The sequence below is a fragment of the Bacillus sp. JK62 genome (assembly GCF_053663455.1).
In genome coordinates this window covers 228,328-457,804 of record NZ_JBSJQA010000002.1, presented here as the reverse complement: position 1 = coordinate 457,804, position 229,477 = coordinate 228,328, and the positions used below count along the sequence as shown (strand labels likewise).

236 protein-coding genes, 2 tRNA genes, 1 other RNA gene, 8 pseudogenes, 1 riboswitch and 5 other annotated features (2 of these 253 running past the window's edge) are annotated in these 229,477 nt (G+C 46.3%); of the genes and pseudogenes, 37 read left to right on the top strand and 210 right to left on the bottom strand.

Going from position 1 to position 229,477, the window contains the following annotated elements:
• The 4 genes from ACWJJ4_RS07505 to ACWJJ4_RS07490 form a co-directional block, all read right to left on the bottom strand.
• Positions 1 to 1,552 carry the 5' portion of a peptidoglycan D,D-transpeptidase FtsI family protein gene (locus tag ACWJJ4_RS07505; protein ID WP_094247728.1) on the bottom strand. It extends 596 nt beyond the left edge of the window, so only the first 1,552 of its 2,148 coding nucleotides appear in the window; its start codon is at positions 1,550 to 1,552; the stop codon falls past the left edge of the window.
• Between the two features lie 101 nt (positions 1,553 to 1,653).
• Positions 1,654 to 2,943 carry an MFS transporter gene (locus tag ACWJJ4_RS07500; RefSeq protein ID WP_012118002.1) on the bottom strand — a complete coding sequence of 430 codons (1,290 nt, stop codon included), beginning with the start codon at positions 2,941 to 2,943 and terminating at the stop codon, positions 1,654 to 1,656.
• A 117-nt stretch (positions 2,944 to 3,060) separates the two neighbouring features.
• Positions 3,061 to 3,666: a superoxide dismutase SodA gene (sodA, locus tag ACWJJ4_RS07495; protein ID WP_003153025.1), complete on the bottom strand. Its 606-nt coding sequence runs from the start codon at positions 3,664 to 3,666 to the stop codon at positions 3,061 to 3,063.
• Between the two features lie 166 nt (positions 3,667 to 3,832).
• Positions 3,833 to 4,315 carry a DUF456 domain-containing protein gene (locus ACWJJ4_RS07490; RefSeq protein ID WP_172614831.1) on the bottom strand — a complete coding sequence of 161 codons (483 nt, stop codon included), beginning with the start codon at positions 4,313 to 4,315 and terminating at the stop codon, positions 3,833 to 3,835.
• A 158-nt stretch (positions 4,316 to 4,473) separates the two neighbouring features.
• Here ACWJJ4_RS07490 and ACWJJ4_RS07485 point away from each other — a divergent pair, with 158 nt between their 5' ends.
• The 3 genes from ACWJJ4_RS07485 (at position 4,474) to ispG (ending at position 6,883) form a co-directional block, all read left to right on the top strand.
• Entirely contained in the window at positions 4,474 to 5,238 is a 765-nt protein-coding gene (locus ACWJJ4_RS07485) for a DUF1189 domain-containing protein (RefSeq protein WP_454021544.1), read from the top strand.
• Positions 5,239 to 5,329: 91 nt separating this feature from the next.
• A complete protein-coding gene (locus tag ACWJJ4_RS07480) occupies positions 5,330 to 5,632 on the top strand; it encodes a LysM peptidoglycan-binding domain-containing protein (RefSeq protein WP_003153022.1) in 303 nt (100 codons plus the stop codon).
• A 132-nt stretch (positions 5,633 to 5,764) separates the two neighbouring features.
• Positions 5,765 to 6,883, top strand: a complete 1,119-nt coding sequence (ispG, locus tag ACWJJ4_RS07475; protein ID WP_169510269.1) for a flavodoxin-dependent (E)-4-hydroxy-3-methylbut-2-enyl-diphosphate synthase — start codon at positions 5,765 to 5,767, stop codon at positions 6,881 to 6,883.
• Positions 6,884 to 6,916: 33 nt separating this feature from the next.
• On the opposite strand, the gene ACWJJ4_RS07470 is transcribed toward ispG, so the two are convergent.
• Positions 6,917 to 7,294: a DUF308 domain-containing protein gene (locus ACWJJ4_RS07470; protein WP_087920773.1), complete on the bottom strand. Its 378-nt coding sequence runs from the start codon at positions 7,292 to 7,294 to the stop codon at positions 6,917 to 6,919.
• A gap of 133 nt (positions 7,295 to 7,427) precedes the next feature.
• On the opposite strand from ACWJJ4_RS07470, the gene ACWJJ4_RS07465 reads away from it, so the two are divergent.
• A complete protein-coding gene (locus tag ACWJJ4_RS07465) occupies positions 7,428 to 8,009 on the top strand; it encodes a nucleotidase (protein ID WP_007408297.1) in 582 nt (193 codons plus the stop codon).
• 31 nt (positions 8,010 to 8,040) lie between these two features.
• Here the strand turns inward: ACWJJ4_RS07465 and ACWJJ4_RS07460 are convergent, their stop codons facing one another.
• Positions 8,041 to 8,451 (bottom strand): Fur family transcriptional regulator, encoded by a 411-nt coding sequence (locus ACWJJ4_RS07460; RefSeq protein WP_003153018.1) that lies wholly within the window; start codon positions 8,449 to 8,451, stop codon positions 8,041 to 8,043.
• A gap of 123 nt (positions 8,452 to 8,574) precedes the next feature.
• Positions 8,575 to 9,456: a YitT family protein gene (locus ACWJJ4_RS07455; protein WP_003153016.1), complete on the bottom strand. Its 882-nt coding sequence runs from the start codon at positions 9,454 to 9,456 to the stop codon at positions 8,575 to 8,577.
• A gap of 118 nt (positions 9,457 to 9,574) precedes the next feature.
• Here ACWJJ4_RS07455 and ACWJJ4_RS07450 point away from each other — a divergent pair, with 118 nt between their 5' ends.
• Positions 9,575 to 9,829: a DUF2624 domain-containing protein gene (locus tag ACWJJ4_RS07450; protein WP_003153013.1), complete on the top strand. Its 255-nt coding sequence runs from the start codon at positions 9,575 to 9,577 to the stop codon at positions 9,827 to 9,829.
• Positions 9,830 to 9,857: 28 nt separating this feature from the next.
• On the opposite strand, the gene ACWJJ4_RS07445 is transcribed toward ACWJJ4_RS07450, so the two are convergent.
• On the bottom strand, positions 9,858 to 10,751 hold the full coding sequence (locus tag ACWJJ4_RS07445; RefSeq protein ID WP_017418161.1) for a deoxyribonuclease IV: 894 nt from the start codon (positions 10,749 to 10,751) through the stop codon (positions 9,858 to 9,860).
• Between the two features lie 11 nt (positions 10,752 to 10,762).
• On the bottom strand, positions 10,763 to 12,079 hold the full coding sequence (locus tag ACWJJ4_RS07440; protein WP_017418162.1) for a DEAD/DEAH box helicase: 1,317 nt from the start codon (positions 12,077 to 12,079) through the stop codon (positions 10,763 to 10,765).
• A 165-nt stretch (positions 12,080 to 12,244) separates the two neighbouring features.
• Between ACWJJ4_RS07440 and vrrA the strand changes: the two genes are divergently transcribed.
• Both vrrA and ACWJJ4_RS07430 read left to right on the top strand, forming a co-directional pair.
• The gene (gene vrrA, locus ACWJJ4_RS07435) at positions 12,245 to 12,940 is read left to right on the top strand and encodes a VrrA/YqfQ family protein (RefSeq protein ID WP_326375327.1); all 696 of its coding nucleotides are present in this window, start codon (positions 12,245 to 12,247) and stop codon (positions 12,938 to 12,940) included.
• A 122-nt stretch (positions 12,941 to 13,062) separates the two neighbouring features.
• Positions 13,063 to 14,007, top strand: a complete 945-nt coding sequence (locus ACWJJ4_RS07430) for a 4-hydroxy-3-methylbut-2-enyl diphosphate reductase (RefSeq protein ID WP_003153006.1) — start codon at positions 13,063 to 13,065, stop codon at positions 14,005 to 14,007.
• Between the two features lie 21 nt (positions 14,008 to 14,028).
• On the opposite strand, the gene ACWJJ4_RS07425 is transcribed toward ACWJJ4_RS07430, so the two are convergent.
• The 25 genes and pseudogenes from ACWJJ4_RS07425 to rpsU form a co-directional block, all read right to left on the bottom strand.
• Positions 14,029 to 15,150: a Nif3-like dinuclear metal center hexameric protein gene (locus ACWJJ4_RS07425; RefSeq protein ID WP_077722603.1), complete on the bottom strand. Its 1,122-nt coding sequence runs from the start codon at positions 15,148 to 15,150 to the stop codon at positions 14,029 to 14,031.
• Positions 15,143 to 15,847, bottom strand: coding sequence for a tRNA (adenine(22)-N(1))-methyltransferase (locus ACWJJ4_RS07420; RefSeq protein WP_146277492.1), 705 nt, complete (start codon positions 15,845 to 15,847; stop codon positions 15,143 to 15,145). Before ACWJJ4_RS07420 ends, ACWJJ4_RS07425 begins: the two co-directional genes overlap by 8 nt.
• A gap of 125 nt (positions 15,848 to 15,972) precedes the next feature.
• Entirely contained in the window at positions 15,973 to 16,335 is a 363-nt protein-coding gene (cccA, locus tag ACWJJ4_RS07415; protein WP_263612068.1) for a cytochrome c550, read from the bottom strand.
• 350 nt (positions 16,336 to 16,685) lie between these two features.
• Positions 16,686 to 17,807, bottom strand: a complete 1,122-nt coding sequence (rpoD, locus tag ACWJJ4_RS07410) for an RNA polymerase sigma factor RpoD (RefSeq protein ID WP_003152998.1) — start codon at positions 17,805 to 17,807, stop codon at positions 16,686 to 16,688.
• Between the two features lie 192 nt (positions 17,808 to 17,999).
• A complete protein-coding gene (gene dnaG / locus ACWJJ4_RS07405) occupies positions 18,000 to 19,811 on the bottom strand; it encodes a DNA primase (RefSeq protein ID WP_003152996.1) in 1,812 nt (603 codons plus the stop codon).
• 21 nt (positions 19,812 to 19,832) lie between these two features.
• Positions 19,833 to 20,339 carry a YaiI/YqxD family protein gene (locus ACWJJ4_RS07400; RefSeq protein WP_014418404.1) on the bottom strand — a complete coding sequence of 169 codons (507 nt, stop codon included), beginning with the start codon at positions 20,337 to 20,339 and terminating at the stop codon, positions 19,833 to 19,835.
• Between the two features lie 255 nt (positions 20,340 to 20,594).
• Entirely contained in the window at positions 20,595 to 21,407 is an 813-nt protein-coding gene (locus ACWJJ4_RS07395; protein ID WP_003152991.1) for a pyruvate, water dikinase regulatory protein, read from the bottom strand.
• Between the two features lie 25 nt (positions 21,408 to 21,432).
• Entirely contained in the window at positions 21,433 to 22,071 is a 639-nt protein-coding gene (gene ccpN, locus ACWJJ4_RS07390; protein WP_003152989.1) for a transcriptional regulator CcpN, read from the bottom strand.
• Between the two features lie 100 nt (positions 22,072 to 22,171).
• On the bottom strand, positions 22,172 to 24,211 hold the full coding sequence (gene glyS / locus ACWJJ4_RS07385) for a glycine--tRNA ligase subunit beta (RefSeq protein ID WP_454021543.1): 2,040 nt from the start codon (positions 24,209 to 24,211) through the stop codon (positions 22,172 to 22,174).
• Entirely contained in the window at positions 24,204 to 25,091 is an 888-nt protein-coding gene (gene glyQ / locus ACWJJ4_RS07380) for a glycine--tRNA ligase subunit alpha (RefSeq protein ID WP_003152984.1), read from the bottom strand. Before glyQ ends, glyS begins: the two co-directional genes overlap by 8 nt.
• 301 nt (positions 25,092 to 25,392) lie before the next feature.
• Positions 25,393 to 26,160 (bottom strand): DNA repair protein RecO, encoded by a 768-nt coding sequence (gene recO, locus ACWJJ4_RS07375; protein WP_003152982.1) that lies wholly within the window; start codon positions 26,158 to 26,160, stop codon positions 25,393 to 25,395.
• A gap of 36 nt (positions 26,161 to 26,196) precedes the next feature.
• On the bottom strand, positions 26,197 to 26,340 hold the full coding sequence (locus ACWJJ4_RS07370) for a YqzL family protein (RefSeq protein WP_007408286.1): 144 nt from the start codon (positions 26,338 to 26,340) through the stop codon (positions 26,197 to 26,199).
• A 155-nt stretch (positions 26,341 to 26,495) separates the two neighbouring features.
• Positions 26,496 to 27,401 carry a GTPase Era gene (era, locus tag ACWJJ4_RS07365; RefSeq protein WP_007408285.1) on the bottom strand — a complete coding sequence of 302 codons (906 nt, stop codon included), beginning with the start codon at positions 27,399 to 27,401 and terminating at the stop codon, positions 26,496 to 26,498.
• Positions 27,382 to 27,792 (bottom strand): cytidine deaminase, encoded by a 411-nt coding sequence (locus ACWJJ4_RS07360; RefSeq protein WP_003152976.1) that lies wholly within the window; start codon positions 27,790 to 27,792, stop codon positions 27,382 to 27,384. The genes era and ACWJJ4_RS07360 overlap by 20 nt, the downstream gene beginning before the upstream one ends.
• A gap of 123 nt (positions 27,793 to 27,915) precedes the next feature.
• On the bottom strand, positions 27,916 to 28,290 hold the full coding sequence (locus ACWJJ4_RS07355; RefSeq protein WP_038461537.1) for a diacylglycerol kinase family protein: 375 nt from the start codon (positions 28,288 to 28,290) through the stop codon (positions 27,916 to 27,918).
• Positions 28,271 to 28,744 carry an rRNA maturation RNase YbeY gene (gene ybeY, locus ACWJJ4_RS07350; protein WP_003152973.1) on the bottom strand — a complete coding sequence of 158 codons (474 nt, stop codon included), beginning with the start codon at positions 28,742 to 28,744 and terminating at the stop codon, positions 28,271 to 28,273. Before ybeY ends, ACWJJ4_RS07355 begins: the two co-directional genes overlap by 20 nt.
• Positions 28,745 to 30,877 carry an HD family phosphohydrolase gene (locus ACWJJ4_RS07345; protein ID WP_015387990.1) on the bottom strand — a complete coding sequence of 711 codons (2,133 nt, stop codon included), beginning with the start codon at positions 30,875 to 30,877 and terminating at the stop codon, positions 28,745 to 28,747.
• Between the two features lie 80 nt (positions 30,878 to 30,957).
• Positions 30,958 to 31,917, bottom strand: coding sequence for a PhoH family protein (locus ACWJJ4_RS07340; RefSeq protein ID WP_003152970.1), 960 nt, complete (start codon positions 31,915 to 31,917; stop codon positions 30,958 to 30,960).
• Positions 31,881 to 33,105, bottom strand: a pseudogene (gene yqfD / locus ACWJJ4_RS07335) (sporulation protein YqfD). Before yqfD ends, ACWJJ4_RS07340 begins: the two are co-directional and overlap by 37 nt.
• A gap of 17 nt (positions 33,106 to 33,122) precedes the next feature.
• Positions 33,123 to 33,404, bottom strand: coding sequence for a sporulation protein YqfC (gene yqfC / locus ACWJJ4_RS07330; protein ID WP_003152966.1), 282 nt, complete (start codon positions 33,402 to 33,404; stop codon positions 33,123 to 33,125).
• 56 nt (positions 33,405 to 33,460) lie between these two features.
• Positions 33,461 to 33,895 (bottom strand): hypothetical protein, encoded by a 435-nt coding sequence (locus tag ACWJJ4_RS07325; protein ID WP_070082126.1) that lies wholly within the window; start codon positions 33,893 to 33,895, stop codon positions 33,461 to 33,463.
• 27 nt (positions 33,896 to 33,922) lie between these two features.
• A complete protein-coding gene (gene floA, locus ACWJJ4_RS07320) occupies positions 33,923 to 34,915 on the bottom strand; it encodes a flotillin-like protein FloA (RefSeq protein WP_003152961.1) in 993 nt (330 codons plus the stop codon).
• Positions 34,916 to 34,939: 24 nt separating this feature from the next.
• A complete protein-coding gene (locus ACWJJ4_RS07315; protein ID WP_071391599.1) occupies positions 34,940 to 36,256 on the bottom strand; it encodes an NfeD family protein in 1,317 nt (438 codons plus the stop codon).
• 122 nt (positions 36,257 to 36,378) lie between these two features.
• The gene (locus ACWJJ4_RS07310) at positions 36,379 to 36,825 is read right to left on the bottom strand and encodes a GatB/YqeY domain-containing protein (protein ID WP_003152958.1); all 447 of its coding nucleotides are present in this window, start codon (positions 36,823 to 36,825) and stop codon (positions 36,379 to 36,381) included.
• Between the two features lie 14 nt (positions 36,826 to 36,839).
• Positions 36,840 to 37,013: a 30S ribosomal protein S21 gene (rpsU, locus tag ACWJJ4_RS07305; RefSeq protein WP_003152957.1), complete on the bottom strand. Its 174-nt coding sequence runs from the start codon at positions 37,011 to 37,013 to the stop codon at positions 36,840 to 36,842.
• 171 nt (positions 37,014 to 37,184) lie between these two features.
• Here rpsU and ACWJJ4_RS07300 point away from each other — a divergent pair, with 171 nt between their 5' ends.
• The gene (locus ACWJJ4_RS07300; RefSeq protein ID WP_077722609.1) at positions 37,185 to 38,111 is read left to right on the top strand and encodes a Na/Pi symporter; all 927 of its coding nucleotides are present in this window, start codon (positions 37,185 to 37,187) and stop codon (positions 38,109 to 38,111) included.
• A 37-nt stretch (positions 38,112 to 38,148) separates the two neighbouring features.
• Here ACWJJ4_RS07300 and mtaB read toward each other — a convergent pair whose 3' ends face one another.
• The 12 genes from mtaB to gpr form a co-directional block, all read right to left on the bottom strand.
• Positions 38,149 to 39,504 (bottom strand): tRNA (N(6)-L-threonylcarbamoyladenosine(37)-C(2))-methylthiotransferase MtaB, encoded by a 1,356-nt coding sequence (gene mtaB / locus ACWJJ4_RS07295; RefSeq protein ID WP_025852978.1) that lies wholly within the window; start codon positions 39,502 to 39,504, stop codon positions 38,149 to 38,151.
• The gene (locus tag ACWJJ4_RS07290) at positions 39,504 to 40,274 is read right to left on the bottom strand and encodes a 16S rRNA (uracil(1498)-N(3))-methyltransferase (protein ID WP_003152900.1); all 771 of its coding nucleotides are present in this window, start codon (positions 40,272 to 40,274) and stop codon (positions 39,504 to 39,506) included. The genes mtaB and ACWJJ4_RS07290 overlap by 1 nt, the downstream gene beginning before the upstream one ends.
• Before the next feature lie 22 nt (positions 40,275 to 40,296).
• Positions 40,297 to 41,232, bottom strand: a complete 936-nt coding sequence (gene prmA, locus ACWJJ4_RS07285; protein ID WP_077722610.1) for a 50S ribosomal protein L11 methyltransferase — start codon at positions 41,230 to 41,232, stop codon at positions 40,297 to 40,299.
• A gap of 23 nt (positions 41,233 to 41,255) precedes the next feature.
• Positions 41,256 to 42,383: a molecular chaperone DnaJ gene (dnaJ, locus tag ACWJJ4_RS07280; RefSeq protein WP_003152895.1), complete on the bottom strand. Its 1,128-nt coding sequence runs from the start codon at positions 42,381 to 42,383 to the stop codon at positions 41,256 to 41,258.
• Positions 42,384 to 42,568: 185 nt separating this feature from the next.
• Positions 42,569 to 44,407, bottom strand: a complete 1,839-nt coding sequence (gene dnaK, locus ACWJJ4_RS07275; RefSeq protein WP_003152893.1) for a molecular chaperone DnaK — start codon at positions 44,405 to 44,407, stop codon at positions 42,569 to 42,571.
• Between the two features lie 24 nt (positions 44,408 to 44,431).
• Positions 44,432 to 45,007, bottom strand: a complete 576-nt coding sequence (gene grpE / locus ACWJJ4_RS07270; RefSeq protein WP_003152892.1) for a nucleotide exchange factor GrpE — start codon at positions 45,005 to 45,007, stop codon at positions 44,432 to 44,434.
• A 59-nt stretch (positions 45,008 to 45,066) separates the two neighbouring features.
• Positions 45,067 to 46,098 (bottom strand): heat-inducible transcriptional repressor HrcA, encoded by a 1,032-nt coding sequence (hrcA, locus tag ACWJJ4_RS07265; protein ID WP_017418176.1) that lies wholly within the window; start codon positions 46,096 to 46,098, stop codon positions 45,067 to 45,069.
• An 80-nt stretch (positions 46,099 to 46,178) separates the two neighbouring features.
• Entirely contained in the window at positions 46,179 to 47,318 is a 1,140-nt protein-coding gene (gene hemW / locus ACWJJ4_RS07260) for a radical SAM family heme chaperone HemW (RefSeq protein ID WP_070082131.1), read from the bottom strand.
• A gap of 59 nt (positions 47,319 to 47,377) precedes the next feature.
• Positions 47,378 to 49,213 (bottom strand): translation elongation factor 4, encoded by a 1,836-nt coding sequence (lepA, locus tag ACWJJ4_RS07255; protein ID WP_013352938.1) that lies wholly within the window; start codon positions 49,211 to 49,213, stop codon positions 47,378 to 47,380.
• 132 nt (positions 49,214 to 49,345) lie between these two features.
• Complete coding sequence (locus tag ACWJJ4_RS07250) at positions 49,346 to 49,684, bottom strand: YqxA family protein (RefSeq protein WP_007408270.1); 339 nt, start codon at positions 49,682 to 49,684, stop codon at positions 49,346 to 49,348.
• Between the two features lie 16 nt (positions 49,685 to 49,700).
• Positions 49,701 to 50,894 carry a stage II sporulation protein P gene (gene spoIIP / locus ACWJJ4_RS07245; protein ID WP_013352939.1) on the bottom strand — a complete coding sequence of 398 codons (1,194 nt, stop codon included), beginning with the start codon at positions 50,892 to 50,894 and terminating at the stop codon, positions 49,701 to 49,703.
• Positions 50,895 to 50,961: 67 nt separating this feature from the next.
• Positions 50,962 to 52,068 carry a GPR endopeptidase gene (gene gpr, locus ACWJJ4_RS07240; protein WP_003152878.1) on the bottom strand — a complete coding sequence of 369 codons (1,107 nt, stop codon included), beginning with the start codon at positions 52,066 to 52,068 and terminating at the stop codon, positions 50,962 to 50,964.
• Positions 52,069 to 52,270: 202 nt separating this feature from the next.
• Between gpr and rpsT the strand changes: the two genes are divergently transcribed.
• Entirely contained in the window at positions 52,271 to 52,537 is a 267-nt protein-coding gene (rpsT, locus tag ACWJJ4_RS07235; protein ID WP_003152876.1) for a 30S ribosomal protein S20, read from the top strand.
• 16 nt (positions 52,538 to 52,553) lie between these two features.
• On the opposite strand, the pseudogene holA reads toward rpsT, so the two are convergent.
• Positions 52,554 to 53,595: pseudogene (gene holA, locus ACWJJ4_RS07230) on the bottom strand (DNA polymerase III subunit delta).
• A 39-nt stretch (positions 53,596 to 53,634) separates the two neighbouring features.
• A pseudogene (locus ACWJJ4_RS07225) lies at positions 53,635 to 53,789 on the bottom strand (hypothetical protein).
• 40 nt (positions 53,790 to 53,829) lie between these two features.
• Here ACWJJ4_RS07225 and ACWJJ4_RS07220 point away from each other — a divergent pair.
• Positions 53,830 to 53,964, top strand: a complete 135-nt coding sequence (locus ACWJJ4_RS07220; RefSeq protein ID WP_003152870.1) for a YqzM family protein — start codon at positions 53,830 to 53,832, stop codon at positions 53,962 to 53,964.
• A gap of 18 nt (positions 53,965 to 53,982) precedes the next feature.
• Here ACWJJ4_RS07220 and ACWJJ4_RS07215 read toward each other — a convergent pair whose 3' ends face one another.
• The 3 genes from ACWJJ4_RS07215 to ACWJJ4_RS07205 all read right to left on the bottom strand — a co-directional run bounded on the left by ACWJJ4_RS07215 (position 53,983) and on the right by ACWJJ4_RS07205 (position 57,585).
• Positions 53,983 to 56,334, bottom strand: coding sequence for a DNA internalization-related competence protein ComEC/Rec2 (locus ACWJJ4_RS07215; RefSeq protein ID WP_454021542.1), 2,352 nt, complete (start codon positions 56,332 to 56,334; stop codon positions 53,983 to 53,985).
• On the bottom strand, positions 56,335 to 56,904 hold the full coding sequence (locus ACWJJ4_RS07210; protein WP_003152868.1) for a ComE operon protein 2: 570 nt from the start codon (positions 56,902 to 56,904) through the stop codon (positions 56,335 to 56,337). It abuts the gene before it with no gap.
• A 66-nt stretch (positions 56,905 to 56,970) separates the two neighbouring features.
• On the bottom strand, positions 56,971 to 57,585 hold the full coding sequence (locus ACWJJ4_RS07205) for a helix-hairpin-helix domain-containing protein (RefSeq protein ID WP_454021541.1): 615 nt from the start codon (positions 57,583 to 57,585) through the stop codon (positions 56,971 to 56,973).
• Between the two features lie 57 nt (positions 57,586 to 57,642).
• Here ACWJJ4_RS07205 and comER point away from each other — a divergent pair, with 57 nt between their 5' ends.
• Complete coding sequence (comER, locus tag ACWJJ4_RS07200) at positions 57,643 to 58,464, top strand: late competence protein ComER (protein WP_014305449.1); 822 nt, start codon at positions 57,643 to 57,645, stop codon at positions 58,462 to 58,464.
• A 68-nt stretch (positions 58,465 to 58,532) separates the two neighbouring features.
• Here the strand turns inward: comER and ACWJJ4_RS07195 are convergent, their stop codons facing one another.
• The 8 genes from ACWJJ4_RS07195 to ACWJJ4_RS07160 are packed head-to-tail and all read right to left on the bottom strand — an operon-like array spanning position 58,533 to position 63,538.
• Entirely contained in the window at positions 58,533 to 59,270 is a 738-nt protein-coding gene (locus tag ACWJJ4_RS07195; RefSeq protein ID WP_014305450.1) for a class I SAM-dependent DNA methyltransferase, read from the bottom strand.
• A complete protein-coding gene (gene rsfS, locus ACWJJ4_RS07190) occupies positions 59,267 to 59,623 on the bottom strand; it encodes a ribosome silencing factor (RefSeq protein WP_003152864.1) in 357 nt (118 codons plus the stop codon). The genes ACWJJ4_RS07195 and rsfS overlap by 4 nt, the downstream gene beginning before the upstream one ends.
• A 17-nt stretch (positions 59,624 to 59,640) precedes the next feature.
• Positions 59,641 to 60,201: a bis(5'-nucleosyl)-tetraphosphatase (symmetrical) YqeK gene (gene yqeK, locus ACWJJ4_RS07185; RefSeq protein ID WP_454021540.1), complete on the bottom strand. Its 561-nt coding sequence runs from the start codon at positions 60,199 to 60,201 to the stop codon at positions 59,641 to 59,643.
• Positions 60,191 to 60,760 carry a nicotinate-nucleotide adenylyltransferase gene (locus tag ACWJJ4_RS07180; RefSeq protein ID WP_003152860.1) on the bottom strand — a complete coding sequence of 190 codons (570 nt, stop codon included), beginning with the start codon at positions 60,758 to 60,760 and terminating at the stop codon, positions 60,191 to 60,193. The genes yqeK and ACWJJ4_RS07180 overlap by 11 nt, the downstream gene beginning before the upstream one ends.
• A 10-nt stretch (positions 60,761 to 60,770) precedes the next feature.
• On the bottom strand, positions 60,771 to 61,061 hold the full coding sequence (yhbY, locus tag ACWJJ4_RS07175) for a ribosome assembly RNA-binding protein YhbY (protein WP_454021539.1): 291 nt from the start codon (positions 61,059 to 61,061) through the stop codon (positions 60,771 to 60,773).
• Complete coding sequence (aroE, locus tag ACWJJ4_RS07170; protein ID WP_013352947.1) at positions 61,055 to 61,897, bottom strand: shikimate dehydrogenase; 843 nt, start codon at positions 61,895 to 61,897, stop codon at positions 61,055 to 61,057. Before aroE ends, yhbY begins: the two co-directional genes overlap by 7 nt.
• Before the next feature lie 19 nt (positions 61,898 to 61,916).
• The gene (gene yqeH, locus ACWJJ4_RS07165; RefSeq protein WP_013352948.1) at positions 61,917 to 63,017 is read right to left on the bottom strand and encodes a ribosome biogenesis GTPase YqeH; all 1,101 of its coding nucleotides are present in this window, start codon (positions 63,015 to 63,017) and stop codon (positions 61,917 to 61,919) included.
• Positions 63,018 to 63,019: 2 nt separating this feature from the next.
• The gene (locus ACWJJ4_RS07160) at positions 63,020 to 63,538 is read right to left on the bottom strand and encodes a YqeG family HAD IIIA-type phosphatase (protein ID WP_007408254.1); all 519 of its coding nucleotides are present in this window, start codon (positions 63,536 to 63,538) and stop codon (positions 63,020 to 63,022) included.
• A gap of 357 nt (positions 63,539 to 63,895) precedes the next feature.
• Between ACWJJ4_RS07160 and sda the strand changes: the two genes are divergently transcribed.
• Positions 63,896 to 64,036: a sporulation histidine kinase inhibitor Sda gene (gene sda / locus ACWJJ4_RS07155; RefSeq protein WP_003152850.1), complete on the top strand. Its 141-nt coding sequence runs from the start codon at positions 63,896 to 63,898 to the stop codon at positions 64,034 to 64,036.
• 132 nt (positions 64,037 to 64,168) lie between these two features.
• Here sda and ACWJJ4_RS07150 read toward each other — a convergent pair whose 3' ends face one another.
• The 3 genes from ACWJJ4_RS07150 to ACWJJ4_RS07140 all read right to left on the bottom strand — a co-directional run bounded on the left by ACWJJ4_RS07150 (position 64,169) and on the right by ACWJJ4_RS07140 (position 65,913).
• Complete coding sequence (locus tag ACWJJ4_RS07150) at positions 64,169 to 64,303, bottom strand: hypothetical protein (protein ID WP_003152848.1); 135 nt, start codon at positions 64,301 to 64,303, stop codon at positions 64,169 to 64,171.
• A gap of 74 nt (positions 64,304 to 64,377) precedes the next feature.
• The gene (locus ACWJJ4_RS07145) at positions 64,378 to 65,109 is read right to left on the bottom strand and encodes an SGNH/GDSL hydrolase family protein (RefSeq protein ID WP_003152845.1); all 732 of its coding nucleotides are present in this window, start codon (positions 65,107 to 65,109) and stop codon (positions 64,378 to 64,380) included.
• Between the two features lie 69 nt (positions 65,110 to 65,178).
• Positions 65,179 to 65,913, bottom strand: coding sequence for a polysaccharide deacetylase family protein (locus ACWJJ4_RS07140; protein ID WP_013352949.1), 735 nt, complete (start codon positions 65,911 to 65,913; stop codon positions 65,179 to 65,181).
• A gap of 233 nt (positions 65,914 to 66,146) precedes the next feature.
• On the opposite strand from ACWJJ4_RS07140, the gene ACWJJ4_RS07135 reads away from it, so the two are divergent.
• The gene (locus tag ACWJJ4_RS07135; RefSeq protein WP_017418184.1) at positions 66,147 to 66,773 is read left to right on the top strand and encodes a TVP38/TMEM64 family protein; all 627 of its coding nucleotides are present in this window, start codon (positions 66,147 to 66,149) and stop codon (positions 66,771 to 66,773) included.
• A gap of 15 nt (positions 66,774 to 66,788) precedes the next feature.
• Here ACWJJ4_RS07135 and ACWJJ4_RS07130 read toward each other — a convergent pair whose 3' ends face one another.
• The 3 genes from ACWJJ4_RS07130 to ACWJJ4_RS07120 form a co-directional block, all read right to left on the bottom strand.
• The gene (locus ACWJJ4_RS07130; protein ID WP_230014536.1) at positions 66,789 to 67,052 is read right to left on the bottom strand and encodes a GNAT family N-acetyltransferase; all 264 of its coding nucleotides are present in this window, start codon (positions 67,050 to 67,052) and stop codon (positions 66,789 to 66,791) included.
• A gap of 66 nt (positions 67,053 to 67,118) precedes the next feature.
• Entirely contained in the window at positions 67,119 to 67,259 is a 141-nt protein-coding gene (locus ACWJJ4_RS07125) for a hypothetical protein (RefSeq protein WP_238703883.1), read from the bottom strand.
• On the bottom strand, positions 67,225 to 68,481 hold the full coding sequence (locus tag ACWJJ4_RS07120; RefSeq protein ID WP_454021538.1) for an MFS transporter: 1,257 nt from the start codon (positions 68,479 to 68,481) through the stop codon (positions 67,225 to 67,227). The genes ACWJJ4_RS07125 and ACWJJ4_RS07120 overlap by 35 nt, the downstream gene beginning before the upstream one ends.
• Positions 68,482 to 68,936: 455 nt before the next feature.
• On the opposite strand from ACWJJ4_RS07120, the gene sigK reads away from it, so the two are divergent.
• Positions 68,937 to 69,662 carry an RNA polymerase sporulation sigma factor SigK gene (sigK, locus tag ACWJJ4_RS07115; protein ID WP_020956104.1) on the top strand — a complete coding sequence of 242 codons (726 nt, stop codon included), beginning with the start codon at positions 68,937 to 68,939 and terminating at the stop codon, positions 69,660 to 69,662.
• Between the two features lie 109 nt (positions 69,663 to 69,771).
• On the opposite strand, the pseudogene ACWJJ4_RS07110 reads toward sigK, so the two are convergent.
• The 6 genes and pseudogenes from ACWJJ4_RS07110 to ACWJJ4_RS07085 form a co-directional block, all read right to left on the bottom strand.
• Positions 69,772 to 69,909, bottom strand: a pseudogene (locus ACWJJ4_RS07110) (DUF2634 domain-containing protein); the annotation flags it as partial.
• A 100-nt stretch (positions 69,910 to 70,009) separates the two neighbouring features.
• Positions 70,010 to 70,708, bottom strand: coding sequence for an aspartate/glutamate racemase family protein (locus ACWJJ4_RS07105; RefSeq protein WP_454021537.1), 699 nt, complete (start codon positions 70,706 to 70,708; stop codon positions 70,010 to 70,012).
• Positions 70,709 to 70,801: 93 nt separating this feature from the next.
• Positions 70,802 to 71,071 (bottom strand): DUF2577 family protein, encoded by a 270-nt coding sequence (locus ACWJJ4_RS07100; protein ID WP_109955228.1) that lies wholly within the window; start codon positions 71,069 to 71,071, stop codon positions 70,802 to 70,804.
• 55 nt (positions 71,072 to 71,126) lie between these two features.
• Positions 71,127 to 71,244 (bottom strand): annotated as a pseudogene (locus tag ACWJJ4_RS07095) (hypothetical protein); the annotation flags it as partial.
• Positions 71,245 to 71,516: 272 nt separating this feature from the next.
• On the bottom strand, positions 71,517 to 71,624 hold the full coding sequence (locus ACWJJ4_RS07090; protein ID WP_369719086.1) for a winged helix-turn-helix transcriptional regulator: 108 nt from the start codon (positions 71,622 to 71,624) through the stop codon (positions 71,517 to 71,519).
• Between the two features lie 3 nt (positions 71,625 to 71,627).
• Entirely contained in the window at positions 71,628 to 72,479 is an 852-nt protein-coding gene (locus ACWJJ4_RS07085) for an aldo/keto reductase (protein ID WP_013352973.1), read from the bottom strand.
• 170 nt (positions 72,480 to 72,649) lie between these two features.
• Here ACWJJ4_RS07085 and ACWJJ4_RS07080 point away from each other — a divergent pair, with 170 nt between their 5' ends.
• Positions 72,650 to 73,093 carry a MerR family transcriptional regulator gene (locus ACWJJ4_RS07080; protein ID WP_013352974.1) on the top strand — a complete coding sequence of 148 codons (444 nt, stop codon included), beginning with the start codon at positions 72,650 to 72,652 and terminating at the stop codon, positions 73,091 to 73,093.
• Between the two features lie 186 nt (positions 73,094 to 73,279).
• On the opposite strand, the pseudogene ACWJJ4_RS07075 reads toward ACWJJ4_RS07080, so the two are convergent.
• A pseudogene (locus ACWJJ4_RS07075) lies at positions 73,280 to 73,459 on the bottom strand (phage major capsid protein); the annotation flags it as partial.
• Positions 73,454 to 74,185: pseudogene (locus ACWJJ4_RS07070) on the bottom strand (recombinase RecT); the annotation flags it as partial. The pseudogenes ACWJJ4_RS07075 and ACWJJ4_RS07070, both read right to left, overlap by 6 nt.
• A 97-nt stretch (positions 74,186 to 74,282) precedes the next feature.
• Between ACWJJ4_RS07070 and ACWJJ4_RS07065 the strand changes: the two are divergent.
• The 3 genes and pseudogenes from ACWJJ4_RS07065 to ACWJJ4_RS07055 all read left to right on the top strand — a co-directional run.
• Positions 74,283 to 75,125 carry a sialate O-acetylesterase gene (locus ACWJJ4_RS07065; protein WP_071391589.1) on the top strand — a complete coding sequence of 281 codons (843 nt, stop codon included), beginning with the start codon at positions 74,283 to 74,285 and terminating at the stop codon, positions 75,123 to 75,125.
• A complete protein-coding gene (locus ACWJJ4_RS07060; RefSeq protein WP_077722620.1) occupies positions 75,122 to 75,649 on the top strand; it encodes a PadR family transcriptional regulator in 528 nt (175 codons plus the stop codon). Before ACWJJ4_RS07065 ends, ACWJJ4_RS07060 begins: the two co-directional genes overlap by 4 nt.
• Positions 75,650 to 75,666: 17 nt before the next feature.
• Positions 75,667 to 76,143 (top strand): annotated as a pseudogene (locus tag ACWJJ4_RS07055) (GyrI-like domain-containing protein); the annotation flags it as partial.
• A gap of 442 nt (positions 76,144 to 76,585) precedes the next feature.
• Here ACWJJ4_RS07055 and ACWJJ4_RS07050 read toward each other — a convergent pair.
• The 9 genes from ACWJJ4_RS07050 to ACWJJ4_RS07010 form a co-directional block, all read right to left on the bottom strand.
• On the bottom strand, positions 76,586 to 77,122 hold the full coding sequence (locus ACWJJ4_RS07050; protein WP_014305463.1) for an ATP-binding protein: 537 nt from the start codon (positions 77,120 to 77,122) through the stop codon (positions 76,586 to 76,588).
• Between the two features lie 159 nt (positions 77,123 to 77,281).
• Positions 77,282 to 77,500 carry a hypothetical protein gene (locus ACWJJ4_RS07045; RefSeq protein ID WP_031378922.1) on the bottom strand — a complete coding sequence of 73 codons (219 nt, stop codon included), beginning with the start codon at positions 77,498 to 77,500 and terminating at the stop codon, positions 77,282 to 77,284.
• Positions 77,501 to 77,598: 98 nt separating this feature from the next.
• Positions 77,599 to 78,975: a Tet(L)/Tet(K)/Tet(45) family tetracycline efflux MFS transporter gene (gene tet / locus ACWJJ4_RS07040; protein ID WP_454021536.1), complete on the bottom strand. Its 1,377-nt coding sequence runs from the start codon at positions 78,973 to 78,975 to the stop codon at positions 77,599 to 77,601.
• A 33-nt stretch (positions 78,976 to 79,008) separates the two neighbouring features.
• Complete coding sequence (locus tag ACWJJ4_RS07035) at positions 79,009 to 79,071, bottom strand: tetracycline resistance efflux system leader peptide (protein ID WP_134816631.1); 63 nt, start codon at positions 79,069 to 79,071, stop codon at positions 79,009 to 79,011.
• 112 nt (positions 79,072 to 79,183) lie between these two features.
• Complete coding sequence (gene satA / locus ACWJJ4_RS07030; protein ID WP_454021535.1) at positions 79,184 to 79,705, bottom strand: streptothricin N-acetyltransferase SatA; 522 nt, start codon at positions 79,703 to 79,705, stop codon at positions 79,184 to 79,186.
• A gap of 161 nt (positions 79,706 to 79,866) precedes the next feature.
• On the bottom strand, positions 79,867 to 80,367 hold the full coding sequence (locus tag ACWJJ4_RS07025) for a DinB family protein (RefSeq protein WP_138092656.1): 501 nt from the start codon (positions 80,365 to 80,367) through the stop codon (positions 79,867 to 79,869).
• 200 nt (positions 80,368 to 80,567) lie between these two features.
• Complete coding sequence (locus ACWJJ4_RS07020) at positions 80,568 to 80,819, bottom strand: DUF2651 family protein (protein ID WP_017418201.1); 252 nt, start codon at positions 80,817 to 80,819, stop codon at positions 80,568 to 80,570.
• Between the two features lie 273 nt (positions 80,820 to 81,092).
• Positions 81,093 to 81,896 (bottom strand): HAD-IIB family hydrolase, encoded by an 804-nt coding sequence (locus ACWJJ4_RS07015; protein WP_206584321.1) that lies wholly within the window; start codon positions 81,894 to 81,896, stop codon positions 81,093 to 81,095.
• A gap of 32 nt (positions 81,897 to 81,928) precedes the next feature.
• Positions 81,929 to 82,741, bottom strand: a complete 813-nt coding sequence (locus tag ACWJJ4_RS07010) for a Cof-type HAD-IIB family hydrolase (protein ID WP_454021534.1) — start codon at positions 82,739 to 82,741, stop codon at positions 81,929 to 81,931.
• Positions 82,742 to 82,977: 236 nt separating this feature from the next.
• Here ACWJJ4_RS07010 and ACWJJ4_RS07005 point away from each other — a divergent pair, with 236 nt between their 5' ends.
• Positions 82,978 to 83,703 carry a MurR/RpiR family transcriptional regulator gene (locus ACWJJ4_RS07005; RefSeq protein ID WP_053573170.1) on the top strand — a complete coding sequence of 242 codons (726 nt, stop codon included), beginning with the start codon at positions 82,978 to 82,980 and terminating at the stop codon, positions 83,701 to 83,703.
• Positions 83,704 to 83,788: 85 nt separating this feature from the next.
• Here the strand turns inward: ACWJJ4_RS07005 and manA are convergent, their stop codons facing one another.
• The 6 genes from manA to ACWJJ4_RS06975 all read right to left on the bottom strand — a co-directional run bounded on the left by manA (position 83,789) and on the right by ACWJJ4_RS06975 (position 91,442).
• Positions 83,789 to 84,736, bottom strand: a complete 948-nt coding sequence (gene manA / locus ACWJJ4_RS07000; protein ID WP_454021533.1) for a mannose-6-phosphate isomerase, class I — start codon at positions 84,734 to 84,736, stop codon at positions 83,789 to 83,791.
• A 14-nt stretch (positions 84,737 to 84,750) separates the two neighbouring features.
• Positions 84,751 to 86,709 (bottom strand): fructose-specific PTS transporter subunit EIIC, encoded by a 1,959-nt coding sequence (locus ACWJJ4_RS06995; protein ID WP_454021532.1) that lies wholly within the window; start codon positions 86,707 to 86,709, stop codon positions 84,751 to 84,753.
• A 152-nt stretch (positions 86,710 to 86,861) separates the two neighbouring features.
• A complete protein-coding gene (locus tag ACWJJ4_RS06990) occupies positions 86,862 to 88,814 on the bottom strand; it encodes a BglG family transcription antiterminator (protein ID WP_454021531.1) in 1,953 nt (650 codons plus the stop codon).
• Positions 88,815 to 89,043: 229 nt separating this feature from the next.
• The gene (locus ACWJJ4_RS06985; RefSeq protein WP_454021530.1) at positions 89,044 to 89,961 is read right to left on the bottom strand and encodes an MBL fold metallo-hydrolase; all 918 of its coding nucleotides are present in this window, start codon (positions 89,959 to 89,961) and stop codon (positions 89,044 to 89,046) included.
• A gap of 46 nt (positions 89,962 to 90,007) precedes the next feature.
• On the bottom strand, positions 90,008 to 90,490 hold the full coding sequence (gene ybaK / locus ACWJJ4_RS06980; RefSeq protein ID WP_454021529.1) for a Cys-tRNA(Pro) deacylase: 483 nt from the start codon (positions 90,488 to 90,490) through the stop codon (positions 90,008 to 90,010).
• A 67-nt stretch (positions 90,491 to 90,557) separates the two neighbouring features.
• Positions 90,558 to 91,442: a LysR family transcriptional regulator gene (locus tag ACWJJ4_RS06975; RefSeq protein ID WP_454021528.1), complete on the bottom strand. Its 885-nt coding sequence runs from the start codon at positions 91,440 to 91,442 to the stop codon at positions 90,558 to 90,560.
• A 124-nt stretch (positions 91,443 to 91,566) separates the two neighbouring features.
• Between ACWJJ4_RS06975 and ACWJJ4_RS06970 the strand changes: the two genes are divergently transcribed.
• Positions 91,567 to 92,775 carry an MFS transporter gene (locus ACWJJ4_RS06970; RefSeq protein WP_071181863.1) on the top strand — a complete coding sequence of 403 codons (1,209 nt, stop codon included), beginning with the start codon at positions 91,567 to 91,569 and terminating at the stop codon, positions 92,773 to 92,775.
• A gap of 149 nt (positions 92,776 to 92,924) precedes the next feature.
• Here ACWJJ4_RS06970 and ACWJJ4_RS06965 read toward each other — a convergent pair whose 3' ends face one another.
• The 7 genes from ACWJJ4_RS06965 to ACWJJ4_RS06935 all read right to left on the bottom strand — a co-directional run bounded on the left by ACWJJ4_RS06965 (position 92,925) and on the right by ACWJJ4_RS06935 (position 99,895).
• Entirely contained in the window at positions 92,925 to 96,086 is a 3,162-nt protein-coding gene (locus ACWJJ4_RS06965) for a bifunctional cytochrome P450/NADPH--P450 reductase (protein WP_146277222.1), read from the bottom strand.
• A 27-nt stretch (positions 96,087 to 96,113) separates the two neighbouring features.
• Positions 96,114 to 96,680 (bottom strand): TetR/AcrR family transcriptional regulator, encoded by a 567-nt coding sequence (locus ACWJJ4_RS06960; protein ID WP_003152789.1) that lies wholly within the window; start codon positions 96,678 to 96,680, stop codon positions 96,114 to 96,116.
• A 209-nt stretch (positions 96,681 to 96,889) separates the two neighbouring features.
• Complete coding sequence (locus ACWJJ4_RS06955) at positions 96,890 to 97,429, bottom strand: class I SAM-dependent methyltransferase (protein WP_327969239.1); 540 nt, start codon at positions 97,427 to 97,429, stop codon at positions 96,890 to 96,892.
• Between the two features lie 173 nt (positions 97,430 to 97,602).
• Entirely contained in the window at positions 97,603 to 97,758 is a 156-nt protein-coding gene (locus tag ACWJJ4_RS06950) for a hypothetical protein (RefSeq protein ID WP_007408227.1), read from the bottom strand.
• Between the two features lie 173 nt (positions 97,759 to 97,931).
• Positions 97,932 to 98,072 (bottom strand): YrzI family small protein, encoded by a 141-nt coding sequence (locus ACWJJ4_RS06945; RefSeq protein WP_003152787.1) that lies wholly within the window; start codon positions 98,070 to 98,072, stop codon positions 97,932 to 97,934.
• A 389-nt stretch (positions 98,073 to 98,461) separates the two neighbouring features.
• A complete protein-coding gene (locus ACWJJ4_RS06940) occupies positions 98,462 to 99,262 on the bottom strand; it encodes a formate/nitrite transporter family protein (protein ID WP_007408225.1) in 801 nt (266 codons plus the stop codon).
• 264 nt (positions 99,263 to 99,526) lie between these two features.
• Positions 99,527 to 99,895 (bottom strand): DUF2294 domain-containing protein, encoded by a 369-nt coding sequence (locus tag ACWJJ4_RS06935; protein WP_003152783.1) that lies wholly within the window; start codon positions 99,893 to 99,895, stop codon positions 99,527 to 99,529.
• 306 nt (positions 99,896 to 100,201) lie between these two features.
• Between ACWJJ4_RS06935 and fdhF the strand changes: the two genes are divergently transcribed.
• Together fdhF and ACWJJ4_RS06925 are read left to right on the top strand one after the other, a co-directional pair.
• A complete protein-coding gene (gene fdhF, locus ACWJJ4_RS06930) occupies positions 100,202 to 103,144 on the top strand; it encodes a formate dehydrogenase subunit alpha (RefSeq protein ID WP_454021611.1) in 2,943 nt (980 codons plus the stop codon).
• 17 nt (positions 103,145 to 103,161) lie between these two features.
• Positions 103,162 to 103,653: a DUF1641 domain-containing protein gene (locus tag ACWJJ4_RS06925; protein WP_003152780.1), complete on the top strand. Its 492-nt coding sequence runs from the start codon at positions 103,162 to 103,164 to the stop codon at positions 103,651 to 103,653.
• Between the two features lie 38 nt (positions 103,654 to 103,691).
• On the opposite strand, the gene ACWJJ4_RS06920 is transcribed toward ACWJJ4_RS06925, so the two are convergent.
• The 5 genes from ACWJJ4_RS06920 to ACWJJ4_RS06900 all read right to left on the bottom strand — a co-directional run bounded on the left by ACWJJ4_RS06920 (position 103,692) and on the right by ACWJJ4_RS06900 (position 107,478).
• On the bottom strand, positions 103,692 to 103,922 hold the full coding sequence (locus ACWJJ4_RS06920) for a YrhC family protein (protein ID WP_454021527.1): 231 nt from the start codon (positions 103,920 to 103,922) through the stop codon (positions 103,692 to 103,694).
• An 83-nt stretch (positions 103,923 to 104,005) separates the two neighbouring features.
• Positions 104,006 to 105,148, bottom strand: a complete 1,143-nt coding sequence (locus ACWJJ4_RS06915; protein WP_369614558.1) for a bifunctional cystathionine gamma-lyase/homocysteine desulfhydrase — start codon at positions 105,146 to 105,148, stop codon at positions 104,006 to 104,008.
• Between the two features lies 1 nt (position 105,149).
• Positions 105,150 to 106,073 (bottom strand): O-acetylserine dependent cystathionine beta-synthase, encoded by a 924-nt coding sequence (locus ACWJJ4_RS06910; RefSeq protein ID WP_014305481.1) that lies wholly within the window; start codon positions 106,071 to 106,073, stop codon positions 105,150 to 105,152.
• Positions 106,074 to 106,120: 47 nt separating this feature from the next.
• On the bottom strand, positions 106,121 to 106,816 hold the full coding sequence (mtnN, locus tag ACWJJ4_RS06905) for a 5'-methylthioadenosine/S-adenosylhomocysteine nucleosidase (RefSeq protein ID WP_003152774.1): 696 nt from the start codon (positions 106,814 to 106,816) through the stop codon (positions 106,121 to 106,123).
• Between the two features lie 20 nt (positions 106,817 to 106,836).
• Complete coding sequence (locus ACWJJ4_RS06900; RefSeq protein ID WP_128574849.1) at positions 106,837 to 107,478, bottom strand: class I SAM-dependent methyltransferase; 642 nt, start codon at positions 107,476 to 107,478, stop codon at positions 106,837 to 106,839.
• A gap of 183 nt (positions 107,479 to 107,661) precedes the next feature.
• Here ACWJJ4_RS06900 and ACWJJ4_RS06895 point away from each other — a divergent pair, with 183 nt between their 5' ends.
• Positions 107,662 to 107,865 (top strand): YrzA family protein, encoded by a 204-nt coding sequence (locus ACWJJ4_RS06895; protein ID WP_003152771.1) that lies wholly within the window; start codon positions 107,662 to 107,664, stop codon positions 107,863 to 107,865.
• Positions 107,866 to 107,904: 39 nt separating this feature from the next.
• Here the strand turns inward: ACWJJ4_RS06895 and ACWJJ4_RS06890 are convergent, their stop codons facing one another.
• The 13 genes from ACWJJ4_RS06890 to ACWJJ4_RS06830 form a co-directional block, all read right to left on the bottom strand.
• The gene (locus tag ACWJJ4_RS06890; protein ID WP_003152769.1) at positions 107,905 to 108,621 is read right to left on the bottom strand and encodes a YrrS family protein; all 717 of its coding nucleotides are present in this window, start codon (positions 108,619 to 108,621) and stop codon (positions 107,905 to 107,907) included.
• Between the two features lie 63 nt (positions 108,622 to 108,684).
• Positions 108,685 to 110,439 (bottom strand): peptidoglycan D,D-transpeptidase FtsI family protein, encoded by a 1,755-nt coding sequence (locus tag ACWJJ4_RS06885; RefSeq protein WP_003152768.1) that lies wholly within the window; start codon positions 110,437 to 110,439, stop codon positions 108,685 to 108,687.
• Between the two features lie 52 nt (positions 110,440 to 110,491).
• Positions 110,492 to 110,965, bottom strand: a complete 474-nt coding sequence (gene greA / locus ACWJJ4_RS06880) for a transcription elongation factor GreA (protein ID WP_003152766.1) — start codon at positions 110,963 to 110,965, stop codon at positions 110,492 to 110,494.
• A gap of 253 nt (positions 110,966 to 111,218) precedes the next feature.
• Positions 111,219 to 111,854: a uridine kinase gene (gene udk, locus ACWJJ4_RS06875; protein ID WP_003152763.1), complete on the bottom strand. Its 636-nt coding sequence runs from the start codon at positions 111,852 to 111,854 to the stop codon at positions 111,219 to 111,221.
• Between the two features lie 6 nt (positions 111,855 to 111,860).
• Positions 111,861 to 113,129, bottom strand: coding sequence for a peptidase U32 family protein (locus tag ACWJJ4_RS06870; protein WP_014305485.1), 1,269 nt, complete (start codon positions 113,127 to 113,129; stop codon positions 111,861 to 111,863).
• A 17-nt stretch (positions 113,130 to 113,146) separates the two neighbouring features.
• On the bottom strand, positions 113,147 to 114,076 hold the full coding sequence (locus tag ACWJJ4_RS06865; protein WP_003152757.1) for a peptidase U32 family protein: 930 nt from the start codon (positions 114,074 to 114,076) through the stop codon (positions 113,147 to 113,149).
• A 6-nt stretch (positions 114,077 to 114,082) separates the two neighbouring features.
• Positions 114,083 to 114,736 carry an O-methyltransferase gene (locus tag ACWJJ4_RS06860; RefSeq protein WP_013353009.1) on the bottom strand — a complete coding sequence of 218 codons (654 nt, stop codon included), beginning with the start codon at positions 114,734 to 114,736 and terminating at the stop codon, positions 114,083 to 114,085.
• A 151-nt stretch (positions 114,737 to 114,887) separates the two neighbouring features.
• Positions 114,888 to 115,979, bottom strand: a complete 1,092-nt coding sequence (gene mltG / locus ACWJJ4_RS06855; protein WP_013353010.1) for an endolytic transglycosylase MltG — start codon at positions 115,977 to 115,979, stop codon at positions 114,888 to 114,890.
• Positions 115,980 to 116,089: 110 nt separating this feature from the next.
• On the bottom strand, positions 116,090 to 116,371 hold the full coding sequence (locus ACWJJ4_RS06850) for a DUF1292 domain-containing protein (protein ID WP_003152751.1): 282 nt from the start codon (positions 116,369 to 116,371) through the stop codon (positions 116,090 to 116,092).
• Positions 116,372 to 116,383: 12 nt separating this feature from the next.
• Positions 116,384 to 116,800 (bottom strand): Holliday junction resolvase RuvX, encoded by a 417-nt coding sequence (gene ruvX / locus ACWJJ4_RS06845; RefSeq protein ID WP_003152750.1) that lies wholly within the window; start codon positions 116,798 to 116,800, stop codon positions 116,384 to 116,386.
• An 8-nt stretch (positions 116,801 to 116,808) separates the two neighbouring features.
• A complete protein-coding gene (locus ACWJJ4_RS06840; protein WP_012118070.1) occupies positions 116,809 to 117,075 on the bottom strand; it encodes an IreB family regulatory phosphoprotein in 267 nt (88 codons plus the stop codon).
• Between the two features lie 84 nt (positions 117,076 to 117,159).
• The gene (gene alaS, locus ACWJJ4_RS06835) at positions 117,160 to 119,796 is read right to left on the bottom strand and encodes an alanine--tRNA ligase (RefSeq protein ID WP_454021526.1); all 2,637 of its coding nucleotides are present in this window, start codon (positions 119,794 to 119,796) and stop codon (positions 117,160 to 117,162) included.
• Positions 119,797 to 119,876: 80 nt separating this feature from the next.
• Positions 119,877 to 120,084 (bottom strand) — a binding site (T-box leader).
• A 43-nt stretch (positions 120,085 to 120,127) separates the two neighbouring features.
• A complete protein-coding gene (locus tag ACWJJ4_RS06830; RefSeq protein WP_014305488.1) occupies positions 120,128 to 121,189 on the bottom strand; it encodes an AI-2E family transporter in 1,062 nt (353 codons plus the stop codon).
• Positions 121,190 to 121,408: 219 nt separating this feature from the next.
• Between ACWJJ4_RS06830 and ACWJJ4_RS06825 the strand changes: the two genes are divergently transcribed.
• From ACWJJ4_RS06825 to ACWJJ4_RS06810, 4 genes are read left to right on the top strand one after another with little or no spacing between them, the layout of a single operon-like run.
• The gene (locus tag ACWJJ4_RS06825) at positions 121,409 to 122,137 is read left to right on the top strand and encodes an amino acid ABC transporter ATP-binding protein (RefSeq protein ID WP_003152746.1); all 729 of its coding nucleotides are present in this window, start codon (positions 121,409 to 121,411) and stop codon (positions 122,135 to 122,137) included.
• Between the two features lie 20 nt (positions 122,138 to 122,157).
• On the top strand, positions 122,158 to 122,985 hold the full coding sequence (locus ACWJJ4_RS06820) for a transporter substrate-binding domain-containing protein (protein ID WP_007408208.1): 828 nt from the start codon (positions 122,158 to 122,160) through the stop codon (positions 122,983 to 122,985).
• Between the two features lie 56 nt (positions 122,986 to 123,041).
• Positions 123,042 to 123,692, top strand: coding sequence for an amino acid ABC transporter permease (locus ACWJJ4_RS06815; protein WP_454021525.1), 651 nt, complete (start codon positions 123,042 to 123,044; stop codon positions 123,690 to 123,692).
• An 18-nt stretch (positions 123,693 to 123,710) separates the two neighbouring features.
• Complete coding sequence (locus ACWJJ4_RS06810; protein WP_058906207.1) at positions 123,711 to 124,367, top strand: amino acid ABC transporter permease; 657 nt, start codon at positions 123,711 to 123,713, stop codon at positions 124,365 to 124,367.
• 35 nt (positions 124,368 to 124,402) lie between these two features.
• Here ACWJJ4_RS06810 and ACWJJ4_RS06805 read toward each other — a convergent pair whose 3' ends face one another.
• The 8 genes from ACWJJ4_RS06805 to cymR all read right to left on the bottom strand — a co-directional run bounded on the left by ACWJJ4_RS06805 (position 124,403) and on the right by cymR (position 131,168).
• Positions 124,403 to 124,534, bottom strand: a complete 132-nt coding sequence (locus tag ACWJJ4_RS06805) for a YrzQ family protein (RefSeq protein WP_003152741.1) — start codon at positions 124,532 to 124,534, stop codon at positions 124,403 to 124,405.
• Positions 124,535 to 124,555: 21 nt separating this feature from the next.
• Complete coding sequence (locus ACWJJ4_RS06800) at positions 124,556 to 124,747, bottom strand: hypothetical protein (protein WP_003152738.1); 192 nt, start codon at positions 124,745 to 124,747, stop codon at positions 124,556 to 124,558.
• A gap of 12 nt (positions 124,748 to 124,759) precedes the next feature.
• A complete protein-coding gene (locus ACWJJ4_RS06795) occupies positions 124,760 to 125,218 on the bottom strand; it encodes a PRC-barrel domain-containing protein (protein WP_017418223.1) in 459 nt (152 codons plus the stop codon).
• 118 nt (positions 125,219 to 125,336) lie between these two features.
• Entirely contained in the window at positions 125,337 to 127,715 is a 2,379-nt protein-coding gene (recD2, locus tag ACWJJ4_RS06790) for an SF1B family DNA helicase RecD2 (RefSeq protein WP_454021524.1), read from the bottom strand.
• A gap of 18 nt (positions 127,716 to 127,733) precedes the next feature.
• Positions 127,734 to 128,354, bottom strand: a complete 621-nt coding sequence (locus tag ACWJJ4_RS06785) for a tetratricopeptide repeat protein (RefSeq protein ID WP_094247928.1) — start codon at positions 128,352 to 128,354, stop codon at positions 127,734 to 127,736.
• Positions 128,355 to 128,441: 87 nt separating this feature from the next.
• A complete protein-coding gene (mnmA, locus tag ACWJJ4_RS06780; RefSeq protein ID WP_058906210.1) occupies positions 128,442 to 129,557 on the bottom strand; it encodes a tRNA 2-thiouridine(34) synthase MnmA in 1,116 nt (371 codons plus the stop codon).
• A 36-nt stretch (positions 129,558 to 129,593) separates the two neighbouring features.
• Positions 129,594 to 130,733 (bottom strand): cysteine desulfurase family protein, encoded by a 1,140-nt coding sequence (locus tag ACWJJ4_RS06775; RefSeq protein WP_071391560.1) that lies wholly within the window; start codon positions 130,731 to 130,733, stop codon positions 129,594 to 129,596.
• 18 nt (positions 130,734 to 130,751) lie between these two features.
• Positions 130,752 to 131,168: a cysteine metabolism transcriptional regulator CymR gene (cymR, locus tag ACWJJ4_RS06770; RefSeq protein ID WP_003152730.1), complete on the bottom strand. Its 417-nt coding sequence runs from the start codon at positions 131,166 to 131,168 to the stop codon at positions 130,752 to 130,754.
• A gap of 194 nt (positions 131,169 to 131,362) precedes the next feature.
• On the opposite strand from cymR, the gene ACWJJ4_RS06765 reads away from it, so the two are divergent.
• Positions 131,363 to 132,631 carry a replication-associated recombination protein A gene (locus ACWJJ4_RS06765; protein ID WP_003152729.1) on the top strand — a complete coding sequence of 423 codons (1,269 nt, stop codon included), beginning with the start codon at positions 131,363 to 131,365 and terminating at the stop codon, positions 132,629 to 132,631.
• Positions 132,632 to 132,706: 75 nt separating this feature from the next.
• On the opposite strand, the gene ACWJJ4_RS06760 is transcribed toward ACWJJ4_RS06765, so the two are convergent.
• From ACWJJ4_RS06760 to ACWJJ4_RS06740, 5 genes are all read right to left on the bottom strand, one after another.
• Positions 132,707 to 133,471 carry a tRNA threonylcarbamoyladenosine dehydratase gene (locus ACWJJ4_RS06760; protein WP_094247701.1) on the bottom strand — a complete coding sequence of 255 codons (765 nt, stop codon included), beginning with the start codon at positions 133,469 to 133,471 and terminating at the stop codon, positions 132,707 to 132,709.
• A gap of 71 nt (positions 133,472 to 133,542) precedes the next feature.
• A non-coding RNA gene (gene ssrS, locus ACWJJ4_RS06755) (6S RNA) lies at positions 133,543 to 133,735 on the bottom strand.
• Positions 133,736 to 133,797: 62 nt separating this feature from the next.
• A complete protein-coding gene (gene aspS / locus ACWJJ4_RS06750) occupies positions 133,798 to 135,576 on the bottom strand; it encodes an aspartate--tRNA ligase (protein WP_454021523.1) in 1,779 nt (592 codons plus the stop codon).
• A gap of 14 nt (positions 135,577 to 135,590) precedes the next feature.
• Positions 135,591 to 136,865: a histidine--tRNA ligase gene (gene hisS / locus ACWJJ4_RS06745; RefSeq protein ID WP_182069318.1), complete on the bottom strand. Its 1,275-nt coding sequence runs from the start codon at positions 136,863 to 136,865 to the stop codon at positions 135,591 to 135,593.
• 63 nt (positions 136,866 to 136,928) lie between these two features.
• Positions 136,929 to 137,161: a binding site (T-box leader), on the bottom strand.
• Between the two features lie 60 nt (positions 137,162 to 137,221).
• Positions 137,222 to 137,392, bottom strand: a complete 171-nt coding sequence (locus ACWJJ4_RS06740) for a YrzK family protein (protein ID WP_003152722.1) — start codon at positions 137,390 to 137,392, stop codon at positions 137,222 to 137,224.
• Between the two features lie 130 nt (positions 137,393 to 137,522).
• On the opposite strand from ACWJJ4_RS06740, the gene ACWJJ4_RS06735 reads away from it, so the two are divergent.
• A complete protein-coding gene (locus ACWJJ4_RS06735) occupies positions 137,523 to 139,085 on the top strand; it encodes an SH3 domain-containing protein (RefSeq protein WP_367069099.1) in 1,563 nt (520 codons plus the stop codon).
• 26 nt (positions 139,086 to 139,111) lie between these two features.
• Here ACWJJ4_RS06735 and dtd read toward each other — a convergent pair whose 3' ends face one another.
• From dtd to ACWJJ4_RS06695, 8 genes are all read right to left on the bottom strand, one after another.
• A complete protein-coding gene (gene dtd, locus ACWJJ4_RS06730) occupies positions 139,112 to 139,555 on the bottom strand; it encodes a D-aminoacyl-tRNA deacylase (protein ID WP_007408194.1) in 444 nt (147 codons plus the stop codon).
• A gap of 12 nt (positions 139,556 to 139,567) precedes the next feature.
• Entirely contained in the window at positions 139,568 to 141,772 is a 2,205-nt protein-coding gene (relA, locus tag ACWJJ4_RS06725) for a GTP diphosphokinase (protein ID WP_454021522.1), read from the bottom strand.
• A 157-nt stretch (positions 141,773 to 141,929) separates the two neighbouring features.
• Complete coding sequence (locus tag ACWJJ4_RS06720; RefSeq protein WP_003152714.1) at positions 141,930 to 142,442, bottom strand: adenine phosphoribosyltransferase; 513 nt, start codon at positions 142,440 to 142,442, stop codon at positions 141,930 to 141,932.
• A 5-nt stretch (positions 142,443 to 142,447) separates the two neighbouring features.
• Positions 142,448 to 144,808, bottom strand: coding sequence for a single-stranded-DNA-specific exonuclease RecJ (recJ, locus tag ACWJJ4_RS06715; protein WP_454021521.1), 2,361 nt, complete (start codon positions 144,806 to 144,808; stop codon positions 142,448 to 142,450).
• 55 nt (positions 144,809 to 144,863) lie between these two features.
• On the bottom strand, positions 144,864 to 145,190 hold the full coding sequence (locus ACWJJ4_RS06710) for a LapA family protein (protein WP_003152709.1): 327 nt from the start codon (positions 145,188 to 145,190) through the stop codon (positions 144,864 to 144,866).
• A 63-nt stretch (positions 145,191 to 145,253) separates the two neighbouring features.
• On the bottom strand, positions 145,254 to 145,751 hold the full coding sequence (locus ACWJJ4_RS06705) for a cation:proton antiporter regulatory subunit (protein WP_012118088.1): 498 nt from the start codon (positions 145,749 to 145,751) through the stop codon (positions 145,254 to 145,256).
• 132 nt (positions 145,752 to 145,883) lie between these two features.
• Complete coding sequence (secDF, locus tag ACWJJ4_RS06700; RefSeq protein ID WP_454021520.1) at positions 145,884 to 148,103, bottom strand: protein translocase subunit SecDF; 2,220 nt, start codon at positions 148,101 to 148,103, stop codon at positions 145,884 to 145,886.
• A gap of 36 nt (positions 148,104 to 148,139) precedes the next feature.
• Positions 148,140 to 148,436 (bottom strand): post-transcriptional regulator, encoded by a 297-nt coding sequence (locus ACWJJ4_RS06695; RefSeq protein ID WP_007408189.1) that lies wholly within the window; start codon positions 148,434 to 148,436, stop codon positions 148,140 to 148,142.
• A gap of 115 nt (positions 148,437 to 148,551) precedes the next feature.
• Here ACWJJ4_RS06695 and spoVB point away from each other — a divergent pair, with 115 nt between their 5' ends.
• Positions 148,552 to 150,108, top strand: a complete 1,557-nt coding sequence (gene spoVB / locus ACWJJ4_RS06690; protein ID WP_454021519.1) for a stage V sporulation protein B — start codon at positions 148,552 to 148,554, stop codon at positions 150,106 to 150,108.
• A 7-nt stretch (positions 150,109 to 150,115) separates the two neighbouring features.
• Here the strand turns inward: spoVB and ACWJJ4_RS06685 are convergent, their stop codons facing one another.
• Positions 150,116 to 150,772: a DUF421 domain-containing protein gene (locus ACWJJ4_RS06685; protein WP_003152699.1), complete on the bottom strand. Its 657-nt coding sequence runs from the start codon at positions 150,770 to 150,772 to the stop codon at positions 150,116 to 150,118.
• A 166-nt stretch (positions 150,773 to 150,938) separates the two neighbouring features.
• Here ACWJJ4_RS06685 and ACWJJ4_RS06680 point away from each other — a divergent pair, with 166 nt between their 5' ends.
• The gene (locus ACWJJ4_RS06680; protein WP_003152697.1) at positions 150,939 to 151,325 is read left to right on the top strand and encodes a TIGR04086 family membrane protein; all 387 of its coding nucleotides are present in this window, start codon (positions 150,939 to 150,941) and stop codon (positions 151,323 to 151,325) included.
• A 52-nt stretch (positions 151,326 to 151,377) separates the two neighbouring features.
• Here ACWJJ4_RS06680 and yajC read toward each other — a convergent pair whose 3' ends face one another.
• The 13 genes from yajC to nadB form a co-directional block, all read right to left on the bottom strand.
• Positions 151,378 to 151,638, bottom strand: coding sequence for a preprotein translocase subunit YajC (yajC, locus tag ACWJJ4_RS06675; protein WP_003152695.1), 261 nt, complete (start codon positions 151,636 to 151,638; stop codon positions 151,378 to 151,380).
• A 30-nt stretch (positions 151,639 to 151,668) separates the two neighbouring features.
• Positions 151,669 to 152,814 (bottom strand): tRNA guanosine(34) transglycosylase Tgt, encoded by a 1,146-nt coding sequence (tgt, locus tag ACWJJ4_RS06670; protein WP_007408186.1) that lies wholly within the window; start codon positions 152,812 to 152,814, stop codon positions 151,669 to 151,671.
• A gap of 27 nt (positions 152,815 to 152,841) precedes the next feature.
• On the bottom strand, positions 152,842 to 153,870 hold the full coding sequence (gene queA, locus ACWJJ4_RS06665) for a tRNA preQ1(34) S-adenosylmethionine ribosyltransferase-isomerase QueA (protein WP_003152692.1): 1,029 nt from the start codon (positions 153,868 to 153,870) through the stop codon (positions 152,842 to 152,844).
• 25 nt (positions 153,871 to 153,895) lie between these two features.
• Positions 153,896 to 154,096, bottom strand: a complete 201-nt coding sequence (locus tag ACWJJ4_RS06660; protein ID WP_003152687.1) for a DUF2905 domain-containing protein — start codon at positions 154,094 to 154,096, stop codon at positions 153,896 to 153,898.
• Positions 154,089 to 155,093: a Holliday junction branch migration DNA helicase RuvB gene (gene ruvB / locus ACWJJ4_RS06655; RefSeq protein ID WP_003152685.1), complete on the bottom strand. Its 1,005-nt coding sequence runs from the start codon at positions 155,091 to 155,093 to the stop codon at positions 154,089 to 154,091. The genes ACWJJ4_RS06660 and ruvB overlap by 8 nt, the downstream gene beginning before the upstream one ends.
• A 10-nt stretch (positions 155,094 to 155,103) precedes the next feature.
• The gene (gene ruvA / locus ACWJJ4_RS06650; protein WP_003152683.1) at positions 155,104 to 155,709 is read right to left on the bottom strand and encodes a Holliday junction branch migration protein RuvA; all 606 of its coding nucleotides are present in this window, start codon (positions 155,707 to 155,709) and stop codon (positions 155,104 to 155,106) included.
• Between the two features lie 134 nt (positions 155,710 to 155,843).
• Positions 155,844 to 156,353: an intercompartmental signaling factor BofC gene (locus tag ACWJJ4_RS06645; protein ID WP_012118093.1), complete on the bottom strand. Its 510-nt coding sequence runs from the start codon at positions 156,351 to 156,353 to the stop codon at positions 155,844 to 155,846.
• 131 nt (positions 156,354 to 156,484) lie between these two features.
• A complete protein-coding gene (locus tag ACWJJ4_RS06640) occupies positions 156,485 to 156,604 on the bottom strand; it encodes a hypothetical protein (RefSeq protein WP_007612850.1) in 120 nt (39 codons plus the stop codon).
• A 133-nt stretch (positions 156,605 to 156,737) separates the two neighbouring features.
• Positions 156,738 to 157,331 carry a YhcN/YlaJ family sporulation lipoprotein gene (locus ACWJJ4_RS06635; protein WP_069013531.1) on the bottom strand — a complete coding sequence of 198 codons (594 nt, stop codon included), beginning with the start codon at positions 157,329 to 157,331 and terminating at the stop codon, positions 156,738 to 156,740.
• Between the two features lie 147 nt (positions 157,332 to 157,478).
• Positions 157,479 to 158,684 (bottom strand): SafA/ExsA family spore coat assembly protein, encoded by a 1,206-nt coding sequence (gene safA, locus ACWJJ4_RS06630; protein ID WP_060674717.1) that lies wholly within the window; start codon positions 158,682 to 158,684, stop codon positions 157,479 to 157,481.
• Positions 158,685 to 158,810: 126 nt separating this feature from the next.
• Positions 158,811 to 159,914 carry a quinolinate synthase NadA gene (gene nadA, locus ACWJJ4_RS06625; RefSeq protein WP_025649684.1) on the bottom strand — a complete coding sequence of 368 codons (1,104 nt, stop codon included), beginning with the start codon at positions 159,912 to 159,914 and terminating at the stop codon, positions 158,811 to 158,813.
• A gap of 1 nt (position 159,915) precedes the next feature.
• Positions 159,916 to 160,764 (bottom strand): carboxylating nicotinate-nucleotide diphosphorylase, encoded by an 849-nt coding sequence (gene nadC / locus ACWJJ4_RS06620; protein ID WP_094247694.1) that lies wholly within the window; start codon positions 160,762 to 160,764, stop codon positions 159,916 to 159,918.
• Entirely contained in the window at positions 160,746 to 162,311 is a 1,566-nt protein-coding gene (nadB, locus tag ACWJJ4_RS06615; RefSeq protein WP_146277251.1) for an L-aspartate oxidase, read from the bottom strand. The genes nadC and nadB overlap by 19 nt, the downstream gene beginning before the upstream one ends.
• Before the next feature lie 105 nt (positions 162,312 to 162,416).
• Here nadB and ACWJJ4_RS06610 point away from each other — a divergent pair, with 105 nt between their 5' ends.
• Both ACWJJ4_RS06610 and ACWJJ4_RS06605 read left to right on the top strand, forming a co-directional pair.
• Positions 162,417 to 163,568, top strand: coding sequence for an IscS subfamily cysteine desulfurase (locus ACWJJ4_RS06610; RefSeq protein WP_146277253.1), 1,152 nt, complete (start codon positions 162,417 to 162,419; stop codon positions 163,566 to 163,568).
• Positions 163,565 to 164,107 carry a 3H domain-containing protein gene (locus tag ACWJJ4_RS06605; protein WP_454021518.1) on the top strand — a complete coding sequence of 181 codons (543 nt, stop codon included), beginning with the start codon at positions 163,565 to 163,567 and terminating at the stop codon, positions 164,105 to 164,107. Before ACWJJ4_RS06610 ends, ACWJJ4_RS06605 begins: the two co-directional genes overlap by 4 nt.
• Before the next feature lie 26 nt (positions 164,108 to 164,133).
• Here ACWJJ4_RS06605 and pheA read toward each other — a convergent pair whose 3' ends face one another.
• The 20 genes from pheA to ACWJJ4_RS06505 all read right to left on the bottom strand — a co-directional run bounded on the left by pheA (position 164,134) and on the right by ACWJJ4_RS06505 (position 182,105).
• On the bottom strand, positions 164,134 to 164,991 hold the full coding sequence (pheA, locus tag ACWJJ4_RS06600) for a prephenate dehydratase (protein ID WP_003152668.1): 858 nt from the start codon (positions 164,989 to 164,991) through the stop codon (positions 164,134 to 164,136).
• A 13-nt stretch (positions 164,992 to 165,004) separates the two neighbouring features.
• On the bottom strand, positions 165,005 to 165,448 hold the full coding sequence (gene thrR / locus ACWJJ4_RS06595; protein ID WP_007408173.1) for a transcriptional regulator ThrR: 444 nt from the start codon (positions 165,446 to 165,448) through the stop codon (positions 165,005 to 165,007).
• A gap of 53 nt (positions 165,449 to 165,501) precedes the next feature.
• The gene (gene obgE / locus ACWJJ4_RS06590; RefSeq protein ID WP_003152665.1) at positions 165,502 to 166,788 is read right to left on the bottom strand and encodes a GTPase ObgE; all 1,287 of its coding nucleotides are present in this window, start codon (positions 166,786 to 166,788) and stop codon (positions 165,502 to 165,504) included.
• Positions 166,789 to 166,819: 31 nt separating this feature from the next.
• A complete protein-coding gene (locus tag ACWJJ4_RS06585; protein WP_003152664.1) occupies positions 166,820 to 167,398 on the bottom strand; it encodes a sporulation initiation phosphotransferase B in 579 nt (192 codons plus the stop codon).
• Between the two features lie 317 nt (positions 167,399 to 167,715).
• Complete coding sequence (rpmA, locus tag ACWJJ4_RS06580) at positions 167,716 to 168,000, bottom strand: 50S ribosomal protein L27 (protein WP_003152662.1); 285 nt, start codon at positions 167,998 to 168,000, stop codon at positions 167,716 to 167,718.
• A 12-nt stretch (positions 168,001 to 168,012) separates the two neighbouring features.
• Complete coding sequence (locus ACWJJ4_RS06575) at positions 168,013 to 168,354, bottom strand: ribosomal-processing cysteine protease Prp (RefSeq protein ID WP_060674727.1); 342 nt, start codon at positions 168,352 to 168,354, stop codon at positions 168,013 to 168,015.
• A 2-nt stretch (positions 168,355 to 168,356) separates the two neighbouring features.
• Entirely contained in the window at positions 168,357 to 168,665 is a 309-nt protein-coding gene (rplU, locus tag ACWJJ4_RS06570; protein WP_003152660.1) for a 50S ribosomal protein L21, read from the bottom strand.
• Between the two features lie 13 nt (positions 168,666 to 168,678).
• Positions 168,679 to 168,752 (bottom strand) — a sequence feature (ribosomal protein L21 leader region).
• A 58-nt stretch (positions 168,753 to 168,810) separates the two neighbouring features.
• On the bottom strand, positions 168,811 to 169,677 hold the full coding sequence (locus ACWJJ4_RS06565; protein ID WP_003152659.1) for a M50 family metallopeptidase: 867 nt from the start codon (positions 169,675 to 169,677) through the stop codon (positions 168,811 to 168,813).
• Positions 169,670 to 170,473 carry a M23 family metallopeptidase gene (locus tag ACWJJ4_RS06560; protein ID WP_007408168.1) on the bottom strand — a complete coding sequence of 268 codons (804 nt, stop codon included), beginning with the start codon at positions 170,471 to 170,473 and terminating at the stop codon, positions 169,670 to 169,672. The genes ACWJJ4_RS06565 and ACWJJ4_RS06560 overlap by 8 nt, the downstream gene beginning before the upstream one ends.
• A gap of 127 nt (positions 170,474 to 170,600) precedes the next feature.
• Positions 170,601 to 171,404 (bottom strand): septum site-determining protein MinD, encoded by an 804-nt coding sequence (gene minD / locus ACWJJ4_RS06555; RefSeq protein WP_060674730.1) that lies wholly within the window; start codon positions 171,402 to 171,404, stop codon positions 170,601 to 170,603.
• A gap of 2 nt (positions 171,405 to 171,406) precedes the next feature.
• Entirely contained in the window at positions 171,407 to 172,087 is a 681-nt protein-coding gene (gene minC, locus ACWJJ4_RS06550) for a septum site-determining protein MinC (protein WP_003152653.1), read from the bottom strand.
• Between the two features lie 53 nt (positions 172,088 to 172,140).
• Positions 172,141 to 172,659, bottom strand: coding sequence for a rod shape-determining protein MreD (gene mreD, locus ACWJJ4_RS06545; protein WP_003152650.1), 519 nt, complete (start codon positions 172,657 to 172,659; stop codon positions 172,141 to 172,143).
• Complete coding sequence (gene mreC / locus ACWJJ4_RS06540) at positions 172,656 to 173,519, bottom strand: rod shape-determining protein MreC (protein WP_003152649.1); 864 nt, start codon at positions 173,517 to 173,519, stop codon at positions 172,656 to 172,658. Before mreC ends, mreD begins: the two co-directional genes overlap by 4 nt.
• Before the next feature lie 30 nt (positions 173,520 to 173,549).
• Positions 173,550 to 174,563, bottom strand: coding sequence for a cell shape-determining protein MreB (mreB, locus tag ACWJJ4_RS06535; RefSeq protein WP_003152647.1), 1,014 nt, complete (start codon positions 174,561 to 174,563; stop codon positions 173,550 to 173,552).
• A 91-nt stretch (positions 174,564 to 174,654) separates the two neighbouring features.
• Positions 174,655 to 175,350 (bottom strand): RadC family protein, encoded by a 696-nt coding sequence (gene radC / locus ACWJJ4_RS06530; protein WP_007408165.1) that lies wholly within the window; start codon positions 175,348 to 175,350, stop codon positions 174,655 to 174,657.
• A gap of 31 nt (positions 175,351 to 175,381) precedes the next feature.
• Positions 175,382 to 175,951, bottom strand: a complete 570-nt coding sequence (locus ACWJJ4_RS06525) for a Maf family protein (RefSeq protein ID WP_070082167.1) — start codon at positions 175,949 to 175,951, stop codon at positions 175,382 to 175,384.
• Positions 175,952 to 176,091: 140 nt separating this feature from the next.
• The gene (locus tag ACWJJ4_RS06520) at positions 176,092 to 177,093 is read right to left on the bottom strand and encodes an SPOR domain-containing protein (protein ID WP_146284285.1); all 1,002 of its coding nucleotides are present in this window, start codon (positions 177,091 to 177,093) and stop codon (positions 176,092 to 176,094) included.
• Between the two features lie 126 nt (positions 177,094 to 177,219).
• On the bottom strand, positions 177,220 to 177,972 hold the full coding sequence (locus ACWJJ4_RS06515; RefSeq protein WP_060674737.1) for a prepilin peptidase: 753 nt from the start codon (positions 177,970 to 177,972) through the stop codon (positions 177,220 to 177,222).
• Positions 177,973 to 178,111: 139 nt separating this feature from the next.
• Positions 178,112 to 179,404: a bifunctional folylpolyglutamate synthase/dihydrofolate synthase gene (locus ACWJJ4_RS06510; RefSeq protein ID WP_206584081.1), complete on the bottom strand. Its 1,293-nt coding sequence runs from the start codon at positions 179,402 to 179,404 to the stop codon at positions 178,112 to 178,114.
• 58 nt (positions 179,405 to 179,462) lie between these two features.
• The gene (locus ACWJJ4_RS06505) at positions 179,463 to 182,105 is read right to left on the bottom strand and encodes a valine--tRNA ligase (protein WP_070082171.1); all 2,643 of its coding nucleotides are present in this window, start codon (positions 182,103 to 182,105) and stop codon (positions 179,463 to 179,465) included.
• A gap of 58 nt (positions 182,106 to 182,163) precedes the next feature.
• Positions 182,164 to 182,385: a binding site (T-box leader), on the bottom strand.
• Positions 182,386 to 182,557: 172 nt separating this feature from the next.
• On the opposite strand from ACWJJ4_RS06505, the gene ACWJJ4_RS06500 reads away from it, so the two are divergent.
• Positions 182,558 to 182,749 carry a hypothetical protein gene (locus tag ACWJJ4_RS06500; protein WP_060674742.1) on the top strand — a complete coding sequence of 64 codons (192 nt, stop codon included), beginning with the start codon at positions 182,558 to 182,560 and terminating at the stop codon, positions 182,747 to 182,749.
• Between the two features lie 14 nt (positions 182,750 to 182,763).
• Here ACWJJ4_RS06500 and ysxE read toward each other — a convergent pair whose 3' ends face one another.
• From ysxE to hemA, 8 genes are all read right to left on the bottom strand, one after another.
• Positions 182,764 to 183,786 carry a spore coat protein YsxE gene (gene ysxE, locus ACWJJ4_RS06495; protein WP_060674860.1) on the bottom strand — a complete coding sequence of 341 codons (1,023 nt, stop codon included), beginning with the start codon at positions 183,784 to 183,786 and terminating at the stop codon, positions 182,764 to 182,766.
• 33 nt (positions 183,787 to 183,819) lie between these two features.
• Positions 183,820 to 185,766, bottom strand: a complete 1,947-nt coding sequence (locus ACWJJ4_RS06490; RefSeq protein ID WP_454021517.1) for a LysM peptidoglycan-binding domain-containing protein — start codon at positions 185,764 to 185,766, stop codon at positions 183,820 to 183,822.
• Positions 185,767 to 185,898: 132 nt separating this feature from the next.
• Positions 185,899 to 187,188, bottom strand: coding sequence for a glutamate-1-semialdehyde 2,1-aminomutase (gene hemL, locus ACWJJ4_RS06485; protein ID WP_110085406.1), 1,290 nt, complete (start codon positions 187,186 to 187,188; stop codon positions 185,899 to 185,901).
• Between the two features lie 28 nt (positions 187,189 to 187,216).
• Positions 187,217 to 188,191, bottom strand: coding sequence for a porphobilinogen synthase (gene hemB / locus ACWJJ4_RS06480; protein WP_003152632.1), 975 nt, complete (start codon positions 188,189 to 188,191; stop codon positions 187,217 to 187,219).
• Positions 188,192 to 188,193: 2 nt separating this feature from the next.
• Positions 188,194 to 188,976 carry a uroporphyrinogen-III synthase gene (locus ACWJJ4_RS06475; protein WP_070082173.1) on the bottom strand — a complete coding sequence of 261 codons (783 nt, stop codon included), beginning with the start codon at positions 188,974 to 188,976 and terminating at the stop codon, positions 188,194 to 188,196.
• Positions 188,966 to 189,907: a hydroxymethylbilane synthase gene (gene hemC / locus ACWJJ4_RS06470; RefSeq protein ID WP_454021516.1), complete on the bottom strand. Its 942-nt coding sequence runs from the start codon at positions 189,905 to 189,907 to the stop codon at positions 188,966 to 188,968. The genes ACWJJ4_RS06475 and hemC overlap by 11 nt, the downstream gene beginning before the upstream one ends.
• Before the next feature lie 34 nt (positions 189,908 to 189,941).
• Positions 189,942 to 190,772: a cytochrome c biogenesis protein gene (locus ACWJJ4_RS06465; protein WP_003152629.1), complete on the bottom strand. Its 831-nt coding sequence runs from the start codon at positions 190,770 to 190,772 to the stop codon at positions 189,942 to 189,944.
• Positions 190,773 to 190,779: 7 nt separating this feature from the next.
• A complete protein-coding gene (gene hemA / locus ACWJJ4_RS06460; protein ID WP_003152628.1) occupies positions 190,780 to 192,147 on the bottom strand; it encodes a glutamyl-tRNA reductase in 1,368 nt (455 codons plus the stop codon).
• Positions 192,148 to 192,341: 194 nt separating this feature from the next.
• Here hemA and ACWJJ4_RS06455 point away from each other — a divergent pair, with 194 nt between their 5' ends.
• Entirely contained in the window at positions 192,342 to 192,833 is a 492-nt protein-coding gene (locus tag ACWJJ4_RS06455) for a hypothetical protein (protein WP_014305520.1), read from the top strand.
• A gap of 32 nt (positions 192,834 to 192,865) precedes the next feature.
• Here the strand turns inward: ACWJJ4_RS06455 and yihA are convergent, their stop codons facing one another.
• The 13 genes from yihA to ilvB form a co-directional block, all read right to left on the bottom strand.
• Positions 192,866 to 193,453, bottom strand: a complete 588-nt coding sequence (gene yihA / locus ACWJJ4_RS06450; protein WP_003152626.1) for a ribosome biogenesis GTP-binding protein YihA/YsxC — start codon at positions 193,451 to 193,453, stop codon at positions 192,866 to 192,868.
• On the bottom strand, positions 193,450 to 195,774 hold the full coding sequence (gene lon, locus ACWJJ4_RS06445; RefSeq protein ID WP_052827698.1) for an endopeptidase La: 2,325 nt from the start codon (positions 195,772 to 195,774) through the stop codon (positions 193,450 to 193,452). Before lon ends, yihA begins: the two co-directional genes overlap by 4 nt.
• Before the next feature lie 199 nt (positions 195,775 to 195,973).
• Entirely contained in the window at positions 195,974 to 197,632 is a 1,659-nt protein-coding gene (lonB, locus tag ACWJJ4_RS06440; RefSeq protein WP_003152622.1) for an ATP-dependent protease LonB, read from the bottom strand.
• Positions 197,633 to 197,782: 150 nt separating this feature from the next.
• Positions 197,783 to 199,045 (bottom strand): ATP-dependent protease ATP-binding subunit ClpX, encoded by a 1,263-nt coding sequence (clpX, locus tag ACWJJ4_RS06435; RefSeq protein ID WP_003152620.1) that lies wholly within the window; start codon positions 199,043 to 199,045, stop codon positions 197,783 to 197,785.
• 271 nt (positions 199,046 to 199,316) lie between these two features.
• Positions 199,317 to 200,591, bottom strand: coding sequence for a trigger factor (tig, locus tag ACWJJ4_RS06430; protein ID WP_003152618.1), 1,275 nt, complete (start codon positions 200,589 to 200,591; stop codon positions 199,317 to 199,319).
• Between the two features lie 216 nt (positions 200,592 to 200,807).
• Positions 200,808 to 201,812 (bottom strand): DNA damage checkpoint antagonist DdcA, encoded by a 1,005-nt coding sequence (ddcA, locus tag ACWJJ4_RS06425; protein ID WP_436335064.1) that lies wholly within the window; start codon positions 201,810 to 201,812, stop codon positions 200,808 to 200,810.
• A 117-nt stretch (positions 201,813 to 201,929) separates the two neighbouring features.
• Positions 201,930 to 202,529, bottom strand: coding sequence for a 3-isopropylmalate dehydratase small subunit (leuD, locus tag ACWJJ4_RS06420; RefSeq protein WP_007408146.1), 600 nt, complete (start codon positions 202,527 to 202,529; stop codon positions 201,930 to 201,932).
• Between the two features lie 15 nt (positions 202,530 to 202,544).
• A complete protein-coding gene (leuC, locus tag ACWJJ4_RS06415; RefSeq protein WP_003152606.1) occupies positions 202,545 to 203,963 on the bottom strand; it encodes a 3-isopropylmalate dehydratase large subunit in 1,419 nt (472 codons plus the stop codon).
• A gap of 49 nt (positions 203,964 to 204,012) precedes the next feature.
• A complete protein-coding gene (gene leuB, locus ACWJJ4_RS06410) occupies positions 204,013 to 205,110 on the bottom strand; it encodes a 3-isopropylmalate dehydrogenase (RefSeq protein ID WP_173613172.1) in 1,098 nt (365 codons plus the stop codon).
• Between the two features lie 20 nt (positions 205,111 to 205,130).
• The gene (locus tag ACWJJ4_RS06405; RefSeq protein WP_172614874.1) at positions 205,131 to 206,687 is read right to left on the bottom strand and encodes a 2-isopropylmalate synthase; all 1,557 of its coding nucleotides are present in this window, start codon (positions 206,685 to 206,687) and stop codon (positions 205,131 to 205,133) included.
• A complete protein-coding gene (gene ilvC, locus ACWJJ4_RS06400; RefSeq protein ID WP_007408142.1) occupies positions 206,674 to 207,702 on the bottom strand; it encodes a ketol-acid reductoisomerase in 1,029 nt (342 codons plus the stop codon). Before ilvC ends, ACWJJ4_RS06405 begins: the two co-directional genes overlap by 14 nt.
• Before the next feature lie 22 nt (positions 207,703 to 207,724).
• Entirely contained in the window at positions 207,725 to 208,243 is a 519-nt protein-coding gene (gene ilvN / locus ACWJJ4_RS06395) for an acetolactate synthase small subunit (RefSeq protein ID WP_003152598.1), read from the bottom strand.
• Complete coding sequence (ilvB, locus tag ACWJJ4_RS06390; protein ID WP_146284269.1) at positions 208,240 to 209,964, bottom strand: acetolactate synthase large subunit; 1,725 nt, start codon at positions 209,962 to 209,964, stop codon at positions 208,240 to 208,242. Before ilvB ends, ilvN begins: the two co-directional genes overlap by 4 nt.
• A gap of 119 nt (positions 209,965 to 210,083) precedes the next feature.
• Positions 210,084 to 210,335 (bottom strand) — a binding site (T-box leader).
• Between the two features lie 422 nt (positions 210,336 to 210,757).
• On the opposite strand from ilvB, the gene ACWJJ4_RS06385 reads away from it, so the two are divergent.
• Entirely contained in the window at positions 210,758 to 211,108 is a 351-nt protein-coding gene (locus ACWJJ4_RS06385) for a DNA helicase (RefSeq protein ID WP_317461152.1), read from the top strand.
• Between the two features lie 39 nt (positions 211,109 to 211,147).
• Here ACWJJ4_RS06385 and ACWJJ4_RS06380 read toward each other — a convergent pair whose 3' ends face one another.
• The 14 genes from ACWJJ4_RS06380 to sdhC all read right to left on the bottom strand — a co-directional run bounded on the left by ACWJJ4_RS06380 (position 211,148) and on the right by sdhC (position 220,596).
• Positions 211,148 to 211,333 (bottom strand): hypothetical protein, encoded by a 186-nt coding sequence (locus ACWJJ4_RS06380; protein ID WP_007408136.1) that lies wholly within the window; start codon positions 211,331 to 211,333, stop codon positions 211,148 to 211,150.
• 250 nt (positions 211,334 to 211,583) lie between these two features.
• Positions 211,584 to 211,657: transfer RNA gene (locus ACWJJ4_RS06375), tRNA-Arg, on the bottom strand.
• A gap of 122 nt (positions 211,658 to 211,779) precedes the next feature.
• A tRNA-Arg gene (locus ACWJJ4_RS06370) sits at positions 211,780 to 211,853 on the bottom strand.
• Positions 211,854 to 211,966: 113 nt separating this feature from the next.
• Entirely contained in the window at positions 211,967 to 212,476 is a 510-nt protein-coding gene (locus tag ACWJJ4_RS06365; RefSeq protein WP_176283449.1) for a YfcE family phosphodiesterase, read from the bottom strand.
• A gap of 15 nt (positions 212,477 to 212,491) precedes the next feature.
• The gene (locus ACWJJ4_RS06360; RefSeq protein WP_095315571.1) at positions 212,492 to 213,088 is read right to left on the bottom strand and encodes an XTP/dITP diphosphatase; all 597 of its coding nucleotides are present in this window, start codon (positions 213,086 to 213,088) and stop codon (positions 212,492 to 212,494) included.
• Between the two features lie 11 nt (positions 213,089 to 213,099).
• Positions 213,100 to 213,837 (bottom strand): ribonuclease PH, encoded by a 738-nt coding sequence (gene rph, locus ACWJJ4_RS06355; protein ID WP_454021515.1) that lies wholly within the window; start codon positions 213,835 to 213,837, stop codon positions 213,100 to 213,102.
• A 109-nt stretch (positions 213,838 to 213,946) separates the two neighbouring features.
• Positions 213,947 to 215,032: a GerMN domain-containing protein gene (locus tag ACWJJ4_RS06350; protein WP_003152582.1), complete on the bottom strand. Its 1,086-nt coding sequence runs from the start codon at positions 215,030 to 215,032 to the stop codon at positions 213,947 to 213,949.
• 105 nt (positions 215,033 to 215,137) lie between these two features.
• A complete protein-coding gene (gene racE / locus ACWJJ4_RS06345) occupies positions 215,138 to 215,956 on the bottom strand; it encodes a glutamate racemase (RefSeq protein ID WP_317461151.1) in 819 nt (272 codons plus the stop codon).
• 7 nt (positions 215,957 to 215,963) lie between these two features.
• Positions 215,964 to 216,404, bottom strand: coding sequence for a MarR family winged helix-turn-helix transcriptional regulator (locus tag ACWJJ4_RS06340; protein ID WP_003152580.1), 441 nt, complete (start codon positions 216,402 to 216,404; stop codon positions 215,964 to 215,966).
• A 186-nt stretch (positions 216,405 to 216,590) separates the two neighbouring features.
• Positions 216,591 to 216,815, bottom strand: a complete 225-nt coding sequence (gene gerE / locus ACWJJ4_RS06335; protein WP_003152579.1) for a spore germination transcription factor GerE — start codon at positions 216,813 to 216,815, stop codon at positions 216,591 to 216,593.
• 120 nt (positions 216,816 to 216,935) lie between these two features.
• Complete coding sequence (locus tag ACWJJ4_RS06330) at positions 216,936 to 217,373, bottom strand: acyl-CoA thioesterase (protein ID WP_003152577.1); 438 nt, start codon at positions 217,371 to 217,373, stop codon at positions 216,936 to 216,938.
• A 59-nt stretch (positions 217,374 to 217,432) separates the two neighbouring features.
• The gene (gene sdhB, locus ACWJJ4_RS06325; RefSeq protein WP_003152575.1) at positions 217,433 to 218,191 is read right to left on the bottom strand and encodes a succinate dehydrogenase iron-sulfur subunit; all 759 of its coding nucleotides are present in this window, start codon (positions 218,189 to 218,191) and stop codon (positions 217,433 to 217,435) included.
• A 2-nt stretch (positions 218,192 to 218,193) separates the two neighbouring features.
• Positions 218,194 to 219,954, bottom strand: a complete 1,761-nt coding sequence (gene sdhA / locus ACWJJ4_RS06320) for a succinate dehydrogenase flavoprotein subunit (protein WP_003152573.1) — start codon at positions 219,952 to 219,954, stop codon at positions 218,194 to 218,196.
• A gap of 33 nt (positions 219,955 to 219,987) precedes the next feature.
• A complete protein-coding gene (gene sdhC, locus ACWJJ4_RS06315) occupies positions 219,988 to 220,596 on the bottom strand; it encodes a succinate dehydrogenase cytochrome B558 (RefSeq protein WP_003152571.1) in 609 nt (202 codons plus the stop codon).
• Positions 220,597 to 220,892: 296 nt separating this feature from the next.
• Here sdhC and ACWJJ4_RS06310 point away from each other — a divergent pair, with 296 nt between their 5' ends.
• The gene (locus ACWJJ4_RS06310; protein WP_003152568.1) at positions 220,893 to 221,339 is read left to right on the top strand and encodes a YslB family protein; all 447 of its coding nucleotides are present in this window, start codon (positions 220,893 to 220,895) and stop codon (positions 221,337 to 221,339) included.
• 46 nt (positions 221,340 to 221,385) lie between these two features.
• On the opposite strand, the gene ACWJJ4_RS06305 is transcribed toward ACWJJ4_RS06310, so the two are convergent.
• The 7 genes from ACWJJ4_RS06305 to ACWJJ4_RS06275 all read right to left on the bottom strand — a co-directional run.
• Entirely contained in the window at positions 221,386 to 222,615 is a 1,230-nt protein-coding gene (locus ACWJJ4_RS06305) for an aspartate kinase (RefSeq protein ID WP_017418306.1), read from the bottom strand.
• A gap of 125 nt (positions 222,616 to 222,740) precedes the next feature.
• A riboswitch (Lysine riboswitch) is annotated at positions 222,741 to 222,920 on the bottom strand.
• Between the two features lie 61 nt (positions 222,921 to 222,981).
• Positions 222,982 to 224,754: an excinuclease ABC subunit UvrC gene (uvrC, locus tag ACWJJ4_RS06300; RefSeq protein ID WP_071391533.1), complete on the bottom strand. Its 1,773-nt coding sequence runs from the start codon at positions 224,752 to 224,754 to the stop codon at positions 222,982 to 222,984.
• Positions 224,755 to 224,897: 143 nt separating this feature from the next.
• A complete protein-coding gene (trxA, locus tag ACWJJ4_RS06295) occupies positions 224,898 to 225,212 on the bottom strand; it encodes a thioredoxin (protein ID WP_003152560.1) in 315 nt (104 codons plus the stop codon).
• A 152-nt stretch (positions 225,213 to 225,364) separates the two neighbouring features.
• Complete coding sequence (locus ACWJJ4_RS06290) at positions 225,365 to 226,855, bottom strand: alpha-N-arabinofuranosidase (protein WP_165409496.1); 1,491 nt, start codon at positions 226,853 to 226,855, stop codon at positions 225,365 to 225,367.
• A gap of 208 nt (positions 226,856 to 227,063) precedes the next feature.
• Complete coding sequence (locus tag ACWJJ4_RS06285) at positions 227,064 to 228,041, bottom strand: electron transfer flavoprotein subunit alpha/FixB family protein (protein ID WP_017418309.1); 978 nt, start codon at positions 228,039 to 228,041, stop codon at positions 227,064 to 227,066.
• A gap of 31 nt (positions 228,042 to 228,072) precedes the next feature.
• Positions 228,073 to 228,846, bottom strand: a complete 774-nt coding sequence (locus ACWJJ4_RS06280; RefSeq protein WP_007408121.1) for an electron transfer flavoprotein subunit beta/FixA family protein — start codon at positions 228,844 to 228,846, stop codon at positions 228,073 to 228,075.
• Between the two features lie 13 nt (positions 228,847 to 228,859).
• Positions 228,860 to 229,477, bottom strand: partial view of an enoyl-CoA hydratase gene (locus ACWJJ4_RS06275; RefSeq protein WP_102421648.1) — the 3' portion only. It continues 162 nt past the right edge of the window; 618 of the gene's 780 nt are visible here — the last part of the coding sequence; the start codon falls outside the window, past its right edge — the gene reads right to left on this strand; the stop codon is at positions 228,860 to 228,862.

The window sequence follows — 229,477 nt, the reverse complement described above, 5'->3', positions numbered from 1 at the left end:
GCAAGAAACCTGACTGTCTTTTTGTTCCCACATATCCTGTAGCTTCGTTAGGCAGATCAATTCCTGTTTTTACCCCTAAACCGAATTCACTGAAGTAATAACGAAATTTATCAAATGCGCTGTAATCAAGCGGAAGTGAATGTCCTGATATATATTTACCCTTACCAATTGCAATCGCAGTTTTGAACATATAAACGTTAGATGAACGCTCAAGTGCAGTTAAATCATTTATCGGCCCCATTACACTTACCGATTTTTTAGGAGGAGAGCCTTTAATATTTAAAACTTCATCCGTAAATATATTTCCGATTTTAATAGCTCCTGTTTGATAACCTGTTAACAATGTTGCCCCTTTTACAGCTGAGCCCATGTTATAAGAGGAAGTCATTGTTCCTAGTGCATAATCATCAATTTTATATTTGCCGCCTGCTTGTTTAATCTGTTTACCCGCCATTGTAAGCACTTCTCCATTACGGGGATCCATCATTACAACAAATGCTCTGTCAAGCAACTGTGTACTCGGTCTTGCCTTTGCAGCCCTTAAATTTTTCTCAATAATTTTTTCAACGTCTTTTTGCAATTCGGTATCTATAGTGAGTACTAAATCATCCCCGGCTTTACCTTTTGAAACCGTTTCTGTATCTGTTACGTTTCCAGAGGAATCTGTCACATTTCTCACTTTCTCTTTTTGGCCCTGCAGCAGATTTTCATATTGATACTCTAAATAACTTTTTCCTACTCTGTCATTCCTGCTGTAGCCGAGTGACAAATAATGCTCAAGAAGATTTGAAGGGAGTCCTTCATTGGAGCTCGAGACACTGCCGAGAACTGATTTTAACAACCCTTTATTTGGATAAGACCGTTCCCAGTCAGACGTCACGTCAACTCCCGGCAGTTCATCTAAATGTTCGCTGACGACGGCCATTTCTTTTGCCGACACCCCTTCATTTTTGATGTATTGAGGCGTCAGTGAATAGCCTGAATCCATCTGCCTTTTGATCGCAAGGATCTGCATATCTTTTGAAGTGAGCTCATTCAGCTGTTTGTCTGTGATACGTTTCAGCTGAAGCTGATATAAATCATCTTCAGACAGTTTTTTGTCTTCAGCTTTTTGCTTTTCTTCGGCCGTAATCAGTTTTTTCGCTTCATCAGGCCTCGTTAACATCCAATAGTCTTTTTTATCCCGCTCAGTCACCTTTTTGGTGCTTACCTTAATCATACCCGACAGTTTTTTTGCGATTTTTAAACGCTGCGCCTGGGTGGTTGAGGCTGAACGTGTATATGTAATCGCATTTAATGCTTTATTCGTTACGATGGGATTTAGGTTCCGGTCGTATATTTTCCCTCTCGGAACCGCCGTGCTGACATCAGACTCCTCCTGCTTATTAGCGGCGTTTTTATAATCATCACCCTGAACGATCTGCTTGATGCCAAGCTCGACGATAATCCAAGTGAAAATAAGAAACGCGGCCAAAAACAAAAAATTAAGCCGGATCGGCAGTGATTTTTTCTTTTCTTTGTTTACAGCTATTTTCTTTTTATTTCTCCTCATGACATCACCTTTTCTTATTTACAGAAAGAAATGACACCTTCTGTTCAGGTGCCATTTTTCATTCTAAAGGTTTTTTCGATATTTTTCTACAGATAACCCTTTTATCTTTCTCCTTTTATAAAATTCGGTTCCGCCGCCTGTTTTTGTCGGTCTTCTTCTACTGTTTCATCAGAAGTTTCCGTATCCAGTTTAATGTCTTTTATAAAGTAATAAATCAGCGGATGGCCGGCTCCGAGCAGCACGAGCGCCGCCGGTATTCCCACTTTTTCCTTGAATAATGTAACGATTACAAGGAAACAAAGGATGGAAACGATCCGGCCCGCATTTAAAAATAACTCCCTGAGCACAATGTATTCAATTCTGGCTTTTCTGGCAAGACGCGCCCGGCCTATCACATCATATGTAAGCGAGACATACGGCACGAGCAGAACTGGATAGCCGATCGCAATAAACACTCCGTACAAAAGGAGCGTCGTGAAGCTCATTTTAAAAATGATGAGAAACAGGGCGCCGTACAAGATCAATCCGCCGATAAGAATCGCCTTTTTCCGGGCTCTTTTTTTGATGAGCCTTGATGCAAAATAATAGGCAAAAAAAGAAACCGCGGAATTGACGAGACCGAATGTTCCGAGCGCCAGCTCACTGTTTGTCGCAATGAATACAAATACGCTGATTAAAAAAACAAAAATCCCTTCTCTCAAGCCTTGAAAAAAGTGCGCGTTGGTAATCCGGCGCCAATTCAGATTCGTGTGGCGCTCATCAAAAACTTTTTTCAGCATAAACCGGCCTTTCGACTCCCTCCGCTTCAGAAAAAAGCTCATAACCACGGCAAGGGCAAATAAGCCGAGCGACAGGCTGAAAATGATTGTATAACCCGTATTGTTTTCAAGTCTTGAAATGACATATCCGGCCACAATCGGACCGATCATGCCCGCCGATGAAGACAAAATGCCTAAAAACCCGTTAAAAAAATCTCTCGTTTCCGGTTCCGTAATTTCGAACGTCAGCACATTAAAAGCCAGCCAGTAAAAGCCGTATCCAACTCCGAGCACGGCCCCTATCAAAACGAGACGGGAAGCCGCAGTTTCTCCGGCAAGCAGCACACTTAAATAAAAAGCGGCCAAAAAGATAACGCCGAACCTGAGAATAAACACCCTGTCAATTTTTTTAGCCAGCCGGCCGGCCAGCAGAAAGGTAACCGGCTGCATCGTTACGACCGACAAATTGTATATGGCCAAATCAATAAATTTTCCCGACTGCTTCCACAAATACACGTTGACAAATGTATTTGACAGCGCGATGCCCAATGAGTAAAGGCCGCCAATCGTCAATAACAGCAGCAGCCCTTTATTTATTTCGATGTCGCCGATAATTTTTTTTATTTTGCTCATCATTGACTCCCCTTTACTACACATTAGTTTGTCTCACTCAAACTGAGATATGTAAAAGGATTCAAAGTCAATAAAAAAACAAGGCCTCCCGCGGGAGACCTTGTTTTATCGAACTATTTATTTTGCTTCGCTGTAAAGACGGGCAACTTCATCCCAGTTCACAACATTCCAGAAAGCTGAAATGTAATCAGGACGGCGGTTTTGGTAGTTCAGGTAGTACGCATGCTCCCAAACATCAAGACCGAGGACAGGCGTTTTACCCTCTGAAAGCGGTGAATCTTGATTTGGCGTGCTTGTAATTTCAAGTTTGCCGTTGTTTACAACAAGCCAAGCCCAGCCTGAACCGAAACGGCCGGCAGCTGCGGCGGCGAATTTTTCTTTAAATTGATCGAAGCTTCCGAACGTGCTTTTGATCTCTTCAGCAAGCTCACCAGTCGGTTCGCCTCCGCCGTTCGGAGATAAAAGAGTCCAGAATAAAGAGTGGTTGGCATGTCCGCCGCCATTGTTGCGGACAGCTGTGCGGATGTCCTCCGGCACTGCGTTCAAATCAGCAACAAGCTCATCTACAGATTTCTCTGCAAGCGCTGATCCTTCGATCGCTTTGTTGAGGTTTGTCACGTATGTGTTATGGTGCTTCGTATGATGAATCGTCATCGTTTCCTTATCGATATGAGGTTCTAAAGCATCATAAGCGTAAGGCAATTCTGGAAGTTTGTAAGCCATAATTTTTTTCCTCCTTTAAATATATGTACTGAAATGCCGCTTAACGCGAACTTTTCTAATCTCAATGTAACAAAAGAAAGCATGGTAATCAATGAAAAAGCTCACAATCCGGCGATTCCAGCAGACATATTACACTTTATCCGTTCACTGCCGAAATTAAACCTTTCTAAAGCACCGTCCATAAGAAATATCCGATCATAAAGAGCTGAATGACGCCTTTTGCCGCCACGCTTGTTAAAAAGCCGATTAACGAGCCGAGCCCCACTTTTGCCGCGGACTTGATATCCTTTTGATGAACAAACACCTCAGCGCAGACAGCACCGATAAACGGGCCTATTATAATGCCTGCCACAGGAATAACGAAGGGCCCGAGCAACAATCCGATCGTGCTTCCCCAGATTGCCGCCCTGCTTCCTCCGTACCTTTTAACGCCAAGTAAATTTGACACATAATCAGCTGCAAATAAAACGGCCGCAAATACCGCCTCAATGAGCCAAAATAGGTAAGAATAAGGACTGAAGGAAAACAAAAATCCGTAGAGAAGAAAACCGGCCACAATAAAAATAACGCTTGGAATCACCGGATATACAAGCCCGATAAAAGCAATGACGAAGACCGCAATGATAATCAGCCAATACAAAACACTCATGACAAAAACACCCTCCTTTGTTTTGCGGGCGATCACCGCTTCCCGCTTTATCTTATTATGTATGATTCCTTATCACCGCTTTAAATACTCTCACTTGTGTTCATCCCCTGTGAACGATACAATAAGCAACATATACCAGTTTAGGCTAGGAAGTGAAGATGTTGAACATATTTACGGCTTTATTGAAAAGTACATACTCTCCGGCAGATATTGCAAAAACACGGTTTCAGAGGATAGGAAAAGCGATCCTTTATGTATTTTTGCTGTCTGTCCTTTTTACGCTGCCAAGCGCTTATTACCTTTGCTCCGGCACCGTAAACTCAATGAACGGTTTCAAAACCGTGTTAAAGAAAGATTTCCCTGATTTCAGCATTTCAAACGGAGAATTGCAGACGAAAGCATCCGCCTCTAAGGAAACGGAAGCGAACGGGTTCGTCATCGTGTTTGATCCCACAGATGCTTACGGCGCTAAACAAATAGCGGCGAAACAAAATGCGATCGGCATTTTGAAAAATAAAATGGTGCTTGCTGTAGACGGACAGGCGACAGAAATGAATTATTCGCTGATGCCTGCCGATATCACAAAAAAAGAAATCATATCAGCATTAAACCAAAATAAAACAATGATCGTCACCGTCCTGTCCGTTTTGCTGTTCATCATGACAGCGGCCGGCAAATTCATTGAAGTATCATTTCTCGCCGTCATCGGCCTGATATTGAAAAATGCGCAAAGAAAGACATTGAATTACCAGCAGCTCTGGAAGCTTTCGGCTTATTCCATTACACTTTCGACCATATTCTTTACGATCATGCGCGCGCTTGTTATTACGGTGCCGAGTGAATTTTTAGTGAATTGGTTTGTAAACTTTATCATCCTTTTCCTCGTCTTAAAAGAGATACCGCGAAGTAAAACAGCTGTGTAACAAAGACTGCCCCCGGCGGTCTTCTTTTTTGTCATGAACAAAACGGGACAAGCATACAATGAAGTAAAAATGTATGCGGGAGGCGGTTGGAATGAAGCGGCTTACTTTTGTATTCGGCAGTTTATTTGTGATATTCATTATCTTTTACGATCTTAAAATCGGCACGATCCCTTCTCAAGACCTTCCAGCATACGCAGCGGCGGCACAGCCAGCCCAACAGGAAGCTTCATACAGAACGGTTACGGTCAAAAAAGGCGATACGGTGATGTCGATAGTCGGCGCACATAAAGCGCCAGATGATATTGCACAAGATTTTGAGGCGCTGAATCCGAATGTAAAAGCAAATGCCATTCAGGCAGGCACCGCTTATAAATTCCCCGTCTACCGCAATTAAACGTTAATTTCTTGTCAGTTCGGCAAATACACTGTTACAATATAACATGTAAATAGAAGTTGCCTGACATGTAAAAGGCTCAGCCTGCAAAAGCGGTAACTACAATTAAGGAGCGATTGACAAGTGAGTGAAATCACACATCGTACAAAAACGCGTCCCGTCAAAGTGGGACCTTTAACAATAGGCGGAAATAACGAAGTCGTCATTCAGAGTATGACGACGACCAAAACACACGACGTAGAAGCAACAGTTGCGGAAATCAACCGTTTAGCCGAAGCCGGCTGCCAAATTGTCCGGGTGGCATGTCCGGACGAACGCGCCGCTAACGCGATTGCCGACATCAAAAAACAAATTTCCATCCCTCTCGTTGTCGATATTCATTTTGACTACAAGCTTGCATTAAAAGCAATTGAGGGCGGGGCCGACAAAATCAGAATCAACCCGGGTAACATCGGCCGGCGCGAAAAAGTGGAAGCCGTCGTAAAAGCGGCGAAAGAAAAAGGAATTCCGATCCGGATCGGCGTAAACGCGGGATCTTTGGAAAAGCGTATTTTAGAAAAATACGGCTATCCGACTGCTGACGGAATGGTTGAGAGTGCGCTTCATCATATCAAAATCCTGGAAGACCTTGACTTTCATGACATCATCGTCAGCATGAAAGCCTCTGACGTTAATCTCGCCATAGAAGCATACGAAAAAGCGTCAAAAGCATTTGATTATCCGCTTCACCTCGGAATTACAGAATCGGGCACGCTGTTTGCCGGAACGGTAAAAAGCGCGGCCGGACTCGGAGCGATTTTAAGCAAAGGAATCGGAAACACGCTCCGGATCTCTCTGAGCGCCGACCCGGTTGAAGAAGTGAAAGTAGCCAGAGAACTGCTGAAATCATTCGGTCTCGCTTCAAACGCGGCTACGCTTATTTCATGCCCGACATGCGGACGGATCGAAATTGATCTCATCAGCATCGCAAATGAAGTGGAAGAATACATTTCTAAAGTCAAAGCGCCGATTAAAGTAGCGGTTCTCGGATGTGCCGTTAACGGACCGGGCGAAGCAAGAGAAGCCGATATCGGGATTGCCGGCGCGCGCGGCGAAGGACTTCTTTTCCGCAAAGGCCAAATCGTCCGCAAAGTGCCTGAAGAAACAATGGTCGAAGAGCTCAAAAAAGAAATCGACAAGCTGGCAGAAGAACACTATGCAAAGCTTGAAGCAGAAAAAGCAAAAGCAGAACAAGAAACACAAAAAGCTTGACGGATATTCCGCCAAGCTTTTTTTTGCGTTGTGTTAAAAAAACGGTGTAATGAAGATGCCAAGCACAAGGGAAACAATACCGATTCCCATCGCCCATCCGCCTAAAGCGCCTGCTCCTCTTCTTCTGGCGATATAGCCGACGATAATGCCGCATGCCCCTAATAAAACAGGGAGCACAAACAGGGAAATGATAGAAATAGCCAATGCTGCATACCCTATCCCCCGGCCTTCACTTACTCCGTCCCGATTATCATCACGGTCTGCTGCCCGGTCAGAAGCACGATATGGCTCTGAGATTTCGGCCGCTGTTTCTTCTGAATAAACATCACGCGTGATATCGGTTCCTTCCGATCCATGATCTACATAGTAATCGTTGCCTTTTCGATTTTCGTAATCGTATGCCACCTTCAATTCCCCCTTTTTCTTTTATGAAAGGAGCTTTTTTAGTTTCCGCGTTTTTTACGAATTCATGTTTGCTAAACTTTTCTGGTATTGTTAATTGTTTATGTTACACTTGAAGGGATGAATTTATAGGAGTGTGGACATGTTACGGTTAGGTATAGATATTGACGGCACAGTTACGGCACAGGATACATTTGTCCCTTATTTAAACCGCTCATTTCATCTTTCCATTACCTTGGATGATATGACTGATTATGATCTGACGAAGCTTTTGAACATTACAGACGAGGAATTTTGGGAATGGATGAACGTTCATGAAGCAGCCATATATAAAGAAGCGAAGCTCGCGGAATTTGCCAAGCAGGCACTGGACGGACTGAAAGAAGAGCACCGCCTTATCTACATTACGGCAAGACGCGGCCACTTAGAAGATGTTACGCTGGACTGGTTTGCAAACCGGGACATTCATTACGATCACATTGAGCTTGTCGGAGGCCATCACAAAGTGGAAGCCGTCAAAAAACACGGCATTGATTTATTTTTCGAAGATCACCACGGCAACGCGACAATGATCGCAAAAGAAGCAGGCATTCCGGTTATCCTTTTTAACTCCCCATATAATCAGCTCCCCATCGATTCCAATATTATCAGGGTGCAGAATTGGCTTGAAGCCGTCGCCTGGATTAATAAAAACAAACACAGCTTTCAGCATGTTAAAAGCTGAAAAAAAACCTCCTGTATAAGCAGGAGGTTTTTTATCGGCACGCCGGACAGGTGCCGTAAATTTCAAACTTATGGCCGCTGATTTCATACCCTTCCAAATCATCGTGCAGCTTATCCATCGGACAGGACTCAATTTCCTTCGTTTTCCCGCAAGTTAAACAGATAAAATGGTGATGATGATGGGTATAAGAGCATGTAAAACGGAACAGTTTTTCTCCGGAAAGCTCCGTTGTTTCCAAAATGCCGAGTTCTTCATATAACGAAAGATTTCTGTATATGGTATCAAAGCTCAGACCCGGATAGTCGTCATTTAATGCGGCAAGCACGTTTTTGGCGGTCAGATATTTATCAGAATCAGCAAAAAGCTGCAGCATGTCTTCTCGCTTACTCGTATATTTATACCCTTTTTCTTTCAGCAGGTTCAACGCTTCTTGTACGTTCATGAGGACCTCCCCTTTACAACACGGTATCGCTCCAAAAAGAAAATGGCAGCTGTCTGAACAGCAGGCCATTTTCTTATGATGTATCAAATTATACCTATAAAATGATGAAAAGTAAATGAAAGCCTAGTGAATCGCGGTTTTGAACTTACCGCCCCTCGTTTCATGGGTATTCATGATCGTAATAAAGGCGTTTTTATCAATTTCAAACACAATGGATTTCAATTTAGTCACTTCAAGCCTTGTCACGACCGCGTAAATGACTTCTTTGGATTCATCTGTATATCCGCCTTTTCCCTGAAGCTTGGTGGTTCCCCTTCCAAGCCGGTGCAAGATTGCGTCTGAAATTTCCGCATACTGATCTGCCACAATAATGACCGCTTTTGTTTCATCGAGACCCTGAATGACGGCGTCAATCGTTTTCATGGCAATATAATAAGTCATGAAAGAATACATCGCCTGCTCCGGACCGAACACAAAACCGGCCCAAATAAAAATAAACACATTGATGAGCATAACGAATTCTCCGACTGAGAAGGGCAGCTTTTTTGTGAGAAGGATACCGAGTATTTCAGTACCGTCCATCGAGCCTCCGTTTCGGATGACAAGGCCTACCCCGAAACCGAGCAAAAGCCCGCCGAATACCGTCGCCAAAATAGGCTGGGTCGTAATGGCCTCCACATGGTGCAAGGAGGATTCAATCAGCGCTAAACCGACGATTCCGATAACAGTAGAGATGAGAAATGTTTTTCCGATATATTTATATCCGAAAATCATAAATGGAATGTTGAGTAACACAACGAATAAGGCGAAATTGAGGAGGGGATTGGACATAAAGAGGTGGTCTAAAATTAATGAAACACCGATAATGCCTCCGTCGATAAAATTATTAGGGACCAGAAACAATTCAATACTTACGGCGGCTGAACCCGCCCCGATCAGAATCATGATGACCCTGAAGATAAAGTGTAAAAATGATTCTCTTTTGTGCTGTTTATTTGGGGTCATAAAATCTCCTTTCCTGTAATAACTATTTTAAACAGTAAGCAACTTCATTTTACCATTAAAAGCCGTAACATTTTAATGATTTGCTCAATACATTATGTCTAAAGAGGTGAAAGTATCGATGATTTTAATACAAAGAATTATTTTGCAGCGGCTCAATCAAGTCACTGCGGACGATCTTCTGAAATATTCCAAGCAATACGGAATCAGCATTACGAGAAGTCAAGCGGCTGAGGTAGCGGCTCTGATGCACGGAAAAAACATCAATATTTTTGATGAACAGGAGCGGCTGCGCCTGCTGAAAAAAGTGGAAACGATAACCTCAAAAGAAACGGCTCGGAAAGTTGACGAACTTTTCAATCAATTCTCAGGGTAAAAAAGGAGGGGCAATTCCCCCTCCTTTTTTATTGAGCTGATATTTTTTTAAGAAGCTCCTGATCAAACTGCTTTTCTTTCAGCATTTCGATTTCAAAACGGTACGGCGGCTTCTTATTTTTCTTGTCTTCGCCTACATACGGTGTTTCGAGGATTTTCGGAATATCGGCAAGCTGCTCGTGATGAACGATGTACTGCAGAGCGTCAAAACCGATCTCTCCGAACCCGATATTTTCATGGCGGTCTTTCCGGGCGCCTTTAATATTCTTACTGTCATTCACATGAAGGACTTTTATCCGATCGATACCGACGATTTTATCAAACTCGTTAAGAACGCCGTCAAAATCATTGGCGACATCATATCCTGCATCATGGGTGTGACAAGTGTCAAAGCAGACGGATAGATGTTCATTATGCGTAACCCCCGAAATGATCTCGGCCAGCTCTTCAAAGCTTCTTCCGCATTCTGATCCTTTGCCCGCCATTGTCTCCAGCGCAATCTGCACGTGTTGACCGGGAACAATCACTTCGTTTAAACCTTCAATGATTTTTTTGATGCCCGTCTCAGCCCCGGCTCCGACATGCGCCCCTGGATGAAGCACGATCTGTTTCGCGCCGATCGCTGCCGTTCTTTCAATTTCAGAACGCAGAAAATCAACGCCCAGCTCAAACGTTGCCGGATTTGTCGTATTTCCGATGTTAATGATGTACGGCGCATGCACGACAATCTCGTCGATGCCGTTTTCCTTCATATGGGCGCGGCCCGCTTCAATATTCAAGTCTTCAATTTTTTTGCGGCGCGTATTTTGGGGAGCGCCCGTATAGATCATAAATGTGTTCGCCCCGTATGAAACGGCTTCCTTGCTTGCGGCAAGGAGCATATGTTTTCCGCTCATTGAGACGTGTGAGCCTAATTTCAGCAACCCGATTCCCCCTACTTTCCTCTGTTAGATTGGTTTCTTCTCTGCTTCTTTCTGATTTTTTCCATTTCGTAGCTCATTTTCTTTTTATAGCCCGGCTTTACTTTTTTCGGCTTTTTCACAAGGCGTTTCGCCATTTGGTCAGCCTCATTTGCCGTCTTTTTGCGATTTTTGCGGCGGTGGCGGTCATCGCCTTTCTTCCATTCGCCGTTTACAAGCTCCGCATATTCAAACACAATACCCATCTTTTCGAGTCTTACGAGCGCATCTTCGTCAGAAAGCTCATAAATGGTCAGTGCTTGGCCTGATGAACCGGCGCGTGCGGTTCTCCCGACACGGTGAACATAAAAATCCAGATCGTCCGGAAGCTCATAGTTGATGACGTGGCTTACGCCTTTAATGTCAATTCCTCTTGCCGCAAGGTCTGTCGCAATGACATAAGTGAATTCCAGATCATTAATCTGCTTCATTACCTTCTTACGCTCACGCGGCGTTAATCCCCCGTGCAGAAGACCGATCCTCATGCCCTTTTCAGTCAGGTATTTCGCAATATGGTCAGCCGTGTTTTTCGTATTGGCAAACACAATGCCCAGATAAGGGTTCAGATGAGACATCATATCAAAAAGCAGTTTGTCTTTATCACGCTGTTTAGAAGGAACCAAAACATGTTCAATCTTTTCGGCTGTGATTCTTTTCGGCTCAACATGCGCGTACTTCGGATTTTCCATATACTTTTTCAAAAACGGCTTCAGCTTTTCCGGAATCGTAGCTGAGAACACAAGCATCTGAAGTTCTTCCGGCATCCGCGATCCGATATAATCAACGTCTTCTAAAAAGCCCATGTCAAGCATCAGATCAGCTTCGTCAATGACGAGAGACTGCGCTTTATAGACGTTCAATGCCTGCGCCTTAATCAGATCCGCGATCCGGCCCGGCGTTCCGACGACGAGATGAGGCTGTGTTTTCAGCTTATCAATTGATTTTTGCTTGTCCGTCCCGCCGATGAAACATTTTGTCCGGATCGGCTCATCTTCCGCACCCTGTGTGATTTTGAGCGCTTCCTGATGAATCTGATTGGCAAGCTCTCTCGTCGGCGCCGTGATAACAGCCTGCACCGTATCAGAACCCGGATCAATCCGATTCAAAATTGGCAATAAATAGGCGTGGGTTTTCCCCGTCCCCGTCTGGGACTGCCCGATCACGCTTTCGTTTTTCAGTACGGCAGGTATCAGCCGCTTTTGAATATCTGTCGGTTCATAAAAACCAAGGCGGTGAACTGCATCTATAATAAACGGTTTTAAGTTGTATCCATCAAATTTAGTTTCTTTCATTTTTCCCAGCTCCTTAAAGCGGCACATTCTGTGTCCATCATCACATTATAACCGATTTTATTTAAAAACACCATGTCTTGGGGGAATCCTGTTTTCGAGACAGAAAAGCAAATGCCCCCTCCGATGCATATTGTAATAGCAGAGAGACAGAAAGGAGGTACAAGTATGTTTCCACAGCAGCCGATGAGAAATATGGCGCAGCAGGGCCGGCCGTTGATGAATCCGCGTATGATGATGGGAGGAAGACCGTCATTGCCGGGCCGGCAGCTGATGCAGCAGGGCCGGCAGCTTTTCCCTCAGCAGCAGATTGCCGGAGCGGGCCTGAGAAACGCAGGCACGGGCGGCGGAGGGGGCTTAAAAGGGATGCTTTCCCGTTTTTTACCCGGTTCAGGAGGAGGAAGCGCTGCCGCGTCGGCACCGGCGGCGGCCAGCGGAGGAGCAGGTGCAGGACTGCAGGGAATACAGAACCTGGCAAGTCCGGCATCCCTGTCGAGCATGCTCGGCAACGTTCAGAAGGTGCTCGGCGTGGCGCAGCAGGTTACGCCGATGATCCAGCAGTACGGTCCTTTAGTACGGAGTCTGCCCGCCATGATGAAGCTTTACAGCCAATTAAGCAGCAGCGATGATGAGAATGAATCTGACGAGACAAAAGAAACAGACGAACAGGACAAAAAGGATGAAGCTGAAAAAACAGATGAAACAGAAGATGAAAACAAATCAGACGCCTCATCCAAAACACCAAAGAAAACGTCAAAAAAAGCATCCGCTTCAAAAGAAAAAGACGCCGCACAGGCAGAATCAGCGGAACAGCCGCGTCCAAAAAGAACATCGGGCAGATCAAAGCCGAAATTATATATTTAACATTCTTTGATATCTCACGAAAGATTAGCTATAATGAGATCAGAAGAATGCAAGATTTGAGCCGTTTAACTACGGCTTTTTATATTGCCTCTACACTCACTTTTGATAGGAGGACATCTACATTGGACGTTATCAAAATATCGCCGCGCGGCTACTGTTACGGCGTTGTTGATGCCATGGTCATAGCCAAAAACGCGTCACTCGATAAAACACTGCCAAGACCTATATATATACTCGGAATGATTGTTCATAATAAGCATGTCACAGATGCGTTTGAGGAAGACGGCATTTACACGCTTGACGGTACAAACCGTCTGGAGATTTTAAAGCAGGTGGAAAAAGGAACCGTTATTTTCACGGCTCACGGGGTATCTCCGGAAGTAAGAAAAGCCGCTGAGGAAAAAGGGCTTGTTACGATTGACGCCACATGCCCGGACGTCACGAAAACACATGACTTAATCCGAAAAGTAAAAGCTGAAGGCTATCATGTCATATACATCGGCAAAAAAGGCCACCCCGAGCCTGAAGGAGCCGTCGGCGTCGCTCCTGAAATCGTTCATCTCGTTGAAACAGAAGAAGACGTGAGAAATCTCGATATTCAGGCTGAGAAATTAATCGTTACAAACCAAACGACAATGTCCCAGTGGGACGTCCACGATATTATGGAATCAGTCAAAGAAAAGTACCCGCACGTGGAATACCATCAGGAAATCTGCCTGGCCACACAGGTTCGTCAAGAGGCTGTATCGGAGCAGGCAAAAAAAGCGGACTTAACCATTGTTGTCGGCGATCCGAAAAGCAATAACTCCAACAGGCTGGCTCAAGTGTCAGAAGAAATCGCCGGAACAAAAGCCTACCGAATCGGAGACATCAGTGAACTGAAGCTCGAATGGCTGAAAGACGTCAATACCGTCGCCGTTACCGCGGGCGCATCAACACCGACACCGATTACAAAGGAAGTCATCCGCTTTTTAGAGCAGTTTGACCACAACGATGAATCGACATGGCAGCTTGAACACAGTGTGCCGCTCAAAAAAATCCTTCCGAAAGTAAAAATAAAAAACTGAGGCCCGGGGCCTCAGTTTTTTTTATAGGAAGGTAAATGGGTTTGTATCTGTTTCGGAAGCGAAAATGCGCACGTCATAGTTTTTCTCTACGGCCATCGCCGTAAGCTTCTCAGCCGTGCCTTTTCTCATGATCTTTTCAGCATAATGCCCCGGGTCCACGACGTTTAATCCCATCATCATCGCATCATGCGCTACATGAAAATAAAGGTCGCCCGTCACGTAAACATCTGCACCTTTCCGCTTTGCCTGATAAATATATTTATTTCCGTCCCCGCCAAGAACCGCGACTTTTTTCACCTTGCTGTTTCGCTCTCCGACCATCCGGACTCCGTTAACGTCAAACTTTTCTTTCACAAACAGAGCAAACTCTTCAAGCGTCATGTCCTGCTGAAGTTTTCCGATCCGGCCGAGGCCTTTTTCAAGCGGAGACTGCTCCACCGGATAAATATCATACGCCACCTCTTCATACGGATGGCTTTTTTTCAGCGCTTTTACGACGGTTTTCTCCATACTTGCCGGAAAAACGGTCTCAAGTCTCACTTCATGGACGAGTTCCAGCTCTCCCGTCTGTCCGATAAACGGGTCTGCCCCCTCCAGCGGCTTAAAGCTCCCGATTCCCTCAGAAGAGAACGCGCAATGGCTGTAATTGCCGATATGTCCCGCTCCGGCGTTGCCGAGTGCGGTTCTTACAGCTTCTTCATAATCTTTCGGAACGTATACGGCAAGTTTTTTCATCGGGTCCGAATATGTCGGGACGAGCACTTCTGTGTCTGTCAGACCGAGAGCTTCGGCAAGCAGATCGTTAACACCGCCGTCCGCTACATCAAGATTCGTATGAGCCGCATATACGGCAATATCATGCTTTATACATTTCTCAATCAGTCTTCCGCCCGGCTGATCAGTGGTGATCTGTTTAAGCGGCCGAAAAATCGGCGGATGGTGGGCGATAATTAAGTCAACTTTTTTCTCAATGGCTTCATCTACCGTTTGTTCCAGAACATCCAGTGTCACCATGACATTTTTCACCGGCTTATTCAATGTACCGATCTGCAGTCCGATTTTATCTCCTTCCACCGCATAAGCCTTCGGTGAAAATTGTTCAAACAGCTGGATGATTTCCTGTCCGTTCACATGTTTAGGCATGTCCGATTACCTCCTTCAGCAGAGAAATCCGCTCTTTCAATTCAGCTAATTTTTCATGATTTTCATGCTTTGCGCTGCGGCTGATCTGTTCATAAATTTGTTCAGTATGCTTAAGTTCCTGGCTCCATTTCCGAAGAAACACTTCGTTCCTCTCTTTTAATAAAAACGGACCCGCAAGCATTCCGGCAGCCATCGGCACGTCCCGGTACGGCGCATCACGGTCGCCAGTTTCCGCAACGAGGATTTCATAACACTTTCCGTCTTCTTCGAGAATCACTTCATCAAGCAGTTCATAACCTTCCTGATACAGCCACTCTCTTATATGAACGGCATGAATATTCGGCTGCAGAATCAGCCGTTCACGCCCCGTCAATTTCGTTTTTCCCGACTCCAAAATATGAGCGATCAGCGCTCCGCCCATGCCAGCGATCGTAATGGCGCCGGCTTCTCCTTTTTCAAGGACGCTCAGCCCGTCACCTTTCCTTACGGAGATAAGAGTGCTTAAGTCCAGTTTTTCCACCTGCTGTTTGGCGGATAGAAACGGTCCGTCTGTAATTTCACCGGCGATTGCGCGGCTTGCCAAATGATTCAAAACGGCATAGCAAGGAAGATACGCGTGGTCTGACCCGATATCAGCAACCAGGGCACCCGGAGGGATAAATTCCGCCACAGACTGCAATCTTTTAGATAACTTCATTTCATTCACAATATCACAACTTTTCTCAGGTTCTTTTTCCTTTACTATCATATAAAAAAACCGCCCGGAATCCAAGCGGCGGATAGAGTTTTTCATATGTCTTTTATATAGGGACCGGTAAAGCTTTATTTAATGTCAGAAACCCATTTTGCCATGTCATCCAGCTTTTCGGCCGGCACAAGGCCCGCAGGCATCCCGTTGCCGCCTTTTTCAATTTTTGTTTTAATCTCAGCGACATCTTTTCTTTTGCCGACGCCTTTTAAGTTAGGCCCTGACACACCTTCATAGTTTTCCCCGTGACAGGTGATGCAGTTCGCTTTATAAATCTCTTCAGGTGAAGCGTTTGCAGTTTCCTTCTCGGCACTTTTGCTTTCACCGCCGCTTGCGATCTGATGCGCATCTCCATTGCCTTTTACAGCTAAAAAGAAAGTCAGCCCTATTCCCAGCACTGCAATGAGCAAAAAAGGAATCAGCGGATTCCACTTCATATCTCCATCCCCCTTTTTCATTCTCCCCCTATGTAAACACTTCTAATTCTAACTTATTTTTACAAAAAGTAAATGGTCTTGCTCAGCAATTTCATTGATTTCACAATTTATACAAAAAGCAAAAATAACTGTTTTGTTTATCACAAAATTATCTTTATTCTATTGTATAATGAATTGTATACGCTTACAATAAAGAATATAAATAAACTTATCTCATTTTCCCCCTCCCAGGACATGCCGCATTTTTTCCGAACTCATTTGCAAAACATATGCTTATCCAGTAAAATAAAGGTATATTATCCATATATCTTATACACAAAAAAGAACGGATCAAAAAGACCCGTTCCATTCTATTCGAGAAAATCCTTCAGACGTTTGCTTCTGCTCGGATGTCTCAATTTGCGAAGCGCTTTTGCTTCAATTTGGCGAATACGCTCTCTCGTTACTCCAAACACTTTGCCGACTTCTTCCAAAGTTCTTGTGCGTCCGTCATCCAGACCGAAACGGAGACGCAGCACGTTTTCTTCACGATCTGTCAACGTATCCAGCACATCTTCCAGCTGTTCTTTTAATAGCTCATATGCCGCATGATCCGACGGAGATGTCGCTTCCTGGTCTTCGATAAAATCACCGAGATGTGAGTCGTCTTCTTCACCGATCGGCGTTTCTAAAGAAACTGGCTCTTGAGCAATTTTTAATATTTCACGGACTTTTTCAGGCGTAAGATCCATGTCTTCAGCAATCTCTTCCGGTGTGGGCTCTCTGCCAAGATCCTGAAGAAGCTGACGCTGCACCCGGATTAATTTGTTGATGGTTTCCACCATATGAACCGGGATACGGATTGTTCTCGCCTGGTCAGCGATGGCGCGTGTAATCGCCTGTCTGATCCACCAAGTCGCATACGTACTGAATTTATATCCTTTACGGTAGTCAAACTTCTCGACGGCTTTCATGAGACCCATGTTTCCTTCTTGGATCAAGTCTAAGAAAAGCATGCCGCGGCCGACATACCGTTTAGCAATGCTGACAACTAAACGAAGGTTTGCTTCAGCCAGTCTGCGTTTAGATTCCTCGTCACCCTCTTCAATTTTTTGAGCGTAGGTGATTTCTTCTTTAGCAGAAAGAAGATTTACCCGTCCGATTTCCTTAAGGTACATGCGGACTGGATCATTGATCTTTACGCCAGGCGGTACGCTGAGGTCATTAAGGTCAAATTCTTCTTCGGCTTTGGCAAGCTGTTGAATATTAGGATCTTCCGTTTCTTCATTTTCACTAATTAATTCAACACCTTGTTCTCCTAAAAATTCATAATACTCATCCATTTGGTCTGATTCAATTTCAAAGCTGGACATGCGTTCAGCAATTTCTTCATATGTTAAAACGCCACGTTTTTTTCCAGTTTCAGTAAGCTGCTCTTTTACCTGGTCTAATGTAAGTTCTGTTTCTGTTTCGTGGGTTTGTTTATCAGCCATTATGGATCCCTCCTTCCAAAGCTTGCAACGAATTCTAAAAGCGGTATGTTTCTTATCCGACCCGGAAGCCTTCTCTCTTTTTCAGCATGCAGGGCTGCGGATAATAAATGACAATTCATGATGAGGTTAAGCGATCTATTTGCTCCTCCGCAAGGAATCATTGCCAATCAGAACGCAAGCCTCTTTTTGGTGTTACTTTAATGATCGGTTCAATGCAACAATTTCTTGAGCCAGAGACGCAGCTTTCACGAAGTCTTTCTGCCTCTCCGCATCCGCTCTTTCTGCTTCTTTTTCCTTTATCATTGACCATTTTCGGTGATCCAACACTTTTTTTACGTAATCGGATAACTCGGCCTCTGAGAGCTCCTCGTTTACTTGGAGCATCCCTATATCTGAAAGCAGCTGGCTGATTTCCTCATCCTGCATTCTCGCCATAAGATGCTGCGGCGTCATGTCAGCACCCTCTTCATAAACAGCGTACAGGTATGCTGCCAGCGCACGATGTCCGTCAATGTTAAATTCAAAGCCGACACGCTCAATCACTTTCTTTATGACGTTTCGGTCTCTCAGCATATGAGCGAGCAGAAGTCTTTCCGCGTTCTCATAGGCGGGACGGAGACGGCGCCGTTTCGCTTTTGTCGTCACCCGGGCCCGTCTTGTCTGCGGTTCGGCGTTTTTGTCGCCGGGGGCGTTTTGTCTGGCGTAGATGGAAAGCTGTTCCGTCAAAGATTCTACCGAAAGAGAAAATTCAGAGGCGAGCTGCTTCACATACATTTCCTGCTCAAGCGACCCGGAAAGAGCGCTGATTTCTTTCAGCACTTCTTTCATGTAAGCGAGCCGGTCTCCTTCGTCAGATAAGTTTTTCCCTTTGCGGAAATATTGCATTTTAAAAGCCATGACCGTAACGCTTGCATCAATGATATCGGTCCGGAATTTTTCTCCGCCCCGGGTTCTGATATAATCATCAGGATCAAGCCCGTCAGGCAGCATGCTTACTCTTACCTTACAATCAGCTTTCTGGAGCAGGCCGGCCGCTTTCAGCGTAGCTTCGTACCCGGCTTTATCCGAATCGTAGCAGAGAATGACCTCCTGAACATTTCTTCTGAGGATTTTCACATGCTCTTCGGTGAGCGACGTCCCCATTGTGGCGATACTTTCTTTTACGCCTGAGCTGACGGCGGATATGACGTCAGCGAAGCCTTCAAACAGAACGGCTCTCTCCTCTTTCCTGATCGGCAGGCGCGCCTTATGAAAGTTATACAGCAGCTTAGATTTATGAAACAGCGGCGTTTCCGGGCTGTTCATATACTTCGGCTGCTGGCTTCCGAGCGCCCTTCCTGAAAAAGCCGCCACGGCTCCGTGGTGATCATGAATGGGAAACATAATTCTGTTTCTGAAACGGTCAAAATACCCGCTGCCGTCTTCCCTTCTGATCAGCAGACCCGCTTTTTCCATCATTTCTTCCTCAAAACCGCGCTTTTTCAAGAATTTCGTCATGAAATCCCAGGAATCCAGCGCGTAGCCGATTTCAAACTCATCTATGAGCTCTTTCGTAAAACCCCTTGATAAAAGGTAATCTAACGCTTCCTGGCCTTCCTTTGTATTTATTAGCAAATGATGGTAAAATTTCTTCAGAAGCTCGTGGGCTTCCGCCATCTTCTGCTCTCCGGAAGATTCAGGCCTGGATGCAGAGTGAATCGTTATATCATCAGGGAAATCAATCTGATATTTATCCGCAAGGTGAGAAACAGCTTCCGTAAATGAATAGCCTTCCATCTGCCGTAAGAAAGAGAAAACGTTCCCGCCCGCTCCGCATCCGAAGCAATGAAAGATCTGCTTATCGCTGGAGACGGAAAACGAGGGCGTGTTTTCCCCGTGAAACGGACAGAGCCCAAAGTAGTTGCGGCCTTGCTTTTTCAATTGGACATAATCACCTATGACTTCAACAATGTCTGCTGACTGCTGCACCTGATTAACTACTTCATCTGGTATGCGGTTTCCCATCTTATAACACTCCGTCGTACATTATTCGATGTTTTGATTTGAAATCCCTTCATCATTCGACAGGATTTTTTTAAGCAGGGTAACAAATCGATTCCGATCTTCTTTATTTAATTTTTTAGGTCCTTTGGAATGAATGCCGCTTCTTCTCATTTTGCCTGACATATGACGGCTCATCAGAGCGAAGTCAATCGTGTCTTCAGTATAAGAACGGCCCCTTTCCGATAAGACGGCAATATTTCTGTTCAGCAAAAGAGATGCTAAACCAATATCCTGCGTGACTACGACGTCTCCCGATCTCACATGGTTTGCGATATATAAATCTGCCGCTTCTTTATGAGGATCAACGTATACCCAGTTCTCGTCTTTGCTTCTGGAAAGCTGGTAGTGTTCAAATGATGCGACGAAAATAACCCGAACGCTGAATTGCGATGCAATGAGCATTATTTCCTCTTTTACGGGGCATGCGTCTGCATCGACAAAAATCGTCTTTTCTTTTTCATTTAGAAGACTAATTCTCCATCCCTCCATCAATCTCCTGCATAAAAACAAGCGAAATCGCATATGCTCCATGACTGCGGATCTATTTTGAGCTTTGTCGAAAAATTTCCGGGAGTTATTCTTGACATCTTACCCATAATAGTTTATTCGTATCACACGAAGCTTAAACCTAAAAATAAACATTTTATCACAATTTTTTATTATAATACAAACTTCGCGAAGATGCCATCCTTTTTGTTTATTCCCTATTTGCATACCCAAAAACCCAGGATAAAGCGTCCTGAGTTATCGGCCCTTTGTTTTGAGATGATGAATGATGTTCGCTGTTTCTTCGACTGCTTTATTCGAAACGTCAACGACTTGGCAGCCGATCCGGTCCACGATTTTCTCAAAATACTCCAGCTCTTCTTTAATTCTGTTGATATTGGCGTAAATGGCTTTGTCATTTAAGCCGAGAGATTTTAACCGTTCTTTACGTATATGGTTCAGTTTATCAGGGCTGATTTTTAAGCCGATACATTTTTTCGGATCAACGCTGAACAGTTCTTCCGGCGGATCGACCTCAGGAACGATCGGCACATTGGCTACTTTCAGACGCTTATGGGCAAGATATTGTGATAATGGGGTTTTAGACGTTCTGGATACTCCGAGCAGGATGATATCGGCTTTTAAAATGCCTCTTGGATCCCTGCCATCGTCATATTTGACGGCAAACTCGATCGCCTCGACCTTTTTGAAATAATCTTCATCAAGCTGCCGGACGCGGCCGGGCTCATATTTGGCGGTCAGACCGTAAGCCGATTCCATTTTATCGATGAGCGGACCGATAATATCGTAATACAGCACATTCGCTTTTTCCGCTTGTTCAACCAGGTATTTGCGCATTTCAGGAACAACGAGCGTAAAACAAATAATGCCGCCGTCCGCTTTGGCGAGAGACACGACTTCATTAATGGTGCCGATATCTTCCACATAAGGTATTCTTCTGATATGCGTATCATCGGCTGAGCCGTTAAACTGGCTGAGCGAGGCTTTTACAACGAGTTCGGCGGTTTCTCCGACTGAGTCTGATACTACATAAATGATGCGATTGTCCATGTTATCCCCCCGTTAGTTTTCAAGCTTATATGATTTCATTTTCTGATAAACTGACAAGTATCTTAGTCATATTCGTTTTGGTAAACCGGCCGATGACCTCAAAGCCTTTATCCGTATCTTTAATAACGGGCAGGGCATCGATCTGTTTTTCAATTAAATACTTGGCGATGTCCATCACATAATCATCACGCCGGCAGACGGCGATATTCGGCATTCTTGTCATGATAATATGAACCGGTATTGAGGCAAGTTCCTGCTGGCCGATGCTCGCCCGCAGCAAATCTTTGCGTGACAGCACACCGACTAAGACAGCATCACGATCTACGACAAATAACGTGCCGACATCTTCTAAAAACATGGTGCAGATGGCATCGTATACCGAGACATTTTCATTGATGACAACAGGGATCGATTGAAAATCTTTCACTTGCAGCTTTTTCAGTTTATCCGCAAGCAGCTGATTTCCCGTTTTCCCCGTATAAAAATAACCGACCCGCGGACGGGCCTCTAAGAAGCCTGACATGGTGAGTATGGCCAAGTCCGGCCGCAGCGTGGCCCTCGTTAAATTGAGCTGTTCTGCGATATGCTCTCCGGTAATCGGGCCGTTTTCCTTTACAATCTGTAAAATTTGTTCTTGCCGTTTATTTAATTCGATCGTACTCACCACCTTTATGGAAGGGTTTCTTTATCTATGTTTTCATTCTGTGATGTTTATGTAAAAGGGGAAAAGACGATTGCCGATCACACAGCAACCGTCTTTTTCTTTATTTTACAATAAGATGATTCATATTAGCAAAAGACTTGATTACATCTGCAAGAGCGGCCATTTGCGCTAAACGGTTGGTTTTTAATGCTTCATCGTCCGCATTTACCATCGTGTGATTAAAGTAATCTTCGATCGGCTCTTTTAATCCGCTGAGCACGGCAAGCGCCTGTTCATAGTTTTTGGAGGCAAAGCTTTCCGCGACACTGTCTTTTGTTTTTTCATAAGCGTCAAACAGCTTTTTCTCCTGTTCATTTTCAAACAGATCCGGCTTGATATCGCGGCTCTCGCCTTTTTTACTGATGGAGATAACCCGGCCGAGTGATTCAGCCGTTTCTTTAAAGCCGGGTGTGCCGAGGTGCTTCTCAAGCACTCTTGCCTTATGAACGGCTGCATACGGCTCAAGTTCTGTGCTGTCCAGAACGGCTTCAATAACGTCATGACGGATGTCTTCAGCGTTTAAGACGTATTTCAGACGCTGTGTAAAGAAATCAAGGAGCTCATTTTCTTTTTCCGTTTCTGTCAACGACAGCAGTTCTTTAAAAGAAATGCCCCAGTTGCGGTCGATCAGAATGGAAACAATGCCGCTTGCCTGACGGCGCAATCCGTACGGATCCTGAGAACCTGTCGGAATTACGTCAATGCTGAAGAAGGAAGCAATCGTGTCCAGTTTATCAGCTAACGCCACGACCGCGCCGGTAAAGGTTGAAGGCACTTCTCCCCCGGCCGCTCTCGGCATATAGTGCTCATTGACAGCGGCAGCGACGGCTTCATCTTCACCGAGCATGCGCGCATATTTTTCTCCCATCACGCCTTGAAGCTCAGGGAACTCATAGATCATATGTGTAACCAGGTCAAATTTAGAAATCTCTGCGGCGCGCTTCACAAGTTTTTGCGTCTGTTCATCCGCTTTCAGGCGGACGGCAAGTTTGCCCGCAATGGTGACCACTCTTCTCACTTTATCCCCGAGGGAGCCGAGCTCTTCATGGAAAACGATATTTTCCAGTTTCTTCACGTTCTCATCAATGTTCAGCTTTTGGTCTTCTTTGTAGAAGAACGCAGCATCTGAAAGCCTTGCTCTCAGCACTTTCTCGTTTCCGCGGGCAACATTTTCAATTGCATGGCTGTTCCCGTTTCGCACCGTAATAAAATGAGGAAGCAGATTCCCGTTTTCATCTTTTACCGGGAAGTAGCGCTGATGCTCTTTCATTGTTGTCACGAGCACTTCTTCAGGGATAGAAAGAAACTCGGATTCAAAAGATCCGTAAAGCGCCGTCGGATATTCCACCAGATGGTTGACTTCGTTCAGCAGATCCTCATCGACCGGAATATTCCATTTTTTCTTGGCCGCAAGCGCATCCAGCTGGCTTTGGATCATTTGTTTGCGTTCTTTCGGGTCAGCAATGACGCTTTGTTCTTTCAGCAGCTTTTCGTATGATGACGGCGCATCAACAGATACTTCTTGGCCGAGAAAGCGGTGTCCCTGCGTGTTCCGGCCCGTCTCGACATTTGTGATTTCAAACGGAATGACATCTTTTCCAAAGAGGGCGGCAATCCATTTGATCGGACGGATATAACGCAGATCCTGCGTGCCCCAGCGCATGTTTTTCGGAAAATGCATTCCGGCAATCAAATTTTCCAGCTGCGGTAAAAGTGTCTTCGTCTCTTGTCCCGCCTGGAATTTTTGAACGAAGACATATTCCGTGCCGTTTACATCTTTTATATACAGGTCATCCACTCCGGCGCCTTGGCCTTTTGAAAATCCGATAGCGGCTTTTGTCCAGTTTCCGTCAGCATCCAGAGCGATTTTTTTCGCAGGGCCTTTTGCTTCTTCCTGAATATCAGCCTGTTTTTCTGCTACGTCTTTTATATATACTGCCAGACGTCTCGGCGTATTAAAAAGTTTCACTTCGCCGTGGGCGATATTTTTTTCAGCAAGCCAGCCGGTCAGCTTTTCACCGAGCTGCACCATGCTGTCATGTAAAAACCGCGCCGGCATTTCCTCGAGTCCGATCTCTAAAAGCAAGTCTTGTTTACTCATGGGAAGAGCCCTCCTCTTTAAGCATTGGGAACCCTAATTTTTCCCGTTCTTCATAATACGTTTTTGCCACTTTTCTCGCTAAGTTGCGGACACGGCCGATATAACCCGTCCGCTCTGTCACCGAGATCGCGCCTTTTGCATCAAGCAGATTAAATGTGTGAGAGCATTTCAGCACATAATCATAGGCCGGATGCACAAGCCCGTTATCCATTTGTCTGATCGCTTCTTTTTCATAGGTGCTGAACAAATGGAAAAGCATATCCACGTCAGATGTTTCAAAAGTATAAACGGAATGCTCGTATTCAGCCATCATAAATAAATCTTTCACAGTAAATCCTGACGTCCATTCAAGATCAAAGACGTTTTCTTTATCCTGAATATATGACGCGAGACGTTCAATACCATATGTGATCTCAACGGACACCGGTTTACATTCAATTCCGCCCACCTGCTGGAAGTATGTAAACTGAGTAATTTCCATCCCGTCAAGCCATACTTCCCAGCCGAGACCTGCACAGCCTAAAGACGGGTTTTCCCAGTTGTCTTCTACGAAACGGATATCATGTTCAAGCGGGTCAATGCCGAGCGCACGCAATGAATCAAGGTAAAGCTCTTGAATGTTATCAGGCGACGGCTTGATAATGACTTGAAATTGGTGATGCTGATAGAGCCTGTTCGGGTTTTCACCGTACCGTCCGTCCGCAGGCCGTCTGGACGGCTCAACGTAAGCCACTCTCCACGGCTCCGGCCCGATGCTTCGTAAAAATGTATACGGACTCATTGTGCCTGCGCCTTTCTCCACATCATACGACTGCATGAGCACACAGCCTTCATTCGACCAGTGCTTCTGCAAGGTTAAAATCATATCTTGAATGTTCATTTCAAGCACCTCCACTTTCTCCATTCTTTTACAAGTGCGGCGGCAACCAAAAAACTCCCGTCTCTATGCTTGCCGGCCGCAAACATAGGGACGAGAGTTCTCCCGCGGTTCCACCCTAGTTGCTGAGGATGTGAATCACTCAGCCTCTTTTTAAAGGGTTGCTCGAGAATGCCTTTCGTTGCGCGCTCATCCTTAGCTTACACTGTCCTAAGGTCGCTTGTATGAGTTGGACGCAAGTACTTCTTTCTGTCACTGCAACATATTTTATAATAAATGATCATATAAAAAGATGGGCAGAATGTCAACTTTTGTTTTCATCCAAAAGGTTCTTCATGCTTTCCATCTGGTCTAAAAACCGTTTTGACTTTAAATAAAGTCCTGAATATTCCTCGTAATACAGATCAATGACCTGTTTAATTTCGTTTTTGGTTTCCTGTTTTAACGAGACGCTGCCGAGCCTTCCGATATCAAAGTAATAAAAAAGCCTTAGCAGCCTTGCCGTTTGCGGCGAAATCGGAACTCTGTACGGATCCTTTTCAAAGCAGCGGTGGCAGATAAAACCGTTATCTCTTATCGAAAAATGAAACGTCCCTTCCCCGCTTTTGCAGTGGACACAATGATTCAGCTCCGGATACAGCCCCATGACGCCGAGCATTTTCATCTGCACGATGAAGGTGATCACGTCCGGGTCAGTCCCGTCATTCAGCCTCTTAAAGGATTCGAGAATCAATTCGAATAAATAGGGGTTCGGTTTCTTCTCTTCCGTTCCTTTGTCAGTGAGTTCAGCGATAAAAGCGGCATACGCCGTCAAAAATAAATCTTCTCTGATCGTTCTCATGCTGAGAATCATTTCACCCTGCTGGAGCGTGCCGAGTCCGGATGTTCTTTGCATTAAAAATGACCCGTACAAAAACGGCTGGCTGACTGCTGACAGCCGGCTGGCTGACTTCCTGGCGCCCCTTGCCATGACGCCGATTTTGCCGTGTTCCCTCGTCAGCAATGTCACGATTTTATTCGTCTCCCCGTAGTCATTCGTACGGAGCACGATTCCTTCACATTTAGTCAGCATTTCCGCACCTTCCAACAACGGGAGGGGCCAAGAGGTTTACAAAATTGGAAAATCAATTCGGGCTAGCTCATCTTCCGGTTCTTCGGGTCTTTCCAGGTTCTCTTTTTCCAGTTCTTTAAAAAGAAGGTACGTATCAACACTTCCTGTTTGAGAAAATACGTTCCAGGTAAAATTCAACACAAAAAACCCACCTTTCATCATTAAACTAGCTTGCCAATCCAAATTCTTACCCTTATCTTGACCTGATGTCCTCCTTTTCATGTTAAACAAATTTTGCTAACGAATCCCTGTTTATGTGAGGTAATCCCACACATCAGGCATGCGCCTTAGATGAATTAATATTCATCCTCTTTGAAGCCGAAATCACGCAGCTGAGACATTTTATTCCGCCAGTCCTTCTGCACTTTCACCCATAATTCGAGGTAAACGCGCGAACCCAGCAGCGCTTCAATATCAGCCCGCGCTCTTTTGCCGACTTCTTTCAGAAGCGCTCCTTTTTTCCCGATGACGATCCCTTTTTGAGAATCCCGCTCAACCACAATGGTGGCGGCGACATGGACGGAGCCGTTCTCCTGCCCTTTAATGGACTCGATAGCGACAGCGATGCTGTGCGGCACTTCTTCCCTTGTCAGATGGAGCACCTTTTCCCTGATCAGTTCAGAAATAATGAACCGCTCGGGATGGTCAGTCACCTGATCGCTCGGATAGAACTGAGGCCCTTCCGGTAAATACGCTTCAATCTGCGCGAGAAGGGTTTCGACGTTGTTCCCTTCCAAAGCTGAGATCGGCACGATTTCTTTAAACGGATAGCGCGTACGGTACTCATCAATTAAAAGAAGCAGCTGGTCGGGGTGGATCTTATCAATTTTGTTTACGATCAGAAAGACCGGCGTGGACGTCTGTCCGAGCTTTTCAATGATAAACTCGTCGCCCTTTCCGTACCCTTCTTCGGCGTTAATCATAAATAACACCAAGTCAACTTCTTTCAGCGTATTCTGCGCCACTTTCATCATAAAGTCGCCAAGCTTGTGCTTCGGTTTGTGAATGCCCGGTGTATCAATAAAAATAGTCTGCGACGTGCCGGTTGTCAGCACCCCTTGGACTTTATTTCTTGTCGTCTGGGGTTTGTCGCTCATGATGGCGATCTTTTGACCGATGACCCTGTTTAAAAAGGTAGACTTTCCTACGTTCGGTCTTCCGATGATAGATACAAATCCTGATTTAAAGCTTTCGTTCGTCATGTAAATCCTCCGATGAAAATGCGCCCGGCAATAATTCTTCCGCAGTCATTTCTTTTATTTGTCCTTGTAAGTTGGTCAGAATAACAAGCATATCCTTTGAGCACAGCTCGGAAATTACTTGTCTGCAGGCTCCGCACGGCGAAACCGGTCCCGGAGTATCCGCAGCCACGGCGAGCATCGCAAATTCCGTATCCCCCTCGGAAACAGCTTTGAATATCGCCGTGCGTTCAGCACAGTTGCACATGCTGTATGCCGCATTTTCAATGTTGCAGCCTCTGTACACTTTTCCGTCTTTGGTAAGAAGAGCGGCTCCCACTCTGAAATTTGAATACGGCACATACGCTGTGTCCCGTGCTTTTAATGCTTCTGCAATCAATTCTTGTCTGTTCATGTGTACTTAATTCCTCTCTTACCTTTATCCTGTATGATACCGCTGTCACTTTTATTTTACATAATTATGATCGATTTTTCACGCCCATTTTTGGCAATGTAAAATAATTGTAAGAATCTTCTGCTAACATATCTTCGGCAGGAAGATGAGTAAACCAATGATACACGATATCACGGCAAAGACGCAAACGGCTCCGGCGGCCGCGTCCTTTGCCGCTTTTGCGAGCGGGTGATACTGATCGGTAACTAAATCCACAACATGCTCTATCGCCGTATTTAAAAGCTCCAAAGCAAGCATCCCTCCGATCAGCACCAAAACAACGGCCCATTCGGCTGTGCTCAGCCCGGTGAGAAAACCGCAAACGATAACGGCGCAGGCCGCGGTAATATGAAATTGAAAATTCCGCTCTGCCCGCGCCGTTTTCCAGATTCCCCTCCATGCATGGACAAAGCTCTTCAGGAACCTGCTCCACTCGTTTTTATGATCTCGTGAGTCCATACTCATCCAGCAAATCCTTTTGCTTTGAAAACATTTCTTCCTCTTCTTCTTTTGTCATGTGATCATAGCCAAGCAAATGCAAAAAGCCGTGCACGGCCAGAAAACCGAGCTCTCTCATAAACGAATGGCCGTACTCTTCCGCCTGCTCTTTCGTTCTGTCTGCGCTGATGATAATATCTCCTAAAACAGGCGGCATGTCGGCGCCTACGATTTCAACCTCGTCTTCGCCTTCTTCTTCAAGCGCAAATGAAATGACGTCAGTCGGAGTGTCTTTTCCCCGGTAGTCTCTGTTGATTTCTCTGATTTCTTCATTTGTCACAATCGTGACCGATACTTCAGCCTGATCCTGAACGCCTTCTTTTTCCGCCGCGAATTGGAGCAGCTTCTCCACTTCTTGGAGCGCATCAGCTGAGACGCTGTTCGTTTCATCAACAATATCTATGAGTAAACCCATTTATTTCACCTTCTTCGTAGCCTCCGGATATTCAATCCGGGAGTGGAAAATTCCTTTTAAAGTCGCACATAGTGTTTTTGCGATCGTATCCAGTTCTCGGAACGTGAGATCACATTCTGAGAATTGTCCGTCCTGAAGCTTATCGGATATAATTCCCCGCACCAGTTTTTCGATCCGCTCAGGATTGGGATTATGCATGGAACGGACGGCGGCTTCAACGCTGTCGGCCACTGAGATAATAGCCGCTTCTTTCGATTGCGGCTTCGGCCCCGGGTAGCGGAACTCTTTCTCTGTAATCTGGTCGCCCTTTTCTTTCGCTTTATAATAAAAGAATTTTAAAAGGGACGTTCCGTGATGCTGCTCCGCGATATCCACAAGCTCTTTCGGAAACTTATAGCTTCTGAGCATATTCGCACCGTCTGTCGTATGTGCGATAATGATATTTTTGCTGAGCTGCGGAGACAGCTTGTCATGCGGATTATCCATATTCATCTGATTTTCAATAAAATATTGCGGACGTTTCGTTTTGCCGAGATCGTGATAATACGCTCCGACCCGTGCCAAAAGACCGTTTGCCCCTACGGCTTCACAAGCCGCTTCCGACAGATTTGCCACCATGACGCTGTGATGATATGTACCGGGTGTTTCCGTTAAAATCTTTCGAAGCAGGGGATGATTCGGATTAGACAGTTCAATCAGCCTCATCGTTGAAAGAATGCCGAATCCCGTCTCAAAAAACGGCATCAGACCGATAATTAAAACGGATGAAGCAAGTCCCGAGACGACCCCCATCAGCATCAGCGTTCCGATTTCAACAGGTGACAGCGCCGTATTTTGTATTAATAAAAGCGACAGCACGATAATCATATTAATAAATGAGACGAACAGTCCCGCCTGCAATATTTTTGATCTCGCATTGTGTTTCCCCAAAAACAGAATGCCTGAAATGCTGCTGATTAAATAGTAAATGCCGATGACGTAATTAAATGTTCCCGTCACACCCTGATTAAACATCATACTGCCGCAGATCGCCAGAATGATGCTTCCTAAAATGGCGAGCCTTTCATTGAGCAGCAGCCTGATTAAAATCGCGCCGGCGGCGATCGGCACAAGATAGCCGATATTGGTGTATTCAATCTTCTGAAAGAGACTGACGACTTCCATAATGACGAGAATAAGCGTTGTAATGATAGAAAACAGCAAAAGAGATTTATTTTTCAGCTTAAGCTCCTGCTGCTGTTTCTCAAAATAGTAGACAAGCGTGGCAATAAACAGCCCGATCATCAGAAGCAGACCGCTGATCGGTTTTAACAGGTTGGAATTATTCAAAAGCCCCGTCAGTTCAAGCTTCCTGTATACTTCCCGGTCGATCAGATCATTCTCTTCCACGAGAACCTGTCCCTGTTTGATCTGTACCGGCTGGACGCTGTCTGACGCTTCCTGGCGTTTTTCATCCGTCGCTTTCGGATCAAATACGTAATTCGGGATGACCGCGTATTTTCCGATTTCAGTCGCAGCCGCTAAATATTTTGACGGCACAGAAGCGCTTTTGAGCTCTTTTGCGACCTTATCCTTCGCTTCGGCAAGCTTTTCAGAAGGAATTTCACTGCTCATCACCGTATTCACCGCGGTAATGACGGAATCCCTCACAAATGAGAAATCTTCATTGTTTGCATGGAGAAGCGATTTAATGGCATCTTCCGAGACGGATTCATTGACATCCTGTGTCAGCTTGTTTTTCACCGATTTGACCAGTGATTTTTCCGAAGGTGACTTTTTGTCTTTTTCCGCATCTTTTTTCACTTCGCCGATGCTGTCAAAAATGGAAGTGATCAGGTCAAGCCGGTTGTCGGTATAGCCTTTTTTTAGAGTGTATTGATCTTCCACCGCATCTTCGGCCGCCTGTTTTTTCGATTCCGTCGCCTGCTGATCTTCCACTGTGGCGGGCGCGTAAATCGTCTTATCACTGACTGAAAACAAATCCAAATTAAGTGATTCAGGTTTTACATGAATAAAGAGCAAACCAAACATGATCGCTGAAAGCAGCAGGTACAGCAGCACATGGGCTGAGCGGGCATGTCTGAAACTGCGGAACCGTTCCCGGGCGCTTTTGCCCTTTCCCTTCTTTTTCAAAACAAGAACCTCCTCCCTGAAACATCAGGAACACATCATATAAAAATGACCCGATAACGGGAGATCGGGTCATTTTCGCATTACTTTTGCTTATCATAAGCTTCAATAATTTTTGCAACAAGCGGATGCCTGACCACATCTGTCTGGTCAAGTTCAATCACGGAGATGCCGTTTATGTCCTTCAGCATATCCTTCGCTACTGCAAGTCCCGATGTGACGCCTTTCGGCAGGTCAATTTGGCTTACGTCGCCCGTAATGATCATTTTAGAGCCAAAACCCAATCTCGTCAAAAACATTTTCATTTGAGCGGGAGTGGTATTCTGGGCTTCATCAAGAATCACATACGCGTCGTCAAGCGTCCGCCCTCTCATATAGGCAAGCGGGGCGATTTCAATAACCCCTCTTTCCATAAGACGCTCCGTATGGTCGCTTCCGAGCACATCATGGAGCGCGTCATACAGCGGGCGCAGATAAGGATCTACTTTTTCCTTTAAATCTCCGGGCAGAAAACCGAGGCTCTCGCCGGCTTCCACAGCGGGTCTTGTTAAAATGATTTTTTTAATGTGGCCGTTTTTTAAAGCATGCACCGCTTTTACGACCGCCAAATAAGTTTTGCCGGTTCCCGCCGGCCCGATGCCGAACACCATGTCGTTTTTCTTCATCGCCGCCACATATTCTCTTTGGCCGAGGGTTTTGACACGGATCGGTTTGCCTTTTGCCGTTTTCGTTATTTCCTCTTCATACATGCTTTCAAAATAGTCCAGTTCATCTTTTTTTGCCATTTTCACGGCATACAGCACATCACGTTCCGAAATCTCGATCCCCTTGCGAATTAAAGTAAGGAGCGAGCCTAATAATCTGTCAGCGATCTCAAATGTTTCATCATTCCCGGAAACGTAAATGGTTTCACCGCGTGTGATGAGGCTAATGCCCAGATCCTTCTCCATTAAATGTAAAAAGGCATCTTGGCTGCCGAACAAAGAAAGTGCTTCGTCCGGGCTTTTCAGTTTGTGATTAATCGCAAGTAAATGTTCTGCCATTCTTTAGTCTCCCTGAACAATAGGTGTGGTTTGAACGATATCTTCTATAACTTGGTAGAGAATAATCAACTTTACTTTACCATTCTCAACGGATTGGTGCAAAACTTTTTCACTTTCCACCTCTCCGCTGCCGTTTAATCGCTTTTCTACATCTTGTCTTCCCATTTTGATACCGGCCTGAACCGCTTCGCCTTTCGTATAAGTCCGCACGGTTGTTTCACTTTCTCTTGTCTGTTCTTGAACGTAAGACACCGGAAGCTTCATCCCCAGAAATTGAAACGGGTGCTTTTCTTCCTCTGTTTTCGGATGTTTCAGCGGCTCCTCATTAAATTCAAAGCCCCAAAAAGGCACGCCCCATGATCCGAAAGACAGCTTGTGCTTCGTCCTTACTTTACCCGTATATAGCGTAAATGATGTTTCAAGAGGCACGGTTACTTCTGACTTGTACCATGTTTCTCCGTAAATTTCCGCTTTTGAGGCGACTTTCCGGTCTTCATTTCCGATCAGTCCTGAGACGAGAAGCTGTCCTTTGTTAACATGATCGTTCACAAAAGCCATCGGCTGCCCCTTTTGCACGAACATCCTTTTGATGACCGCCTTCTTTTTGGCAACGATATGGCGGGGGCTCACGTACTTTTCTTTTGTCGGTTCGTTTTTTTCGACCACTTTCATATGAAGGGCTGTCCCGTTCAATTCCACACCGACCCACGTAATATTATCAATGCCGTTTGTTAATGATTTTTGGATTTTCTCCGGCGTCATCATTAAAAATTGCAAACGCCCTTTTTTCACACCGATTTCTTCAAGGTGCTTTACCATCTGATGCTCGGTTTCGGGCTTGGCCCCTTTAATATCAATGTCCCAAATCATGTTGGACAAAAGAAACAATATAATGAAAAACATCACAAATCCCGCAGTGAAGCCCAGGTTTAATTTTGATTTGAGAAGCAGAAAGGGAAGACCCTTTCTTTTTGTAAAGCTTGCTTTGCATTCATGTTTTCTGATGACTCTTCTGAAAGCATGTACATCTTGAAGCTGAATCATCAGCAGAACACAGTCTTGCTTTTTTTTCACCGCAAAGATGGCGATTCCGTTTCTCGTGCATTCATTCAGCAGCCGTTCAATCCCTTTTCCTTTGACTTCCATTTGGACTTTACCCGAAAAAAATGACAGCCATTTGTTTTTCACATTATTTCCCCCCGGCTTTATGAATCGACATATCGTACGTGATCTATCGTGCCTTCCAAAAGGATTTCCTCTGGAAGGATTGCCTTAATGACCAAGTTTTTTCCTGATATGATACATTGCCCCTGCTTGAGCATCAGCCTGACTTCTTCTTCGCTGAACAGCAGGAGGCCTCTGTGATTCTCTATGTAGATATGAAGTCTGCCGACCATCGTAATACGAGGCAGATCCATCATAACGTCCGGGGGAATTTCCAATGCTCTTGTCAGCCATGCCTTTACACGATTCTTTCTTTGCCCCATAAAAAAAGAACCCCCTTTCATCTCATATGTATGATTTGAAAAGGGGTTCTAACACTTTATTTTTTACCGATGTTCCGCATGGTCCGATGCGGTTTTTTTGCACGGGGCGGACCCAAAACCTCACTGAATATAATGCCTTGGACCGCAGTTTCTTTATTTATTTTGAGGGCTGATTTCTTCAGAGATGCGTTTCGTGCGCGTTGAGATGTCAGCTTATGTTCAAGCCCGTTAAACATCTGCTCCGTCTCCGCTAGGCGCTTTTCAGCTTCCCTTCTTTTTTGCTCAAAAGGGTTCTCTTCTGAAACGGCAGGCAATTCTTCCGCTTCCGGCTTATGCTCTTTCTGCGGCTGTTTTTGATCCTGCTTTTTTGCCTGATTTTCGGGACGTGTACCCGGCGGCCGTTTTTCATCTTTGTTTTTCTTGCCGAATATTGCCGATATAATGCCGATGACGGCGGCAATGACGAGCGGATTTGTCAGAATCTCGTGCATATAGCGGCTCCCTCCTTAATAGAGAGGTTATTGTTGGTCTTCATCTTGCTGGTCATTCGTCAGCTTGCCGATAGAATCCCTCATGTCCGTATCCGCGTCGATATTTTTTATGTTCATATAGTCCATGACGCCGATGTTTCCTTCACGCAGCGCTTCTGCCATCGCAAGCGGCACTTCGGCTTCTGCTTCCACGACTTTTGCACGCATTTCTTCTACGCGAGCGCGCATTTCCTGCTCTTGGGCGACCGCCATGGCACGGCGCTCTTCGGCTTTGGCCTGCGCAATGTTTTTGTCTGCTTCTGCCTGATCCGTTTGAAGAATCGCTCCGATGTTTTTGCCGATATCAACGTCGGCAATGTCAATCGAAAGAATTTCAAAGGCGGTGCCTGAATCCAGCCCTTTGCCAAGTACGGTCTGCGAAATCATATCAGGGTTTTCCAGCACTTTTTTATGATTACCCGAGGAACCGATTGTCGAGACAATCCCTTCTCCGACACGGGCGACAACCGTCTCTTCTCCCGCTCCTCCGACAAGGCGCTCGATATTGGCTCTTACGGTGATTCTGGCTTTTGCTTTTACTTCAATTCCGTCCATGGCGACACCCGCGATAAACGGTGTTTCAATGACCTTCGGATTGACGCTCATCTGTACGGCTTCCAATACGTCACGCCCGGCCAGGTCAATGGCTGCGCAGCGTTCAAATGTCAGCTCAATATTGGCGCGCTGTGCCGCAATCAGGGCATTGACCACCCTGTCGACATTACCACCGGCCAGATAATGGCTTTCGAGCTGATTTGTTGTTGCGGATAGGCCGGCTTTGTGTGCTTTAATTAACGGATTGACAACGCGGCTTGGTATGACGCGCCGCAGCCTCATTCCGACCAAAGTAAAAATGCTGATTCTGACTCCTGCCGCAAGCGCCGAAATCCATAGCATCACCGGTACAAAGGTGAAGAATATGGCTAACACGATTATGGCAGCTGCAACTATTGCTAAAATCGCCAAACTTGACAGTTCCATCTAATTCCTCCTCAAGGTTATCATCTATATTTCTCTCACGACAATGCGTGAGCCTTCCGCTTTCACTACTTTCACCTGTCTGTCTTTTTCAGTGAACGATCCTTCCGAGACGACATCCAGACGTTCATCATCAATAATGACGGTGCCTGACGGTCTGAGGGCTGTAGCGGTAATGCCGACTTTCCCCAACAGCTCCGTCCGGTTCTGATTTGAAACATAACCGCTCTCCGTGCTTGTTGAATCAGTTAATATTAATTTTTTAAAGAATTTCATTCGTTTCCCCAACACCCTTGTTAATATGATAAAGGCTGTAATAGACACAGCAATGGCGATCAAGAGAGAAACCGCCATTACGGTAAAGCTGCCCGCAGCGAGAAAGAGGCTCGCGATGACGCCTGCAATACCGATAAGACCGATTATGCCTCCGGGCAGAAATATCTCTAAAAGGATAAAAACCAATCCCGCGCAAAATAAGAATACGCTGTCATAGCCGGCGAATCCGGCAGCGATATGCCCGGTGAAAAACAGCAGCATGGCCGTCAGTCCGACGGCACCCGGTATCCCGAGGCCCGGCGAGAACAATTCAATGGTCAAACCAAGCAAAGCAAGCGTTAATAAGACGGGAACAACAAACGGATTTGTCAGCCATCTGCCCAGTTTGCCGACGAAACCTTCTTTTGCATGGTGAACATCCGCTTTGTCAAAACCTAGCTTTGTATATAAAGCATCAAGGTCTGAAACCGTGCCCTCCGAATATCCGACTTCCTTGGCTTTTTCAGCTGTCAGTGTCAGCAGTTTTCCCTTTGGGGCGCCCGCTTCCTTTGCATTGATGGCGGGATCTGCCATGGCCAGGGCGTATTTCGGATTTCGGTTGTTTTTAACCGCTGCGTCCTCCATTTCTGCATGCCACAGTGATTGAGCCTTTTTGTCCGCCGCGTTTCCTTTTCCGTCGATGATGGCTGCGGCACCCATTTTTCCGCCCGGCGCCATATAGATTTCATCTGCCTGAAGCGCTATATACGCTCCGGCAGAAAGCGCCCGTTTATTAACGTAAGCGGTAACAGACACATCCGCGCGGCCGATGATATCCGCAATATCCAAGGCTGATTGAACGGCGCCTCCCGGTGTATTGATGTCAAGAATAATGTGTGACGCGCCGGACTCCTTCGCTTCTTTGAAAGAACGCGATAAAAACGAGGCGAGCCCCTGTTCGACATTTTTCTCAACCGGGACGACATAAACCGATGGATGATCAGCTTTCGCGTTCAATTGAACCCCTAATAAAGATAATACAAATAAGCCCAATAGAGCAACAGCAATTCCGGTTTTTTTTCGGAACAAGGCAAATATACCCTCCTTCCCGTTTCGTTCTTCTTTATATACGTAACAAATGTACTTTAGTTTCATTTTTTTATGTATAAAAAAAGACATCTCTCTAGGAAAGATGTCTTTTTTCTTGTCAATTAAGATAATTGACTGCTGACAAGTCTGTTAATTACGCTGCCGTCAGCTTTACCTTTTACTTTAGGCATAATAGCACTCATCACTTTGCCCATGTCCGCTTTGGAGCTCGCACCGACTTCAGCGATGGTTTCATTTACAATTGTCTGCAGCTCTTCTTCAGAAAGCTGCTTCGGTAAATAAATTTCTAAAATGTCCAGCTCTTTTTGAACTTTATCTACTAAATCTAAACGATCAGCGTTTGAAAATTCATGGAGGGAGTCTTTACGTTGCTTAAGTTCACGAGATAGGACAGTAAGTTCCTCATCCTCGGTCAAACTGTCTTTCTTAAGCTTAATTGCTTCGTTTTGAAGTGAAGCTTTCACCATTCGAACGACAGTCAGTTTGTCTTTCTCACGGCTTTTCATATACAGCTTCATATCTTGGTTAAGTCGCTCAAGAAGACTCATAAATCCACCCTCTTTTAGAATTTGCGTTTTCTAGCAGCTTCTGACTTTTTCTTGCGCTTTACGCTAGGTTTTTCATAAAATTCGCGCTTTCTTGCTTCTTGCAAAGTACCTGTCTTTGATACACTGCGTTTGAAGCGACGAAGAGCATCTTCAAGCGATTCGTTTTTTCTAACGACCGTTTTTGACATTCTCTTTCCCTCCCTCCGAATACACCAATCGACTACCTTTAAAAAGATACATATATAAACATGTACTTTGACATTATAATATAAGCCATCAGTCAGGTCAACTAAGCGAGCTCACTTTTCCGTCATGAATAAGGCTGCTTGTCTATATAATGATGGAAAGGGGTGTTTCGTTTGATAATACTGATTCTCTTTACCGCACTTATCCTGTTTTTTTTACTCGGAATGAGCCTGCTCAGGCAGGGCCTGATCGCATTAACGTATTCAAAAATTGAGAAAAGCCTGCTCTTATTTACCGACCACCCTTTGAAAGCTTTTCTCATAAGCATCATATTCACCGGTTTTCTTCAGAGCAGCTCAGCCTTCATGGTCATTGTCATCGGCTTTGTCAGCGCAGGCGCTTTATCTTTTAAACGGACCATTCCGATGATTCTCGGCACGAATGTCGGCTCCACATTTACGACGGAGTTTTTAGCCATAAAGATGGATGTGCTCATTTGGGTGCTTTTTATCGGAGGCTTAGTGTTTATCCTCATCCGTAAATATCCGTTCAGGCAGATCGGTATAAGCTTCCTCGGTCTCGGCATCATCTTTTTTTGCATCACATGCTTCAGCCGGCTTGCCGTTCCGCTGACAGAAATGAAGGCGGGGGCGGAGGTTTTGCGCCATGTGAATGATTCGAGCTGGTCCGCTCTTTTTATCGGCATGATATTGACGGCAATCATTCATTCAAGCTCCGTCTGCATCGGCATTTTGATGAGTTTTATGAACGAAGGGGTGATCGGCATTGAACAAGCGGTCAGCGTCGTTCTGGGATCTAATATCGGGACATGCGTCACGGCCGTCATGGCTGCTGTTTCAGGCGGTTATGCCGCCAGACAGACCGCCGGTGCTCACGTAGTGTTTAATATTCTCGGCGTGCTGCTCGTCTTTCCCTTCCTGTCTGCATCAGCAGGTATTACGGAGCGCCTGTCTGATGATCCCGCGCAGATGATTGCGCATTTCAGCCTGTTATTTAACGTAGTCACCGCGTTATTGTTTCTGCCGTTCACACGTTTGTTTTACCGGCTGATTGACAGGCTGATTCCTCCGAAACCGTAAAAAAACCGATGCGGGAAGGCACCGGTTTTTTTATCTGTTATGAAGACATGCGCATGTTCCGGGTCATTTCACCCTCAACGACGCGGACGAATTGTCCTTCGTTATACGGATAGCCCGCTTTTTGAATTTTGACTTTGACAAGTTTGCCGATTACATCTTCCGTGCCTTTGAAGACGACTTTCATGTAATTGTCCGTATAGCCGACGAACATGCCGTCCTCATCAGACTCTTTAAACGCCTCTTCCGGAATGATTTCCAGAACCTCTCCTTCATAATCGGAGGCGTATTCTTTGGCAAGCTGGTCAGACAGCGCAATCAGCTTATGCACCCGTTCGTTTTTCACGTTCTCGTCAACCTGGTCTTCCATTCTGGCCGCAGGTGTTCCGGTACGTTTGCTGTAAGGGAATACGTGAAGCTCTGAAAACTTATGTTCTTTAATGAACCGGTATGTTTCCATAAATTCTTCTTCCGTTTCACCCGGGAAACCGACGATGACATCAGATGTGACGGCAAGACCCGGCAGCGCTTCTTTCAGCTTATTTAAACGGTCCGCGAAAAATTCCATCGTATATTTGCGTCTCATCCGTTTCAGAACGGTGTTTGATCCTGACTGAATCGGGATATGAAGGTGGCGGACGATTTTATCAGACGCGTCCAGCACTTCAATCACTTCATCAGTGATTTGGCTTGCTTCAATAGATGAAATTCTGATCCGCTTCAGTCCTTCTACACGTGTATCAAGCTCGCGGAGAAGCTTGGCGAAATTATAATCTTTCATATCTTCGCCGTAGCCGCCCGTATGAATCCCCGTCAGGACGATTTCTTTATAGCCGGCATCCACCAGCTGCTGCGCCTGTTTAATGACTTCTTCCGGATCGCGGGAACGAAGCAGGCCGCGCGCCCAAGGGATAATGCAGAACGTACAGAAGTTATTGCAGCCCTCTTGGATTTTTAACGACGCTCTTGTGCGGTCAGTAAAAGCGGGAACATCCAGCTCTTCAAACACGCGTGCTTTCATAATATTGCCGACGCCGTTGATCGGCTGACGCTCTTCCCTGTACTGCTCAATGTAACCGAGCATTTTTTCACGATCCTGCGTGCCGACGACGATGTCAACACCCGGGATGGCCATAATTTCTGCCGGAGAGGTTTGCGCATAGCACCCTGTTACGCAGATGACGCCGTCAGGATTTTGGCGGATCGCCCGTCTGATGACTTGACGGCTTTTTTTATCTCCCGTGTTTGTTACCGTACATGTATTAATGACATATACATCTGCTGTCTGTTCGAATTCTTTTCGTTCATAACCCGCATCTTTAAACAGCTGCCAGATTGCTTCTGTTTCATAATGATTGACCTTGCAGCCAAGGGTATGAAAAGCAACAGTTGCCATTACTGATCACCTCTTAATAACTCTGTATGATAGGAAACTGCGCTTAACGCGTAAAGAGGCGCAGTTTCAGTCCGTAAAATTCTCGGTCCGAGGCCGCATAAGACGGCGCCTTTTTCTGAAAGCTGATGAACTTCAGACTCAGTCAGACCGCCTTCAGGGCCGAATACGATTAAAAGAGACGAACCTTGCGGAAGGCTTTTAAGCTCCGCGGCGAAAGCGCCCGTTTCTCCCTGCTTTGATGACTCCTCGTATGCAACGACACATTTATCGACATTCTCCGCCATTTCAAGCAGCTGCCGGAACGTATGAACGGTTTTCACTTCGGGAATTTCATTGCGGTACGATTGCTCCGCCGCTTCCTTCGCGATTTTCGCCCATCTCTCCCGCTTTTTCTTTGCCTTTTTGTCGTCTAGCTTAACGACGGATCTGGCGCCTTGAAAGGGGATGAACATACTAGCCCCCAGCTCGGTCCCTTTTTGGATAATCCATTCAAGCTTATCGCCTTTCGGAAGGCCGCTGGCAATCCTGATCTTCAAAGGCAGTTCACGGTTTTCACCCGTCCATTCAGCAATGCTGCATGATATATGATCTTTAGAAACCGCTTTGAGCAGGCATAACGCTTCATGGCCGTCTTTCGAACAGCAGATAATCCGGTCTCCCGCACTCATTCTCATGACGTTCGCTATATGGTGGACGTCTTCCCCCGTAATTTGAAAATCGGGAGTTTCGTCCATCTCCTGCTTCGTGAGCTCGATAAAATATCGTTGCATACGCTGTGACACCTACTAACTGTTATTTTTTCGCGATGATGCTGACCCAATCTTCCATAGACAGAATCTCTGTGATGGTAAAGCCGGCTTTTTCCAACGCTTCTTTTACTTCCTGTTTTTTCTGGCCGATAATGCCTGAAGTAATAAAATGGCCTCCGTCTTTGAGCAGGTCGTACGCCTGTGATGTAAAGCGGAGAATCACTTCCGCCAAAATATTTGCGACAATGACATCATGTTCGCCCGTGATGCCGTCTAACAAATTGTTCTGCTTCACTTCGGCCGTATCACTCACTTTGTTCAATTTTAGATTCAGACGCGCGCTTTCAACAGCGACCGGATCAAGGTCATATGCATGAACCGATTCGGCCTCAAGCATGGCGGCCGCGATGCTTAAAATTCCTGAACCGGTGCCGACATCAATGACATGGTCGCCTTTTTGAACGATACGCTCAAGCGCCTGAATGCACAGAACGGTTGTCGGATGCGTTCCCGTACCGAATGCCATGCCCGGATCCATTTCGATAATCAGTTCATCGGTATTCACGGGTGTGTACGTTTCCCATGTGGGTACGATCGTGAATTTTTCAGAAATTTTCACCGGATGATAATACTTTTTCCAAGCTGTCGCCCATTCTTCTTCATTAACTTCAGAAATGGTGATTGTGTTTCTGCCTAAATCAATGTCGTACAAAAGCAGATTATTAATCGTCTCTTTAATGCCGTCCACCGTTTCGCCGAGGAAACTGTTAATCGGCAGATACGCTTTGACAATGACACCCTCATCGGGGTAATCATTGGGGTCGAGCTGGTAGATTTCCCCGTAAACATTCTCACGCTCTTTCATTAAATCAAGCGGATCTTCGATGACAACCCCGCTCGCACCAGCTTCATGCAAAATATTTGAGATGGGTTCGACCGCTTCATGTGTTGTGTGAATGCTGATTTCGGACCATTTCAAAACTACCAACTCCTATCCAATCATTACTCGCCTTTAAATGCGCGTTTTACTTTGTCAAAGAAACTCATTTCTTGTTCATCCGGCAGGTTTCCGCTGACTTCAGCGAACTCGCGGATGATGTCTTTTTGTTTGTCTGTCAGATTCGTCGGTGTGACGACGCGGACGACAATGTGTTGGTCGCCTTGTCCGTAGCCCCGGACGTTCTGAACGCCTTTGCCTCTTAATCTGAATTTCGTGCCGGTTTGTGTGCCGGCAGGTATTTTCAATTTCACTTTTCCGTGAAGCGTCGGCACTTCCACTTCGTCTCCGAGTGCCGCTTGGGCAAACGTTAACGGCATTTCGCAATAAATATCGTCTCCATCGCGTTCAAAGAACTCGTGGGCGCGCACATGGAATACGACAAACAGATCTCCCGCAGGCCCTCCGTTTACGCCAGGTTCACCTTGGCCCGGAACGCGCAGCTGCTGTCCGTCATCCACACCGGCAGGAATCGTGACATTGATTTTTTTCCGTTTTTTCACTTTGCCCGTGCCGCCGCAGTCAGAACACTTGTTTTTGATGATTTTTCCTGTTCCTTCACAGTGGTGGCAGACTCTTCGGTTAACCACTTTGCCAAACGGCGTGTTCTGTTCGACGTTCAGCTGGCCTGAACCTCCGCAGTGCGAGCACGTATCCGGCTTTGTTCCCGGCTTTGCGCCCGATCCTTTACATGTTTCGCAATTCTCTTCGCGCGGAATTTCAATGATCGTTTCTTTTCCGAAAGCCGCGTCTTCAAATGACAGGGTCATTGTATACTGCAGATCCGCGCCTTGCCGCGGCGCATTCGGGTCACGGCGTCTCGTGCCGCCTCCGAAGATGCTTGAGAATATGTCATCGAAACCGAAGCCGCCGAAGTCTCCGCCGCCTCCGAAACCGCCGCCGAATCCCTGGTTAGGGTCTGTATGGCCGAATTGGTCATATTGAGCGCGTTTTTGGTCGTCTGAGAGCGCTTCGTACGCTTCTTTTACCTCTTTGAATTTTTCATCTGCTCCGGATTCTTTATTGATATCAGGATGATATTTTTTTGAAAGCTTCCGATAGGCTTTTTTGATTTCATCCTTTGAAGCGCTCTTACTTACCCCAAGCACTTCATAGTAATCACGCTTACTCATCTCGCTTCACTCTCCCGAATTTCTCACATAAATTAGATTGTATCATTTTGAATTATGTTTTTTCAATTCCTTTTATCCCGGGCAAGAAAAAAAGTCAAAGCCAAGAGATGCCTGACTTTGACTTTCTGTCTGTTGAATCAGAATATGCTGTGTGTTCTTCCGCCTAAAGCCATGCGGGAAAGAACTTATTTTTTCGTTTCGTCGTCTTTTACTTCTTCGTATTCCGCATCGACAACGTTGTCATCCGCTTTTTTGCCTTCAGCGTTTGCTGCGCCTTCAGCCTGCTGCGCTTTTGCCGCTTCTTCATAAAGCTTCATAGAAAGCTCTTGAACGATTGTTTGAAGCTCATCTTTTTTCGCTTTGATGTCTTCAATTTCGTTTTTCTCGATAGCGGCTTTCAGCGCGTCTTTCGCGTCGTTTGCTTTTTTCACTTGCTCTTCGTCCACTTTGCCTTCCAGATCTTTTAATGTTTTTTCCGTTTGGAACACAAGCTGGTCAGCTTCGTTGCGGACTTCGATTTCTTCTTTTCTCTTCGCATCAGCGTCAGCGTTTTCTTCCGCTTCTTTTACCATGCGTTCGATCTCATCATCAGAAAGACCTGAAGAAGATTTGATTGTAATGTTTTGTTCTTTTCCTGTGCCTAAGTCTTTCGCTCTTACGTTTACGATACCGTTTTTGTCAATATCGAAAGAAACTTCGATTTGCGGTACGCCGCGCGGTGCAGGCGGGATATCAGTAAGCTGGAAGCGGCCGAGCGTTTTGTTGTCGGCAGACATCGGGCGCTCACCTTGAAGCACGTGAATGTCAACAGCCGTTTGGTTGTCAGCTGCAGTTGAGAATACTTGAGACTTGCTCGTCGGAATTGTCGTGTTGCGGTCGATCAGTTTCGTGAACACGCCGCCCATTGTTTCAATACCGAGAGAAAGCGGTGTAACGTCAAGAAGAACAACGTCTTTTACGTCTCCCGTGATGACGCCGCCTTGAATCGCTGCACCCAGCGCTACAACTTCATCAGGGTTTACGCCTTTATGCGCTTCTTTACCCGTTTCTTTTTTAATTGCTTCCTGTACGGCAGGAATACGTGTTGATCCGCCGACAAGGATAACTTTGTCGATTTCGCTCGCAGAAAGATCCGCATCTTGAAGAGCCTGACGGACAGGAGCCATTGTGCGCTCAACAAGGTGAGCGGAAAGCTCTTCGAATTTAGCGCGGGTCAGTGTCAGCTCAAGGTGAAGAGGACCTGCTTCTCCCGCTGTGATAAATGGTAAAGAAATTTGTGTAGATGATACGCCGGAAAGATCTTTTTTCGCTTTCTCAGCCGCATCTTTCAAACGCTGAAGCGCCATTTTGTCTTTTGAAAGATCAATGCCGTTTTCTTTTTTGAATTCTGCTACGAGATGATCGATGATGACTTGGTCAAAGTCGTCCCCGCCAAGACGGTTGTCACCGGCAGTTGAACGGACTTCAAACACGCCGTCGCCAAGTTCAAGAACAGATACGTCAAACGTACCGCCGCCAAGGTCGTAAACAAGAATCGTTTGGTCTTCGTCCGTTTTATCAAGTCCGTATGCAAGCGCTGCTGCAGTCGGTTCGTTGATAATACGCTCTACTTCAAGACCGGCGATCTTACCGGCATCTTTTGTCGCTTGGCGCTCTGCATCGTTGAAGTATGCAGGAACCGTGATAACGGCTTTTGAAACTGTTTCGCCGAGGTAGCTTTCAGCGTATGCTTTCAGATGCTGAAGGATAATAGCTGACACTTCTTGAGGCGTGTAGTCTTTTCCTTCGATTTCCACTTTATAGTCAGTACCCATATGGCGTTTAACAGACATGATTGTGTTAGGATTTGTGATTGATTGGCGTTTCGCCACTTCCCCTACTTGGCGCTCGCCGTTTTTAAATGCAACGACTGACGGAGTCGTACGGTTTCCTTCAGCGTTGGCGATTACTGTAGGCTCTCCGCCTTCAAGCACTGCCACACATGAGTTTGTCGTACCCAAGTCAATTCCGATTACTTTACTCACTTTGAATTACCTCCTGCTATGTAGTTATTGATTCACTTTTACCATTGAAGGACGGATGACGCGATCCTTCAGTTTGTAGCCTTTTTGCAGTTCTTCGATAACAATATTGCTGCCGAAGTTTTCATCTTCCACCTGCATGACGGCTTGGTGAAGGTTCGGATCAAATTCCTGACCGACAGCTTCGATGGCTTCAACGCCTTCTTTTTCAAGTGCGTCCATCAGCTGGCGGCGGACCATTTCCATACCTTGCAGCAAGCTTTTTGTCTGCTCGCTTTCAGCTTCTACCTGTAACGCCCGTTCAAAGTTGTCGAGAGCCGGAAGGATTTCCGTTACGACGTTTTGAGAACGGTATTTCTGAGCAGCTTCCATTTCAAGGCGGCTGCGTCGTTTATAGTTTTCAAAGTCTGCTTGAACACGCAAAAGCTTGTTTTCTTTTTCATCAAGCAAACCCTGCAATTCATCAATTTGGTGCTGAAGGGCTTCTTCCTGACCTGCCGTTTCTTCATGCTGCTCTTGTGAAGCCGCTTGTTCTGCCTGTTCTGTCACTTCTTCTTGTTCTGCTGCTTCAACCTGTTCTGCGGTTTGTTTTTCTTCTGACATTGTGTTCACCTCCCTCAAATGCTGTAAAAAGATGACTGAAAATGATTGCCAAAATTCCCTTATTCATCATACAAACTTGTGAATGCTTTTGACAAGTCCGAAGTCACATGCTGCAGCAGGCTGACGACTCTTGAATAATCCATGCGCGTCGGCCCGATAATCGCGATTGATCCGATCTGTTTCGTATCAACTGTATAAGTGGCCGTGATTAAGCTGCAGTTTTCCATTTCTTCGTAGTCGTTTTCTTTCCCGATTTTGATTGAAATCCCCGCTTTTGATGACTGAAACAGCTTCAGAACATCCTGCTCTTTTTCAATTAAAGATAAGAGCGAGCGGACCCTTTCAATATCATGGAACTCCGGCTGATTCAGCATGTTGATCTTTCCGCCGAAAAACAATTTCTCAACGTGGGCCGCCGGATGGAATGTGGAGCGGAGCGATTCAAGTATGCTGTCATAGTTGGCGATATGCTGCCTTAAATATGTGACAACCTCTTTGAAAATACGCTCATTCAGTTCGTCCATCGGCACGCCCGCTAATCGATCGTTTAATATATTGACCAGTTTTTCAATATCGGCCAAATCCACTTTAGCCGGAAAATTGATGGTGCGGTTTTCGACATGCCCCGTGTTCGTGACGAGGATGGCGACCGCCTTATCCGGCTGGATCGGAACGATTTGAATCTGTTTAAGATAGTTCTCGCTCAGCGTCGGCCCGAGGACAATCGATGTGTAGTTTGTCAGATCGGACAGGATTTGCGCTGATTTTTGGACTGTTTTTTCCAGCTCGAAGATTTTTTCTTTAAATATCGAGTGAATTAAATCCAGATCGGTTTTTGTCAGCTTGACGGGTGACAGCAAATGATCGACATAATACCTGTACCCTTTTTCCGACGGAATCCGTCCTGAGGATGAATGGGTTTTTTCAATAAAGCCCAATTCCTCCAAGTCAGCCATCTCGTTTCTGATCGTTGCAGAGCTGAATGTAATCTCGTCTTTTTTTGAAAGAGTTCTTGATCCTACAGGCTGCGCTGATTGTATAAAATCATTAATAATCACTTGCAGGATCAACAGCTGACGATTTGTTAACATCATCATCACCCCTGTTAGCACTCAAGGTCAGCGAGTGCTAATTCTATATCAAAAGTAACAAACCAAAAGAAAAATGTCAATTATAACTCACCCAAAAAAGCGCCAAAAACCTCATTTCCTAATAATTTGCCCTCATGCGTTAATGCAACCGATTCTTCCGTGTCACAGATCAGGCCTTTTTCGGTTAAATCTTTGAGAACATCGGGAAACAGTTCGTCAACCGAGCGTCCGAATTTATCGAGAAAAGCTTGCTTTTGTACGCCGGACATTTTTCTGAGACCGAGGAACATTTCTTCTTCAATCTGCTCCTCACGTGTCACCTCGTGCGTGTCACGATAAGGCAGCCCCTTTTCTTCGATGAGCTGAATGTAATGTTTCACAGGCCCGGCGTTGACGGTGCGCGTGCCGCTGATATATCCGTGAGCGCCTGCGCCAAAACCGAAATACGCTTCATTGCTCCAATACGTCAGATTATGCTGCGACTCGAATCCGGGCTTTGCAAAGTTACTGATCTCGTATTGACGGATGCCCGCTTCGCTCATCTGCCTCATGACCGTTTCATACATCTCGGCCTCTTGTTCTTGCGCCGGGAGATGCAGGCGGCCTTTTTGCATTAAATTATAAAACACCGTTTTCGGCTCTACGATCAGCGAGTAAACGGAATAATGCTCCGCATCAAGAGACAAAGCCGTTTTGACGGAATTGTCAAGATCGGCCAGCGTCTGACCCGGCAGGCCGAACATTAAATCGAGACTGATGTTGTCGAAGCCGAGAGCCCTCGCACGTTCAAAGGAAGTGAATACGTCCTTTTGTTTATGCACTCTGCCGATTTTTTGTAAAAGCTCATCTTCAAAGGTTTGAACACCGAAGCTCAGCCGGTTGACACCGGCATTTTTCATGATTTTTAATTTTTCCGGGGACAAATCATCCGGATTCGCTTCCGCGGCAAATTCTATGAGTCCGTCAGAAGGTTTCAGCACGCGGTGAATGGAATCCATCAATTTTTCCAGCTGGGCGGGTGAGAGCGATGTCGGCGTGCCTCCCCCGATAAAAATCGTGCGGAGATCAGGGCGTCCCGTCCGTTCTATTGTATTTATCATTTCCTTTTCGAGTGAGTTTAAGTACTCATCGACAGGCTGGCTCTGAATAAAATATTTATTGAAATCGCAATAGTGGCAGATATGCTCACAAAACGGAATATGAATATAAGCTGATTTCATTTTGAAACACCTTCTTCTTTACAGAAAGAAGCCGCAGCGCGGGACTGCGGCGGCTTCCGTTATTTTTTCGGGCTGTCATCCATTTTAAGAACGGCCATAAACGCTTCCTGCGGCACTTCTACCGAGCCGACCTGCTTCATCCGGCGTTTTCCTTCTTTTTGTTTTTCAAGAAGCTTCCGTTTCCGCGAGATGTCTCCTCCGTAACATTTTGCAAGGACGTTTTTCCGCATGGCCTTAATGGTTGAGCGGGCCACGATTTTCTGTCCGATCGCTGCCTGTACGGGCACTTCGAATTGCTGGCGGGGAATCAATTCTTTCAATTTTTCGACGATGACTTTCCCGCGCTCGTATGCGTAATCGCGGTGCACGATAAACGACAGCGCATCAATTTTTTCTGCATTCAGCATAATATCCATTTTGACGAGTTTGGACGGTTTGTAGCCGATCAGCTCGTAATCGAAAGAGGCGTACCCTTTCGTGCTGGATTTCAGCTGATCAAAAAATTCATATACGATTTCCGCAAGAGGCATCTCATATACAATGCTGACCCGGTTGGCGTCTAAGTACTGCATATCGATAAAGTTGCCCCGTTTCCCCTGACAAAGCTCCATAACCGCTCCGACGTAATCGTTCGGAACCATCATCGTCGCTTTGACATAAGGTTCTTCCACCCGCTCTATTTTTTGCGGGTCAGGCATGTTTGACGGGTTATCCACGATGATCTTTTCGCCGTCCGTCATATAAACGTCATAAATAACGCTCGGCGCGGTCGTAATAAGGTCAATTTTAAATTCCCGTTCAATCCGCTCTTGAATGATTTCCATGTGAAGCATTCCTAAAAAACCGCAGCGGAAACCGAAGCCGAGGGCTTGTGACGTCTCCGCCTCGTATTGAAGAGATGAATCGTTCAATTCAAGTTTTTCCAGAGCTTCGCGCAAATCATTATATTTGGCTGTGTCAATCGGATAAAGTCCGCAGTATACCATCGGATTGAGTTTGCGGTAACCCGGAAGCGCTTCTGCCGCAGGCTTAACCGCGCTCGTGATCGTATCACCGACACGGGTGTCGCCGACGTTTTTGATTGCGGCTGTCAAATAGCCTACGTCACCGACTGTCAATTCGTCAGCCGGCTGCGCTTTCGGCGTGAAGACGCCGACTTCGATGACTTCAAACTCTTTTCCGGTTGCCATCATTTTAATTTTCTGGCCCGGTTTGACCGTTCCTTCTACGACTCTGATATACGCGACGACTCCGCGGTACGCGTCATAAAGCGAGTCAAAGATGAGCGCTTTCAGCGGAGCTTCCGGATCTCCCGCGGGAGCCGGCACTTTTTCTACGATCTGTTCTAAAATGTCTTCGATGCCGATGCCCGCTTTCGCTGAAGCGAGGACGGCGTCTGAAGCGTCAAGGCCGATAACGTCCTCAACCTCTTGACGCACACGTTCTGGCTCTGCGCTCGGAAGATCGATTTTATTAATGACAGGAAGAATCTCAAGATCATTATCAAGCGCCAGATAGACGTTCGCCAATGTCTGCGCTTCTATTCCCTGAGCCGCATCAACAACGAGAATCGCGCCTTCACAGGCAGCCAGGCTTCGCGAAACTTCATATGTAAAGTCGACGTGTCCGGGCGTGTCGATGAGATGGAATATATATTCTTCTCCGTCTTTTGCTTTGTATTTCAGCTGAACGGAATTTAATTTGATGGTAATTCCCCGTTCGCGTTCAAGGTCCATTGAATCAAGCAATTGTTCTTTCATTTCCCGCTGGGTGATCGCCGATGTTTTTTCTAAAATCCGATCCGCCAAGGTCGATTTGCCGTGGTCTATGTGGGCGATGATGGAGAAATTCCGGATTCTTGACTGCCTCTCTAAACGCTTTTCTTTATCTGTCACAATCTATCACTCCTACTATTAAACGCAAAATACACTAGCTTAGATTATATCAATAGGATTGTAAACATTCAATTAAAACAAGAAAGAGAAAAGCTTCCTTTAAGGAATCATCCGCTTTTCTCTTCATCAATGCTATCGGTTCAGTTTCGAAACCCACTCGTACATCGCCTGCGCCGAGTCCGTCACGGTATTTGAAAGGGTTTCTCCCGCTTTTGAAAACAGGTTGAAGGTTTCCGCCTGTTCCAGCTGTTTTTGTTTTTCTTCCAGATCTTTCGCCGTAACGGTTTGCCCCAAAATTGAAGCTTCTTTTTCCTGTCCTTCTCCGCCGCCGAGCGTGAATGCTCCTTTTAAGGAGGGATCTTTGTATCCTTTCATATCAAGCATTCCGCTGTTTGCCTGCTGCATGCCGAACAAAACGCCGAAAAACATGACAATGGCGATCAGCAGGCATTTGCCGGTAAAACGGATCATTCGAATCACCTGATTTCTATTGTTTTTTCTTCTCTCCTGATTGCGAGCTGACCTTGTCTGCATCCCAGTACAGTTCGCTGAACACATCGGCCACGGCATCTGATGCGCGCCTCAGTTCTTCAAGATTGTTATCCACGCCCCCGAATTCCAGCAGAAGCGACCTGTCGTTTAAATCCTGGTTGTATACTCCATTATCTCCCGGAGAGCCTTTTGATAAAACACCGACGCTTAAGCCGGGGTATTTTTTCTCCATCAGCTTATGAAGTTCACTTGCGAGTTTATAGTTTTCTTCAAAATTAGCGCTTTTTTTGCCGACCACGATGGCGACTCTGGCATAGCTTTTTCCTTTGATGTCGGCTGTCGTATTTTTCTTGCGGCGGGAATCCCGGTGAATGTCTATGGTATATTGCAGATTTTTATTTTTGGCGAGCGCGCTTTTTACGACCGGCCTTGATTCGTCATAGCTTCGCGCATAATTTAAGCCGTCTTTGTTCAGGCGGGCCTGAATGTCGGTTTTATCTACGGTCGCTCCTACACCTTGCGCTTCAAGCGCTTTTCCGAACATATCTCCGACAAGCGTGACATTGGCCTTCGAATGGCGGGCGTTATCCGGATTTGTTTCCCCCTTTAACAGAGGAAGATAGGATTCGGTATTATGAGTGTGGTAAATAAAAACGACTTTTTTGCTGCCTGTTGAATGTTTCGGCGGCGCCGTTTCTTCTTTTTTCGTTTTGTTTTCGATTTCTGCCAGGTTCACTTCTTTTTCTTTTTCCATCACCTTCGACGGCGGCGGAGATTCAGCAGGCATATTCGTATAATCCGTCCCCTGCCCCGCCAGAAGGATCTCCGTATCGTATTGGGCAAATCCCGGCAGCTCACGTCCCAAGAAACTCCGCGGGTCTTCCATATTAATACTTGTCGCCAGTTTTAAGGAAAGCCGGGACAGCTGAAAAGAGTCTTTTTCAGGAAGCTCTGAGGCGAAATAATGATTTTCCATACCGAGGAGGTGTGCAAACGCGTCACCCGGAAGTTCTCCGGCAATTCCGTGAAGAGAATCCGAAGAAAGCCTCAGTTCAGGGCGAAGCGATGTGAGCACACCCGATAATACGAAAATAACGATAAGGCTTGTCATAAACAAAAACATGCCCTTGAGCGCATTTCCACCGTTTACTGCAACGACAATTTGACGGTTTCTGCGTTTTTTTCTCATGATTTGAATCCCTCCAGCGCTTGTCTAGTAATTACTCTATGAACAAGCTAGAGGAGGTAGAACCATTTTAATGATTATAAGAGCCTTTGTTATCTTGTGACACTTTTTCATGAAGGGCGGTGTTTAACCCGTTTGCAAGCACGTTCGCCATATCATCAATAAAGGTGTCAATCTCCTTCGGCGTGACCATCAGATTATGGCCGAGCGGAGAGAGCACTTCGTGAATCAGCTGTCGTTTTTCGTTTTCGTCCAGCGTGCCGACAATACCGAGAAAGGATTGGCGCTCTTTTTCTCCGGGAAGGTCTTCGTCTGTCAGCACCTTCTTTTTGCCGAAGTTCATTCCGGCGGGCACCAGGGATCTTGACGGGCTGTCATCTTTCATCTCTCTGCCGAAATGCTTTAATATATAATCCACCGTATCGCTTGCGATCGTAACCGCATCAACGACAGTCGGTACCCCGATTGCGATGACGGGGATGCCGAGCGTCTCCTTGCTTAATTCTTTTCTCTTATTGCCGACGCCTGATCCCGGGTGAATGCCCGTATCAGAAAATTGGATGGTCGTGTTCACCCTTTCAACGGCTCTTGCCGCAAGAGCGTCTACCGCAATCACAAAATCCGGCTTTGATTCTTTGATCACACCTTGAATAATATCGCTCGTTTCAATTCCCGTTAATCCCATCACACCGGGAGCAAGCGCGCTGACCGGCCTGTACCCTTCCTGTACGTTTTCCGGCTGAAGCCTGAACAGATGCCGTGTCACAAGAAGGTTTTCGGTCACGAGAGGGCCGAGCGCATCCGGCGTCACATTCCAGTTGCCGAGACCGACGATCAAACAGCTTGCATCCTTTGGAATCTTTAATGCCGACAGGTAGGCGGAAAATTCCTCGGCAAACACTTCCGTTACTTTTTCCTGCATGTCAGAGTCGTGTTCCCGAACCCCTTGAGCCTCGATCGTGACATAGCGTCCCTGCTTTTTCCCCGATAGCTCGGCGCCTTCTTTGGTAATATCGACGGTTCTGACTTTAATGCCGCCCTTGTCGCGTTCTTTTTCAATAAACCCGTTTATTTCTTTTGTCTGACCGGCTTGTCCGTCTTTTACCGCCTGTTTCGTTTCTACCGCTAAATCCGTCCGTATCAGAAATTGATTGACATCCAGTTCGTTGTTTTTCACAGGAAAGACCTCCTTCAATCATCGTGGTACATAGTGTGGCCATTTACAAAACGAATCATGCGAATTTACCCATCAACGAAAAATACTTTACATTTATATTGCAATCTAAAGTTCTGTTTGATAGAATACAATTTGTTCTATTGTGAAGAAGATTTAACCTTAAGACACTGTGCTACAGGTTGTATCTTAGGAGGTGAAACACATGCCAAACATTAAATCAGCGATTAAACGTACAAAAACAAACAACGAACGCCGCGCTCATAACGCGACAATCAAATCTGCTATGCGTACTGCAATCAAACAAGTTGAAGCTTCTGTTGCTAACAACGAAGCGGATAAAGCGAAAACTGCTCTTTCTGAAGCAGCGAAACGCATTGATAAAGCAGTGAAAACAGGTCTTGTACACAAAAATGCCGCAGCTCGATACAAATCTAGACTTGCGAAACAAGTGAACGGACTTTCTGCATAATACAAAAACGATCCCTTTAACGGGGATCGTTTTTTTCATTCAGTCCGGAGAAGCTCAAGGAGAAAGAGCTCCAGCAAGAGCTGCTTGTCCTTTTTCCCCGTTTTCATTTCATAATCCATCACTGCGAGCCTTTCTATAATACGCCGCAGCTCTTCTTCAGAAAATAGCCTCGCCTGATCCATCGCCAGCTTTACCCGGAAGGGGTGCACCTTTAAGTTGGAAGCGATTTGCTTTTGGCCGTATCCTTGTCCCGCAAAATACTTTGTCTGCATAATCAGACGGAATTGGTTGGCGATCAGCGCCATAATTTTGATCGGTTCTTCGTTTTGTTTTAAAAGATCATAAAATATTTGAAGACTTTCCGTCCGTTTTCGGTTCACGATTTTGTTGATCAGCTCAAAAATATTCTGCTCCAAACTTCTTGCGACAAGCTCCCGGACATCTTCAAGCGTGATCTCATGTCTGTCACCGGTGTAGGCGGAGAGTTTTTGTATTTCCTGATATATGGAAGACAGATGGCCGTTTGCAAGCAGAACCAAATGCTCGGCAGCTTCTGTATCCATCGTTTTATTTTCGGATTTCGCCAGATTAATCGTAAAATCAGTCGTCTCCTTTGCATTCAGCTCCTTAGCTTCAATCATAAGGGCTTTTTGCTTCAGCGCTTTCGTCAGCTTTTTCCGTTCGTCCAGCTTTTCATACGGAGCCACAATCACAAAGACCGTATAAGGCGCAGGCTCCTTCAGGTAAGTCTCCAAAGCGCTTGTATTATGCTCTATTTTTTCTTTCTTTTTTTCCCCTGTTAAAAAAGACGGATTTTTTACGATAACCAGCCGCTTCTCTCCCATAAACGGAAACGTTTCCGCATCGGTTATGGCCTGGTCAAGCGGATCCTCTTCAAGATCAAAAACAGACAGGTTAAAATCTTTAGTCTCCTCATCAACGACAGCTTGTCTGATCCGGCTGACAGTCTCTTGGAGCAGATACGTTTCTTTTCCGTATAAGCAATAAACGGAGCGGACATCCCCTTTTTTCAGGGCTTTCCAAACATCAAATACCATGATCGTATGACTTCCTCTCTTTCTTGATCCCCTTCTATCCTAAATTGAGTTCGGCAAATAGTAAAGAGGAAGCTTTAAAAAGGACAGCTTCCTCATTTATAATAAACGCCTGATTCACAAGCTCCCGGGTCTGCTTGTAAAAAGGCGATAATCACAAGAACAGAAAACGTTACCATCACTTCTAGATTTTTCAAAACAATTCCAGTATACTTAGGGAAGTCAGGAGGGATGAAATTGAATGATTTTGAAAAAAACGTTCAAAGCAAACGAAATGATGCTGTTGACTCAGCTGTCGGTTTTGTCGTGTCCTTCGGATTTTTCGCCTTTTTGTTCGTGATGGCAACAGCCATCCATCTTATCGGCTCTTAGCCGCATTCCGGGCTGCTGTCAATCGGCAGTCTTTTTTACTTCTTGCGCCCTGGTTTCTTCTATATCATATGGAGGGAAGACGGAAAACGTTCCGGCGCCTTTTTCAAATCTGTATTGAATCGTTCCGCTGATATCGGTGCGAAGCACATTGACAGAGTACGCCTTCAAACGATCCAGCACTTCTTCATGCGGATGATGGTATCGATTCTCTTTTCCTGCTGAAATCAGCGCTGCTTCCGGCTGAAGCTGTTTCAAAAAGGCTTCACTCGTTGAGCTTTTGCTGCCGTGATGACCCGCCTTCAATATATCAGCCTTCAGTTTCGGATACGTTTTCAGCACTTCTGTTTCGCCGTCCGATTCTAAATCTCCCGTCAAAAGCCAGCTCACTCCGCCTAAAACCGTCCAAAGCACCAGTGATGAATCATTTTTACTCTTTCCGTCAGATGACTCCGGAGACAGCACCTGAAACTGAAGATCACCCGCTGTAATGGTGTCGCCCCGCTTTGCTTCGGCAACGGGAATGTTGTTTTCTTTCGCCATTTTTAATATGTTCTGATCCTTCGGTTCTTTTACGAATCCCACGGGGACAATTAACCGTTTGACTCTATGATTTTTGATTAACACTCCGGCTTCTCCGATGTGATCCTGATCCGCATGGGTTAAAAACAGCGCATCCAGCTTTTTCACCCCTTTTCCGTTTAAAAACGGAATCAAAACCTTCTCGCCGATAGAATACGGGTGGCGTTTTTCTTTCCATGATTCTCCGGGATAAGCAATCACTCCCCCTGTATCAACCATTACGGTCCCTTTGCGGTATGGCGCGCTTATAAACAGCGAGTCTCCCTGCCCGATATCAAGCATATCCGCTTCTCCCCATGGACTGAAATACGGACGGCATATTAAATAAGCCAAAACCGCGCAGAAAAAAAGAGCCGATTTCCTGAGTTTTAAAAAACCTCCCTTTTCCAAAGCCGCAAAAAGCGTAAAAACGGAAACCGCAAGCAGAAGAAGGGAAAGAAAGTCAGGCTTTGACACAATCATAGTAAATAAATCAACGGATGCCGCATATGTAATGAAATCATGCACAGGCTTCATCACAAGGTCAAACATATCAAACAAACATTCTCCCACCTGCCTTGAAAGCAAAAGAAGAAGGAAACCGATGACAGAAACCGGAATGACAAATAACGTATAAAATGGCACCATCACCATGTTCATCGGAAAACTGACAAGTGAAATTTGCTGAAAATGATAGAGAAGAAACGGAAGTGAGCTGAGCTCTGCAATGAATGAGGCCATCGCAAGCCGGGCAAGTCTGCTTTTCCCTGCTTTCTTTAAAATGGAGGATGACAGAATTAAAGAGGCGCTTACCGCAAAGGAAAGCTGGAAGCCCGCCTGCCAAAGGAGGTAAGGATTAAACAGCAGGAGCAGCAGATAAGACAGAGACAATGCAGCAGAGGAATGAATGCCGCGTTTAACAAGAGTTCCGGCGATATAAAATCCCAGCATGAGGGATGCGCGCAATACGGATGGGGCGGCACCGCTCAGCAGCGTATATACCGGCAAAAACAGCAGCAGCAACATCCCCGCCTTTTCTCTTGTCAGCCCGATTCTGATCAGAGCATAAAATAGTCCCGCCGTAATAAGACCGACATGCATTCCGGAAATTGCCATTAAATGAACGACTCCTAAATTTTGATATGCACTCAGTATATCGTCCTCTATAGAAAATCTTTCACCTAAGGTCAGCGCTTCAACAATTCCGGCGGAAGATTCAGGCACGTGATTCCGAATGATTGAAATTAAATTTTTTCTGATGTTCAGCAGTTTAAACAGCGGCTGTTTGGATTTTTCACACCGCTGAATGGAAGTCACGGAAAATAACCAGTGAATCTGCTGAGAGTAAAGATATTCCTTATAATCAAAACCTCCGGGAATCGTCGCATGTGCAGGCTGTTCCAGAGAGCCTGTAAACGTGCAGCGCATCCCCGGTTCAAGCTGTTCAATGCGTCTCTTTTCCTCAAGAGACCGGATTTTATACGAAGCCGCCCATTTTTCCTTGTCATGTGTACGGATAACGGCTGACATTTTCGCTCCGTCAACCTTCGGAATATTAGTGATGACGGCCTGTTCAGTATAACTGCCGGCCTGATACCGCGTTACATTCGCAGCGTCACAAACCGTATAAAGAAAGAAATAAACACAAAAAGAAACGAGGCAGATGATAACCGGAGCAGGCTGCTTTGTTTTTATCATAATAAAGAGAAGATACAGAAGAAAAAGGAGCAGAACCCAGAAGACATGAGCGGCGGCAATCCCCGCAGTTGCAGAAACCGCCGCCAGAGGCAGAAGAAGGTATTTATATTTCATTTATACGTAACTGGTAAACAGCTCATTGGCCTGTTCATGAATTTTTTTCAGTTCATCTGCCTTAACTCCCGCATCAGATAATTGCTGAATCAGACCTGCTACAAAAGACAATTTTTCGCGGTTTTTCAGATCGATGATCATTTCATCAAGTTCGACCTGCTCCACCTTGACTCCGGCTTGGCTGAACAGCTCTTTTGCATAAGGCTGTGTTTTGTAATCTTCGGCATAATAGACCGTTTTGATGCCTGCCTGGATAATTGATTTGCAGCATTGAATACAAGGATAATGCGTCACATAAATTTCGGCGCCCTCCGTCGGAACACCGAACTTAGAACATTGCAGAATCGCATTCATCTCTGCATGTATGGTCCTCTGGCAATGATTATCTATTAAAAGGCATCCTTCATCAGCGCAATGGACGCCGCCGGCAATTGAGCCGTTGTATCCGCCGGCAATCATCCGCTTATCTCTGACTACGGTTGCCCCGACTGACAGTCTCGGACATGTGCTTCTCAGCGCCAGCAAATGGCTTTGCGCCATAAAATATTGATTCCATGAGATTCGTTCCACAAGTGTTCCCTCCAAAAAGTCTTGTTGCTTTTCTAAGTTTACATAGATTTAAGCAGAACCGTCAATTCACTTTACCGTAATGGAAGTTTTTATCCGCTCAAATGACTTTTCTCCAAAGCCTGATACATTCATCAAATCTTCAGCAGTCTGAAACCGTCCGTTTTCTTCTCGGTAGGCGATAATGGCTTCCGCTTTTTTCTGCCCCACCCCGGAAATCGCCTGAAGTTCGTCCAAAGATGCCGTATTGATATTGACAGCTGCATTCTCCTTTTCACCCGCTGCTGTTTTCGGGTGATTCTCTTCTTCGACTTCACTCGGAATATAAACAATCGTCCCGTCCTGCAGCTGCTCTGCTAAATTAACATTCAATTCATCCGCCTTTTTCTTCAGGCCTCCGGCTTTTTCAATGGCTTGCGTCACTCTGTCTCCCGCTTTCATTTCATACACGCCGGGATTTCGGACCGCACCTTTCACATCAATCATAATCTTATCGTCTGCGGTGTCTTTTTTGTCCGCGACGGATGCCGAGGCTGTTTGGCCGAGCACGGATTGCTGTTTGACCGGCTCTTCCTTTTCAGAACGAAACAGCCAAATACAGATAAAAACCGCCCCTGCCGCAAGACAAGCGCCCAGAATTTTCAGGTTCCGCCGCAGCCGCTCCGTCATCATCGCTTTCGTCATATTGCATTGCCTCCCCGCATAAGGTTTAGAGGATTAAGGGAAAAGGAGGGAAATTCATTGAAAATAGGCTTTATCGGCACCGGAAACATGGGAACGATCCTGATTGAATCGTTTATCGAATCAAACGCTGCCGATCCCTCACATATCACCATCACAAACAGAACAATCGAAAAAGCATTAAAACTAAAAGAACGTTTCAGCGGCATCCATGTCACTGAGGATCAGGAAAAGCTCGTACAGGATAATGAAATAATATTCATTTGTGTAAAACCGCTGGATATATATCCTTTGCTGAAAAAACTCACACCGCATTTACGGAAAGATCACATTTTAATCTCCATTACCAGCCCCGTTCAGACGGATCAGATTGAACATACGGTTCCGTGTCAGACGGCCCGCGTCATTCCGAGCATTACGAACCGCGCCTTGGCCGGCGTCTCGCTTGTTACGTTCGGCAAAAGCTGCAGCGAGTCTGCAAAAGCGGATATTCAAACGCTGTTCACTCATATTTCAAAACCTGTGGAAATCAGCAGCGGCATTACAAGAGCGGCGTCAGACATTGTCAGCTGCGGGCCCGCTTTTATGAGTTATCTCGTTCAGCGCTTTATTGACGCGGCAGTGGAAGAAACGGACATCACCAAAGAAGAAGCCGTGATTATGTCGACAGAAATGCTTGTCGGTCTCGGAAAGCTTCTTGAAACGGGGCATTACACGCTTCCCGCCTTGCAGGAAAAAGTATGCGTAAAAGGCGGCGTCACCGGAGAAGGACTGAAGGCTCTCGAAAGCGGTGTTCAGGATATGTTCAATCGTGTCTTTCAGCGTACACATGACAAATACGATGAAGATATATCGTTAGTGAAGAAGCAATTTCATGTGTAACTGAGTATGCCATAAAGAGCTTTATCGCGCCAATCGCAAAAAATGCATTTTAAAAACCATCGTTCCGTTTAAACGATGGTTTTTGGTTTGCCTGCCGTAAAGAAAAGACGTTCAGACTCTGTTGAAGGAGGACGGTCTGTAAAATCAGCCGTCACCTTCTTCAGTTCAAATCCGGTCTCTGCAAGCATTTGTTTATATTCTTCAATGTAAAATGTTTTTTGCTCATGCGTCTCGTCATAGCGGTCATAAGATTGTCCGTTCCATACGAAAAAGGACATATCATGGATGACAGAAAGCTCTTCATCGCCGGCAAAGCTTTGCCAGATATAGCTGATCTGCTCATCCTGATCCGCATGGGTGCTGTCCGGAAAAAGCTCCGTCATTTTATACGGGGAATGGACGTCAAACAGAAGCAGGCCGCCCTCCTTCAAAACTTGAAAAACACTTTTGAAGGTGCTTAAGACATCATTTTTCGTTTTTAAGTAATTTAGGGAATCACAGCAGATGACTACGGCATCAAACTGTTCTTCAAAACCGGAAAGCTCTCTCATATCCTGCTGGAGAAAAAGAATCGGCTTTCCCGTTTTTTTCTGCTGGGCACAGCTCAGCATATCTTCACTCAAATCAATCCCCGTGACTTCGCAGCCTTTTTCAGCAAGCCTGATGGATATTTCTCCGGTTCCGCAGGCAAGATCAAGCACCCTTCCCTTTTCCGGAAGAGACGCTTCAATCCAGCCCGCCCATTCATCATACGGCGCATGGGACATTAACTCGTCATATACACCGGCGAAGCCTTGGTAAATCATGAGTTCAAGCCGAGTTCAAGCTCTGCGAGCGGCGCGTCGCCCCATAGCTTTTCAAGATTATAGTAGCTTCTTTCATCTTTATGGAAAACGTGGACAATGACGTCGCCGAGATCAACTAAAACCCAGCGGGCCTCATCAAACCCTTCCATCTTTTTGACATCAATGCCGTTTTCTTCTGCCTGATCTTTAATTTCACGCGCAATGGCCTGAACCTGTTTATCAGAATTCCCGTGGCAGATTAAAAAGTAATCCGCTACAAGTGAGATTCCTTCCATGTCCAGCGCTAAAATATCTTCTGCACGTTTATCGTCGCATGCTTTTGCCGCGATTTTTAATACGGAAGCTTGATTCATTTTCCATATTCCTCCTGTCATTTTTGAGACACCAGCCAGTTATAGGTTGCAAACGTATCCGGAAAGACCGGCTGGTTTTTTTTCATCAGAAATATCATTGTATTTTTCATCGCTTGTATGAGCGCTTCGTTCAGATCTGTTTCCGCCAGACGGCGCACCTCTTCCACTCCGGGAAAGTGGCGGCCGGGTTCAATGTAATCCGCAACGTAGATGACTTTGTCTAAAAGGGTCATTCCGGGACGCCCTGACGTGTGATAGCGGATTGCATCCAAGATCTCAGGATCAGTGATCCCCGCTTCTTTCTCAGCCAAATACGCTCCCACAGGGGCATGCCACAGCTCGGCATTGTAATCCAAGAGCTCCGCCGGCATTTTTTCCCGCACGATGATCTGCTTCATTTCTTCTTTCGGCCGGAATTTCGCATAATCATGAAAAATGGCCGCCATTTCCGCTTTTTTCGGATCTGCTCCGAACCGGCCTGCGAGAATAACCGCCGTATCTGTCACGCCGATTGTGTGGATGTAGCGATGCTCGGTCAGCTGTTCTTTGACGCAGGCAAGTGCTTCCTCACGATTCATATAAATCATTCTCCTCTATATACTGCCTCACTTTATCCGGCATTAAGTATTGCGTCGGCTTTTTTGCTTTGAGACGTTCTCTCAGCATCGTTGACGAAACGTCAAATTCCGGAACATCGGCAAAAAGCAGCGGGTACGGGGTCTCAATATGATACCCCGGGCGCCGCACCCCGATAAATTGAATGAGCGTGAGCAGTTCGTCCAGTTTGTACCATTTCGGCAGATATTCAATCATATCCGCCCCGATAATAAAGAAAAGCTTGTCGTTCGGGTGCCGCTCCTTCAGTAAACGGACGGTATCATAGGTATAAGAAGGGCCTTTCCGGTCCATTTCCGCAAGCTCAAGCTTAAAGAAGGAATTAGAGCTGATGGCAAGCTTCAGCATCTCCACCCGGTGCCGGCTGTCTGTAAAGTCTTCATTCTGCTTATGCGGCGGGATTTTATTAGGCATAAACCAAATCTCATCGAGCTCCGCCTGATGAAGGACTTCATTAGCCATCAGAAGATGTCCGTTGTGCGGAGGGTCAAATGTGCCCCCGAATATTCCGATTTTCTTCATGTCAACCACCTTACGGAAGCCCGATTTGTTTATTTTCCTTTGATTCCTTATACAATACGATCGTATTTCCGATCGTCTGCACCAATTGTGAGCGGCTGCCTTTCACAAGCGCTTCTGCGACATCGTTTTTATCGTCTTCGCAGTTTTGAAGCACGCTGACTTTAATCAGCTCTCTTGCTTCTAAAGCCTCGGCAATCTGTTTCACCATGTTTTCGTTGACTCCGCCTTTTCCCACTTGAAAAATAGGCGTTAAATGATGCGCTTTTGAACGCAAAAACCGTTTTTGTTTTCCTGTTAACATTGTGTTCCTCCTAGTTTTCCTTCAACAATTGCTCTCATTAAGCTGCTGTCAGGCTCTTGTTCCGTCCACAGCTTGAAAGACAGTGCAGCCTGTTCCACAAACATGCCGACACCGTCAAGGGTTGTTAAACCTCTTTTTTCAGCTTCTTTTAAGAACGCCGTTTGAATCGGGTTGTATACGATATCACAAACGATGGCGCCCGTTTTGGCCCGTTCCAATGAGAGCGGCACGGCATCCGTTTTCGGATACATGCCGACAGATGTTGTATGAATAATGACGTCATATTGTTCAAGCTGATTTTCAGCTTCTTTTAAAGTAAGGGCGCGTTTCTGCTGAAAAGAGGGAGCAGCAGCAATCAGACTTTCTGCTTTTTCCGGCGTGCGGTTGCAAACGTCAAATTGTTTCGGCTCTCTGCGGACGATCGTCGTAAAAATCGCTCTTGCCGCTCCTCCCGCCCCAATCATGAGGATGGAGAGCTCTGATATCGGTTTGTCCAATACTTTGACTAAGGATTTATAAAACCCATCTCCGTCAGTATTATACCCGATGAGCCTGTCTCCCTCTCTTTTGACGGTATTTACGGCCCCGAGTACTTTCGCGCTTTCATGTATTTCATCCAGATGCTCCATGATCGCGACTTTATGCGGGACTGTGACGTTCACTCCGCAGATGCCAAGCGCCTTGATTCCGTTAACGGCGTCCTTGAGATGACGAGGTTCCACCTGAAACGCAAAATACTGCCCGTTGATGTTCTTATCTTGCAAAGCTGCGTTATGAATATCGGGTGACATTGAATGCCCGATCGGATTTCCGATTACTCCGTACAATTGTTTCATGCTCCCTCTCCCCTTCTCTCTATATTAATGAACGGCGGACAAATACGTGTACGCCTTTCGGAGCGTATGCCGTTATTTTTTTATCTGCTTGCTGCACCGTGACCCAGCCGAGTCCGGAAAAAACGATATCCGTCTTTCCTTCTTTAATCGTAAACGTGTGGGCCGTAAGCTCCGGAAATTCATCCAAATGATCTTTTCCGGGCGGGGTAAGCAGTTCTCCCGCATGCTTTTCGTATAAAGCATCAGCATTTTCAAGCTTTGTTCTGTGAATCATCAATTCATTCGGCATATAGCAGACAAACGCCGTTTTATCGCCTGATACATAGTCAAACCGGGCAAGCCCGCCGAAATAAAGCGTTTGTTTTTCATTCAGCTGAAAAGTGCGCGGCTTCAGTTCTTTTTTCGGTGTCAGCACCTTTAAGTCACGCTTGTCCACGTAATGCGCCATCTGGTGATGGTTAATGATTCCCGGCGTATCATAAAGCGCAGATCCGTCATCAAGCGGGATTTCAATCGCATCAAGCGTCGTGCCCGGAAATTGAGAGGTGGTAATAATATTCTCTTCCCCTGAGACCTCTTTAATAATCCGGTTGATAAATGTGGATTTGCCGACATTGGTACAGCCCACCACATACACATCGCGCCCTTCGCGGTAATGTTCAATGGCGTCAATGACTTCCTTCATCCCTTGTCCGCGGGAAGCGCTGATTAAAAAGACATCAAGGGGTTTTAAGCCGTATTCTTTCGCTTCGCGTTTCATCCATTGGACGAGCCGTTCCCGCTTTACGGATTTCGGCAGGATATCGGCCTTATTACCGACAAGAATGATCGGATTACCGCCGACAAAGCGGTTCAGCCCGTTTATCCAGCTTCCGTTAAAATCAAAAATATCAACGACTTTGACAATTAGAGAGTCAGTATCGCCGATTGTGTGCAAGATATTTAAAAAGTCATCATCCGTTAATGAAACATCTTGAATTTCATTGTAATTTTTCAGTCTGAAGCAGCGCTGACAAATGACATTCTCCTTCGTGAGCGATGCCTTTGGCGCGTATCCGAGACCTTTTTTATCCTCGGTCTGGATCGTTACTCCGCAGCCGATGCAAACAACCTTTTCCATTCCTAATCCTCCCACTGAATATGGCCTTTACGTTTCAAAGAACTCAATATTCTCCGTTCAATCCGGCGGTTAAAGCGCGTCATGACTCCGTCAGAGGAAGCGACAGGCACGACGAGGATCGTATGATACCCGTTTCTGTTTCCGCCGAGAACATCAGTAAGCAGCTGATCGCCGATGACCACACAGTCTTCTTTTTTCAGATCCATGCTGCTGACGGCTCTTTTAAAGGCGCGCCCCATCGGTTTTCTTGCCTTATAAATAAACGGTATGCCAAGCGGCTCCGAGAATAATTTCACTCTTCGTTCATTATTATTGGAGACGATCGTGACTTTAATGCCGTGCTCCTTCATTTCTTCAAACCACTCGATTAATCGAGGTGTCGCACTCGGTCTGTCCCACTCCACAAGCGTGTTGTCAAGGTCTGTAATAATCCCTTTCACATTGCGTTCCTTGAGCTTTTCCGGTGTGATATGAAATATATTTTTCACAAATTCGTCAGGTAAAAAAAACTTTTTTAACAAAACCCGCACCCTTCCTTTTCTTTCTATCATCTATATGTCGAAACCTGTCAGATTTAAAAACAAAGTCGGACTCAGTAAAAAAATTTCGACAAAAATTGGGTTTCTTCACCAGTTGTGGATAAAATTACACACATTATCCACTCTTATTACATCCGGATTTATCCAGATTATAAACAAGATACTAACAAGTTATCCACTTACGAGTGTGGATAACAGAACGATTGTTCTTATTTGTATTTCATGGTAGATTAAAGATAACCTCACCATGATTGAAACGCAACCTTCCATCATATGCTTGCGTCTGATGATTGATTACAATTGTAAGGAGGTGCCACTCCCATTAATTGGGTCCCCGGCATGAGAAAGCTTTCTGATGAATTACTAATAGAATCTTATTTCAAAGCCAATGAAATGAATTTGAGCCGTGAATTTATCGAGTTAATTGAAAACGAAATCAAAAGAAGATCGCTCGGACACATTATTTCCGTTTCTTCTTAAACAGAAAAAAATTCCCGGGCGAATTTCCTTTTTTTACTCAGATGACTGATATTATATCACTTCGGTTATGCGCATTACTACCACTTTCAACAAAAAACACCCCTAAAATAGAGGTGTTTAAGAGGACGGCTGCTATATATTGAACCAATACAGACCGCCCAGGACGAGAATGACGACGAGCAGCACAACAAAAAATGCGTACCAGTACCCCGCATTCACCCGAGGAGGCGGGCATACAGGATATTGCGGAGGGAAACCGCGGTTCATAGCAATCGCCTCCAAAAGATGTTTTTTCTACAGCCTATGAAGCAGAAGCAAAACGGTTTAGGCAGCTGACGGCGTCAGCGTTCCAAAACCCGCCCATTTTTTATGCCTTCAATTAAGATTCTGGCGCCTTTTGGCGTCATATGATTTCCGGAGGGATCTATCAGTCCGGATTGGATCAGCGCCCGGTCTGTATCTTTGCCGCCGTCCGCGCGTATAAAGTGTTTCCAGTTATCCACCAGCGGCACTTTCAACTCAGCTGCAACCTGCCTCGTAACGCCGTTATAGGAATTATGCCATGTTCTCGCGCCGCCTTTTTCTTTAAAGGCTGAGGCTTTATATCTCGAATAGTAATAGAGATGATGCGTTCCGTTTCCTTCTATAACCGGGATGCACGTCATTAAAATCGGCTTTATGCCGTGATTTCTGCTTTCGTTTATGAAATAAGTCAGGTTTTCTTTAAACCGTTTCTTTGATACTCGCGGCTGATCTCCCGTCAAAATGCCCGCATCATTTGTTCCGAACATGATAAATAAATATTGGGGCTTACGCTCCAGCACATCGCTTTGAAAGCGCAGGCGCGCATCCTCAGTCGTCTGGCCGCCTATTCCCGCATTTATAACCGTAAGACGGCCGCGTTCCGCTGTTTTTAAAATGTTTACCCACTGCTGCGCCTTCGGATAATCACGATAATCCCAGTTGGAACCGCGCGTATTGCTGTCGCCGAACGCGACAACACTTTTCTCTTTGCCCGCAGCGCATCCTGATAACAGACAGGTTATCGTAATAAAAAGAACAGCAAACTTCATTTTCTCTCCCTCCAAACCTTACCTCCTATGGTACACATCTCTTTGGCGGCTTTCAACGCGGCGCTCTCTTTACTGGATATGAAAAGGACCGGAATCCTGTCCGATCAAATCCGAAACCTTAACAAACGTGTAGCCCTGCTTTTTCAGCTGGGGAATGATTTCTTTCAAAGCCTCCACCGTCTGGCGCCGGTTTCCTCCGCCGTCATGCAGAAGAACGATATCTCCATCTCTGGCATGTGAAACAACGTGCCTGACGATTTTTCCTTTTCCGGGCCTTTTCCAGTCCCTCGGATCTTGGTTCCATGACCACATGATGATATGATAGCCCTCTTTTAAGATGCTTTTGAAAGCCGTCTGATTCAACGACCCTCCCGGCGGGCGGAATAACTTGTCCCCTTCCGGCTGCAGCGATCTGATATGATGCGCGGAGCTGTGAAGCTCTTGTAAAATGTCTTTGCGTTTTAAACGGTGAAAATAAACATGGTTCATCGTATGGTTGCCGATTTCATGTCCTTCTTCAACGATGCGTTTTGCCGTTATGGGGTATTTGTCTATACGGCTCCCGATACAAAAAAAGGTTGCTTTAACATTGTGCTGTTTCAGCACGTCTAACACAGCCTCCGTATAGACAGGATGGGGGCCGTCATCGAAGGTTAAAGATAGCTTCTTTTTTTCAGACCTTATATCCCAGTACACGTTTCCCGTCTTCTCCATGTCACTTCTTTTTAAAGATTTCGCATCGGCGGACACGGCAGTGAGACTCGTGAGAACGCATATCATGATGATCAGATGAAAGCATCTCAACGTTTACACCTCCAGTAAACACTACTGTTAACGTGTCCCCTTTTATAAAAAATCATTCTCTGCATCAAATGATGTACATCCCCGCTTCCCGCTTGTTTTTGTCCAAATCCGGGTGCAGCCGTTTCTCATCAAACGGCAAATGCTGATAAACAAGTACGCTTATCGGACAGCTTATTTTAATAGAAGGAGATAGATTTGTGCTGTATACTAATTGAAAAGAGGTGAACGTACAGATGATAAAAAAGGGATTCAGTCTTGCCGTCATCATTGCTGTCGTGATGATCGGCTTTATGCAAAAAGACGTCTGGCTCAGCATGATTCGCGCGGGCGGCATGTACGCCGTGCTTATGAGTATCCTTCTGGTCGCAGCTGACGTATTTTTTCCGATCGTTCCATTCGCCATTATCGCAGCCTTAAACGGAGCGGTTTTCGGGATTGTAAACGGAGTGTGGATTACATTGTCAGGCGCGATGCTCGGAACAATGGCATTGTTTTTTCTCGTCCGGTACGGATTCAGAGACTGGGCCAGAAAAAAGCTGGTGGCTTACCCGGCCGCGGCTCAATATGAAGATTCATTTCATCAGCACGCGTTTACGGCGGTGCTTTTCGGGCGGCTGATTCCGATTATACCGTCGCTTGCCATGAATACCGTCTGCGGGCTGAGTAACATACGATGGCCGATCTTTTTTTCTGCGTCGGTGCTCGGCAAAATTCCGAACATTGTGATCGTGACCGTCGCAGGCGCTTCATTTACAAGCAACAAACTGCTGTCTTTCGGGATTTACGGAATGTATATGCTCGTCTTAATGGCGGTCATTTATAAGAAGTTTCCCGGTCTTTTAAAAACAACGAGAAAATGAAACGCGTACCGCCCCCTATTCCGGCGGTACAGCTCCTCTCATTCTGAGAACTTTTCCGTTACATTCTGAACCGATCACTTCCATGTTTTTCTTTCTGTAAAATGACAGAGCCGCTTCATTGCCCGGCGAAACTCTCAGGTGATATTCCGAAACACCGTTCGCTCTGAAAAACTGATTCGCGTATTGATGCAGTTTTGTTCCGCACCCTCTTCCCCTCTGCTGCTCAGTCATATAGTAAAGGTGCACATAACCGATTTTTTGGCTGCGGTAAAATTTGATGGAAGCTTCAAGCTGTCCGATCGGCTGCCCGTTATGAAGAAGCAGCTTAAAATTGTCGGGTGAGCATTAGATTTGGGATGACAGCCATCTGAGATATTCATCCTTATTAAAATGATCCGCCGTGCCAAAGCTGACGAAAAACGAATCCTCACGAAATGAAACGGCCGTCTCTTTATGTTTGTTTAAATTGATCCGCTTGAAATACATCGGGAGTCCTCCTTTTTGAGGCCGCAAATAAGAACGAGCATAAAATGGCTGCCAACGCCAGCATAACAGCAGCCCCTGCGATGACGATGCCGCGGACGGAAGAACTGACAGACGCCGCTCCGAAAACCGCCGTTACCAATATAATGAAGACGGCTTCGACTAATGAATAAAAGCTCCCCACTCTCCCCATGATGTCCACCGGAACATTCTTTTGATAAAACGTCAGAAAGCCTGTATTGGCAAACGCCAGAAAAAAAGCGAGAAGGAAAAATCCGAAAGCAGCCGTCCAAAAAACGTCAGAAAACGCATAAATCATATATCCTGCCGCTGTGAATAAAGAGCCCATTCCCATCAATAAAGAAGCCGGCATTTTTTTATTAAAGAACACATTGACAAGCGCCCCCGCAATAACCCCTGCCCCTGAGACACTGACGAGAAAACCGTAATCGGCATCAGTCAGCTGAAGAACTTCTTTTGAAAAAGCGGCTTCAAGCGAATCAAGCGCGGATAGCATAACGGTCATGACCAGACTGAATAAAAAATAAATGATCATGACGTTTCGCGCCGTTCGGCTGAAGCGATAGACGAGCTTCCAATCTTCTTTGTACACTGCCAAAGAAAGCTTTTGTGCGGGAGAATGTACGCGGGGCTCATTTTCAAGGTTCGGCAGCATCATCGTGATGAAACCGGACAGCACTAAAGCCCCCGCATTCACCCAAATCGCAAAAATCGGCGTGCCGGCGATAAAAAGCAGCCCGGCCGCAGCCGGCCCGAGGAGAAAAGCCCCTGATTCCGACAAAGCCCTTAGTGAATTGAATCGTTTTCTCCTTTCAGCCGGAATAAGCATCGTCACATACGCCATGGAACACGGACGAAACATCGCATTGGCCATTTGAATCAAAAACACGATACAATAAACAGAAAATAAAGACCCTACAGTAAACATCAGCGGCAGAACGGCAATGAATGCAGCCCGGATGAAATCAAGCGACATCATCATATTCCGTTTGTTACACCTGTCGATGATGCTGCCCGCCCACCCATTTGTTATCAAAACAGCCGCAGGCCTGATTAAATAAAGGATGGAAACCGCAAAAGCAGACCCCGTTTCTTTTAAGACAATAAGATTAAGAGACAAAAAATAAATCCATTCACCAATATTTGCTATCCCGATTCCGGTTAACAGAAGCATCGGGTACAGCCAAGACTTCCGGTTTTTCATCTTATCCCTCCCTTAGAAATAAAAAACGCCCTCAAGACAATAAAGTCTTGAGGACGGGAAACAGCCCGCTATGCCACCTCAATTCGGTTTGGTGCCGGCCTAAGCCGGGTACAAAGCTTACTCGGTAACAGGAGTATCCGCCGCATCATCCTCGTTTTTCATGATTCCGATGCGAAGCTAAGAGGTTTGTTTCAACACATCCATTCATACTCCTTCACAGCTCCCGGAGCTCTCTGTCATGAATGATATCTGTCTACTCGTCTCTTCAGCGCTTTTCGTTATATTCTTTTCACCCTTACTTTTTTTAACAATATACAGGCTCAATCAGCAAAAATCAAGAGGCTGTAAGAAATAAAACCTGCCTTTGATTAATTTCCCTGTACAGACACAAACAGCCTGACTGCCACATACAGTTACATATAGGCTTTTGCCTACATAACTTTGTGGAGGTGAGGATGGTGACAGGTGTTTTTGCAGCGCTCGGGTTTATTGTGAAAGAACTCGTGTTTTTAGTATCATACGTGAAAAATAATGCCTTTCCACAACCGCTCTCAAATAGTGAGGAGAAAAAATACTTAGACCTTATGGCCGAAGGAGATGAACACGCCCGCAATATGCTGATCGAACATAATCTCCGTTTAGTCGCCCATATTGTAAAAAAATTCGAAAACACGGGAGAAGACGCAGAAGATCTGATCTCCATCGGTACAATCGGGCTGATCAAAGGAATTGAAAGCTACTCAGCCGGAAAAGGCACGAAGCTTGCCACATATGCCGCACGATGTATTGAGAATGAGATTTTAATGCATCTGCGCGCATTGAAAAAAACGAAAAAAGACGTCTCCCTTCATGACCCGATCGGCCAGGATAAAGAAGGGAATGAAATAAGCCTGATTGATGTTCTCAAGTCGGAAAGCGAAGATGTGATCGACACCATTCAGCTCAACATGGAACTTGAAAAGGTCAAAAAATATATCGATATTTTAGACGACCGCGAAAAAGAAGTCATCGTCGGCCGCTTCGGGCTTGATTTAAAAAAAGAAAAAACGCAGCGCGAGATCGCAAAGGAGCTCGGCATTTCAAGGAGTTATGTGTCGCGGATTGAAAAACGCGCATTGATGAAGATGTTTCATGAGTTTTACCGGGCGGAAAAGGAGAAGCGGAAGAAGAAGGGAAAGTGAGCGAAAAGCCGGATCTGACATTCCGGCTTTTTCTATTTTATCTTTTTCAATCATGACTATGAACAGAATATGCGTAGCGCTCAGTGTGAAGGGACAAATATACAAACTATTTAATCGCGTCAAGGCCTGTGATGAATTCATTTGTGATACGGCCATTTTCAAAATATATTTTGTAGGTTTGAGAGGTCTCTATAACTTCGCTGTCATCTTCAATATCATCAAATTCAATTTCTGAGGGAAGGGTCATGATAAGATCACTCCTATAACGTTCCTCCATTTATTGATTGAATGAACCATAATAAAAACCGCTCCTAAAGAGCGGTTTTAAAATATAAGAAATAATCATTCTAAGAAGAAATCGAAAGGGATTTATTTACTGCTTTTTGAGCATGGATTAAAGTCGTATCAAATAATGGCACTTTTGAATCCTCTGCCTTTACTAATAGTCCAATTTCAGTGCATCCAAGAATGATTCCTTCTGCTCCTCTATCCACCAAATTATTTATGATCTTCTTATAAATGTTTTTGGAAGACTGTTTAATTTCACCCAGACACATTTCTTGATAAATAATATTATTTATTAATTCCCTTTCCTCATCATCAGGAACAATGACATTAATATCATGAGACGCAATACGTGATTTATAAAAATCTTGTTCCATCGTATATTTAGTCCCAAGCAATCCTACTGAGCGAATGTCTTGTCTAATAATTTGTTCTGCAGTTGCATCGGCAATATGCAAAATAGGTATAGTGATCATATCTTGGATATATTCAAGAACTTTATGCATAGTATTTGTACATATTACAATAAAATCTGCACCTGCTTTTTCTAATGATCTTGCAACTCCCCCTAAAGCTTCACCTGCTTTATCCCAAGCCCCTATGGATTGATAATGTTCAATTTCCTTAAAATCAACACTGTATAAAAGGCATTTTGCCGAGTGAAGCCCTCCTAACTTCGTTTTTATTTCTTCATTGATAATTCGATAATACTCAGCTGAAGATTCCCAACTCATTCCGCCAATAAGACCAATAGTTTTCATAACCCACCTCGGATAAAATTTTCAAAATATTATAGTTATTTTAAAGCATAGATTAGGTCTTTACAATTATTTATTTTTTCAGGATTACTATTATTAAATTTTATCGAGAATAAAAAAAGATTGCCCGCCTTTTAAGGAGACAACCATCAAATTTTCACCCATTTTCAGTTCTTCATCTTCTCCAGAGCGCAACCGTTTAGGAATAATAATCAAATCAGCAGGTATTATTAATTTGTCATTTTCATTAAGCCTTATTTCAATAGATGAAACGGAAATCACTTCAGCCGGCATAATATCCACCGGTGACTCAGAATCAATAAAGTCAGAATATAGAAAAAGAGATGTGACAGTTATGAAAATCATTTTTCTCATTCGTTACTGCATTTTGGTATCAAATGACTTGACTTATAAGTCCTTAACTTGCGTCTTCTCTCAAACGATTCAACGCCGGACGCTCTAAAAACTCCTCAGAAAATCTTTCACAGGCATACTTCAGTCCCTGCTTTCTATATGCAGACCTCGATCTGGCTGCCGATGCTTGAGCCCTTGTTCCTCGGTTGATAACCTTACAGCTAATGGCTATCATCCTGAAGTTTGTCCTACTGAGGTGATTTTCAACGGTGGAAAAAAGAAAAACTAGTTACTGATTAGTAACTAGTTTTTATCTTAAAAGATTCAAATATTAGGTTTCAGATTTTCTGGTTTAACCATCTCATCAAATTGTTCTTCCGTTAATAATGTAAGCTGCACGCAGTCTTTTTAGCATTAACCCTTCCTTATGAACAAACTTGGCATTTTCTAATAATTTTCATACCCGATAAGGTTCTAATTCCCTAAGTTGTAGTATCAATATCCTCTGTGTAATCCATGGAATTAACCTTTTAAGTTTATTAAACCTAACTGTTTTATTAGACAAAGCTTACAGATCGAATTTCATGGCGCCTATCGATTTTACAATTTCCGGATCTCGGTGCGACCCGAAAAGACTTTCTCCTTTATCAAGGGTGGAAATCTTTTCGATATCCTCTAAGCTCAACTCAAAATCAAAAATGTCAAAGTTTTCGACAATCCGTTCTTTGCGCACCGATTTTGGAATCGTAACGACTTCACGCTGAACAAGCCAACGCAGCACGACCTGGGCGACGGATTTATTGTGTTTTTCCGCAATGGAAGTCAACACGCCGTTGCTGAACATGTTATTGCGCCCTTCAGCGAACGGTGCCCATGACTCGTGTTGAACTCCCTGCTCTTTCATAAAAGCAGCACTTTCTTTTTGCTGGCAGAATGGATGCGTTTCGACTTGGTTGACGGCTGGCACGATTTCATTATGCATGATCAGATCCATTAGACGGTCGGGATGGAAGTTGCTGACTCCGATTGCCCTGATTTTTCCTTCGCGGTACAGATCCTCCATCGCGCGCCAAGCGCCGTAGTAATCGCCGTATGGCTGGTGAATAAGGTATAAATCAAGATAATCCAGCTGCAGCTTATTTAAAGATTTGGAAAATGCCGCCTTGGCACTTTCATAGCCGGCATCCTGAATCCAGAGCTTGGTCGTAATGAACAGCTCCTCACGCGGTACGCCGCTCCGCTTGATTGCACGTCCGACTGCCTCCTCATTTAGGTAGCCGGAAGCAGTGTCAATCAGGCGATAACCGGCCATCAGTGCTTCATATACTGCGTTTTCACAATCTTGAGCATCGGGGACTTGGTATACACCGAAGCCGATAATTGGCATTTTCACTCCGTTGTTTAATGTTACGGTTTGCATTGTAATTCCTCCTATTGTTCAAATGTAGAACGACAAACGGCACGCATCCCGAAAATCGGGCACTGCAGAATGAATTCCGCTGCGGCTGGTTTGCGTTATAATAAGCTTATTACCTTCGTGCAACACGAAGGCAAGCACTTTTTTAAAAAATTTTTAAAGGAGGATTACACATGCATACAGTCAAAGAAGCAGCGATGATAACCGGACTCACTGAGCATGCGGTGCGCTTTTACACGGATAAAGGCCTGGTGCCGAGCGTACAGCGCAATAAAAACAATATCCGTTTGTTCGATGAAGAATCAATCAACTGGCTGTTTGGCGTCAAATGCCTCAGGCAATCCGGAATGCCGATTGAAGACATTAAAACGTACGTGAATCTCTGCCTCGAAGGAGATTCGACCATCCCACAACGGTACACACTCATGATGGAGCATAAAGAAGATGCGCTCGCTCAGCTCGAAGAAGCCAAACAGCACATTGCCCATTTGGAACAAAAAACCGCCCTATATCAAGCCATTCTGGAGCACCGCTCTTTTGATACAACCAATCCCGCCAACTGGGAAAAAATACAGCATATGCATAGTGACGTATTTTACTCGCCCACTGTCCGGTAGATGTGAAAGATATTTATGAGCACATCAATAGCTCTTAAACTCCTAAATTGGAATCCATATTGAATAGGCTAAGTTTGATGACATGTTATGAGCGATTAAATTTGTTTATATACGGCTATAAGGCTGCAAGTCCTTAAGGTTACTTTCTATTAATATTAATTGATAGAAGTCGCATCTGTATGCGACTTCTTGTTCGATGTTGTTTTCAAGTGTGTCAGAGGTAATGTTAACTTCAGCAATTACTTCTTTTGTGCTTAAGTTAGCTGTGCTAATTGATGGAACAGACTTTTGATCCTTAGTCAGCGCAACTCTTAAAATCGTTGGCGTATCTTGAACCATTCGAATAAAAGTTGAAGCTTGAACAGGCTTGCCATCAAAGGATCGGCTTCTCGCGCGCTTGGTTTTCTGTATTTTCTTTGCTCGAAGGCTCGGAATCGATAATTTCTGAATTGTCTGCTTCATTAATAACTGCTTTTTTGAAAGAATCCCCCACTTGCTCAAAACTGCTTTTCATACAGTCTTAAGAGCCATCGCATCACAGTCATTTTTCCATCCAACATCAGACTTACTGAATTTCTTTTTGTGCTTTTCTACTTGTGCCTTTGTCCAGTACACTGTTTTTCGGAAGCCATTTATCAACTCACAATAAGCTGCATAACCAATCACTACGTCTGAATTCACGCTTTTCAAAATCAATCTCGATCTCCTCAGTCAGCGGATTCCGCTTCTCCAATTCGCCTTCATGAATCGGTATGCAATTGATGGACTTATATTGGCCTGTTCGCAAAGCAAGCTGTATGTACCCTTTGTATCCTAGCTGGAATTGAGCCTTTCCTCCATAAGGAACTATCCAGGCATACCCTAAGTTTTTATCTATAGGCAGGTCGAGTGTCTGCCACCATTGCAGATGAGATGGCACTCATAAGATCTGTTTTCTGCAGCATCTGCTCGCTGTTATCAAGACTTAAGATAGAAGCAGTAAACTGTGCAGCCCTCTTTCCTGACACTTCCTCAAATCGCTTAATAAGGGGTGGTGGAAGAAAGCTAGCCTTTCATGATCGCTCCTTGCTGTTTCACAGGAACGCTTTTCATACATCATAATAAAACCTTATTAAAACTTTACAAGACAAGCTGAATTGACTATAGTCTAATTAGACTAAAATATTGATGTAAAGAAGTGAAAAATTAGATGATAAAGTCTTTTATAATGTTGGGGCAGTCGAATATGGCGGGCCGTGGATTTTTGAATGAAGTAGACCCTATCTATAATGAAAAAATTAAAATGCTACGCAATGGACAATGGCAGATGATGACAGAGCCGATTAATTACGACCGTCCGGTTTCCGGCGTTGGCCTGGCGGCATCTTTTGCAGATGCATGGTCAAAAGCTCATCCCGATGAAGAAATTGGCTTGATCCCGTGTGCGGAAGGCGGCAGTTCATTGAATGACTGGCATCCGGAAGGCATCCTTTTTCAGCATGCTTTGTCCGAAGCCCGCTTCGCCCTCCGTTCCAGTCAAATTTGCGGGATCCTTTGGCACCAAGGTGAGAGTGACAGTTATCGTTCGCTGCATGAAACTTATTACGAGAAATTAACTCTTATCATTGAGACGCTAAGAAACGAGTTGAAACTTGATGAGGTACCGTTGATTATTGGAGGGCTTGGTGACTTTCTTGGGAAGACCGGTTTTGGACAGCACGCCACTGAATTTCGACAAGTTAATGAACAATTGCTGCGTTTTGCTAATGAACAACAGAATTGTTATTTTGTTACTGCAGCAGGTTTGACTGCGAATCCTGATGGCATTCATTTAGACGCAGCTTCACAACGTAAATTCGGTTACCGCTATTTCGAGGCTTTTTCGAAAAAGCACCATATCCTGAAACCCATTTCGGGAGAGGAGCAATCATTGAAAGTGAAAGGTGACTATTCTAAAACAGAACAGATTTACCTTCATAGTATGGATTTGGCTTCGGGTGAAATCACGTACGCGGAATTTGAGGCGCGGATGGCGAAGGTGATGAAACCATAATTCCCTTACTTATCCTTGGCTTGCTCATCCAAAACCCCGGAGCTCACGGCTATGAACTTCTGGCCTTAATGGAAAAACGTCATTACAAATACATTGTTAACTTCACGAAAGGTTCATTTTATTACAATCTGCAGCAACTTGAAGAAAAGTGTTTGATTGAACAGATTCAGCAGAAACCCTCAACCAGCGGGCGTGAGATCCGTAACTTTAAAGTCACAGATTCGGGAAGGGCAGAATTCGAAAAATTAATGATCAAATACGGCACCAAATCGGAATATGTGAACCTGCAATTTTATGGGGCGTTACTCTTTGCCGATGAATTCGACAAAAATAAATTACTGGATCTGATCCAATCACAAATCGATCAGACTAAAACTCGAATCGAGCTCCTTGATGAATACCTGGCCATCACTCAAGAAATTCCCGGCACAATCAATTACTTTCGCCGTATGAATGAAAATTCCCGTTCACATCACTTGGTTAATTTAGAATGGTTCGAAAAATTGAAAGCAGAAATAGAGTGAACTATTGCATAATAAAATTTCGCATCGTCGGCATTAAAAAAAGAGTCCCTATTTTGTTCAAAGGCGTGAATCCTGACATTGCATTGATGTGGGAAAGTTTAAATGAAGCAGCAATCAATCAACTAAAAGAGCTTTCTAATGCAGCGCCTGCAGGACTCATCAGTGCAACCACGAACTTTTCTGAAGGCCGGACAGAGGAAAACGGAGAGCTTGATCACTATATTGGCGCAGCCACAACGAAACATTGCCCAAATCATCTATCACAGCTTGAAGTCCCTGCCTCAACGTGGGCTGTATTCAAAGCAGCCGGATCATTTCCGGATGCACTGCAGGAAGTATGGGGGCGGATTTATTCCGAATGGTTTCCATCGTCACATTATGAACAAATTGAAGGCCCAGAAATCTTGTGGAACGAGCATAAGGATGTAACATCGCCATCTTTTAAAAGTGAAATTTGGATACCCATTTCAAAAAAGGAATATATCTTACAATGAAATTAGAGGAATTGAAGGTTTTAAGGAAGGGGTCTCATCCCTTCCTCTTTATGTCACTAACCCCGATCTGCGGCAATATTGATGCCACTAATCTTCGAATTGAGTTTTTTAATGAGCAGAACCGTTCTTACTGAAAATATAAATTGAGGTGTATTGCGTTTTGATGATCTGCTTCTCACCTCTTATTTTCCGCCTTAACGTCCGATCCTTTCTGAAATTCTTCTGCAAAGTCTGACGTTGATGATTGACTGCCAAGATCTCCCGTTTTGATTCCTGCCTTCACGGTTTCCAGAAGTGAGTTTTCTATTAATTCCGCTGCTTCTTTCCGAAAATAAATCACTTCACAACAGACAAACTGAAGGCGGTATAAAAAAACAGCTCCGTTAAAATGGCCAGAACTGTCTTTGACTTTTGGATTTTGCAGTTATCTCCATCCGTCAGTTTAATTAGAATTCAGATAATCCAAGACACGATCAACTCTTTCATTGACTGAGTAATCTCCTTCAATTTTTAACAATGGACAAGATAAATCTGCCATCCAATGTTCGTGTAAAGCTTTGCTTCTAACTTCCATTCCGGCATGATCATATAAAGAAGCCCACTCTAAAAATGTTTTTGATTGTTCATATTTACTGCCGCCGGCTAACACTTCGTTTCCATAACGCTGAAATTCCCTATGCCTTAATCTCTCAAGCCGTATATCCTGCGGAATCCATAAGAAGATGACAAGGTCAAAATAACTTTTTAGATCATCGCCCCAGCGGCACACTGCGCCAGAAAGAATCCATTTCTCATTTATTGTCAAGTCTTTTTTAAGTAACTTTCTTCTTTCAGGGATTTCTCTTTTTTTAGTGAATTTATCTGTCCAATAGTAATCATCAGTATCAAGATGCGTATGCGGCAAATGCTTTGATAATGCAACACCCAATGTTGACGTTCCGACACCAGAGGCTCCCAATATGTGAATCTTATTTTTCATACTTCCCCCTCCTTATGAAGCAACCAAACTCCCTGTTGCATAAGGTACTTACTATTATTTTGACATAAATCCCCAAAAACCTTTACTTTTCCAGGGGAATCCAGATGCGGTTAAAACCATACCGCTTACGAACTTCATGGTCATTTTCAAACAGAATGATTAACTTTCTCTCCGGCCTATTTTAATATCCTCATACACTTTTTCAAAAGTCTCGATTGGCAGTGAAAACTTGGTTGTTTTCTCGTTACGGTAATTGATCATGATCTCAATTTGATTATTTTTTTGTTCAAACTCAATAAGTGCGTTCTCCCATTTATCTCTGATTGAAATGATACAATTTCCATTTTTCTTTTCCTTTTTCTTATAAATGTAATTCACTTTAACTCCCCTTTCATTGATCGGCAAAAGGTTTCGGAATAAGGAAGCTCCTCAAAAAAAGGATCAAAACTTTTATCAAGTTTGATCCTTTTCCCTTTTTAGTCATTTCTTCGCGAACGTTTATAGACATTCACGGTTACCAGCCAGCTCATAACAACGATTCCTGCAAAAAGAATGAGCATATTACTGTACAAATAAGCGGAATGACCAGCGTTAACAGGCAGCAGCCTTTGATTCAGCAAGCGGATCGATAATAAACCGCCTGCAATCGAAATACCCGTTCCCTCTGATAAAAAGCTCGTAAAATTAAGCAGACTCATTCCGGCGCCGGCTTCCTTTTGTTTCAAACTGCCAGACACAATTGTAGATATAACCGTTTTTGTGAAGGAGAGCCCCCCAAAAACAAAAACGATTATAACGGTCATGAGCCAAGGTGCCGCATCTATGAAAAAGGCAGCGATTAAAAAGCTGGAAGACATCAATACAACCCCACTGGTCAGCACATACAAAGAACCTTTCCGATCAACAAGCAATCCTCCAATGTAACCGAAGATGATGACGCTCATCGTCCCGGGGAACATAATCCCGCTTCCAATTGCCGCAGTACTTAAATGGTGAACATCTTTCATCATATAAGGAACCATAGAAACAAATCCTGCAGCAGTGCCGAAGATCAGGCCTCCGCAAAGGACGCCCATCATAAACAAAACATTTTTCCCCAGTGCAGGGTCAACAAAGGGATCTTGAGTTTTCCTAATATGTCTCACAAATATCAGGAAAGCTAGAATACTGATGATCAGAAAAGACATTCTATATGAAGTTGTAAACAGTAGAAAAAATACGATGCCTGCAGACATTAATATAATCCCCGTCATATCAAAGCGCCCGCTGACTCTTTCTTCCTTTTCCAGCAGTTTCATCAGGAATGGAACGGTGATAACTGTTGCTGTCGGAATAAGCAGCAAATATGACCAGTGAATATAATGAGCGATCATTCCGCCAATAGCTGGTCCGACACCTTCCCCCATTGCCACCAGCGAACCGATCAGACCAAATGCTTTACCCCTGTTTTCTTTCGGAATATAGCGTACTACTGCAACCATCACAAGAGCCGGGAATGCGGCTGCACCAGCCCCTTGAATAAATCGGGCCAGAATGAGTACAGGAAAGAAAGAGTGTCCGACAAATCCAATGATCGATCCGAAGCCATTTACCATAATTCCAAATAGGAGCAGTTTTTTGATGCCCAGCTGATCTGATAACTTCCCATACAGAGCAGTTCCGATGGAAAAGGTTAACATAAAGGCCGTGTTCACCCAGTTTGCACTCGCTGGCAGTTTATGAAAATCGTTGGCGATATCAGGTAACGAGACGTTCAAAACCATTTCATTTAATACGCTGAAAAATGACAGAACACAAAGCCAAATGAACACTTGGTTGTGCCGTAAAGCTGACTGTGAATAAGGCGTATTCACAAATTTCCCTCCATTAATGAGGGCAGACGCAGTTTATAGGGCCATTGATACGCTTCCCTCTTTTAATTGTACCCTGTTCATTTTTTTGCACTTCATACATAACTCCCCCTGCATTGATTGATATACCTTATTATAAATCCTCAAGCCGATGTTTTGAATACTTTGCGGCACACACCCGCAAATGACGAAACATCAAATACTGTTATATTTAAAATTTACAGTACCAAAAAACCGCAATTTCATTTGCTGTTGAAAGATTGGAATAAAGCATTGTATCGACCGCTCCTATGACAAAGTTATTTTTGGCATAAAAATGACAAGCTGAAACATTAATATCTTGTGTTTCAAGCATAAGACCGCATAAATGATTCTCCTTTGCCCACTCAATCGCTTTATGTAATAAAGCCGTCCCGACACCACTTTTTCTATAATCTTTTGCAACGGCAATGTCTTCAATCAGTGCGTATCCATTCCAATTAGAACGAAGCTTACTCCGGCCGACACAGTCGTTCTCTGCGTAATAAAAAAAGACAACTTTATCCGCTTCTTCAATATAACTGACATCAATGTCTTCATCATCATATTTTTTGACATAAGTTTCAGCAAATTTCTCCTCTGTATATGTCCAAGCATTGTTTTCAAATGAAGGGATGATTCTCCCTGAAACAACGAAAGGTTCGTTTGGTTTATTGAAGTCTTTCATATTGAAACGAGTCATTTTAGTTATCATCATAATCACCTTTCTGCATTTATTGACTTTAATTTACATCTTTTGAACCATTGATTCTTCTGCATGTCAAGGATACCGGTTTAATCACTCTAAGACTAAATTAAAAAAGATACCAACATCGATTGGTATCATCTATTCGTTCGAGCCCTTACAACAACATCCTATTTCGGAGCTTCCAAACCAAATGTTGTCCATTCCTCTTTTGCCGGACCATAAATACCCGGAACAGGTAAACCTGCTTGTCTCATAAGGACAGTCATTTGTCCTCGATGATGGTTTTGATGTTGAATTAAAAACATCAAAAGTGAACCATTCGGCATTTGCTGACCAATAAAGTTGACACATTCTTGAAGTGTATCGTCAGTCCATTGCGTTTTTAACGCCTGCACAAATGCATTACTGGCTTGATGATAACTCTCAGCAATAAACCGCGCCGACGCAGGAACAGGATAATCTTCAGCAGGAGCATGAAACGTTAAATCTGTGTTCGAGGTAATGATGTGAATCGCCGCGACAGTATGCCATGCAATACGGCCTAAAGTCCAATGTTGTGAAGTGATTTCTTGTTTAAGAGATTCATCAGTCAGTCGATTCAGCAGTTTTTGTGTCGCGTCGGCTTCGAATTCCCAAGATTTCAAAAAATGGTCTAAGGTTTGAAACATAAAAATCCTCCTTATCCTTTTTTGTTTTTCTATGTATCTGCAGTTCAATTATAGTGCTCCGTTTAGTTAAAAAAGAACAAAACGATAGACAGACATTTTTATCAGAAAGCCCGATCTGACAATAACAGACAAAATATAAGAACATAACAGATCACTCTATACTTCTTTTTCTTCAATCGACAAACAGGATTCTTCTGTGTCTAATATTTTCGCTTTGCAAAAGTCCATATCGTCTTAGTGATTGAACCGGAGATAAAACAGCTCCCCGTCATCATAGCCACCCAAATGAAAAATGTCGGTTCGGCACCTATTACAATAAACATAAATATCAAGGACAAAATGAATACAATAACAACCATCATCCATACTTTTTTGAAGATGAAATATCCTAAAATCCCTAACAGAAAAGAAGCTGCCGGAAGAAAAATGAGAATGATATACGCGGGACTCAACAGCGGGCTAATACAAACACCTCCCAATTTCAAAACGAGGAAGTTCCTACTTTTTGTCTGATATCAAATGATATGAAGTGATTTTTTTCATCTTGATATTACGCCGTTTCATTCATTTTATACATATTACACCAATACAATCGAGTCAAATATAGATATTTATTCATTTTTAACATATTTCCGGAAAATGAGGAGTGAATTAAAGTCTGAGAATAGCCCGCTTTTTCTTTTCCTAGTAAGTCCTGCCTCATTGGCTTTAGCCCATCTGCTTTCTCATTGTTTTTGCAGCGCTAATATTCTCATAATCGTGTGCATGACGGTGCTTTCGTCATTTGATTTGATGACAAAGTGCGCCGCATCTTTTATTTCGTCAATGGCGTTCTTAACCGCAAAGCTGTAGGATGCCGCTTCCATCAATTCTTTGTCATTGCGGCCGTCTCCGAATGCCATTGTTTCATCTGCCGAAACCCCTAATAATCGCTGCAGTTCTTGTACTGTTGATCCTTTATGTATTCCGATATTTGATATGTCCATCCAGGTATCTTCTGATGCTACGATATATAATTGGTGAAAAAATTCATGCAGCTTTTCTCTCGTTTCCGGACAGTTGGCGTCGGGGTCATGAACCGTAATCTTGATAAAATCGTCTTTTATCTCAGTAAAATCAGTTATTTTCGTTACATGTGCATAAGAGGCATTTACATATTTCATTTCACTTTCAGACAGATTTTCTTTTACGATCGCGCCTTTTTTTGTGCACGCGATAATGGTGTGCCCGCAGCTGATTTTTTCTAAAGCGCCTATAATTGACAGTCCGGCTTTATTGCTGATTAAAGATTCATATACGAACTTGCCGTTCTTTTTCATACGTGCAGCACTGTCTCCTAAAATCCAAAAATCTTTCGCGTCTTCTCCGAATAAGGCTTCCACCCTTTCACACTGTTTCCCGGTGCAGATGGCGAAAGCGACATGCTGTTCCTCCATTACTCTTTTTGTCTTTTCAAATAACGTTCTGTCAAAATCGCCTTGATTATTTAAAAATGTGCCGTCTAAATCCGTAATCACTAATTTAATCATCGTTCAGCACCTCCGCAGTTAAAATGTCTTTTTCAGACAAAAGGTTTTTCACATTTGAGAATGGAATCAATCGCGTTTAAGACCCCTTCCTCATTGTTTGATTGCGTGATATGCGCCGCGGCCTGTTTAATGCTTTCCTGCGCATTATCCATGGCGACTCCGTATTTCACGGCGGACACCATCTCCAAATCATTGCCGCTGTCTCCGAAGGCCGCGCATTCTTCAGCATTTATCCCCCATTGTTTCTGGAGAAGCTTAATCCCGCTTGCTTTATGAAGCCCCGGTATGATCAGATCTATGTCACCGTGCCCGCTTGATACAGGCGTGACGAAAGACCCGATTGCGTTTTTTAAATGGCTCAGAAGTGCGGAACAATGTTCGGCGGGAAAGCTGATGGAAAATTTTAAAATGTCATCATCGATGTTTTCAAAATGCGGCACCCTTTTTAACACATAATAATACTTACTGGCATGCAGATATTCATCTTCACTGGCATTTTCATGAATATACGCGCTTTTTTTTCCGCAGACAATGACGTTTTTCACCTCATACTGCTCTAAAGCACGGATTACTGCTTTTATAGTGTCTTCAGACATGCTACCTGCGAATACTTCTTCTCCGGCATTCACGACGAAAGCGCCATTCTCGGCAACGAAAGCGATTTCACTTTTGATTTCCGGAAAGAAAGATGTAAGCTGCGCATATTGGTTTCCGCTTGCTACGGCAAATTTAATTCCCCGTGCTTTTAATTCACGATACTGATTCATAAAACGCTCTTCGTTATATGCCATTTCATCATTCAAAAACGTTCCGTCCATATCAACCGCTATCAGTTTGATACTCATATTGTCCTCCTTTTTTCGGCCGCTCTTGTCAGCGACCCTTGAAGAGATCATGCATAAAGCGTATGAACGAATTATATCCGCAGTTGTTTTGCACCGTAAATCATTGGCTGACGTCTTGTTTTGAATGACACAAAAAGTGATTTGTCACATGAAAATAACACTATGTTTCTTTTAAAAATGATATGTTACGATGAGATGTACATTCACCATTCTCATAAAAAGGAGAATCCCCCTGCATGTTCACACACGAAATGATTGCTTCATTTAACGAGCTTGAAACTTCTTTATACAACTACATCTCCCAAAACAGCGAGAAAGTCGTCTATATGCGAATCCGTGAATTGGCAAATGAAACCCATGTATCTACGGCTTCTATTTTACGTTTCTGCAAAAAAATAAACTGTGAAGGGTTTTCGGAGTTTAAGGTGAAGCTGAAAATGTATGCGGAGGCAAATAAAAAAACGATTTTAAAGAGTCCCCATCATTCCGTTGCCGAGTTTTTTGAAAGAACAGTAAGCGGAGGCATGGAAGAAAAGCTGAAGGAAGCAGCTGCGCTTGCGGCCGATGCAGAAAGCGTCATTTTTATCGGAGTGGGAAGTTCAGGAATTCTCGCCGAATACGGAGCCAGATATTTTTCGTGCTTAGGGAAACTTTCAATGTATATTAAAGATCCTTACTTTCCGGCCCATTCCCATTTCCGCCATAACAGCATCACGATCGCATTATCGGTTTCAGGTGAAGGAGATTCTACAGTGACTCATCTGAATCAGCTGAAACAAGAAGGAAGCCGGGTCATCAGTATTACAAATCATAAACATTCAACCATTGCCAAAATGTCCGATGTGAATATTTCATATTACGTGACGGAAGAATGGGTTGAAAATGCGAATATCACCACCCAAATCCCCGCGATGTACATACTTGAATCGATGGCTCGGGAGATATACAAATTGAGAGAATAAATTCAGGAACGAACCACGGAAATTTCGGCCTTTTTGTAAAAGTAACGAGAAACCCTTCTCTGATGCCAGAGAAGGGTTTTGAAGATCACAGATGAGACACAATACAATTTGCATGGCCCGCCAGTTTATATTCTCCCAAACCGGAAGGCAGGAGAATATGATCTCCTTTTCTAAAGGGATGTTCATGCCCGCCTGCAATCATTATTCCGTCTCCTTCGATCACGCTGACAAGAAGGAAGGGATGATTCTGGAATAAATTCACTTCACCTTTTACATCCCACTTTTCGACTGAAAAATAAGGACATTCTATTAAAACAGCTGCCAGCAGATCATCTGTTTGTTTATATTGAACGGTCGGCCGTTCACGGACAGATGGAACGTCTGTCACTTCTATACTTTTTTCCAAATGGAGCTCGCGCAGCCTGCCGTCCGCATCTTTTCTTCCGTAATCATACAATCTGTAAGTCGTATCTGAATTTTGCTGCGTCTCTAAAATAAGTGTGCCCTTTCCAATCGCGTGAACGGTGCCGCTTGGGACAAAAAAGAAATCTCCCGGCTTTACCTTAACTCTGTTCAGGAGCCCGTCCCATTCTCCGCGCTCAATCATGGATATCAGTTCTTCTTTTGTTGTTGCGTTGTGGCCGAAAATGATCTCCGCATCTTTTTCACAATCAATGATATACCAGCATTCGGTTTTTCCAAGTTCCCCGTTTTCATGCATTTTGGCAAAGTCATCATTCGGATGCACCTGAACGGACAGGTCTTGGTCCGCATCCAAAATTTTTGTAAGAAGAGGAAAACGGTCTCCTTCAAGGTTTCCGAATAAATCTCTGTGATGCTCCCACAATTCACCGAGCGTACATCCTTTATACATGCCGTTTCGAACTGTGCTCTGTCCATTTTGATGAGCGGCGAAGGCCCAGCACTCCCCTGTCCGCTCGGACGGAATATTATAGTGAAAATCACGCAGGGCGGCGCCTCCCCAAATTCTTTCTTTGAAAACCGGATTGAAAAATATCGGTTCAGTAGACATGATCATCCCCCGCTTTATTCGATTTCTTCCAGAAGCTCATACGCCTCTTCTTTTGTCTGAACGGAGAGCAGCCTTTCCCGATAGCTGTCATCCATCAGTTTTCGGGATAACATCTGCAATATTTTCAGATGCTGATTTCCGCCGCTTTCCTTCGGTACAGCAATCATAAAAATCAGTTTTGCATCAGAACCATCAAGGCTGTTCCAGTCAACACCCGAACGTCTTATTCCGAATGCAACACCCGGCGTTCTGACGGCTTCAGACTTTCCGTGCGGAATGGCGATATTCATACCTATCGCCGTGGTTCCCTGCTGTTCACGGCTCAAAATGGCCTGCTTAAATCCGCTGTCAGACAGCAGCATACCTTTACGGGACAATTTCTCGATCATTTCATCGATAATGTCATCCCTCGTTTCGCCGGATAAATGCGGTTCAATCAAGTCCGTGCTGATAATGTCAGTCAGTTTTTTGATTTCGGTCATCCCGGCTTTTCGGCTGTCAGCCTGAGATGGTTCCTTTGTTTCTTTTGCCGCTGCAGCTTCATTTGGTGCGGCAGACGGCAGCACCTCACCGGGCGCGGGGGATTTCGCCATATCTTTCTTCAGTACATTAACCAACAGAGCGGTGACAAGAGAGCCTGCTGTTACAGCGATAAAAAACATCAATACATGATCTACTGCTCCAAGTACAGCAACGATGGGGCCGCCGTGTGCCACTCTGTCCCCCACATGGCCGATCATCGCTATCACCGATCCGGTCATAGAACCCGCCATAATACTCGGGATCACACGAAGGGGGTCTTGGGCCGCAAATGGAATGGCTCCTTCCGTGATACCGAAAAGGCCCATCGTAAATGACGCTTTTCCCATTTCTTTTTCTGCGGCGGCGAATTTTCTTTTTCCTAAAAACGTCGCAATCCCAAGCCCTATCGGCGGTATACAAATGGAAACGGCAATCGGGCCCATAATTTCATAATTTCCTTCTCCGATCATTGCCGATCCGAATAGAAAGGCCACCTTGTTTACGGGTCCTCCCATATCAAAGGAGATCATCGCTCCTAAAATCAATGCCAGGAGAATTGAGCTCGAGCCTTTCATTCCCGCAAGCCAAACCGTTAATGATGCGAAAATATGAGCGACGGGGGCGCCGATCAGAAATACAAACGCCAAACCGACGATCAGTGAGGCAAACACCGGAATAATAATGATCGGCATAATCGGCTGTATTGCTTTAGGAACTTTACATTTTTTGATTCCAAGCGCCGCATATCCCGCCAAAAATCCCGCAATGATTCCTCCAAGAAATCCTGCACCGCTCGCACTGTCGTAAAAGCTGCCGGATGCCGCAATATATCCGCCGATCATTCCGGGTACAAGACCCGGCTTATCGGCGATGCTGAACGCGATGTACCCAGCTAAAATCGGGATCATGAATGAAAAAGAAGCGCTGCCGATCTGTTCAATCGTTTTCCAAAAAGACTCATCCGGAATGACTAAGCCCTTTGGTGTTTTTTCTCCTCCAAGCGTCAATGCAACCGCTATCAATAATCCGCCGACGACAATGAAAGGAACCATAAAAGAAACGCCGTTCATTAAATGACGGTAAATCGGGTTTTGTTTTTTGCCCTGCTGACTTGCGGTTTGAGCTTTTGAAGCAGATTGATAGACCGGCACTTCACCGCTAAGCGCTTTTTGAATTAATTCTTCCGGTTTGCGGATGCCTTCCTGAACCCCGACGGCCAGCAGCTTTTTTCCCGCGAATCGGTCTTTGTTCACCGAACGGTCCGCCGCGATAATGATTGCGTCTGCTTCCCGGATTTCCTCTTCGGTCAGCCTATTTTCCACCCCGATTCCGCCCTGGGTTTCCACTTTGATCTCAACGCCTAATCTGCCGGCTGCTTTTTGTAAATTTTCAGCAGCCATATACGTATGGGCAATGCCGTTCGGACATGATGTAATCGCTAACAGTTTCATATAAATCCTCCTTTGCAGTCTGAATTTCAAGATCTTGTCTCAACTTTATACTGAAATCAGCCTGTGATAAGCGCGTTTTTTTACCATAAGTTCCGGAAATAACGGCATTTTTCCCTATAAACAGAAAAAAAGCAGGGAGCCATCCCCTGCTTTTAATAGTTTAAATACGATAAAAACGTCATCACATTTTTTTCTTCCGTCAGTTTTTGAATAAATGCCGGCTGCTCGCTAAGATAGGAAAGCTCACTGAATAATTGCTTTACCTTGTTTTGATCTTCGTGTTTGACGGCAAGCATAAATACAAGCGACACCTTTTCCGTCCCCCACTCAATGGGCTCTTTTAAGGTGGCGATTGCAATGGCTGATTGTTTGATATATTTAGAGTTCGCGTGAGGGATGGCAATACCCGCCCCGATATTTGTCGCCGACATTTTTTCTCTCATTACTGCATGAATGCCATACTCTTTTTCTACATAGCCTTTTTCATACAAAGCCTGCGCCAGCTTTTCAATGACCTGATAACGGTGCTCTGTCTCTTGCTGTAAAAAAACGAGAAACGGAGTCGTATCATTCAGCATTTTAAACGTTTTTTGCTCCCGGCGGTATGATGTATCAAGCTGTTGCATAAATGCGCTGAGCTTCTTTTCATCAGCAGGCTCCAAAAGCGGTGATACGACGATATGAGGGATCGTTACATTTCCAAGCTCTATCGTAGAAATGACGAAATCTATATCTTTATGCTTTTTGATATACTCTGTCAGCTCCGCTTTTGCGATACAGTCTTTTATCGTAATGTGATGAAATTTGCGTTCAATTTTAGTCCGCAGCAATTGCGACATGCCAATGCCCATATGGCAGACGATGATCGTCCTTTTAGGGTTATGACTGCTTCGGCGCAGCCGTTCGATCGCTGCCTGAAAATGCAGCGTCAAATAGGCCGCCTCTTCTTCAGGAATATATAGATCAAATGTTTGATTGATGTCTTCTAAAACGTCAATGATAAGATGAAACAAATAAGGGTACATTTTTTTGATATCGTGGAGCATGGGGTTTGAAACAGAGAGATCATAGCTCAGCCGCTTCAACACCGGATCGAGATGAATGTTCAATCCGTTGATCAATTCCTGGTCTTTGTGAAAATCCAGCATTTTCAGTTCTGAAACACGATTGATCAAATGCCTGACGACTTTGGAAAGCTCAGAATCTTCAAGATCAAGCTTCTTTTCTTGCTGCAATGGATAGCGGACTTTCCCGCCTATTATATGTAAAGTTAAATAGACGGCTTCTTCCTCGGGAAACCGGATGGCAAATACCGGCTCAAGCCGTTTTAAACATGCCAGTGTCCATTCATATTCTTTCTTCTTTTTTACCGCCTCCAGCTGTCTTGCAGAGATGGCGACCGGCTGTTTCATTTTGATACGGCGGATGGTCAGCAATGTATGCAGCAGCAAACTTTCAAATGTTTCATCCGTAAAATAGATAGAATGGTTTTTTTGTAATAACTTGATTTCTTTTCTCACAAAGTCCGCTTCATGACTTAAAAACTTACTTTTTATAAATTGGCTTGTAAACTCCGCATTATCAATCAAATCTGAAATTCGCGCCAATGCTTTTCTTTTGTTTTTTTCGTCCCCTTCAATCTTTAAGCCGAGCCGCTGTTTAGAAACCAGTGTGAGATCAAATCGCTTCAGCCACTCTTCAACCGCACTGATATCCTTTTTAATGGAAGCTCTGTTTACAAAATGCTGTGCGGCAATTTCTTTTGCGGAAACGGGCTTTGAATTCATTAATAAATCATAAGCGATGTGAAGTATTCTTTCTTCATCGGTCTTGTGCCTGCATGTAAAGTGCTCATTATAAATGTGCCGGCTTAACCGTGACCTTTCCTGTTCAGATATATGTAAATAGACGCCTAATCCCGGTTTGCGGATCAGCTGAGCTTGAGCATGTTCATTCAGGAAATCTTCAATCGTTTTCAAATCATTCCTGATCGTTTTTTCAGAACAGCGGACCCTGTCTGCGAAATCTTGCACAACTAAGTAGTCATCAGGTTCAGATAACAACAGATACAAAATCTTTTTCTGTCTTGAATTCATGTATTTCATCTGTTTTTCTATCCTTCCTGTCCGTTTCTGCTGGAGCAATTGTGATAGGTTAAATATACCGCGCATACGAAACCGCTTTCATTGTATAGTGAAACAAAAGAGTAAAAAGTTTTGTTTTTTACCGCAGATTCCGGAAAAATCATGTTTTATACTGAGTCTGTTCACCTTTGGTTGACAACAAAACACCAACCGTTTTTAAACGATTGGTGTCGGCAGCGAAAACCTGCTGTTACAGCCAAAATGTTTCGCCAAGCGCTAATGCTTTCAGGTTTTCAGGAGGTAATGCACGCCGGGCCCACTCGCCGTGCAGTCTGCTTAATGCTTCCGGGCCTGTATCATCAGCAAGCCGGAATGCCCCGTAATGCATGGGAATGAAGCTGTCAGCCTTCAGCTCCAAAAACGCTTTCACGGCGTCTTCCGGATTGATATGTGACACTTTCATAAACCATTCGGGTTCGTATGCTCCGATCGGCATCAGGGCCGCCTTAATACGAAACCTCTCTCCGATTTCTTTAAAGCCTTCAAAATAGCCTGTATCTCCTGCAAAATAGATGGACTCGCCGTTTTCGCTTTCTATGACCCAGCCTCCCCAATGAGAAGTATCGGTATCCCAAAGCGTTCTCCGTGTCCAGTACTGGGCCGGAACAAATGATATATTCACCCCCCGCATCTCAAAACGATCCCACCAATTCATTTCATGAACCTTTTTGCGGCCTTTTTTGATGAACAGCTTTTTCAGTCCCGCAGGCACGTAAAAATCCGGGTTTCCTCTCAGTTTTTTTATACTCGGAAAATCAAGATGGTCATAATGCCCATGTGAGATGAGCACGGCATCAATGTCAGGCAGTTCGCTCAATTCATATCCCGGCTCTGTCAGCCGTTTTTGAAAACCCATCCTCCGCGCCCATACAGGGTCGGTCATTATGTTAAGCCCCTGTATTTGGATCAGAAATGAAGAATGGCCGATCCATGTTATGGCGGTTTCCGTCCGATTGACGGCAACATCACGGACATCCCTTGTGACCGCTTTCGGAATATTCTCGTTTAAATCTTTACTTTTTTCTCTTCGTTCTTTCATCCATTTCCACATGTCCATGAATCCATGTTCATTCTTCACGCCATTCAAGTTTTCATATCTTTTTTTCATTATCATTCTCCCTTGAAACGTGTATTCCATTAGATCCACCGGACATTTATACAATGTCTGTAAATACCGCCCCGCTTGCTTCGGCTAAATCATGAGGCGCTACTTTTAGCTGCATTCCGATTTTCCCCGCACTGACAATCATAAACGCCAGTGTTTCAGCGGATCTATCAATAAAAGTCGGAAACCTTTTTTTCATTCCGATCGGAGAGCAGCCGCCGCGTATATAGCCGGTCACTCCCAAAAGGTCCTTCATGGCAATCATTTCTATTTTCTTCTCACCTGCCGACTTCGCAGCCTTTTTCAGATTCAGTTCTTTTGCAACGGGAACGACAAAGACGTAATAACGATCAGTTCCTGCAGATGCCACTAAGGTTTTATAAACATATTCGGCAGAGTATCCGATTTTTTGTGAAACGGAAAGACCGTCTGCGGGCTGTCCCCCTTCTGTTTTGTAACCTAATAGCTCATAGGGAATGTTTTGCTGCTCAATGATACGAACAGCATTTGTTTTCACTGTTTTTTTCGCCATGGTTATCCTCCGTTTTCTGTATTTCTTTCTGCTTTATTTTCAACTTCGATTTTAATAAAATGACCGCTCAGTTGCGTCCTTTGTAATACTCAAGTGCAAACTGTTTAAAACGCTCAGCAGCAGGAGAGAGAGCATGGTTTTTTAACTGGGCTAACGCTATGGTGCGTTCGCATTGGTAATCTGCAACCGGGAGAAAAACGACCGGAAAGTATGAATGCTCCGCGGTTTTCGGCAGAACTGCAGCCCCAAGACCCGCGGCGGTCAGCCCTAATATGGTTGACACTTCCTCTCCTTCAAATGCGAGATGCGGGTGTATATTCAAATCCCGGCACATCAGATCAAACATATACCTCAGCCCGTATCCCGATTTAAATCCGACAAAATCCTCGTCCTGCATCTCTTTCATTTGAATGCTTTTATTTCCTGCAAGCGGGTGGTTCTCAGGAAGCACCGCATAAAGAGGCTCTTTCTCCAGCACTGTCCATTGTAAAAGCTCGCTGGGAAGCGGCGGGGAGCTGAGACAGATATCCGCATCTCCCGTTTCCACCATTTTGCGAAGCGTTTCATTTGCGCCTTGATAAAGCCGGAAGGTCACGTTTGGGTATAGCTTTTTAAATTCGGCAATCAGCTGAGGCATCAAGCGCAGCCCGAGCGTATGAAGAAAAGATACAGATATTTCGCCGTGTTCCAGGCTCATATTTTTTTTCACTTGTTCAACGCCTTCATTTAAAGCTCGTCTCGCTTGTTTTGCTTTTATTAAGAACTGCTCTCCGTGCCTTGTCAGCCGGACGGCTTTTGTCTCTCTGTAAAATAACGGCGCGCCTAATTCTTCTTCGAGCCTGATAATCGATCGGCTTAATGCCGGCTGAGAAATCATTCTTTCTTTTGCCGCATTTGTGAAATGCTGATGAGTTGCCGCCGCAATGAAGTTGTCAATTTGATGAAGCTCCATTTTCTCCTTCTCCCCTTTCCTCATAACCTACACGCATTAATTCTATAGTTATTATAAATTAGACACATTGAAATGAAAAGCGTACGATACATATATAACCAACAGTGAGAAAAGAGGGACATTCATGACGTTTATTCAGCCTCATACAAAGGCTTACAGAAAGGCCAGCTTGGCTCTGTTTATCAGCGGCTTTGTGACATTTGCCACGCTTTACACGACACAGCCGCTTATGCCTTTGTTTTCGGAAGAGTTTCATATTTCCGCTGCGGCTGCCAGCTTAACTTTATCCATCTCAACAGCCGTTTTGGCATTTTCATTATTGGCCGCCGCTTCGTTGTCTGACGGATTCGGCAGAAAAAAATTAATGGTGCTGTCGTTAACAGCTACTTCTGTTTTAGGTATATTAACAGCGTTCAGTCCGGCTTTTCCGGCGCTTTTGGCGATGAGGGGGCTGCTCGGTATTTTTCTGGCAGGCGTTCCTGCTGTCGCTATGACATATGTAGGCGAGGAGTTTGATCCGAAGGGCCTCGGGAAAATGATGGGCTTATATATCAGCGGCACAAGCATCGGGGGAATGAGCGGCAGGCTGTTAACGGGGCTTCTGACTGATGTATTCGGCTGGCGGCCGGCGCTTGCCATTATCGGCATTCTTTCTATTGTATTAAGCTATTTGTTTTGGCGTTTTCTTCCGGCTCCGCGCCATTCATCTCAGCGGCATGCGGGCGTAAAAGCGGCATGTAAGGAATACGGAGCGGTTCTACACCGCAAACGGCTGCTTTTGTTAATATCTCTGGGATTTATATTAATGGGGAGTTTTGTGACATTATATAATTATATCGGCTTTCATTTAATGGCGGCTCCTTATCATTTGTCACAGACTGTGATCGGTTTTATTTTTATTGTCTATCTCGCGGGAACGTTCAGCTCTGTCTATATGGGGAAAAAAGCGGACCTTTTCGGAAGTGCAAAAATGATTAAGATTGCGATTTTTGTTATGCTGGCCGGTGCAGCGGTGACACTTTTGCCCCAGCTTGCCCTTAAAATCGCGGGGATTGCCGTCTTTACCTTCGGCTTTTTCGGCGCACATTCGATCGCAAGCGCCTGGGTCGGCCGCGCAGCCGGTGATCAGCGCGCGCAAGCCTCTTCATTATATCTGCTTGCATACTATATCGGGTCAAGCGTGGCCGGGTCTTGCGGCGGTTTCTTTTGGACGCATTTTCATTGGATCGGTATCATTTCATTTATTTCGGTTTTGCTATTGCTGTCTTATCCGGTTTTATTTCTGGCGGAATTCAGAAAAAAGGGACATAGCCGCCTGCATGTAAATCAATAAAAACATTAAAGATTTGTGTCTTTTGTCCGATACTAAAGATAAGGCCGGCACGATACTCCCTATAACTATTCCTTTTGATTCAGTAGATTTCAAATATCGTGCCGGCTTTCTTCAATTAAAACACAATCTTCAATTGCCTTACGCTTCTGTTACACACCTGCCCAAACATCTTTCGCATATCTTCCTTCCGCCTGCAGCTGTTCAAGCCAATTCAAGGAAACTTTTGAATCAGTGTTATGCACCTTTTCATACGCCTGAAGCAGTACATTTTCGACAGCCGGAGCCATTTTGCTTCCGTCTCCGCATATATAGAGATGGCCGCCTTGGTCAAGAAGCGCAATAATCTGTGCAGCCTCGCGAAGCAGGACATCCTGTACGTAAACTTTACAGTCCTGATCTAATCTGGAATACGCCCGATGCACGGTGACAAGGCCGTTTTTCTCCGCATGGTCGAATTCATCTTTGTACAGATCGTCTTCTTCAGGATGTCTGCAGCCGAAGTATAAATGAGCTTCGCCCAGGCTGTTACCGGACATTTTTTCTGCAGCCCGCGCCTGGATAAATCCCCTGAACGGTGCAATTCCGGTGCCTGCTCCGATCATAATGAGAGGCGTTTTCGTATTTTCAGGCAATGCGAAACCCGACTGCGGCGAGCGGATGAAACAGACGGCAGAATCGCCATTTTGTAATCCGGCTAAATAGTTCGAAGCCACGCCCCTGTATTCTCCCCGGCCGCTCCACGCCGGAGCCGTCACAACGCCGACCGTGATACTGAGCTCCCTTTTGTTTGCCTTCGGTGAGCTTGAGATTGAATAATAGCGCGCCTTTAAGGACGGCAGAAGTTCTAAAAAGCGCTCAAACGGCAGTTCACAAGCCGGATAATCTTCCAGCAGGTTCAGCATGGTCATTCGTTTTTTCAGCACGTTTTCTTTATATGCCGCATCGTCAGAATAAAGATGCTCCAATTCTTTTTGGTGCGGCGGGCACACGGTATGGGCGGCAAGTTCGCGAAGCTGGGCTCTCGTTGCCGGTTCCTGCAGCTCTACATATGACGCCAAAAGCTCCGGCGCATTAACCGGCCGGTCCGTCGGCAGATGAGGCAGCTGCCGGCCCTTGATCTTAAAGTGCTGGTTCGGATCAAGACCGAATCGGCGAATGACACGGCTGATCAGTTCCCCGCTGTTTTGCGGAAGCACCCCGAGATGGTCTCCTTCCCGATACGTTTCGGTTTTCGGGAGACGCAGCTCAATATGCCGGACTGAACGCTTGCTGCTTTCGGTATGAAGCTCTTTGTTTGTGATGACTTCCGCCTCAAATGCTTTGTACGTTTTGGCAATCGGCGTCTCGGCTGCTTCACTTACGTATTCGATTGATAACTGTGATTTGTTTGCCTGTTTTGGAGCGGCCTCTATATGAAAAGCCTTCATGATGTCCTTCCAGAATGAGTCTTCCCAGGCTTCCTGACTGTACTCAAAATCATCGGCATTGTCGCCCTCCCCGATAGAAGTCAGCCTTTTTGCCCCTTTTTCTTCAAGCACTTTGTCTATCAGGCGGGGGATCCTCTGGTAAGTGGCGGCCCAGTTGCGGTCTCCGCAGCCGAAGACAGCGTAAGAAACACCCTTTAATTCCTGATCTTCAAGGGTTTCCATCCATTTCACAAAGCCCGCCGCATTATCAGGCGGCGCCCCGTTATAAGAAGCCGTCACAATAACGACTGCGCCTTTTACAGGCAGTTTCCCCGTATAATCATCGAGCGGGCCGGTTTCAGTTGAAAATCCTTTGCTTCTGCCGATGTCAGCCAGCTCTTCCGCGATTCCTTCCGCAGTTCCTAAATTTGATCCGTAAAGAATGAGAAGCGGCGTTCCGTGGGACGGTATTTCTGTCGTTTCTTCTTTGTGACCGCTGCCTTCAGCTTTATGGTTTTGTGCGGACTGCTGATTGGACACATCCTTGTTTTTCACACGGATTTTAAAATCACCGGGCTTAATGGTTAAAGCTTCTTTAATCGTAAGCTCATAATCAGTATGATCAATCAGTTCAAAGTGTTTAAGGACAAGGCCGAGCACCATTGTCGCTTCCTGCAGAGCAAACTGCATCCCGATGCATGCGCGCTGTCCGTTTCCGAACGGCTTATACGCATCAGCCGGAATTGCCGCGGGATCGCTGAACCTTTCCGGACGGAATAACTCGGCATCTTCTCCCCACGCGCTTTTATCCCGGTGCAGCTGCGGAGTCAGAATCGTCACCGGCTGTCCCTTCGCAATCGGATATTTCCCGCCGAGAACCGTATCTTCTTTCGCGTACAGGGAAAATGCCGGGGCAGTCGGATACAGCCGCAAAGTCTCGTTCAGCACCATGCGGATATATGTCAGCTGCTGAATCTGCTTATATTCAGGTGTCTCTCCCGTCAGCACCCGCTCGGCTTCCTGAACGGCTTTTTTCAATTTATCTTTATTTTTCAGCAGGCAGTAAATTGCGAATGAAAGCAGTCCGCTTGTGGTTTCATGCCCAGCGATCAAAAAAGTAATAATTTGATAGCGGATATTTTCATCATCCAGCCTTTCCCCTGTTACAGGATCTTTCGCTTCAAGCATCAATGCTAAAAGATCAGACAGATTCTCATCCGGATTTTCCCTCCGCTCAGCGATGATCCGGTCTACAAGCGAATTCATCTCTTCAATATCCTGCTGGAACTGATGTCTCGTTTTGATCATCAGCTTGTCCTGCAGGCTGTGTCTCTGTGATTGGCGCATTGCCTCCTGCAGCGCGCGAAGCATGCTCGTGATAAAAGGATGCTGTGTGTCGCGGTAAAAGCTGTTAAAGCGGTAATGAAATCCGCACAGGCCGATTGTATCCAGCGTCAGGCGCGTCATATCTTCGGCAACGTCAATTTCTTCATTCGGATTTAATCTGCTCCACTTCTGCACGAGCTGCATGGCAATATCAAGCATCATTGAATGATAGCCTTTCATCGCCTTCTGGCTGAAGCTCGGCAATAAAATCCGATGCGCTTTCTGCCAATTCTTTTCGTGAGTCCAGCTCGTAAATAGTCCGTCACCGCCAAACTCACGGACTTTCAGCAAGGCTTTACTGAGGTTTTTATCAAATCGCTTTTCATCACAGACTTCTGCCGCGAGCTCGCGGCCTGAGACGAAGACCCCGACAGAGCTCGGAAATTCAAAACGAAAGATCGGGCCGTATTCTTCGGCAATTTTCCAGAGCGATTGTGACAGTTTTTCTTTTTCCAAGTGAGGGAGATTTTTCAGAGGTCCGTATGTTTTCGGCTGCGGTATAGCGCTTAGCTGTTTCATATCGATCTTCCTTCCTTCGGCGAATAATTAATGAGTTCTGATGGCATCCCAAGAACATTGTTCCAGTTCTTTCAGAAACGGTTTTGTTATTTCGACGCTTCCCGTCCGAATAAGCTGATAGAGTTTGAGATATGCCCCGAGCAGCAGCGCCATCAGCACATTGGACGGCAGATTGCGGAGCACACCTTCAGACTTGCCGCGCTGAAAAAAGACGTCAAGCATCTGTGTTATTTCATCAAGAAGCTTACGGCTCGTTTCATTAAGAAAGTAGGCGTCCTTATTCGTTTCAAGAAAAAACAATGCATACTCACTTTCCTTCGTAAAATCAATCAGACAATAAAACAGGTGATGAAACCCTTCTCTTACAGAGATACCCTGAAAGTCCGTTTTGACTTTTTTCATAAAACGCTGCGCACTTTCCTGATACAGTACGTTCACAAGTGTCTCTTTACTGTCAAAGTAACGGTAGATTGTGCCGGTTCCGACATCGGCCTGAGCGGCAATCATCGGAATCGTCGTGGCGTCAAATCCTCTATCTGTAAACAAAGTAAGCGACGCTTTCATAATGAGTTCAACCTTGTTTGAAGCTGTCATTTCATCCCCCTTTCTAAATGCGGAATGAATGTTCATTCCGTTTGTTCAAAATATTTAAAATGTACGGTCATCTGATTACCATTGTATAAGAAAAAAACTTTTTTTAATATAAAATAGATGTGAAATAACCAAAAATAAGGAAATATGCCCAATTTCACAAAAAGAGCTGCAGTGACTTAAGCAGCTCTTTTTATTTCCCAAGAAATATTCTATTTAATGGCAGTAATAAAATGGAATGAATCTCTGCTGACAACTGAAATGTCTCTGAAATGCTGATCATAGAGCACCTGAATCACATCCTTCTCACTCATCCGCGAAGGTTTCAAAACCATATAGAAACATCCGTCAATTTGAAGAACGCGGTACACTTCTTTACATGCTGTCCTGTAATCGCTGACTGTTTCAGCAGTATGTAATGAGAAAACTTTATGAAAGCTGCGATCGCGGAACGGTAAGCTTTCAGGCCTCCCCTGCTGAATGTTTCCGCGCCCGGCTTTTATAACCGAACGGTTTGCGCGCTGTGTTTTCCGTATTTTACGTTTCGATGTTTCTATGCTTTTAAGACTGCCCTTTTCAAGCTGTCCGATGATTTGTTTAAACATTGAGCCGTTTCCGGTCCCGATTTCCAAAATGCGGTCGTATTCCTGTATGTCCATCAAGATTTGCTGAATGACTGACTCTGCCGGTTCTGATGCAGCAAAGTATTTCGCGCGCATTCGTTTTAATGCTGAAGATGTATGTTGCAACATTGTATAACACCCGCTTTTCCATTCCTGTGATTTATTATTCAGAAATAATATTATCTCGTATTAGTATGAGGTACTAACTAGACGCACTTCTCTTTATGAACGTTTCGATTTATTTGAAATTTATATTTGTTTTCATAAAAAAAAAGACGGAAAACGTAGGTTTTCCGCCTGCTCTAGTACCAATAATACGGTGCTATATATCTTGTCTGCCGGGAAAGCGCCGCCATTCTCTGCCGGCGATACGGGTTGCCGTAGCCGTGTTTAAATGAATGGGGCATTGACGCATACCCGTGCCCGATGGATGGAATTCTGTTCTGACCGCCTTGCATGCTATCACCCGCTTACCAATTTTTCTTTCTTTACCATGGTATGCAGGCCGTCTGCGACGTGACAGCAACACCCTCGCTAAACCTGGTCCTTCTCCATTGTGTAATGATTCAGCAGTTCAATTCTGAACATGATGATCTCCTCCTTCTCCTCCGTTTTGGCCCTTCGTGTCCGTTCAGTTCATATAAAAGTGTTTCAGCTGGCGTTCTTTCGCTTCATTATAAAACTCTTCGACCTGCTGTTCTCGTTCATACTCTTCCGCACTTTTAAAACGCTTTGAAATGGTCAGTGTTAAAAAGAAAAGATTAATGGTCATTATCGCTCACCCCCTTTCAATATCCGCACAAGCGAAAATAACCCGCAGCAAACTTCATATGCGCTGCGGGCAGACTAAATCCGCAGACAAAAGAAGACGGAGCTTCTTTCCCTGCGGGGAGCTGCGAATGTCCTGATACTCCGAAATTAACGTGCTTGACGGGCAGAGGTTAAGGAAGGACACGAACTCTTCCACAGGCTGAATCGGTTCAATTGTAAATTTTGATTGCCGTTTAACGTCGTCATGTGATTCAACCTCCCTTTGCTTTTTTCTTACTTTGTAAGTATATCCATCAGTTTCCATTTTGTAAACATTTTTTTCAAGATTTGGACGGAAAATGTGCTGGCATTCCGCTTCAATTGTCCGTGTTTTCCGGCATCTTTCTTACCTCAGGAAACTCTTTTCATCCCTTGCTTTTTCTGATCTTTTTTTGAATATGCAATAAAATAAATAAGGCCGACAAACACTGCCCCGCCGATTACATTCCCGATAAAGGCCGGAATGAGATTGCCAATCAGATCACCCCACGAAAAAGAACCTGCAAAAATCGCAGCCGGGATGATAAACATATTGGCTACAACGTGCTGAAAACCAATTGCGACAAACGCCATAATCGGAAACCATATACCCGCGATTTTTCCGGCTCCGTCTTCTGCGCCGAAAGAAAGCCAGACGGCCAAACAGACAAGCCAGTTACAGCCGATCGCCGAAACAATGACTTTTCCAAACGGCATATCCAATTTGCCTTGTGCGACCGCAATCGTTTTTTCCAAGTAAGGTCCTGTTTCGGTTAATCCGACAACATGTCCGAAAAAGTAAGCGACAAACAGTGCGCCGACAAGATTCATCAACGTCACGATCACCCAATTTTTCACTAATGCACCGGCGGATATTCTTCTGGAAAACAGCGCCATAGATACCGACATCATATTTCCCGTAATCAGCTCCGCGCCGGCAAGAACGACGAGCACCAATCCGATGGGAAACACGGACGCCCCGATTAAACTCGACAGGCTTCCCCATTCTTTCGGAAGGTCGCCGATGACACGGATGTCAAGCAAATAACCGAGTGCGATAAACGCTCCTCCCAAAAATCCTAATACAATCAGTGCTGAAAGCGGTGAATGCACCTTTTTTACCCCTGATTCGACCGCAAGCTCCGCTATTTCGTCCGGTTTACGAAAAGCCATAATAACCCCTCCATTTATCATTTCAGCCCGCAGTTTCCAAAGACGCCTAACAAAAAAGGCAGCATTCAAACAGCCCGTCTAAAACGGGTTTGAATGCTGCCTAACTTGTATGCATACCCATACAACAATATCAAGCAGAATGAAAATATTAGCTATAGAAAATGTACAGATCATGCACACATTCCATAAAAAAATCGTCCTTAAGCCACTGCTGGCAGTTCATATCATATCAAATGTGACAATTTCGTGTCAATTGAATTTTTTTCAGCTTTTGATTTCTTCACGGCGCTCTTCAATGGTTCGGTCAAAGACAAATACAGACACCGCAATATTCTCTTCGATCTTGATGTCTGAAAACAGATGCACGAGCTTTGCTCCGATGAGCTCTTCCATTCCGTCAGGCGTTTGTTTTGAATACAGTTCCTGAATTAAGCTGGTCCGCGCCGCATGAACCATTTCTCTTCCTTCAGGCGTGCGTGCGATAAACTGCTCACTTGCGCTTAGATTGCCGTAAAGCGTTGATACCGCCATGTTATCCACAAAAACGGTGTGAATTCGTTCCGGCCCCTTTCCAAATAATTCTTTGCGCAATTTCCGGATAATATCGTTAAATTCATGAATTTTTTTAGACATATTGTCCCCTCCGATTTCAGCCTATGAAAGACATTCCCGGTTCCCCTTTTTGACATTTCACCTGGTTAAAGTTTTCCTTTCGTATTGTATTATAATAAATATCACCTTATAATAAAAGCAGTGAAGATGGATTTGTAATAGGAAACGTGTTACGAGTCTATCGTTTTATACAAATAGGATTGGTCTGTTAGTAAGACTTGCTAGTGAACTATTCCGCCATGCGTATTTATACCGTTCTCCGGACAGGAGGCCGGTATCTATGTGCATGGCTTTTTTTCGAGTTTAAAAGATGGAGGGGAATTGGAAGTGACAGACGTTCAGTCTATCCGTGTCAAAATTGACGGCACGGAGTATGAAGCACCAGAGGGGTCAAAGATTTTAGATATTTTAAACCAAAATGGCATTGAGATTCCGCAAATATGCCATGTACCGGAAGTAGATCCGATTCAAACATGTGACACCTGTATTGTTGAAGTAAACGGGAAATTGCAGCGCTCTTGTTCCACGGCTGCAGAAAACGGGATGTCCATCTCGCTTACGTCGGGAAGGGTAAAAGAGGCTCAGACAGAGGCCATGGACCGCCTGCTCGAGAATCACCTGCTTTACTGTACGGTATGCGATAACAACAACGGCAACTGCACACTGCATAATACAGCGGAAATGATGGGAATTGAGCATCAGAAATATCCGTATACGCCGAAAGATGATTCAAAGTGCGCGGTTGATATGTCTCACCCGTTTTACCGCTATGATCCGAACCAATGCATCGCCTGCGGCCAATGTGTGGAAGTGTGTCAAAACCTTCAGGTGAATGAGACCCTTTCAATTGATTGGGAGCGCGACCGCCCGCGGGTCATTTGGGATGAAGGCGTCGCCATTAATGAATCATCCTGCGTCAGCTGCGGCCAATGTGTCACTGTCTGCCCTTGTAACGCACTGATGGAAAAATCAATGCTCGGCCAAGCCGGATTTATGACAGGAATAAAAGAAGATGTCATGGAACCGATGATTGATTTAGTGAAAAATGTTGAACCCGACTATACAAGCATCTTCGCCGTGTCAGAAGTGGAAGCGGCTATGCGCGATAAACGGACGAAAAAAACAAAAACAGTCTGCACGTTCTGCGGCGTCGGATGCTCTTTTGAAGTATGGACAAAAGGCCGTGACATCCTTAAAATTCAGCCTGTTTCCGATGCTCCGGTTAACGCGATTTCCACTTGTGTGAAAGGGAAATTCGGCTGGGACTTCGTGAATTCGGAAGAACGGATTACAAAACCGCTTATCCGGAAAAACGGCGCATTTGTTGAATCGTCATGGGAAGAAGCTCTTGATCTTGTCGCTTCAAGACTCGGTTCGATCAAGGCCGAACACGGAAATGGTTCTGTCGGTTTTATTTCTTCTTCTAAAATTACGAATGAAGACAACTACGTTATTCAAAAATTAGCGCGTCAAGTATTTGAAACCAACAACGTGGATAACTGTTCACGCTACTGCCAGTCACCGGCAACGGACGGCTTATTCCGCACAGTCGGTATGGGCGGTGACGCCGGCACAATTAAAGATATCGCAAAAGCGGGCCTCGTGCTCATCGTCGGCGCCAATCCGGCGGAAGGACATCCGGTTCTGGCCACACGCGTGAAACGCGCACATAAGCTGCACGGACAAAAATTAATTGTTGCCGATCTGCGCAGAAATGAAATGGCTGAACGGTCCGACCTCTTTATCAGCCCGAAACAAGGGACTGACCAAGTCTGGCTCATGGCAGTGACAAAATATATGATTGACCAAGGCTGGCACGATCAAGCGTTTATTGATGAGAATGTCAACTACTTTGAAGATTATAAAGAAACGCTGAAAAAGTATACATTAGAATATGCGGAGCGCATCACCGGACTTTCTCAGGATACGATCATCCGCATTGCCGAAATGATTCGTGATGCAGACGGCACTTGTGTTCTTTGGGGCATGGGCGTTACCCAGAATACAGGCGGCTCTGATACATCAGCGGCGATTTCCAATCTGCTGCTTGCCACAGGAAACTACCGCCGCCCGGGCGCCGGAGCCTATCCGCTGCGGGGACATAATAACGTTCAAGGCGCTTGCGATATGGGAACTCTTCCAGGCTGGCTTCCGGGGTATCAGCATATTACCGATGATGAGGCACGCGCTAAATTCGAAAAAGCTTACGGTGTTGAAATTGACGGCAAGCCGGGTCTTGATAATATCGAAATGCTCCATGCGATTGAAGAAGGAAACATGAAAGCCATGTATCTTGTCGGTGAAGATATGGCGCTCGTCGATTCAAACGCCAACCATGTTCATGACATTTTATCCAGCCTTGATTTCTTTGTTGTGCAGGATATTTTCCTTTCAAGAACGGCGCAATACGCGGATGTCATCCTGCCTGCAGTTCCATCTCTTGAAAAAGACGGAACATTTACAAACACAGAGCGTCGTGTACAAAGATTGTATCAGGCGCTTCCGACACTAGGCGATGCCAAACCCGACTGGTGGATTATTCAGGAAGTCGCCAATCGTTTAGGCGCTGATTGGGATTACACGCATCCAAGCGACATTTTCTCAGAAATGGCGAGCCTTTCTCCGCTGTTCGGAAAAGCAAGCTACGACGTTCTTAGCGGCTGGAACAGCTTCCTGTGGGGAAGCTTTACGGGAGAAAGCACTCCGCTTCTTTATGAAGACGGCTTTAACTTCCCGGACAAAAAAGCCCGTTTTGCGCTGAGCGATTGGGTGGAGCCTGCCGTATTCCCTGAAGAATATGACCTGCATATTAACAACGGACGGATGCTTGAACATTTCCACGAAGGAAACATGACAAACAAATCGAAGGGCATTCAGTCTAAAGTGCCGGATGTATTTGTTGAAGTATCGCCGGAGCTCGCGGCTGAACGCGGAATTTGCGACGGAACAATGATCCGGCTCGTCTCTCCTTTTGGGGCGGTTAAATTGAACGCGCTTGTGACAGACCGTGTCCGCGCAAATGAGCTTTATCTGCCGATGAACTCTACAGATAAAGATTCTGCGATTAATTTCCTGACCGGGCCTGCGTATGATTCACGGACACATACACCTGCCTATAAACAGACAAAAGTCCGCATGGAAGTGCTCGGTTCCTGTGATACACCGCCGCTTCCGAAAACGAATCCGCGGAACAAAAAACGTCATCCGCAAAACGGTGTGGAAGCTCAGCGAAAATGGAACCGTCCGGGCTATGTGCACTTAACTGATTAAGGAAAGGAGGAAACATTATGGCAAGCCCAATTACTGAAATTCAAAAAGAAACGAAAACAGAGGAACAGCTGAAAGCTGAAAAACTGGAAGAACTGAAGACGCTTCTCGCAGAAAATGAAGAAGCCGTCGCGAAAACGATGTCTATTATGGCAGAGCTGAATGGCTTGGGCATTTTTGATGCCGCCGGCTATATGCTCCAGGCAAAAGAGGAGATTGCCAAAATCGCACTCGGACAGATTTCCCGGGAACCTGTCACCAATCTTCTGAATACGATGATGGCCGCGGGAGGCGCGCTGTCAAAAGCTGATCCCGAATTTATGGGCAGACTTTTAGAAAGCGCCATGGCCGGGACGGATCAGGCGCAAAGATTTTTAAAAGAGGACAGGAAAGTCAGTATGTTTGAACTGATGAAAGCCGTCGGTGATCCCGATATTAACCGCGCGCTCGGCTTCGGGCTGCAGTTTTTAAAAGGAATGGGAAAAGAATTACGCGAAACCCCGTCTGAATAAGAAATGAAAGAGCCATTGTCAAAAGACAATGGCTTTTTTTATTCATCGGCCTCTTCCAGCCTCTTTTTATAAACAAGTGAACGGTCAACGCAGAAATAAGCGCCCGCTAAAAATGCACAATCCGTTACAAACATCAGCATTTTCTGGCCCGCAGTCAGCCCTTGTCCGGGAAGAACCGCGCCGATATAAATGAAGGTGCTGACTGCAAGCAGAATAAATGCGTAATGCTTAAAATCTTCTATTAATGATTTCAGTCTTTTCTTCTCCATATAAGGTCACCTGCCAGTTTTATAGTCTACCAACATTATAATACAAGCTGACAGCCGACAGAGAATGTAAATCTATCCATTCTTTATAAAAGGGAATCAAGCGCCTGTTTCACATCCGCCGTTAAATCCTCAGTATCCTCAATACCGACTGAGATCCGTACGAGCCCGTCGGTAATGCCAAGCGCAAGCCGGCGGTCGCGCGGAATCGAAGCGTGCGTCATTCTGGACGGCACGGAGATTAAGCTTTCAACCGCTCCTAAGCTTTCAGCGATTGTAAACAGGTTCAATTTTTCTAAAAACGCGTCGACGCGTTCACTGCTGCCGATATCAAAGGAAATCATTCCGCCGAAACCGGAGCTTTGCGCTTTTGTCAGCTCATGGCCCGGATGTTTCACTGATCCCGGATAGTAGAGCGTCTGAACGGCATCATGCGCTTCAAGCAGCTCGGCGATTTTCCCGGCGCTGTGATTGATGGCATCCATTCTGAGTCCCAGTGTTTTAATGCCTCTCATTAAAAGCCATGAATCCTGCGGTCCTAAGACGCCGCCCGTTGAGTTTTGCACGTAATGAAGCTTTTCACCGAGCTCTTTATCAGCCGTCACGACTAAGCCGCCGACGACATCGCTGTGGCCGCCGAGATATTTTGTCGCGCTGTGAAGCACGATGTCCGCGCCGAAGCTGAGCGGCTGCTGGAAATACGGCGTGTAAAACGTATTATCGACGATAAGCAATACGCCCGCTTCTTTTGCGATGTCAGACATCAGTTTGAGGTCAGTCACTTTCAATAGCGGGTTTGTCGGTGTTTCGATATAAATGGCTTTCGTATTCGGGCGAATGGCCTTTTTGACTTTTTCTTCACTGCTCGTATCAACAAAGTCCGCTTCAATACCGAAGCGGTTCAGCACACCTGTCATCACCCGGTAAGTGCCGCCGTATACATCATCCGTCAAAATAACATGATCGCCGCTGTCAAACAGCATCATGACGGCAGTAATCGCAGCCATGCCTGAGCCGAACGCATATCCCGCCGCGCCGCCTTCAAGCTCCGCAATTAAGCTTTCAAGCGCCGTCCGCGTCGGATTGGCCGTTCTTGAATATTCATAACCCGTATGCTCGCCCGCTTTCGGCTGCCGGTACGTGCTTACTTGATAAATCGGTACGGAAACCGCTCCTGTTTTTTCATCTCCCGTAATTCCTCCGTGCACCATCAGCGTTTTTTTCTTCATCTTACTGACCTCCTTGAAAAATGTTTTTGCTTATATATCGATCGCTGCCGTCAGGGAAAATAGTGACGATATTTGATCCGGCGGGCGCTTTTTTCGCTTCTTCAAGCGCTGCATAAAGAGCCGCCCCTGAAGAGCTTCCGATTAAGAGGCCTTCTTTCTCGGCCGCTTCTCTGACAAGCGAAAACGCCGTATCGTCTTCCACTGTGTAAATGGCGTCAAAATGGTTCTCGTCCATATAATCCGGGATAAACTCCATGCCGATGCCTTCCGTTTTATGGGCATGCGGCTCTCCTCCGTTCAGGATCGAGCCTTCCGGTTCAACGATCACCGTTTTGACGGCAGGATTTTTCTCCTTTAAATAAGCTGCCGTACCGGCAAAGGTGCCGCCGGAACCCGCTCCTGCGACAAAGGTGTGGATATCCCCGCCGAGCGCGTTCCATATTTCAGGTCCGATCGTTTTATAGTAAGTCAATGGATTTACTCGGTTTTTAAATTGCAGAACGGCATAAGAATTATTAATCTCTCTCTCCAATTCAAGCGCTTTTCGAATGGCTCCCTGCATGCCTTCTTCTCTCGGCGTATGCACGATGTCCGCTCCGAGAGCTTTCATAATTTGCTGCTTTTCTCTGCTGAAATGCTCCGGGACGCAAAAAACGGCGCGAAGCTGATGCTTTCTGGCGCAAAGAGCGAGTCCGATCCCGGTGTTTCCGGCAGTCGCTTCGATGATAACACCGCCCGGTTTCACCTTTCCCGTGCGTAGCGCATCTTCAATGAGCATTCCGCCCAGCCTGTCTTTAATGCTTCCGCCCGGATTCATCATCTCAAGTTTAGCATAAACCGCTGTTCCCTCCGGTATATCAAAATGCTTGAGACGGAGCAGCGGTGTATTTCCGATCAGTTCTGTAATATCTGTTATCACGTTCAATATGTGTCCTCCTCCTGGAAAAGCGGAGGAGAACGAGAATCCCCCGCTTAGTGAATTCGTTTGATGACATTCAGGACAAGCTCAGTTGAATGAACGGCAGCCTGTTCTAAAAATTTATCAAATGAAACGTCAGATTCTTTTCCGGCAATATCAGATAAAGCTCTGATGACAACAAAAGGCGTTTTGAACTGGTGGCACACCTGTGCGACAGCCGCAGCTTCCATTTCAACCGCGTACAAATCCGCAAATTTGGCGCGTACGTCTTCAACCCGCTTCGGATCATTCATAAAAGAATCTCCCGTAGCGATTGTGCCTTTGGCGACTTGAATGCCGTTCAGTTCAGAAACCGCTTCCTCAGTAATACTGATCAGCTTTTCATCAGCTTTGTATGCTGCCGGAAGACCCGGCACCTGTCCGTATTCATAGTCAAACGCCGTCACATCCACGTCATGATGGCGGACATCTGTTGAGATGACGACGTCGCCTACATTCAATGTATGATGAAAACCGCCCGCTGAGCCTGTGTTAATCACATAATCAGGTTTGAAACGGTCAAGCAGAAGCGTCGTGCTGATCGCGGCGTTGACTTTTCCGATCCCCGATTTCAGCAAGATAACTTCGACGCCTTCATAGCTGCCCGTCGTAAACTCACAGTGAGCGATCATCTCTTGTTTTGCGTCTTTCAGTTTGCTTCTTAAAATCGTAACTTCCTCTTCCATTGCTCCGATGACTGCCAGTTTCATTTATACACAATCCCTTCGATTTACCGTTTAATCGCCTCCATTATCCAGACAAAGTCATTTTGCTGCGTAAACCGCGCGGCAAATCCCTCTTCTGAAAAGATGTTTTTCATTGTCCCGAGTGTCGGATAATGTTCCGTCTTTAAATCGTCCGCTAATTGATGATAGCCGTTTCGGATTGCTTTTTTAATTGTTTCATCATAAGCTTCATGATCTTTAAAGACGGTATCGGCAAACACTATTTTATCATGCTTCTGAAGGATTGTGCCATATTGCTTTACAGCCGCTTGCTTTTCTTCATCTGTTAAATGATGAAAGGCGTACGAGCTGACGATGGTATCTATTTGAAAAGGCGGAGCGGGAAACTCCAGAAAATCTCCGTCACTGAACACGGCTTTGTCAGAAAGCTTGTCAGCCGCCAGTTTTCTCATTGACGGAGACGGTTCTACACCAAACACCTTTTTGTTCGCGGCGGCTAATTTCGCCGTTAAATTCCCTGTGCCCGGTCCGAACTCTAAAACGTTTAAACCTGAAAGTGCGACGATGCTGTCAAGAATATTGTCATACCCTTTAAAAACATCAGCATATTGTTTGTCTGCCCCATGCACTGTGGCATCATAAGTCGCTGCCCAATCTTCAAATAATGGAATAAATTCACGGCCCATATTTTTCACTCTCCATAATTTATAATTCCTATGAGTATAGTATGGATTAATCGTGGAACAGTTCCTATCCTATCACAAAAAAGAATGGAAGGGTACTAAAATACTTTGGGATTATTGCGCAATTACGGCAGAAAGGCTTATACTTTCATTGACTCAGAAGAAAAATCAGGAGGATCTGTACTGATGAATTTTCAATTGGATTTAATCAAAGATAAAGTAGAATTTTTCGAAGCGGCATCTTTGCAGGAGCTTGAAAAGAAAATAAACGTTCAGATTGAAAACAACCAGGCGATTATGCTTCGCGTCCGTTCTGTATCCCATCAAGTGACGGCCGTTGACGGCAGAATCCTTTACAGCGCGTCGGTGCATTTTTCAGCTGACGTATGACAGAAAAAAGCAGCTGAATAATCAGCTGCTTTTTTGCGGTTATTTTAACGTTTCTACTTTTGTCGGCTTCCAGCCTTTTTTGTCTTTCCAAGTGATGGTGACCTGATACTTTTTGCCGTTCGTTTTGTCTAAAACTTTACCCTTCGCATCTTGCGGGCTTCCATTGTTTCCGAGCCACAGCACTGTCATGTGATCTTTTGACACGCCTGTTGCGTAAGAGATGGCGTCAAGCATTTCGGACCAGTCTTCAGAGCTTGAGTCATACGTCGCCGCATGTTCTCCCGTCTGCTTTGTGCCGACCGCTTTCCATTTTGGGTTAACAATTGTTTTCTCGACATCGCTTGATGAGCCGCCCTCTGTTATTTTTGCGCCTTTAAAAGGATCGCTTGAATCAGAGTCTTTTTTGCTGCTGTCATCACTTTTCGATGAATCATCGTCTTTTTTGCTGTCAGAGTCTGAAGATGAATCAGATGTGTCCTTATCCTGTTTATCTTTTTTGTCATCGTCTGATGCCTTATCTTTTTTGCTGTCTTTTATGTCTTCATCGGATGTCTGCTTCGTCTTGCCTGATGCAGGTGTTTCCTGCTTCTGGCTCGTGTCCGCTTTTTCGCTCACGTCGCTCGACGGACTGTTGATGAAGAGGCTGACTGCAACGACGACAATAAGAATAGATACGATAGCAATTAAAATGTTAAGCACCATATTTGCTTTTCTGCGCTTATCACGGTTTTCAAAACGAGATTGTTTATTGCTCAATCATTCTGCACTCCTTTATCCCTCTTGCTCAGCATATATTTTAACATGGGCTGAGCGGTTGTTCTATGTCTGATTTGTTTCATTTTCATGTACCTTTTTAACAATATCATAAAACACTGTATTTGTCAGAGCCTTATCCCCCGGCGTGTCCATGTGCAGCACCACGAGAGCGTATTTCGGCTTGTCCGCGGGAAAGTATCCCGCAAACCATTTGTGGTAAAGCGTCTGTTTTTCTTTTGTGAACATTCCCGTCTGGGCCGTTCCCGATTTGCCTGCTATCTCATACGGCAGATCCTGAAACCTTCGGCCGGTTCCTTTCGGTGAGGTGACGACTTCTCTGAGAATTTTTTGAAGCTGCTGCGCCGTATATTTGTCGATGTTTTCCCCTTTTAACGGCTGATCTTTGAATGACGCCATCGTCGTTTTGTTTTTGTATTCAATTTTGTCCGCGATTTTGACTTGTTTTTTTTCACCGCCGCGCGCGATCGCCGCCATCATATTGGCGACTTCAAGAGGCGTGACTTTCACGTTTTTTTGTCCGATCGCCGTCTGTGCGACGGCTTTTTTTACGGTTTTGTCTTTGTCATCTCCCCAAATGACCCCGCTTTTTTCATTATACAGCTGCCTGAATCCGTCTTCCCGGTACAGCTTGCCTTCCCAGCCCGCCCGCTGTGTGAGACCTAGTTTTTCCGCCATGTTTTCAATAACGGAATCATCTTTTTTGATCAATTTTTCCGCAAGACTTGTAAACGTATAATTGCAGCTTTGGGCAAAGCTTTCTCCAAAACTGAGCGTGCCTTTGTCATCCCCCGGCTCTCCGTACAGGTTGAGATTGCAGTTAAAGGATGTGCCCGGCTTCACTTCGTTTTGTTCTATTGCGGCTGCGGCGATCACCGTTTTAAACACTGATCCCGGATAAATCGGCGTCAGCATGTAATTTTGCAGTGTCTGCTGCTTTGACATGTCAGCGTCAGGCTTTGATACCATTCCGAGCACACTGCTTTTTTCAATGTCTAAAAGGACGGCTCCCCCCTTTTTTAACCCGCGGTCTTTCAATACATCTTCCATTGCTTCTTGAATATTGCGGTCGATGGAGGTTTTGACTTGCAGCGGATAAAACGCGTTTGCTTCAGCCGTATATTTGACGTCCATTCCGAATAAAGGGTTTCCCCTTCCGTCGACATGATACAAAAGTTTTGTGTCCTGATCCGCCAGTAAAAACTCATCAAACGTCCGCTCCATCCCGCTTGTCCCGATTTTTGCCGTGATCGGCAGTTCCTTCCTCCCGGGGTATTTCTTTTTCAAAAGCTCAGGGTCCTGGTTTGTCGCGCCCAACAGATGAGCGGCTATGTTTGTTTCTTTGCTGTCTTTCATATATACGCCGTAAATGCCGGGATATTTCAAAGAATTGATATTTGCCACGGATTGTTTCGTCAAATGTTTTATTTTTCTGCTGTTCAGGATCACCGGTTTTTTTGCTTCCGTGAGCAGCTGCCTGAGCTCCCCCTGTTTCATTCCGAGAATGTCTGATACCCGGTCAACCGGCCAATCCTGCGTCACGAGAAAGGGAAACAGTATGACGGCAGGCTGCTTTTTTCCGGTCAGCTCTTTGCCGTTCCGATCAAGAAAAGAGCCGCGTCCGTCTGAAATAAGGACTTCTTCCGTCCGCTGCTTGACGCTTTCCTGAATCAGATTAATATTGGATTTTGAAAAAGATTCTGTAAAAAACAGCTGAATTTCAGCCAGCCTAGCAAGCAGAAAGAAAAACACGAGCAGAAAACAAATCACGGCCGTTTTCAGCCTTTTTGATACGATCATAAAAAACACCTCATCCACATTTTGGACGAGGTGTTTCATTGTTAAACGGATCTTATGAAATTTTCACAATTTTCACGAGCATTTCTCCGCCCGGCGTCTGAACTGTCACTTCTTCGTCCACTTTTCTGCCGAGCAGGCTTTTTGCGATTGGCGAGTCGTTTGAGATTTTTCCTTCAAACGGATCAGCTTCAGCGCTTCCGACAATCGTGTAAGATTCTTCTTCACCGTCCGGCAATTCGATGAATGATACGGTTTTTCCCAAACCGACTACATTTGAACCGCCGTCGTCCTCGATGATTTTCGCATTGCGGATCATGTTTTCAAGCGTCGTGATGCGCCCTTCCACAAATGCCTGTTCTTCTTTTGCGGAATCATACTCAGAGTTCTCTGACAGATCTCCGAAGCTTCTTGCGATTTTAATGCGCTCTACTACTTCTTTACGTTTAACCGTTTTCAATTGCTCTAATTCTTGTTCAAGTTTTTGTTTTCCTTCGTGAGTCATCGGAAAAACTTTTTCTTGTGCCATGTTCCTTCACTCCTTGGTGGTTGTCCCTCAACAATAACGTGTGATTATGTATGAGAGCATAAACGAAAAAATCAAGAATGAGAACACAGGGCAGTCCTCGTTCTTCTCTCCCATATAGGTACTGTTTATCTTAAACTGAATGTGTGTTTTCTGCAAATGTTTCGGTTTATAAACAGGGAAAGAAGGGAACTGTCTCATTCCCTTCCAGCCTATACATAATATGGTCTGAGTTATTTATGTCTATGCTATGGTATTACAAAATTGCATTTTGTTCAAGGATCGTTTGAATCTTCGTGACCATCAGATCAATTGCGACGTGGTTTTGTCCGCCTTCCGGAATAATGATGTCCGCATAGCGTTTCGTCGGTTCAACAAACTGATTGTGCATCGGTCTGACGACGGACACATACTGCTCAATGACAGAATCGATTGAACGGCCTCTTTCGTTAATATCTCTCATAATCCGTCTGATGATACGGAGATCCGCGTCCGTGTCGACATAAAGTTTCATATCCATGAGGTCGCGAAGTCTTTTATCTTCGAGGACGAGAATGCCTTCCAGAATAATGACATCCTTCGGCTCAACCGGAATGGTTTCCTCAGAACGCGTATGCAGTTTATAATCATAAATCGGCTTTTCTATCGGCCGGTAATTCAAAAGCTCTTGAATATGCTCGATTAAATAGTCATTATCAAATGCGAGCGGGTGATCATAGTTTGTGTTCAGCCTTTCTTCAAACGGAAGATGGCTTTGGTCTTTATAATAAAGGTCTTGCTGGATCATTAAAATCGAGTGTCCTTTAAACTGTTCATAGATGGAACGGGTGACGCTTGTTTTTCCTGATCCTGACCCTCCTGCGATGCCTATAACTACAGGACTCTTACCCATTGGTGATTACTTCCCCTTTCTCATCATGTTGCTCGGATAAATCTTTTTGTCTACTTTAAATGTAACGATTTGCAGGGGATGGCGGGCAGCATCAAGCTCGTTTCCGTCTTCGTCCCAAATAGTGCCGATTGTGAATGTGAAATTGTCGATTTCAGGACCGAAAAATTCCACTTCGTCACCTTGTTTAAAGAAATTGCGCTGCTGGAGCGTCACCATTTGAGTTTCCTCGTCATACGCGAGCACAAGACCGGCAAAATCAAATGTTGTTTTCTTTCCGTGTTCGCCGAACATCTGCTCTTCATACCCGGGCGTGCCTTCAAAGAAAGCAGGCGCGGTATCCCGGTTTGCACATTTGTCCAGCTCATCCAGCCATTCTTTTTGAATGACAAAGTTTTCAGGATCAGCGCAGTATGCGTCGATGACTTTGCGATACACGCTGACAACCGTCGCAACGTAATGAATTGATTTCATCCGGCCTTCAATTTTCAGACTGTCGATACCCATCTCGATCATTTGCGGAATGGATTCAATCAATTTTAAATCTTTCGGGCTCATCGCAAACGGAGCGTCTTCTTCGTCATAAAGCGCGACCGCGTTTGCACCGTCTGTCTGATACAGGTCATAATCCCAGCGGCAGGACTGACAGCAGCCGCCGCGGTTGGAATCCCGGGCCGTCATGTGATTGCTCAGCACGCATCGGCCTGAATAAGCGATACACATGGCACCGTGGATAAAGGTTTCAATTTCAATATCCACCTTTTCCTTCATTTCTTTAATTTCCAGTCCGCTCGTTTCACGGGCAAGCACCACGCGGTCAAGCCCTTCTTCTTTCCAGAACTGCACCGCTTTCCAGTTTGAAAGGGACTGCTGTGTGCTGAGGTGAATTTCTACGTCCGGGGCCACTCTCCGGCATGTTTCAATAATCAGCGGATCAGCGACGATAATTCCGGCAACTTTTGCGTCTCCCAACGCTTTTAAGTATTCTTCCAGACCGTCCATATTTTCATTATGGGCGAAAATGTTTGTTGTCACATATATTTTTGCCCCGTATTTTTTGGCAAATTCTACGCCCTCTGCGATTTCTTCTATTGAGAAGTTATCCGCATTTGAGCGGAGTCCGTATTCCTGTCCTCCGATAAAAACCGCGTCCGCTCCGTAATGAACGGCAATTTTTAATTTTTCAAGGTTTCCTGCCGGAGCAAGGAGTTCAGGTTTTTTCGTAATGACGCGTTTTCCGTTTACGACTTTGGAAATGGTTTGATTTACGGCTGTCATCCGTTGCACCCTCCTTTTTAATAGACCGTTTCTTTAAAGAAGAATCCTGTGTCGATGCTTCTGTTCACAGGCTGAATGCTTTCAATCCGCTCTATCCAGCTCTCTTTTTTCTCTTCGTATGTCTCTCGGCTTTCAAAGCACAGATCGATTGCTTCTCTGTACATGCGGGTCACTTCAGTTAAGTATTCAGGAGACTTCAAAACTCCGTCAATTTTGAAAGAATCGATGCCGGCGTCCATCAGGTCCTCTAATTCATCAATCATGCACACATCGTTCGGGCTCATGATGTGCGTGCCGTTTTCATCTTCAAAAATCGGGTATTTATTGCCCCGTTCCTTGTCATGCAGAAACATTCCCGCTTCTTTTTTCTTCTGTTCGATGTCCATGACTTTTCCCTGGTATTCGAAGTAATGGCCCACTAAAGAACGCTTCGATTGGAACATGCACGTCATGCCGTGGATTTGAATTTCAATTTCCACTTCGGCGTTTTCTTTTATGTCAATGATGCTGTCCATATTTAATTCTTTAGCCAGCACTGCCCGCCGTGCGCCTTTGCGTCCCCAGTAATTGCAGGAATAGTAGTTGGTACCCGTTGTTTCCGTGCTCCAGTGCAGTTTGAGATCGGGAGCCGCTTCACGCGCCGCCATTAAAACGGCCGGATCACCGAAAACAGCCGCATCAACGCCGGCCTCCTGCAAAAAGGCAAGATAGCCGTTCAGCTCGTCCACTTTTTCGTTGTGAAAAATAGCATTGACGGCGGCGTACACTTTTGCGCCTTCCTGATGAGCTGTCTTTACGGCTTCTTTTATATCTTCTCTTGAAAATTCACCGGCCAGTCTCAGGCCGTATCTCTGTTCTCCGACTAACAGGGCCGTTGCGCCCGCTTGAATGAGCGGAAGAATATCCTGTACAGAAGTCGGAGTCACCAAAAGTTCAGGTTTTTTCATGATCATTCACCTCTTCTTTTTACTGATGGCGATGCCGTCTCCGACCGGCAGTATGACCGTTTGATAGTCAGGCCGGTTCATCAGCCATTGGTTATATTGATCAATTTTTTCAACAAGCTTCCGTCTTCTTTTCGGCTCAATGTCCGAGTGATTTTGTGCCACCAGTCCTTTAAACAGAACATTGTCCGTAAAAATGACTCCATCCGGCGCAAGCATCGGTTCATAGAGCTCAAAAAAGTTCGTGTACTGGCCTTTGGCCGCGTCGATAAAAATGGCATCATAAGGAGCCGTGACACGGACAGACTCAGAAAGTTCCAGCGCATCCCCGTGCATTACGTGAATCCGTTTGTCCATTTCAAAGTCTTTTATATTGTTCACAGCTTCTTCATAGCGTTTGTCGTCCCGTTCAATCGTGTAAATATTCGCATCCGGAAGCTCAAGCGCCATCCGTATGGCGGAATATCCGATTGCCGCGCCGATTTCCAAAATGTTTTTCGCCTGTTGAATCGACAGCATTTGAAGCAGCACTTCAATGCCCGCTTCTTCCATAATCGGAACATGGTGCTCTTTTGCATAGGCTTCAAGCTTTTTCACTTTATCAGGCCGAGGCTTCAGCATCGCGTTTATATACTCGTTTATTTGTTCATACCGATCATTCACGGCAAACAGCCTCCGTTCTAAAAAGGAGTGCCCCTGACGAATCCGCGGGGACACTCTCTTAAGACACTTCTTTATCCATAAGTAAACAACCCGATATATTTTATCATAAAACCTTTCAGAATGGAATAAAAGGAGAGCTTTTGCCCTCCTTTTATTCGCTGTCTTTTTTGGAAATATACTTTTCCTTCGCTTTATTATGGTCTTTTAATGTTTTGGTGAAAACGACCTCGCCGTTTGATTTTGCAAGGAAATAGAGATAATCCGTTTTGTCAGGGCGGAGAGCCGCTTCCCATGATGAATCGCCGGCATTTGCAATCGGTCCCGGCGGCAGCCCCTTATGTTTATACGTATTAAACGGAGAATCAATTTTCAGGTCTTTGTAGTAGACCCGGCTTTTATGCCTGCCGGCCGCATATAATACCGTCGGGTCAGTCTGCAGCGGCATTTTTTCTGCAAGCCTGTTGTAAAAAACGCTGGCGATTTTGTGACGGTCGGCTTTGGCGGTGGCTTCTTCTTCAATAAGCGATGCCATCGTCAGAGCGTTATGGACGGAAAGTTTCTTTTTTTCCAGTTCAGATTTATACGTTTCGATACGGGTGTTTGTTTCCTGAACCATTGCCGTCAAAATCGTGTCAAGCGATGCATCCGGATCATTAAACGGATATGTGGCCGGATACAGATAGCCTTCGAGCGGATGCTTGAGCTTCTTGTTTGAAAGTGCGTCCGTTATTGTATCAGGAAACTGTTTTTTCAGTTTGCCGATGAATGTTTTGTCATCCAGTTTCGCCATAATCTCTTCTTTTGAATATGATGTTTCTTTTGCGATCGCATCCGCAATCTGTGTAAGCTGTTTTCCTTCAGGAACGGAGATCTGAAAGGCATATCCCGTTGATCCCGCGGTCAGTTTTTTGATAATCGCATCCGCATCCATTCCTTTATTCAGGTGGTAAAATCCCGCCTGAAACCCGGAAGCGCCTTTATACTTCACATACAGCTGAAATGCTTTTTTGCTTTTGATGACATGCTGATCCTCAAGAATTTCAGCGATTGCCGAAACGGAAGAACCGCTAGGAATATTAATATTGACTGCCGTTTTGCTGCCTTTGTCAACCGGAGACAGCAGAGATTTTCCATAGAAAAAAGCACCGCAAATGATGATAAGCAGAGCAATCACGGAGGACAGTATTATCGTTGTTTTTTTGTTTTTACGCGGAAATGAATTTTTAGTCTGATTGATATTCATACAAGTATTTTCCTCCCAACAGCTCTTATACTACATGATTCATGTGCATTCGGCAATTTATTACAAAAAAAAGCCGAAGCGCATATGCGCTCCGGCTTTTTCTGTTCATTTTATTCTTCGTCTTCTTCCGCTAAAAACGTGTTCAGCGTTTCTTCGATCATTTCCCACTCTTCATCAGTTTCAATCGGCATCAGTTCGCCGTCTTCACCGTTTTCGTTCGGTTCGAAGCTTGAAGCGTGAATTTCGATTTCATCATCGTCTTGAGCATCAATCGGATAATAAAGTACGTAAGATTTGTTGAATGTGTCGTTTTCAAATGTGAACAGCACTTCGCAAAGCTGTTCGTTGCCTTGATCATCGACAATTGTAATGTGTTTTTCGCCGTGTTCCATTTCTTTCACCTCTTAGTTTAAACTGTCCAGATATCCTTGAAGGATCATGACAGCCGCCATTTTATCAATGACTTTTTTTCGTTTTTGCCTGCTGACGTCAGCCGCGATCAGCATTTTTTCAGCCGCCATCGTCGTCAGACGCTCGTCCCACAGCACAACAGGGACATTGTACGCTGTTTCAAGCAGTTTCGCAAATGTTTGGCTGGCTTCGCCTCTCGGACCGATCGTCCCGTTCATGTTTTTCGGAAAACCGAGCACGATCTTCTCTACATTATAGTCTTTCATCAGCTCGGATAAACGGTCCAGACCGTAATCTCCTTCAGCCTCGTTTATTTTTATCGTCTCAATGCCTTGAGCGGTCCAGCCCATTTCATCGCTTAAAGCTACGCCGAGTGTTTTCGTACCAAGATCAAGTCCCAATATTCTCATGAATGTATTTACGCCTCTTTATGCTGTTCTAGATAGGATTTTACCAATTCCTCGATTAATTCGTCACGTTCCAGTTTGCGAATTAAGTTCCGGGCGTCGCGATGCCTAGGAATGTATGCAGGATCTCCAGACAGCAAGTATCCGACAATCTGGTTGATAGGATTGTACCCCTTTTCCTGAAGCGCATCATATACCGTATTCAGCACTTCTTCGACGTTTGTTTCAGCAGAATCATCGGAGAAATTAAATTTCATCGTTTTATCAAACGAGCTCACCGTTTTGCACCTCTTTCCCAAATTCGCAGGCAAAGTTCAGCCTGAGGTCCTCATCTTATCATCATTCTACACTAGTTGAAAGGATTATAAAACGGATTTTATCCAATCTTCCGCAGATGCGAGCGCCTCTTCCAATTTTTCAGGCTGCTTTCCGCCGGCCTGCGCCATGTCCGGACGGCCTCCGCCTCCGCCTCCGCAGACTTCAGCCGCTTGTTTGACCATTTTGCCGGCGTGAAGGCCTTTTTCGATCAGGTCTTTCGTCACGCCTGCTGAAAGGTTGACTTTCTCATTTTGCACGGCGCCGAGAATGATGACCGCAGAACCGAGCTTCGCTTTCAGATCATCCACCATAGTGCGAAGATGGTTCATGTCTTTCGCATTTACTTTTTCAGCCAGCACTTTTACGCCGCCGATGTCTTTTACTTTAGACAGAATGGCTCCGGCTTCCACATTGCCGAGTTTGCTGAGCAATGATTCATTTTCTCTTTGCGCTTCCTTCAGCTCTGCTTGAAGAGACTGAATTCGCTTCGGTACGTCTTTTACGTTTGATTTCAGCTCGTCCGCAGCGTGCTGCAGAACGCTGAGCTGGCTGTTCATTTCCTGATAAGCGCCTTTTCCTGTTACGGCTTCGATTCTTCGCGTACCTGCGCCGATCCCTGATTCGGATACGATTTTAAACAGACCGATTTCAGCCGTATTCGTGACATGGCATCCGCCGCAAAGCTCAAGGCTGTAATCTCCGACTTGTACGACGCGGACGATATCGCCGTATTTCTCGCCGAACAGGGCCATCGCGCCCATTTCTTTCGCTTCATTGATCGGTTTCAAATCAATCGCTACCGGAATGCTCTCCCAGATTTTTTCGTTGACGATTCCTTCAATGCGTTCAAGTTCTTCTTTCGTCACTTGACCGAAATGAGAGAAGTCAAAACGCAGACGATTTTCGGTAACGAGTGAACCCGCTTGGTTGACATGTGTGCCGAGAACGTCTTTCAGCGCCTGGTGCAGAAGGTGGGTTGCTGTATGGTTTTTCACCACGCCGCTTCTCATTTGATCTTCAACTTCAGCCGTCACGCTTGCGCCTTTTTGAATCGTGCCGCTATCCACCGTGCCTTCGTGTACATGCTGACCGTTCGGAGCTTTTTTCACGTCCTTAATGGTTACGACAGCCTGCTCGCTTCTCAGCACTCCTCTGTCACCGATCTGTCCGCCGCTTTCAGCATAGAAAGGCGTTTTGTCAAGAAGAATTTGGACGGTATCCCCTTCATGCGCCTCGCTGATTAATTGCCCGTCATGAAGAAGCTCGATCACCTTCGCTTCAGCTTTTACGGCACTGTAGCCGACAAATGTGCTTTCTGCGGTAATGTCGCGCAATGCGCCGCCCTGCACCTGCATGCTTCCTACATCTTGGCGCGCATTTCTCGCCCGTTCACGCTGTTTTTCCATTTCGGCTTCAAAGCCTTTATGGTCAACCTTCATTTGCTCATCTTCCGCGTATTCCTCCGTCAATTCAACCGGGAATCCGTACGTATCGTACAGTTTGAATACGTCTTTTCCGGAGATGATGCCGCTGCCTTTTTCCTTCTCTTTCTTTATCACGTCGGATAAAATGGCCAGACCTTCGTTTAATGTTTCATGGAAGCGCTCTTCCTCCGTTTTGATGACTTTGGCGATAAACTCTTGCTTTTCTTTCACCTCCGGATAGAAAGCGTCCATAATTCCTGCAACAGTCGGAACCAGCTCGTACATAAACGGACGGCTGATACCGATGGTTTTCGCGTATCGCACCGCCCGGCGCAAGAGGCGTCTCAGTACATACCCGCGCCCTTCATTTGACGGCAGAGCTCCGTCGCTTACCGCAAATGCGACCGTTCTGATATGATCGGCGATCACTTTAAAGGCCGTATCCTTCACTGCGTTCTTTCCGTAAGTATCTCCGGAAATACGCTCTGTTGCTTCAATAATCGGCATAAACAAATCAGTGTCAAAGTTTGTCGGGACGTCCTGAATCACGGAGACCATCCGTTCAAGCCCCATGCCCGTATCAATGTTTTTCTTCGGAAGCGGTGTGTACGTGCCGTCCGGGTTGTGGTTGAACTCTGAGAATACCAGGTTCCACACTTCAAGATAGCGGTCATTTTCGCCGCCCGGATACAATTCAGAATCTGACGGATCATTGCCGTATTTCTCGCCGCGGTCATAGAAAATTTCTGTATTCGGTCCGCTCGGGCCTTCGCCGATATCCCAGAAGTTCCCTTCCAGACGGATGATTCTTTCTTCCGGAACGCCGATTTTTTCCGCCCATAGCGTATAAGCTTCTTCATCCTCAGGGTGAACCGTTACAGACAGCAGCTCCGGATCAAAGCCGATCCACTTTTCGCTCGTTAAAAACTCCCATGCCCACGTGATGGCTTCTTCTTTAAAATAATCACCGATGGAAAAGTTTCCGAGCATCTCAAAGAACGTGTGGTGGCGCGCCGTTTTCCCCACATTTTCAATATCATTTGTGCGGATTGATTTTTGCGCGTTTACAATTCTCGGATTCTCCGGCACAACGCGGCCGTCAAAGTATTTTTTCAGCGTCGCAACGCCGCTGTTGATCCATAATAAAGACGGATCTTCATGCGGAACCAATGAGGCGCTCGGTTCAACGGCATGGCCTTTTTCTTTAAAGAAATCTAAAAACATTTGACGCACTTCAGCAGAAGTTAAGTGTTTCATCTATATTCCTCCTTATCACTACCCGAAATTCTCTTTTGCGACAGCAAAAAAGCTCTCTCCCTATGCAAACCATGCGTTCACACAGGGACGAGAGCTGTCTCGCGGTACCACCCTGATTACAGGCCGAAAAAGGCCTGTCACCTTTCATCCCGTAACGCAGGATTGCGGCAGCCTTTAACTGCACTCAGGATTAGCTTCGGCCGATCTTCTGCTGAAGCTCCTTTCAGCGTATCGGAGCTTCTCTCTTAAACAGGGCTTCGGCGTACTCATATCCGTCACTCGAGATTCGTATGTATTCTACTCGAAATTATAGACAAGCAGAACCCGAATGTCAATGTTCCGTCCTGATCCGCAAAAAGTGAATGGCCGTCACTTTTAAAACGGCTGCCGCCGGAACAGCGAGAATCATGCCGGGAATGCCCGCGAGCTCCCCTCCGGCAAGAAGCGCAAGCATGATCACGACGGGGTGCATCCTGAGACTTCGTCCGACAATGAGCGGGCTCAAAATGTTTCCTTCTATAAATTGAAGAATAAAAATCGTGACGATTACGATGATCACAGCTTTGGAGGAAATCGCCAGCGAAAGGAGCAGCGCCGGCACAGCGCCGATAAACGGACCGAAATACGGGATGACATTCGTAATCCCGATGGCAAGGCCCAAAATCAGCGGGTAAGGAAGCCCGAACAGCCAAAATGAAACGCCGGCTATGAACCCGAGCAAAAAACAAACGAGAAGCTGACCGCGGATGTAATCACCGAGAGAGTCGTCCACATCCCGCAGAAATTCACTCCCCCTTTTTCTCCAGGATTTCGGCGTCAAATACCAGACCGTCTTTTTCATAACGTCTATATCCTTCACCATATAGAACACGAGAAAAGGAATCGTCGCCGCGATCAGGATATAATCAAGCACGAAACGGATGCTTCTGATCGTGCTTTCAATCGTGCCGGCAAGAAACGTTTCTGTCTGCTGAATCATTTTGTCCATCCGATGGTGCATGCCGTCAGGCCAATGATCCGTGTGATTATGCAGATGCCTCAGCATGCTGTTGTAGTTTTCGGCCAGACCGGGAATGCTCTCAGACAGATCCTGCAGCTGTTCAATTAAAACAGGAACCCCTTTATAAACCCCCCAGCCGATTCCGCCGAAAAACAGGCAATAAATCAGAAGCAGGCTTAAAGTTCTAGGCATCCCTTTTCTATGAAGCCATTCAGTAATCGGAAGTAAAAGATAAGCAATAAATACTGCGATGAATATAGGAATAAAGAGAGATTTTATAACAAGCCAAATGGGAGACCATAACATATCGAGCATGCAAAAGACATACACTGTTAACAAAACGAGCAGACATACAGCCGTCCACATTAAGAGCTGCAGCGGTTTTTGAAGCATGACGTTTCACCTCTTGCTTTATCTTTTGACAGAAAGCCGGAATTATTCCCGATTCATAAACTCCGCCTTATGACGCAGACCTCTTGACGGAAATAATTATCAGAAATTACGAAATAGTCTAACTAATATTCATAAAAGTCTGTATAACCATCGTAATGTGTTAAAGGATTTCAAAACTGTCCAGTCAATATGACTCATGTTTTTTTAAGGAGGATGGCCATGATTTCATTTCAGGATGTAAATAAGCACTACGGACATTTCCACGTGCTGAAAAACATTAATCTGCACATTAAAAAAGGGGAAGTCGTCGTTATCATCGGACCTTCAGGATCGGGAAAAAGCACGCTTCTCCGCTGCATTAATCAGCTGGAAACAGTTGATGGAGGCGCCTTAACGGTAAACGGCGTCTCCATCCGTGACAAGAAAACGGATATCAATCAGGTCCGCCGGAATATCGGCATGGTGTTTCAGCATTTTCATCTGTACCCGCACAAAACCGTTCTGCAAAACATCATGCTCGCACCGATCAAAGTGCTCAAGCAATCAAAAGAAGAAGCAAAGGAAACGGCCTTATACTATTTGAAAAAAGTCGGTATACCGGACAAAGCGGACGCTTATCCTTCACAGCTTTCCGGCGGCCAGCAGCAGCGTGTCGCCATCGCCAGGGGGCTTGCGATGAAGCCCGAGATTATGCTGTTTGATGAACCCACATCCGCGCTTGATCCGGAAATGATAGGGGAAGTGCTGGATGTCATGAAAACACTCGCAAAGGAAGGCATGACCATGGCAGTCGTCACACATGAAATGGGATTCGCAAAAGAAGTGGCGGACCGCATCGTGTTTATCGACGGCGGATCCATCTTAGAAGAAGCTGCACCGGCTGAATTTTACGAAAGCCCCCGTGAAGAGAGGGCGCGTTTATTCTTAAGCCGTATTTTAAATCACTGAAAAGAAACGGAGGAGCGCTTATGTCACGCGTAACAAAATGGTTGTCATTCGGATTGATATCACTGCTGGCCGTCTTTATGCTGGCAGCCTGCGGAGGGAAAGAAACGTCCGGGGATTCAAAAGGAACGGGAAAAGACACGTTAGCCTCTATTAAAGACAGAGACAAAATCATCTTCGGCGTCAAAACCGATACGAGGTTATTCGGGCTGAAAAACCCAAGCTCCGGTGATATTGAAGGCTTCGATATTGATATCTCAAAACAGCTCGCAAAAGATATTCTGGGGGATGAGAAGAAAGCGGAATTTAAAGAAGTGACGTCAAAAACGAGAATTCCGATGCTGCAAAACGGAGATATCGACGCCATCACCGCCACGATGACGATAACGGATGAGCGGAAAAAAGAAGTTGATTTCTCAGATGTTTATTTTGAAGCCGGGCAATCCCTGCTCGTCAAAAAAGGAAGCAGCATCAAAAGCACCGAAGACCTGGGAAAAGGCTCAAAAGTATTGGCGGTAAAAGGCTCCACTTCCTCACAGAACATCAGGGAAAAAGCGCCTGACGCCTCAGTGCTGGAATTTGAAAATTACGCCGAAGCGTTTACTGCGCTTAAAGCGGGACAGGGAGATGCGCTCACAACCGATAATGCGATTTTATACGGCATGGCGGATGAAAATAAACAATATCAGCTGACAGGCGAGACCTTCACCGATGAACCTTACGGAATCGCCGTCAAAAAAGGCCAATCCGGACTCATCAAGGAAATCAACGCCTCTTTGAAAAAAATGAAAGCCGACGGCAGGTACGAAAAAATCTATAAAAAATGGATTAAAGAAGAACCGGCAAAATAGAAAGGATCGCGGGATGAGCAGGCATGCTCATCCCCGTTTTATAAGGAGTGACATAGATGAACTTTTCAATTTTAACGGAAAACTTCGATATGTATATAGACGGTTTCCTGCACACATTGTTTGCGAGCTTCATCGCGCTGGCAGGCAGCTTTGCGCTGGGCGTTCTGATCGCAGTCATGAGAATCACGGCTTTCAAACCCCTTCAATGGATCGGCGCTGCGTATGTGGAATTTATCCGGAACATCCCGCTTCTCCTCATCACATTCGTTTTTTATTTCGGACTTCCGAACGCCGGGCTGAGACTGGACGGCTTTCAGGCGGGAACGATTGCGCTTACGATTTACACGTCCGCCTTTATCGCAGAAGCCATCAGAGCCGGAATTCAGACTGTCCCCAAAGGGCAGATGGAAGCGGCCAGATCGTCAGGCTTCACCTACAGTCAGGCGATGAGATATATCATTCTTCCTCAGGCCGTAAAAATCGTCATTCCCCCGCTCGGAAACCAATTTCTCAACCTTGTCAAAAACTCATCAATACTCGGAGTGGTGGCGGGACTCGATTTGATGTATCAGGCGGATCTCGTGTCCTCGAGCACTCTTGTCGTGTTTGATGTCTATATTTTCGTCGCGCTTTTTTATTTGATATTAACGATCCCGCTCAGCATCGGGGTTCACTATTTGGAAAGACGTCTCGGAAAGAGTTATTAGAGAAGGAGAGTGAAAAACATGGATTTTAGCGGCGCCTATACACCTGACCATCTGCTGTTTTTATGGGACGGCTTTTTGGTCACACTTTATGTTGCGCTGATCTCCATTGTCCTGAGTTTTATTTTCGGGCTTGCCGCCGGCACTTTGCGCTATGCGAAAATTCCTATCGTCTCGGGCATTATAGGGGCCATTGTGGAAACCATCCGCAACCTGCCGCTGTTATTAATCATTTTCTTTACGTTTTTTGCCCTTCCGGAAATCGGGATCAAACTGGAAATTACCGCTGCCGCCATCACGGCGCTGACGATTTTTGAATCGGCCATGCTGTCAGAAATTATCAGAAGCGGTTTGCAATCCGTTGACAAAGGACAGATTGAAGCGGCGCGTTCTTCAGGACTGACGTACACGCAGACTCTTTTTCTCGTCGTCATGCCGCAGGCGCTCAGGCGTATGGTTCCTCCGATTGTGAGCCAGTTTATCTCCTTATTAAAGGATACGTCACTTGCGGTCGTCATCGCTCTGCCCGAACTGATTCATAACGCGCAGATTTTAAACGGACAAAGCGCTGACGGGGGGTATTTTTTCCCGATCTTTCTGCTGGCGGCCCTGATGTATTTCGCGGTCAATTACAGCCTGTCTCTCGCAGCCAGACGGCTGGAAGCGAGACAAACGTAAAAAGGATACTTCCGGAGAAGTATCCTTTTTTCCGCTTAAAACATTTTCATGACTCGTCTTCTCATCCGTTTCATACCTTTTTTATTCAGCATATCGGACTGAGAAGCCATACGATACATAACGGCTCCAGCTCCTAAAGCCAACAGAGAGGTCATTGTTCTGCCCATCGCGCGTATCTCCTTTCAACTTTAAAAATTGATACTGCGTTCGTCTTCAGAAAACAAATCATCAAGACTGCTTAACGTGCCGTCTTCCTCTACTTGATGTGTCGCAATTTTGCCTTTGGCCACCGTCAGCTCAATGAAGCAGCCCCAGCAATAGTATTGGTTTACGCCGATTTTGCCGATATCTTTACTTTTGCAGTTCGGACATACAAGCACAGACTACACCTCTTATCCGTTCAGGACGATGCCTTCTTTCCCCGCTTCAATAAGCGTATCGGCGGCGCGGCGCACTTGGCGTCTGCCAGCCAGATCTGAAAAGAAGCCGTCCGAGAGTTCATATGCTACGATTATGCCCCTGTCCAAACAAAAGTATACATCTTCCAGCAAACCGAACATTTCACCATCAGGCGATTTCACCGGCTGCATTTTAATCTGTTCAAAGGTGAAACAGCTCTTCGGCAAAGGCTGCAAATGAGCATGACCGGCAGCTACGGCTTCTTGATCCATCTCTTTTATATCACTTGCCCCTAAAAAAAGATGGCGGTTGTGAAACAAGCGTTTCTGCTCCAGCACGAAACCGAGAAACCGGCCGTCCAGAGAGAAACATACATCCGATATCATTCCGAGACTGCGCCCGGTGTTTTCGTCATATACTGTTCGTCCTTCAGCTGCATGGCATGTTCTCAAAGTGTGATCAACCACCTTTTGTTGAACACGTATAGGTTTTGCCAAGAAGCCGGGCAGCATACTTTGAAATGACTTCCACAGGCGAAAACCCGGCGCATAAACATACGCCGGGTTTTATTTACGCTTTTTCTTCCATAAAGTCAAAAGGCGTGATGCCTTCCATTCCGATGTTCGCATCGTATACACTGAACGGCAGCTCTTTTTGCAGGGCGGCCAGTTCTGCATCCATCTCTTCAGTCTGCTCTGTGAGCCTGTTTTTAAGCGACGTCTGTCTGACGGTGGCATCATTGTTTTTGACGCCCCATTCAAGCGCTTCTTCTTCTCCGCAAAGAATCAGGAATTTTTTCGCTCTTGTAATGGCCGTATAAAGCAGATTTCTCCTGAGCATTCGATAGTAGCCTTTGACGACAGGCAGGACGACAATCGGGAATTCGCTTCCCTGCGACTTATGAATGGAACAGCAGTAAGCGTGGGTAAACTGGCTGAAATCCTTTTTCGTAAAGGTGATTTCGTTGCCGTCAAACGAGACGACGACCATGTCTTCTTTTTCCGTATTTTCTTTGGCATAAAAAATGGACACGATTTCGCCGATATCGCCGTTAAACACATTGTTTTCCGGCTGGTTGACAAGCTGCAATATTTTATCGCCCGTCCTGTAGACGACATCCCCGAATTTCAGCTCCCGCCTTTTTTCTTTCGGCGGATTCATGATGTCCTGAAGAAGCATGTTCAGCTCGTTAATTCCCGCTTTTCCCCTGTACATCGGGGCAAGCACTTGAATATCTCTGGAGGTATACCCCTTTTTTAACGCGTTCGAGACGACCTGGTCCACGACTTCTTTAATCTGTGAAGAATTACAGCGGATAAATGAGCGGTCCTTTGTCGGCGCGGTCAGCCCCTTTGGAAGCAGCCCTTTTTTCATATCATGGGCAAGTTCCACAATGGATGATCCTTCAGCCTGACGGTAAATATCTGTCAGGCGCACGGTCGGCAGCACCTCAGAAGCCAAAAGGTCTCTGAGCACCTGCCCCGGTCCTACTGAAGGAAGCTGGTCTTCATCACCGACTATAATGAGCTGAATGTGCTTAGGAAGCGCCTTAAACAAATGGCTGGCGAGCCAAATATCGAGCATACTCGCTTCGTCTATAATGATCAGTTTCCCTTCAATCGGCTGATCTTCATTGTAGGTAAAGCCTTCAGCGCCATTCCAGCCAAGCAGCCTGTGAATCGTAACAGCCGGCAGACCCGTAGATTCGCTCATTCGTTTTGCGGCTCTTCCGGTCGGCGCGGCAAGCAGCACCGGAAATGCTTCATCTTTTTTATAATCACCAGGGTCAAGGGATACGCCGTGCAGTTCACTGTATAATTCCACGATTCCTTTAATAACGGTCGTTTTCCCCGTTCCCGGTCCTCCGGTCAGTAAAAGCATCGGCGAGGACAGCGCTTTTTGAATGGCATCCTTTTGGCTTGGTGCGTATTGAACATTCATCCGTTCTTCCAGTTCACCGAGCGCAAGAAGAAATTCCGATTCAGGAAACTGATCGGCATACTCCGTCTGGGCCGCAATGTCGAGCACGCGTTTTGCGACGTTTTGTTCGGCGTAAAACAAGGACGGAAAATAGCAGCGCTCTCCTTCAATGACGATATCCTTACTCTCCCCGAGGGCGATGATGCCGTCAGCCGCATCCATCTCCGTGACGCGGCCGCCTTCAGCTGACTGATTCAGGAGCGTTTGCGTATTGATAATCAGCTGCTTTGTCTCTATGTACGTATGGCCCTCTGAAAGACAGGTCGATTCAATCGTATATAAGATTGCCGCTTTGATCCGCTCCGGGTGGTTTCCTGACAGACCCATTTTTCCGCCCAGCTCGTCAGCTTTCACAAAGCCGATGCCTTCAACGTCTTTTACAAGCTGATAAGGATTTTCCTGAATTTTCTCCAAGGTTTCCGTTTCGTAGGCCTGATATATTTTCATGGATAGCTGGGGCCCGAAACCGTATTGGTTCAGAGAGATCATAATCTGCTCAAGACCCTGATGCCGCTGCAGCTCTCCCGCCAGTTTGTCCGCTTTCTTTTTTGACATTTTCGGCACATCATAAAGCACCGATGCATCAGCCAGAATTTTATTGAGCGCGCCGTCTCCAAGCTTTTTGACGATTTCTTCCGCCGTTTTTTTTCCGATTCCTTCAAACAGATCACTTGATAAATAGTGAATGATCCCTTCTTTTGTGGTCGGAATTTCTTTTTTAAAGTGTTCAGCCTGAAATTGCAGGCCGAACTTAGGATGCGTGGCGGTTTTTCCGTAAAATGTGTAGGTCTCATCTTCTTGCAGCAGAGGGAAGTAGCCCGTTACGGATACGACCTTGTCTTCGATCGCCTCAGACGTTTCTGCAACCTTGACTTTCAGCACTGTATACAGGTTGGTGTCATTATGATAAATGACCGTATGAATGACGCCTTTTACATACGGCTGTTCTTCGATGTTCAGCTTATCCACGAGCCTTCCCTCCTTTTGTTATGACTGGGTGATAAGCTGTTTCGCATGAAGCGCAAGCATATGATCAGGCTGTATGCCGATTGCGCCTTCCAGCATCTCAAGCGCCTTTTCACGATTTTCTTTGTACGCGTAAGCGACCCCGGCATTATAAAATGCGTCCGCGTGGCCCGGATCCTGCTCGATCACCGTCTCAAACTGCGCAAGAGCTTCATCCAGCATTTCTTCATTTGCGAGACACATTCCGAACTGGAAGCGCGCTTCCGTGTCATTTTCGTTTAATTCAACGGCACGCTGCAAATACGGCAGTGCAAGCTTCGTCCGCTCTAATTTAACGAGAACGGTCCCCAGCATATAAAACAAATCTCCGTTTTCCATTCCGGAGCGAAGCGCTTTTTCAAACATATCCTTCGCTTCGGAAAACGATTCTTTCATCACATATACGTTTCCCGCACCGTAATAAGCGGCTGCCGCCGAATTGTCCAATTCAAGCGCTCTGTTATAGAATGCAAGCGCCCGTTCGAGTTCGTTCACAGAAGAAAGCAGATTTGCGAAGTTGATGTACGGCACCGGGTCTTGGCCGTTTTCCTCAATCGCTTTCGTAAAAGCCTCTGCCGCTTTTTCAAAATCGCCCTCCTGCATGGCGTCAATCCCGATTTTATTATAATCCATTTTTAACTTCCTTTCGCTAAAAAACCCCAACATGCGAGTTGAGGTTTTTTACATGTGTTATACGTACCACAGTTTTGTTCCGTCTTTATAAACGTCATCTATCGTTCCGCCGCCGAGGCACTCTTCTCCGTCATAAAAAACGACGGCTTGTCCCGGCGTAACGGCGCGTACCTGCCCGTCAAAAATGATTTCCGCTTCATCATCACCCGTCATTTTCACCGTTACTTTGTGATCTTCCTGACGGTAGCGGAATTTCGCCGTGCATGTCATTTCGCCGCTGTCCATCAGACCGGGACGCGTCCAGCTGACATTTGTCGCCGTGATCTTATCGGAATACAGAAGCGGATTATGGAATCCTTGATCAACATACAGAATGTTTTTTTCAAGATCTTTACCGACGGCGAACCACGGCTCGCCGCTTCCGCCGATTCCAAGACCGTGGCGCTGTCCGATTGTATAATACATCAGACCGTCATGACGCCCTTTTATTTCTCCGTCCATTGTCATCATATCGCCCGGCTGAGCGGGGAGATATTGGCTGAGAAACGTTTTGAAGTTGCGTTCGCCGATAAAACAGATTCCCGTGCTGTCTTTTTTCGCAGCTGTCGCAAGTTCCGCTTCTTTGGCGATTTCCCGCACGCGGCTTTTTTGCAGATCACCGATCGGGAACATGACTTTGCTGAGCTGTTCCTGATTGAGCTGATTCAGAAAATAAGTCTGGTCCTTGTTTTCATCCAGACCGCGGAGCATGCGCACTGTACCTGCGCTTCTATCCACGCGGGCGTAATGGCCCGTCGCAAGATAATCCGCGCCGAGTGACAGAGCATGATCCAAGAAAGCCTTAAACTTAATTTCTTTATTGCACATGACATCCGGATTGGGGGTTCTTCCGGCTTTATATTCATCAAGGAAATATTGAAATACCTTTTCCCAATATTGCTTCTCAAAATTGACGGCATAATACGGAATTCCGATCTGGTTGCAGACCCGGATGACGTCTTCATAATCTTCCGTCGCCGTGCAAAAACCGTTTTCGTCTGTATCATCCCAGTTTTTCATAAAGATTCCGATTACATCGTAGCCCTGCTCCTTCAGCAGAAGGGCCGCCACGGAAGAGTCCACGCCGCCGGACATGCCGACTACGACTCTTGTATCCTCCGGCCGTTTTTCCATTTGCATTCACTCCATTAAAAACATAAGTCCGCTGTTTTAAGCAAGCCGTTTAACGACGGCGGCAAGCTTTTCGGCGGCTGTTTCGATTTGTTCCGCCGTATTGCCGAGGCCGAAGCTGAGGCGGATTGACGAAGTCAGCCTGCCGCTCTCACTTCCGAACATGGCCGTAAGCACATGGGACGGAAGAACGGATCCCGCTGTACAAGCAGATCCGCTGGAGACGGCAATGCCTTCCATGTCAAGATTGACCAGCAGCGCTTCCACCGGCACACCGGGAAAGTAAAGGTTTAAAATATGAGGCAGGCATTTCTCGGCATCTCCGTTCACCTCCGCTGTGACGCCGGCTTCTTCCAGCGTGCTCATGATGATGTTCTTAAACTCCTTATACTTCGCTGTTTTCTCTTCCCTCTCACGGTTTGAAAGGACGACCGCTTCTTTTAAGCCGGCGATGCCCGGTACATTTTCCGTCCCCGCGCGGCGCTTTCGTTCCTGCTCTCCCCCAAGAAGAATCGGTGACAGCTTCACCTCTTGATTTACATATAAAAAGCCTGTCCCTTTAGGCCCGTTAAGCTTGTGACCGGAAACAGACAGCATGTCAATTCTGCTTTTTTTCACATCAATCGGCATATAACCGAATGCCTGGACGGCATCTGTGTGAAAATAGGCCTGATGCCCGCTTAACAGCTCTCCGATTTCGTCAATCGGCTGAATGGTTCCGACTTCGTTATTGCCATACATGACGGTAACAAGGATTGTATCATCACGGAGCGCTTCTTTCACCTGATTTGCACTGATCCGTCCTGAAGGGCCGGGGATGAGGTATGTCACCTCAAAGCCGTCTTCTTCCAGCTTTTCGCAGGCGTGCAATACAGCATGATGCTCAACAGCGGTCGTAATGATATGCTTTCCTTCATTCTTCCGGGCGGCAGCCGTTCCGAAAATCGCTAAATTATCAGCCTCCGTGCCGCCGCTTGTGAAAATAATTTCCTGTTCTTTCGCACTGATTTCGCGCGCGATGTCCGCTCTCGCTTCATCGACCCATTTCCGGGATTCTCTCCCGAATGAATGAATGCTTGACGGGTTGCCGAAACTGCCGAAGAAATGGGGCTTCATTTCTTCGAGCACACGTTCATCCATCGGGGAAGTCGCGGCATGATCTAAATAAATCCGTTCCATTGTCTTTACACCTCTGGTTTAAATATAGAACATATAAGCTTCCTGCTCGCCGTCCGTGTAGCTCGCAAGGTCTTCTAACGTCGTGCTGTCCAGCACGTCTTTTACAGCGTCGCGGATGCGGATCCATAACTCCCGCTTGGCAGGCTCTTCATCCTCAAGCACTTCTACCGGGCTGATCGGCCCTTCCAGCACTCTGATAATATCTCCGGCCGTTATCTCTTCAGGCTGGCCCCCGAGCACGTAACCCCCGTAAGCGCCTCTGATGCTTTTTACGAGTCCGGCGTTTCTGAGCGGTGATACAAGCTGTTCCAAGTAATGCTCAGAAAGGCTGTTTGTTTGGGCGATGCTTTTGAGCGACGTCGGACCGTCTCCATGCTTTTTCGCCAATTCAATCATAATGGTGAGCCCGTATCTTCCCTTTGTCGATATTTTCAATATGAACACCCCAGTCAATTCTAATTGTTAATTTATACAAGTAAATGGATATGAATAATCTGTTTAGTATCTTATAGACCAACTGTTATTATAACATAACTTATCCTAATTTTCATTGAAACACGGGGCCCGCCGCAATTCGCTTTTCTAATCGGCCGTTTTCCGTTACCCTGTATATGTAAGGAGAGATGTTCATGAAACCATTGGCATATCGGATGCGGCCTGCCAATATCGAAGACATTATCGGCCAGGAACATTTGGTCAAAGAAGATAAAATCATCGGCAGAATGGTGCGTGCGAAGCACTTATCATCCATGATCCTGTACGGACCGCCGGGCATCGGAAAAACGTCCATCGCCACAGCGATCGCAGGATCGACAAGCATCGCATTCAGGAAATTGAATGCCGTCATTCATAATAAAAAAGACATGGAGATTGTCGTACAGGAAGCGAAAATGTCAGGTCAGGTCATTTTAATCCTTGATGAAGTGCACAGGCTTGATAAGGGAAAGCAGGATTTTCTGCTGCCCTATTTAGAAAACGGCATGATTATTTTAATCGGCGCGACGACCGCCAATCCTTATCATGCCATTAACCCGGCCATCAGAAGCCGAACCCAGATATTTGAGCTTGAACCGTTAACACCCGACCTGATCAAGCAGGCATTGAAAAGAGCGCTCACAGATGAACACCGGGGACTCGGTTCCTACAGCGTTTCGGTGGACGACGACGCGATGGATCATTTCGCACAAGGATGCGGAGGAGACGTCCGCTCCGCTTTGAACGCACTGGAGCTTGCCGTGCTCTCCACAAAGGAATCAAGCGACGGCACGATCCGGATTACACGGGAAACGGCGGAGGAATGTCTGCAGAAAAAAAGCTATACCCATGATAAAAACGGCGATGCGCATTATGACGTCTTATCCGCGTTCCAAAAATCGATCCGGGGCTCGGATGCAAACGCCGCCCTTCATTATCTGGCCCGTCTGATCGAAGCCGGAGACCTTGAAAGCATATCAAGAAGACTTCTCGTGATCGCCTATGAAGATATCGGCCTCGCAAGCCCGCAGGCAGGCCCCCGGGTGCTGAGCGCGATTCAGACCGCAGAACGGATCGGCTTTCCGGAAGCGAGAATTCCGCTGGCCAATGCGGTAATCGAATTATGCCTCTCGCCAAAATCAAACTCCGCCATCTCAGCCGTTGATGAGGCGCTCAAAGACATCAGGACTGGTAAAATCGGCGATGTGCCGAAACATTTAAAAGACGCTCACTATAAAGGGGCCCAAGAGCTCGGACGCGGGATCGGCTATCAATATCCTCACGATTTCGAGAACGGATGGGTCGAACAGCAATATTTGCCCGATCCGTTAAAAAACAAGCAATACTATAAACCGAAACAAACGGGGAAATTTGAAGCCGCCATAAAGCAAGTGTATGAAAAACTGATGAAGCAGAAAAAATAACCGGACAAGATCTTTCGTGTAAACGGCGGATTCAAATAAAAAAACAGCCTTTCCTGAAGAAGGCTGTTTTTCTTTTTACTTATCTTTAACCCGTTTAATGTCGATGTCCTTTAAGAGCTCCATGACAACATGTCCGCCCATAATCAGACCGCCCACTGACGGAACCCAGGCGTTGGAAGACGGCGGCATTTGCGCTTTGCGGATTTTCGCTTCATCATTCCCGACTTCTTTTCTGACGTCTTCACGGATGACGATCGGGCTTTCATCAGAAAAAATGACCTGTATGCCTTTTTTAATGCCCTCTTTACGAAGCCTTGTGCGGACGACTTTGGCAATCGGATCAGTATGGGTTTTTGAAATGTCAGCAATCTGAAAGCGTGTCGGGTCTGTTTTATTCGCCGCTCCCATGCTTGAAATCAGCGGAACATTCCGTTTCAGACATTCTTTCATCAGATGAATTTTATAATGAATCGTATCCGACGCGTCAATGACGTAATCAAGCGGATACTCAAAGAACTGCTCATACGTCTCTTCTGTATAAAACATTTTTAAGGCGACGACGTCACAATCCGGATTAATATCAGCGATCCGCTCTTTCATCAATTCTGTTTTCGGCTGTCCCACCGTCGACAATAGCGCATGCAGCTGGCGGTTTACATTTGTAATGTCAACATCATCTTTATCGACAAGCACGATCCGCCCCACTCCGGACCTCGCCAATGCTTCGGCTGCGAATGAACCGACTCCGCCGACGCCGAGAACGGCAACCGTGCTGTTTCTTAACGTGTCCAGCCCTTCTTTTCCAATCGCTAGCTCATTTCTGGAAAACTGATGTAACAAGAGACTCACTCCACATTCTGGTTTTATAAACTCGGCTTGTCAGAAAGCCGCTGGTTTTAGCGCACAAAAAATAAAGTCCCAATTGTGCCGTTGCAGCTTTCCTTCGTTTTGAACCCGCTCTCAGCAGGTGGGTGCCCTTTTTTAAATCTTGTAAGTCCTCTTTAGCGAATGAAAAGAGGCATGTACGCCATTTAAAAATGCGGGCTCCCAAATCAAAAAAATGTTCGGTCAAAACTAGGTGTACAACTAACACATCAGGACTTTATTTAACTTGTCAAAATCATATCACAGCAGATTTTGATTTTCAAGAAACAAACTGCCGATCTTTACTGTTTCACTTTTCTTTTGACAGAAAGGTGAAGTTCTTCAAGCTGGGCGTCGCTCACTTCGCCGGGCGCTTCCGTAAGAAGGCAGCTTGCGCTTGCCGTTTTCGGGAAAGCGATCGTATCTCTTAAGTTAGTGCGGCCTGCAAGAAGCATAACCAACCGGTCTAAGCCGAGCGCGATTCCGCCGTGCGGAGGGGCGCCGTATTCAAAGGCTTCAAGAAGGTATCCGAACTCCTCCTCCGCTTCTTCTTTTGTAAAGCCGAGAAGCCCGAACATTTTTTCCTGAACGTCTTTTTCAAAAATACGGATTGAGCCTCCGCCGAGTTCATAGCCGTTTAAGACAAGGTCGTAAGCCTGCGCTTTCATATCTTCAGGCGCCGTTTCAATCAGGTCAAGATCTTCACGGACAGGCATTGTAAACGGATGGTGAGCCGCATAGAAACGGCCTTCTTCCTCGTCATGCTCCAGTAACGGCCAGTCCACAACCCACAGGAAGTTGAAGAGGCTTTCGTCAATCAGGCCGCGTTCTCTGCCTAGTTTTAAGCGAAGCGCGCCGAGGGATTGAGCCACAACCTCAAACTTATCAGCGCCGAACAGGAGCAGATCGCCTTCAGAAGCATCCAGCGCTTCAGCCAGTTTTGCCTGCTTCTCTTCATCAAAGAATTTCGCAATCGGGCCTTTTACGCCGTCAGCTTCAACTTTCACCCAAGCGAGACCTTTCGCGCCGTAATTTCCGGCAAAAACGCCGAGCGCATCGATATCTTTTCTGGAATAGTCGCCGGCAGCGCCTTTGACATTGATCGCTTTTACAACGCCTCCGTTTGCCACGGCTGATGAGAACACCTTAAATTCAGTATCTTTCACTATGTCTGACACGTCCGTCAGCAGCATGCCAAAGCGGGTATCGGGTTTGTCGGAACCGTAGCTGTTCATCGCTTCTTCATATTTCATTCGCGGAAGCGGCAGCGGTACTTCAACACCTTTTGTTTCAAGCATGACTTTCGCCATCATCTCTTCCGCCAGAGCCATGATGTCCTCTTGACTCATAAAGGACATTTCAATATCAATCTGCGTAAATTCCGGCTGGCGGTCGGCACGCAAGTCTTCATCGCGGAAGCAGCGGGCCACTTGATAATACCGTTCAAAGCCCGACACCATCAGAAGCTGTTTAAAAATCTGCGGCGATTGCGGAAGGGCGTAAAATTCCCCTTCATGCACCCGGCTCGGCACTAAGTAATCACGGGCGCCTTCGGGAGAACTTTTTGTTAAAATCGGTGTTTCAATATCAAGAAATCCGTTTTCATCCAAGAAATGGCGGATGGATTTTGTGACTTGATGGCGCATTTGCAATGTTTGAAACATCGCCGGGCGGCGCAGATCCAAATAGCGGTGTTTTAACCGGACGTCTTCAGAAACGTCAGCCGCCTGATCACTGATCGGAAACGGAGGCGTTTTCGCCGTACTGAGCACCGTCACCGCTTCAGCTTTGATTTCAATTTTACCGGTTTTCAGGTTGGGATTCACCGTGCCTTCTTCACGGGCAGAAACCGTGCCTTCGATATCAAGCACATATTCGTTTCTGATTGCTTCCGCTGCGGCAAGGGCTTCCTTCGATACGTCAGGGTTGAACACGACTTGCACAATACCCGAGCGGTCCCGCAAATCAATGAAAATCAAGCCGCCGAGATCGCGCCGTTTCTGCACCCACCCTTTCAGTTTGACGGTTTCGCCAATCGCTTTTTCAGTTATCTCGCCACAATAATATGTTCTTCCAAACATAGCGTTCCTCTCCTTCACTGCTTTTGATCTGCCTTTAACACTTGTATCAGCTCGTCTAACACCACTTCACGCTGCTCTCCTGTTTCCGCATCTTTTACATTGATTTTATTTTGAGCAAGCTCATCTTCCCCTAAAATCGCAATAAAACGTGCGCCGAGACGGTCAGCCGTTTTGAATTGGCCCTTCATCTTTTTATTTTCATAATCGATTTCACTTGAGATGCCCGCTTCTCTCAGTTTGTACACGAGGGAAACGGAATAATCCTTCGCTTTTTCTCCGAGCGTCACGATGTAGCAGTCGATCCCCTGATTGACGGGAAGCTCTGTTTTCTCAGCGTCAATGGCTGCCAGCAGACGTTCGATGCTCATCGCAAATCCGATACCCGGCGCTTCAGGTCCGCCGATCTGTTCAACAAGCCCGTCATAGCGGCCCCCGCCGGCAAGGGTTGTAATCGCTCCGAATCCTTCGGCATTGCTCATAATTTCAAAAGCGGTATGGTTATAATAATCAAGCCCTCTGACAAGGTTCGGATCTATTTCGAACGGGATGCCAAGACCGTTTAAGTATTGTTTTACCTTCTCAAAATAAGCGGCTGATTCTTCATTTAAGTAATCAAGAATGGACGGAGCCGTTTTCATCAGTTCATGTTCTCTGTCTTTCTTGCAGTCAAGAATTCTGAGCGGATTTGTGTGCAGGCGCGACTGGCAGTCTGAGCAAAACTCTCCGATGCGCGGTTCAAAATGTTTGACGAGCGCTTCCCGGTAGGATTTGCGGCTCTCCTGGTCACCAAGGCTGTTCAGCACAAGCTTGACATGTTTCAAACCGGCTTTACGGTAAATACTCATCGCAAGCGCAATGACTTCTGCATCCACGGCCGGATCTTTGGAGCCGATCGCTTCAATTCCGAATTGATAAAATTGGCGGAAACGCCCTGTCTGCGGACGTTCGTAACGGAACATCGGTCCGACATAATAAAGCTTCGTCGGCTGCACCGGGTTCGCAAATAATTTATTTTCATTGAACGCGCGGACTGCGGCGGCTGTTCCTTCCGGCCGAAGCGTCAGGCTTCTCCCTTTACGGTCTTCAAACGTGTACATTTCTTTCTGCACGATATCTGTAGACTCACCGACGCCTCTTGCGAATAATTCCGTATGCTCGAAGATCGGCGTGCGGATTTCTTTATATTGATAAGTGCGGCACGTCTCCCTCATAATTTGTTCGACGAACTGCCATCTGTCTGATTCACCCGGCAGTATGTCCTGTGTGCCTCTTGGAATGTGATATGCCATGTTACAGGCCTCCTTAATGTCTTTCTTCAAATAAAAAAACTCCCGCTCCTACTATACATGTATAGTAGGGACGAGAGTTATACCCGTGGTGCCACCCTAGTTGGAATGCCGAAGCATCCCCGCTCTGACCTTTAACGCAGGTTCACGTCCGCTGCCTAATGACTTGCAAAAGCGTTCAGCAGGGAACCTCCGGAGTGTTGTTTCGAGAAAGATGCAGTGCGGATCCGCTTTCAGCCCGGGACGGTTCCTCTCTTCTCCATGCATTCTGACCTACTCTTCTCCATTATCGGTTCAAAATCGTTATCATGACTTATGTACATCAATTTCTATTATAATAATGGGATTGCACTCCCCTGTCAAGTTTTATTCCGTCTGTTTTTCCTTGCGACCGCTTCTTTCGATAAGAGACCGAACTCCGTCGCCGTCTCTTCAAGAAAACCCGCCTTTTCTCTATCGCTCTGATCACTGAAGTGCAGATTTCCTTCCGCATCGTGCAGCGCGCGTCCCATTTTTGGTTGATATTTCATGATTTGCACACCTTTTCGCTGTATTTATGACTAGTATAAACAAACCATTTTATTTTTATTTAACATTCAGCAAGGAAAATACGATATTATACAAGAATGTATTTTAGTTAGTTCAGAAAGGAGGACAGCCATGAAGAAGAGAACTCTTGCTCTTATTTTATGCGGCGTCATCATCACAGCGCTTCTTCCGTCATTTCACACCGCAATCGCCGCAGAGGGAGAAGCGGTCATCGCGACAGACAAGATCAATGTCAGAGGCGGTCCCGGCCTGAGCTACGGAATAAAGGCTGAAGTAAAAAAAGGGGAAAGATACCCGATCACTAAAGAAGAGGGAGACTGGGTACAGCTTCAGCTGAGCCCCGGTAAAACCGGATGGGTCGTTTCCTGGCTGATATCAAAAACAGCCGGGGGAGCAGACAATTCATCCGCAACAAGCGGAACGGTCACTTCCACCGATCCTGACCTCCGCATCAGAAAAGGCCCGGGGACATCGTATGAAGTCATCGGCAAACTTCCGCAAGGCGCGCATGCATCCGTGCTGGACAAGAACAGCGGATGGGTGAACATTTCTTATCAAGGCACAACCGGGTGGGTTTCTTCCGAATACGTCACCGCGGACAGCGGCGGATCGAATACGAAAGCAACTTCGGCCCGAAGCGGGTCAAAAAACGGGACGGTCGGCGTTTCTTCATTGAATGTCAGAAGTGCAGCATCACATGATTCAGCGATTATGACTAAATTATCACGCGGAACAAAGGTTTCCATCTTAAGTGAAGACCACGGCTGGCTGAAAATTGAAGCAAACGGGCAAAAAGGCTGGGCAGCAAGCCACTACATCATAAAGGATTCTGACTCATCGGACAGCGCATCCGGCTCGGGAGACGGTTCTGCGGGCTCAAGCTCCTCGAAAAAAGCGTATATTGTGTACGGCGGCACCAACTTAAGGAACTCGGCCTCGACTTCCGCTTCTATCGTAAAAAGAGCAGATAAAGGCGCAGCCTACCCGATTGTCGGCTCAAGCGGCAAATGGTATGAAGTCCGGCTTGAAAACGGACAAACCGCATATGTGGCAAACTGGGTCGTACAAACGTCAAAAAGCGGTGAGGAAACAGGCGAAGCACCTTCTCCCAACACGTCAGGCGGCAGCGGCTCACTTAAAAACAAAACGATCGTCGTTGATCCCGGACACGGAGGAAAAGACAGCGGAACGATCGGCTACTCCGGAAAGTTTGAAAAAAACGTAACGATTAAAACCGCTAAGCTGCTGGCCCAAAAATTGAGAGCGGCCGGTGCAAACGTGTATATCACCAGACAGGATGATACATTTATCAGCCTGCAGGCCAGGGTTTCAACCTCTCATTACCGGAATGCGGATGCCTTTATCAGCATTCACTATGACAGCTATGCCGATACGTCAACGCGGGGAAGCACGGCTTATTATTACAGTCCGTCTAAGGACCGCCAGCTTGCCTCAGACGTCCATTCTGAAGTAGTGAAGCGTTCCCCTATCCCGGATCGCGGCGTTCTGTTTGGCGATTATTACGTCCTGAGGGAAAATAAACGGCCTGCCATGCTGTATGAGCTCGGCTATCTCAGTCAACCGCAAGAAGAAACAATCATACATAGCGGCTCTTACCAGGAAAAAGTGACAGACGGAATTGAAAGCGGATTGGAACATTATTTTCAATCATAAAAAAAAGCTGCCGAACGGCAGCTTTTTTATTGTTTAGAATCCATAATCAATGTAATCGGCCCGGAATTCGTCAGCTGAACATCCATCATGGCTCCGAATATTCCGGTTTCCACTTTGACTCCTTTTTCCCGAAGGAGTTCGTTCCACTTTTCATAAAGGAGCACAGCCTGATCCGGTTTAGCCGCATTCATAAAATTCGGGCGTCTCCCTTTCTTCGTTTCGCCGTAAAGCGTAAACTGGGAAACGGATAAAATCTCCCCGCCCGTATCCAAAAGCGATAAATTCATCTTGCCGCTTTCATCATCAAAAATCCGAAGATTCACGATTTTATCCGCCAAGTAAGCGGCATCTTCTTCTGTATCTTCATGAGTGATGCCGACAAGCGCCATAATACCGGGTCCGATCCGGCCGGCGACAGCGCCGTCAACCGTCACACTCGCTTCTGTTACACGCTGAACAACTAATTTCATAGCAAGCTCCTTTTAGTTCATTACCCGGCGGACTGAATAGATGTCTCTGATCTGTTTAATCCGCTCGACCACTTTGTGCAGATGATTGATGTTTTGAATAAAAATCGCCATATGAATCGTAGCGACTTTATTGCGGTCGGATTTGCCGGAGACAGAGGAGATGTTGGTTTTCGTTTCATTTACGGCTTGGAGCACCTCATTTAAAAGCCCGAGACGGTCATACCCCAAAATCTCAATCTCAACGTTATATTCTTTGCGCCTTTGAACCTGTGATTCATGCTCCCATTCAACGGGGATCAAACGTTCCTGCGCTTCATTCGTTTTGACGTTCGGACAGTCATCCCGGTGAACGGATACACCGCGCCCTTTTGTAATAAAACCGACAATATGGTCGCCCGGCACCGGGTTGCAGCATTTCGACAAGCGGACGAGAAGGTTGTCAATGCCTTTTACGCGCACACCCGCTTCCCGTTTTCTCCCTTGCGGATAATGTTTCGGCTCGGAAGTGACTTCCTGAACGATTTTTTCCTGCTCTTCCTGGTCACGCAGCTTCCGTTCTTTTTCGGTGAGCCTGTTGGCCACCTGAAGAGCGGTAATGCCGTTATATCCGACCGCCGCGTACATATCCTCTTCATTTGAGAAATTGAACTTGTCGGCAACTTTTTGAAGATTTTCGAGTGTTAAAACATCTTTCACTTCAAAATCAAGATTTTTAATTTCTTTCTCGACAAGCTCACGGCCTTTTTCAACGTTTTCTTCACGGCGCTGTTTCTTAAAGAATTGGCGGATTTTGTGTTTCGCCTGTGACGTCTGCGCCAGTTTGACCCAGTCTTGGCTTGGACCGTAAGAATGCTTGGACGTCAGAATCTCGACGATGTCGCCCGTCCGGAGCTTATGGTCAAGCGTCACCATTTTTCCGTTCACTTTCGCCCCGATTGTTTTGTTGCCGATCTCCGAATGGATCCTGTAGGAAAAATCAATCGGCACAGAGCCTGACGGCAGTTCAATGACATCGCCTTTTGGCGTAAATACGTATACCATGTCAGAAAACAGATCGATTTTCAGCGATTCCATAAATTCTTCCGCATCGGTAGACTCGTTTTGGAATTCCAGAATTTCACGGAACCAGGACAGTTTTTTCTCAAATGTCGCTTCTTCGTTTGCAGCCTTGCCTTCTTTATATGCCCAGTGTGCGGCCACCCCGTATTCAGCGATCTCATGCATCTCAAACGTTCTGATCTGCACTTCCAGCGGATCGCCTTTAGGCCCGATTACGGTCGTATGCAGAGACTGATACATATTCGGCTTAGGCATCGCAATATAATCTTTGAATCTGCCCGGCATCGGCTTCCAGCACGTATGAATAATGCCGAGTACGGCGTAGCAGTCTTTAATGCTTCCGACAAGAATACGGACGGCGAGCAGATCATATATTTCATTGAACTGTTTATTTTGCAGCGCCATCTTGCGGTAAATGCTGTAGATGTGCTTCGGACGTCCTGAAAAGTCCGCTTTAATATTCACTTCTTCAACGCGTTTTTTCACTTCATTGACAACCTCTTCGACATAAAGTTCGCGTTCCGCGCGCTTTTTCTTCATGAGGTTGACGATTCTGTAATATTGCTGAGGATTCAAATAACGGAGAGCGGTGTCTTCCAGCTCCCATTTGATCTTAGAAATCCCGAGCCGATGGGCCAGCGGAGCGAAAATCTCCAGCGTCTCATTTGAAATTCTCCGCTGCTTTTCCTGCGGAAGATGCTTTAACGTCCGCATATTGTGAAGGCGATCCGCCAGCTTGATCAATATGACTCTGATATCCTGAGCCATAGCGACAAACATTTTTCGATGGTTTTCCGCCTGCTGCTCCTCTTGAGATTTATACTTAATTTTACCGAGCTTCGTCACGCCGTCGACAAGCATCGCCACTTCTTCAGTAAATGCTTCCTTCAGGTCGTCGAGGGTGACATCCGTGTCCTCCACCACATCATGCAGAAATCCGCCCGCAATTGTGGAAGGGTCCATTTCCAGATCGACGAGGATCCCCGCCACCTGAATCGGATGAATGATGTACGGCTCACCTGATTTGCGGTACTGTTCGCGATGCGCGTCTTGCGCATACAGGTAAGCTTTCTCAACAAACGCAATCTGCTCCTCCGGCAGATAAGTGCGCGCTTTATCTATTACTTGCTCGGCAGTCAATACTTGTTCGTTCGCCATGGAATCACCTTTTTTAAATGTAAACTGTATTAGTTTATTATCAAGAAAAAAACGAGAGATGTAAAGGGCAGAAGTTCAAAACACCTAAAGAATCTGTCAGGATGATGAAATAATAGGAAAAAAGCACCCTGACACGAGTGCTTTTTTCCATATGCGGTTAATATTTCATTAATGTTAAAATATCGTAATCGTCAAGCTTGTCTCTGCCGTCAAGGTAAGAAAGCTCGATTAAGAATGCAATACCGGCTACGACGCCGCCCAGTTCTTCGACTAGCTTAATCGTTGCTTCGATCGTGCCGCCTGTTGCAAGCAAGTCATCAGTAATCAGCACGCGCTGTCCCGGCAGGATCGCATCTTTATGAATCGTCAGTACGTCTTTTCCGTACTCCAAACCGTAATCGACTTTAATGACCTCACGCGGAAGTTTTCCTTCTTTCCGAACCGGGGCAAAACCGACTCCGAGCGCGTATGCAACCGGACAGCCGATAATAAAGCCGCGCGCTTCAGGCCCGACAACTAAATCAATTTCTTTTTCTTTTGCATATTCAACAATCTGGTCAGTGGCGTAACGGTATACGTCGCCTTTGTCCATCAATGTCGTAATATCTTTAAATTGTACGCCTTCTTTCGGGTAATCGGGCACAATTGTTACGTATTTTTTAAGATCCATCTGTTCTATGTCCTCCTCGTACTTTCATAAGCCTCTGAACCTTGGTTCATCAGCTTATTCAGCCATTCCTTCAGCTCATGGGCTGCGGAATAATTGAGCTTCTGGTCTAATTCCATCAGCTGCTGTTTTACCTGATAGGTTTGCGAATCTGCCAGGTCGCGTTTTTTCGCGCCGCTCACGACAGACAGCACACCATCTTCTATTTTAACAAAACCGAGATCAAAAAACACCTTTGTCATAAAATTGATTGTGTCAATTGACCATCCTCTGTGTCTCGCAAGCTCTGAACCATGCTTGCCGAAGTCAAAAGCGCCCCTTTTCAAGAGAAATGCGTAAAACCACTTGAAATCATTCCGCGATGGAAATGAGGACAGGAAATGTTCTTCATGATTGATAAAAACAAAATAAATCCGTTCCGGCTTCTTTCCGTCAAGCAAATGCTGCAGGCGATCCGCTGACGGCGGCACATCCAGAAAAACGGCATATTTTCCGTCAAGCTGGAGAACTTCCGCCTCGGATTCCGAAGTGATCTCGGCAAGCTCGCCCGACAGCTCTTTTTCACGGAGCTTCTGAGCGGTTTTTTCGTTAAAGCAGATGAGCACCCGTTTTTCCTTCGGCAGCGCGGTGACCGTGTCTTCCCACGTCCGCTTGCCCCGGATATCAAAAAGCTGCCATTCCGGCACCGCAGCATCTTTAATCATCAGCTGGGGCTTCTTTCTGTTGTTCCATTCATTAATGGACATCTCGCCGACAATGGAAATCGTTGATCCGGGAACAACTCCGGCTTCCAGCTCTCCTTTGTTAAAGCCGACGCAGTCAAGGACGGCGGAATCACTTTTCACCGTCATTTTTACGTGGTTTTTATTCGCTCCGATCAGGCGCACATCATCAAGCACGGCATTTTTCACCATCACATGCGGTTTAGGGTTAAGCATGCCGAACGGCGACAGCATATTCAATTCTGTAATGCTTTCAACGGTTATGTCTTCAACGCCGCAGACAAGATCAACCTCCTGAACGGGAATAAAATCCTCTTCCGTAAGGGTTTCTTCAGCCATTTGATTCAGCCTGTCCCTTAATTCCGCCACATCTTCAGCCTTCAACGTCATTCCGGCCGCCATCGGATGCCCGCCAAAATGAGGAAGAATGTCTCTGCACTGTGAAAGGCTCGTAAAAAGGTTGAAGCCTCTGATGCTTCGCGCCGACCCTTTGGCGATTCCCTGCTCCTCATCTATCCCAAGCACAACAGCGGGCCGGTAAAAACGTTCAGCCAGCTTCGATGCGACAATACCGACGACGCCCGGATTCCAGCCGGCTTTTGCCACTACAATGGCAGACTGGTTTCCGCCTTGCTGCTGAACCATTTCAACAGCCTCTTCGGTCATGGTTTTCACCATTTTCTGCCGCTCTTTATTCAGCCCGTCAATATCCGAAGCCAGTTCCTCCGCTTCAAACTGATCTTCAGTCATCAGCAGGTGTACGGCAGGATCGGCCTGTTCTATTCTTCCGACAGCATTGAGCCTCGGTGCGACCTGAAATCCGATCGTTTCCTCATCAGCTTGTCCGATATCTCCGCCGGAAAGCTTAATCAGAGCTTTGAGGCCCGGCCGATTTGTCGTCCGAAGCCTTTCAATTCCGAGTGACGCAATTAATCTGTTTTCATCATGAAGAGGCACCAGATCTGCAACCGTACCGATTGCCGCCAAGTCCAGCATAGCTTCCGGCAAAGAACCCGTAAGCGCGTGGGCAAGCTTAAACGCCACACCGACGCCGGCTAATTCTTTAAACGGATAGCCGCATCCCGGCTGCTTCGGGTGGATGATCGCAAATACGTCAGGAAGCTCGGGTCCCGGCTCATGGTGGTCGGTAATAATGACGTCTAAGCCCAGCTCTTTTGCGACTTCAGCTTCATGGACGGCGGCGATTCCCGTATCCACTGTAATGATCAGCGAAAATCCCCGCTCTTTTATGGAACGGAAAGCTTGTTCATTCGGGCCGTAGCCTTCTGTAAAACGGTCGGGAATATAAAAGTCAACGTCCGCCGACAGCTGTCTGAGTGCCGTCAGCATCACTGACGTGCTTGTAACGCCGTCTGCATCGTAATCTCCGTAAATCATAATCGGTTCCCCTTGAGAAACCGCCAGTTTTATCCGATCAACTGCTTCCCGCATTCCCTTTAATTCATACGGGTCATAAAAGTCTGCATCCTTTGTATGTAAAAACAGCCTTGCGCTTTCGGCAGTATCAAAACCTCTTTTTACAAGCAGTGATGCCACAAGAGGTGTTATGTCCAATTGTTCTGTGAGTGATTTGACTTTTTCCTGATCCGGCTGCTGGATTTCCCAGCGCATTTTTGACGCTAACATAAATTCACCCCTCAACCACCCTATTATACTAGAGCGGACTGAGGGGTTTCAAATGTTATTCTGATCCTTTTTTCTCTTCAAGCATTTCTTCCGGCGGCGCGGCTGTTTTTTTGCCGTCCGAATCAGCCGTCAATTCACCTGCGGATCTGTTTTCTTTCCGCAGCATTTTAATTTCGCGCTTCAGTTTCATCACTTGAAATATACCGGCTGAAAACACGATCAGCGCTCCCATTAACACAGAGCCTAAAATGACTAAAATCAGCGGCCATTCAGCGGTTCCGAACAGATAATCAACCTCAACCGCCCGCACGTTAATGACAGCAAAGATGGCGACAATCAGAGTAAATAGTAAAGCAAATATAATAGTCCATTGTTTATTCATGCGTCTGCCCCCAATTATTGATTCTTATCTTTTCCCCCGTTTTCCCGGGAGTAAACCCCGGCCTCAGGAAATCCGGGCCGTCAACTGCTCGCGGACCAGCTTTTTCAGTCCGCTTCTTTCTCCCGATATGACGAGGGTGTCCCCTTCTTCAATTACGGTATCAATACCGGGACTCAGCTGTTTTTGCCGGTTTTTCTTCACGATCGCAATAATCTGGACGTTGTAATGTTTCTTGATCTCCAAATCTCCGATTGTACGGCTGACAGCCGGTGCATGAGATTCGGCTTTAAACCACTCAATGACGAGGTCATCAAGCGCGACTTCCACAGATTCCAGCGCTTTCGGCTTATACGTCATCCCGCCTAAAATAGCGGAAATCTGCCTTGCCTCTTCGTCGTTAAATTCAACGGATGCCAAGCATTCGTCATGATCATTCTCATCGAAGTAATAGAGCTCTTTTCTGCCGTCATCATGAAGAATAATACTGATTTTATCGTGATTTTTCGTAATGACTTCTACTTTCTGGCCGATGCCCGGAAGCTCCGACTCACGAACGTTCATAAGAACCCTCCTACATGTTTTTACAATGATGATTGATTATGTAAGCGTATGTCATTATAGCAAATGCAGGTTTTAAGTTCAATGCGGCCTAAAAAAAAACAGGCTGCCTTCCGGAAGACAGCCTGTTTCCTTTTACTCTTCGATTGATTTTTTCCCTCTAAATTCTTTTCCTTTCCATACAAGCCACAGCTGCGCGGCGATGTAAAGAGAGGAATAAACGCCCGTCAATAAACCGACCAATAAGGCGACGGAGAAGTTTGTAATTGACGATGAGCCCAAAATGAGCAGCACGACGACCACAATCACAACGGTCAAGACCGTATTGATCGAACGTGTAAAGGTTTGCTGCAAACTCAGATTCACGATGTGTTCCAGATCGGCAAATGACTTCGGCTTGCGTTTTTTCATCTGCTCGCGTATCCGGTCAAATGTAACAATCGTATCATTTATCGAGTAACCGATTATGGTGAGAATAGCGGCGATAAAGGTTACGTCAACCTCCAGCCTTGTAATGCTGAAAAACGCGACGATAAAGAAAGCGTCATACAGCAGGGATACAATTGCGGCGATAGCCATTCTGTACTCGAAACGTATTGATACGTAAATAATGATGCCGATTGATGCAATGGCGACAGCATATAAAGCATTACGGGCCAGTTCTTTTCCGACTGTCGGCGATACCGTGCTGACGTTCGGTTCAGATCCGTATTTGTCCTTAAAGTACGTTTTGATTTCAGCGATCTTTTCTTTAGATGGCTCTCCGACAAACCTGGCCGCGGCAACATGGTTCTCTTTACCCGAGAGCACGATGTTTTCCGGATCCATGCCGAGAGAGTCAAAGTCTTTTTCAACCTGCTGCGCCGTCAATGCATGATTGCTCTGCACGTCAATCCGCGCACCGCTTGCAAAATCGATTCCCAGGTTGAGCTTAAAGACCAGCAAGATGATAATTCCCGCAATGGTTACAGCGCTTGAGAAAATAAAGAAATATTTTCGCTTGCTCGTGAAATCCCATTTTTGGAATGCCGTATGCGGTTCAGTATTTTCATCCGTTTTTTGAATGTCCATAATATGTTTTTTCTTGACGCCGAACCAGCCTTTTTTCCGGTCAAGCCATCTGCTTTCCACGAGAAGGGAGAGCAGGAATCTTGAAAGGAAGACAGCTGTAATAAAGCTTGTCAGAATTGACAGAATCAGCATCGTCGCAAACCCTTTTACAGAGCTTGTCCCGAAAATAAAGAGCACGACCGCTGCGATGATCGTTGTGATGTTCGCATCGAAAATCGTCGCGAATGACCGTCTGTTCCCTGAACGGAAAGCTGAGCGTACGGATTTGCCGAGTTTCAGTTCTTCTTTTATCCGTTCATAGGTGATGATGTTGGCGTCAACCGCCATCCCGACACCCAAAATGAGAGCCGCAATACCCGGAAGCGTCAGCACCGCCTGCATCCAGTCAAACACTTGAAGCGTAATATACACGTATACAGAAAGCGTAATGACCGCTATGAGTCCAGGCAGTCTGTAATAAAGCAGCATAAATAAGAAAACAATTGCAATACCGATGATGCCGGCCTCTACCGTATCATGCAAAGCCTGCTGTCCGAATTGCGCCCCTACTGAAGTAGAGTATTTTTCGGTCAGTTTCACAGGCAGCGCGCCCGCGTTTAAAATATTGGCCAAGTCCTTCGCTTTTTGAACGGTGAACTGGCCTTCAATCGTGACATCCTTCGTGTTTAATTCCTGGCTCACATTCGGAGCGGATACATATTTCGGATGTTTTTTAACGACTTCTTTTTTAAATGAATCGCCTTTTTGGTAATCAAGCCAGATCACAAGCTGATTATTTGGCGCCATTTTCTTGACTTTTTTCGTCACTTCTCCGAACTTATCCGCATCCTTCAGCTTAACGCTGACAATCGGTTCGTTCGTCGTCGGATCAAAGGTTTGCTTCGCGCCGTTTTCCACGAGATCAGAGCCGTTTAACAGCTCTTTATCATTCGTATCCCTGAACGAGAGCTGCGCTTCCGTTGACAGAATTTCGCGCGCCCTGTTCTGGTTCGTGACGCCAGCCAGCTGAACGCGGATACGGTTATTTCCTTCAATCTGAATGTTCGGCTCGCTTACGCCGAGAACGTTAGCCCGGCGGTTCAGCGCCTGCACCGTGCTGACGAGCACGTCTTTTGTGATTTTATCGCCTTTTTTGACGGGCTGCACATCGTACAGAACTTCAAACCCGCCGCGTAAATCCAATCCTAACGTAATATTATCGGCAGCCGGTTTTGTAAAATACCCCAGCCCTGTGCCGATCAATAATACGATCAGGAAAAACGCAATCAAGCGTCCTTTTTTCATTATGTATTTCCTCCTTAAACCTATGCCGTCAAATCATTATCTCAGCAGTTCATCCAAAGCTTCCTGACCCTCATCGCTTTCCAGCCAATTAGACGACTTAAAAGCTTCAACGGTTGCATAGTTCATAAAATCGCCAATTTTAACTGATAAAATATGACCGGCCAATTCATGCAGCGGCAGTTCCTTTTTCTGTTTCCACTTTTTATGTATTAAGTATGACCATAAACTCTCGTGCTCAACATCATCGTATCCGAGGATTTTGAACTCTTCAAGTTTACTGTACAAGAAAGGCCGCAAATGATCTTTGTACATTTCGGCGGGATGTTTCTCCACTGGGCGCTCGCTCCTTTTTCCATTTTTCTCGAAGACTTGTCATGCTCGGACGACATCGGCGCATATCTTTATTGTATATGATTCCAGGTAGTTTGAGAAGGCAGGGGTTTATAAAATGGCAAAACAGACTTTTTTAAGGGGCACTCTTATTCTCATCGCAGCCGGGATGATTACGAGAATGCTCGGCTTTGTCAACCGGGTGGTTATCGCCCGGTTTATCGGTGAAGAAGGGGTCGGTTTATACATGATGGCTGCCCCGACATTTTTCTTGGCCACCACTTTGACTCAATTCGGCCTCCCCGTTGCCATCAGCAAACTTGTCGCTGAAGCAAGCGCGCGGGGGGACCGGCAGAAAATGAAACACATTTTAGTGATGTCGCTTACCGTCACTGGGATATTAAGTCTCATCTTCACGCCGCTGTTTTTATGCTTTGCGCCGATTATGTCCGAAACGATGCTGACGGATCAGCGCACGGTTTACCCGCTTCTGGCGATTACGCCCGTCGTGCCGATTATCGCGATCTCCAGCGTGCTCCGCGGTTACTTTCAGGGCAGACAGAATATGAACCCGCTGGCGTTTTCCCAAGTGCTTGAGCAGATCGTGCGGATTTCACTTGTCGCAGTCTGCACGACGGTGTTTCTGCCGTACGGGATTGAATATGCCGCAGCAGGAGCCATGATTTCGTCTGTCATCGGGGAGCTTGCCTCTCTTATTTATTTATTCATTTGTTTTAAAGCAAATAAAACAATCAGAATCAGAAAACAATTTTTCAAGTCGATTGCAAATGGAAAAGAAACCTTCCGCCAGCTGATGAGCGTGTCGCTCCCGACAACCGGAAGCCGCTTCATCGGAAATTTATCTTGGTTTTTTGAACCTATTGTCGTCGCGCAGAGCCTTGCGATTGCAGGAGTAGCCACCGCTGCCGCCACCAGCCAGTACGGAGAGCTGACCGGATTTGCCATGACGGTTTTGACGCTGCCCAGCTTTATAACCTATTCTCTGTCAACGGCGCTTGTTCCTGCGATCAGTGAAGGAATGGAGCAAAAAAAGCTGCAAGTTGTCGAATACCGTCTGGAACAGGCGATGAGGCTGTGTCTTTTAAGCGGAGGCATTTCGGTGGTTATTTTATTCTCTTTCGCTGATGAACTGATGTCCGTCATGTACGGATCAACTAGTGCGGCGGTATTTGTTAAAGTGATGGCGCCGTTTTTTCTGCTTTACTATTTTCAGGGGCCCCTTCAGGCGGTGCTGCAGGCTCTCAATTTAGCCGGGGCAGCCATGATGAACAGTTTTATCGGCGCCGCTGTCAAAACCGGCCTAATTTTTGTTTTGGCGACCAGGCCCTCCTTGGGCATCATGGGCGCCGCACTTGCGATTGTAACGGGGATGGTCCTTGTCACCCTGCTGCATGCGGCCACCGTAAGCAAGGTGCTTCCGATCAGCATTAAAATAAAAGAATACGCGCTCTGTTTTGCCGTCATATTCATTTGCGGTTATGTCAGCCGCATCATCAAGCACGCCGTTCATTTTTCAGGATCAGAGGCTGTTAATCTCACAGGCTGGATTGCAATGACCTCGATTTTGTACATTGCGCTTCTTCTGTTATTCAGGCTGATTAAAAGGGAAGAGCTGATCCGGATTCCGGTCATCGGCAAGTTCGTGACGCGGTGAAACCGATTTATGGCTCCCCTTTTTCATCTTTAAGATCAATAAAAAAAGCGCCGTCCGTAAACGTGCAGAATGATATAACCGAAAGATCGCGATATCCTCTTTTTGCTAAATTTTTTTCAAGCCAGTGTTTATCTTTCCCGATTCTGTCCAGATGCTCGTTCTGAATGACCCCGTCAACGATAAGCGATGTTTCCATCTGCTTATCCTTATTGTTTTTCTTTTTGACGATTGACAGTTTGCCCGAAGACTCCAAAATGGCGTACGACACGTCAGAGATTCTATCGATGTTATTCTCCCTCAGCTGCATAAGAAGATCGTCAAAATTGTAGCGCTGCGATCTCATCGCCCGTTCATCAATTTTTCCCTGTTTTATAATAATGGTGGGTTTTCCGTCAAGCAGCTGCCGTATTTTTTGGCTTTTGAGCGAAATAAAAGCAAGGCTTACTTGAATAATCATTAAAACGACAATCGGCACTATTGTGTGCAAAAGCTTATCTTTTACATTTTCAATTGCCAATACGGCAATCTCGGCAATCATAATGGAGACGACAAGGTCTAAAATGCTCAGTTCTCCGATTTCCCGTTTTCCCATCAGTCTGAAAATCACAAGAATGATAAAATAAAGCACAATCGTACGAAACGTAATAATGAAAATATCTTCCATATCGCACCTCCAACGGTCATAGCATTTGCCATCGGCTCTGAATTATGTAATAAACGGGCTGAACATCATGCATTTACGTCTAATTCGAACATTCAGAGAATACATTTAGAAAAAGACGGGCTCCGGCTTGTCATATATCAGGCCGCAGAGCGGAGAGGAGATAAAAATGGAAGAAACGAAACAAGTGGGAAGAGGCGTTTTGTACGGTTTAGTGGCTATTTTTGCGGTGATGCTTCTTACAAGTTTGGCGATTTCGCTTTTACTGACGGTTACCTCAATGGAAGAATCATCTTTCAGCTGGCTGATCACCGCGCTTTCTTTTCTTTCTTTATTTGCGGGAGGTTTTATATCGGGCGGCAAAGCGAAGGAAAAAGGCTGGATGATCGGAGCGTTAACCGCCGTCTGTTTTTCATTAATCATCTTGCTGTTTCAATATTTAGGGTTCGGAAAAACGTTTACATCCGGTCAGCTTTTGTTTCATCTCGGCTTTTTGGGAGTCAGTATGCTGGGCGGCATTTTCGGAGTGAATTTGAAAGGAAGCAGATCAGCGTAATAAAAAAAGAGCGGATTCTCCGCTCTTTTTTTTGTATGTATGAGCTTCGCTGTTATTCAGCGGAAGCTTCTCTGATTGCGCGGCGGTCAAATGTTAAACGGGTGTTATCACCTGTTTTAATGACGACCTTGCTTTCATCAATTGAATCAACAGTGCCGTGCAATCCTCCGATTGTCACCACTGAATCCCCTTTTTTCAGCTCTTCCTGCATCTGGCGTACGGCCTTCTGCTGCTTTTGCTGCGGACGGATGAGCAGGAAATAAAGCACTGCAAACATTAAAATAATAGGAACGATTGTGCCTAAAGTACCCATCTGTTTCCCTCCTTTCAAGAATGGTTTTATTTAGAAGCTTTTCGCATTTGGCTTATTATAGCCGTAACGCTCAAAGAACTCTTCTCGGAAATCACCAAGACGATCCTCCCGGATGGCTTGTCTGACCTGCTCCATTAAGTGTAACAGAAAATGAAGGTTATGGTAAGTTGTTAATCGAATTCCAAACGTTTCATTACAGCGGATCAAATGTCTGATGTAAGCGCGGGAGTAATTTTTGCATGTATGGCAGCTGCACTCTTCGTCAATCGGACGGAAATCACGCTCATATTTGGCGTTTTTCATATTCAGACGCCCTTCATTCGTAAACACCGTGCCGTTTCGGGCAATCCGGGTCGGCAGTACGCAGTCAAACATATCCACGCCGCGGATGGCGCCGTCAATTAAGGCATCCGGTGAACCCACACCCATTAAATATCTCGGCTTGTCCTTCGGTAAAAGCGGAGTTGTAAACTCAAGCACTCGGTTCATGACGTGCTTCGGCTCGCCGACAGATAATCCGCCTATGGCATACCCCGGAAAATCAAGCGAAACCAAGTCTTTTGCACTTTGTGTCCGCAGGTCTTCGTATTCTCCGCCTTGTACGATTCCGAACAGACCCTGCTCATCTGAGCGCCCGTGCGCCTCCAGGCAGCGTTCCGCCCAGCGGCTGGTCCGTTCCACAGAGCGTTTCATGTAATCATACTCTGCCGGATACGGCGGACACTCATCAAACGCCATCATGATATCAGAGCCGAGGGCGTTTTGAATTTCCATCGCTTTTTCCGGAGATAAAAACAGCTTGTCTCCGTTTAAGTGATTGCGGAAATGAACGCCTTCTTCTTCTATATTACGAAACTTGCTCAATGAAAAGACCTGAAAACCGCCGGAATCTGTTAAAATCGCGCGGTCCCAGTTCATAAACTTATGAAGCCCGCCCGCTTCTTTTACAATATCGTGTCCCGGACGGAGCCATAAATGGTACGTATTGCTTAAAATAATGCCCGCATCCATAGATTTCAGCTCATCCGGAGACATCGTCTTTACCGTAGCAAGCGTGCCGACCGGCATAAATACAGGCGTCTCAAAGGAGCCGTGGGGCGTATGAACTCTGCCCAGCCGCGCTCCCGTTTGTTTGCATTCCTTTATAAATTCATAACGTATCGGTTGTTCAGCCACTTTGTATGAGGCCTCCTGTCATTCAAATTAGATAATCAGCATGGCGTCGCCAAAGCTGAAGAAACGGTATTCCTCTTCTACCGCATGACGGTAGGCGGAAAGAACATGCTCTCTGCCGGCAAGCGCAGAAACGAGCATGATAAGGGAAGATTTCGGCAGATGAAAATTGGTGATCATGCCGTCAATCGCTTTAAATTCATATCCCGGATAAATGAAGATGGACGTCCAGCCGCTTGAAGCGGTAAATACGCCGTCATGCTCGCCGGCAATGGTTTCCAGGGTGCGCGTTGATGTCGTCCCGACCGACACGATGCGCCCTCCCGCCTTTCTGACCTCGTTTAAAGAGGCGGCGGTTTCTTCCGTCATTTCATAAAATTCCGCGTGCATGTTATGCTCTTCCACATCATCCGCACTGACTGGGCGGAATGTGCCGAGTCCCACATGAAGTGTGATAAATTCAATCCGCACACCCTTTTGCTTCAGCTCGTCCAGAATCTCTTCCGTAAAATGAAGTCCGGCCGTCGGAGCTGCGGCAGATCCGATTTCTTTTGAAAAGACGGTCTGATACCGTTCTTTATCATCAAGCTGCTCTTTAATATAAGGAGGCAGCGGCATTTCACCGAGTGATTCAAGCACTTCGTAAAAAATCCCGTCATACCGGAATTCTATTTTTCTGCCTCCGTGATCAAGCTCCTCCGTGCAGACCGCTGTCAGCCGGCCGTCGCCAAATGTCAGGACCGTTCCTTTTTTTACGCGTTTCGCCGGCTTTACGAGCGTTTCCCATGTATCATTTTCTTCCTGTTTTAATAACAGAAGCTCCACTTTCGCTCCCGTATCTTCTTTTGTGCCGAATAATCTTGCAGGCAGCACACGGGTATTGTTCAAGACGAGACAATCCCCTTCATTAAAAAAGCTTACAATCTCTTTAAATGAACTGTCCGTCAGCCCGCCCGTCTGTTTGTCGAGCACCATCAGCCGCGATGCGTCACGCTCTTTCAGCGGCACTTGGGCAATGAGGCGTTCAGGCAGTTCAAAATCAAATAAATCGACTTTCATCATTTCACCTTTATTCTGTCTATTGTTATTTCATTCTGCCGAAAAAATTAAGCAGAATGGATAGTATTACACTGATCACAATACAAGTGACAACGGGAAAGAAAAATGTAACATTTCCCTTCTTAACGAAAATATCTCCGGGCAGCCTTCCGACAAAGTGCCAGACTGCGCCGGCAATAAGCAAAACGGCACCGAGAACCATGAGAACCTTCGGAAAGTCAGTCACGGGCGGGCGCCTCCAATCGAAAATGTTCATACACAGCCGGAGTCACGACCCGTCCCCTCGGCGTCCTCTGGAGAAATCCGATCTGCAGCAGATACGGTTCGTACACATCCTCTATTGTATGCGGTTCTTCGCCGATTGTCGCGGAAATCGTATCAAGGCCGACGGGACCGCCGCTGAATTTTTCGATCATGCCCATCAGCAGCTTATGGTCGATATGGTCAAGGCCGAGCGCATCGACTTGAAGACGTTCGAGCGCGTCGTGAGCGATTTCTTCCGTGATGCGGCTGTCGCCGAGCACCTGGGCAAAATCTCTCACCCTTCTGAGAAGCCGATTTGCAACCCGCGGCGTTCCCCTTGACCGTCTGGCGATCTCCAGAGCCGGAGCTTCTTCGATATCCACTTCAAAAACGTCAGCCGTTCTTGACACGATATCTGTCAGCTCTTCCTGCGTATAGTATTCAAGGCGCGACAGCACCCCGAACCGGTCTCTGAGCGGTGCGGTCAATAATCCGACCCTTGTCGTCGCTCCTACAAGCGTAAAAGGGGGAAGGTCGAGACGGACGGAGCGGGCGGACGGGCCTTTTCCAATGACGATATCAAGGCAGAAATCCTCCATCGCCGGGTACAGCACTTCCTCAATCGAGCGGTTCAGCCTGTGAATTTCGTCTATAAACAGCACATCCCCTGGTTCGAGCGCCGTCAAAATGGCTGCCAAATCTCCCGGTCTTTCGATGGCGGGACCTGACGTCGTCCGCATCTCCACACCCATCTCATTGGCCACGATAGACGCAAGCGTTGTTTTCCCAAGACCCGGAGGCCCGTATAAAAGAACGTGGTCCAGCGTTTCCTGCCTCATTTTCGCCGCATCGATAAACACGCGCAGATTTTCTTTCACCTTCTTTTGGCCGATATACTGGGCGAGATTCTGCGGCCTGAGGCTTTGCTCGATTATTGATTCATGGCTGTCTGCTTCACTTGAAACGAGCCGTTCATCCATGAACATCACCTTACTTTAATAATTTTTGCAATGCTTTTTTCACATATTGATCTGTTGAAAGCGCCGTTTCCTCTTTTAAGTGAGGAAGCACTTTTTTAATTTCTTTTTCGGCGTAGCCGAGAACCCTAAGCGCTTCAAGCGCCTCGTCAAGCGCCGTTTCAGCCTCTTGTTTTTCAATGCGCGCTTCATGATTGAACAGGTTGTCAATCATTTCAGGCACGACGTCGGCCAGTTTGCCTTTCAAATCAAGAATAATCTGCCGCGCCGTTTTTTTGCCTACACCCGGAAATTTCACCAAAAAGGCTTCATCTTCCTGTTCGATCGCTTCGATGACGGCTCCGGGGTCACCGGAACCGAGGATGGCGAGGGCCCCTTTCGGCCCGATGCCGGTGACGTTCAGCAGCTTTGTGAAAAGCGCTTTTTCTTCCCGGGTTGAAAAACCGTACAAAGAAAAGGCGTCTTCTTTTATATGATGATACGTAAAAATGGTCTCTTGATTGCTTACCTTATAAATAAACGGATTCGGAGTGAAGACCTGATAGCCGATTCCGCCGTTTTCAATCACGATGTATTGGGGAGATACATAATCAATCGTCCCCTTCACGAATTCAATCACACCTATTCACCTCTTTGACTGCTTATCATTGTAACACAAAAACAGCCAAAGTCTTATAGAAAAGTTAACGTATGTTCGCTTTGACACCTTCCATTCAGAAAAAAAAGACATGTGTCACATGTCTTGCGTCAAAGTCAGCCGCTGTAAGTCTTAATATGATCGATCACGCTCTCAAACTCCGCTTTTGTCCTGTACGGTATGCCGTGTTCCAAGTGCTTTTGCAATCGGCTTTCCAGCCTTTCTATATCAATCTGGAAGAAAGATTGAATCGGCTCGGCCAGCGATCCGGGACGGCCGTGAAAAGTGGAGATGACGCCTCCGTCCGTGACGCCGATATAACCGTTAACCTTACTGAGCGGAGAAATGTCATCAACATGCTTACGGAAAAGGACGAAGCCTTTTTTCTGCTCAACGAGCGTCCAGCCCGCATATGCGGCCCAAAAATCCTCCATCGCCAAAACGGTTTCATCCGTATGTTCGATGCCGACATCACCGTCCAGATAGACCTTTTCCAGCTGGACGTGCACCCGAAGCGGCCCGTAATGCTCAACCTCCGCCCCGTATGCGCCTTTTCCTCCGCAAATCAGGACTGCAGCCGATAAGATAAGCATAAACAATAGACGAGCACCGCAAATTCGTTTCACCAATAACACCTCTTTATTCAATCAAACTCTTGATGCTAGTTTGACCAAAGATGCCGGTGCTTAACCGTTTTCTTTCATTTGTCTGTTTCAGCCGAAAAAAAGCAGCCTCTATATGAGGGCTGCCCCGATGATTATGCCCGGCCGGCTGAAATCAGTTTCATCTGTCCGGGCGTCAGTTTGAGCCGGTATCCCCTTACGGTCAGATACACAGTTTTTGCTCCGCGGCTTTTGTCATGCTCCGTTTTTTTCATTCCGGCCCCTCCGTTACGTTTTATTACTTTTATGTTACCACCGCAACATAAAGAGCGTTTTAAGAATATGTAAAGAAATGATGAAGCTTTATCCATAAAAATACTGCCGGATGAAATCATCCGGCAGTCCCGTTTAACGGCTGTTTCTGTTCATGTCTTGCAGCTTTGTAAAAGTAGCGTTGTCGGTAAACACTTGAATTGTACGGCCGTCCGCAAATTTTTTGGCCGCATGTTTGACATGTTTATCATCATTTTTCGTAAAAGGATGATTTGTTCTGACGGCAATGACGACTCTCGTGTCAGTCACGATGACCTGACTATCCTGTACGCCTTTTACTTTTTTCACGCGGTTTGCAACTTTTGCCGCCAGCCTGATGTTTTCGGCGTTGTCATACCCATTATAAGACATTGCTGCCGGCGGCGTATTGACATTTCGGCCGTTATATGTGCCGTCCGTCGTTAACGGAACCCCGTCATTAGGCGCATACTGGTCGGACACGTTTGTCGTATTATGACGGCCGTTTCGGTTTTCCATCATTTCAGAAACGGGTCCTTGATGGTCCATTCCGTACTGGCGTCTGCCGTTATCATTATCATTCGAATAATATCCGACCGGACGTGTTGACTGATTGTAGCGTCCGTCATTCATGGCATTATTTGCTCCGCATGCCGTTAAGCTTGCCGTCACGGCTAAAACGCCTGCGATCGTCATCAGTTTTTTACCCAATGGAAAAACCCCCCGTGGATTCATCGCTGTTTGAGCGTTTTCCGCTCATGTTTAGGATGTGCGGCCGACGGCGGGTTTAAGCTTGTCAGTTATGTCCATTCCTCAGTTGGACATAAAAAAAGGAACGACATACATCGTCCCGAAACATTAATCTTCTTCTTCCTCCGGCCGTCCGAATACTTGATTTGGACTCGGCTGATTCGGCGCGGCATTAGGATTTGCTCCGCCGTAAGGCATAAAATATCCGGCGTTTGCACCCACATTCGGATACGGCTGCACAGGCATATTTGCGTGATGGTGATGTGAACCGTGGTGATGATGGTGGTGGTGATGTGAATCATGGCAGCCGCAATCATCATCCTTATATTTTCCATCATGATGAGGCGCGTTTGCGTAATGTGACGAATATCCGCCGTAATACGGCATTTGACCGTACGGAGCACCGCCGAAACCGGATGCAGAACCATCATAATGCTCTGCATTTTCATGGGCCTGGTTTTCATATTCACCGTAACCCGCTTGCGGCCCAAATCCCGGATGATGGAATCCGTGATGATGGAATCCGTACGGTAACGGCATCGGCATTACCGGAAAGCCTCCATAACCTCCTCCAAAACCGCCGAAACCCCCGCCTACCGGGAAGCACGGATGGCATAGTCCCGAACCCGGCAGCATCGGTGTCACCGGAACCGGACAAGGACAAGGCATGCACGGCATCGGGTAATGCATAAAAGGCGGTTCAACGGCCGGCATATTCGGAAACGGGACATTCGGAATGTTTGGCATGTTCGGCAGATGATAAGCGGCGTTTTCTTCTTCCATCTTACCGGCTTCAGGCGCCTTCGGCATATTCGGGTAATTCGCGTTTTCCATGTTGATCATTTCCTCCTGTTGTGGAATGTTATTGTCATGCTCTTTTTCTTTCGGCTCGACAAAATGTGTCACCGGTTCCTCCGGCTTAGGAGGCGACCACGGCTGAAACAGCTGATTGGACGGATAATATTGGTTCATATCAGCTTCCGGCAGCACATTTTCATGCTTTTCAGGGATTGGCGGCACATACGGAATTGACGGCTTCGGTTCTTCCGGTATGGTGTCTTCAATGTCCACAACTGATTTCGGTTTTTCTTTGGCATATGGATGCTCATGCTTATGCGCAGACGTTCCGAAGCCGGCCTTGGGCTCTTTTCTGACCGGAACGGCTTCTGAAGGCACCTTTATCTTCATTCCAGGCATAATTAAGTCTGGATTGCTAAGCTGATGATTCAGTTTTTTTAACTCTTCAAGATCAACTCCGTATTTTTCAGCTATTTTCCAGAGCGAATCGCCTTTTTGAACGATATGAATTTTCAACGTTTTCCCCTCCTATGCACAAAACGTGAACGGTACATTTGTCATTACAATACGTTTCTTCACACTATATGCCGGTGGACTGGGCATGATGATAAAAAATTTGGGAAGGAGGGGAAATTTTTATGATTACGTATGACTCAGCATTCTGTTCAAAGCACGAAGCGCTTCTGTCCGAACCGCTTCCGGAACTTTAATGACACCCTTCGGCTCGCCTTTTTCAAGCTGCTCAAGCGACCACAATAAATGCGGCAGGTCGATTCTGTTCATTGTCAGACACGGACACATATCGGGATTCAATGATTCAATCTGTTTATCCGGGTGCGAGTGAATGAGGCGCTGAACAAGATTCATTTCCGTGCCGATCGCCCACTTGCTTCCCGGTTCTGCCTGTTCAATCGTATCAATAATATATTTGGTAGACCCGCTGTCGTCACTGAGCGAGACCACTTCCCGCGAACATTCCGGATGAACGATAATGCGGATGCCGGAATCCCGCTGCCGCAGCTGAGAAATATTTTCCGCTGTAAACTTTTCGTGTACGGAGCAATGCCCTTTCCAAAGGATGACTTTAATGTTTTCCGGATGGTCAGTAAGCAATCGGTTCTGCCCCGGGTCCCATACAGCCATTTCTGTCAGCGGAATGCCGAGGTCATAGGCCGTATTTCTGCCTAAATGCTGATCCGGCAAAAATAAAATTCTTTCTTTTTGTTTAAAAGCCCATTTCAGCACACTCCGGGCATTCGAAGAGGTGACGGTCGCTCCTCCGTGCCGTCCGACGAATGCTTTAATTTCCGCCGTCGAGTTAACATATGTTAACGGAATGATGGTGTTACCGTACAGTTCTTGAAGCTCTTGCCATGCTTTGTCCGTCTGCTGAATATCTGCCATATCAGCCATCGAGCATCCGGCGCGCATGTCGGGCAAAATGACGGTTTGGTTATCATCAGTCAGCATATCAGCGGTTTCCGCCATAAAATGCACGCCGCAAAACACAATATATTCCGCCTCTTTATTTTTTTCCGCCACTTGAGCAAGCTGCAGGGAGTCACCTGCCGTATCGGCGAATTGTATCACTTCGTCTTTTTGATAGTGATGCCCCGGAATGAACAGGCGCTTTCCGAAAGCCCGTTTAATGGCGGCGACACGCTTTTCCATTTCTCCGGTGCTCATGTCTTTATAATGGCTCGGCATCATTTCGGCTGATGCAGTTAACACGTCAAAAATAGACATCTTATAAATCCCCCTGTTCCGCAGCCTCAACATCCATGCTGATGTCGGCGCTTTTTACTGAATGAGTCAGAAATCCGAGTGAAATATATTGGACGCCCGTCCCTTTATAAGCGGGCAATGTATCGAGCGTTATGCCTCCGGATGCTTCCGTTTTGATATGACCCGGTGTCATGCCTGCAAAACGCCGGACGGACTCAGGCGGACAGTTGTCAAACATAATAATGTCTGCGCCCGCTTCTATTGCCTCGAGCAGCTGCTGTTCGGATTCGATTTCGACTTCCACCGCAAGCATCTGCCCCGCTGTTTTTCTTGCCCGCTCCACGGCTGCCTTTATCGATCCGCAGGCGGCAATATGATTATCTTTAATCATGATGCCGTCATATAAGCCGAAGCGATGATTAAAACCGCCTCCGATGCGCACAGCGTATTTTTCCAGCATTCTGAGCCCGGGTGTCGTTTTTCTCGTATCACAAAGCTTGATGGACGGATCATCAAGACGCCTTTTGGCCTCATCCGTCATGGTCGCAATGCCTGACATTCTTTGTATGAGATTCAGAATGACCCGCTCCCCCGTAAGAAGAGCTGCCGCCCGGCCTTCCATTTCAGCGAGCACGTCTCCTCTTTTCATCCGTTCTCCGTCTTTTTTCAGGGAGCGGATGCGGATATCATCGTGTAAAAGCTTCCATCCTTCACGGATAACGTCTTCTCCGGCAAACACGCCGTCTGTTTTTGCGATGATCCGCGCTTTACATTGCTGATCAGAAAAAATCGCTTGTGACGTCGCATCACCCGTTCCGATATCTTCCTGAAAAAAATGAGTCAGCATTTGTTTCAGCTGCAGAATGTCCATAGTTCCCCAATCCTTTCGTTTTTTCTGATAACTGTTCCAGATGTTGAATGAATGATTTGTTTTCCGTGCCACTCTTTCCCCGTCCCGGGAAAATCAGTGCGAAAATGAGCGCCTCTGCTTTCTTCCCGAATAAGGGCTGAGGTCACAACAAATTGCGCAGTCTTCCATAGGCAGGATAGCTCGGCTTGTTCCATTGTGATATCCTTCACATTTATATGACGCACAGATACGTTGTTAAGCCAGGATGCCAGCGCCTGCAGGTTTTCTTTTTCCCTGACGATGCCCGCTCCGGTTGTCATTTTGGCTTGAAGCACATGAAGCGTTGTGTCCGGCACTTGTAAGATGACATCAGTTTTCTTCGGGGTTTTTTTATATCTTCCGTTTAACGGTGTTTGAATGATATGTTCAGCACATCGTTGCCCGCTTGCCAGCGCTTCCAGCAGTGAGTTGCTCGCAAGGCGGTTCGCCCCGTGCAAGCCTGTGCAGGCGGTCTCGCCTATGGCGTACAAATCAGGCACGGACGTTTTCCCCCATGTATCGGCTTTTACTCCGCCCATTAAAAAATGCATTCCGGGTGCTATGGGGATCCCGCTTTCAAGATCAACGCCAGCTGTTTGACAAATTTCTGTTATGGTCGGAAAACGTTTGTTAAAATCGGCTATTCGGCTGCAATTTATAAAAACAGGATTTTCTTTCATCATTTCTTCATAAATCGCCCGTGAAACCACATCCCGGGGCGCCAAATCTTCAAGCGCGTGTCTGTCAGCCATGATCCTGCGCCCGAAGCGATCCGCTAAATATCCGCCTTCTCCTCTCACTGCTTCAGAAATCAGACCGTACACAGTCCCGTTTTTCACAAGGAGGGTCGGGTGGAACTGGGTGAACTCCATATCCGTGATCTCAGCTCCCGCGCGGAAGGCAAGAGCGATGCCGTCTCCCGTTATGGCGGAATCATTTGTGTGATATTGGTACAGACTGCCGCAGCCGCCTGAAGCAAGCACTACACAATCCGCCCTTCTGTAAGAAACGGCGCCTGAAGCATCCTTTACGGCAACGCCTGCGCATCGCCCGTGTTCAATCAGCAGATCAACAACCGTCTCGTGTTCAATGATCCGAATGCCGTCCCTCAACTGCTGAACCAGAAACTCAACCAGCATCCGTCCGGTCGCATCTCCCCCGGCGTGCAGAATCCTCCTTTTGGAATGAGCGCCTTCCCTGCCGAGACAAAAGGTTCCATCCGACTTCGTATCAAAAGGGAAATGGCCTTCTATCAGCCTGTTTATCATGCTCTGTCCGCTTTTCAGCAAATGCCGCACGGCTGTCACGTCATTGTGTCCGCATCCCGCATACAGTGTATCGTTCACATGGGATTCTATAGAGTCATCTTTTGCGTATGACACAGCAATCCCGCCTTGAGCATAATGCGAATTGCTGTTCGTTACGTTTCTCTTTGTAATGACGGTCACTTGGTATGACGGAGGAAATGAGGAAGCACAGGCAAGGGCCGCCGTCCCCGAACCAATGACGATAATTGTTTTTTCAGACATACATCACCCTCCTGTTATATTTACACCTGTCTTGACACCTATATTTACACAACGATAAAATAAACTCAAGCTTTTTTTAACATAAACGGATAGGAGACGGGCTGTATGATTTATCTTGATTACGCGGCGGGAACGCCTTTAAGCAAAGAAGCCGCGAAAGTCTTTCAGCATCTCAGCACAGAGGTATACGGCAATGCAAGCAGCCTTCATGACGCCGGAGGAAGAGCGGCGGACGTGCTGGAATATTGCAGACATTCTGCAGGAAAATTGATCGGCGGAGCGGCAGACGGCATTTACTTTACAAGCGGCGGAACGGAAGCGAACATCTTGGCCGTCCAATCGTTGCTGCACGGTCTGCCCGACCACAAAAAACATTTTATTACGACCGCAATGGAACACCACTCGATCCATAATGCCGCGGCGTTTTTAGCTGACCGGGGAATTGATGTCACCATCATATATCCCGACGAAAACGGCCTTATAACCGAGGACATACTGGCGGCTCATATCCGACCTGACACGGGGCTCGTTTCCATACAGCACGCCAATTCAGAAACCGGCCTCATCCAGCCTGTGAATCGTCTGGCCGCTTTTCTTCACCAGAGAAACATTTTGCTGCATTGCGATTGTGTCCAAAGTTTCGGCAAACTGCCGATTGATGCGGATCAGGCGGGAATCGACGCCCTTTCCGTCTCCGGTCATAAAGTATACGGCCCGAAAGGCACCGGGGCTGTTTACATTCGGCCCGGTGTCAGCTGGAATCCGGTTTATCCGCATACCGTGCATGAAAACGGGTTCAGGCCCGGTACGGTGAATGTGCCGGCCATCGGCGCTTTTACCGCTGCTGCGGAGCATGCAGTGAAACATATGGAGGAACACCGTGAGCATGCTGACAGGCTGAGGAATTATTTGTATGATCAAATTCGGCGTCAAGGCCTTCCCATTTCATTTTCAGAGGAAGAAACCGGCGGTGAATGCCTGCCCCACATTGTCGGGTGTTTTTTTCACTCCTTTGAAGGACAATATATTATGTTAGAATGTAATCGTAACGATATTTGCATCTCAACCGGGAGCGCATGTTCCGCCGGCAGCCACGGCCCTTCTTCAGCTATGAAGGCGCTGAGAAAAACCGAACGGGAAGCGCGGCAGTTTTTCCGGATCTCATTCGGAAACGAAACAACATGTGAACAGCTCGATATGCTGATACATACATTTACGGCGCTATGGGAGCAAAAGAAAGGAGAATCAGCAATTTGACAGAAGGAACGAAGCTTACTGGGGCGAAAAGACGCGACATGCTGCTTCATTGGCTGAAAGAAGCCGGCTCGCCATTAACAGGAGGCGAATTGGCCAAAAAAGCAAATGTTTCAAGACAGGTGATCGTGCAGGACATATCGCTCTTGAAAGCAAAAAGCGAACCGATTATCGCGACGAGCCAAGGCTATTTATACATCAGCATGAATGCCCGCGGCGAAAAAAACGCCGAACGGATTATCGCCTGCCTGCACGGCCCGGAGCGGACGGAAGAAGAGCTTGAACTCATTGTCGATGAAGGCGTCACCATAAAGGACGTCATTATTGAACACCCCGTATACGGCGATTTAACCGCCGCCATAAGAGTCAGCACACGGAAAGAAGTCAAACAATTCATGGATCACATTAACTCGACAAATGCCGCTTACCTTTCACAGCTGACCGGAGGCGTGCATCTCCATACGTTAAGCGCCCCGACAAAAGAGCGGATTGACCAAGCCTGCCAAGCGCTGGACGACGCGGGTATTTTAATAAAAGATTAAAAAAAAAGCCCCCTGAAGGGCTTTTTTTATATCGAATAGGATTGATATGTTCCCAGAAGCTTGACCCGGCAGCCGAGGGCTTCCATCTCTTGAACGGCACCGGGAATGAGAACCTGATCCATCGCCTGTTCAATATCAATAATAAAGAAATAGTTGCCGAGACCCGTTTTTGTCGGGCGCGATTCGATCTTTGATAAATTCAGGTTTCTCCATGAAAAAGCGGACAGCACCCTGTGCAGCGCGCCTGATTGGTCATCTTGGGGAAGCGTTACCATCATCGTCGTTTTCGGCCGTGAAGACAGTTTCGCATTCACTTCGAATGAGACGTCTTTTTCAGGCGAAAGAATGACAAATCTCGTGTGGTTGTCCTGATAATCCTGAATATCCCGCTTCACGATGCTCAATCCGTATGTAGCGGCCGCCATTTCATTTGCAATCACGCCGATCGGAAGGTCCGAATGCTCACTGACATACTTGGCCGCCGCACCTGTTGACTTCGCATACTCATAAGGAACGGACGAAAAATGCCGGTGAAGAAATTTGTGGCATTGCGCAATCGCATGGGAATGAGAATAAATTTTCTCAAGCTTTTTCCACTCATTTTCTCTCGAAGGGTGAACGAGCAGATGCTGGTGAATCGGCAGCGTCATTTCCCCCACGATCGCAAGAGGCTGCTCATGAATCAAGTAGTCAATCGTTAAGTTAACCGAGCCCTCCAGCGCGTTTTCCAAAGGAACAAATGCAAGATCAACTTCTCCCGCAACCGCCGCATCCATGCATGCCGGTATTGTTTGATAAGGTGCTTGTGTCACGCTGTTTTGAAAGCAGGAACTGACTGCTAGATGTGTAAATGTGGCTTCTGGCCCTAAATAACCGACTTTCATGTCTCTTCTCTCCTTACGCGCCTGACCCTAAGATCTCAACTTTTTCTATAAAATCAAATTTTCTCAGTTTATTCATTAACGTATGAATGTTTTCTTCCATTGCGGACGTACTGATTGAGAGCGTGACATTCGCCCTGCCCTGAAGCGGAATCGTCTGGTGAATGGAAAGCACGTTGCTTCCTGAGTCAGCCACCGCCTGCAAAAGCTGGGATAACGCGCCTGACCGATCCTCCAAATGAAAGAAAAGTGTGATTATTTGTTCTTTAACCATCGTGTAAAAAGGGAAAACCGCATCTCGGTATTTATAAAAAGCGCTTCTGCTTAAATCAACTTTCTGCACGGCATCTGCAACCGATTCAGCCTTTTTTCTGTCCAGCAGTTTTTTGACTTCAAGGGTTTTCCGCATCGCATCAGGCAGAACGTCTTCACGCACTAAATAAAATGTCTCTTCTTTCACCTGCACCCCTCCCTTTTACATCAGAGAGCCTGCATTGCAAGCTCTCCGTCTTTTTAATCAATAAATTCAAATTCAAATTCCAGCAGCCGGATGATATCGCCGTCTTTAGCACCGCGTTCTCTGAGCGCTTCATCAACGCCCATACCGCGCATCTGTCTTGCAAAACGCTTGACGGATTCGTCACGGGAGAAGTCAGTCATTTTAAAGAGACGTTCCAGACTGTCACCTGAAAGCACAAACGCGCCGTCCGGATCACGGGTAATGTCAAATGGAATTTCTTCATCTTCCATCGTGTACATTACGCGGTTTTCCGCCAGTTCTTCTTCATCATACAGCGGGAATTCAGGCGTTGTTTCCAGCTGGTTGGCGACTTCAAACAGAAGATCGCGGAGCCCTTCTCTCGTCACCGCGCTGATCGGGAAGACAGGATGGTCATCCTGAAGCTTTTCTTTAAACGCTTTAAGATTTTCAGCCGCTTCGGGCATGTCCATTTTATTCGCAACGATAATTTGCGGACGCTCCGTCAGCCGCAGATTATATTCACTGAGCTCCTGATTAATGGTCACATAATCCTCATACGGATCACGGCCTTCCATCGCTGACATGTCAATAACGTGAACGATGACGCGCGTCCGTTCGATATGGCGGAGAAATTGGTGGCCTAAGCCGACTCCTTCGTGCGCTCCTTCAATCAAACCGGGCAGATCCGCCATGACGAAGCTTCTTCCGTCATCCGTTTCCACCATGCCCAGATTCGGAACAAGCGTTGTAAAATGATAATCGGCGATTTTCGGCTTTGCCGATGAAACGACAGACAGAAGCGTAGATTTTCCGACGCTCGGGAAGCCGACGAGACCTACGTCTGCAAGCACTTTCAGTTCAAGCACGATATAGCGCTCTTTTCCGGGCTCTCCGTGCTCTGACAGCTGCGGTGCCGGGTTGGCCGGTGTCGCAAAGCGGGTATTTCCGCGTCCGCCGCGTCCGCCTTTTGCGATGACGGCGCGCTGCCCGTGCTCAGTCAGATCGGCAATGACCTGTTTTGTATCGTCATCCGTTACGACTGTGCCGGGCGGAACTTTAACAACCATATCGTCCGCATTTCTGCCGTGCTGGTTTTTAGACATGCCGTGCTCGCCGCGTATCGCTTTGAAATGGCGCTGGTACCGGAAGTCCATAAGCGTGCGCAGTCCTTCATCAACCTCAAAAACGACGTCGCCTCCATTACCTCCGTCACCGCCGGCAGGCCCGCCTTTCGGCACATATTTTTCACGGCGGAACGCAACCATTCCGTTACCGCCGTCGCCGCCTTTTACATATACTTTCACCTGATCTACAAACATAATATCCTCCGTTCTAAACCGTAAAAAACCGCTAGTTCATTCCAATTTCGGCCACACATTCATGGCCGGTCAGCTCAAATTGCATGACATCAAAGTCCTCATACCGCGATTTGCGAAATTCATCAAACACATCTGCATTTGCAATCGTTCCATGAAAATCGAGATATACAATAAGCTGTCTGTCAGGGTGATCCGTCTGCAGCGATACGGTCAGATGATTTTCACTTTCATTGCTTACCGCCAGACCGAACAGATGAAACAGTTTTCTCATCAGGTTCGACAGCTTTTGATCATATGCCGATAAATCTTTAATTTCTCCGAGCACTTCGTATTCGAGCCTCATATAACGGGACTTCCAATTAAATGTCAGAAAGTCAAACGCCAAGTGCGGGGTTTTCAGGTTTGAGAGCTTTGACTCGTGCTTTGCATCTATGACCATTTCGTCGATTATTTCAACGACCCTGTCATACTTCTGCAAACTTAAGTTTCCTTTTATCAGCTGCAGCTTATTCATCCAATCATGACGGAAATGGCCCATTAATTGGATCAGTTCATTGATCAGAGCCGCATCGCTTACAGGTTCTTCTTGTTTCTTCGATACATCCTTCATTTTCGCACTCCCAATCGTTTAATTTCTTTTTAGGAGTCTTGATAAGTGTGTACTATGAATTATAACAGAGAAGGCTTTGTTAAAAAAACACTTGTTTTTCCTGGTTCATCATGTTCCTTTTTCGGATCGCATACAATGCGGATGCCAGGCAGAAACATTTTTGGTATCACTGCTTGGGGAACATATCCAGTGGGTATGAGAAGCTGATGTCCTCATTCAAGGCGGGGTTCACTCACGCATCCTCTGCTTTTCATTCTTGATGTTACTCCGCTTACTGCAAAAAAAACTCCAGTCAACGACCGGAGTTTTTTGTGTCATTATTGAGCTACAGGATATACGCTCACTTTTTTGCGGTCACGGCCGAAACGTTCGAATTTAACAGTTCCGTCGATTTTAGCAAAAAGAGTGTCATCTCCTCCGCGGCCCACGTTTTCACCTGGGTAGATTTTCGTTCCGCGTTGACGGTAAAGGATAGATCCGCCTGTTACGAATTGACCGTCTGCACGTTTAGCGCCTAAACGTTTAGATTCAGAGTCACGTCCGTTCTTTGTAGAACCTACACCTTTTTTAGAAGCGAAAAACTGAAGATCTAATCTAAGCATGTAACTCACCTCCTATATTTGGTTTGCAGTCAACCGTAAGTGTTCACTGTAATCCCGCTCGATCGTTTCAAGAGAAACAATCATGCCTTCAATCAGCAGCTGCGCTTTTTGCAAAGCTTCCTGATCAGCGGCTTCAGGGAATTCAAAGTAGAAATAACCCCCGTCCTCGCCTATATCAAGAATCGGTTCGAGAGGAGCCAGCGCGATAACCGCATTGACCGCTCCGAAAACGACAGCCGTGACCCCGGCGCAAACGAGATCTCGTCCATGTTCAGCAAAATCGGCATGTCCCGTCATTTCAAAGGACAAAATGCCCCCGTCATCCCGGGATCTTCGAATTGTTGCCTCAATCATGCTTACGCGTTGATTTTTTCGATTGTCAATTTAGTATAAGGCTGACGATGACCTTGTTTTTTATGAACATTTTTCTTTGGCTTGTAACGGAAAACAGTGATTTTTTTCGCACGGCCTTGTTTTTCAACTTTAGCTGTAACTGTCGCGCCTGCAACTGTTGGGTTGCCGACTTTCACGCTGTCTCCGCCAACAAACAATACGTCTTCAAACGTCACTGTTTCACCTGCTTCAGCAGCAAGTTTTTCGATGTAAACAGTTTGACCTTCTTCAACTTTGATTTGTTTTCCGCCTGTTTTAATGATTGCGTACATTCTCTGCACCTCCTATTAGACTAAGACTCGCCAGCAACAGGGGGCTTTAAAGCTCTTATCACCTGTCCCGAGCGGTTGTAGCATTGGTGCTACATCCATAACATTAAAAAATATATCAGAACCAAAAGGATATGTCAATCTATTTCTAGTAAGGCAGCAGCAGGTCTTCCATAGAGGAATCTGTCCGTTTATCGGCAAAATACGCATGAAGCACTTCATTTTCATCGAGCTGGCTGAGCTTTTCTCCGGCTTTTTCAATGATAATGGGGTGCTTGCATCCCCGTTTGAATTCGGCCATGACATGCTTTACTTTGGCATCGGCCGCGACCGTCAAAGGATGCAGCATGGCGACATCGCGGTTTTTGCCGTAGTATCTCTCCAAAAGAAACCTCAGCTGAATATAATGCCGCTTCCGGTATTCATCCCATAAAGAAGCGGCGAGAAAGACGAACAGCACCCATGCGCTGACCTGAAGGGGGACGGCCAGCACAATCCAGCAGCAGAGCAAAAGAGCGGAAACGGCCGATGTCTGCAGGCTGAGGAGATGCGCTTTTTGAAAAGCCATTTGTTTAGAGAAGTATAAAAACACGAACTTTCCGCCGTCAAGCGGCCAGATCGGCAAAAGATTGATGAAAAGAATGGAGAGATTATAAAAGGTAAACATCTCAAATGTCTGCTCACTTGCAAAGCCTGACATGAAAAAGAGCCAGGCTGCCGCCTGAAGCCACACATGCTGAAGCGGGCCCGCCAAAATGACCGCGAATTCCTCTTTTAGCGGCCGGTTTCCGTGCTCCTCCACCTCAACCGTCCCGCCGAAAGGGAGCAGAAAGATGCGTTTAATGCGCCACGAAAAAAACACAGCCAGAGCAGCATGCCCCAGCTCATGAACGGATACGACCAGCAAAAGACACAGCAGCGCTTTGATGTGCCCCGTCATAAGACCGAGCCCCATAATAATCCAAAGAAAAGGATGGACATGAATTTTAAAAAGGAGGATGAGCCATTTATTCATCAAAAGTGATCACCTGGATCGGATCTATGAATTTATCGCCATCCTGGATCGCGAAATAGTACTGGCCTTTACTTTTATCGTTGAGCTTGATCGAACCGATCTTTTTCCCTTTATCGACAAAGTCGTACAATGAAACGTTAACATCTTTCAGCCGGCCGTAAATGCTGCTTGTATTGTCGGCGTGCTGCACCTTCACCGTCAGCCCTGTTTTTTTATCTTTGCTCACTTCCATAATGTAGCCTTCTTTTACGCTGTCAATGGCTTCACTGGCGGTTTCGACGACGACGCCCTCTCCGTTATTTTGAAAGTCCTGCTGGATTTTCCCCGCGGCAGGAACGGCCATATCCTGACTGACCGCCACCTGACCGTCCTTCTTTTTCGTTCCCGGCGTAAGAAAAGCGAGCGGGTTTCCGAAGGAAGATACGAACCAATTGCTTACGGCAGCAAACTGAAATTCTTTTTGAAAGGTTTGTGCGATTGCCGGTTTGATCTGACTCAGCGGCTGTTTGTCAGTTTTATAGGCAATAGCGGAGATCAGTACGAGACAGGCGGCCAGCAGGCATTTTAAAATAATAGAATGAGCGCTGATCAATGGATGCCGCCCGTTAAATTCGGGCGGGTGTTCCGTTTGATATTCGTAGTCCGGAAGAAGCTTGTGCTTTTCCTGCTCCTTGACCGTCTGCCACGCGGGAAAATTCTGCGTTTGAGCGTTTTGAACGAAAGTCCGTTTTGATTCAGGCCGCTGTTTTCTTCTTTTGGCCAGTCTTTTTCTAATTTCATCAGCTCTGTGACTCATCGCCATCATCCTTTGCAATCGTTGGGTTTGTACATCCTATGTCTTGTCCATTGCAAATATGCGCTCTTAAAAAACAAAAAAGACCTGATAAGCTGGGCTTCATCAGATCTTTGTATTCTGGTATATATTATGAACGCACGCCGAAAAATGACTTGATTTTCGCCATCATCCCTTTTTGCTGCTCTTCAAGCACCTGCAAAGGAACGGATTCTCCTAAAATGCGCCGGGCGATATTGCGGTACGCAATGCTGGCGCGGTTTTTGGAATTCATGGCAATCGGTTCGCCGATATTTGAAGCCCTGATCACTTCATCATCGTCAGCAACGATTCCGAGGAGATCAATAGACAGATGATGAACAACTTCATCCACATCCATCGTGTCACCGTTTTTCACCAGGTGATTTCTGATGCGGTTCACGATAAGGCGCGGCGGTTCGATATCTTCCTGCTCCAAAAGTCCGATAATGCGGTCAGCGTCCCGCACCGCTGATATTTCCGGCGTCGTCACAACAATCGCCTTATCAGCTCCGGAGACGGCATTTTTATAGCCTTGTTCAATTCCGGCCGGACAATCAATAATGACATAATCAAATTCCTGCTTAAGCTCCTGCACAAGCAATTTGATCTGCTCAGGGACAACAGCCGTCTTGTCGCTTGTCTGGGCAGCCGGCATTAAATGTAGCAGATCATCAAAACGTTTGTCTTTGACAAGCGCCTGATGCGTCTTGCATCTGCCTTCAATTACATCTACTAAGTCGTAAATAATTCTGTTTTCAAGACCCATTACGACATCAAGGTTGCGCAGTCCGATATCTGTGTCTACCAAACAGACGCGCTTCCCTAAAATGGCTAAGGCGGTACCGAGGTTTGCAGATGTTGTTGTTTTACCTACTCCGCCTTTTCCCGAAGTTATTACGATAGCCTCACCCAATTTCACATTCCTCCCTCAAGCCTTGTTAGATCAGGTCTTAAATGAGCCAATTGCTGAAGGCGTTCAATGACCATATTTCCGTCAGTATCTAAATAAGCACATTCCATGTCGTTCCCTTTTTGAATGTGGTCTGGGGAGCGATTTAACACGTGATTGATCCTCAATTGTGTCGGCATCATTTCGGATGCGGCGATCACAGCCCGGTTATTTCCGTTATAACCCGCGTGGGCAATCCCTTTTAATGAACCGAGAACAAATATATTTCCTCCGGCTCTGATCGTACCGCCGGGATTCACATCTCCGATTAAAAGCAAATCTCCCGTCACGTGAAGCACCTGGCCCGAACGGACGATTTTGGAAACCGAAACAATTTCCTGCTCCTCTTTCATCCGCTGCGCTTCTTCTTTGGCGATGACTTCACTGTCAATTGAATGCACGACTAAATCTTTCTTTGACGCGATCAGATCAGTCAGCTGCTCTGCCTGTTCCTGATACAGATACCGATGCCCGAGTTTAATATGAACACTGATTTTTTGGCCTTTGCCATCAGTATATTGTTCAATCGACAGCATGTTTTGAAGACCATCGAGGAGCTCATCAAAAGAACACGCATCATCCAGATGCAATGTTAAGCCGTTTTTTGTTCCTTTTATTGTTACATATTGCTGCTTTTTGGTCTTCATCAATGTTCACCTCAACAACATACTCTTTTCGTCAAAAAAAGATAAAATCCTTTTTACTCATCTCTTAATTCTTTCTTCAGACTTATATAAAACAGCCTGAAGGGCAGGACTAATATAACGGCTCCCGCAATATTCAGCAAAGCGGTCGGCAAGAACCGCTGAATGACAAAATCGTTAAACGTCATAGTGCCGCTGCGGATTAACGTCTGAATGCCGTAGACGTAAAATTCAAGCACACATACGCTCAGCACCGCGACCAGAATGACCATCAGGGCGTTTGTCTGCAGCACTTTAAACGCTTTGGCCGCCAGATAGCATAATCCGGCAAAACCAAACATATAAACGCCTAAAACACCCGTATAATTGATGTCATAAAGAAATCCGAAAATGAAACCGTAGATCACCGCATGCTTTTGGTTGATATAAGCCGACATAAAAATCAGCGCAAGCAAAAGAAAATGCGGAACGACCTGCTGCTCGACGGAAACGAAAGGAAAACGCACCAGATCGGTATAGATGCTTTCCGCACAAAAGACCAAAATCATAATCAAAGGGAGAAGGAAACGTTTCACGATCCTTCCTCCCCTGTTGCTACGCTTCGGTTCACGACGATGACATGGTCAAGATCGTACAAGTCGGCAGCCGGTTTCACGTAAGCGATTTTCGTCAGGCCGTAAGCATCTGATTCTACATCGGTCACTTCGCCGACCGTCAGCCCTTGAGGAAATACGCCGCCCGTTCCGGAGGTCTCCACGAGGTCGCCTTTCTTCACTTCACGTTTTTCATCCGGTTCAAGGATGGTCATTTTCAGGGTCTGTTTCTTTTTATCATACCCTTCAATTAAACCGTAGCCTTTGCTTCCCTTTTTGCCGGAGATTTTGGTGGCCACTCTGTTATTGCGGTCAACATCGCTCAGCAGCTGAACGGCGGATGTGAAACTGTTGAGTCCGCTGCTTTTGATCTTCCCGACCAGCGCACCCTTTTCGTTCGTGACAGCCATGTCTTTGGCCACTTTATGCTTCGTTCCCTTATTGATCATGATCTGCTTGTACCATTGATCAGGGTTTCTCGCGATAACGGTCGCTAAAATCGGATCATAGTCGGAAATTGATTTGACATGCCCGAGTTCATCACGCAGCTTCTTGTTTTCATCTTTGAGTTCTTGGAGCTTCGCTTCATATTGTGTCTGTCCGTCCAGCTTTTGTCTTAAGCGTTCGTTTTCTTTGTACGTGTTTTTCAGGTCTTTTATGTCCCCGAAGAACCCTGCAAAATATTCGGCAGGCGTGTGAAAAATGTTTTGAAATACTCCCGTCGTATCACCGATCAGCTTTTCAGGCCAGGTGGTATTACGGCCGTTCTTCAGCGAGAATCCAATCATAGCCACCAATATGATAATACACAGAAGTAATAGCATTAACCGTTTGTTCGGCATCGTGATACACCTCTTCTATTTAACTCCTGATTATCTTGTTTTTCCTTTGAAAAGATGGATGTGCTCCAGTGCTTTTCCAGTGCCGATCGCAACACAATCCAGCGGATCTTCAGCGATAAGAACAGGCATTTTCGTTTCGTCGCTGATGACTTTGTCGAGATTGCGGAGCAGGGCGCCTCCCCCTGTTAATACAATACCTCTGTCCATAATGTCAGCGGCCAGCTCAGGCGGTGTTTTTTCAAGCGTGCTCTTCACCGCATCAACGATTGAGAGAACTGTATCACGCAGTGCATTTGCAATTTCCGTTCCCGTGATTTCGATCGTTTTCGGCAGACCTGTCAGAAGATCGCGGCCGCGGATTTCCATTGACGCATTTTCTTCACCGGTTTCGGCTGAACCGATTTCCATTTTAATGGCTTCCGCCGTACGGTCACCGATCATCAGATTATATGTTTTTCTGATATAGCTGATGATTGAGTCGTCCATTTCGTCACCGGCTACGCGGATGGACTGGGACGTGACAATGCCGCCTAAAGAAATGATCGCCACTTCAGTTGTTCCGCCGCCGATATCAACGACCATGCTGCCCGTCGGCTCCCATACCGGAAGATTCGCGCCGATTGCGGCCGCAAACGGTTCTTCAATCGGATAAGCGTCACGTGCGCCCGCTTGTCTTGTCGCGTCGATGACCGCCCGTTCTTCAACGGCCGTAATACCTGACGGCACACACACCATAACGTACGGCTTTCTCGCAAACAATCCTTTATTTTTCACAGCCTGATTAATGTAGTATTTCATCATTGTCGCAGTTGTTTCATAGTCAGCGATAACGCCGTCTTTCATCGGACGGAGCGCAACCACGTTGCCCGGAGTTCTTCCGATCATGTTTTTCGCATCGTTACCGACCGCAACGATTGACTTCGTATCCGTTTGCAGAGCAACGACAGACGGCTCTCTCACTACGATTCCTTTACCTTTAACAAACACAAGCGTATTCGCGGTTCCCAAATCTATACCAAGGTCTCTTGTACCAATTCCGAACATATGTATGTATCTTCCTTTCTTAAAGCAAAAATACCCTAAAGGGAAAAACTCATAAAATCTATTATATCTTAAATCAACGAAAAAAAAAGTGTTACAAATATCCTTTTTCCTTTAAACTCACAAATTTTTTATCACCAATGACCAAATGATCCAGCAGCTCGATGCCGATTAAATTTCCGCACTCAAAAAGCCGCCTGGTTACCTCTATATCTTCCCTGCTCGGTGTAGGATCTCCTGAAGGATGATTATGAACGCAAATGAAGGACGCGGCGGATCGTTTGAAAGCTTCTTTAAACACCTCCCGCGGGTGGACAATAGATGAATTCAGACTTCCGATAAAAACGGTGCGTTTATGAATGACTTGATTTTTGGTATTTAAATATAAACAGACAAAATGCTCCTGGGATAAAAAGCGCATATCCTCCATCACATACTTCGCCCCGTCTTCCGGAGAGCGGATGACGCAATGCTCCCCGGCGGATGTCTTATGAATGCGGCTCCCCAGCTCAATTGCGGCAAGAATCTGAACGGCTTTCACCGTGCCGATTCCCGGAATGCTGGAAAGCTCCTGGGCAGAGGCGCCTTTTAACAGGCGCAGCCCGTCAAACGTCCGCAGCAGCCGGTGAGCGAGGTTCATGACGGACTCATGTTTCGTTCCCGTCCGCAGCAGGATGGCGAGCAATTCATTGTTAGAGAGATGTTCGGCTCCGAAGTGCAGAAGCCGCTCTCTCGGTTTTTCTTTTTCGGGGAAATCTCTTAATTTTAACGGCAGATCACGGATGATCAACCCCTCCTTGTTCCCCTTCCCGGTTTGAACATCAAGCTTTTATATTAAATTCTTTCAAGGCTCTCATTGTTTTAGCGACAGGAAGCCCGACGACAGAATAAAAATCACCGTCTATTTTTTTCACTAAAAGCGCGCCTTTTCCTTGGATGCCGTATGCACCTGCTTTATCCATCGGTTCTTTTGTTTCAATGTAGAGCTGTATGTCGTCTTCACTGAGCGGCCAAAACGTCACTTCCGTCGTGTCACAGAATGTTTCTTTCCGGTCATGCGTCTGAATGCTGACCGCCGTAATGACTTGATGGCTTCGGCCGGAAAGCCTCCGCAGCATCTGTGCCGCTTCTTCCCTGTCACGCGGTTTGCCGAGGCACTCGCCGTCTATGCACACCATCGTGTCAGCCCCGATAACGACTGCATCGGGATTTTCGGCCAATACAGCACCGGCTTTTTGCTCGGCCAAACATTGGACGTTTTCTTCCGGCGAAAGGTTTCGATTTAATTTTTCTTCTGTGCGGCTCGCAATAATGCTGTAAGGAATCTGAAGAAGATTAAGGAGTTCTTTTCTTCGCGGAGATTGTGATGCGAGTATTAAGCGTTTTGTCATGGTTGTCATCCTTTCAGGGTTTGCTTAAGAAAAAAAGATACTTGTCTATCCTACCAAATCAAACGGGCAACCACAATTTCAGAAAAATAACTTTTTGATGACAAAATAAAAAATCCCGCCGGATGACGGGAAATGAGATACTATTTTACAACACTTAAAAGCTCTTTTTGGGCTTTCCAGCCGGATTCTGACCCCGACGTTTCCAGTTCTTTCAGCGCTTGAAGCACGGCCTCTTTCTGCTTTTTGTCAGCGGCGTCTGCGCCGTCTGCCGCTTTTGCCGCTTCAGCCACTTCCGTTTTTGAAAGATCTTTGCCGATAATCGCTTTGGCGGAGAGCTCAGATGCCTGTTTAAAAGAGTCTTCCAGCCCTGAATCGACCGCAAAGCTGAGCTCTTTTCCGCCCCAAGCCTCAAAATCATGGTCTATCAGTGTCTGACCCAATTGCTGTGATAAGCTTTTTTCCGCTGCAAGCCCGGCGATCACGTATGTGTATCCGTCTTCTTTTGCCAGAGAGACGGCCGAGTATCCTTTTTCAGTCAGCTGGTCAACAAGCGTTTGCGCTCCTTTTTCTGATGAAAATTTTCCGGCCTGCACCGCATATGTTTTATAGTTTCCCGCTGAAGATTCCGCATCTCCTGTGCCGGCTGTTTCAGATTTGTCTTTAGAAACATCACCCGCTTTCACCGTCTGCCCTTGTGAACCTTTGTCAGCTGATGCCGGAGCGGAGGCTTCTTTACTTCCCGACATATTTAAGGCGACAAGGCCGAGCCCGGTGCCTAAAACAGCCGCAACGGCAATTGTCGTGACCGCTTTTTTAACTGGAGAAGACGGCTGCTTTTTTTTCGGAAAATGAGGGCCTGTTTTTTTCTTCTGGTATGGCGGAACGACTTTCGGGTCATCTTCAAATACCTCAGAATTCTTCTCATGATCCCAATTGAAATCTTCTTCTTTCGGATCTTCATGGGAAGCGGCGGTCTCCTGTTCCGCCTTTTTTGTTTCTTCCCAATTGGAAAATGTGACGGTCTTCTCCCCGCCTTCATTCACATCTTCTTGTCCATACATCGTTTCTTCTTGTCCGTTAATGGTTACTTTAAGGGCATTGTTTTTAGCTTTGCTGTGCTTTTTGCTCTTCCTTTTTTTCAACGTCTCTTCCCCCTTGCATTCGTCTTGGCCGTACCTTGAACTGATCATGGTTCACACTTTAGCATAGGCGAAAAAAAAAAGAACAAGACTTTTGTCGTCTTGTCCAAAAAACGTTCGCCAAATTTTTCAAGCTCCGCCTGAAGCGAGCTTGATGTAAAACGAAAACAGCTCTTCACCGTATAAATAACTCAAAGCGCTCCCGGCTGAGATGGCCGGCGCAAACGGAAATGGCTGCTTTTTACCAAGCCTGCCCCGGGCTGCGGCGCACATACCGTATACGGCTCCGATCATAACGGAAAGAAAGAATGCAATGAGCACGAGCTTCACGCCGAGCGTCAGGCCGATCACCCCAAACAGTTTCACATCACCTGCGCCGATGCCTCCTTTACTGACAAACATGATAAAAACTAGCAGAAAAAATCCGCAAACAGCTCCGGCAAAACCCGCATACCATGAATCCAGCGGAGAAAACATACGGCCGGCGATAAAAAGCGGAAGAAAAAACAGCAGAACTTTGTCAGGAATCAGCATATATTGCAGATCCGTCATAGTAACAATCATGAGCAGAGACAGAAATAACAGCGCGACTAACAGTTCTTTTGAGAAACCGAAATGAATGCCTGCAGCCGTGAATAAACACGCCGTCCAGCATTCCGCCGCCGGATACATAACCGACAGCTTCGCACGGCAGTTTCTGCATCTGCCTCTTTGCAGAATATAGGAGACGACGGGCACAAGCTCCCCCCAGGAGAGCGGCAAGCCGCAGAACGAGCAGGCTGAACGCGGCGAAATAACCGAGATTCGAAGCGGGATACGGCACGCTGCTGTATAAAAAAAAGAACCGAAAATTAAGCCGAGAAAAAACAGAATCAAAAGCACTCAGACCACACCTTTACTATCAATCTGGCTCAGATTATAGCAAAGAAAAACACCATGACTGAAATGGCTGAAAATATATTTTCAGCATAAAAACACCCGGCAAAACCGGAAAATGGTCTGCCGGGCATCCGAGGGGCTGTCAGATAAGCCGCTTTCTCATTTCTGAAATAAAATATAAGGAGCCGGTAATGATGATGACATCATCCGCCCCGTCTTTTTGTTCTATCCATTCTTTCACACTGTCCGGGTTCTCATCGAAGCTCTTAGACGCAAGACTGCTTGCATTGTAAAGAGCTTCGGCGCTTGAAGCACGCGGAAAGTCAAATGATACAAAGTGAATGGAATCTGCTTCGGTTTCAAGCTTTTTAATCATTTCCTGATACGGTTTGTCTTTTAATGCGCTGAATACGACATGGACGTTTTTATCGGCAAAGCGCTGCCTGATCGTTTCTGTCAGCGTTTCAACGCCCTCTTCGTTATGCGCGCCGTCCGCAAACACTAAAGGGCGGCTTTGAAGACGTTCAAACCGGCCCGGCCAGGAAGCTTTTTTCAGGCCGTTTCGCATCGCTTCTTCTGAAATGACTGCGGCTTCCAGGCGATTCAGCCATTCAGCGGCCAATATCGCCAATGCCGCATTCTGCCTTTGGTGAATGCCGATCAGTGACGTTTGAATGTCTTCATAGCATTTCGTTTCTGTTTCCAGCGAAAAGCTTTCGCCGGACGGAAGCGCCGCTTCATTAAACAGTCTGCACGTTTTATAAAGTGACTGATACGGAGCCTGCTTTTTTTCGGCTTCCGCTTCAATAACGCCGAGTGCTTCCGGCTGATTGACACCCGTAATGACCGGAATGGAATTTTTAATGATACCGGCTTTCTGCCCGGCGATCTCCTCGATGGTATTGCCTAAAATGGCCATATGGTCATGTCCGATACTTGTAATGACCGACAGGAGCGGTTTCACAATATTGGTTGAATCAAATGTGCCGCCGAGCCCCGCTTCAAAAATAACAAAATCGATATCAGCCCGCTTCGCAAAATATAAAAATGCACACGCTGTAATGATTTCAAATTCTGTCACCGTTCCGGCATCAGTCTTATCGAGCTCATCGACTATCGGCTTTATGTCATTAACGAGCGTTCTCCATTCCTCATCGGTAATCGGCGTGCCGTTGACGCTGATACGCTCATTAAACGTAATCATGTAAGGCGATGTGAACGTGCCGACCGTATAACCGGCTTCTTGAAGCACGGAACGGATAAAAGAGACGGTTGATCCTTTGCCGTTTGTGCCCGCCACATGAATGGCGCGGATGTTCTTTTCCGGGTGTTCCAGTTTTTCCATCAGCTTTTCCATACGGAGAAGGCCCGGCTTAACGCCGAACTTGAGTCTGCCGTGAATCCAGCTGATCGCTTCTTTGTACGTATTAAACAATGAAATCCCCTCTTTTATACGACAAGGCGGTTTCTTAGGAAACCGCCCCGCTGTTTTATCAGCCTTTCAGCTCTGCAATCCGCTGCCGGACAGCTTCGCGTTTTGCCGTGTAGTCTTTCTCTTTTCCGCGTTCTTCTTCAATGACATGCTCAGGAGCTTTTTTAATGAATCCTTCGTTGCCGAGTTTTTTCTGAACGCGTTCGACTTCTTTTGTCAGCTTGTCGAATTCTTTTTGCAGACGGGCGATCTCCTCATCAATGTTAATCAGCCCTTCAAGCGGCAGAATGACTTCCGCTCCGGTGACGACCGCTGTCATCGCCTTGTCTGCCGCAGTGATATCCGTCCCGATTTTCAGCGTGCTCGGATTCGTGAAGCGTTCAACGTAAGAACGGTTCTTCTCAAGGCGGCCGGCAATGTCTTCGGTAGATGTTTTAATGTAAAGTTCAACCTGCTTGCTCATCGGCGTGTTGACTTCGCTCCGGATATTGCGGACAGAACGGATTAATTCAACGAGCAGTTTCATATCCGCAGCTGCCTCTTTATCCGTATGTTCCGGCACCGGAACCGGCCAAGAGCTGATCGTGATTGACTCGCCTTCATGAGGAAGGTGCTGCCAGATTTCTTCCGTTAAGAATGGCATAAACGGGTGAAGAAGACGCATCGTCTGGTCAAGCACGTATGCCAGAACAGACCGGGTTGTTTTCTTCGCCGCTTCATCTTCCCCGTACAGCGGAAGCTTCGCCATTTCGATATACCAGTCGCACACATCGTCCCAGATAAAGTTGTACAGGTGGCGTCCGACTTCACCGAATTCATAACGATCCGCAAGCTGTGTTACGTCTTCTATCGTTTCATTCAGTCTTGTGAGGATCCACTTATCAGCAACTGATTTTTCACCGGACAGATCAAGCTCGTCATACGTCATGCCGTCCATGTTCATTAATGCAAAACGGGAGGCGTTCCAAATTTTATTTGCGAAGTTCCATGTGGATTCCACTTTTTCATAGCTGAAACGGAGATCCTGTCCCGGTGAACTTCCGGTTGCCAGGAAATAGCGCAGGGAATCCGCTCCGTACTTGTCGATGACATCCATCGGGTCCACGCCGTTCCCAAGGGATTTACTCATTTTTCTGCCCTGCTCGTCACGGATTAAGCCGTGAATCAGCACGTCTTTGAACGGACGCTCGCCGGTAAACTCAAGACCTTGGAAAATCATCCGGGATACCCAGAAGAAAATGATGTCATATCCCGTTACAAGTACATCGGTTGAGTAATACCGCTTAAAGTCTTCAGCGTTTTCATCAGGCCAGCCCATTGTAGAAAACGGCCAAAGCGCGGAGCTGAACCATGTATCAAGCACGTCTGAATCCTGCTCCCAATTTTCGCTGTCCTCAGGCGCCTCAAGGCCGACGTACACTTCTTTTGTTTCTTTATGATACCAAGCCGGGATGCGGTGGCCCCACCACAGCTGACGGGAAATACACCAATCACGGATGTTTTCCATCCAGTGCAGGTACGTTTTCTCGAAACGGTCAGGAACGAAGTGAACCTTCTCTTCTTTTGCCTGAAGGTCAACCGCAGCATCGGCCAGCGGCTGCATTTTGACAAACCATTGTGTGGACAGGTACGGCTCAACAACGGCGCCGCTTCTCTCACTGTGGCCGACAGAATGCATATGGTCTTCGATTTTAAAGAGAACGCCGGATTCCTGAAGATCTTTGACGAGTTTTTTGCGGCATTCAAACCGGTCCATGCCGTTATATTGCAGCGCTTTTTCATTCATTGTTCCGTCTTCATTCATGACGAGAATCCGCTCTAAATTGTGGCGGTTTCCGAGTTCAAAGTCATTCGGGTCATGGGCAGGCGTAATTTTAACGGCGCCTGATCCGAATTCCATATCAACATAATCATCGCCGACAATCGGAATTTCGCGGTTTGTAATCGGCAGAATCACCGTTTTGCCGATTAAGTGCTTGTAGCGCTCATCTTCAGGATGAACCGCGACAGCCGTGTCGCCAAGCATCGTTTCCGGACGGGTGGTCGCGATTTCAATTGAGCCTGAGCCGTCTGCTAACGGGTAGCGCAAATGATAAAACGCGCCCTGTACGTCTTTGTAAATCACTTCAATATCGGATAAAGCCGTTTTTGTGGCAGGGTCCCAGTTGATGATATATTCGCCTCTGTAAATCAAGCCTTTTTCGTACAACTTGACGAATACTTCACGCACGGCTTTGTTCAGCCCTTCATCAAGAGTGAAACGTTCGCGTGAATAATCGAGTCCGAGTCCCATCTTGGCCCATTGGCTGCGGATGAAATCAGCATACTCTTCTTTCCACTTCCACGTTTCTTCTAAAAACTTTTCACGGCCGAGGTCATAACGGCTTGTGCCCTGCTCGCGGAGTTTCGCTTCGACTTTTGCCTGAGTGGCGATGCCGGCGTGATCCATGCCCGGAAGCCAGAGCACGTCATAGCCCTGCATGCGTTTCATACGCGTAACGATATCTTGCAGCGTCGTATCCCACGCATGTCCAAGGTGCAGCCTGCCCGTCACGTTCGGCGGCGGAATGACGACAGAATACGGCTGTTTCGTTTGATCGCCGCCCGCTTCAAAATATTTTCCTTTCAGCCAAAAATCATAGCGGCCTTTTTCAATCGCAGACGGATCATATTTTGTCGGCATTGTTTGTTCGTTTGTATCCATGATAACCCTCCAGCATGTTTAGAAATGGCTGAGCAACTAAAAAAGAGCCTTCATCCTGATAAAGGACGAAAAGCTCTTTCGCGGTACCACCTTTTTTCATGAACAGATTTGTTCATGCACTTAAACGGATAACGGGTGCGGCCCGAATTTCTCTACTGTATGTTCAAGAAATTATGCTCCCGGGCGACCTTCCAATGAGACGGCATAAGAAGCCTTTCAGCACAGTAGCTTCTCTCTCTTCATGCGTCTTTCTTGTACTCTTCCCGTTCAAAGCAGGTGTATTTATATCAGCTCATGATCTTATTTATTATGTTCTTTATTATAGTAAAAGTGTTTTTGATTCGTCAATCATCTTTTCCAAAAACCGCTGCCGTCATACATAAATGGGCATGCACCCCGCTCTTCCCCTTACATACGATACATAGAAAGGCGAATGTGAGGAGGAATTGCCCGTGAGAAAAAAATTCAATTCTTATTCGCTCCCCCAGTGGGCCAGACAGGTCCGCCTTGTATCCGTGCAAGTCATTATCCCGATTACGATCTTTCAGGGGATCAGGACGATTTTCTTTCCGACGACTTTTGATGTCCTGCTGCTTGCCATCCTGCTGTTTTTAGCGTGCGCCCTGCATTTGGATTGGATATAAAAAAACGAGTCCCGTTATGAAGAGGACTCGTTTTCCGCTTTTATTTTTTTCTCCCGCTCAATCTGATGAACCTTCATGAGAAAAGGTTCAACATTTTTCATCTGCCAAAACGCTCTTAATAATTGCGTGCACTCTTCTTTTTCAGAGCCCCTTTGGCCGGTCTGATACCGTTTCAGCACTTTGTACATGGCGGACGGATAAGCCATATAGCTGAGAAACAGGCTGATTTCCGCTTCACGGAGCGGGAATGATTTGTGATACGTATAAAACCAGTCCAGGCATTCTGGACATGCTTTCGGATAGCTTCTGAACATTCTGGAGTAAAAGCCGAGCAGGTCATTTTGCGGAGGACCCAGCGCAGCTTTCTCGAAATTCGTGAAAAAGCCCGATCCCGCATCATTATACAGAAAGTGGCGGCTCGATAAACTGCCGTGGTTGATCACCGCTCTCGTCTTGTCATGATCCTTTGCCGCGTCAAACCATTCTTCCAGACGTTCGAGAGCAAAATTGACGGCGGAAACCGTTTCTGTAAGATACGTAACAGCCTGCAGTTCAAAAGGTGAAAGGTACCACTCTTTTTCCGCCCGGTCGGCGAATTGTTCATAGACAAGTTTATCATTTTCCCAATCTCTTTTCGTTGCTTCATAAAAGCGGCTGATATCTTCAGTCCGGATTTGGATGTCCCGCACAGTCGCAGAATGGAGCTTCGCGACCTCTTTAAAAAGGTAAACATGTTTTTGGTCCCGTTCTTCTTCCTGATCGTACTGAAGCCAAGGCATTAAATAATAAGAATTCTCCGTCTGTCTTCCCGCAAAAAAATCGCCTGCATACGTGCGGCAGATCGGCACAAATGATCGGTAGCCTTTCTCCTCAATCTCAATCATAAGATCCGTAAATTCACTGCTGCGGGCCGGCTTGAGCTGTTTCAAAGCAAAAATGCCGTAGTTTGAGTAGACCTTCCAAACATGCGGGCTGACAGGCTCAATGTACTCAGCCGTCAGCCCGTATTCCTGAAGCACTGATTGGACTGCTTCCATTCCATTCACCACATTTTTACGGCCTCTTTGTGCTTACACATGGCTGTTATTATATTCAGGTATATACAGAAGCTGACCTTCCTCAAGCTCGTCATCAAACGATAAAGCATTCGTTCGGATGAGCTGCTGGGATGTAATGTCATATCGTTCACACACCCGGTCGATTGTATCTTGCTGCTGCACGATACAAATTTTCATTCTTGAAAACTTTTCTTCTTCCCTTGTAAATAATTTTGTCAAGTAATGAGAGTTGTCATTTTCCTTCTGCTCGGTTCCCGGTGCCGCTTCTTCATTCTTTCTTTCAGGCTTAAGCGGCTCAGGCTGTTCCGCTTGCGCCGGCTCCTCCGGCGGCAGTTTGGAAAACTGAAAAGACAAATCGAGAGGCTTCCCGGTTTCCTCCTCCGGCGGCGCCATCTTCCTTACCTCAATTTCAAACCCTTCTTCATCATGAGCCTCTTCTTCAAGCAGCTTAGGAGCGCTGTAAAACTCCTCTTCCTGCCGTTCCGGAACGAACTCACGATAAACGGGCGCCTGCTCTTCTTGAAAAACCGCAGGCTCATCTTCGTCTTCTGCCGCCTTATGATCGCTCTGGCGGAGAAGCGGCTCGGCCTCTGGCTGCTCTTCTTTTTGAAGGAAGGGCTGTTCCGCAATTTTTGTTTTTTCTGCATGCGGAGTCAGAGTGAATGCAGGGAAAACCGGTTCGATATCATCTTTTGGCTCTTCCTGCGCTTCTGCTGAATCATCCTCAAATACGGGTTCATTCCTCACGGCTGACATGATTGCAGGCTCCTCAGCTTCTTCCGGCTCTTCTTCGTGCTGGAAGGAAACGGGAGGAGGAGGCTCAGTAAAGGAAACAGGTTTCGGCACCTCTTCTTGCTCCCTCAGAATCGGGGCAGTTTCCTGCTCTTCTTCCTGCTCCCTCAGAATCGGGACTGCTTCCTGCTCTTCTTCCCGCTCCCTCAGAATCGGGGCTGCTTCCTGCTCTTCTTCCTGCTCCCTCAGAATCGGGGCTGCTTCCTGCTCTTCTTCTTGCTCACTCAAAATCGGGGCAGTTTCCTGCTCTTTTTCCTGCTCACTCAAAATCGGGGCAGTTTCCTGCTCTTCTTCCCGCTCCCTCAGAATCGGGGCTGCTTCCTGCTCTTCTTCTTCCCGCTCCCTCAGAATCGGGGCTGCTTCCTGCTCTTCTTCTTCCCGCTCCCTCAGAATCGGGGCTGTTTTCTGCTCTTCTTCCTTCCGCTCCCTCAGAATCGGAGCTGCTTCCTGCTCTTCTTCCTGCTCCCTCAGAATCGGGGCTGCTTCCTGCTCTTCTTCCCGCTCCCTCAGAATCGGAGCTGCTTTCTGCTCTTCTTCCTCCTGCCTGAGTAAAGGCGGGATTTCTTCCTCGTTTTTCTCAGTTTCTTGTGCTGCTTCTTCTGATACAGTCAAAGGTATTTCAGGCTCATGGCGTATCATTAATTCTGGTTCATTTTCGTCCTCTGAATGATGTCCGGCAAGATTGATCATTTCTTCTCTGGCAAATTCAGGCGCCACGTACAAAGGGATCTCCGGCTCTTTTGGCTCGGATTCCTCAAGCAGCCCTTCAATTGCCAAATCAGCTTGAATGGTTAAGATCCTTGAATCCGTCAGCTGATAATCAAAGGCATCAATAAATACGAAAACATCATTGAGGTGGCTCACTTTATTTTTCGGAATCGTGATGTCCACCGGGAAACAATGAATGAGCTCGGCCGTGCCATCCTCCCTCGCCCTCACTTCCTCTACATGCCTCAGCTCACTATTAAGCTCTTCAAAATGACTGCTGTGATCTATGTTGTACTCGCCAGTAAGTTCTAATGATCCTTTAATTGAGACATAATCATTTACTTCCTGCACCCTGATGTCAGGGTCTAATGAAATCGAAAGTAATTCAGAAACTTCCTGTCCTTTTTGGAAACAGATTGATTCTTCAACAGAAAATTGCAATCGGTGATTATGCGGCAAGTTCATATCCTCCTTTCATCTAATCCATACAATTAGATGTCACTAAAGGTGTATGCCGCAATCCGGGAAAATATGATAATGGAAGCATTGAAAAAAGCCGATACAAGTCTTGCTTGCATCGGCTTTTCGGTATCAGCGGCTGATCGCCTGGAACACTTTCTCAGCGGCTTGAATGGTATTTTCAATATCCTCCATTGTATGCGCAGTGGAGAGAAACAATCCTTCAAATTGAGACGGCGGCAGAAATACGCCTGCGTCGGCCATCCCTTTATAATACTTGGCGAACAGCTTTAAATCAGAAGATTTGGCTGATTCATAGTTAATGACAGGCTCATTGGTGAAAAAGAAGCCGATCATTGACCCCGCCCGGTTAAACGTATGCGGAATGCCATGTGCTGCAGCTGCTTTTGAAATGCCTTCTTCAAGCATATCGCCTTTTTTCACAAATTCTTGGTAAGATTCAGGTGTGAGCTGCTGTAATGTCTCAAGTCCCGCTGTCATGGCAAGCGGATTTCCTGACAATGTTCCCGCCTGGTAGATCGGACCGCTCGGCGCGATTCGTTCCATGATTTCGGCTTTGCCGCCATACGCACCGACAGGAAGACCGCCGCCGATGACTTTGCCGAGACACGTTAAATCAGGCGTCACGCCGAAATATCCTTGCGCACAGTTATAGTCCACGCGAAAACCGGTCATGACCTCATCAAAAATGAGCAGCGCGCCATACTGTTCCGTAATGTCGCGAAGTCCTTGTAAAAAGCCTTCCTGCGGCGGAACAACGCCCATATTGCCTGCTACCGGTTCAACAATGACCCCGGCAATATCTTCACCGTACTCCCGGAATGCGAGTGCAACGCTTTCCAAGTCGTTGTACGGAACGGTAATCGTATTCATCGCAATCCCTTCAGGTACGCCCGGGCTGTCCGGCAGGCCGAGTGTCGCCACTCCGGATCCCGCTTTGATCAGCAGCGAATCACCATGGCCGTGGTAACAGCCTTCAAATTTCAAAATTTTGTTGCGGCCGGTATATCCTCTTGCCAGACGCAGGGCGCTCATTGTCGCCTCTGTGCCGGAGCTGACCATCCGCACGATTTCAACAGACGGCACACGGTCAATGACCAATTTGGCCAGTTCGTTTTCCACTTCAGTGGATGCCCCGAAACTTGTCCCGTTCTCGGCTACTTTTTTCAGGCTTTCAACGACCCGGTCGTTCGTGTGGCCCAAAATGAGCGGCCCCCAGCTCAGGACGTAGTCGATATATTCATTGCCGTCAATATCAAAAATTTTCGATCCTTTTCCGCGCTGCATAAAGATCGGGTCCATATCAACTGATTTAAACGCGCGCACCGGGCTGTTCACTCCGCCCGGCATCAGTTTCTGCGCTTCTTTAAAAGCGGCTTTTGATTTTTCATAGCTTCTCATCTGCCTCAGCTCCCGTCAAATGAAATCGTTACTCAGCAAGCCATTTTGCTGCGTCTTTTGCATGATACGTCATAATCAGATCGGCTCCTGCACGTTTCATGCCCGTTAAAATTTCCAGCACCATTTCTTTTTCTTTAATCCAGCCGTTTTGGGCTGCCGCTTTCACCATGGAATACTCCCCGCTCACATTATATGCGACCAGCGGCAGGTGATGGCGGTTTTTCACATCACGCATAATATCTAAGTATGACATAGACGGTTTGACGATTAAAAAGTCAGCGCCTTCTGCCGCGTCTGATTCAGCCTCACGTAGCGCTTCCAGGCGGTTGGCCGGATCCATCTGATATGTTTTTCGGTCACCGAACTGCGGCGTGCTGTCAGCCGCGTCGCGGAACGGACCGTAAAATTCACTTGAATATTTCACGGCATAAGACATGATCGGAATATTCGTGAAGCCTTCTTTGTCGAGCGCTTCCCTGATCACTGTGACAAAACCGTCCATCATATTTGAAGGAGCGATGATGTCAGCGCCGGCTTTAGCCTGGCTGACGGCTGTCTGCGCCAGCAGTTCAAGCGACTCGTCATTCAGGATTACTCCGTCTTTCACGACGCCGCAATGGCCGTGATCCGTGTATTCACAGAGACATGTATCAGCGATGACGATCATTTCAGGATAATGCTTTTTAATCTCAGCAATCCCTTTCTGCACAATGCCGTGGTCGTGAAAAGCCTGGGTTCCGCAGGCGTCTTTTTCTTCCGGCACGCCGAAAACGATGACCGACTTAATGCCGAGCGATATCAGCTCAGCCATTTCATCCTTTAACAAATCAAGTGATACATGATAAACCCCCGGCATGGAAGGAACTTCTTTTTTTCCTTCGAGTCCTTCAACGACAAATAACGGGTAAATAAAATCTGAAGGGTGAAGACGTGTTTCTTTTACTAAATCTCTCATCGCAGCGTTCGCGCGCAAACGGCGGTGTCTGTTAAATGTTTGATTCATCATTATCTATCCTTTCCCGACATGCTGCACATGACGTCCAGCATGCCTTCAATCGTATAGGTGTCAGGCACATGGGATGAGATCCCGTATTCCAAGAGCGCTTTCTCTGTCAAAGGGCCGATGCTGATATAGCTCGCACCGCTGTTTTCCCACGCTTTTTCTCCGTCTCCGACCGCGTGCATAAACGTATGCACCGCCGATGAGCTGGTAAACGTAATAAAATCAAAATGAGAGCGGGATGCAGCCCGTCTCAGCTCGTCCATGCCTTTTTCATCCTGAATGGTATTGTATAACACCCATTCCCTTATTTGATAGCCAAGCGGCTCAAGCTCCGCTTTTATGACATCGCGTGATAAATTGCCCTTTATCACTGAAATGGGTTCGGCAGCTGATGCGTGCCGTTTTAAAGTATCAGCCAGACATTCCGCCACATACTCGTCAGGCATCGCATCCGTCCGGGCTCCCCGCTCTTTCAGGGCGCGCGCTGTCTTTTCACCGACGGCTGCGATTTTTTTCCGTCCCGAAAGCGCAAGGCCATGCTGATCAAGGTAGGAAAAAAAGAACCGGACGCCGTTTACGCTTGTAAACACAAGCCAGCCCGGTTCAGAAAGGTCTTCCCGCAGACTGTCCGCACATTCATCCGGGAGCGCTTCCTGAAAAGCGATCAGAGAGGCGGAAACAGCCGTTCCGCCGAGCGCCTCCACTTTTTTTCGGAACGGTGCTGCCTGTCTTTTGTTCCGGGTGACGAGCACGGTCTTTCCTTGTAAAGGAAGGTCATTCGCCATCCTGTTCGAGCTCCTGTTTCACGCTGTCGATTAGTGCTTTGGCTCCTTTTTCAGACATCATCGCCGCACAGCGTTTCCCGATTTCTACCGGATCATGTCCCGCCGCTGTTTCTTTATAAATCGTCTTTCCGTCCGGAGACGCGACAAGACCGACCAATTCAACCTCATCCCGGTCATTGACGGACGCATACCCGGCTATCGGCACTTGGCAGCCGCCTTCCATCGCGTGTAAGAAAGCCCGTTCGGCTGCCACCGTGCGCTGCGTATACTCATCGGTAAATTGCGCAAACAGCTTCAAAAGCTCTTCATCCGACTCTCTGCATTCAATGGCAAGAGCGCCTTGGCCGACCGCGGGCAGACAGCGGTCCGGTTCGAGGAATTCAGATACGACATCATCTTTCCAGCCCATTCTCGAAAGCCCCGCAGCCGCTAAAATAATAGCATCGTAATCTTCCGTTTCAAGCTTTTGAAGTCTCGTATCGATATTGCCTCTGATCCACTTAATTGTAAGATCAGGGCGTTCAGCAAGAATCTGGGCGCTTCTTCTTAAACTGCTGGTGCCGATGATGCCCCCTTCTTTTATGCCGTCCAGCTTTTGATGCCCTTTTGAAATGAGCGCATCACGCGGATCCTCACGTTTCGGTATGCAGCCTATGACAAGACCCTCAGGCAAAACGGCGGGCATGTCTTTCATGCTGTGAACCGCCATATCAATCTCCTGATGCAGCAGCGCCTGTTCAATCTCTTTGACAAACAAACCTTTGCCGCCCACTTTTGACAGTGTAACATCGAGGATGCGGTCGCCTTTTGTGACAATCTCCCGGATTTCAAAGTCATAGGAAGGATTCAATTCCTTCAGTTTGTTAATCACCCATTTTGTCTGGGTCATAGCCAGTTTGCTCCGTCTGGAACCTACCTTAATCGTTCTCATTTTCTTTCCTCCCGAATCTGTTTGGGCGCGTGCGTTAACTGAACCAATGGAATTGTGACAGGCTTCCGAGCAGGAAGTAATTAATCATCAGCACGAGAAAACATGCTGAATTCCATAACGCCGCCACTTTTCCCTGCAGTTCCTTAATCATTCTAATATATAAATAGTAGCTGTATAAAAGCAGCACAATAAACGAGCCGAGCACTTTTGAATCAAACCAGTACAGCGTTTCCAGCGACACATACGCCCAGATCACGCCTAATATCAGGCTCAACAGCAGCATCGGAACCCCGATGACATTTAAAACGTAAGCCATATAATCAAGTTTTGACAAATCTTCAATTCTCAACAGCCATTTTCCCCATTTTTTCTTCTTTAATAAAGAATATTGAAACTGATAAAGAAGCGAAAAGACAAAAGAAAGGGAAAAAGCGCCGTAAGACAGAATCGCCATTGTAATATGAATGACCAAAAGCTCTGAGACCAGCTGGCCGGAAAAGGCGGCCGAATGCTGATCCGTCGGTGAAAACGTATGGATCGCAATCATCGAGAAACCGATGACATTCGTGAAAAACACGATAAAATCAACGCGCAGAATCTGCGTGACCACAAGTGAGAGCGTGACAAGCACCCACGCATAAAAGTAAAGGGCCTCTGTAATATTCAAGACCGGAAATCTGCCCGTCTGCCACATGAAATAAGAAAGATAGACGGTTTGCAGAGTCCAGACAATAGAAAGCAACCAGAAGGCTATTTTTCCAGCCTTCCGGTTGTGTTGAAGAAAATCTATAAAGTAAAAAAGGACGCTTACTGCATAAATAACAATTGTCGCTTCATTAAGTCTTGCCATTGCTGTATCAATCATACAGCCCTCACTCACTTACAAGCGGACGTAAGCCCGTTTTTGCTTCTGCCTTTTGAAACGAATGAACCGTCTGGCGGTTATCCAGGCTTTTGTCCAGCTGGCGGCCGGCCTCTTCCTCAATATCGAAAATCTGCATAAACAGCTTCAGCTTTTCATCTGAATCCGCTTCAGCCGCAAGCTCTTTCGCTTTCAGAATCGGGTCGCGCAGCATTTGGTTAATGATGCTTTTCGTATGTTTGCTGAGAAGTTTTTTCTCTCTTACCGTCAGATGAGGCAGCTTGCGCTCAATGCTCTGCATCGTATCGGACTGGATGGACAGCGCCTTTTCACGCAGCGCCGAAATGACCGGCACGACCCCGAGCGTATTAAGCCACTGCTTAAACTCAACAATTGCCGCTTCAATAAACAGCTCGACTTTTTCAGCGGTTTCGCGGCGTTCTTGTAAGTTGGCTTCAACGATTCCTTCAAGGTCATCAATATCGTACAGAAAAACACCTTCAAGATCATTCAGCGCCGGATCGAGGTCTCTCGGCACAGCGATATCCACCATAAATAACGGACGGCCTTTCCGCTGTCTGCCCGCTCTCTCCATCATCTCTTTAGACACGACGAAATCACTTGCGCCTGTCGAACTGATTAAAATATCAGCTTCAGCAAGTGCATGTTCAAGCTGGTTTAAGCTGCGCGCTTCTCCGGAGAAACGGTCAGCAAGCGCTTTTGCCTTCAAAAACGTTCTGTTGATGACCGTTACTTTGCCGATACCCTGACCGTGCAGGTTTTCTGCGGCGAGCTCGCCCATTTTTCCCGCACCGAGAATCAAAATGTGCTTATTTGACAATGAGCCGAAGATTTTTTTCGCGAGTTCAACGGCGGCGTAACTGACGGAAACGGCATTGGCGCCGATATCGGTTTCGGCATGCGTGCGTTTGCCGACGGTCACCGCCTGTTTAAACAGCTCATTGAAAATGGTGCCGATCGTCTTTTCTGCCTGCGCCGTTTTAAAGCTCGAGCGGACCTGGCCGAGTATTTGCGTCTCTCCTATGACCATGGAATCCAAACCGCACGCCACACGGAATAAATGCTCGATCGCCGCGTCGCTCTCATAAAATTTCAGAAACGGAGACAGCTCTTCTTTCGGCAGCGAGAACCATTCGGATAAAAATGTCTTTATATAATAACGGCCGGTATGAAGCTGGTCGACCACCGCATATATTTCGGTGCGGTTGCAGGTTGACACGATAATGTTTTCAAGAACGCTTTTTTCTTCTTTTAAACGGAGCATCGCTTCTGCAAGCTCATCCGGCTGAAAACTTATTTTTTCGCGTATTTCAATAGGGGCGGATTTATAATCTACTCCCACAACAAGAATATGCATCGCTTTCATGCACCCCCGTACATCGCAATTTATTTATAATCATTCTAACATAGAATTTATTATTTATAATAATTATAACATAGTTTCTTCGGGAAAATGTGAACAGATTTCAAAAATGTTATGCTATAGTATAAAAAGCTCGTTTCCACTGTAATCATCATACTAAAAATCCTTTACTGCGGGTAGGTGACAGGATGAAAAAAACATCAATTTTATTACCGGGACTTCTGCTTGCCGCTTCATTATTCGCATGGCTTCAGAGCGGACAGGTTCACCTGTTTGCGAATCAGGGGGAATGGCCGGTGCTCCTTATGCTCTTGGGGGCCGTGCTCTTGTATCAGGGCAAAAAGGAAGCGGCCGGGCCTCACGTCCTGATCGGCATGCTTCTTTTCGGCATAGGTTTACACTTTTTCGCCAAACCTGAGCTCTCATGGTGGCCGGGAGATTTTGAAATGATTCTCTTCGTCTTCGGATTCTCCTTATTTGCGGCAGCCAGAAAAGAATATGTATACGAAGCGGCTGCCATGATTGGTTTTTCCCTCTTTTTATACTTCTTTAAACAAATTACGGCGTGGCTGGAGTCCGTCCATATTCCGACGGAACACTTCAAAACATACTGGCCGTATGTTTTCATCGGAATCAGCCTTTTATTATTATTTATCAAGCGGAACAAAACTATACGATAAAACCCAAAACGCACTGCGTTTTGGGTTTTTCATTACCGGCTGATCATTTTTTTAATGGCTCCCCATGCTTCATCTTTGCCTTTTTTCGTTTCAGAGGAAAATAAAATCAGCTCATCTTCAGGATCCATATCAAGCGTCTGTTTGACAACCTTTAAGTGCTTGTCCCATTTTCCTTTTGGAATCTTATCCGCTTTTGTCGCGATAACGATGACGGGAATGCCGTAATACTTCAGGAATTCATACATGTTCACGTCTTCAGCAGACGGCGCGTGCCTGAGGTCGACAATCTGCACGCAGGCTTTCAGCTCTTCGCGGGTCGTCATATAGGTTTCAATCATTCTCCCCCATGCTTCCCGCTCGCTTTTGGAAACTTTCGCAAATCCGTACCCGGGAACGTCGACAAAATGCAATTCATCATTGATGATGTAAAAGTTTAAAGTCTGTGTTTTCCCCGGTTTTGATGACGTTCTGGCCAAGTTTTTCCGATTGATTAATGAATTGATAAAAGATGACTTTCCTACATTTGATCTTCCCGCCAGCGCGATTTCCGGAAGCCCCCCATCAGGGTACTGTTCGGGTTTGACCGCGCTGATCACGATTTCTGACTTTGTGACTTTCATTTCTTCTCTCCTACTAAGGCATGTTCCAAAACGTCATCCAGGTGAGAAACGAATATAAACTTCAGTCCTTCTCTGACGCTTTCTGGAATATCCTCTATATCTTTTTCGTTATCTTTAGGCGCAATAATCGTGGTCAGGCCCGCTCTGTGCGCGCCGAGCGCCTTTTCTTTCAGTCCGCCGATCGGAAGCACGCGGCCCCGCAGCGTGATTTCTCCCGTCATACCGACTTCGCGTTTTACCGCACGGTCCGTTAATGCTGAAACGAGCGCCGTGGCCATCGTAATTCCGGCAGAAGGGCCGTCTTTCGGCACCGCTCCTTCAGGGACATGGATATGAATGTCATACTTCTCATGGAATTTCGGGTCGATTCCGAACTGTTCCGCTTTCGAACGGACATAACTGAAAGCGGCCTGCGCTGATTCCCGCATGACATCTCCAAGCTTCCCGGTCAGAATCAGCTTTCCTTTTCCCGGTGACAATGACACTTCGATTGACAGCGTATCTCCGCCGACCGTCGTATACGCGAGCCCCGTGACAACCCCGATTTGATCTTCGGTTTCCGCCTGTCCGTATCTGAATATCCGTTTTCCGAGATAGTCGGCCAGATTTTTCTCTGTAACCGTAATGCGTTTTCTCTCCTCAGACACAATGGCTTTCGCAGCCTTTCGGCAAATGGCGGCAATCTGGCGTTCAAGCGTTCTCACGCCGGCTTCCCTCGTATAGTAGCGGATGATGTCCGTAATCGCCTGATCCCGAATCTGCAGGCTGCTCTTTGTGAGGCCGTGCTCTTTGATTTGTTTCGGAAGCAGGTGGTCTTTCACGATCTCCAGCTTTTCGTTTTCAGTGTAGCCTGACAGGCTGATAATCTCCATTCTGTCTCTGAGAGGGCCCGGGATGGAAGCAAGGTTATTCGCAGTCGCGATAAACAGCACTTTCGATAAATCGAACGTCTCTTCAATATAGTGGTCGCTGAATGTGCTGTTTTGTTCCGGATCCAGCACCTCAAGCATCGCCGAAGACGGATCGCCTCTGAAATCAGACGACATTTTGTCGATCTCGTCGAGGAGAAAGACCGGATTTTGTTTGCCGGCTTTTTTCATTCCCTGGATAATCCGGCCCGGCATCGCCCCGACGTATGTGCGCCGGTGCCCGCGGATTTCAGACTCATCGCGCACTCCGCCCAGTGAAATTCTCACAAAACGGCGTCCCATGCTCGTACTGATTGATTTTGCAAGAGATGTTTTACCGACTCCCGGAGGTCCGGCGAGACAAAGAATCGGCCCTTTCAGCGTTTTCGTCAGCTGTTTCACGGCCAAATACTCCAAAATCCGCTCTTTCACTTTCTCTAAGCCGTGATGCTCTTTATCTAAGATTTCCCCGGCTTTTTTAATATCAAGTTTATCTTCTGTTTCATCCGACCACGGAAGGGCGATGAGCCAGTCGATATAGTTGCGGATAACAGAGCTTTCCGCTGAGCTTGACGGCACTTTTTCGTAACGGCTTAATTCCTTAAGCGCCGTTTCTTTGACACGCTCAGGCATGCCTGCTTCTTCTATCTTTTCCGTGAGCGACTGAACTTCGCCGGTTTTTCCTTCTTTGTCGCCAAGCTCCTTCTGAATGGCTTTCATCTGTTCACGCAAATAGTATTCCTTTTGAGTGCGTTCCATCGAACGTTTGACGCGCTGACCGATTTTTTTCTCAATCTCCAGCACTTCTTTTTCATTATGAATGGAACGAATGACCTTATTCAGACGTTCTTTAATATCCGCCGTTTCTAAAATGTCCTGCTTGTCCTTTAATTTCAGCGGGAGATGAGAAGCGACGATATCCGCCATTCTGCCGGGCTCTTCAATATCAGTCACAGCCGCATACGTTTCTGCGGAGATTTTTTTAGAAATTTTTATGTACTGGTCAAAATGGTCCAGCAGCGTCCGCATAAGCGCTTCGTCTTCCACGTCTTTTGAATCATCCTCATGCATCAGCTGTATATCGACCGAAGTATAATCTTCGAGTTCGGTGTATTCAAGGATCTGCGCCCGCTGAATGCCTTCTACAAGCACTCTGATCGTACCGTTGGGCAGCTTCAGCATCTGTTTAATTTTTGTATAAGTGCCGACGGCGAAAATATCCTCTTCACCCGGTTCGTCTATCGAAATATCCTGCTGAGTGGCTAAAAAAATCATATGATCATGCATCATTGCCTGTTCAAGAGCCTGAACCGACTTGTCACGGCCTACATCTAAATGTAAAACCATTGTCGGGTATACCAATAAGCCTCTTAAAGGGAGGAGCGGGATGCTGCGTTTTGTATCTTCTGCCATGTGACTGACACCTCCGTGACTTTAGTATGAACCATTATAATACAACTTTTTCATCGTTGTACAATTCCGGGATCGGGCTTTAATCGGCTTATCCGCCTGCCCTGTATATAAAACAGTCTCTTCGTAGTATACCCTTTCTTTCTGTTCTGAAAAAGGAAAAGATGTCCTCCATAAAAAAACCCCATTATAAAAATGGGGTTTATACAGATTCTTTATTCATTTGGATATCAAACGGTTTTTGTTCTGAAGGAGGGTCAACCAATATGACGTCAAGCACTTCCTGGAACGTTTTTACCGCTTTAATGGTGATTCCGTCTATTCGTTTCAGAATGGACTGCTGATTTTCATATGGGATAATGACCGTTTTTGCTCCGGCCTGTTTTGCGGCTTTAATTTTCGGAATGACGCCGCCGATCGGTTTGACAAGCCCCGTCAGGCTGATTTCTCCCGTCATCGCCACCGTATGGTCGATCGGGATGCGGTGAATCGCGGAAAAAATCCCCGCGGCCATCGCGATACCTGCTGAAGGTCCGTCAATCGGGCCTCCGCCCGGAAAATTGACGTGAATGTCATAGTCTGAAGGTTTGATGCCCATTGTGCGGAGAACCGTCAGAACATTTTCCACAGATCCCTTCGCCATGCTTTTGCGGCGGATCGACTTCGATTGGCTGCCGATGCTTTCTTCCTCTGCAATTCCCGTGATATTCAGGCTTCCTTTGTCCTGCGCCGGTGTGACATTCACTTCGATTTCCAGCAATGCGCCGCTGTTCGGCCCGTAGACGGCGAGTCCGTTCACGATGCCGACTTGCGGTTCATCGGCGATTTTCTGCTCATTTTTAGGTGTGAGCTGACTGGAATGAACAACCCATTCTATATCTTCTGTCGTGATTTCTTTTCTGTCCTCAGTCACCGCCATGCCGGCGGCGATCTGGATCATATTGACGGCTTCACGTCCGTTTCTCGTATATGCGGTCAGCACGCTGAGAGCTTCGTCAGAAATCTCTTTCTGAATTTTGTCGGCTGCTTTTTTCGCAACGATTTTAAGTTCATCCTTTTCCAGCTCGCGGAAAAATACTTCAAGACAGCGCGAACGGATGGCCGGAGGAATTTCAGTCGGCATTCTCGTTGTCGCTCCGATCAAACGGAAATCCGCCGGAAGCCCATTTTGAAAAATATCATGAATGTGATTCGGTATTTGCGTATTTTCTTCACTGTAATACGCACTGTCTAAAAATACTTTTCGGTCTTCAAGCACCTTCAGCATTTTATTCATCTGAATCGGGTGAAGCTCGCCGATTTCATCAATAAACAATACCCCGCCGTGAGCATGGGTCACAGCCCCCTGTTTCGGCTGCGGAATGCCTGCCTGGCCCATCGCACCCGCTCCCTGATAAATCGGATCATGCACTGAACCGATAAGCGGATCGGCAATCCCCCGTTCATCAAACCGCGCGGTCGTCGCATCAAGTTCAACAAAAACAGCCTGCTTTTGAAACGGTGACTGTTTATGTTTTTTCGCTTCTTCCAATACCAGCCGCGCCGCAGCCGTTTTACCGACTCCCGGAGGACCGTAAATAATGACGTGCTGCGGGTTCGGTCCGCAAAGCGCTGCTTTTAACGCTTTAATTCCGTCTTCCTGGCCGACAATGTCCTGAAAGCTTTTCGGCCGCACCTTTTCTGATAAAGGTTCTGATAAACTGATGGCGCGCATTTTGCGCAGCTGTTCCATTTCCTTTTTTGATTCTTTATCTATCGTCACTTTTTGTGTTCGCTGGTTTTTGAGCAGATTCCAAAAATATAGTCCGATGACTATCCCGAAAAACAGCTGTACAAATAATGCGATCCCTGTCCAACTCATGCTGGTCCCTCCTGAAAAAACGATTTATGTATCCAATTCATTCCTCTGTCCGCTAGTATCTCCCAGCAAAGCCCGGAATAAACATTTTCAGAAGGGTCAGGACAAGAAAAAAAACCTCCTGATCAATTCGGGTCAGGAGGTTTTGTCATGTTATGCTGATGTTTTATCTTGGCCGACAACAGTGCCGTCTTTTAATACAAGACGCGGCGCTTCACCGTCTGCGACTGTCGCTCCGGTAATGACACATTTTTCAATATCATCACGGGACGGCAGATCAAACATGACGTCAAGCATGATGCCTTCAATGATAGAACGCAGGCCGCGTGCGCCTGTTTTACGCTCGATCGCTTTTTTCGCAATTTCAGATAATGCCTCGCCTTCAAATTCAAGCTCGACATCATCAAGTTCTAACATTTTCTTGTATTGTTTGACGAGTGCGTTTTTCGGTTTAGTCAGAATTTCAACCAGTGCCGTTTCGTCAAGCTGCTCAAGGCTTGCAATGACAGGAAGACGGCCGATGAATTCAGGAATCAGACCGAAACGGAGCAAGTCTTCCGGGAGAACTTTAGAAAGCAGTTCTTCTTTTTCCAGGTCTGCCGCTTTATTATCTGAGCCGAAGCCGATGACTTTTTGTCCGAGACGGCGTTTGATGATTTGTTCAATGCCGTCAAATGCACCGCCGCAAATGAACAGAATGTTCGTCGTATCGATCTGGATGAATTCCTGATGAGGATGTTTGCGTCCTCCTTGAGGCGGCACGCTTGCAACCGTTCCTTCAAGAATTTTCAGCAGCGCCTGCTGAACGCCTTCGCCTGATACGTCGCGTGTAATGGACGGGTTTTCAGATTTCCGCGCTACTTTATCGATTTCATCGATATAAATAATGCCTTTTTCTGCTTTTTCCACATCATAGTCTGCTGCCTGAATCAGCTTGAGGAGGATGTTTTCTACGTCCTCACCGACATATCCGGCTTCAGTCAGAGATGTAGCGTCCGCGATCGCAAACGGAACGTTCAGAATACGCGCAAGCGTCTGGGCAAGAAGTGTTTTCCCGCTTCCAGTCGGTCCGATTAAAGAAATATTACTTTTAGAAAGCTCAACATCATCCACTTTACTGTTGGAATTGATGCGTTTGTAATGGTTGTATACCGCAACCGCAAGTGATTTCTTCGCCTGATCCTGTCCGATGACATATTCATTCAGAATCTCACGGATTTCCTGCGGCTTCGGAACGTCTTTAAATTCGACTTCTTCTTCTGTACCAAGCTCTTCCTCTACGATTTCTGTACAGAGCTCAATACATTCGTCGCATATATATACACCCGGTCCTGCAACCAGCTTACGAACCTGATCTTGCGTTTTTCCGCAGAACGAGCATTTCAATTGTCCTTTTTCCTCGTTGAATTTAAACATTCTTTCACCCCTTAATCTTGTCTCACTTTTTCTTTTACCTGAAGGGCAAAAGAAAACGGTTCTTGCTACGATCGAGTATGTATTGCATTTTACCATACTTTCCAGTAAGACGGTAACAATGTGTTTCGCACTTGCACATTCTATATGTATGACGAAAAACAGCCCGGCAATGACTATCTTGCCCCAAGAAAAAGAGTTATATCATAATTGTACAAAACAAGGCACGAATTAATCGCGCCCTGTTTTATTATGTCTATTATTATGAACCATATTAACGGTTTTCTACAAGAAAATCAATTGCTTTTCGAACTTTTAAATCTTCTTTCATCGCGTCAGTTGAACCGATTGCCTGCTTGATGTTTTCAACCGGCATGTTGTAAGCTTCAGCCATTTTAGTCAGCTCAGCTTCAACTTCTTCGTCCGTTACTTCAAGGTTTTCAGCTTGAGCAATCGCTTCAAGAGTCAGGTTTGATTTTACGCGTTTTGCGGCATCTTCTTTCATTTGCTCTTTTAACGCGTTTTCGTCTTGGCCTGAGAATTGAGTGTAAAGCTCAAGGTTCATGCCTTGCATTTGCAGACGCTGTTCGAATTCTTTCAGCATGCGGTCAAGCTCAGTGTCGATCATCGCTTGAGGAACATCAGCTTCAGCGTTTTCAGATGCTTTCAGAACAAGCTCTTCACGCAATTTAGCGTCAGCTTCGTTTTCTTTTGCTTCTTCAAGGCGTTTTTTTGTTTTCTCAGTTAATTCAGCAAGCGTTTCAACTTCTTCGTCAATGTCTTTTGCGAATTCGTCATTAAGCTCAGGAAGCTCTTTCGCTTTGATTTCATGAATTTTCACTTTGAAAACAGCTGGTTTTCCGGCAAGCTCTTCAGCGTGATACTCTTCAGGGAATGTTACTTCAACATCCTTTTCAGCGCCTGCTTCAAGGCCTGTTAACTGCTCTTCGAAGCCCGGGATGAATGAACCTGATCCTACTTCAAGTGAGTAGTTCTCAGCTTTTCCGCCTTCAAACGCTTCGCCGTCAACGAAACCTTCGAAGTCAAGAACGACTGTATCGCCGTTTTCAACAGCGCCTTCTTCTTTCACGACAAGCTCAGCCTGACGCTCTTGAAGCGCTTTAAGTTCGTTTTGTACATCTTCGTCAGTAACGGCAGTGTCATCTTTTTCGATTCCTAAGCCTTTGTAATCGCCAAGTTTCACTTCCGGTTTTACAGTCACTTTTGCAGTGAAAATTAAGCTTTCGCCTTTTTCGATTTTTTCAACATCGATTTCAGGGCGGTCTACAGGCTCAATGCCGGCTTCTTCAACCGCTTTAGGGTATTCTACAGGAAGTAAAATATCTAAAGCATCCTGGTAAAGAGCTTCAACGCCGAAACGCTGTTCGAATAAACCGCGGGGAACTTTCCCTTTGCGGAATCCAGGAATAGAAACCTGTTTTACTACTTTTTTAAATGCATCATCAAGAGCTGTTTTGAACGTATCCGCATCAACTTCAACCGTTAATACGCCTTCGTTGCCTTCTTGTTTTTCCCATTTTACAGACATGTGTTTCCCTCCAAAAATCTATTCAGGTTGTGTCGGTCTTCCATTCTAAAGCAATCCGCGGCTTTGTCAAAGAAAAAACCGCTTTGAATCAGAATCATTATGTAATGAACTGGCAGCCTGTCCAACCGTAATTCTCATTTCAGTTAAACCGCTATACATAAATACAACCACTATATTATAACATAACGCCTACTGCTTTCAACTATATGGTGTGATTTACAAATAAGAAATTTCTTCAATATCCTTAATCATCGTGCAGGCTTCTTCGAGTTCGCGGCTGTCAAACACGTACATCATATGAAGTTCCTCCGGCTCAATGTCAATGCCGTGCATCTCGTAACCGACCTTATGAAGCGCAGCCGCCCATAAATCCGCGTTCAAAAACTTCGGCATAAAAGGGTGCAGGACGTACAGATGCCTTCTCCACAGCTCCTCGACGGCAGCGTATAATGTAGGGTTTTCATTGCCGAGCGTTTCATCAAGCACCCGAAGAACGCGATGCAAAATCGGAGCTGCATCAGGCTGAACCGTTTCACTCGGAACCGCGGTCATTGAATCGCCGAATTTTGTAATATGAACCGGCTTGCTGTAGTCATGCTCCGCCATCAGCGTCAAAATCATCGTCTTGATAAGCGGATGCGCGCCCGGATCTTGAAGAATTGTTTTTAAGAGACCCGTGTATTTTGCAATATTGCGGTCTTTAAGAGAATGAATCAGATTCATTTGTTCAGCGGGGCTGTTCAGCACTTTTTCCGCATCAAGAATGTCCTCGTATTCCTCCTCCCACGCCTCATCCTGCTGATCGGGATCGGTCATTTTGCGGCTGAATTCGAGCAGCCGGTAGAATTGCTCCGCACTTTCTGCGGGCAGCTGGTTTTCTTCCAGCACAGCTTCAATTGTGCTTTTGACTTCTTCATATTGTTTCAGCTGAATTAAAATGGTCATGTACACCTGCAGCACGGTGAAATAATGGCCGTACCCTTCATTCAGCATTTTCTCGCAAACTTGTTTTGCTTCTTCCAATTCCCCGAGTTCCAGAAAACAAATCGCCATGCCTAAATGTACGTCGGACTCGGTATCGCCGTGGCTTACCGCCTCTGAAAACAGTTCGAGGGCCTCCTCATACTGTTTATCCTTCATGGCGGCCATCCCTTTATCAACCAAGCGTTCTTTCAGACGGGGGAAAGGAATGATATCAGCTTTTTTCTTGTCATGCGTCATACTTTATTTCCTTTCAGGCGCTATTTTGTTCAAGTGTATCAACACGCGTCATGAAACACAAGAAAGGATGATGCACACGGTAAAAAAAGCTGCCGGACAGATGCCGGGCAGCTTTTTTCAGGCTTGAAGCCATGAACTCCTTTTCGATTCAAACTGCTGAATGTCGTCCTCCAGCAGAAGTGTTAATGAAATTTCATCATAACCGTTAATCAGCATTTCCTTCCAGTGAGGATCGACTTCAAATGAAATCTCTTTTCCTTCACTGTCATGAATGAGCTGGTTTTCCAAATCAACCGTCATGTTAAGAGACTGATTTTCATATTGGCCGGCGAGTTTTTTCCACTGATCATACGGCATACGGATGGGAAGCATACCGTTTTTAAAACAGTTTTGATGAAAAATATCGGCAAATGACGGAGCAATGATGATTTTGAAGCCGTAATCATCCAACGCCCAAGGAGCGTGTTCACGGGATGATCCGCAGCCGAAATTCTCTCCGGCAATTAATATGGACGCGCCTTCATAGACTTTACGGTTTAATTCAAATTCAGGGTCAGGCTCACCGTTCTCAAGGTATCTCCAATCAAAAAACGCGAATCTGCCGTATCCGGTTCTTTCAATTCTTTTCAAAAACTGTTTCGGAATAATCTGGTCCGTATCGACGTTGATCCGGTTTAAGACGGCCGCTTTTCCCGTATGCGTTTTTAAAGGTTCCATCTTTTCGCGCACTCCTTACACAACTGTTTTTTCTTGATAAAACTTTCTTACATCGACGAAATGCCCGTGAATGGCCGCCATTGCCGCCATCGCCGGGCTGACAAGGTGTGTTCTCGCGCCTTTTCCCTGTCTGCCTTCGAAGTTGCGGTTGGAAGTGGAAGCGCATCGTTCCCCTTCAGGCACGACATCATTATTCATACTGAGGCACATGCTGCAGCCTGATTCTCTCCATTCAAAGCCGGCCTCGAGAAACACGCGGTGCAGCCCTTCTTCCTCGGCCTGCTGTTTCACGCTTTGAGAACCCGGCACCACAATGGCTCTGACGCTGTCGGCGACTTTTCGGCCTTTGATCATATCCGCAGCCTGGCGAAGATCGGTCATCCGCGAATTTGTACAGGAGCCGATAAACACATGCTCGACTTTAATATCTTCAATTTTTTGATTCGGCGCGATTCCCATGTATTCGTACGCGCGGATGGCTTCTTTTTTACCGTCTTCAGAATCAATCGTTTCCGGCGCCGGTATTTGGGCATCGACCGGAAGAACCATGCCGGGATTGACGCCCCATGTTACCATTGGAGAAATCTCGCTGCCGTCTAACACGATGGAATGATCGTATACGGCGCCCGGATCGGTTTTTAACGCTTTCCATTCTGCGGCGGCTTTTTCAAATTCCTCGCCTTTTGGCGCGTATTTACGGTTTTTACAGTATTCAATCGTCGTGTCATCTGGAGCGATCAGTCCCGCCCGTGCTCCCGCTTCTATTGACATATTGCAGACGGTCATGCGTTCGTCCATAGACATGTTTCTGAATACTTCCCCGGTGTATTCAATGACATATCCGGTACCGAATTTCACCCCGTATTTTCCGATGACCGACAAGATGACATCCTTCGCTGTCACTCCTTTTTGGAGCGTTCCGTCAACGCGGATTTCAAGCGTTTTCGGCCGCTGCTGCCATAATGTCTGTGTGGAAAGAACATGTTCCACCTCACTTGTGCCGATACCGAAGGCAAGCGCTCCGAACGCGCCGTGAGTCGATGTATGGCTGTCTCCGCAAACGATCGTTTTTCCCGGAAGTGTCAGACCAAGCTCAGGCCCGACTACATGAACGATCCCCTGGTCTGCGCTGTGAAGATCCGCAAGACGGACGCCGAACTCCTCGCAATTCCGTTCAAGCGCGGTTACTTGGCGCTTTGCGACTTCATCTTTAATGTCAAAACGGTTGACGGTCGGAATATTGTGGTCCATCGTCGCGAATGTGTTCTGCGGCCGTCTGACCTTTCTTCCCTTCTGCCTTAACCCTTCAAACGCCTGAGGAGACGTCACCTCATGAATGAGGTGCAGATCAATATAGAGAAGGTCGGGTTTTCCTTCACCGCTTTTTACAACATGCCGATCCCAAATCTTTTCGATGATTGTTCGAGGCATCATCTTTGTTTCCTCCCTCTACCTATGAACTAAGACCGCTTTCTTTAAAGCGTCATACTATAAATTTTGTATTCGAGCCGGCTAATGCGGCTTTTACTTTCCCAGTAATGTCATGCGTTCCGGCATATTGGCCGTCCCGGGCGATATCACGTGTACGGCTGCCGTCTGCAAGCACCTTTGCGACCGCTTTTTCCACCGCCTGCGCTTCGTTTTCAAGTCCGAAAGATGTTCTCAAAAGCATCGCCGCTGATAAAATCGCCGCAAACGGATTGGCCATCCCTTTACCGGCGATGTCAGGCGCAGATCCATGCACGGGTTCAAACAAGTGAAGACCTGAACTTGATAAACTGGCTGACGGCAGCATGCCGAGCGAGCCTGTCAGCATGGAGGCTTCATCGCTTAAAATATCGCCGAACATATTCTCAGTTACGATGACGTCAAACTGGCTCGGAGCGTAGATGAGCTGCATCGCGGCATTATCGACAAGCATATGTTCAAGCGTCACATCAGGAAATTCTTTTGCGATTTCATCTGCCGTTTCCCGCCACAGCCTGCTTGAAGAAAGCACATTCGCCTTATCAACGGACGTCACTTTTCCTTTTCTGCCGGCAGCCATCTTAAAGGCTTCTCTGACAACGCGTGCGATTTCTTCTTTCTTATAAAAAAGGGTATCGACCGCTTCCTTTTCTCCCGCTTCATTGACATACTGTCTGCTCGGTTCTCCGAAGTAGAGGCCGCCCGTCAGTTCCCTGACGATTACAAAGTCGACGCCGCTGATATATTCTTTTTTCAGCGGAGACGCCTCAGACAAGCTTTCAAATACGGTCACGGGACGCAGATTCGCAAACAGGCCGAGTTTTTTTCTGATGCCGAGCAGGCCTTTTTCCGGTCTGAGCTCCGGAGGATTTTGGTCCCATTTCGGTCCGCCGACTGCCCCGAGCAGGATGGCGTCGGATCTTTCACAAAGAGCCACCGTCTCCTCAGGAAGGGGGTTTTGATGGGCGTCAATGGCCGCTCCCCCGATCAGTCCGTTTTCAAATTCAAATTCATGTCCGAATTGTTCGGCAACGCTTTTCAATACATCTGCCGCTGATTCCGCCACTTCCGGTCCGATTCCGTCACCGGGAAGCAAAGCAATGCGTTTTTTCAAATCAAACGTTCTCCTTTCTATTACGAGCCGACCGCAGTCTGTCTCTTTAATCCGTCTAAATTGCAATCCAGCACCAACTGCCGGTTCACGGCGTTCAGATAAGCTTTAGCAGAAGCTTCCAGAACATCCTGCGCGATTCCCCGCCCTGATGTTTCTTTTCCGTTCACGGTCACTCTGACGTAAACTTGAGCCAGCGCGTCTTCGCCTTTCCGGTTGGATTGGATGCGGTAGTCTGTCAGTTCAATATTTTTATCGATGCAGCGCCCGAGCGTATTATAAACGGCTTCTACGCTGCCCGCCCCCGTTGCCGCCTCTTGCATCAGCTGTTCGTTTTCCTGATTTTTCAAAGAGACTGTTGCAGTCGGCACCTGAGACGTCCCGTAATGCACTTGCAGAGACAGAAATTCATAGCCGATTTTTTTGTCCGTCACTTTTTCTTCTAAAATAAGAGAAATCAAGTCATCATCGGTGATTTCTTTTTTCTTTTCGGTCAGTTCTTTAAACATCGTAAAAAATTTATTGATTTCCTCACTATCAAACTGGAATCCAAGCGCATTCAGGCGGTCTTTGAACGCATGGCGTCCGGAATGCTTTCCGAGTACGAGCGCATCAGCAGTCACGCCGACAAGTTCCGGTGAAATGATTTCATATGTTGATTTTTCTTTCAGGAAACCGTCTTGGTGAATGCCGGATTCATGTGCGAAAGCGTTATCTCCGACGATTGCTTTATTGCGGGGAACGGCCATGCCCGTCAGTTTGCTGACAAGATCACTCGTCCGCTTCAATTCATGAAGATTGAGAGATGAATCGGCTTGATGCGCGTCATTTCTGACATGAAGCGCAACGGCGATTTCCTCTAGCGCGGCATTCCCGGCTCTTTCTCCTATGCCGTTAATGGCGCATTCAATTTGATCAGCGCCGTTCTCAATTGCCGAAAGTGAGTTGGCAACCGCCATTCCGAGATCATCGTGGCAATGGGCTGAGAGCTTTACCCGGCTGATATTCGGAACGTGTTCCTTCATATATTTAAAGATGTTTCCGTATTCAGCAGGCGTCAGGTAACCTACAGTGTCCGGCAGGTTGATGACGCTCGCGCCGGCATCAATCACTTTTTCCACGATTTCAGCCAGAAACGGAAGTTCGGTGCGGCATGCGTCTTCTGCCGACCATTGAACGATCGGAAAGCGTTCTTTTGCATACTTCACCATTTCAACCGCTTTTTCCTTAACCTCTTCCCGCGTCATTTTCAGCTTATGCTTCAGATGAATGTCAGAGGTGGCGATAAAGATGTGAATGCGCGGGCTGACCCCGTCTTTCAGCGCTTCCCAGGCTGCGTCAATGTCACCTTTGACAGATCGGGCAAGCCCTGTTACCGAACAATTTTTAATCGTTCTTGCGATTTCCTGCACGGCTAAAAAATCACCTCGGGATGAAGCGGGAAATCCCGCTTCAATAATGTCCACCCCGAGTCTTTCAAGCTGCTTGGCTATCGCCAGTTTCTCCCGGGAATTGAGGTTGACCCCGGGAGATTGTTCACCGTCACGAAGGGTCGTGTCGAAAACATTAATTTTGCGCAACGGAGACCACCGCTTCCTTCTTTTTGCCTTGTTTGACAAACGGCATCATTTCACGAAGCTGTCTGCCGACCTTTTCAATCTGATGCTCGTTTTCGCTTGCATTGATCGCATTGAAACGAGGACGGTTCACTTGGTTTTCCACGATCCATTCTTTTGCGAATGTACCGTTTTGAATATCCGTTAATACTTGTTTCATCGATTCTTTTACCTTCGCATCGACTACGCGCGGTCCTGATACAAAGTCTCCCCATTGAGCCGTATCGGAGATAGAGTATCTCATGCCCGCCAATCCTTCTTCATACATCAAGTCTACGATCAGCTTCAGTTCGTGCAGACACTCGAAGTATGCGAGTTCAGGCTGGTAGCCGGCTTCTGTCAGCGTTTCAAAACCCGCTTTGACAAGCGCCGTTAAACCTCCGCACAGAACAGCCTGCTCACCGAACAAATCCGTTTCCGTTTCTTCTTTAAATGTTGTTTCAAGAACCCCCGCACGCGCTCCGCCGATTCCTTTTGCATAAGCAAGAGCCGTATCTTTCGCTTCGCCTGATACATCCTGGTAGATGGCAAACAATGCCGGTACGCCCGCGCCTTGTTCATATGTTCTTCTGACAAGGTGTCCCGGTCCTTTAGGGGCGACAAGGAATACATCCACATCAGCAGGAGGCACGATCTGATGGAAATGGACGTTAAATCCGTGTGCGAATACCAATGACTTGCCCGCCGTCAATTCATCTTTGATTTCAGCTTCATATACTTTTTGCTGCTGTTCATCCGGAAGAAGAACCATAATGATATCAGCCTGCGCAGCCGCTTCTCTTACCGAAAAGACTTGATGACCGTCTTCTTGGGCCTGTGTAAATGATTTGCCTTGTCTGACGCCGACAATGACATCAATTCCGCTTTCTTTTAAGTTCAGCGCGTGTGCATGACCTTGTGAACCGTAACCGATAATCGCTACTTTTTTACCTGCCAATACGTTCTCTTTGATATCACCGTTATAATATACTTTTACCATTTTAATCTCTCCCTTTTTTGTGTTATACAATTGAAATTGTTTTATTGGATGACGCCTTCTGCTGGGTTCCCCTCGCAAAAGCCGTTGTGCCCGTTCTCGCGATTTCTTTAATTCCGTAAGGTTTGAGAAGCTCTATGAGCGCTTCGATTTTATTAGATTCGCCGGTAACCTGAACGACGATGCTGTCTCTTGAGACATCAACGACGGAAGCTCTGAACGGCTCAATGATTCCATTGATTTCCGTTCTGGCCGACGGTGCGGAAACAACTTTGATTAATGCCAGCTCACGCTGTACAATCGATTGGTTTGTAATATCCGTCACTTTCAGGACGTCAATTTGTTTGTTAAGCTGCTTTGTCAGCTGCTCTACGTCATTTTCGCCTTCCACATGGACGACAAATGTAATCCTTGAAACACCGCTTGTTTCCGTGTGGCCTACAGTGATGCTTTCGATATTATAGTGTCTTTTTGTAAACAGGCCGGTGATCCGGTTTAATACTCCCGAGCGGTTGACCACCGTTAATGTGATAATGCGTTTCAAGGTTTCACCCCCACCATTTCATGAAGTCCTTTACCCGGCGCGATCATCGGGAATACTTTCTCGCTTTTGGCGACCCGGACGTCAATAACGGCCGGTTCTTTTGATGAAAGCGCCTTTTTAAGCTCTTCTTCCGCCTCTTCTTCCGATGAAATCCGGACGCCTTTAATGCCGTAGGCTTCTGACAATTTGACAAAGTCAGGCTGCGCCGAGAATTTGGATTCAGAATAGCGTTCTTCATAGAAGATTTCCTGCCACTGTCTGACCATGCCCAGACATTCGTTGTTCAAGATAACCACTTTGACAGGGAGATTCAGCTGCCGGATGACATCTAATTCCTGAAGGGTCATCTGAAAACCGCCGTCTCCGAGGATGGCAACGACCGTGGCGTTACGATCGGCCAGCTGCGCTCCGATAGCCGCCGGAAGGCCGAAGCCCATTGTGCCGAGTCCCCCCGAGGTAACCCACTTATCAGCCTTTCGGAAAGGATAAAACTGAGCCGCCCACATCTGGTGCTGGCCGACATCCGTCGCCACAATCGCCTCACCGTTTGTGAATTGGTGAATATACTCAATCAGCTTTTGGGGTTTCAAGCCTTCTTCACTGTCGTCTGTATACCAAAGCGGATATTCTTCTTTCCATTCTGAAAGCTGCTGTTTCCATTCCTCTGTCTGTCCCTGTTTTCCGTTTTGCTTCAATAATTCCTGAAGGACGATTTTACTGTCGCCGACCACCGGAATCTGCGTTTCAATAATTTTTCCGATTTCAGCAGGATCAATATCGATATGCGCTACTTTGGCCGATTTTGCAAAATGCTTCAGATTTCCGGTCACGCGGTCATCGAACCGCGCTCCTATGCTGATCAGCAAGTCACAGTGATAAAGCGCCATATTCGCTGTGTATGTGCCGTGCATCCCCGCCATTCCCAGAAAAAGAGGATGGTCTGCCGGGAAACCGCCCAGACCGAGAAGCGTGTGCGCTACCGGAATTTGCTGCTGTTCGGCATAATTTTTTAAATCTTCTGAAGCTTTACCGTGCAAAACACCCGCTCCGGCTAAAATAACCGGCTTTTTCGCACTGCTGACAGCTTCCACGAGCTTTCGGATCTGCAGATAGTTAGGCTCTTTTACCGGCTGATAACCCGGAAGATTGATCTCGTGATCATATCTGAATTCTCCTTCAAATGCTGCGACATCCTTCGGTATATCAATTAATACCGGGCCCGGTCTTCCCGTCGTGGCAATATGGAACGCCTCTTTAATCACACGAGGGAGATCTTCCGGACGGCGGACTTGGTAGCTGTGTTTCGTAATCGGCATCGTAATTCCTAAAATGTCGGCTTCCTGGAAAGCGTCGCTGCCGATGACCGAAGTGGCCACCTGACCGGTAAACACCACGAGCGGCAGTGAATCAATCATCGCATCCGCAAGACCGGTAACTAAATTTGTCGCTCCGGGTCCGGAGGTAGCAATCACAACCCCCGGCTTTCCGGAGACTCTCGCATACCCTTCTGCCGCATGAATCGCGCCTTGCTCGTGGCGGGGCAGGATGTGAACCAATCCTGATTGATACAGTTTATCGTAAATCGGAAGGACGGCTCCCCCCGGATAGCCGAAGATCATCTCGACATTTTCTTTCTTTAATGATTCAATCAGCATCAGAGCCCCGTTCATTGTTTTTGTACAATCGGCAGACAAAGAATCCGCCTGTACATTTGTGCCCATTTTCAGTTCCTCCTTTTCAATGTTCCCTTCTAAAATCCAATTCATAAAACGCAGCGCCGGCTGACGCAAATAAAAAAGCCTTCCCACCCACATTCAGCCAAGCATTTCATGCGATAGCCAAAAGGGGCGAAAAGGCTTTGCTCTCCGCGGTACCACCCTTGTTTACGGTCATATGCAGACCGTCTCATGGATAATGATTATCCGTTTTGATAACGAGTAAACATTGCGTTCACTCGGCCGAGTCCTACTCTTTACATTTCAGACCGGCACTCTGAGGGGAGTTCACTTTGATTTGTTTTACCGGCTCTCAGCGTTACCGGCTCTCTGTGAAAAACTTCAGCAAAGCTACTTATCCTCTTCTGCGCTTTTTATTATGGCAGCTCTTTTATTAAAAAAGAACCTTCATTTGTTTGTTTTTTCAGTGTTTTATGATTTTTCTTTTTAGTGTGAATCATTTATTTATTTTTGTTTGAACTCATATTACGCCCGTTTGCAGACAGTGTCAACAGCATTTTTATAATTATTAGACAATTTAGATTAATCAATCTACTTTGTATACGCTTTCATTACTGGTACAAAGGGATCTGTAAATATTAAAAGTTTTTATCATTTTTTTATTAATCTCTCAAGATTACATGAAATTTTTCCGTTCATATACGAATATGTCACATTTTATTACGCGATTTTTCTCTGTCCTTCCGGCATGCTTGTCAGATATTCCGTTCGATTGAACAGGCTCTTTATACAGACATACGCATACACTGTTCTTATCTCGTAAGAAATGAGTGATGTCATGAATAAGATGTTATCAGGCATGCAGGGCCTGCCTCCTGGATTTCCGCCTTTACCGGTCTTACCGCCGCAATCTTACTATCCTCCGGCCCCGATGCATACAGCACCATATCAAGGCGGCCCTTCTTTTCAGCAGGGATTTCCGCCATCCGGATACGGACAGCAGACCCCGCAAAGCACGCTGTCATTCGCCGGACAGCAATTCGTTCCGTACCCTTATACATCCGGGTACTACGGCCAAACCTTCAGTGACGTCGGCGGAAGCCTCGGCGCCGGGACACATCCCGGCGCGCTCGGAGGCGGTTTCAGCGGCCATGCCGGGGGCTTCAGCGCTCCGAGCGGATTCAGATGATACAAAAACCGGTCTCACACGGCCGGTTTCTTTTCTTATTCACAGAGTATAACGGTCATTCCACTGATTCATTTCCTGCTCCGTATAGTAATCAGCCCTTGAAACCTCAACAATGATTAAACCGCATTGAGTGATTAAAAATTGTTTCAGTTCCTCAAACAGCTCGTCTTTTCCGCAAAAGATCGTTTCTATATTGTGATTTTTATATGCAAATGCGTACTTCAAAAGCTAATTCCTCCTGCTGTCTTTCTAACAATCACCGACAAAACGTATGATAGAAATCAGATAATTTATCACTCAAGGGCGCCTTAAGTATCTTTATACATATATTTATTACGGTAAATATTACATTAAGTTTCATTTATATTAAAATTACTTTACAATTTTCATCAAATACGGAACTTTTGTTTCGTAAAATAAAAATAAAATACAAAAAAAACCTCAAACCCATTGTCAGGGCTTGAGGTTTTTTATACGTCCCAGGAGAGATTCGAACTCCCGACCGACGGCTTAGAAGGCCGTTGCTCTATCCGGCTGAGCTACTGGGACATGAAAAACAAATATCTGCTGATCATTTTACCATGATATCAGCGAATTGACAATATAGTCATCCGATAAAAAAGGCCAGCGGCATCAGTTTTCACTCTGATGTCACCAGCTCTTTTTTTGTACGTCCCAGGAGAGATTCGAACTCCCGACCGACGGCTTAGAAGGCCGTTGCTCTATCCAGCTGAGCTACTGGGACAGCTTTTGCTTTATGTATCAGCGACAAGATTTATTATATACAGGTTCAAATCATAAGTCAATATTTTTTTAAAAACTTTTGATGGGGAAGAATGAAATCTCCCCCATCACTTGTTAAAAACTGATTGTATTCCCCAAGTCCTTCAATTCCCGACCCGTTTCGTCGTAAAATGTCACGGCGCCTTCTCTTTCTGTAAGAGTAAGAATGGCATAGCTTTTCACATTGCGGACTCTCGGAAGACGGATGCTGCCCGGATTAATCAAAAGCTTGCTCCGAAGCACTTCACTCCCGGCAATATGTGAGTGGCCGAAGCAGACGATATCCGCCCCAAGCTCTTCCGCCCGGTAAAAAACAGTTAAAAGTGACTGTTTAATGCCGTGAAGATGCCCGTGAACAGCCAGAATTTTCTTTGAGCCGGCGTCCAGAAGGAGTTCATCCTGAAACCCGCCGCCAAAGTCGCAATTGCCTTTTACCGTGTGATACGGCGTGAGTGCCGGATGTGCGGCGTCAAGCTCTGAATCACCGCAATGAATCATCAGATCCGCTTCGTCTTCGTGCCGCTTTGCAATCGTCTCCAGCTCGTCTTCAAGGCCGTGACTGTCACTTATTATCAGCACTTTCATTGCATACGCTCCCCCTTATGAATCAAGCAGCTTTGACAGTTTCTTGAGCGCCTCAGCCCTGTGGCTGATTTTGTTTTTCTCAGCGCTTGTCAGCTGGGCCATGGTTTTATCTTTATCTTTTACAATAAAAATGGGATCATAGCCGAACCCGTTATCTCCTTCGGGTCCTTCCGCAATATACCCTTCAACATGACCTTCGACCGTTTTTGTTTCCTGCCCCGGCATGCTGACGGCAAGGGCGCAGCGGAAACGGGCCGTGCGCTGCTCTTTTTCGATGCCTTTTAATTCTGACAGCACCTTGTCCATATTCGCCTTATCATCTTTTGCTTCTCCGGCATAACGGGCTGAATAAACGCCCGGTCTGCCTCCAAGGTTGTCCACTGATAAACCGGAGTCGTCTGCAATGACCATTTTGTTGACGGCTTTTGCCACGGCTTCCGCTTTTAAGATGGCGTTTTCTTCAAAGGTATGTCCGGTTTCCTCAATTTCTTCCGTAAATCCGATTTCCGCCAAAGAAGAGACACTGTAGCCTTTCGGTTCGAGTATTTCCTTGAATTCTTTCACTTTTCCCTGATTGTGTGTCGCAATAATGACTTCTTTCACGCTGATCAGGCCTCTCTTTCTTATTTCAGTTCAGGCAATGTTTCTCCGAGCACTTCTTTTTGCTTTTGAATAAGCGTCTGGATTCCTTTTTCGGCAAGGCTTAACAGTCCGTTTAAATCTTCACGGGAGAATGTGGCTTCTTCGCCCGTCCCTTGAAGCTCTACAAAACGTCTGCTTCCCGTCATGATGATATTCATGTCGACTTCAGCAGCCGAATCCTCTTCATAATTCAGATCCAAAAGAAGGCCTTCTTCTTTATCCATCCCGACAGAAATGGCCGCGAGATAATCTGTCACAGGAGAGGTTTTGATAACGCCGCTTTTTACGAGTTTGCCGGTCGCAATGGCCATTGCCAAGAATGCGCCCGTAATGGAAGCCGTTCTTGTTCCGCCGTCAGCTTGAATGACGTCACAGTCGATCCAGATCGTCCGTTCGCCGAGCTTCTCCAAATCAACGACGGCCCGGAGCGCGCGCCCGATCAGCCGCTGAATTTCCATCGTTCTGCCGGAGACCTTTCCTTTTGAAGATTCTCTTATCGTTCTTTGATTCGTCGCGCGGGGAAGCATGCTGTATTCCGCTGTGATCCAGCCTTTTCCTCCGCCGCGTAAAAATGGCGGCACCCGGTCTTCCACAGATGCATTACAGATGACCTTTGTATTTCCCGCTGTAATTAAAACAGAGCCTTCCGGGTGAGTGATAAAATCCAAATCAAATGTGATAGGGCGCAGCTCATCGTGCTGTCTTCCGTCGTGTCTCATATTTTACCTCCGATTATATGTACATAAACCTTTTGTTCCGGATTGTGAATAAAGAAAGAGGCAGCCGGAACGCTAACCTCTTTTTTACTAGTATATCAAAAATCGCAAATTAAAAACTACCCGTATTCACTTGTGCCGGCCTCGAAACAGGTTTTGAAAGGGATTCTCCTTTTTCATTCACCAGTTCTGATTTTCCGTTTACTTTTATAGAAACACTTTTAATCGACGGCTGTTCGGTTAACGTGAGAACGATGCTGTCCAGTACGCCCGATGACACCATTTTTGTTTTTTCGTCGGCGCTTCCGTAAATAGAGCTGTTAAAGTCCAGTGTAACCTGGCCGTCTTTCACTTTCGGCTTGCTGAGAAGCTTAACATCGTTATTAAAGTCCGTCAAAAGCCCGCTTGCTTTGCCCGGTCCGTCGGTGAGCTGTTCAACGGCAGCGGTGATGTCATTTGTTTCCGAATTGTCAATCCGCTTTGTAACAGGCACGTAGTATTCGCTTGTCTCTGTTTCCGCCAGATAATATACAGTCAGCGGATGGGTGTCTGTCAGATCATTCACTCCGGCCGTTTCAATATTAATCCCGTCTTTTCTGCTTAAGTCGCCCGTAATCGGCGTGCCGCCCACAGGCATTTCTTTCAATTCGTGCCCGTTGATTCTGATTTTGACTTTATCTATTGAGCTGAATTGGGTAAGCGTCCATGTAATCGATTGCAGGATTTTTTGTTCGTCTTCTTTTTTATAGTTTTTAAATTCCTTCGAAAAATCAGCGACGGCAGTTCCGTCTTTTTTAATATCGACATTTACCGTCGTATCCGCAGGGAGCACCGCTCTGAAGCCGTTCGGCAGGATTTCTGATACAGGCCCTCCCTGAACCAAGTACTCAAGGGCCTGCTTTGCGGTTCCCTCACTGTTCGGAAGAGGCAGTGTCTGTGCTGCGACATAGCCGTTTTTATCAATCAGATACAGTTCTCGCATGACTGTATTGGCCGGCTGGTCGGCTTTAGAAGTGCCGTTTTTCTCTGACTGCTTTGGTTTTGCCTGAATTCCCGCTTCATCCTTTACATATGAAATGTCTTGAGGCGGGTCAATTTCCCCGGCTGTTTTATCGGATTGAAACAAACCGCATCCAGATAACACAAAAGCCGAAGTAAGACATGTTGCAGCAATGACTGCAGGTCCTTTTTTCAGCATACTTTTCCCTCCTAAGGCTGTTTGTACTATGATGTATACGAGCCCTGTCAGGGAAATAGACCGGGAAGCGCAAAAAAACCCGCCGTAAACAGCGGGTTTTTTGATTTATTTTCTGACCGGCTCTTGAAGGGAGATGCACTCGACATGGCCGATTTCGTGGCCGAACCAGTCTTCGGCAATTTTTGCGAAGCCGTTCCGCTCTCCCGTTGTAAGAAATTGATGCTCCGGTTCATGTTTCGATTGGTTTAACAAACCTTTATAAGACAAGATGGTGCTCACTTCTCTCGCCGTCTCGTCTCCGGAGGAAATGATTTTCACATGCTCTCCCATATAATTCTGAATCGGGTCTTTTAAAATCGGATAATGCGTACATCCTAAAATCAAGGTGTCAATTGATGTACCTTTTAAAGGTTCAAGCGATGCTTCAACCGCTTCCTCCGCTGATTCCTGAAGAAACCGTCCGCTTTCCACAAACGGCACGAGCAGCGGACAAGCCGTGTTCTCAACTTGAAGTTCTGCGTTTAACCCGAGCAGCGCCTGCTCATATGCTCTGCTTTTAATGGTATTGACCGTGCCGATGACGCCGATATGCTGGTTTTTCGTGACCTTTATCGCCGTTCTCGCACCCGGCTGAATGACGCCGACAACCGGAATATCCGTTTTGCGCTGAATATCCTCCAAGGCAATGGCCGTGGCCGTATTACAGGCGATCACGAGCATTTTGATATGGTGGTTTTCCAGCAGGTAATCGGTCATTTCCCACGTGTATTGAAGAACTTCTTCTTCAGGACGCGGGCCGTACGGGCAGCGTTTTGTATCTCCCACATAGATGATATTTTCCTTCGGTAGCTGTCTCATGATTTCCTTAGCAACGGTTAACCCGCCAACCCCGGAATCAATGACTCCTATCGGCTGTTCCAACAAAATCGCCTCATTTTCTTTTCATTTCATGTTGCAGTTTCAATAATGATTTTTCGAAAGCGGCTGTTTCTTCTTCGGAAAATGTCGCAAACATATCCCGCAAATAAGCCTGTCTTTTCAAAATCACTTCTTGGATAATGCGCTCTCCTTCAGCGAGAAGATGAATTCTGACGACCCGTCTGTCAGCCGGGTCTTTGACCCGCTCGACAAGCTTATTTTTTTCCATGCGGTCTATCAGATCCGTCGTCGTGCTGCAAGCCAAATACATTTTGCCTGATAATTCGCCTATTGTCATATCCCCCAATTCATAAAGCCATTGAAGCCCCACGAATTGCGGCGGTGTAATTGCATATTGGTTAAGGATTTCTCTTCCTTTTTGTTTAATGATCGCAGCGATATGGCGGAGTGATTTTTCGATATCCGCAACATGCTCTACAGATTTTGATGTCATTTGTCCATCCCTCACTCAAGGATCTTTCTGGGCTATGCGCTCCGTGTCTATTTTCCTTCTTTTTTTAAGAAAATGCAAGACTGACGGAGAAAAAGGAAAAACCGGGATTTTCACCGCATGCCCATCAGCCCGGGCGCCAACGCAAATAACCGGCTCCTTCTCGTAAAGAAGGAAAACCGGCAAGAATCAGAGCTCTAGCTCACCCATTCTAAGAAGCTCGACAACAGCTTGCGAACGCCCTTTCACACCTAACTTCTGCATGGCATTTGAAATGTGATTCCGTACAGTTTTTTCACTGATAAATAGCTCGCTTGCAATTTCCTTTGTTGTCTTGTCTTGAACGAGCAATTCGAATACTTCTCTTTCTCTTTTGGTCAGCAGCGGCTTTGATTGAAAATCTTTCTCCTTCAAGTATTGTAACCCTCCTTGCTAAGGTGAGAGCGAATCTGAAACGAATGGGTTTATATAGTCAAGATATCATATGTAAAGGGCGCTTCGGAGGTGACGTCTCTTAGAGAAATAGTTATCCGTTCAGGCGAGCAGAATGCCTTTCTCCCGCTCCGTCCAGCTGACCGCTTTGCCGCTTTTCTTCGACACTTGAACCATAACGACGGAACCTGTAAAGCACGGCAGGCCCGACTCATTTTCTCCAAGGTAATGAAGGGTGACGGACGCATTTCCGGCAGCGCTTGCTTTCACATAAATCCGCAGATTTTCATACGGCATCACCTGACGCATATAGTCGCACTGCTGGCTTGCGACGACCGTCATCGTTTCCGAGTTTTGCGCCGTCATGCCCCGCTGTTTAAAATAAGCGATCCGTGCTTCTTCAAAATAGATGAAAGGGGTTACATTATTCATATGGCCGAACATATCCGTTTCTGAAAAACGAACCGATACTTCAGTAAAGAAAGAAAACGACTGTCTCCATTCTTCAAACGGGATATCAATATATTGCGGTTGTTTCATCACCTTCAGCTCCTTATAAAAAAACCTCTCCCGTGCGGAAGAGGCTCTTTTTCTCTTTCTTATACTCTGTCGCTTCCGAAGAAATTACGGAATGCTTGTAAATTGGTATCTCTGTTCAAAGCAGCGATTGAAGTCGTAAGCGGAATGCCTTTCGGGCAGGATTGAACACAGTTTTGTGAATTCCCGCAATCTCCGAGGCCGCCGTCTGTCATTAAAGCTTCTAAACGTTCTGCTTTGTTCATCGCGCCCGTCGGATGGGCGTTAAACAGACGCACTTGCGACATCGGGGCAGGCCCCATGAATTTCGACTTGCTGTTGACGTTCGGGCAGGCTTCGAGGCAGACGCCGCATGTCATGCATTTAGACAATTCATATGCCCACTGGCGGCGTTTTTCCGGCATTCTCGGCCCCGGCCCCAAATCGTAAGTTCCGTCAATCGGCACCCATGCTTTCACTTTTTTCAGTGAATCAAACATTCTGCTGCGGTCAACCTGAAGGTCACGGACAACCGGGAATGTTTTCATCGGCTTCAGACGGATCGGCTGTTCCAGCTTATCAATCAGCGCAGTACATGACTGGCGCGGTCTTCCGTTGATGACCATGGAGCAGGCGCCGCATACTTCTTCAAGACAGTTCATGTCCCATGCGACCGGAGTGGTTTTCTCTCCTTTTGCATTCACGGGATTTCTGCGGATTTCCATCAGGGCGGAAATCACGTTCAGATTCGGGCGGTAATTGATTTCGAATTCTTCATCGTATGGCGCGCTTTCGGGCGTATCCTGGCGTGTAATGATAAACCGTATCTTTTTCTCACTCATGATTATTTCGCCACCTTCTTCTTCGAGTAGTCGCGTTTACGGGGCGCAATCAGTGATACATCGACATCCTGATATTCAAATTCCGGAGCTTCAAACGGACCGGCATGTTTAGCCATCGTCGTTTTGAGCCACTCATCGTCATTTCTTTCAGGGAAATCCGGTTTATAGTGCGCTCCCCGGCTTTCATTTCGGTTATATGCGCCGAGCGTGATGACTCTGGCAAGCTGAAGCATATTGGAGAACTGGCGGGTGAACATCGCTCCTTGGTTGCTCCATTTTGTCGTATCGTTGATATTGATTTTCTTAAAGCGTTCCATCAGCTCTTGGATTTTGTCATCCGTTTTCAAAAGCTTGTCGTTGTGGCGGACCACCGTGACGTTGGCCGTCATCCATTCTCCGAGCTCACGGTGAAGCACGTAGGCATTTTCGTCGCCGTCCATCTTCATGATATCGGCCCATTTTTCTTCTTCTTTTTTCACATAGGAATCAAATAATGAAGAAGACAGGTCTTCCGCTGATGTTTCAAGTCCGGAAACATATTTCACCGCATTCGGTCCGGCCACCATTCCTCCGTAGATGGCGGAAAGCAGAGAGTTCGCCCCTAAACGGTTTCCTCCGTGCATTGAATAATCACATTCACCCGCTGCGAACAGTCCGCGGATGCTTGTCATCTGATCATAATCAACCCACAGTCCGCCCATCGAATAGTGAACGGCAGGGAAAATTTTCATCGGAAGCTTGCGCGGGTCATCGCCCATGAATTTTTCATAGATTTCGATAATGCCGCCAAGCTTAACGTCAAGCTCTTTCGGATCTTTGTGCGACAGATCGAGATACACCATGTTTTCTCCGTTGATGCCGAGTTTCTGATTCACGCACACGTCAAAGATTTCACGTGTCGCAATATCCCGCGGCACGAGGTTTCCGTAAGCCGGATATTTTTCCTCGAGGAAGTACCAAGGTTTTCCGTCTTTGTACGTCCAGACTCTACCGCCCTCGCCGCGCGCCGATTCACTCATCAGACGCAGTTTATCGTCCCCCGGGATTGCTGTCGGGTGAATTTGGATAAATTCGCCGTTTGCATAATAAGCGCCCTGCTGATAGACGATTGATGCGGCAGATCCCGTATTGATCATGCTGTTTGTTGATTTTCCGAATACGATTCCGGGTCCTCCCGTCGCCATAATAACGGCGTCAGAACGGAATGACTCGATTTGCATATTGGTCAGATTTTGGGCTACGATACCGCGGCACGTGCGCTCATCGTCAAGAACGGCGCCGAGGAATTCCCAGCCTTCGTATTTTGTGACGAGACCCGCCACTTCATATCTGCGCACCTGCTCGTCCAGTGCGTAAAGAAGCTGCTGACCCGTCGTCGCTCCCGCGTAAGCGGTTCTGTGATGCTGTGTACCCCCGAAACGGCGGAAGTCCAAGAGCCCTTCCGGCGTTCTGTTAAACATAACCCCCATGCGGTCCAATAAGTGGATAATGGACGGTGCCGCTTCACACATCGCTTTTACAGGAGGCTGGTTTGCCAAAAAGTCGCCTCCGTATACCGTGTCATCAAAATGCTCAAACGGAGAGTCTCCTTCCCCTTTTGTGTTGACAGCTCCGTTTATCCCGCCCTGCGCGCAGACCGAGTGAGAGCGTTTGACCGGAACGATGGAAAACAATTTAACGGCCGTGCCTGATTCCGCTGCTTTAATTGTCGCCATGAGGCCGGCTAGACCCCCGCCGACTACGATAATGCTTGATTGACTCATGATAGCCCCTCTCCCTCTAGTAATCTAGTTCTCTTACACAAACGCAAAAATCGCTTTTAAACCTACGTATGAAAGCGCTAAAAATATAATCAGCGTCACGTAAGTCGAAATTCTTTGAGAACGCGGCGTTACCGTGATCCCCCATGTGACCGCAAAAGACCATAAGCCGTTTGAAAAGTGGAAAATGACCGATAAAACGCCTACAATGTAAAAACCGAGCATAAACGGCGAGCTCAGAATATTCGCCATCATATCGAAGTTGACTTCAGCGCCCATCTGCGCGGCAATCCGCGTCTGCCACACATGCCAGCTGACGAAAATAAGGGTGAGAATACCAGTGACACGCTGAAGCACAAACATCCAGTTTCTGAAATAACTGTAGTGGCCAGCGTTGTTTTTCGCAGTAAATGCTATGTACACACCGTAAACCGCATGATAAATTAAAGGTAAGAAAATAATAAAAATTTCTAACGCATACCTGAACGGCAGACTGTCCATAAAGCCGGCCGCCTTGTTAAACGCATCCGCTCCCCTTGCGGCAAATTGGTTGACGACTAAATGCTGGATCAAAAAGATGCCGACCGGAATAACACCGAGCAAGGAATGCAATCTTCGAAAATAAAACTCTCTGTTCCCAGACATTACTTTACCCCCTGTTTGATTTAAGTGCGAAATGTACTAAAATCTCTGCCCCCACTTCGTTTCAATTGTAAGCACTTTATTAAAATTTATTGACAATTTCATTTTACTCCTCCCTCAAAAGGGCGTCAAGAAAACGTGTACATAAATTATAATTTTCGGAATTGATTATCTGGAGGGAAAATTTTATTTTCCTGCGATATCTTTCTCACTTTTTTTCACGGGTTTTATAGGATCATCCTGTAATCCTCCCCCCTGTTTAAGCTATAATAAACGAAGGAGAGAGGGGAATACATAATATGAAGAATAATTATGAAGCAGCTTTAGAACCTTTAACTGAACTCGACGTCAGCGCATACGGCTACGAATTAATCCGGGAAATCGTGCTTCCGGATATCCTCGGCCCGGATCATTCATCGATGATGTATTGGGCGGGAAAACGCCTCGCCCGCAAATTTCCTCTTCAATCGTGGGAAGAAATCCCCGCCTTTTTTGAAAAAGCCGGCTGGGGAACTTTGACAAACGCAGGATCAAAAAAACAAGAATTGGAATTTGAACTGGAAGGACCGCTCGTGTCCAGCAGGCTCAAACATCAGAAAGAGCCTTGTTTCCAGCTTGAAGCCGGTTTTATAGCCGAACAGATTCAATTGATGAACGATCAGATTGCAGAATCTTATGAACAGGTAAAAAAGAGAGCGGATAAAGTCGTCCTGACCGTAAAATGGGATATGAAGGACCCTGTATAATTGAAAAAGGCGGTGACTCAAAAGTCCCGCCTTTTTGCCTGCCCGTTTATACGGCAGACGGCTGTTTAGAAAGCTCAAACGCATCATGAAGCGCTTCGACCGCTTTCACCATATCATTTTCGCTGACAACCGCTGATACTTTTATTTCGGATGTGCTTACCATTTTGACTTGTACATTTTTTTCCGCCAGTACGGCAAACATGTCCGCGGCGACGCCGGGATTTGAAACCATGCCCGACCCGACAATGGAGACTTTCGCCAGTTTTCTTTCGGTTTCAATTTTTTCATAGTCAAGCGCGTTTTTATATTCTTCAAGCACGGCGACCGTTTGCGCGGCATCTTCCGTTTTCACCGAGAAAGAAATATCCGCTTCCCCATCGTCCGACTGTGTCTGAATAATGATGTCAACGTTGATGTTTCGTTTTGCCAGCGCGGTGAAGATTGTTGAAAGTGTTGTCAGTCCGCTTGCAAGGCCCGTAACGGACACCCTCGTGATCTGGTCTTCAAATGCAATTCCTCTGACGATTAAATTCTGCTCCATTGATGATTCCTCCTCAATTAATGTCCCGGCTTCATGTTCCGTGCTTGACCGCACTTCTAAAGGCACTTGGTAGTTTTTCGCGAACTCAACCGCCCGCGGGTGAAGAACACCCGCTCCTAGATTTGCAAGCTCCAGCATTTCATCATAAGAAATCCCCGCCAGTTTTCTCGCTGACCGGACATACCGCGGATCTGTCGTAAATACGCCCGGAACATCTGTATAAATGTCGCATTTATCCGCATCCAGCGCTGCTGCAAGAGCGACCGCCGTCGTATCGGAACCGCCCCGTCCGAGCGTCGTGATGCCGCCGTCTTCCGTTACGCCCTGAAAACCGGCAACGACTGTAATTTTGCCTTCTGCAAGCTGCGAACGAATCGCCGTGATATCAATATCCGTAATTCTCGCATTGCCGTGAACGGCTTCCGTGCGGACACCCGCCTGCCAGCCCGTATAAGAGACGGCGTCATATCCTTTTTCCTGAAGCGCCATGGCCAAAAGCGAAATCGTGACCTGCTCCCCCGTAGACAAAAGCATATCCATCTCGCGTCTGCTTGGTTCAGATGTGATTTCAGCCGCGAGGTTAACGAGCGCGTCGGTTGATTTTCCCATTGCCGAAACGACGACTACGACATCATGGCCTTTTTGCTTTTCAGCAATGGCGCGATTTGCGGCATTTTGAATTTTTTCGGCAGAGCCGACGGAAGTGCCTCCGAATTTTTGTACGATAAGACCCATACTAGACCACCCTTTACATTTTGGTTCGTGCGGGTGAGGAGAAAAGAGCGTTTTGTCCACAATAAAAAAAGCAATGAGAGGAATAGCTCTCATTGCTTTTTCATATCATTACGATTGATTATGAACAACGAGATAGCCCTCCAAGAAAATGAATTCTTGACAGCCTTACATTTATTTAATGCAAGGCCAGCAAATCACACCGATGGGATGTGATACACTTCGGCGACGCTCCCCTTTCAGCCTTTTTCACAGAATCCATCATTCTCCAAAGGCTTACTATTGAAGTTCGCACCTCTATCTTCACCATATAACACGATCTTATGAAATTAGTTCACATTCTAGCAGATTTTTCAGGAAAGCACAATACTATTTTTTTAATTTTTCAAACAGCAGCTGGGCCGCCGCGGCCGGGACACCGGCTTTTTTGATATCGTCAAGGCTTGCTTCCTTCATCTTTTTGACAGATCCGAAATGTTTTAAGAGCATTTTTTTGCGTTTTTCGCCGATTCCGGGGATATCATCCAGAACGGATTGAAAGACGCTTTTTCCCCGAATCTGTCTGTGAAAGCTGATCGCAAAACGGTGAACTTCGTCCTGAATGCGCTGAAGCAGGTAAAACTCTTGGCTGTTCCGCTCCAGAAACACCGGTTCAAGCGGGTCGCCGATCAACAGGTTCGATGTCCGGTGTTTATCATCTTTCGCCAATCCCGCTACCGGGACATCAAGGCCGAGCTCATTCTCGAGCACGTCGCGCGCCGCGTTAATCTGCCCTTTTCCGCCGTCAATGATGATTAAATCCGGCAGCGGAAGGTTTTCGCGGAGCACCCTCGTGTATCTTCTTCTGACGACTTCCCTCATTGAGCCGTAATCATCAGGCCCTGTTACGGTTTTAATTTTATATTTGCGGTATTCCTTTTTATTCGGTTTTCCGTCTATAAAGACAATCATGGCCGATACGGGGTTTGTGCCTTGAATATTGGAGTTGTCAAACGCTTCAATCCGATGCGGCGTGTAAATATTCAGTGCGTCGCCAAGCCGTTCGGCTGCACCGATTGACCGTTCCTCATCCCGCTCGATTAACGAGAATTTTTCCCGCAGGGCGATTTTCGCATTTTTGTGCGCAAGCAAAAGCAGCTCTTTTTTCGGGCCTTTTTTCGGCTGATGCACGGCGGTTTCCAACAGCTCGCTGATCATGTCCCTGTCAACGCTGTCAGGCACCAGAATTTCCTTAGGCAGAAAGTGATTGTTTTTGGAATAGAACTGGCCGATGAAGGTCAGAAACTCTTCATCCGCTTCCTGATACATCGGAAACATGCTGACATCGCGTTCGATCAGTTTTCCTTGGCGTATAAAAAAGACTTGGACGCACATCCAGCCTTTATCGTAGGCATATGCAAACACATCGCGGTCCAGAAGGTCATTCATGGTCATTTTCTGCTTCTCCATCGTCGATTCGATGTGAGCAAGCTGGTCGCGGAATTCTTTAGCCCGTTCAAATTCAAGCTTTTCGGCCGCTTCTGCCATTTTCGCTTCAAGCTCTTTTTTGATTTCGTTATGCCCTCCCTTTAAAAAACGGGTGATGTCTTCAACAATCTCGCGGTTTGTCTCCTCAGATATATCCTTTACACATGGGGCGAGGCATTGTCCGAGATGATAATAAAGACAGACGCGGTCCGGAAGCTTTGAGCATTTCCTGAGCGGGTAAAGGCGGTCCAGCAGTTTTTTCGTTTCCCGCGCCGCCTGCACATTCGGATACGGGCCGAAATAGCGTCCTTTGTCTTTTTTGACATTCCGGGTGACAATCAGCCGAGGATGGCGTTCATGGGTGATTTTTATAAAGGGATAGGTTTTATCATCTTTCAGCATGACGTTGTATTTCGGATCGTATTTTTTAATCAGATTCATTTCCAAAATAAGCGCTTCAAGATTGGAGGAAGTCACGATATATTCAAAGTCCTCAATCTCCGTCACAAGCCGTTGGGTTTTTGCGTCGTGAGAACCGGTGAAATAAGACCGCACCCTGTTTTTCAAGACTTTCGCTTTCCCCACGTAGATGACTGTTTTTTGACGGTCTTTCATTAAATAACAGCCCGGCTGATCGGGAAGGAGGGCCAGCTTTTCTTTCAGTTGTTTATTCATACGTTACCCTTCCTTACATTCATTTCTCGTGTCCATTCAGTGTATCACGAACATTTGTTTTTCTCCATTCTCAGCTTTTGGAAGATCAAAAAAAGGCGATTCCCTTTCAAAGGAATCGCCCTGCCGTAACGGAAGCTTTCGGCTTACAGATGTTTGTTTACAAGCTCTTCAAGAGCTTCTTTCGGTTTGAAGCCGACAGATGTTTCAACGACTTCTCCGTCTTTTAGCACGAGAAGTGTCGGGATGCTCATGACGCCGTATTTACCGGCAGTTTCTTGGTTTTCATCCACGTCGATTTTGACGATTTTCAGTTTGTCTCCCATTTCTTGATCAAGCTCTTCAAGAACGGGCGCGATCATTTTACAAGGTCCGCACCAAGGAGCCCAGAAATCAGCCAATACGACACCTTCACTTGTTTCAGCTGAGAACGATTGATCAGTTGCTTTTACGATAGCCATTTGTTATTCCTCCAATTGTCAAATGATGATTTTTAGTATAGCATCTCCCATTCGTTCATGCTAATTTAATGCTTATATTATTTTCTCCCGAACCCGCCGGAAATAATCTTATTTATACAGTGTATTATAACCGGGCGGCGGGCGTTCAAAACTTAAGATGGATCCGCAGGCAGCGTGATTAATACAATCGCCATCGGAGGAAGCTCCGCCTCAAGTTTTCCTCCCTTTTGAGCAAACCCGGAAAACGGCTTCGGTTTGACGTTTTCCGGACTGCTGAATGTATTGTGGGCATTCATTTTTTCCGCGTGCAGAATCGTTCCCGAAGGCGTCCCTGTCTTTTTCATGCCCCGCAGTTCAATCTTCACGTCAGCTTTGTGCAGATGATCGATATTGCAAATGCTGATATGTATGTCTCCGTTTTGCTGTTTGGACGCTGAAATGCTGACTTGCGGGAGCCGGCCGTCATTCCATTCGTACCCGGCTGCATTAGTTTCTGCCGCCAAAAGAGATGCGTCCTGGTGCACCTTAAACATATCAAACACATGATACGTCGGCGTCAACAGCATTTCTTTCCCTTCTGTCAGGATCATTGCCTGAAGCACGTTGACGGTTTGCGCGATATTGGCCATCTGTACGCGGTCTGCGTGCTGATGAAAAATGTGAAAATGCGCGGCGGCGACAAGGGCGTCGCGGATCGTATTCTGCTGATACAGAAAGCCCGGATTCGTGCCCGGCTCAGGGTCAAGCCACGTGCCCCATTCATCAATGATCAGCCCGACTCTTTTTTCGGGATCGTACTGATCCATGATGGCGCTGTGCCTTGTGATCAATTCATCCATATGCGCCGCTTTTTTCATCGTGATGAACCATTCATCTTCCGTAAACTCCGTCGCTGATCCTTTCCCCTTCCAGAAGTCGCCCGGTATTGTGTAATAATGCAGGCTCAGCCCGTCCATGAGATCCGCGGCTTTTTTCATTAAAGTTTCAGTCCAGCGGTAATCGTCGACATTCGCGCCGCCGGCAATTTTATAGATTTCATTACCGCTGTAATTGCGGACATAGGTTTGAAAGTTTCTGTAAAGGTCGGCATAATACTCAGGATGCATGTTTCCGCCGCAGCCCCAGTTCTCATTTCCTATTCCGAAATATTTCAGCTTCCACGGTTTTTCCCGCCCGTTTTCTTTTCTCCAGTCGGACATCGGCGTGCCTGCTTCAAACGTCATGTATTCAATCCAATCAGCCATTTCTTTAACCGTTCCGCTGCCGACGTTTCCGGCGATGTACGGTTCACATCCGAGCAGTTCACAAAGCATCATAAACTCGTGCGTGCCGAATTCATTAGAATCAATCGTCCCGCCCCAATGGGTATTCAGCATGGTTTTGCGTTTCCCTACACCGTTTGCCCAATGATATTCATCAGCAAAACAGCCGCCCGGCCACCTGAGGACGGGAATCTGAAGCTGTTTGAGGGCGGCGGCGACATCCGTCCTGACCCCTCCGGTATTCGGAATATCGGAATCTTTTCCGACCCAGATGCCCTCATATATGCCTCTTCCCAGGTGTTCCGCGAAATGTCCGTATATGTTTTTATTAATGGTTCCCCGTGTGATATCAGTTTGAATGACTGCCGTATTGTGAGACAAACTTGATCATTCCTTCCCCTTAATAAGAATGAAAGCACTAGAGCCGATCTATCTGGGATGTATGCTGAATGGATAAGTTTGTAAGCGCTTTACAAAAGCTTATTACATTGGTTCGTACATGTCAATCTATTGTTTTATTAATCTGTAATTTGTACGAACTAATTAACACAAATCAAAACCCTCTGACAAATAAGCCAGAGGGTTTTGATTATGAATGAATATTGGCATTTTTAAATTCCTGGGTCAGAAGCGGTACCACTTCGAACAAATCGCCGACAATTCCGTAGTCCGCTATTTTAAATATTTCCGCTTCCGGGTCTTTGTTAATGGCAACGATGACCTTACTGTTTGACATGCCCGCCAAATGCTGAATCGCTCCGGAAATGCCGCAGGCGATATACAAATCCGGCGTGACAACTTTTCCCGTCTGGCCGATTTGAAGAGAATAGTCGCAGTAGTCCGCGTCACACGCGCCGCGCGAAGCGCCCACCGCTGCTCCGAGCACCTCGGCAAGTTCTTTTAACGGTTCAAATCCATCTTTGCTTTTTACACCGCGGCCGCCTGCTACGATAATTTTCGCTTCTGATAAATCCACGCCGTCCGCCGTTTTTTTGACTACTTCTTCAATGACCGTCCGCAAATCTGCCGGAGGCGCCGCAAGCTCTTCAATATCACCCGTCCGGTTCGCGTCTTTTTCTAATGCCTGAATATTATTCGGACGAATTGTCGCCAGAATGAAAGGATCGGTTGAAATCACCTGTTCAAAGGCTTTTCCGGAATAGATCGGTCTTGTAAAAACGATGTTGTCTCCGGTAACGCTTACATCCGTGCTGTCTGAAATCAGCCCCGTTTCAAACCGGGCCGCAAGCTTAGGTGACAAATCTTTTCCCATAGAAGTGTGGCCGAAAATGACCGCATCAGGCTTTTCATTTTCGATCAAATCCCCGAGAACCGCGGCATATCCGTCCGCCGTATACTGAGAAAGCCCCGGCGAATCGGCCGTAAATACTTTGTCGGCGCCGTACTGAATGAGTTCTGATGCTGCATCAGCCGCGCCCTTTCCCATCAGCACGCCGATGACATCTCCTCCGCCGGAAATGGTTTTGCCTGCGGCTATGGCTTCAAAGGTGACGTTCCGTAAGGCGCCGTCACGAATTTCTCCGAGTACGATCACTTTTTTTCCCATTCTGACATCCCCCAGTTTCTTTAATATCAGTTTATACGACTTTGGCTTCTTTTCTCAGCAGTGACACAAGCTCTTTCGCCTGCTCAGCGGCTTCTCCTTCGATCAATCTGCCCGCTTCTTTTTGCGGCGGCAGAAAACGTTCGATCGTTTTGAGCTTCGGTGCGGCATCATCTTCATCAATGTCGAGATCATCGAGCTCAAGTTCTTCCAGCGGTTTTTTCTTCGCCTTCATAATGCCCGGAAGCGACGGATAGCGCGGCTCGTTTAAGCCTTGCTGTGCCGTGATGACTAAAGGAAGTGAGGTTTTAATGATTTCGGTATCCCCTTCGTTGTCTTTCTCTGCCACAGCTTCATCGCCGCTGATTGTCAGTTTTGTAATCGTTGTGACGCAAGGAATGTTCAGCAGTTCGGCAAGCCTTGGAGCCACTTGGCCGGAACCGCCGTCAATCGCGACATTTCCGCCGAGAATCAGATCATATTCCCGGTCCTTGAAATAATGATATAAGATAGTTGAAATGGAGTATTGGTCAGGATCGCTCAGATCATCTTCAATATTGATTAACACCGCCTGGTCACAGCCCATCGCAAGGGCGGTTCTCAGTTCTTTCTCCGCATCTTCTCCGCCGACGGTTACGGCGGTCACGGTTCCGCCGTGCTCTTCCTTCAGCTGAATGGCTTCTTCAATGGCGTATTCATCATACGGATTAATGATAAATTCGGCCCCGTCCTCCTGAATCTTTCCTGCTTCAATGACGATTTTCTCTTCTGTGTCAAACGTCCGTTTCATCAGTACAAATAGATTCATATTCTTATCCCCTTTATCTTCGCCCACCGAATTGAGGCTTTCTTTTTTCGAGAAATGCCTGAATGCCTTCTTTTGCGTCATCTGATGCAAATGCTTCCCCAAAGCGCTTTGCTTCAAGCTTTAAGCCGCCGTCATAAGAATAGACCTTGTTTGAATAAAGGAGCTCAAGCAGAGAAGCCATCGACTGCGGGCTTTTTTCCGCAAACTTGCCCGCGAGCATTTTCGCTTTTTGCAGCAGCTCTTCCTCATGTTCGGCGCCTATCGTGACAAGACCGAGGCTGAGCGCTTCTTCTCCGGTCACAGGTTCTGAAGTGCCGATCATTTCAAGCGCTTTCGCCGTACCGACGTACCGGGGAAGCCGCTGCGTCCCGGCAAAGCCCGGAATAATGCCGAGATTCAGCTCGGGCAGGCCGAGCTTTGCATCTAATGTAGCGATTCTGATATGGCAGGCCATGGCAAGCTCAAGGCCGCCGCCGAGCGCAGCGCCGTGAATCGCCGCGATAACGGGCTTCGGAAACCCTTCAATTCTTTCCATCAGCTGCTGGCCTTTATCCGCCATGGCAGAAGATTGCTCAAGATTTTCAAGCGACGTAAATTCCTTTATATCAGCGCCCGCCGAGAAAAATTTCCC

Bases quoted from the DNA above. Each gene is read 5' to 3' on its own strand.
- ruvB (WP_003152685.1), bottom strand. From the start codon at position 155,093: ATGGATGAACGGCTCGTTTCAAGTGAAGCAGACAGCCATGAATCAATA.
- hisS (WP_182069318.1), bottom strand. From the start codon at position 136,865: ATGGCATATCACATTCCAAGAGGCACACAGGACATACTGCCGGGTGAA.
- ACWJJ4_RS06340 (WP_003152580.1), bottom strand. From the start codon at position 216,404: ATGACATCAAAATCTGTAGAGCATGTTGCGGATATCGAAAAATCACTC.
- dtd (WP_007408194.1), bottom strand. From the start codon at position 139,555: ATGAAATTAGTTGTTCAGCGTGTAACAGAAGCGAGTGTGACGGTTGAC.
- ACWJJ4_RS06285 (WP_017418309.1), bottom strand. From the start codon at position 228,041: ATGGGAAAAAAAGTGATCGTACTCGGAGAAATTCGTGACGGCGCCTTA.
- ysxE (WP_060674860.1), bottom strand. From the start codon at position 183,786: ATGGAAGCAGTCCAATCAGTGCTTCAGGAATACGGGCTGACGGCTGAG.
- nadA (WP_025649684.1), bottom strand. From the start codon at position 159,914: ATGTCTATTTTTGACGTGTTAACTGCATCAGCCGAAATGATGCCGAGC.
- ACWJJ4_RS06920 (WP_454021527.1), bottom strand. From the start codon at position 103,922: ATGGAGAAGAAAAGACTGAAATCATTAATAGAAGATTTTAAGCATTAC.
- ACWJJ4_RS07100 (WP_109955228.1), bottom strand. From the start codon at position 71,071: ATGATTTTCATAACTGTCACATCTCTTTTTCTATATTCTGACTTTATT.
- ACWJJ4_RS07310 (WP_003152958.1), bottom strand. From the start codon at position 36,825: ATGAGTCTTCTTGAGCGACTTAACCAAGATATGAAGCTGTATATGAAA.
- sda (WP_003152850.1), top strand. From the start codon at position 63,896: ATGAGAAAGCTTTCTGATGAATTACTAATAGAATCTTATTTCAAAGCC.
- greA (WP_003152766.1), bottom strand. From the start codon at position 110,965: ATGGCACAAGAAAAAGTTTTTCCGATGACTCACGAAGGAAAACAAAAA.
- ACWJJ4_RS07455 (WP_003153016.1), bottom strand. From the start codon at position 9,456: ATGACCCCAAATAAACAGCACAAAAGAGAATCATTTTTACACTTTATC.
- ACWJJ4_RS06740 (WP_003152722.1), bottom strand. From the start codon at position 137,392: ATGAAATATCAACCAAAAATGGGACGCGCGCTGCACGATGCGGAAGGA.
- ACWJJ4_RS07205 (WP_454021541.1), bottom strand. From the start codon at position 57,585: ATGACGAAAGCGATGATGACGGAGCGGCTGCGGCGGAACCTGAAAATT.
- ACWJJ4_RS07150 (WP_003152848.1), bottom strand. From the start codon at position 64,303: ATGAACCGCGGTTTCCCTCCGCAATATCCTGTATGCCCGCCTCCTCGG.
- aroE (WP_013352947.1), bottom strand. From the start codon at position 61,897: ATGAAACAATTGTACGGAGTAATCGGAAATCCGATCGGGCATTCAATG.
- ACWJJ4_RS07050 (WP_014305463.1), bottom strand. From the start codon at position 77,122: ATGAAAAATAAGATTCACATATTGGGAGCCTCTGGTGTCGGAACGTCA.
- ACWJJ4_RS07015 (WP_206584321.1), bottom strand. From the start codon at position 81,896: ATGATTAAATTAGTGATTACGGATTTAGACGGCACATTTTTAAATAAT.
- ACWJJ4_RS06810 (WP_058906207.1), top strand. From the start codon at position 123,711: ATGGATTTTAGCGGCGCCTATACACCTGACCATCTGCTGTTTTTATGG.
- ACWJJ4_RS06560 (WP_007408168.1), bottom strand. From the start codon at position 170,473: ATGAGTCACAGAGCTGATGAAATTAGAAAAAGACTGGCCAAAAGAAGA.
- cccA (WP_263612068.1), bottom strand. From the start codon at position 16,335: ATGAAGTGGAATCCGCTGATTCCTTTTTTGCTCATTGCAGTGCTGGGA.
- hemA (WP_003152628.1), bottom strand. From the start codon at position 192,147: ATGCATATTCTTGTTGTGGGAGTAGATTATAAATCCGCCCCTATTGAA.
- ybaK (WP_454021529.1), bottom strand. From the start codon at position 90,490: ATGGCGAAAAAAACAGTGAAAACAAATGCTGTTCGTATCATTGAGCAG.
- mltG (WP_013353010.1), bottom strand. From the start codon at position 115,979: ATGAATATCAATCAGACTAAAAATTCATTTCCGCGTAAAAACAAAAAA.
- lon (WP_052827698.1), bottom strand. From the start codon at position 195,774: ATGGCAGAAGATACAAAACGCAGCATCCCGCTCCTCCCTTTAAGAGGC.
- ACWJJ4_RS07490 (WP_172614831.1), bottom strand. From the start codon at position 4,315: ATGAGTGTTTTGTATTGGCTGATTATCATTGCGGTCTTCGTCATTGCT.
- ACWJJ4_RS06990 (WP_454021531.1), bottom strand. From the start codon at position 88,814: ATGAAATACATGAATTCAAGACAGAAAAAGATTTTGTATCTGTTGTTA.
- recO (WP_003152982.1), bottom strand. From the start codon at position 26,160: ATGCTGACTAAATGTGAAGGAATCGTGCTCCGTACGAATGACTACGGG.
- queA (WP_003152692.1), bottom strand. From the start codon at position 153,870: ATGAAAGTCGATTTATTTGATTTTGAACTGCCTGAACGCCTCATTGCC.
- hemL (WP_110085406.1), bottom strand. From the start codon at position 187,188: ATGAGAAGCTATGAAAAATCAAAAGCCGCTTTTAAAGAAGCGCAGAAA.
- relA (WP_454021522.1), bottom strand. From the start codon at position 141,772: ATGGCGAACGAACAAGTATTGACTGCCGAGCAAGTAATAGATAAAGCG.
- ACWJJ4_RS06775 (WP_071391560.1), bottom strand. From the start codon at position 130,733: ATGGAACGGATTTATTTAGATCATGCCGCGACTTCCCCGATGGATGAA.
- ACWJJ4_RS07360 (WP_003152976.1), bottom strand. From the start codon at position 27,792: ATGAACAGACAAGAATTGATTGCAGAAGCATTAAAAGCACGGGACACA.
- ruvX (WP_003152750.1), bottom strand. From the start codon at position 116,800: ATGAGAATATTGGGACTTGATCTTGGTACGAAAACACTCGGCGTAGCT.
- ACWJJ4_RS06805 (WP_003152741.1), bottom strand. From the start codon at position 124,534: ATGGGCAGAACAATGACCTCTCTGTTGGCTTTAGGAGCTGGAGCCGTT.
- ACWJJ4_RS06820 (WP_007408208.1), top strand. From the start codon at position 122,158: ATGTCACGCGTAACAAAATGGTTGTCATTCGGATTGATATCACTGCTG.
- hemW (WP_070082131.1), bottom strand. From the start codon at position 47,318: ATGAAATCAGCTTATATTCATATTCCGTTTTGTGAGCATATCTGCCAC.
- ACWJJ4_RS06765 (WP_003152729.1), top strand. From the start codon at position 131,363: ATGAAACCATTGGCATATCGGATGCGGCCTGCCAATATCGAAGACATT.
- ACWJJ4_RS06710 (WP_003152709.1), bottom strand. From the start codon at position 145,190: ATGAATAAACAATGGACTATTATATTTGCTTTACTATTTACTCTGATT.
- ACWJJ4_RS06970 (WP_071181863.1), top strand. From the start codon at position 91,567: ATGACGTTTATTCAGCCTCATACAAAGGCTTACAGAAAGGCCAGCTTG.
- ACWJJ4_RS06575 (WP_060674727.1), bottom strand. From the start codon at position 168,354: ATGATTGAGGCAACAATTCGAAGATCCCGGGATGACGGGGGCATTTTG.
- ACWJJ4_RS06385 (WP_317461152.1), top strand. From the start codon at position 210,758: ATGAATAAGATGTTATCAGGCATGCAGGGCCTGCCTCCTGGATTTCCG.
- ACWJJ4_RS06825 (WP_003152746.1), top strand. From the start codon at position 121,409: ATGATTTCATTTCAGGATGTAAATAAGCACTACGGACATTTCCACGTG.
- glyS (WP_454021543.1), bottom strand. From the start codon at position 24,211: ATGAGTAAACAAGACTTGCTTTTAGAGATCGGACTCGAGGAAATGCCG.
- yajC (WP_003152695.1), bottom strand. From the start codon at position 151,638: ATGGGTACTTTAGGCACAATCGTTCCTATTATTTTAATGTTTGCAGTG.
- ACWJJ4_RS06960 (WP_003152789.1), bottom strand. From the start codon at position 96,680: ATGACAGCTTCAAACAAGGTTGAACTCATTATGAAAGCGTCGCTTACT.
- minC (WP_003152653.1), bottom strand. From the start codon at position 172,087: ATGAAGACCAAAAAGCAGCAATATGTAACAATAAAAGGAACAAAAAAC.
- nadB (WP_146277251.1), bottom strand. From the start codon at position 162,311: ATGTCTGAAAAAACAATTATCGTCATTGGTTCGGGGACGGCGGCCCTT.
- ACWJJ4_RS07250 (WP_007408270.1), bottom strand. From the start codon at position 49,684: ATGATCCGTTTTACCGGCAAATGCCTGCTGATCGCCATTGTCATGTTT.
- ACWJJ4_RS07460 (WP_003153018.1), bottom strand. From the start codon at position 8,451: ATGAACGTACAAGAAGCGTTGAACCTGCTGAAAGAAAAAGGGTATAAA.
- ACWJJ4_RS07105 (WP_454021537.1), bottom strand. From the start codon at position 70,708: ATGAAAACTATTGGTCTTATTGGCGGAATGAGTTGGGAATCTTCAGCT.
- ACWJJ4_RS07450 (WP_003153013.1), top strand. From the start codon at position 9,575: ATGATTTTAATACAAAGAATTATTTTGCAGCGGCTCAATCAAGTCACT.
- spoVB (WP_454021519.1), top strand. From the start codon at position 148,552: ATGGCAAAACAGACTTTTTTAAGGGGCACTCTTATTCTCATCGCAGCC.
- ACWJJ4_RS07080 (WP_013352974.1), top strand. From the start codon at position 72,650: ATGCATACAGTCAAAGAAGCAGCGATGATAACCGGACTCACTGAGCAT.
- hrcA (WP_017418176.1), bottom strand. From the start codon at position 46,098: ATGTTAACAAATCGTCAGCTGTTGATCCTGCAAGTGATTATTAATGAT.
- rpsT (WP_003152876.1), top strand. From the start codon at position 52,271: ATGCCAAACATTAAATCAGCGATTAAACGTACAAAAACAAACAACGAA.
- yqeH (WP_013352948.1), bottom strand. From the start codon at position 63,017: ATGGAAAAGGTTGTTTGCATCGGCTGCGGAGTAACGATCCAGACCGAG.
- ACWJJ4_RS07195 (WP_014305450.1), bottom strand. From the start codon at position 59,270: ATGATTTACCAAGGCTTCGCCGGTGTATATGACGAGTTAATGTCCCAT.
- grpE (WP_003152892.1), bottom strand. From the start codon at position 45,007: ATGTCAGAAGAAAAACAAACCGCAGAACAGGTTGAAGCAGCAGAACAA.
- ACWJJ4_RS07425 (WP_077722603.1), bottom strand. From the start codon at position 15,150: ATGCCTAAACATGTGAACGGACAGGAAATCATCCAGCTGTTTGAACAA.
- ACWJJ4_RS06565 (WP_003152659.1), bottom strand. From the start codon at position 169,677: ATGAATAAATGGCTCATCCTCCTTTTTAAAATTCATGTCCATCCTTTT.
- hemB (WP_003152632.1), bottom strand. From the start codon at position 188,191: ATGAATCAAACATTTAACAGACACCGCCGTTTGCGCGCGAACGCTGCG.
- rsfS (WP_003152864.1), bottom strand. From the start codon at position 59,623: ATGAATCAAGCTTCCGTATTAAAAATCGCGGCAAAAGCATGCGACGAT.
- ACWJJ4_RS06585 (WP_003152664.1), bottom strand. From the start codon at position 167,398: ATGAAGGATGTATCGAAGAAACAAGAAGAACCTGTAAGCGATGCGGCT.
- ACWJJ4_RS07485 (WP_454021544.1), top strand. From the start codon at position 4,474: ATGTTGAACATATTTACGGCTTTATTGAAAAGTACATACTCTCCGGCA.
- ACWJJ4_RS06465 (WP_003152629.1), bottom strand. From the start codon at position 190,772: ATGATTGATACAGCAATGGCAAGACTTAATGAAGCGACAATTGTTATT.
- spoIIP (WP_013352939.1), bottom strand. From the start codon at position 50,894: ATGAGAAAAAAACGCAGAAACCGTCAAATTGTCGTTGCAGTAAACGGT.
- ACWJJ4_RS06815 (WP_454021525.1), top strand. From the start codon at position 123,042: ATGAACTTTTCAATTTTAACGGAAAACTTCGATATGTATATAGACGGT.
- rpmA (WP_003152662.1), bottom strand. From the start codon at position 168,000: ATGCTTAGATTAGATCTTCAGTTTTTCGCTTCTAAAAAAGGTGTAGGT.
- ACWJJ4_RS06350 (WP_003152582.1), bottom strand. From the start codon at position 215,032: ATGCTGAAAAAAGGACCTGCAGTCATTGCTGCAACATGTCTTACTTCG.
- sdhC (WP_003152571.1), bottom strand. From the start codon at position 220,596: ATGTCTGGGAACAGAGAGTTTTATTTTCGAAGATTGCATTCCTTGCTC.
- ACWJJ4_RS06900 (WP_128574849.1), bottom strand. From the start codon at position 107,478: ATGGGCCGTGAATTTATTCCATTATTTGAAGATTGGGCAGCGACTTAT.
- obgE (WP_003152665.1), bottom strand. From the start codon at position 166,788: ATGTTTGTAGATCAGGTGAAAGTATATGTAAAAGGCGGCGACGGCGGT.
- ACWJJ4_RS06925 (WP_003152780.1), top strand. From the start codon at position 103,162: ATGGCAAGCCCAATTACTGAAATTCAAAAAGAAACGAAAACAGAGGAA.
- ACWJJ4_RS07500 (WP_012118002.1), bottom strand. From the start codon at position 2,943: ATGAGCAAAATAAAAAAAATTATCGGCGACATCGAAATAAATAAAGGG.
- mnmA (WP_058906210.1), bottom strand. From the start codon at position 129,557: ATGGAAAAACGGCCGGAGGATACAAGAGTCGTAGTCGGCATGTCCGGC.
- yihA (WP_003152626.1), bottom strand. From the start codon at position 193,453: ATGAAAGTCACAAAGTCAGAAATCGTGATCAGCGCGGTCAAACCCGAA.
- sigK (WP_020956104.1), top strand. From the start codon at position 68,937: ATGGTGACAGGTGTTTTTGCAGCGCTCGGGTTTATTGTGAAAGAACTC.
- hemC (WP_454021516.1), bottom strand. From the start codon at position 189,907: ATGAGAACGATTAAGGTAGGTTCCAGACGGAGCAAACTGGCTATGACC.
- ACWJJ4_RS07420 (WP_146277492.1), bottom strand. From the start codon at position 15,847: ATGAAGTTATCTAAAAGATTGCAGTCTGTGGCGGAATTTATCCCTCCG.
- ACWJJ4_RS07290 (WP_003152900.1), bottom strand. From the start codon at position 40,274: ATGCAACGATATTTTATCGAGCTCACGAAGCAGGAGATGGACGAAACT.
- ACWJJ4_RS06365 (WP_176283449.1), bottom strand. From the start codon at position 212,476: ATGAAAGTGCTGATAATAAGTGACAGTCACGGCCTTGAAGACGAGCTG.
- udk (WP_003152763.1), bottom strand. From the start codon at position 111,854: ATGGGTAAGAGTCCTGTAGTTATAGGCATCGCAGGAGGGTCAGGATCA.
- ACWJJ4_RS07355 (WP_038461537.1), bottom strand. From the start codon at position 28,290: ATGGACTCACGAGATCATAAAAACGAGTGGAGCAGGTTCCTGAAGAGC.
- ACWJJ4_RS07010 (WP_454021534.1), bottom strand. From the start codon at position 82,741: ATGAGTATCAAACTGATAGCGGTTGATATGGACGGAACGTTTTTGAAT.
- ACWJJ4_RS07215 (WP_454021542.1), bottom strand. From the start codon at position 56,334: ATGAAATATAAATACCTTCTTCTGCCTCTGGCGGCGGTTTCTGCAACT.
- ACWJJ4_RS06975 (WP_454021528.1), bottom strand. From the start codon at position 91,442: ATGGAGCTTCATCAAATTGACAACTTCATTGCGGCGGCAACTCATCAG.
- sdhA (WP_003152573.1), bottom strand. From the start codon at position 219,954: ATGAGTCAATCAAGCATTATCGTAGTCGGCGGGGGTCTAGCCGGCCTC.
- ACWJJ4_RS06830 (WP_014305488.1), bottom strand. From the start codon at position 121,189: ATGCTTCAAAAACCGCTGCAGCTCTTAATGTGGACGGCTGTATGTCTG.
- ACWJJ4_RS07395 (WP_003152991.1), bottom strand. From the start codon at position 21,407: ATGGACAATCGCATCATTTATGTAGTATCAGACTCAGTCGGAGAAACC.
- yqfC (WP_003152966.1), bottom strand. From the start codon at position 33,404: ATGGGGCAAAGAAAGAATCGTGTAAAGGCATGGCTGACAAGAGCATTG.
- ACWJJ4_RS06895 (WP_003152771.1), top strand. From the start codon at position 107,662: ATGAATTTTCAATTGGATTTAATCAAAGATAAAGTAGAATTTTTCGAA.
- mtnN (WP_003152774.1), bottom strand. From the start codon at position 106,816: ATGAAACTGGCAGTCATCGGAGCAATGGAAGAGGAAGTTACGATTTTA.
- dnaG (WP_003152996.1), bottom strand. From the start codon at position 19,811: ATGGGAAACCGCATACCAGATGAAGTAGTTAATCAGGTGCAGCAGTCA.
- nadC (WP_094247694.1), bottom strand. From the start codon at position 160,764: ATGGACATTCTGCAGCTGAAACAAATGCTGACTCATTTTTTTCAGGAA.
- secDF (WP_454021520.1), bottom strand. From the start codon at position 148,103: ATGAAAAAAGGACGCTTGATTGCGTTTTTCCTGATCGTATTATTGATC.
- ACWJJ4_RS06965 (WP_146277222.1), bottom strand. From the start codon at position 96,086: ATGAAACAGCTAAGCGCTATACCGCAGCCGAAAACATACGGACCTCTG.
- era (WP_007408285.1), bottom strand. From the start codon at position 27,401: ATGACGAACGAAAGCTTTAAATCAGGATTTGTATCTATCATCGGAAGA.
- yqeK (WP_454021540.1), bottom strand. From the start codon at position 60,201: ATGAATCGTGAGGAAGCACTTGCCTGCGTCAAAGAACAGCTGACCGAG.
- rpsU (WP_003152957.1), bottom strand. From the start codon at position 37,013: ATGTCAAAAACGGTCGTTAGAAAAAACGAATCGCTTGAAGATGCTCTT.
- sdhB (WP_003152575.1), bottom strand. From the start codon at position 218,191: ATGAGTGAGAAAAAGATACGGTTTATCATTACACGCCAGGATACGCCC.
- ACWJJ4_RS06680 (WP_003152697.1), top strand. From the start codon at position 150,939: ATGGAAGAAACGAAACAAGTGGGAAGAGGCGTTTTGTACGGTTTAGTG.
- ACWJJ4_RS06280 (WP_007408121.1), bottom strand. From the start codon at position 228,846: ATGAATCTATTTGTACTGATGAAACGGACGTTTGACACAGAAGAGAAA.
- ACWJJ4_RS06330 (WP_003152577.1), bottom strand. From the start codon at position 217,373: ATGAAACAACCGCAATATATTGATATCCCGTTTGAAGAATGGAGACAG.
- ACWJJ4_RS07025 (WP_138092656.1), bottom strand. From the start codon at position 80,367: ATGTTTCAAACCTTAGACCATTTTTTGAAATCTTGGGAATTCGAAGCC.
- lonB (WP_003152622.1), bottom strand. From the start codon at position 197,632: ATGAGTTGGACAGGGATCGCATTATTTGTACAGCTGTTTTTCGGGATA.
- floA (WP_003152961.1), bottom strand. From the start codon at position 34,915: ATGGAACTGTCAAGTTTGGCGATTTTAGCAATAGTTGCAGCTGCCATA.
- ACWJJ4_RS06885 (WP_003152768.1), bottom strand. From the start codon at position 110,439: ATGATCGTATCAAAAAGGCTGAAAACGGCCGTGATTTGTTTTCTGCTC.
- clpX (WP_003152620.1), bottom strand. From the start codon at position 199,045: ATGTTTAAATTCAACGAGGAAAAAGGACAATTGAAATGCTCGTTCTGC.
- ACWJJ4_RS07065 (WP_071391589.1), top strand. From the start codon at position 74,283: ATGATAAAGTCTTTTATAATGTTGGGGCAGTCGAATATGGCGGGCCGT.
- ACWJJ4_RS06945 (WP_003152787.1), bottom strand. From the start codon at position 98,072: ATGACCATTAATCTTTTCTTTTTAACACTGACCATTTCAAAGCGTTTT.
- ACWJJ4_RS06475 (WP_070082173.1), bottom strand. From the start codon at position 188,976: ATGGCGAATGACCTTCCTTTACAAGGAAAGACCGTGCTCGTCACCCGG.
- ACWJJ4_RS07085 (WP_013352973.1), bottom strand. From the start codon at position 72,479: ATGCAAACCGTAACATTAAACAACGGAGTGAAAATGCCAATTATCGGC.
- ACWJJ4_RS06995 (WP_454021532.1), bottom strand. From the start codon at position 86,709: ATGAAACTGTTAGCGATTACATCATGTCCGAACGGCATTGCCCATACG.
- ACWJJ4_RS07465 (WP_007408297.1), top strand. From the start codon at position 7,428: ATGTTACGGTTAGGTATAGATATTGACGGCACAGTTACGGCACAGGAT.
- ACWJJ4_RS06305 (WP_017418306.1), bottom strand. From the start codon at position 222,615: ATGGGTCTTATCGTACAAAAATTCGGAGGCACTTCCGTCGGCTCTGCC.
- uvrC (WP_071391533.1), bottom strand. From the start codon at position 224,754: ATGAATAAACAACTGAAAGAAAAGCTGGCCCTCCTTCCCGATCAGCCG.
- ACWJJ4_RS07135 (WP_017418184.1), top strand. From the start codon at position 66,147: ATGATAAAAAAGGGATTCAGTCTTGCCGTCATCATTGCTGTCGTGATG.
- ACWJJ4_RS06955 (WP_327969239.1), bottom strand. From the start codon at position 97,429: ATGTTGCAACATACATCTTCAGCATTAAAACGAATGCGCGCGAAATAC.
- satA (WP_454021535.1), bottom strand. From the start codon at position 79,705: ATGATAACTAAAATGACTCGTTTCAATATGAAAGACTTCAATAAACCA.
- ACWJJ4_RS07340 (WP_003152970.1), bottom strand. From the start codon at position 31,917: ATGGCAGAACATTTACTTGCGATTAATCACAAACTGAAAAGCCCGGAC.
- ACWJJ4_RS06310 (WP_003152568.1), top strand. From the start codon at position 220,893: ATGAAGAATAATTATGAAGCAGCTTTAGAACCTTTAACTGAACTCGAC.
- ACWJJ4_RS07440 (WP_017418162.1), bottom strand. From the start codon at position 12,079: ATGAAAGAAACTAAATTTGATGGATACAACTTAAAACCGTTTATTATA.
- mreC (WP_003152649.1), bottom strand. From the start codon at position 173,519: ATGCCGAACAAACGGTTAATGCTATTACTTCTGTGTATTATCATATTG.
- sodA (WP_003153025.1), bottom strand. From the start codon at position 3,666: ATGGCTTACAAACTTCCAGAATTGCCTTACGCTTATGATGCTTTAGAA.
- yhbY (WP_454021539.1), bottom strand. From the start codon at position 61,061: ATGTTAACAGGAAAACAAAAACGGTTTTTGCGTTCAAAAGCGCATCAT.
- ilvC (WP_007408142.1), bottom strand. From the start codon at position 207,702: ATGGTAAAAGTATATTATAACGGTGATATCAAAGAGAACGTATTGGCA.
- ACWJJ4_RS07325 (WP_070082126.1), bottom strand. From the start codon at position 33,895: ATGCACGAGATTCTGACAAATCCGCTCGTCATTGCCGCCGTCATCGGC.
- ACWJJ4_RS06940 (WP_007408225.1), bottom strand. From the start codon at position 99,262: ATGGCTTTTCGTAAACCGGACGAAATAGCGGAGCTTGCGGTCGAATCA.
- ACWJJ4_RS06720 (WP_003152714.1), bottom strand. From the start codon at position 142,442: ATGGATCTTAAAAAATACGTAACAATTGTGCCCGATTACCCGAAAGAA.
- ACWJJ4_RS06525 (WP_070082167.1), bottom strand. From the start codon at position 175,951: ATGACAAAACGCTTAATACTCGCATCACAATCTCCGCGAAGAAAAGAA.
- leuC (WP_003152606.1), bottom strand. From the start codon at position 203,963: ATGATGCCTCGAACAATCATCGAAAAGATTTGGGATCGGCATGTTGTA.
- ACWJJ4_RS07180 (WP_003152860.1), bottom strand. From the start codon at position 60,760: ATGAAGAAAATCGGAATATTCGGGGGCACATTTGACCCTCCGCACAAC.
- rph (WP_454021515.1), bottom strand. From the start codon at position 213,837: ATGAGACACGACGGAAGACAGCACGATGAGCTGCGCCCTATCACATTT.
- vrrA (WP_326375327.1), top strand. From the start codon at position 12,245: ATGTTTCCACAGCAGCCGATGAGAAATATGGCGCAGCAGGGCCGGCCG.
- ACWJJ4_RS06985 (WP_454021530.1), bottom strand. From the start codon at position 89,961: ATGAAAAAAAGATATGAAAACTTGAATGGCGTGAAGAATGAACATGGA.
- tig (WP_003152618.1), bottom strand. From the start codon at position 200,591: ATGTCTGTAAAATGGGAAAAACAAGAAGGCAACGAAGGCGTATTAACG.
- ACWJJ4_RS06865 (WP_003152757.1), bottom strand. From the start codon at position 114,076: ATGAAAAAACCTGAACTTTTGGTGACTCCGACTTCTGTACAGGATATT.
- mtaB (WP_025852978.1), bottom strand. From the start codon at position 39,504: ATGGCAACTGTTGCTTTTCATACCCTTGGCTGCAAGGTCAATCATTAT.
- rplU (WP_003152660.1), bottom strand. From the start codon at position 168,665: ATGTACGCAATCATTAAAACAGGCGGAAAACAAATCAAAGTTGAAGAA.
- ACWJJ4_RS06735 (WP_367069099.1), top strand. From the start codon at position 137,523: ATGAAGAAGAGAACTCTTGCTCTTATTTTATGCGGCGTCATCATCACA.
- ddcA (WP_436335064.1), bottom strand. From the start codon at position 201,812: ATGACGCATGACAAGAAAAAAGCTGATATCATTCCTTTCCCCCGTCTG.
- leuD (WP_007408146.1), bottom strand. From the start codon at position 202,529: ATGGAACCTTTAAAAACGCATACGGGAAAAGCGGCCGTCTTAAACCGG.
- ACWJJ4_RS06455 (WP_014305520.1), top strand. From the start codon at position 192,342: ATGAAAAAAACATCAATTTTATTACCGGGACTTCTGCTTGCCGCTTCA.
- rpoD (WP_003152998.1), bottom strand. From the start codon at position 17,807: ATGGCTGATAAACAAACCCACGAAACAGAAACAGAACTTACATTAGAC.
- dnaJ (WP_003152895.1), bottom strand. From the start codon at position 42,383: ATGAGTAAGCGTGATTACTATGAAGTGCTTGGGGTAAGTAAGAGCGCT.
- ACWJJ4_RS06950 (WP_007408227.1), bottom strand. From the start codon at position 97,758: ATGCAAGGCGGTCAGAACAGAATTCCATCCATCGGGCACGGGTATGCG.
- ACWJJ4_RS06505 (WP_070082171.1), bottom strand. From the start codon at position 182,105: ATGGATACAAACGAACAAACAATGCCGACAAAATATGATCCGTCTGCG.
- ACWJJ4_RS07005 (WP_053573170.1), top strand. From the start codon at position 82,978: ATGTTCACACACGAAATGATTGCTTCATTTAACGAGCTTGAAACTTCT.
- ACWJJ4_RS07145 (WP_003152845.1), bottom strand. From the start codon at position 65,109: ATGAAGTTTGCTGTTCTTTTTATTACGATAACCTGTCTGTTATCAGGA.
- ACWJJ4_RS06850 (WP_003152751.1), bottom strand. From the start codon at position 116,371: ATGGAACACGGCGAAAAACACATTACAATTGTCGATGATCAAGGCAAC.
- ACWJJ4_RS07480 (WP_003153022.1), top strand. From the start codon at position 5,330: ATGAAGCGGCTTACTTTTGTATTCGGCAGTTTATTTGTGATATTCATT.
- ACWJJ4_RS06935 (WP_003152783.1), bottom strand. From the start codon at position 99,895: ATGTCTAAAAAAATTCATGAATTTAACGATATTATCCGGAAATTGCGC.
- trxA (WP_003152560.1), bottom strand. From the start codon at position 225,212: ATGGCTATCGTAAAAGCAACTGATCAATCGTTCTCAGCTGAAACAAGT.
- aspS (WP_454021523.1), bottom strand. From the start codon at position 135,576: ATGTTTGGAAGAACATATTATTGTGGCGAGATAACTGAAAAAGCGATT.
- alaS (WP_454021526.1), bottom strand. From the start codon at position 119,796: ATGAAACACTTAACTTCTGCTGAAGTGCGTCAAATGTTTTTAGATTTC.
- mreB (WP_003152647.1), bottom strand. From the start codon at position 174,563: ATGTTCGGAATTGGTACAAGAGACCTTGGTATAGATTTGGGAACCGCG.
- ybeY (WP_003152973.1), bottom strand. From the start codon at position 28,744: ATGGGTTTACTCATAGATATTGTTGATGAAACGAACAGCGTCTCAGCT.
- ACWJJ4_RS06785 (WP_094247928.1), bottom strand. From the start codon at position 128,354: ATGCAGGAGGGCGATTTTGAAAAAGCGGCAGAGGCTTTTACGAAAGCG.
- ACWJJ4_RS06610 (WP_146277253.1), top strand. From the start codon at position 162,417: ATGATTTATCTTGATTACGCGGCGGGAACGCCTTTAAGCAAAGAAGCC.
- ACWJJ4_RS06685 (WP_003152699.1), bottom strand. From the start codon at position 150,772: ATGGAAGATATTTTCATTATTACGTTTCGTACGATTGTGCTTTATTTT.
- ACWJJ4_RS06870 (WP_014305485.1), bottom strand. From the start codon at position 113,129: ATGACAGCCGTAAATCAAACCATTTCCAAAGTCGTAAACGGAAAACGC.
- ACWJJ4_RS07125 (WP_238703883.1), bottom strand. From the start codon at position 67,259: ATGTATTTCAAGCGGATCAATTTAAACAAACATAAAGAGACGGCCGTT.
- manA (WP_454021533.1), bottom strand. From the start codon at position 84,736: ATGTCTACTGAACCGATATTTTTCAATCCGGTTTTCAAAGAAAGAATT.
- ACWJJ4_RS07400 (WP_014418404.1), bottom strand. From the start codon at position 20,339: ATGGAGGGATGGAGAATTAGTCTTCTAAATGAAAAAGAAAAGACGATT.
- ACWJJ4_RS06915 (WP_369614558.1), bottom strand. From the start codon at position 105,148: ATGAAGAAAAAAACGCTGATGGTGCACGGAGGAATTACGGGAGATGAA.
- ACWJJ4_RS06705 (WP_012118088.1), bottom strand. From the start codon at position 145,751: ATGAACGTTCGTGAGTCGGAGCTTCCGGGCATCGGCCAGAAAGTAGAA.
- pheA (WP_003152668.1), bottom strand. From the start codon at position 164,991: ATGAAAGTCGGTTATTTAGGGCCAGAAGCCACATTTACACATCTAGCA.
- ACWJJ4_RS07120 (WP_454021538.1), bottom strand. From the start codon at position 68,481: ATGAAAAACCGGAAGTCTTGGCTGTACCCGATGCTTCTGTTAACCGGA.
- ACWJJ4_RS06640 (WP_007612850.1), bottom strand. From the start codon at position 156,604: ATGAAAAAAACGGAGCATGACAAAAGCCGCGGAGCAAAAACTGTGTAT.
- recJ (WP_454021521.1), bottom strand. From the start codon at position 144,808: ATGTTAGCGTCAAAAATGCGCTGGGAAATCCAGCAGCCGGATCAGGAA.
- glyQ (WP_003152984.1), bottom strand. From the start codon at position 25,091: ATGAACATTCAAGATATGATTTTAACCTTGCAGAAGCACTGGTCGAAT.
- ilvB (WP_146284269.1), bottom strand. From the start codon at position 209,964: ATGGGCACAAATGTACAGGCGGATTCTTTGTCTGCCGATTGTACAAAA.